Origin of the sequence: Vreelandella glaciei (assembly GCF_013415125.1) — a bacterium.
In the GTDB taxonomy this organism is placed as follows: Bacteria; Pseudomonadota; Gammaproteobacteria; order Pseudomonadales; family Halomonadaceae; genus Vreelandella; species Vreelandella glaciei.
Genome location: NZ_JACCDE010000004.1, coordinates 56,600 through 231,891, shown reverse-complemented (window position 1 = coordinate 231,891; position 175,292 = coordinate 56,600). Strand labels below are relative to the sequence as shown.

150 protein-coding genes, 9 tRNA genes and 3 pseudogenes (1 of these 162 cut by a window edge) are annotated in these 175,292 nt (G+C 54.4%); 64 read left to right on the top strand and 98 right to left on the bottom strand.

The features are described from left to right. Positions 1-209: 209 nt before the first annotated feature. Together HZS80_RS04750 and HZS80_RS04745 are read right to left on the bottom strand one after the other, a co-directional pair. The gene (locus HZS80_RS04750) at positions 210-947 is read right to left on the bottom strand and encodes a MauE/DoxX family redox-associated membrane protein (RefSeq protein WP_035559742.1); all 738 of its coding nucleotides are present in this window, start codon (positions 945-947) and stop codon (positions 210-212) included. A 154-nt stretch (positions 948-1,101) separates the two neighbouring features. Then, positions 1,102-1,788, bottom strand: a complete 687-nt coding sequence (locus tag HZS80_RS04745) for a type 1 glutamine amidotransferase domain-containing protein (RefSeq protein ID WP_035559745.1) — start codon at positions 1,786-1,788, stop codon at positions 1,102-1,104. Positions 1,789-1,861: 73 nt separating this feature from the next. Here HZS80_RS04745 and HZS80_RS23805 point away from each other — a divergent pair, with 73 nt between their 5' ends. Together HZS80_RS23805 and HZS80_RS04740 are read left to right on the top strand one after the other, a co-directional pair. Beyond that, positions 1,862-1,993, top strand: a complete 132-nt coding sequence (locus tag HZS80_RS23805; RefSeq protein ID WP_281372546.1) for a hypothetical protein — start codon at positions 1,862-1,864, stop codon at positions 1,991-1,993. Further along, positions 1,983-2,762 (top strand): CLCA_X family protein, encoded by a 780-nt coding sequence (locus tag HZS80_RS04740; protein WP_035559749.1) that lies wholly within the window; start codon positions 1,983-1,985, stop codon positions 2,760-2,762. The genes HZS80_RS23805 and HZS80_RS04740 overlap by 11 nt, the downstream gene beginning before the upstream one ends. A gap of 60 nt (positions 2,763-2,822) precedes the next feature. Here HZS80_RS04740 and HZS80_RS04735 read toward each other — a convergent pair whose 3' ends face one another. The 4 genes from HZS80_RS04735 to HZS80_RS04720 all read right to left on the bottom strand — a co-directional run bounded on the left by HZS80_RS04735 (position 2,823) and on the right by HZS80_RS04720 (position 8,944). Continuing rightward, entirely contained in the window at positions 2,823-4,736 is a 1,914-nt protein-coding gene (locus HZS80_RS04735; protein ID WP_045812147.1) for a TRAP transporter permease, read from the bottom strand. Positions 4,737-4,769: 33 nt separating this feature from the next. Then, the gene (locus HZS80_RS04730; protein WP_035559752.1) at positions 4,770-5,897 is read right to left on the bottom strand and encodes a TAXI family TRAP transporter solute-binding subunit; all 1,128 of its coding nucleotides are present in this window, start codon (positions 5,895-5,897) and stop codon (positions 4,770-4,772) included. A 100-nt stretch (positions 5,898-5,997) separates the two neighbouring features. Beyond that, entirely contained in the window at positions 5,998-7,194 is a 1,197-nt protein-coding gene (locus HZS80_RS04725; protein WP_179915290.1) for a CaiB/BaiF CoA transferase family protein, read from the bottom strand. Continuing rightward, positions 7,187-8,944 carry an acyl-CoA dehydrogenase family protein gene (locus HZS80_RS04720; protein ID WP_179915296.1) on the bottom strand — a complete coding sequence of 586 codons (1,758 nt, stop codon included), beginning with the start codon at positions 8,942-8,944 and terminating at the stop codon, positions 7,187-7,189. Before HZS80_RS04720 ends, HZS80_RS04725 begins: the two co-directional genes overlap by 8 nt. A gap of 149 nt (positions 8,945-9,093) precedes the next feature. On the opposite strand from HZS80_RS04720, the gene HZS80_RS04715 reads away from it, so the two are divergent. The 4 genes from HZS80_RS04715 (at position 9,094) to HZS80_RS04700 (ending at position 13,128) form a co-directional block, all read left to right on the top strand. After that, positions 9,094-9,993 carry a LysR family transcriptional regulator gene (locus tag HZS80_RS04715; protein WP_052703778.1) on the top strand — a complete coding sequence of 300 codons (900 nt, stop codon included), beginning with the start codon at positions 9,094-9,096 and terminating at the stop codon, positions 9,991-9,993. A gap of 50 nt (positions 9,994-10,043) precedes the next feature. After that, the gene (locus HZS80_RS04710; RefSeq protein WP_144408599.1) at positions 10,044-10,244 is read left to right on the top strand and encodes a hypothetical protein; all 201 of its coding nucleotides are present in this window, start codon (positions 10,044-10,046) and stop codon (positions 10,242-10,244) included. 386 nt (positions 10,245-10,630) lie between these two features. Continuing rightward, positions 10,631-11,377 (top strand): Crp/Fnr family transcriptional regulator, encoded by a 747-nt coding sequence (locus HZS80_RS04705; protein ID WP_035559758.1) that lies wholly within the window; start codon positions 10,631-10,633, stop codon positions 11,375-11,377. Between the two features lie 287 nt (positions 11,378-11,664). Next, the gene (locus tag HZS80_RS04700) at positions 11,665-13,128 is read left to right on the top strand and encodes an alpha/beta hydrolase (RefSeq protein ID WP_246361703.1); all 1,464 of its coding nucleotides are present in this window, start codon (positions 11,665-11,667) and stop codon (positions 13,126-13,128) included. A 223-nt stretch (positions 13,129-13,351) separates the two neighbouring features. Here the strand turns inward: HZS80_RS04700 and HZS80_RS04695 are convergent, their stop codons facing one another. The 5 genes from HZS80_RS04695 to HZS80_RS04675 all read right to left on the bottom strand — a co-directional run bounded on the left by HZS80_RS04695 (position 13,352) and on the right by HZS80_RS04675 (position 18,221). Then, on the bottom strand, positions 13,352-14,680 hold the full coding sequence (locus HZS80_RS04695) for a TRAP transporter large permease (RefSeq protein WP_179915288.1): 1,329 nt from the start codon (positions 14,678-14,680) through the stop codon (positions 13,352-13,354). After that, entirely contained in the window at positions 14,677-15,180 is a 504-nt protein-coding gene (locus tag HZS80_RS04690) for a TRAP transporter small permease subunit (protein ID WP_179915287.1), read from the bottom strand. The genes HZS80_RS04695 and HZS80_RS04690 overlap by 4 nt, the downstream gene beginning before the upstream one ends. Before the next feature lie 98 nt (positions 15,181-15,278). Next, positions 15,279-16,337, bottom strand: coding sequence for a TRAP transporter substrate-binding protein DctP (dctP, locus tag HZS80_RS04685; protein WP_422822353.1), 1,059 nt, complete (start codon positions 16,335-16,337; stop codon positions 15,279-15,281). A gap of 239 nt (positions 16,338-16,576) precedes the next feature. Then, on the bottom strand, positions 16,577-17,437 hold the full coding sequence (locus HZS80_RS04680; RefSeq protein ID WP_179915285.1) for an isocitrate lyase/PEP mutase family protein: 861 nt from the start codon (positions 17,435-17,437) through the stop codon (positions 16,577-16,579). Between the two features lie 22 nt (positions 17,438-17,459). Next, a complete protein-coding gene (locus HZS80_RS04675) occupies positions 17,460-18,221 on the bottom strand; it encodes an SDR family NAD(P)-dependent oxidoreductase (RefSeq protein WP_179915284.1) in 762 nt (253 codons plus the stop codon). A 235-nt stretch (positions 18,222-18,456) separates the two neighbouring features. Here HZS80_RS04675 and HZS80_RS04670 point away from each other — a divergent pair, with 235 nt between their 5' ends. Next, the gene (locus HZS80_RS04670; RefSeq protein WP_179915283.1) at positions 18,457-19,821 is read left to right on the top strand and encodes an aminotransferase-like domain-containing protein; all 1,365 of its coding nucleotides are present in this window, start codon (positions 18,457-18,459) and stop codon (positions 19,819-19,821) included. Between the two features lie 90 nt (positions 19,822-19,911). Here the strand turns inward: HZS80_RS04670 and HZS80_RS24065 are convergent, their stop codons facing one another. The 15 genes and pseudogenes from HZS80_RS24065 to HZS80_RS04600 form a co-directional block, all read right to left on the bottom strand. Beyond that, positions 19,912-20,040 carry a hypothetical protein gene (locus HZS80_RS24065; protein ID WP_374730585.1) on the bottom strand — a complete coding sequence of 43 codons (129 nt, stop codon included), beginning with the start codon at positions 20,038-20,040 and terminating at the stop codon, positions 19,912-19,914. Positions 20,041-20,177: 137 nt separating this feature from the next. Then, positions 20,178-20,375, bottom strand: a pseudogene (locus HZS80_RS24060) (helix-turn-helix domain-containing protein); the annotation flags it as partial. Between the two features lie 154 nt (positions 20,376-20,529). Then, positions 20,530-20,617 (bottom strand) — tRNA-Ser (locus tag HZS80_RS04660). A 106-nt stretch (positions 20,618-20,723) separates the two neighbouring features. Beyond that, positions 20,724-21,233 (bottom strand): YiiD C-terminal domain-containing protein, encoded by a 510-nt coding sequence (locus HZS80_RS04655; RefSeq protein WP_035555838.1) that lies wholly within the window; start codon positions 21,231-21,233, stop codon positions 20,724-20,726. Between the two features lie 2 nt (positions 21,234-21,235). Then, positions 21,236-21,796 (bottom strand): nitroreductase family protein, encoded by a 561-nt coding sequence (locus tag HZS80_RS04650; protein WP_035555840.1) that lies wholly within the window; start codon positions 21,794-21,796, stop codon positions 21,236-21,238. Positions 21,797-21,869: 73 nt separating this feature from the next. Continuing rightward, the gene (queF, locus tag HZS80_RS04645) at positions 21,870-22,703 is read right to left on the bottom strand and encodes an NADPH-dependent 7-cyano-7-deazaguanine reductase QueF (protein ID WP_035555842.1); all 834 of its coding nucleotides are present in this window, start codon (positions 22,701-22,703) and stop codon (positions 21,870-21,872) included. Between the two features lie 36 nt (positions 22,704-22,739). Further along, the gene (locus tag HZS80_RS04640) at positions 22,740-23,513 is read right to left on the bottom strand and encodes an ABC transporter permease (RefSeq protein ID WP_035555844.1); all 774 of its coding nucleotides are present in this window, start codon (positions 23,511-23,513) and stop codon (positions 22,740-22,742) included. Beyond that, a complete protein-coding gene (locus HZS80_RS04635) occupies positions 23,510-24,478 on the bottom strand; it encodes an ABC transporter ATP-binding protein (RefSeq protein WP_035555846.1) in 969 nt (322 codons plus the stop codon). Before HZS80_RS04635 ends, HZS80_RS04640 begins: the two co-directional genes overlap by 4 nt. 386 nt (positions 24,479-24,864) lie before the next feature. Then, positions 24,865-26,256, bottom strand: a complete 1,392-nt coding sequence (locus tag HZS80_RS04630; RefSeq protein ID WP_035555850.1) for an NAD-dependent succinate-semialdehyde dehydrogenase — start codon at positions 26,254-26,256, stop codon at positions 24,865-24,867. Between the two features lie 810 nt (positions 26,257-27,066). Continuing rightward, positions 27,067-27,141, bottom strand: a tRNA-Gly gene (locus HZS80_RS04625). 27 nt (positions 27,142-27,168) lie between these two features. Further along, positions 27,169-27,244, bottom strand: a tRNA-Glu gene (locus tag HZS80_RS04620). 101 nt (positions 27,245-27,345) lie between these two features. After that, positions 27,346-27,420 (bottom strand) — tRNA-Gly (locus tag HZS80_RS04615). A 46-nt stretch (positions 27,421-27,466) separates the two neighbouring features. Continuing rightward, positions 27,467-27,542, bottom strand: a tRNA-Glu gene (locus HZS80_RS04610). Positions 27,543-27,637: 95 nt separating this feature from the next. Beyond that, positions 27,638-27,712: transfer RNA gene (locus HZS80_RS04605), tRNA-Gly, on the bottom strand. A gap of 86 nt (positions 27,713-27,798) precedes the next feature. Next, positions 27,799-27,874, bottom strand: a tRNA-Glu gene (locus HZS80_RS04600). Positions 27,875-28,207: 333 nt separating this feature from the next. Between HZS80_RS04600 and HZS80_RS04595 the strand changes: the two genes are divergently transcribed. The 8 genes from HZS80_RS04595 (at position 28,208) to htpX (ending at position 36,713) form a co-directional block, all read left to right on the top strand. Continuing rightward, positions 28,208-29,311 carry a TRAP transporter substrate-binding protein gene (locus HZS80_RS04595; RefSeq protein ID WP_035555854.1) on the top strand — a complete coding sequence of 368 codons (1,104 nt, stop codon included), beginning with the start codon at positions 28,208-28,210 and terminating at the stop codon, positions 29,309-29,311. A gap of 1 nt (position 29,312) precedes the next feature. After that, positions 29,313-29,822 carry a TRAP transporter small permease subunit gene (locus HZS80_RS04590; protein ID WP_035555856.1) on the top strand — a complete coding sequence of 170 codons (510 nt, stop codon included), beginning with the start codon at positions 29,313-29,315 and terminating at the stop codon, positions 29,820-29,822. Between the two features lie 3 nt (positions 29,823-29,825). After that, entirely contained in the window at positions 29,826-31,151 is a 1,326-nt protein-coding gene (locus HZS80_RS04585; RefSeq protein WP_035555858.1) for a TRAP transporter large permease, read from the top strand. 40 nt (positions 31,152-31,191) lie between these two features. After that, positions 31,192-32,778 (top strand): gamma-glutamyltransferase family protein, encoded by a 1,587-nt coding sequence (locus tag HZS80_RS04580; protein ID WP_035555860.1) that lies wholly within the window; start codon positions 31,192-31,194, stop codon positions 32,776-32,778. 136 nt (positions 32,779-32,914) lie between these two features. Further along, positions 32,915-33,313: a peptide-methionine (R)-S-oxide reductase MsrB gene (gene msrB, locus HZS80_RS04575; protein ID WP_035555862.1), complete on the top strand. Its 399-nt coding sequence runs from the start codon at positions 32,915-32,917 to the stop codon at positions 33,311-33,313. Positions 33,314-33,379: 66 nt separating this feature from the next. Continuing rightward, positions 33,380-34,336 carry a ribosome biogenesis GTPase YlqF gene (gene ylqF, locus HZS80_RS04570; protein ID WP_035555865.1) on the top strand — a complete coding sequence of 319 codons (957 nt, stop codon included), beginning with the start codon at positions 33,380-33,382 and terminating at the stop codon, positions 34,334-34,336. A gap of 106 nt (positions 34,337-34,442) precedes the next feature. Beyond that, entirely contained in the window at positions 34,443-35,690 is a 1,248-nt protein-coding gene (locus HZS80_RS04565) for a pyridoxal phosphate-dependent aminotransferase (RefSeq protein ID WP_035555868.1), read from the top strand. A gap of 117 nt (positions 35,691-35,807) precedes the next feature. Next, positions 35,808-36,713: a protease HtpX gene (htpX, locus tag HZS80_RS04560; protein WP_035555870.1), complete on the top strand. Its 906-nt coding sequence runs from the start codon at positions 35,808-35,810 to the stop codon at positions 36,711-36,713. Positions 36,714-36,796: 83 nt separating this feature from the next. Here the strand turns inward: htpX and pdxB are convergent, their stop codons facing one another. Beyond that, on the bottom strand, positions 36,797-37,954 hold the full coding sequence (pdxB, locus tag HZS80_RS04555) for a 4-phosphoerythronate dehydrogenase PdxB (protein ID WP_035555872.1): 1,158 nt from the start codon (positions 37,952-37,954) through the stop codon (positions 36,797-36,799). A 127-nt stretch (positions 37,955-38,081) separates the two neighbouring features. On the opposite strand from pdxB, the gene HZS80_RS04550 reads away from it, so the two are divergent. Beyond that, positions 38,082-38,363, top strand: a complete 282-nt coding sequence (locus HZS80_RS04550) for a hypothetical protein (protein ID WP_035555874.1) — start codon at positions 38,082-38,084, stop codon at positions 38,361-38,363. A gap of 42 nt (positions 38,364-38,405) precedes the next feature. On the opposite strand, the gene HZS80_RS04545 is transcribed toward HZS80_RS04550, so the two are convergent. Both HZS80_RS04545 and rlmKL read right to left on the bottom strand, forming a co-directional pair. Continuing rightward, complete coding sequence (locus HZS80_RS04545; protein WP_035555876.1) at positions 38,406-38,741, bottom strand: glutaredoxin family protein; 336 nt, start codon at positions 38,739-38,741, stop codon at positions 38,406-38,408. Positions 38,742-38,768: 27 nt separating this feature from the next. Then, complete coding sequence (gene rlmKL, locus HZS80_RS04540; protein WP_035555879.1) at positions 38,769-41,006, bottom strand: bifunctional 23S rRNA (guanine(2069)-N(7))-methyltransferase RlmK/23S rRNA (guanine(2445)-N(2))-methyltransferase RlmL; 2,238 nt, start codon at positions 41,004-41,006, stop codon at positions 38,769-38,771. Between the two features lie 351 nt (positions 41,007-41,357). Here rlmKL and rmf point away from each other — a divergent pair, with 351 nt between their 5' ends. Beyond that, entirely contained in the window at positions 41,358-41,567 is a 210-nt protein-coding gene (rmf, locus tag HZS80_RS04535) for a ribosome modulation factor (RefSeq protein ID WP_007111057.1), read from the top strand. A 123-nt stretch (positions 41,568-41,690) separates the two neighbouring features. On the opposite strand, the gene HZS80_RS04530 is transcribed toward rmf, so the two are convergent. The 5 genes from HZS80_RS04530 to HZS80_RS04510 form a co-directional block, all read right to left on the bottom strand. After that, on the bottom strand, positions 41,691-42,707 hold the full coding sequence (locus tag HZS80_RS04530; RefSeq protein WP_179915282.1) for a quinone-dependent dihydroorotate dehydrogenase: 1,017 nt from the start codon (positions 42,705-42,707) through the stop codon (positions 41,691-41,693). A gap of 153 nt (positions 42,708-42,860) precedes the next feature. After that, the gene (locus HZS80_RS04525) at positions 42,861-47,684 is read right to left on the bottom strand and encodes an NAD-glutamate dehydrogenase (protein ID WP_035555883.1); all 4,824 of its coding nucleotides are present in this window, start codon (positions 47,682-47,684) and stop codon (positions 42,861-42,863) included. A 172-nt stretch (positions 47,685-47,856) separates the two neighbouring features. Beyond that, positions 47,857-48,978: a tRNA (uridine(54)-C5)-methyltransferase TrmA gene (gene trmA, locus HZS80_RS04520; RefSeq protein WP_179915281.1), complete on the bottom strand. Its 1,122-nt coding sequence runs from the start codon at positions 48,976-48,978 to the stop codon at positions 47,857-47,859. 50 nt (positions 48,979-49,028) lie between these two features. Further along, on the bottom strand, positions 49,029-49,826 hold the full coding sequence (gene murI, locus HZS80_RS04515; RefSeq protein ID WP_035555887.1) for a glutamate racemase: 798 nt from the start codon (positions 49,824-49,826) through the stop codon (positions 49,029-49,031). Between the two features lie 151 nt (positions 49,827-49,977). Next, a complete protein-coding gene (locus HZS80_RS04510; protein ID WP_008958426.1) occupies positions 49,978-50,523 on the bottom strand; it encodes a hemerythrin domain-containing protein in 546 nt (181 codons plus the stop codon). A 237-nt stretch (positions 50,524-50,760) separates the two neighbouring features. On the opposite strand from HZS80_RS04510, the gene HZS80_RS04505 reads away from it, so the two are divergent. After that, positions 50,761-52,095, top strand: coding sequence for a replication-associated recombination protein A (locus HZS80_RS04505; protein WP_035555889.1), 1,335 nt, complete (start codon positions 50,761-50,763; stop codon positions 52,093-52,095). A 71-nt stretch (positions 52,096-52,166) separates the two neighbouring features. Here the strand turns inward: HZS80_RS04505 and lolA are convergent, their stop codons facing one another. After that, complete coding sequence (lolA, locus tag HZS80_RS04500) at positions 52,167-52,832, bottom strand: outer membrane lipoprotein periplasmic chaperone LolA (protein WP_179915280.1); 666 nt, start codon at positions 52,830-52,832, stop codon at positions 52,167-52,169. A 251-nt stretch (positions 52,833-53,083) separates the two neighbouring features. Continuing rightward, positions 53,084-56,260 carry a DNA translocase FtsK gene (locus HZS80_RS04495; RefSeq protein WP_179915295.1) on the bottom strand — a complete coding sequence of 1,059 codons (3,177 nt, stop codon included), beginning with the start codon at positions 56,258-56,260 and terminating at the stop codon, positions 53,084-53,086. A gap of 170 nt (positions 56,261-56,430) precedes the next feature. On the opposite strand from HZS80_RS04495, the gene aat reads away from it, so the two are divergent. From aat to infA, 3 genes are all read left to right on the top strand, one after another. Beyond that, the gene (aat, locus tag HZS80_RS04490) at positions 56,431-57,177 is read left to right on the top strand and encodes a leucyl/phenylalanyl-tRNA--protein transferase (RefSeq protein ID WP_179915279.1); all 747 of its coding nucleotides are present in this window, start codon (positions 56,431-56,433) and stop codon (positions 57,175-57,177) included. Between the two features lie 36 nt (positions 57,178-57,213). Continuing rightward, positions 57,214-57,948, top strand: coding sequence for an arginyltransferase (locus tag HZS80_RS04485; protein ID WP_179915278.1), 735 nt, complete (start codon positions 57,214-57,216; stop codon positions 57,946-57,948). Between the two features lie 131 nt (positions 57,949-58,079). Further along, positions 58,080-58,298 (top strand): translation initiation factor IF-1, encoded by a 219-nt coding sequence (infA, locus tag HZS80_RS04480; protein ID WP_007111068.1) that lies wholly within the window; start codon positions 58,080-58,082, stop codon positions 58,296-58,298. 185 nt (positions 58,299-58,483) lie between these two features. Here infA and clpA read toward each other — a convergent pair whose 3' ends face one another. From clpA to HZS80_RS04465, 3 genes are all read right to left on the bottom strand, one after another. Next, a complete protein-coding gene (clpA, locus tag HZS80_RS04475; RefSeq protein WP_179915277.1) occupies positions 58,484-60,760 on the bottom strand; it encodes an ATP-dependent Clp protease ATP-binding subunit ClpA in 2,277 nt (758 codons plus the stop codon). Between the two features lie 139 nt (positions 60,761-60,899). Next, positions 60,900-61,208, bottom strand: a complete 309-nt coding sequence (gene clpS, locus HZS80_RS04470) for an ATP-dependent Clp protease adapter ClpS (RefSeq protein ID WP_008958433.1) — start codon at positions 61,206-61,208, stop codon at positions 60,900-60,902. 312 nt (positions 61,209-61,520) lie between these two features. Continuing rightward, positions 61,521-63,755, bottom strand: a complete 2,235-nt coding sequence (locus tag HZS80_RS04465; RefSeq protein WP_179915276.1) for an NADP-dependent isocitrate dehydrogenase — start codon at positions 63,753-63,755, stop codon at positions 61,521-61,523. 213 nt (positions 63,756-63,968) lie between these two features. On the opposite strand from HZS80_RS04465, the gene HZS80_RS04460 reads away from it, so the two are divergent. The 9 genes from HZS80_RS04460 (at position 63,969) to HZS80_RS04420 (ending at position 72,769) form a co-directional block, all read left to right on the top strand. Then, on the top strand, positions 63,969-64,604 hold the full coding sequence (locus HZS80_RS04460; protein WP_179915275.1) for a pseudouridine synthase: 636 nt from the start codon (positions 63,969-63,971) through the stop codon (positions 64,602-64,604). After that, the gene (locus HZS80_RS04455) at positions 64,601-65,041 is read left to right on the top strand and encodes an NUDIX domain-containing protein (RefSeq protein ID WP_179915274.1); all 441 of its coding nucleotides are present in this window, start codon (positions 64,601-64,603) and stop codon (positions 65,039-65,041) included. The genes HZS80_RS04460 and HZS80_RS04455 overlap by 4 nt, the downstream gene beginning before the upstream one ends. Before the next feature lie 73 nt (positions 65,042-65,114). Continuing rightward, the gene (mnmA, locus tag HZS80_RS04450) at positions 65,115-66,245 is read left to right on the top strand and encodes a tRNA 2-thiouridine(34) synthase MnmA (RefSeq protein WP_035555908.1); all 1,131 of its coding nucleotides are present in this window, start codon (positions 65,115-65,117) and stop codon (positions 66,243-66,245) included. Further along, on the top strand, positions 66,242-66,883 hold the full coding sequence (hflD, locus tag HZS80_RS04445) for a high frequency lysogenization protein HflD (protein WP_179915273.1): 642 nt from the start codon (positions 66,242-66,244) through the stop codon (positions 66,881-66,883). The genes mnmA and hflD overlap by 4 nt, the downstream gene beginning before the upstream one ends. Positions 66,884-66,949: 66 nt before the next feature. Further along, a complete protein-coding gene (gene purB, locus HZS80_RS04440; RefSeq protein ID WP_035555912.1) occupies positions 66,950-68,335 on the top strand; it encodes an adenylosuccinate lyase in 1,386 nt (461 codons plus the stop codon). A gap of 63 nt (positions 68,336-68,398) precedes the next feature. Then, on the top strand, positions 68,399-69,589 hold the full coding sequence (locus tag HZS80_RS04435; protein ID WP_035555914.1) for a cupin domain-containing protein: 1,191 nt from the start codon (positions 68,399-68,401) through the stop codon (positions 69,587-69,589). Continuing rightward, entirely contained in the window at positions 69,589-70,014 is a 426-nt protein-coding gene (locus tag HZS80_RS04430) for a GNAT family N-acetyltransferase (protein WP_035555916.1), read from the top strand. The genes HZS80_RS04435 and HZS80_RS04430 overlap by 1 nt, the downstream gene beginning before the upstream one ends. Positions 70,015-70,407: 393 nt before the next feature. Beyond that, entirely contained in the window at positions 70,408-72,006 is a 1,599-nt protein-coding gene (locus HZS80_RS04425) for an isocitrate lyase (protein ID WP_179915272.1), read from the top strand. Positions 72,007-72,298: 292 nt separating this feature from the next. Beyond that, positions 72,299-72,769, top strand: a complete 471-nt coding sequence (locus HZS80_RS04420; RefSeq protein WP_035555921.1) for an outer membrane lipoprotein — start codon at positions 72,299-72,301, stop codon at positions 72,767-72,769. A gap of 102 nt (positions 72,770-72,871) precedes the next feature. Here HZS80_RS04420 and HZS80_RS04415 read toward each other — a convergent pair whose 3' ends face one another. Further along, entirely contained in the window at positions 72,872-73,153 is a 282-nt protein-coding gene (locus HZS80_RS04415; RefSeq protein ID WP_179915271.1) for a hypothetical protein, read from the bottom strand. A 177-nt stretch (positions 73,154-73,330) separates the two neighbouring features. Here HZS80_RS04415 and HZS80_RS04410 point away from each other — a divergent pair, with 177 nt between their 5' ends. Then, positions 73,331-73,813: an FKBP-type peptidyl-prolyl cis-trans isomerase gene (locus HZS80_RS04410; protein ID WP_008958526.1), complete on the top strand. Its 483-nt coding sequence runs from the start codon at positions 73,331-73,333 to the stop codon at positions 73,811-73,813. A 69-nt stretch (positions 73,814-73,882) separates the two neighbouring features. On the opposite strand, the gene nikR is transcribed toward HZS80_RS04410, so the two are convergent. After that, entirely contained in the window at positions 73,883-74,284 is a 402-nt protein-coding gene (nikR, locus tag HZS80_RS04405) for a nickel-responsive transcriptional regulator NikR (RefSeq protein WP_179915270.1), read from the bottom strand. A gap of 101 nt (positions 74,285-74,385) precedes the next feature. Between nikR and HZS80_RS04400 the strand changes: the two genes are divergently transcribed. From HZS80_RS04400 to HZS80_RS04380, 5 genes are read left to right on the top strand one after another with little or no spacing between them, the layout of a single operon-like run. Then, the gene (locus tag HZS80_RS04400; protein WP_179915269.1) at positions 74,386-75,975 is read left to right on the top strand and encodes an ABC transporter substrate-binding protein; all 1,590 of its coding nucleotides are present in this window, start codon (positions 74,386-74,388) and stop codon (positions 75,973-75,975) included. Continuing rightward, positions 75,966-76,946: an ABC transporter permease gene (locus HZS80_RS04395; protein WP_179915268.1), complete on the top strand. Its 981-nt coding sequence runs from the start codon at positions 75,966-75,968 to the stop codon at positions 76,944-76,946. Before HZS80_RS04400 ends, HZS80_RS04395 begins: the two co-directional genes overlap by 10 nt. Further along, positions 76,943-77,743, top strand: a complete 801-nt coding sequence (locus HZS80_RS04390) for an ABC transporter permease (protein ID WP_179915267.1) — start codon at positions 76,943-76,945, stop codon at positions 77,741-77,743. Before HZS80_RS04395 ends, HZS80_RS04390 begins: the two co-directional genes overlap by 4 nt. A 34-nt stretch (positions 77,744-77,777) precedes the next feature. Continuing rightward, a complete protein-coding gene (locus tag HZS80_RS04385) occupies positions 77,778-78,611 on the top strand; it encodes an ATP-binding cassette domain-containing protein (RefSeq protein ID WP_179915266.1) in 834 nt (277 codons plus the stop codon). Then, a complete protein-coding gene (locus HZS80_RS04380; protein ID WP_082072608.1) occupies positions 78,604-79,218 on the top strand; it encodes an ABC transporter ATP-binding protein in 615 nt (204 codons plus the stop codon). Before HZS80_RS04385 ends, HZS80_RS04380 begins: the two co-directional genes overlap by 8 nt. A 10-nt stretch (positions 79,219-79,228) precedes the next feature. Here the strand turns inward: HZS80_RS04380 and HZS80_RS04375 are convergent, their stop codons facing one another. The 4 genes from HZS80_RS04375 to HZS80_RS04360 all read right to left on the bottom strand — a co-directional run bounded on the left by HZS80_RS04375 (position 79,229) and on the right by HZS80_RS04360 (position 84,039). Next, complete coding sequence (locus HZS80_RS04375) at positions 79,229-80,419, bottom strand: MFS transporter (RefSeq protein ID WP_035555938.1); 1,191 nt, start codon at positions 80,417-80,419, stop codon at positions 79,229-79,231. 34 nt (positions 80,420-80,453) lie between these two features. Further along, positions 80,454-80,978, bottom strand: coding sequence for a C40 family peptidase (locus HZS80_RS04370; RefSeq protein ID WP_035555940.1), 525 nt, complete (start codon positions 80,976-80,978; stop codon positions 80,454-80,456). Between the two features lie 198 nt (positions 80,979-81,176). Then, entirely contained in the window at positions 81,177-83,642 is a 2,466-nt protein-coding gene (locus tag HZS80_RS04365) for a DUF1266 domain-containing protein (protein ID WP_179915265.1), read from the bottom strand. Between the two features lie 154 nt (positions 83,643-83,796). Beyond that, positions 83,797-84,039, bottom strand: a complete 243-nt coding sequence (locus tag HZS80_RS04360) for a GlsB/YeaQ/YmgE family stress response membrane protein (protein ID WP_035555944.1) — start codon at positions 84,037-84,039, stop codon at positions 83,797-83,799. A gap of 174 nt (positions 84,040-84,213) precedes the next feature. Between HZS80_RS04360 and HZS80_RS04355 the strand changes: the two genes are divergently transcribed. The 5 genes from HZS80_RS04355 to HZS80_RS04335 all read left to right on the top strand — a co-directional run bounded on the left by HZS80_RS04355 (position 84,214) and on the right by HZS80_RS04335 (position 89,632). Then, positions 84,214-85,083: a D-hexose-6-phosphate mutarotase gene (locus tag HZS80_RS04355; RefSeq protein ID WP_179915264.1), complete on the top strand. Its 870-nt coding sequence runs from the start codon at positions 84,214-84,216 to the stop codon at positions 85,081-85,083. A gap of 61 nt (positions 85,084-85,144) precedes the next feature. Continuing rightward, entirely contained in the window at positions 85,145-85,336 is a 192-nt protein-coding gene (locus HZS80_RS04350) for a hypothetical protein (RefSeq protein WP_035555947.1), read from the top strand. A gap of 109 nt (positions 85,337-85,445) precedes the next feature. Beyond that, positions 85,446-86,849: a YcjX family GTP-binding protein gene (locus HZS80_RS04345; RefSeq protein ID WP_179915263.1), complete on the top strand. Its 1,404-nt coding sequence runs from the start codon at positions 85,446-85,448 to the stop codon at positions 86,847-86,849. Next, a complete protein-coding gene (locus HZS80_RS04340) occupies positions 86,846-87,886 on the top strand; it encodes a YcjF family protein (protein WP_179915262.1) in 1,041 nt (346 codons plus the stop codon). The genes HZS80_RS04345 and HZS80_RS04340 overlap by 4 nt, the downstream gene beginning before the upstream one ends. Positions 87,887-87,991: 105 nt before the next feature. After that, positions 87,992-89,632, top strand: coding sequence for a BCCT family transporter (locus tag HZS80_RS04335; protein WP_179915261.1), 1,641 nt, complete (start codon positions 87,992-87,994; stop codon positions 89,630-89,632). A 97-nt stretch (positions 89,633-89,729) separates the two neighbouring features. On the opposite strand, the gene HZS80_RS04330 is transcribed toward HZS80_RS04335, so the two are convergent. The 8 genes from HZS80_RS04330 to HZS80_RS04295 form a co-directional block, all read right to left on the bottom strand. Beyond that, complete coding sequence (locus HZS80_RS04330; protein WP_179915260.1) at positions 89,730-90,851, bottom strand: ABC transporter ATP-binding protein; 1,122 nt, start codon at positions 90,849-90,851, stop codon at positions 89,730-89,732. 37 nt (positions 90,852-90,888) lie between these two features. Beyond that, positions 90,889-91,767, bottom strand: coding sequence for a carbohydrate ABC transporter permease (locus HZS80_RS04325; protein WP_009287309.1), 879 nt, complete (start codon positions 91,765-91,767; stop codon positions 90,889-90,891). Beyond that, a complete protein-coding gene (locus tag HZS80_RS04320) occupies positions 91,760-92,686 on the bottom strand; it encodes a carbohydrate ABC transporter permease (protein ID WP_179915294.1) in 927 nt (308 codons plus the stop codon). The genes HZS80_RS04325 and HZS80_RS04320 overlap by 8 nt, the downstream gene beginning before the upstream one ends. 135 nt (positions 92,687-92,821) lie before the next feature. Further along, a complete protein-coding gene (locus HZS80_RS04315; protein WP_179915259.1) occupies positions 92,822-94,081 on the bottom strand; it encodes an ABC transporter substrate-binding protein in 1,260 nt (419 codons plus the stop codon). 111 nt (positions 94,082-94,192) lie between these two features. Further along, positions 94,193-95,704, bottom strand: a complete 1,512-nt coding sequence (locus tag HZS80_RS04310; RefSeq protein ID WP_179915258.1) for an ATP-binding protein — start codon at positions 95,702-95,704, stop codon at positions 94,193-94,195. Continuing rightward, complete coding sequence (locus HZS80_RS04305) at positions 95,701-96,426, bottom strand: response regulator (RefSeq protein WP_179915257.1); 726 nt, start codon at positions 96,424-96,426, stop codon at positions 95,701-95,703. The genes HZS80_RS04310 and HZS80_RS04305 overlap by 4 nt, the downstream gene beginning before the upstream one ends. 197 nt (positions 96,427-96,623) lie before the next feature. Continuing rightward, entirely contained in the window at positions 96,624-98,831 is a 2,208-nt protein-coding gene (locus HZS80_RS04300) for a KAP family P-loop NTPase fold protein (RefSeq protein ID WP_179915256.1), read from the bottom strand. A gap of 319 nt (positions 98,832-99,150) precedes the next feature. After that, positions 99,151-99,948 carry a Cof-type HAD-IIB family hydrolase gene (locus HZS80_RS04295; RefSeq protein ID WP_035555967.1) on the bottom strand — a complete coding sequence of 266 codons (798 nt, stop codon included), beginning with the start codon at positions 99,946-99,948 and terminating at the stop codon, positions 99,151-99,153. 173 nt (positions 99,949-100,121) lie between these two features. Here HZS80_RS04295 and HZS80_RS04290 point away from each other — a divergent pair, with 173 nt between their 5' ends. The 8 genes from HZS80_RS04290 to HZS80_RS04255 all read left to right on the top strand — a co-directional run bounded on the left by HZS80_RS04290 (position 100,122) and on the right by HZS80_RS04255 (position 110,985). Next, complete coding sequence (locus tag HZS80_RS04290) at positions 100,122-102,062, top strand: exoribonuclease II (protein ID WP_179915255.1); 1,941 nt, start codon at positions 100,122-100,124, stop codon at positions 102,060-102,062. Positions 102,063-102,663: 601 nt separating this feature from the next. Beyond that, entirely contained in the window at positions 102,664-103,824 is a 1,161-nt protein-coding gene (locus tag HZS80_RS04285) for a substrate-binding protein (protein WP_218927572.1), read from the top strand. Between the two features lie 87 nt (positions 103,825-103,911). Next, positions 103,912-104,748, top strand: a complete 837-nt coding sequence (locus HZS80_RS04280; RefSeq protein ID WP_035563099.1) for a branched-chain amino acid ABC transporter permease — start codon at positions 103,912-103,914, stop codon at positions 104,746-104,748. After that, entirely contained in the window at positions 104,741-106,570 is a 1,830-nt protein-coding gene (locus HZS80_RS04275; protein ID WP_082072610.1) for a branched-chain amino acid ABC transporter ATP-binding protein/permease, read from the top strand. The genes HZS80_RS04280 and HZS80_RS04275 overlap by 8 nt, the downstream gene beginning before the upstream one ends. Next, a complete protein-coding gene (locus HZS80_RS04270) occupies positions 106,567-107,301 on the top strand; it encodes an ABC transporter ATP-binding protein (RefSeq protein WP_045812151.1) in 735 nt (244 codons plus the stop codon). Before HZS80_RS04275 ends, HZS80_RS04270 begins: the two co-directional genes overlap by 4 nt. Positions 107,302-107,677: 376 nt before the next feature. After that, positions 107,678-108,352 carry a cysteine hydrolase family protein gene (locus HZS80_RS04265; RefSeq protein WP_035563093.1) on the top strand — a complete coding sequence of 225 codons (675 nt, stop codon included), beginning with the start codon at positions 107,678-107,680 and terminating at the stop codon, positions 108,350-108,352. A 318-nt stretch (positions 108,353-108,670) separates the two neighbouring features. Then, positions 108,671-110,071 (top strand): amidase, encoded by a 1,401-nt coding sequence (locus HZS80_RS04260; RefSeq protein WP_045812152.1) that lies wholly within the window; start codon positions 108,671-108,673, stop codon positions 110,069-110,071. Between the two features lie 23 nt (positions 110,072-110,094). After that, entirely contained in the window at positions 110,095-110,985 is an 891-nt protein-coding gene (locus HZS80_RS04255; protein ID WP_082072611.1) for a nitrilase family protein, read from the top strand. Positions 110,986-111,080: 95 nt separating this feature from the next. Here HZS80_RS04255 and HZS80_RS23370 read toward each other — a convergent pair. The 7 genes and pseudogenes from HZS80_RS23370 to HZS80_RS04220 form a co-directional block, all read right to left on the bottom strand. After that, a pseudogene (locus HZS80_RS23370) lies at positions 111,081-112,035 on the bottom strand (IS3 family transposase); the annotation flags it as partial. Positions 112,036-112,172: 137 nt separating this feature from the next. Then, on the bottom strand, positions 112,173-113,444 hold the full coding sequence (locus HZS80_RS04245) for an amidase (RefSeq protein ID WP_035563088.1): 1,272 nt from the start codon (positions 113,442-113,444) through the stop codon (positions 112,173-112,175). Positions 113,445-113,561: 117 nt separating this feature from the next. Next, the gene (locus HZS80_RS04240) at positions 113,562-114,542 is read right to left on the bottom strand and encodes an ABC transporter substrate-binding protein (RefSeq protein WP_035563085.1); all 981 of its coding nucleotides are present in this window, start codon (positions 114,540-114,542) and stop codon (positions 113,562-113,564) included. A gap of 64 nt (positions 114,543-114,606) precedes the next feature. After that, complete coding sequence (locus HZS80_RS04235; RefSeq protein WP_035563081.1) at positions 114,607-115,443, bottom strand: ABC transporter permease; 837 nt, start codon at positions 115,441-115,443, stop codon at positions 114,607-114,609. Further along, positions 115,440-116,285, bottom strand: a complete 846-nt coding sequence (locus HZS80_RS04230) for an ABC transporter ATP-binding protein (protein WP_082072613.1) — start codon at positions 116,283-116,285, stop codon at positions 115,440-115,442. Before HZS80_RS04230 ends, HZS80_RS04235 begins: the two co-directional genes overlap by 4 nt. Before the next feature lie 326 nt (positions 116,286-116,611). After that, complete coding sequence (locus HZS80_RS04225) at positions 116,612-117,829, bottom strand: extracellular catalytic domain type 1 short-chain-length polyhydroxyalkanoate depolymerase (protein WP_179915254.1); 1,218 nt, start codon at positions 117,827-117,829, stop codon at positions 116,612-116,614. 58 nt (positions 117,830-117,887) lie between these two features. Further along, positions 117,888-118,304 carry a CopG family transcriptional regulator gene (locus tag HZS80_RS04220; protein WP_035563075.1) on the bottom strand — a complete coding sequence of 139 codons (417 nt, stop codon included), beginning with the start codon at positions 118,302-118,304 and terminating at the stop codon, positions 117,888-117,890. Positions 118,305-118,499: 195 nt separating this feature from the next. Here HZS80_RS04220 and HZS80_RS04215 point away from each other — a divergent pair, with 195 nt between their 5' ends. Beyond that, positions 118,500-119,618 carry an N-acetylglucosaminyl phosphatidylglycerol synthase gene (locus HZS80_RS04215; protein ID WP_179915253.1) on the top strand — a complete coding sequence of 373 codons (1,119 nt, stop codon included), beginning with the start codon at positions 118,500-118,502 and terminating at the stop codon, positions 119,616-119,618. Further along, positions 119,596-120,618: a glucosaminyl phosphatidylglycerol flippase gene (locus tag HZS80_RS04210; RefSeq protein WP_179915252.1), complete on the top strand. Its 1,023-nt coding sequence runs from the start codon at positions 119,596-119,598 to the stop codon at positions 120,616-120,618. Before HZS80_RS04215 ends, HZS80_RS04210 begins: the two co-directional genes overlap by 23 nt. An 81-nt stretch (positions 120,619-120,699) precedes the next feature. Here HZS80_RS04210 and sucD read toward each other — a convergent pair whose 3' ends face one another. From sucD to sdhC, 9 genes are all read right to left on the bottom strand, one after another. Then, the gene (sucD, locus tag HZS80_RS04205; protein WP_035563069.1) at positions 120,700-121,572 is read right to left on the bottom strand and encodes a succinate--CoA ligase subunit alpha; all 873 of its coding nucleotides are present in this window, start codon (positions 121,570-121,572) and stop codon (positions 120,700-120,702) included. Beyond that, a complete protein-coding gene (gene sucC / locus HZS80_RS04200) occupies positions 121,572-122,738 on the bottom strand; it encodes an ADP-forming succinate--CoA ligase subunit beta (protein WP_008958560.1) in 1,167 nt (388 codons plus the stop codon). The genes sucD and sucC overlap by 1 nt, the downstream gene beginning before the upstream one ends. Before the next feature lie 177 nt (positions 122,739-122,915). Further along, positions 122,916-124,355: a dihydrolipoyl dehydrogenase gene (gene lpdA, locus HZS80_RS04195; protein ID WP_035563066.1), complete on the bottom strand. Its 1,440-nt coding sequence runs from the start codon at positions 124,353-124,355 to the stop codon at positions 122,916-122,918. Between the two features lie 122 nt (positions 124,356-124,477). Next, positions 124,478-126,070, bottom strand: coding sequence for a 2-oxoglutarate dehydrogenase complex dihydrolipoyllysine-residue succinyltransferase (gene odhB / locus HZS80_RS04190; RefSeq protein ID WP_035563063.1), 1,593 nt, complete (start codon positions 126,068-126,070; stop codon positions 124,478-124,480). A gap of 38 nt (positions 126,071-126,108) precedes the next feature. Beyond that, a complete protein-coding gene (locus HZS80_RS04185; RefSeq protein WP_035563102.1) occupies positions 126,109-128,943 on the bottom strand; it encodes a 2-oxoglutarate dehydrogenase E1 component in 2,835 nt (944 codons plus the stop codon). Positions 128,944-129,293: 350 nt separating this feature from the next. Then, positions 129,294-130,004: a succinate dehydrogenase iron-sulfur subunit gene (locus HZS80_RS04180; protein WP_008958564.1), complete on the bottom strand. Its 711-nt coding sequence runs from the start codon at positions 130,002-130,004 to the stop codon at positions 129,294-129,296. Positions 130,005-130,031: 27 nt separating this feature from the next. After that, complete coding sequence (gene sdhA / locus HZS80_RS04175) at positions 130,032-131,804, bottom strand: succinate dehydrogenase flavoprotein subunit (RefSeq protein ID WP_035563058.1); 1,773 nt, start codon at positions 131,802-131,804, stop codon at positions 130,032-130,034. A gap of 4 nt (positions 131,805-131,808) precedes the next feature. After that, a complete protein-coding gene (gene sdhD, locus HZS80_RS04170) occupies positions 131,809-132,156 on the bottom strand; it encodes a succinate dehydrogenase, hydrophobic membrane anchor protein (protein ID WP_035563055.1) in 348 nt (115 codons plus the stop codon). After that, on the bottom strand, positions 132,150-132,527 hold the full coding sequence (gene sdhC, locus HZS80_RS04165; RefSeq protein WP_200897104.1) for a succinate dehydrogenase, cytochrome b556 subunit: 378 nt from the start codon (positions 132,525-132,527) through the stop codon (positions 132,150-132,152). The genes sdhD and sdhC overlap by 7 nt, the downstream gene beginning before the upstream one ends. A gap of 511 nt (positions 132,528-133,038) precedes the next feature. Between sdhC and gltA the strand changes: the two genes are divergently transcribed. Beyond that, a complete protein-coding gene (gene gltA, locus HZS80_RS04160; protein ID WP_035563050.1) occupies positions 133,039-134,325 on the top strand; it encodes a citrate synthase in 1,287 nt (428 codons plus the stop codon). 671 nt (positions 134,326-134,996) lie between these two features. Here the strand turns inward: gltA and HZS80_RS04155 are convergent. The 3 genes from HZS80_RS04155 to gltX all read right to left on the bottom strand — a co-directional run bounded on the left by HZS80_RS04155 (position 134,997) and on the right by gltX (position 136,872). Continuing rightward, positions 134,997-135,072, bottom strand: a tRNA-Glu gene (locus HZS80_RS04155). Positions 135,073-135,138: 66 nt separating this feature from the next. Continuing rightward, positions 135,139-135,214: transfer RNA gene (locus HZS80_RS04150), tRNA-Ala, on the bottom strand. Positions 135,215-135,387: 173 nt separating this feature from the next. After that, complete coding sequence (gltX, locus tag HZS80_RS04145; protein WP_179915251.1) at positions 135,388-136,872, bottom strand: glutamate--tRNA ligase; 1,485 nt, start codon at positions 136,870-136,872, stop codon at positions 135,388-135,390. A gap of 309 nt (positions 136,873-137,181) precedes the next feature. On the opposite strand from gltX, the gene HZS80_RS04140 reads away from it, so the two are divergent. Next, positions 137,182-137,706 carry a helix-turn-helix domain-containing protein gene (locus HZS80_RS04140; protein WP_035563045.1) on the top strand — a complete coding sequence of 175 codons (525 nt, stop codon included), beginning with the start codon at positions 137,182-137,184 and terminating at the stop codon, positions 137,704-137,706. 5 nt (positions 137,707-137,711) lie between these two features. On the opposite strand, the gene HZS80_RS04135 is transcribed toward HZS80_RS04140, so the two are convergent. Next, a complete protein-coding gene (locus tag HZS80_RS04135; RefSeq protein WP_179915250.1) occupies positions 137,712-138,308 on the bottom strand; it encodes a hypothetical protein in 597 nt (198 codons plus the stop codon). Between the two features lie 146 nt (positions 138,309-138,454). On the opposite strand from HZS80_RS04135, the gene HZS80_RS04130 reads away from it, so the two are divergent. Further along, positions 138,455-139,261 (top strand): sulfite exporter TauE/SafE family protein, encoded by an 807-nt coding sequence (locus tag HZS80_RS04130; RefSeq protein WP_179915249.1) that lies wholly within the window; start codon positions 138,455-138,457, stop codon positions 139,259-139,261. 146 nt (positions 139,262-139,407) lie between these two features. On the opposite strand, the gene HZS80_RS04125 is transcribed toward HZS80_RS04130, so the two are convergent. Beyond that, a complete protein-coding gene (locus HZS80_RS04125; RefSeq protein ID WP_179915248.1) occupies positions 139,408-139,677 on the bottom strand; it encodes a hypothetical protein in 270 nt (89 codons plus the stop codon). 262 nt (positions 139,678-139,939) lie between these two features. On the opposite strand from HZS80_RS04125, the pseudogene HZS80_RS24055 reads away from it, so the two are divergent. Further along, positions 139,940-140,128 (top strand): annotated as a pseudogene (locus HZS80_RS24055) (DUF4113 domain-containing protein); the annotation flags it as partial. A 12-nt stretch (positions 140,129-140,140) separates the two neighbouring features. Beyond that, positions 140,141-141,169 (top strand): DNA cytosine methyltransferase, encoded by a 1,029-nt coding sequence (locus tag HZS80_RS04115; RefSeq protein ID WP_179915247.1) that lies wholly within the window; start codon positions 140,141-140,143, stop codon positions 141,167-141,169. A gap of 38 nt (positions 141,170-141,207) precedes the next feature. Here the strand turns inward: HZS80_RS04115 and HZS80_RS04110 are convergent, their stop codons facing one another. The 3 genes from HZS80_RS04110 to HZS80_RS04100 form a co-directional block, all read right to left on the bottom strand. Then, the gene (locus HZS80_RS04110) at positions 141,208-141,930 is read right to left on the bottom strand and encodes an MAE_28990/MAE_18760 family HEPN-like nuclease (protein ID WP_179915246.1); all 723 of its coding nucleotides are present in this window, start codon (positions 141,928-141,930) and stop codon (positions 141,208-141,210) included. Between the two features lie 2 nt (positions 141,931-141,932). Then, positions 141,933-143,006: a DUF262 domain-containing protein gene (locus HZS80_RS04105; RefSeq protein WP_179915245.1), complete on the bottom strand. Its 1,074-nt coding sequence runs from the start codon at positions 143,004-143,006 to the stop codon at positions 141,933-141,935. A 152-nt stretch (positions 143,007-143,158) separates the two neighbouring features. Beyond that, positions 143,159-143,377 (bottom strand): S24 family peptidase, encoded by a 219-nt coding sequence (locus tag HZS80_RS04100; protein WP_179915244.1) that lies wholly within the window; start codon positions 143,375-143,377, stop codon positions 143,159-143,161. Positions 143,378-143,735: 358 nt separating this feature from the next. Between HZS80_RS04100 and dusA the strand changes: the two genes are divergently transcribed. Next, the gene (dusA, locus tag HZS80_RS04095) at positions 143,736-144,749 is read left to right on the top strand and encodes a tRNA dihydrouridine(20/20a) synthase DusA (protein ID WP_035559633.1); all 1,014 of its coding nucleotides are present in this window, start codon (positions 143,736-143,738) and stop codon (positions 144,747-144,749) included. Positions 144,750-144,811: 62 nt separating this feature from the next. Here dusA and HZS80_RS04090 read toward each other — a convergent pair whose 3' ends face one another. Both HZS80_RS04090 and HZS80_RS04085 read right to left on the bottom strand, forming a co-directional pair. Further along, positions 144,812-146,284, bottom strand: coding sequence for a catalase (locus HZS80_RS04090; RefSeq protein ID WP_179915243.1), 1,473 nt, complete (start codon positions 146,282-146,284; stop codon positions 144,812-144,814). Positions 146,285-146,491: 207 nt separating this feature from the next. Further along, the gene (locus HZS80_RS04085) at positions 146,492-147,523 is read right to left on the bottom strand and encodes a succinylglutamate desuccinylase/aspartoacylase family protein (protein ID WP_035559627.1); all 1,032 of its coding nucleotides are present in this window, start codon (positions 147,521-147,523) and stop codon (positions 146,492-146,494) included. A 214-nt stretch (positions 147,524-147,737) separates the two neighbouring features. On the opposite strand from HZS80_RS04085, the gene HZS80_RS04080 reads away from it, so the two are divergent. Both HZS80_RS04080 and HZS80_RS04075 read left to right on the top strand, forming a co-directional pair. Then, complete coding sequence (locus tag HZS80_RS04080; RefSeq protein WP_035559624.1) at positions 147,738-148,349, top strand: TetR family transcriptional regulator; 612 nt, start codon at positions 147,738-147,740, stop codon at positions 148,347-148,349. A gap of 75 nt (positions 148,350-148,424) precedes the next feature. After that, complete coding sequence (locus HZS80_RS04075; RefSeq protein WP_035559621.1) at positions 148,425-149,369, top strand: alpha/beta fold hydrolase; 945 nt, start codon at positions 148,425-148,427, stop codon at positions 149,367-149,369. Between the two features lie 56 nt (positions 149,370-149,425). Here HZS80_RS04075 and HZS80_RS04070 read toward each other — a convergent pair whose 3' ends face one another. From HZS80_RS04070 to HZS80_RS04050, 5 genes are all read right to left on the bottom strand, one after another. After that, positions 149,426-150,112 carry a hypothetical protein gene (locus tag HZS80_RS04070; protein WP_035559618.1) on the bottom strand — a complete coding sequence of 229 codons (687 nt, stop codon included), beginning with the start codon at positions 150,110-150,112 and terminating at the stop codon, positions 149,426-149,428. Positions 150,113-150,286: 174 nt separating this feature from the next. Then, positions 150,287-153,475, bottom strand: a complete 3,189-nt coding sequence (locus HZS80_RS04065; RefSeq protein WP_035559616.1) for an efflux RND transporter permease subunit — start codon at positions 153,473-153,475, stop codon at positions 150,287-150,289. Next, positions 153,475-154,746 carry an efflux RND transporter periplasmic adaptor subunit gene (locus tag HZS80_RS04060; RefSeq protein WP_035559613.1) on the bottom strand — a complete coding sequence of 424 codons (1,272 nt, stop codon included), beginning with the start codon at positions 154,744-154,746 and terminating at the stop codon, positions 153,475-153,477. The genes HZS80_RS04065 and HZS80_RS04060 overlap by 1 nt, the downstream gene beginning before the upstream one ends. A 78-nt stretch (positions 154,747-154,824) precedes the next feature. Beyond that, on the bottom strand, positions 154,825-156,288 hold the full coding sequence (locus HZS80_RS04055) for a TolC family outer membrane protein (RefSeq protein WP_179915242.1): 1,464 nt from the start codon (positions 156,286-156,288) through the stop codon (positions 154,825-154,827). 218 nt (positions 156,289-156,506) lie between these two features. Beyond that, entirely contained in the window at positions 156,507-158,501 is a 1,995-nt protein-coding gene (locus HZS80_RS04050) for a sigma-54 interaction domain-containing protein (RefSeq protein ID WP_082072614.1), read from the bottom strand. Positions 158,502-158,871: 370 nt separating this feature from the next. Here HZS80_RS04050 and HZS80_RS04045 point away from each other — a divergent pair, with 370 nt between their 5' ends. Both HZS80_RS04045 and cynS read left to right on the top strand, forming a co-directional pair. Further along, positions 158,872-159,684 (top strand): formate/nitrite transporter family protein, encoded by an 813-nt coding sequence (locus HZS80_RS04045; protein ID WP_008958187.1) that lies wholly within the window; start codon positions 158,872-158,874, stop codon positions 159,682-159,684. 59 nt (positions 159,685-159,743) lie between these two features. After that, complete coding sequence (gene cynS / locus HZS80_RS04040) at positions 159,744-160,184, top strand: cyanase (RefSeq protein ID WP_035559604.1); 441 nt, start codon at positions 159,744-159,746, stop codon at positions 160,182-160,184. A gap of 1 nt (position 160,185) precedes the next feature. Here cynS and HZS80_RS04035 read toward each other — a convergent pair whose 3' ends face one another. The 12 genes from HZS80_RS04035 to HZS80_RS03980 form a co-directional block, all read right to left on the bottom strand. Then, positions 160,186-161,025, bottom strand: a complete 840-nt coding sequence (locus tag HZS80_RS04035) for a fructosamine kinase family protein (RefSeq protein WP_035559601.1) — start codon at positions 161,023-161,025, stop codon at positions 160,186-160,188. 88 nt (positions 161,026-161,113) lie between these two features. Continuing rightward, complete coding sequence (gene tal, locus HZS80_RS04030) at positions 161,114-162,067, bottom strand: transaldolase (RefSeq protein WP_035559598.1); 954 nt, start codon at positions 162,065-162,067, stop codon at positions 161,114-161,116. A 20-nt stretch (positions 162,068-162,087) separates the two neighbouring features. After that, entirely contained in the window at positions 162,088-163,575 is a 1,488-nt protein-coding gene (xylB, locus tag HZS80_RS04025; RefSeq protein ID WP_035559596.1) for a xylulokinase, read from the bottom strand. Beyond that, positions 163,575-165,062: a mannitol dehydrogenase family protein gene (locus HZS80_RS04020; protein ID WP_035559593.1), complete on the bottom strand. Its 1,488-nt coding sequence runs from the start codon at positions 165,060-165,062 to the stop codon at positions 163,575-163,577. Before HZS80_RS04020 ends, xylB begins: the two co-directional genes overlap by 1 nt. Positions 165,063-165,133: 71 nt before the next feature. Further along, the gene (locus HZS80_RS04015; RefSeq protein WP_179915241.1) at positions 165,134-165,754 is read right to left on the bottom strand and encodes a nucleoside/nucleotide kinase family protein; all 621 of its coding nucleotides are present in this window, start codon (positions 165,752-165,754) and stop codon (positions 165,134-165,136) included. Between the two features lie 7 nt (positions 165,755-165,761). Beyond that, a complete protein-coding gene (locus tag HZS80_RS04010) occupies positions 165,762-166,547 on the bottom strand; it encodes an L-iditol 2-dehydrogenase (RefSeq protein ID WP_035559590.1) in 786 nt (261 codons plus the stop codon). A gap of 2 nt (positions 166,548-166,549) precedes the next feature. Continuing rightward, entirely contained in the window at positions 166,550-167,260 is a 711-nt protein-coding gene (locus tag HZS80_RS04005; protein WP_035559587.1) for an HAD family hydrolase, read from the bottom strand. After that, the gene (locus HZS80_RS04000) at positions 167,257-168,408 is read right to left on the bottom strand and encodes an ABC transporter ATP-binding protein (RefSeq protein ID WP_035559584.1); all 1,152 of its coding nucleotides are present in this window, start codon (positions 168,406-168,408) and stop codon (positions 167,257-167,259) included. Before HZS80_RS04000 ends, HZS80_RS04005 begins: the two co-directional genes overlap by 4 nt. 12 nt (positions 168,409-168,420) lie before the next feature. Further along, complete coding sequence (locus HZS80_RS03995) at positions 168,421-169,287, bottom strand: carbohydrate ABC transporter permease (RefSeq protein ID WP_035559581.1); 867 nt, start codon at positions 169,285-169,287, stop codon at positions 168,421-168,423. A 29-nt stretch (positions 169,288-169,316) separates the two neighbouring features. Beyond that, positions 169,317-170,207, bottom strand: coding sequence for a carbohydrate ABC transporter permease (locus HZS80_RS03990; RefSeq protein ID WP_035559578.1), 891 nt, complete (start codon positions 170,205-170,207; stop codon positions 169,317-169,319). 109 nt (positions 170,208-170,316) lie between these two features. Beyond that, positions 170,317-171,639, bottom strand: coding sequence for an ABC transporter substrate-binding protein (locus tag HZS80_RS03985; protein ID WP_035559575.1), 1,323 nt, complete (start codon positions 171,637-171,639; stop codon positions 170,317-170,319). A gap of 159 nt (positions 171,640-171,798) precedes the next feature. Next, complete coding sequence (locus tag HZS80_RS03980; RefSeq protein WP_035559572.1) at positions 171,799-172,749, bottom strand: sugar-binding transcriptional regulator; 951 nt, start codon at positions 172,747-172,749, stop codon at positions 171,799-171,801. Positions 172,750-172,877: 128 nt separating this feature from the next. Between HZS80_RS03980 and HZS80_RS03975 the strand changes: the two genes are divergently transcribed. Continuing rightward, the gene (locus HZS80_RS03975; RefSeq protein WP_035559567.1) at positions 172,878-173,189 is read left to right on the top strand and encodes a YqfO family protein; all 312 of its coding nucleotides are present in this window, start codon (positions 172,878-172,880) and stop codon (positions 173,187-173,189) included. A gap of 28 nt (positions 173,190-173,217) precedes the next feature. On the opposite strand, the gene HZS80_RS03970 is transcribed toward HZS80_RS03975, so the two are convergent. Further along, complete coding sequence (locus HZS80_RS03970) at positions 173,218-173,775, bottom strand: NUDIX hydrolase (RefSeq protein WP_035559562.1); 558 nt, start codon at positions 173,773-173,775, stop codon at positions 173,218-173,220. Between the two features lie 94 nt (positions 173,776-173,869). Here HZS80_RS03970 and HZS80_RS03965 point away from each other — a divergent pair, with 94 nt between their 5' ends. Together HZS80_RS03965 and HZS80_RS03960 are read left to right on the top strand one after the other, a co-directional pair. Next, a complete protein-coding gene (locus HZS80_RS03965; RefSeq protein WP_179915240.1) occupies positions 173,870-174,541 on the top strand; it encodes a CoA pyrophosphatase in 672 nt (223 codons plus the stop codon). Beyond that, the gene (locus tag HZS80_RS03960; RefSeq protein ID WP_035559555.1) at positions 174,538-175,206 is read left to right on the top strand and encodes a 2OG-Fe(II) oxygenase; all 669 of its coding nucleotides are present in this window, start codon (positions 174,538-174,540) and stop codon (positions 175,204-175,206) included. Before HZS80_RS03965 ends, HZS80_RS03960 begins: the two co-directional genes overlap by 4 nt. Before the next feature lie 3 nt (positions 175,207-175,209). Here the strand turns inward: HZS80_RS03960 and HZS80_RS03955 are convergent, their stop codons facing one another. Beyond that, positions 175,210-175,292, bottom strand: the end of a protein-coding gene (locus HZS80_RS03955) for a L,D-transpeptidase family protein (protein ID WP_035559552.1). It continues 874 nt past the right edge of the window; the window shows 83 of its 957 coding nt (coding positions 875-957); its start codon lies beyond the right edge, outside the window — the gene reads right to left on this strand; its stop codon occupies positions 175,210-175,212.

Genomic DNA, 175,292 nt, shown 5'->3' with positions numbered 1-175,292 from the left:
GGTCAGCTTTTCAGGTACCATTTTGGAAGCGGCTGTTGGTGTTGGTTTTTGGTGTAAGGCCCTGAAACGTTAACACTTTCAGCCGCTTTCTTTTATACCCTGTGAGAAATCCGGGCTAGAAAGCCTGGACAACATAAAAGCGCCCTTCACGTTTAGGGCGCTTTTGCGTTTAGTGGATGGTTCTAGTGATGTTGTTCTGGCAGTGCTGCTCAAAACCACATTTTAAGCGGCATCCATAGCCCCATCAGTATCATTGCAATGTTTTCCGTTAACGATATAAAGCCTAGTGGTACATTGCTGCTACCGCCAACACACGCGCATTTCAATTCACGCTTATCGATGTACACGGCTTTAACCACCGACACCGCCCCCACCGTACCGATAAACAGTGCCAACGGCGCCGCCAGCCAAATCAAAGCGCCTGCCAGCATTAATACCCCGGCCAGGGTTTCAGCGTAAGGATATACATAACTATAGGGGACATAGCGCTGAGCCAGCAGGTCGTAGTTAAGGAACATAGAGCTGAAGCTCTCTACATCCTGAAGTTTCTGTAACCCCAACAGCACCATCGCCGTTGCCACTGCGTATTCAGGCATCCGCGCGGCCAACAAGGTACCATTGGCGACCCAACTAACCGCCAGACCGATCAGCAAGGCGGTAACAAAAATCGCGATTACCGGTCGATATGTGGTCTCTTTTGCATTCGGCACGCTCATCCCAAGATGCTTGCGCACCTCTTCATAACCACCAATACGCTTATCGCCGATATAGGTTTGCGGCGTGGTATCGACATTTTCCTGAGCCTTGAACGCCTCTATTTCATCTCGGGAGGTTAACGGGTGATCGTCAACCTCATATCCTTTACGCTTTAACAAATCGACCGTTTTCATACCAAACGGGCAACGGTGCTCTGCCGTCTTCATCCGATAAACATGTGCCGTCTCCATGTTAACCACCTCCTTGATGCGTGTCTGAAAACTACCTATTAAGCAAATTCCCCTCTCTACCTTATAAAGGTAGTCAGAATATGGTCTGTGACCAAAATAGAAACGGCGAGGATAGCCTCGCCGTTATCATTGAGCCTGCGTTACCACCTAGCGGTTATTTCTCCAGCCACGCCATCAGCGTCTTAGCCGTTAGCGCTGAAGAAGGCGGGTTTTGCCCGGTAATCAGCTGGCCATCTTCACGCACGTAAGGGGTAAAATCTTCTGCCTTGGTGTAGATACCGCCACACTGTTGCAGCGCATCTTCGACCAGATGCGGCACGATGTCAGTCAGGCCAACCGCATCTTCTTCGCCATTGGTGAAGCCTGTTACTTGGCGGCCTTTAACGAGCGGCTCGCCTTCGCTGTTCTTGGCATTCACTAAGACAATTGGCGCATGGCAAACGGTAGCGACCGGCTTGCCTTGAGCAATAAATGTTTCGATCAGGCGAATGGAGTCTTTATCGTCAACAAGATCCCATAACGGACCATGACCGCCGGGGTAGAACACCGCATCAAAGTCATCGGCCTTCATATCGCCCAAACGATGGGTCGCTGCAAGCTCAGCATTGGCCTTTTCATCTTGCTTGAAACGGCGCGTTTCATCGGTCTGGCTATCCTCAGCGTCGCTCTTGGGGTCCAGCGGCGGCTGGCCACCCTGAGGCGATGCCAGGGTTACCTCGGCCCCTGCGTCTTTGAAGACATAGTATGGGGCGGCCAACTCTTCCAGCCAAAAGCCGGTTTTATTACCGGTGTCGCCCAGCTGATCGTGAGATGTCAGTACCACTAAAATACGCTTGCTCATATCTTTCTCCTGGCGGTGGAAAAGGAGGCGATTAAAAGTCCTTGTTGTTTCTTAGTGGGGCCTCTGAGGTGGAATGCAAGGAGATATCCAAGATCGTCATCACTGGCTCAAACGGCAGTTGATCACCAGTAGTGTCAATCCGTTAATGGCGCTTTATCATGGCGTCATTCAGTCATTGCCAGGTGAAGCGACCAGTGAGTATTGAAGCGCGGGATTTTTACCGCAGCGGCCCTGATCACCGCCAAGGGCAAGCCAGCAGCTTTGCCTTGATCCGGCGTCAGTTTGATTTTCGCTCCATTGAGATTGGCCGCTGGGTCACCAGCGCTGAGCGCGACCGTGCCGCCGAGCTGTTTCACGATGCGCTGTGCGATCTAATGGTGATTCTACAGGGGCCAGAGGCGCTGATTTCGTTACGCGGCTCAATCGCCCTGCAATACGGCAGCGGTGGCCGACCTGGCGTTTCTGCCCACTACGACCCCAGCCAACGCAGTTTTGCGCTGGCCAAAAACGCAGGCCCCGGCAGCATTGCCCACGAGTGGTTTCATGCTTTCGACCACTATATCGCCAGTAAGTGTTTTCGCGGCACGCCTGCCGGTATGTTCGCCTCTACTGCTTGGCTTGCCGATGCAACGCCCATCGCCCACCCTCTGAATCAACTGCTTATGCGCTGTTTCAAAGCCGTATTACTGCAGCCCGAAGGCGACCAGCCTAGCGATCTGTTTCAAAGCTCGGTGCAGATGGATAAAAAGCTTGGCCAGCTCTATTACAGCAAACCCGAAGAACTCTGTGCACGCGCCTTTGAGGCGTTTGTGCAGGATGCGGACATCACTAATCACTTCCTGGTCAAAGGCACCAAAGCTTCACCCGAGGCCGAACGCGGGCTTTATCCCCAGGGTGAGCAGCGGGAACGGATTAACGTGGCATTTAGCGACTATTTTGGCGGGCTGGGGAAAGCGTTGCGTGATGCAGAGTAAGCATCACGGCGCTCGACAGGCTTTGCTGCCGAACACCGTGGGCTTATAAAGCAGATTAACCTAGGTAGAGCACTTCGTAATACCTGCGCATTTCGTAGTGCGCATCACCGCTATCAGATAGCACAATGCAAGCGCTAGAAAGCCCAGTAGGTCACTGATCCATTCGGGATAGATCATCAGCGCGGCAGGTATCAGCAGCGCACAACGCATGCGCACTCCCACCGAACCTATCCGATAAAGATATCCTTCCATCGCCGCTGCCACCAGCCAGATCGCAGTCATGGCGGTAAAAGCGGAGGCTATCACGCTCAACAGGGGGCCCTGCAAAATCAGCGATGGGTTGAGCACAAACAGGAACGGCAGCACGAACAGCACGGCTCCCAGCCGCACGGCATGCAGGCTTGTTAGGGTACTGTTGGCACCGGCAACACCGGCCGCAGTAATGGCCGCCAGCGCCACGGGTGGCGTGATATAGGAGAGCATTCCCCAGTAAAGAATGAACAGATGGCTGGCAAGAGGATTGAGACCAGCCCCCACCAGCGCTGGCGCAAGCAGGATCGACAGGAAGATGTAGCACGCGCTGACCGTCATGCCCATCCCGAGGATAAAGCTGGTAATCGCCCCCGCCGCCAGCATTAGGGGAATGCTATCACCTGCATACAGCAGCAGTTCGCGAGAGAAAGCCCCTGCAACCCCCGTATAGGAAAGCCCACCGACCACCAAACCGATACCGGCTAGCACAGCAACAAGACTCCCTACCCCATGTGCCAGCTGATAGAAAAAATCCAGCACTTGACTGATACGCAGGCGCTGCTGACGGCGAACCAGCGAAATCACCAGCAGCATAAGGGTGGCATAGTAAGGCGCCTGACTTTCCAGGCGCATGACAAGCAACATATAGATCAACACGCTCAGGCTAAGCAGGTACGGCCAGCCAGAAAGCAGCGTTTCACGCACTCTGGGGATATCCTTGGCGGGCATACCCGTGAGGCCTTTGCGGGCGGCATAGTTATCCACTTGAAGCAGCAGGGCCAGGTAGAAGAGCAACGCAGGCAGTAGCGCCGCCATCATGACCTCACCGTAACTGACGCCTAGGAAGGAAGCCATGATGAAGGCAACGGCCCCCATAACGGGCGGCATCAAGGTACCCCCCGTGGAGGCGCACGCCTCTACGGCGGCGGCATACTCGCGGGAATAGCCACTGCGCTTCATGGCAGGAATGGTAATCGTCCCTGTGGTCAGGATGTTGGATACCGCACTACCGGATAAGCTGCCCATGAAGGCACTGGAAACGACGGCCACCTTGGCAGGCCCGCCGCGGCTTCGGCCCATCAATGCAGTGGCGAAATTCATAAAGAACTCACCGCCACCGGTGATGGTCAGCGCTATCCCGAACACGACAAAGCCGATAATCAGGTTGGCGACGACCTGCATCGGCACGCCCACAATGCTCTCCGCCCCCATGACATGGGCTCGAATAGTTTCCCCCAAGCCAAAGCCATTGCTCCACAGGAAACCAGGCATGTGGCCTGCATAGAGCGGATAGAGCCCAAACAGCAGTGCCACGGCAAAAATCGCCCAGCCACCACAGCGGCGAACGCCCTCCAGCACCAGTAGCAGCATCATCGTTGCCACCAGCGTTGCTTCGAGCGGGGCGAAATACTCCCACCCTTGCTGGGTCATGCGCAGGCCATTAAGGCCAAGGTAGATGGCGCCACCAAGAGCAGCCCCCGCCAGCACCCAGTCATACCAGGGGAGGCGTTCGGTATCAGCCTTGCGAGCCGGAAAGATCAGTAGTGCCGCCGATAGGAACAGCCCTATCAGATAGTAGATGAAGGCATTACCGATCGGATAGAACCCCAACAGCTTGAGGGCAAAGGTTTGGTTGATCGTCATCAACAGACCGACGGCCCCCAGCCCCATCACTATCCACCTTGCCGAACCTTCCAATCGCTCTTGACTTGAATTGCTCATGCTGTCGCTCCCAGTGACATATCCACCCCGTGGTCAAAGCGCGCCTATCACTTCTTGCCGGCGAGCTTCCCAACGTTCGGCAAGCGCCTCCCCTTCGAGGTCTGGCTCCTCGTTCAGCAGGCCATCCCAAGCTTGCTTCAGTGCTTCCAGGCGGGCGAGGCGGTTATCGTTCCATGTCTGCATCTCCTCGCTCCATAGCCCTTTTTCTTGCATGTAGCGGATAGCCCCAGGGTGAAAAGGTATATCGATAGGCGGCACACCGGCGTCCTCGATTGCCCAGCGGTGAATGGCAGCGGTCGCGTCACGGTAAAGGTCATAACTCTCATCCAGGCTCTTGATGAACTGGTAGACCTCTTCTTCGTCACGATCAGCCATGGCCACGATGATCGGGTAACGGTAGGCAAGCATGTTGGCGGGAGATTCTTCGCTTAGCCCGGCGCCAATGGTTTCACGGAATGACTGGAAGACGGGGGCCACCTGGTTCATGCGCGCCCAGCCCTCTTCGTCATCGGCAGGAATATCTACCCAGCGAATACCACGAGACGACTCTTCCAGCTCATAAAGCTGGCTGGCGGTGGTGGTGGTGCAAGTAGCATCGGCCCGATCCTCGACCAGCGAACTCATGGCGGCGCCGTGAGTCGGGAACATCACCGCCTCCACATCGTCGCGCCTCAGCCCTGCAAAGGCCAAGATCGCATCACATTTCACATTGACCGAAGGGTTGCCTGCCACGTAGGCAACCCGTTGCCCCCGCAAGTCATCAAGCGTGTGGATATTGGCGTCGGCAGCCGATGGCACACCAAAGGTAGATGGTCTTCCGGCAACGGCTCTGAGGTCTTGGGGCCCCCAGCGGCGCTCGCTGAAGTCGTAAATTCCTTCCGTTGCAAAGAAGGACTCCGTGGCCAGGTAGGCATAGTCCGCCCGGCCACTCACCAGGGGCTGCAGCCGCCCAATGGCCGATCCCGCAGGCTGGATACGGATGCGGGTGTTGTAGGCCTTGCCAAAGGCATCGGCGATGGCGGAGGCCTCCGAGTGCCCTTGCGAGCCCACATCATAGGCGGTCCATGTCATGGTGCTGGGAAGCTCTGCGGCCGAGGCCGTATTGGCTAGTACGGCAAAAACGGTGGAGATAAGGCCAGTGGCCAGGGGCGTGCGTTTCATGGTTTTGCTCTCATGTTGTGTTGTTATTGGCATCAACGTCATTGGTGATTGTTATCAGCCCATTCGGCTGGGCAGTCAGGCACACAATGGTGCACTGGGGCTAAGCCACCGGTACATCCGGCAGCACGCCTTTCGCTCTCAGGTGCTCTATTTGTTGCTCAGTCAACCCTGCTTCATGAAGGATTGCATTGGTATGTTCGGCAAAGCGTGGCGGTGGCGTTTCATAGCGCGAGGGTGTTCGAGCTAGCTTGATCGGCGAGCCAGTGCCCTTGTAATGGCCGATCTTGACGATCATATCGCGGTGCTGGGTATGCGGATGCGCCAGCGCTTGCGTGGTATCGAGTACGGGCCCGCAGGGAACGCCGATACGCATCAACCGGTCGGCGAGCTTGTCCCCTTCCCACCTGGCCATGGCACTCTCCAGCACATCACGCAGTGCATCGCGGTTACCCAGACGGGCACCATTGGTCGCAAAGCGTTCATCCTGGCTAACGTCGTGGCATTCGAGCAACTCGCATAAGCGCGCGAACTGCACATTATTGCCAACTGCCAGAAAAATCGGCTGTGTCGCCGTCCGGTAGACCTCATAAGGGGCAATATTGGGATGCTCATTTCCCGTGCGGCGCGGCGGCGGCCCACCGTAGAATACGTTGGGAAAGTGGGGGTGCATCAAGGACAGCCCAGAGTCGAACAGTGCTGTCTCGACAAACTGCCCACGTCCGCTGCGCGTACGCTCATGGAGAGCCAAGGTGATACCGATGACGGCATTCAGGCCAGTCACGATATCGACAATGGGCAGCCCCACTCGCAGTGGCTCCCCCTGTTTCTCACCGTTGACACTCATCAGCCCTGCCATTGCCTGGATGATGGCGTCATAGCCAGGCAAACCGCCCATCGGACCATCAGCACCAAATCCACTGATTCGACACTGGATCAGACGGGGAAAGCGCGCGCTGAGAATGTCATAGCTCAGCCCCCACTTTTCCAGGGTTCCCGGCTTGAAGTTTTCCACCAGCACATCGGCCCCCTCCAGCAACTGCAGTAGCAGTGCCTTGCCGTCAGGATGACGAAGATCCAGCGCCATCCCGCGCTTGCTGCGGTTCAAACCGTGGAAATAGGAAGCTGCATCGCCTTCGAAAGGAGGCCCCCAGCCGCGGGTTTCATCCCCCCCGGGAGGCTCGATCTTGATCACATCCGCACCGTAGTCCCCCAGCACCTGGGTGCAGTACGGGCCTCCCAACACACGGCTAAGATCAATCACCCTGATTCCGCTCAGTGCGCCATTGGGCTTATCCATGCCCCACCTCCAGCCCGTGGGAACGCGCCAGTGCTTGGGTATTCACCACCGCAGCGACCTGTTCGTCGGTCATCGGCGTTTCGCTGAGCAGCGTCGCCAGCGCTTCCGGCGACGCGCGACTGACCGATAGCGGATCGGGGGGTAGTAACTTGTGGTGTACCACCAGCCAGGCGAGTGCCAAACGCCGCCTGTCTCCCGTGATCCTGGACGCCTCCCAGGCCATAAGAATGGCGGAGGTAATGTGATAGAGACCGCTGGCGATCCGCCGCGCGTCGTGCTCGCAGGCAGGATCCTCTGCCAGTGCATTCGCGCTCGCCACTGCCTTGTCGAGGAGCACCTGCAACAGGTGGCGCTCGTGCTCCTCAAGGGCGGACGCTTGCAACTGCTGGTGCAAGTAGTCAGCCAGTACCGGCAAGGTCTGTTCACGCCGAACCGCCCGGAAAACATCCAGGGCAACGATATTGCTGGTGCCTTCCCATATTGAGCCAAGGTGGGCATCGCGCAGCACGCGGGCATCCGACCACTCCTCGATGTAGCCACATCCACCACGTACTTCCATACCATCCCCAGCCACCTTGCGTGCATCCCGCGTGGTACGGAACTTGATCATAGGCGTCAGGATACGCAATAGCTTGGCTGACTGGGCATCCCCCGCATCGGCACGCCGCAGGCACTCGGCCGTGTGGAAGACCATCGTGCGCCCCTGCTCGGCAGTGAGCATCATCTTGCTGAGCTGACGCTGCATAAGCGGCAGATCGATGAGCTGGCTACTAAACGCCTGACGGTGGCGGGCAATGAAAAGCGCCTCATTGAGTGAGCGCCGCATCAACCCCGCCGACCGCACCCCGTTCGAGAGACGAGACATGTTGATCATGTCTGTCATCTGCTTGAAGCCCTGTCCCGGCTCTCCCACCACATAGGCTTCGGCGCCTTCGAGCAGGATCTCACCGCTCGCCATGGAGCGAGTACCCAGCTTGTCTTTCAGGCGTACGATGCGGTAATGGTTAAGGTCACCATTTTCCAGATACCGGGGCAGCAGGAATAGCGTAAGACCACGAGTACCCCGCTCCCCCTGCTCGGGGCGCGCCAATACCATCGCCAGCGCGGCATCGGGGTTAGAGCAGAACCATTTGTCGCCATAAAGGCGCCACTTGCCGTCTTCCTGCCTCGCTTCCGTGGTAATCGCCCCTACATCAGAGCCTGCATCCTGCTCGGTCATGAACATGGCTCCCTGATAGGCCAGATCCATATCCTGTGAGGTCAACGCTTCCAGGTAGCGGTTCACCAAGGCGTCGTCGCCGAACTTGCGCAACGTGCGAGTCAGTGCATCGGTCATGCTAAGCGGACAGCAAAGGCCAAATTCTGCCTGTACGAACAGGTACGTCAGCGCATACTTCACTACCGGCGGCATGGGTTCCGACCAGCCAAGCACGCCACCGCGGTGCGACATGGCCGCCAGCCCGAACTGCCCATAGGCATACGCTTCCAGGCGTTGATAGGCGGGATGCTTGAGAATCTGCTGACGCTCGGTGCCATTTCGGCTGCGCAGGGCAAGTTCAGGCGGATGCTTGTCAGCCTCGATGGCCAGCGTTTCCAGTTCACCGCCAGCAAGGGCTCCCATCTCGTTGAAGTGGTGCTCCAGGTGCTGACGTAGCGCCGTCGGCAAATAGAGATCCAGAAGCTGGGAAAGGGTGGGGTCGTTATGGTAACTGTTCTGCCCCCAGGAATCGGGGATATTGCGGTGTATCATGTCATTCACGACGGCGTACCTCTTGGACTTATTATATGTTTTATCGTCACATTAGGCGGGTATAGAGGCCGTCTCCAATACTGTTTTAGGATTCATTGATTCAGTTTTATGTATGATTGAAGAACAAGAAACAATAAGGAACGAAGCCAATGGCACTGACATTTCGACAGCTGCGTTACTTTCTGGTGCTCTCGGAGGAGCTGCATTTCGGCAGAGCAGCGCAGCGCCTGCATATTTCTCAACCACCGCTAAGTGCCAGCCTGCGTCAACTGGAAGAGGAGCTAAAGGTCAAGCTGCTGCTGCGCAATAGCAAACGCGTTACCCTCACGCCTGCCGGAGAAGCCTTCCAGCGCCAGGCACGCCGGATTCTCGAGCAGCTAGAAGACTCGCAAACGCTGGTGCAGCGCATTGCCTCAAGCGCCACCGGCCTGGTGCGCGTCGGGTTTACGCCTGCCATGCTCTTTCGCGGCCTGCCGGAACTGCTCAAACGCCTGCAATCCCGCTATCCCGGCATCGAAATACAATTGATCGAACGCAACTCGGCAGATCAAGTAGAAGCAGTGATGCAAGAGCAACTTGATATCGGCTTCATCCACTCAATGCCGTTACCCGTGGGAATCGAGTCGGTCATCCTATCGGACGAACCCTTCCTGTGCTGCTTGCCAGCGCATCACCACCTGGCAGGCCGACGCGAGTTGGCGGTCAAGGAACTGGCCAATGAGCCCATCATCCTGTTTGGTCGCGACCTTGCCCCTCACTATTACGATAGGATCATCGGACTGTTTCACCACGCCGATGTTAAACCTCATATCTGCCACGAAGTCTCCCACTGGTTGACCATTCTTGCTCTAGTAGCTAATGCGATGGGGGTTGCTCTAGTTCCCCAATCACTTGCCAAAGCCGGTTTTTCCAATGTGAGCTTTCTTCCTCTGACCGATTCAACGACACGCCATCAGTCGCACTGCATATGGCGCGGCGACGCGGAGACACATGAAGAAATCCGTCAGTTGCTGCTTAACTGCCTAAAAGAACAACAGCACGTCAGGTAAGCACGCCGACAAGCCCAGCAGCCCCCTACCGGCCCTACTCCTGCTGGCGCATGCTGGTCACTTCATTCCGTCGTGAGGAAACCGTAGGGCAGTCGTTTTCGCCAACGTGCGAAATAGCGCTTTCGCGACTACGCTATAGCAACGCTCACTATTCAAAGGAAGAGAATATGTCTACTACCACTATCGTCGTTATCGTTGTTGTTATCGTTGCCGTGCTGGGTATTGGCTTCGGCGGTGTGCTGCCTTTTTAATCGCTCGTAGAAGTGGTTAACGTAGGGTGCCTAAGCGCGCATCACACCCATGCCCAGCTCGCAAGAATTTAACAAAAGTTAAAACCTTAAGTTTAAAAACTAGCCTACCAAAGGCTAGTTTTATGTCATGCACAAAAAACAAATAAAATAATTATTATTTTCAATTAGATACAGGCACCAAAATCATATGGTTAATTTTATCTAAGCGCTCTAGGCGGCTGGGTAATTTTTATTTTCTTAAATAATTTAAATAAGCTTTTTATAATTTCGTATTTAAAATATTCTTGTCAAGAAGATCTACTTATATGTCTAAACATTATTTTTATTAGCACTCAAGCAGAGACACTGTTGCGAAGGGCTTCATTCCTGCCAAATCTGGAGCAAACATGCCGACTGCCCTGCTTCCTCATACCCACCTGATGATTCGCAAGTTAGAAAGTAACTTCACCCTTACTGCCGAGGAAAAGCGGGCGCTCCAGGAATTACCGGTACAAACACAAGACGTCAAGTCTAACCAAGACATCGTTAAAATGGGCGACCAACCTCGTCAATGTTGCTTACTGCTGGAAGGTTTTTCGTGTGTCTACAAATTAACCCTTGAGGGCAAACGGCAAATAATGGCGTTGCATATTCCTGGCGATATGCCAGATTTGCAAAGCCTGCACTTGCAAGTTATTGATATCAATATTGCATCACTCAGCCCATGCAAACTCGGCTTCATACAGCACCAAGATTTATCGCTTTTATTTGAGCGTCACCCTCGGCTCACTGCGGGTTTCTGGCATGAGACGTTGGTGGATGCTTCCATTTTCCGGGAATGGTTGTTGAATGTAGGGCAACGTGAAGGCTATTCACGGATCGCTCATATTATCTGTGAGCTCTTGCTACGCCTTAAAGCGGTGGGATTGGTAGAAAATGAAAACATTTTTGATATGCCTATCACCCAAGCAGAGCTGGCAGATGCAACGGGGATGACCCCAGTACACGTAAACCGAGTACTACAGGCCCTTCGTAACGATGGCTTGATAATTACGAACAAAAGAAAGGTAACCATACCTGACTGGCAGAAACTAAAGGAGGCTGGCGAGTTTGATTCGCTTTACCTTCATCTTGATAAAAAAGTCATAGGGTAAAGTAATTTTTTACTTTTGATGCAATAGCCATGAAAGGCGGATTCAAGAGTTAAACCTGACCTGTAAACCTTTTCGTTAGGTTTTGTACTAAAAGTCGGCGAGCGAAGACTAGACAAGGCAAAAATTAACGAGAAAACGGAGTTTACGGGGTGTAATAGTGGTTTTACGGTAAAGCATTTGCTGTCTTTCTCGCTAACAAAATTATCTGTGAATGGAGAGATGTCATGCCACCCAACAAGCATAAAGCACTGAGGAGCCTATGCCTTATGGCTGCATTAGGTGCTGGAATGGCTCACGCACAAGACCAAGATGAAGACACGATCCCTCGGCTAGAAAGCACAGCCTGCGCAACTCAAGTGCTCGAAGACCTCAATGCCAGTTGCTACACCTTCTACGGTCAAGAAAACTGGGACGATCCAAACGGGAATACAGTTGAACTCCCCGTAGGCGTCATCGATCCCGAGACTGAAAATGAAGCCGATACAGAAAGTGATCCCGTGGTCTTTTTCCCCGGTGGCCCAGGATACTCCATCCTCGGTAATGCTGATTACATAGAACAACTGCGTAAGGATATTGGCAACCGCTCGTTAGTGGTGTTTGATCCTCGCGGCTTTAAGCATTCCACCCCTTCATTGGAGTGTCCTGGCTACGCAGCCGTGTCGCCATACCACAATATTATTCATACACCGGCGCTAACCTCTTCGCTCGATCCCATGGAGCGGATGGCACACATCACTGAAGAAGTAGCCGCCTGCTATCAAAAGCTTGAAGATGAGGGCGTTGAGATTTCCCAATATACGGAAAGCGCCACCTCACGCGACCTCGAAGAAATTCGTAACCTGCTTGATTACGATAACGTGAATATATTCGGCTCCTCGACCGGCAGTGGCACAGCGCTGTCTTATGTTCGCTATTACCCCGACAGTGTGAGATCCGCCATTCTTGGTTGGCCCTGGTACGCCAGCCTTCGCAATAGAGCCCCGTTAGATGAGTTCTATACATTAAAACGTCGATTCACCGACGTCCTGGCCATGTGCGTTGAAGAGAGTGAAGCTTGCCGAGAACAGATCCCGGCATGGTTCTTGGCCATTGATAGAGCGCGTCGCGCACTGGACAACAAACCCTATATTGCCCAGGTTGAATCAGGAGTTGAGCAGAAAACGCTATACTTTGACGGTGCCGCTTTCCTCGACACGCTCTACCTGATGCTACCGCAATATTACGGCGAACTGCCCCGCATTGTTTCCGAAGTGTCTGAGGGTGACTACTCGTCGCTTCATGACTTCTTCATGATTGACGAATATAACCCGGTTACCGAAGCACCCAACTATGCCATGGGCGCGTTTCTGGCTCAGGCCTGTAACGACATGGGAACCAACCGCCCGACACCACAAGACTCGATTGCAGCAGTGCAACGAGAACCCGCCATTATTGGTTTTGAACCTATCTGGCTTTGTGCCTGGTGGGGTGGAGATGGCGATGTGCCCCCCGAACATAACGACATAGTCACTGCAGAAACGCCCGCACTGGCGATCCATGGTCAGATGGACCCTTGCTGCGGTACTCGCTGGAGTGAAGAACTTGCCGAAACAATGCCTAACCTCCAGGCTATTGAGATGCAGGCCTTGGGGCACAGTCCGGTCAATGAGTGTCGATCCACCGTGATTAACGAATTTCTTGGCGACCCACTCGCGCAGGTGGACACCAGCTGCCAAAACGAAGTACCGCTTGCTGAATGGCAGTTGGAATAATCTACTCGCTTTCTCATGAACTGATAGATCCAAGCCCCCTTCGGCGGGCTTCAGGCTGCCCAAGTGGGCAGCTACATTATTAGTAAATATCTTTTTTTAGGTTGAGAATTTTAATTTAACAAAACTTAGTTTAAGGCAATGCACCATATTGCTTACCCCTTTCTTCTAACATAGGTTAATGCCCGTCTTAAGGGAACCGCAAACGCTCGTGGTTGGCCAAATGTCAGCTATTTAATAGCAGTGACGGCAGGCCGGTTATCAATACAGGAAACAGTGCCATTAATATGCAGGCGAGTACAATCAGCGCGCAGAAAGGAATTACGGCCCTATAGAGATCAACAGTCTCAACGCCTTTGGGTGATACGCCCTTGAGATAGAAAAGTGCATAGCCGAACGGGGGCGTCAGAAACGAGGTCTGTAACACCACGGCAACCATCACCACGAACCACAGCACATCGACTCCCATGCTATCGACGATAGGCAACATGATCGGGAAGCTGAGCAGCACGATGCCGGTCCAGTCTAAGAACATGCCCAAGATGAAGACCAAGAAGAACATTAAGATCAGCGCTCCGGTGGTGCCGCCCGGCATGGCCATCACGACCTCGTGGATGACCTGCATGCCTCCACCAATTGAGAACACGCCGGTGAAGGCGGTGGCGCCGACCAGCACTAGCATCACCATAGTGGTGGTCTTACTGGCTTCGATCAGAGTCCAATAGCACGTCGAAAGCTTGCGATCACCGAAGATAAGGAATAGCAGGAAGGCGATGGCTACACCAATGGCGGATGCTTCCGTGGCGGTAGCAATGCCAGTGAACAGCGATCCCAGCACACCGAGAATCAAGGACATTGGCGGCAAAACGTACTTGCCAAGCATCCCCAGCAATTGGCGAGTAGAGACCTTGGCACGCTCTTCGGCCGGTACCGGTGGACCATAGCTTGGCTTGAAATGACAAATCGCCAGCACGTAAATAGCATACATCATACCCAACATCAGGCCCGGAACTAAGGCACCAGCAAACAGTGATCCTACTGAAACCGGCGAGTAGCTAGCCATGAGGATAAGCATGATACTCGGTGGGATAAGGATGCCTAGGCAGCCACTCGCCATAATGACACCGGTGCTCAGTTGCTTGTTATAGCCATAGTTGAGCATAGGCACCAGCGCGATCATTCCCATCACGGCGATGGAGGCACCGACAATACCGGTGGTGGCGGCGAGCAATACCGAAACAACAACGACTGTCAAAGCCAGGCCACCGCGCAGGTTTGCCATCAGTAAACGCATCGCTTCAAACATTTTCTCAGTAACGCCCGAGTCGTTGAGAAAGCGCGCCATTAGGATGAACAGTGGAATAGCCACCAGGACATAGTTGTCCATGGAATTGCCGTAGATGTTGTTAATGAGGAGACTTAATGTGTTCGCGCCTGGACCCAGCCAAGCACCGAGCACGGCAATACCGCCCAGTACAAAGGCCAGCGGATGCCCCATAAACAAACCGATCAACAGGCCACCGAACATGAACAGGGTGAGTAATTCGGGGCTCATACGGCTTCTTCCTGGTGCAGTTGCTGCACGGCACGGCTAACAATAACGATGGCCTGCAGCAGAAGTAGAAAGGCAGTGATAACAATGACTCCCTTCACTGGGTAAACAGGCAATGACACCATGCCGTATGTGGTCTCATCACGACCCAAGGAGCGGATAAAAAAGCTCCAGCCCAGCGTGCCCAGCATCCAGATAAAGGGTAAAAAGAAGAAAAGGTAACCAAAAAGTTCCAATCCTGCCTGCTTGCGACGGGATAGCAGGCGTTTGAGCACATCGACTTCAACATGGACGTGATGACGCAGCCCGTATGCCGCCATCAGCATAAAATGGGCTCCAAACAACATCTTGGTAACATCGAAGGCCCAGTCACTAGGTCGACCAATGAAAAAGCGCATAGCGATGTCATAGATTACAATCAGTGTAATTATCGCAAGAAGTGGTGCAATTAGGCGTCCAAATCCCTCATTAAGGGCATCAATAGTTCTGACAATAGCATTCATAGGAAGTATCTCGAGGCGGTCGGAACCATAACAGCATGGCTTGGTTGTCTTCAGTTAGTTCGAAGGGTGGATCCATGCCGAACCCACCCCTGACATGCTTATTGATCCATGCAGGACTCGATTTCTTCTAATGACGGAAGGTTGTTATTGACGCGACTCATATTAAAGGGCACCGAGACATCCCGCCAAACCGCATACTCATCAACATACTTGATCATGGAATGGATAACCTTGGCATAGCTGGGGTCTTCACAGGCGCCACGTAAAAACACCTCATTGGCGACGTTTTGGATTTTCTCTAGATCCTCGTCCGAATACCGATTAATAGTCACACCAGACTCTAAGAATTTGGCGGTTGCCTCTGTGGACTCCATCTCTGAGCGTGATAGCGACCAAGCTAAGTTGGACTCGGCGGCAATCTTTAAGATTTCCTGGGTCTCTTCGGACAAGGCATCCCACGCCTGCTTGTTGATCATAACGCCAACCACACTGGCCGACTGATGCCAGCCTGGCACAGCCCAGTGCTCCACTACCTCTTCAAAACCAGCACTATAGTTGACACCCGGAGTAGAGAACTCAGCTGCATCGACCACGCCACGCTCAATCGCCTGGTAGACCTCCCCACCAGCTAGGGTGACTTGGGAGCCCCCCAGCTGCTCCAGTACACGACCTTGATCCCGCCCAGAGATACGCAAGCGCTTGCCATCAAGGTCTGCCAGACTCTTGATCTCGGTACGCCCCATGAAGCCAGCCTCGTTATTGACGACGCCATGTGGCAAATACACCATGCCATATTGACCATAGACTTCCTGGTAGAGCTCGAACCCACCCCGCTCTTGAATCCAGTTGAGATAATCGACCGCAGTGAACAGGCTAAGGGTCGTACCTAATAGCGAAAATGCGGGACTGTTTCCGGCCCAATAGACAGGCGAGTCACCTGCAGCCTCGATGCCGCCAGTCTCAATAGCGTCGAATACTTCCGTACTGGGCATTAACGTGCCACCAGCTCGGAAGTTGATTTGCAGCTCATCCCCAACCAGCTTATTTACGGTCTCTGCCCAGCGACGATCGATTTCAACAAGGGAGATGCTGTCTGGCCAGGTAGATGTCATTGTCCAGCTCTGCTGGGCCAAAGCTTGTGAGCTGAGAGCTCCCATGGCTGTAAGAGAAATGGCGATTCCACCGAAAAATTTTTTAGAATTGTAAGACATGGCGATGATTCCTGTTACGGTTATTTAATAGTTAGTTGGTAAAACTTTTTAAGAACAAGTTTAAGTGACCAGACCATTACATTGAGGCTTTTTGCTTTTCACACTTAGTGGGATCTAAAACTTCTACCATCAGTGGAAAGCTGCCACTAATCGTTATATGAATGTTACGTACACCTTCTTTAAAGCTATACGGCACCAAACCGACGAAGGTTGTCTTCGAATCGATCGTAGGAAATGGTCTTGTTGATCAACCCTTCATCAAAGCAGAACTCATGAAGCCTGGTCGCGTCCTGATGCTGGTAAAACTCCTCACATACCTGCTTAACCGCCTTAAATGCAGCGAAAAGAGTCAAAGGCCAATAAATTGACATGTTTGCCCCTGCTACAGCCTCTTCTGCCACCGAATCTTGGAAGTCAACGCTGGTTACAACCAAAGGGCCGTTAATTCTTTTCCGAAATTCAGCTAGCGCAGCTACCGACCCTTTAAAGGGTATAAAACCAGCATCGGCTCCTGCGGCTAGATAGGCGTTGATTCGTGAGATGGCTTCTTCGGGATCATTTTTTAGATATATAGCATCAGTGCGGGCGAAGATGAGGAAGTTAGGGTCTTTGCGTGCGTCTACACATGCCTTGATGCGTTGACACATGACTGTTGAGTCGAGTAATACGGCTGGGTGTTCGGTATGTTTCCCAAACACAGTATCTTCAATATGTATTGCAGAGGCACCGGCCGACTCAAACTCGTGAACCGTTCGCCAAATATTGGCAGCGTGATACCAGCCTGTATCTGCGTCACAAACTAGGGGAAGGTTTGTCTCCTTGGCGATCTCCCGAGCCAAGCCAAGCAGGTCATGCATTTGAACGAGCCCTACATCGGGAAGTCCATAAGCACTAGCGCCTGTCACGAAACTGCCGGTATAGAGCGCTGGGAAACCAGTCTGCTCAATAATTTTCGCACTGAGCAGGTCGTAGGCACCCATCAGGGGCGTGCAGCCTGTCTCGTGAAGAAGCTCGCGTAATCGAAGCCGTTTTTCATACATGTCCATAATTGTTCTCTTTGGTTTTTTGTTAGCGCATTGCTATGCCGCCATTGACATCAAGGGTGGAGCCCGTCACATAGCGAGCATCCTCACTCGCGAGGTAAAGGGCAGCAGCAGCGATGTCTGAGACATCACCGTAACGTTCGAGTGGGATACTTTTTTTGACTTCAGGTGAGTATTGTAGAATCTCGGTCATTGCCGTTTGGATAGCACCTGGCGCGATTGCATTGACCGTGATGTTAAATGGCCCAAGTTGTCGCGCAACAGCTTTGGTAAGGCATAAGACACCTGCCTTCGTTACCGGATAGGTTACCTCTGAGGCAACGCCCCCAACCTGTCCTGCCACCGAGGCCATGTAAATAATGCGACCGCTACGATTGGCCTTTGCATGAGGAATAAATGCTGTCGTAGCGTAGACACAGCTCATTAAGTTGATATCAATGACCTGTCGCCACTGGTCAGGTTTAATGTCTTCAATCGGGCAGGCTGGTCTGACGATGCCCGCATTGCACACAAGAATATCGAGCCGGCCAAATACCTTGATGGCCTCATTTATCATGCGCGCATTATCGTTTTCGGATGCAACATCAATTTGCATTGGTAGCGTGTCTACAGCAAAACGAATGGCAACGTCTGTCGCTGCACTCTCGACCCCGTCTATATCAATGTCCGCCAGTACAATATTGGCGCCTTCACTTGCGAAACGTTCCACGATTGCATAGCCGATACCATGCGCGGCACCCGTCACAACGGCTGTTTGTCCGTCCAATTTGCGTACTGTCTCGTTCATGAAACTGGCATCCTTTATTGTTGTGTTGAAGCAAACTTTTGGGCGCTCTACCTAGTCGTCTCGACTCTATTTTGATGATGACTTCCGGTCACCAGAAGCTATCCATTTATTTTTTTATTCACTGCTTTTGATTCCACCTGTTTTTGACTATAGCGGGTTAAGCCCGCACTTAGATGGTACAATTACGGACAATTTTTTAGTTACCGTACCAGTAGGCAGGGTGGTACAGTAAAATATGCAAAATTCCGATTCGAAGATTGAGTGTATTATCGATGGGGTGATGGCACGGATGCACAATGGCACCCTGCGAGCCGGTGACCGTTTGCGTTCGATCCGGGAAGAGGCGACCGTCATGGGTGTGTCCAAGAACACGGTGGTGGAGGCATACCTTCGCCTCGTGGCCCGAGGTGTAGTCGTTGCTCGTCCAGGGTCGGGATACTATGTGTCTCGCACGTCGACTCGGAAGAAAAGCCCTGCTCTTCCTTCAATCCCTGGTGCGGTCAGACCCACAGAACTCCTCACTGAGCAGCTCGAGCGCCGCTTACCGATTCGACCTGGTGATGGCCGGTTACCCCCTGACTGGCTAGAGTCTAATGAGATGCGGCGCCCCATTTCAGTCATTCGGATGAATGCCGACGATACGTACAACACGGCCTGGGGATTATTACCGCTACGTGAACGCCTGTGCGGCACGCTCGCCGAACGCGGCATTCAGTGTCAACCTAACCAGGTACTCACGACCTACGGCGGAAACCACGGCATGGATCTAGTTATACGTTGCTATGTCAGGCCAGGTGACGCTGTACTCGTTGACGACCCCGGCTATTACCCGCTGTTTTGGAAACTCGGTGTGGCGGGAGCGCGCATTGTAGGTGTCCGTAGACGTCATGATGGTCCTGATCTTGAAGACCTTAGTGAAAAAGCACGTCTAACCGGTGCCCGGCTTTTCTTCACTCAATCTCTTGCGCACAACCCCACCGGGGGATCAATCACGCAAGGCATCGCGTATGGGGTCATGAAAATCGCTGAAGAGCATGACATGCTTCTCGTTGAAGACGATCCTTTTGCCGACATCCTTCCCTATACCGCTCCCCGGCTGGCAGCTTTGGATCAACTAAATCGGGTTATTTATATCGGCTCCTTCTCGAAAACACTGCCAGGTAGCGTTAGGGTCGGTTATATCGCTGCGGCACCTGAGCTGGCGCAGGAGCTGAACGAAATGAAAGTTATCTCCATTGTCTCTACATCAGCACAAAATGAGCGCTTGGTTCATTCGCTGATTGAGGGAGCCCAATACCTGAAATATCTTCGTCGGCTACATGACCGCATTCATGAAGCAACGGCGGAGACGGTACGCTGCCTGGAAAACATCGGTTACAGCGTGCCGCGCCCACTGGGTGGCGGCTATTACGTCTGGATACAACTTACGCCTTCAATGCAGCAAAGAGACCTTGTAGCCGAAGCCGCTCAAACAGGCATTTTTATAGCACCGTCAGGAGCATTTACGACCTCAGATGCCCCGGCATTAGGTATGCGTGTGAACGTCGCATACGGAAGTGATCCACGCTTCATTGAATGGCTAGCTACACTCTCTCAATAATTAAAAACAGAAATTAAGAAATATTGAGCAGGGAAAACCGTTTTTCAAACATTACAACTTTTAACCTGATATTTATGGTCCTTCGTCACTTCATGTAGATTTAGCCTGATCGAACAGGCGGCCCGCCGGGCTGCCAATCAGGTAGATCATGGCGATGAAGTTAGCCTCGTTCCAGTAGCCGCGTGCGCGTGACCAAGCCGCCTGAAACAGGCCGTTCATCCCCTCCAGTCTTGCGTTCGTCAGGCAGCTCTGACCACCGCGTCGGCATGCAGCTCAAGCGTTGCCAGGGCCTTTTCCATTGGCTTCAGTAATGGCTTTTCAGAAACCGCCGCCTGCATGGCCTTGAGCATGCGGCCCACGTAGTGATGCACAATGCGCCATAGTCGTTTGCCGGAAATCTCCAACTGCCGTGAGACGGCCAGCACCGGCTTCTCCTTGACCGGTGACATGGCCGCTTGCTCGAACAGCAGGGTGAAGTCGCTGCCCGGCCGAGCCCAGGGCACCTCTATACGTTTGACGCCATGTTCAGGACACGTCGTACGAGGCACGCGAGCATGTTTAGCGTCAAAATTCTGGTAGCCCAGCTAGTCAGGGAAAGATTGTCCACAGGCATCCCATACATTTCAGGGGAAGCCAAAATCAAAGTATGGGCTGCTCAAAATACAGACACAAAAAAGCCGCTGAAATCAGCGGCTTAATCTAAATTCTTGGCGGAGGGGGAGGGATTCGAACCCTCGAAGCCTTGCGGCTTACACACTTTCCAGGCGTGCTCCTTCGACCACTCGGACACCCCTCCGCGTTTTAGCTCTGTTGAGAGGCTAAACCTTTCGCAACAGAACGGCGCATATACTATTGGCTAAGCCTCGAAATAGCAAGCCTTTTCAGGCCGATTATCCCTTCGGTTAGCGTGACGGCAACACCGCGTAATTGCCACTGGCTTCCAGGCAGAGGGTCTCGCCGCAATAGAGCTGGTGGGTTAACGCAATGCGCCCTTTACCGCGGTCAGCGAGCTTGTTGGCAAGTTGCTCAGGCCCATTTAGCTCTGTTGGCTTACACACTAGACGGTAATCGTTGGTTACTGGCGCAAGAAAGCGCTGACTGGCTTCTGCAACCACCACATCCCTTGCCAGACCTCTTTCACGTAACCATAGCGTTACCCAGCACCAGCCTTGCAGCGTGGTTTGCGCCGAGAGAGCGCCGCCAAAGCCTGTGCCTTTATCGTTTAGGTTGGGTTCAAGTGCCAACTGCCACGTGAGTGAATCGTCGTGACGCGTCATCTCGCTAATGCCTAACGCACTTACCATGGGAATAGCGTCACTCAGCCACTGCTGGAAAGCGGCCAAGTCGTCTGGCTGGCCTTCTGGCAACGGCAAACGTGGGTGAGGGGAACCTGGTTGACGGGATACGCTCATGGTTAGTCCCAACGCTCCACAAAGTCAGCAACGTTATGCTGCGCCACCGGTTTATGACGACCACCCAGGGTACCCAGATAGATAAAGGCAACGACTTCATCATCTTCATCCAGGCTTAGCCCTTTGCGTACCACCGGGTCAAACGCGTACTTTCCACTGCGCCACATAGCCCCCAGGCCGAGTGCGTGAGCGGCCAGTAGAATGCCGTGGGCGGCACAGCCAGCAGAAATCACTTGCTCCATTTTAGGCACTTTAGCGAGCTCAGGCGTGACCTTGGCAATCACCGCGATAATCATCGGTGCACGAAGCGGCTTTTTGCGCGCGGAATTGAGCGTATCGTCGTCGGCGCTAGGATTTTCCTGGAACTCCGCCTCGGCAAATAGTTCGCCCAGACGCTCACGCCCTTCCCCGCTGAACTCTATAAAGCGCCAGGGGCGCAGCTCTTTATGGTCAGGCGCCCGCAACGCAGCTTGATATATGTCGCTTAGCTGTTCGCTGCTAGGCGCTGGCTCAATCAGCTTGCCCATCGAGCTGCGTTCGTGAAGTAGCGTGAGTGCATCCATTAATAACTCCAAATTCAATCGGTGGGCTACTTAGTACCGCCATTGATAGCATCGCCATTTATAACACTGCCTCTTACTGCCTTGCTAGGCGCAGCGGTGTGGGCGGCGTTAGACCCGGCGTTGCGCGCCAGGGGCTAATGTCTAATCCACCGCGACGCACGTAACGCGCCAGCACCAGCAGTTGCGTTGGTTTTGCATGGGTCATTAGGTCGGTGAAAATGTGTTCAACGCAGTGTTCGTGAAAATCCTGATGCTGACGAAACCCAATCAGGTAACGCAGCAACCCTTCGCGATCGATTTTGGGCCCTTGGTAGCGAATTAACACGCTTCCCCAATCCGGCTGGCCGGTAACGGGGCAGTTAGATTTCAATAGATGGGAGTAAAGCGTCTCTTCTACGACCTCTTCCCCCACCGTGAGATGTGCGCTGCTAGGTGTGTAATCGCTTACTGCGATATCCAAATCGTCCAAGCATTCGCCCGGCAAATGCTGTGCTGAAAGCTCGGGGGCATCCACATCAAACAACTCAACGCTCACCTCAGCCCCTGCCGCTACCGCGAGGTCATTGGCAAGCGTTTCCATCACTTCCTGACGACTATAAAAGCGGGTTTGATTGAAGCTATTGAGATAGAGCTTCCATGATTTGGACTCAATCAGGTTGGGCGAATGCGCGGGCAGCCGAAAGCGCGCCACGGCGACAATGGGCTTGCCGCGGCTATTCAGCCAGGAGACTTCAAAGGCGTGCCACTCGTCCTCGCCTTCAAACGGCAAAGCGCCCTCTTCAATACCCAGTGGCACCCGGTTGGCTGCGCGGGGAATCGGATATAACAACCCCGCATCGTACTGCTCAGGGTAGGCAGAATCGCGCCCTAACGGCGCGTGCTCTAACGTGTCTGGGCGATGTACCATGTGATAAAAGCTCTCTTTTCAAGCGGATTGATGCGTCTAGCTGCGGATACCTTTACCGCGCTCCAGCATCGCAAGCGCAATGCTAAACAGCACAATGATAAAGGCAAAAATAGCAGCGAGCGCCCAGCCAACGGGAATATCCGACACGCCTAAGAAGCCGTAACGGAAAACGTTAACCATGTACAAAATCGGATTGAGCATGGAAACGCCCTGCCAGAACTCGGGCAACATCGAGATAGAGTAAAATACCCCACCCAGATAGGTCAGCGGCGTGAGAATAAACGTCGGCACGATAGAAATATCGTCGAACTTGTTGGCCAGCAAAGCGTTAATAAACCCGCCAATGGAGAACAGGGCCGAGGTGAGCACCACCACCAACACGGTGAGCAGTGGATGCTCCATGGTGAGACGGGTAAAGAACAGCGAAACGATGGTCACAATCAGCCCGACGCCCAGACCACGGGCCATGCCGCCTAGAATAAAGCCGGCTAAAATGACCCAGTTGGGCATTGGCGAAACCATCATTTCTTCAATCGAACGCTGGAATTTATTAGAGAAGAAGCTCGACGCCACGTTGGAGTAACTATTGGTAATCACCGACATCATGATCAGCCCCGGGACGATAAAGTCCATGTAGCTGAAGCCGTCCATGTCGCCAATCCGCGAACCAATGAGATTACCGAAGATGATGAAGTACATCGCCATGGTGATCGAAGGTGGCAGCAGCGTTTGCGGCCAAATACGGGTGAAGCGTTTGATCTCTTTGAGCACCAGCGTCCATAGAGCGATCAATGTTTGCGTAGCGTTCATACGCGCTCCTCCTGCTTCTCGACGCGCTGGTCTATCGCCCCTTGACCACTCCCTTCCACCATTGACACAAACATCTCCTCTAGGCGATTGGCCCGGTTGCGCATGGAAACCACCTGGATGCCCTGCTCGCTCAGCGCACTAAACACATCATTTAAACGTTGCCCGCGGTGCACCTCGAGTGATAGCTGAGTAGATTCCAGCTGCTTTACCTCAAACCCTTCTATCTTGGGTATGTCTGTAATGGCCTCTGAGGTATCAATTAGGAAGGTCTCGGTATTCAGTTCAGCCAGCAGGCCTCGCACACTCGTATTCCGCACTATGTCGCCATTATTGATAATCGCCACATTGCGGCAAAGGCTCTCGGCCTCTTCCAAATAATGAGTGGTAAGAATAATAGTGGTGCCTTCATCCTGATTAATCCGCCGCATGTATTCCCACATGCTGCGCCTTAATTCAATATCCACCCCAGCGGTTGGCTCATCCAGAATCAGCAATTTGGGGCGATGCATCAGCGCCCGGGCGATCATCAGGCGGCGCTTCATCCCGCCGGAGAGCATCCGCGCGCTGCCGTTGCGCTTTTCCCATAGGCCCAGATCAGTTAGCAGCTGTTTAGCGCGAGGCAAGGCTTCGCGGCTCGTCATACCGTAGTAACCCGCCTGGGCCAATACGATATCGAGCACTTTTTCAAACTGATTGAAGTTGAACTCTTGCGGCACGACACCTAACTGGTATTTGGCCTTGGCGAAATCTTTATCGACATCAATGCCAAAGATGGAGACCTTGCCCGCTGTTTTTTGCACCAGCGAGCAAACCACCCCCAAGGTGGTGGATTTACCGGCGCCATTGGGTCCCAAGAGAGCAAAAAAATCGCCCTGCTGGACGTCTAAATCAATACCTTTGAGCGCCTGAAAGCCGTTGCCATACACTTTGGTAAGGCCACGGATCGACAATGCCGGTTCGGCCATGAACATGTCCTGTCAGCAAAATAAGAAGAGAAGGTAAAACATTAGGGCGCAAACGACTTTTTTCAAGGCGAACAATCGAGCCGAGCGCTAGACACGCAGAAAAATAGCGTCCAGCAATAGCTGATGCATCAGGGAAGCAATTGAGACTAGAAGCGCTTTGAGTGGGAAAGGGAACCTTTGCGGCCCCCCCTCAACAAGGTTTTCAATGATACAGCAGTCGTGCGTTAGCTCGTCTGCCCTGCGGAGTGCAAGATCAACAGTCGCATGCCCCTGAGAGTCGTTTAGAGCCTGTTTCAAAACCTTGAAAACAGGCTGTGGCCGAGAACCCAACTTCGTGCGTGCTGGCAAGAAAACTCACATTAACAATGTACTCCCGAGCATGACGGTCAGAACTGACCGTCGATGTCGGTAACGCCAATCAACTTGTGGTTGACGAATTCCTTCAGTCCGAGGCCAATCAACTCGCGACCATAGCCGGAGCGACGAACGCCGCCGAAAGGCAAGTCGGCCTTCACTGCCGTTGGGTGATTGATGTAAACCATGCCGGTGGATATCTGAGCCGCCACCTGGCGACCTCGCTCAATGTTCTGCGTGAACACTGATCCGCCTAACCCAAAGGGAGAATCGTTGGCGATCTCGATGGCTTCGGACTCGCTCTTGGCTCTGAACACCAGAGATACCGGACCAAAGAACTCCCAGTAGTAAGCAGGATTGTCCTTCGTCAAGTCCGTCAGCAGCACAGGCTGTACGAATGCACCGCGCTCGGGTATTGCGGCGCCGATTACGGTCGCCGTAGCACCATGCTTAATTGCATCTTCCACTTGCTTTTGGACATCGTCCGCTGCGCTCTGAGACGACAAAGGCGCCAATGTCGTCGTCGGATCCATGGGATCTCCTGCTTTGAGCACGGCGACGCTGGCTTTGTACTTCTCCAGGAAGGCGTCATAGACCTCCTCGACGACGATAATCCGCTTGGACGAACAGCATACCTGCCCAGCGTTCCAGTGGCGGCCGAACACGGCCCATTTCACGGCCTTGTCGATGTCGGCATCATCCAGCACGACAAACGCGTCGGCGCCGCCCAATTCCATCGTTGACTTCTTCAGCGCCTTGCCAGCCTGTGCAGCAACTACCGCGCCAGCTGCTTCAGAACCGGTCAAAGCAACACCGTGAACGCGTGGATCGTTAATGATGGTTTCCAGCTGCTCGCGCGTTGCATAGAGATTCTTGAATCCGCCAACTGGCAAGCCAGCGTCAAGCATCAGCTTCTCGAAAAGCGCAGCCGATTGCGGGACGTTGGATGCATGCTTGAGCACGACCACGTTACCGGCGGCAAGCTGAGGAGCGATGATGCGGGCGATCTGATAATAGGGGAAGTTCCACGGCTCTATCGCAAGGATAATGCCCAGGGGCTCGTGCACCAGCCAGGCCTCGGTCACCACCGGATCCTTGGACGGCAGCTTCTCAGGTGCCAACTGCCGCTCGGCGTTCTCGACGTAGTACTCGAAGATCGCAGCTGACAGCTCGACCTCCGCCTGCGCCTCGCCCAGCAGCTTGCCCATCTCCAGGGTCAGCAGTTTTGCATACTCCTCGCTATTGGCTCGCAGCAAGTCGGCCGCTTTCTGCAGGATAGTGACCCGCTGCTGGACGGGAGTGTTCTTCCAGTTGCGGAATGCTTTATCGCCGCTATCCAGCGCCAGAGCAACCTCTGCATCGGTTGCGTTGGGGAAATTTTTGATCGTCTCCCCGGTATAGGGATTGGTCGTTGCATAAGCCATTTTTTAATCCTCTGTTAACCGGGTTATCTGTGTGGCATCAGTTTCGCGCGCGCAGGGCACCCTAAATCACTGTGAAAAGAAACGATTACCCAGGGCTACCCCCGTTCTGGTAGGCATCCCCGTCCTAGCCTTCAAGCGCCCGGCAGCTGCCTGTGATCGTCGGTCATCGAAGCCTCGCTGCATGTAGGAATCAAAGCCAGCGCGCATTGGTCATCGCGATCTGAGTGGCAAATGTACCCAAGGCCATGCACCGTTGGGTCACCATCATAGCTAAGGTTACGCATTTGCATATTGTCGTGGGTCACGTCTACGTGCGCTAATAGTAAGTGACAGCGTCAGTTACTGGCTTATCTTCAAATTAATAAGATGCCTAACTGCCAATATGAAAGCGGCAAGCTTCATATGATTTAGAACGACGATGATAGCCTGACGGGAGGGAGCACTGACGAACCAGCTGAGCTTGGACAAAAAACCAAAGAAAACCAGCCCGTGGTCATCCAAGACGTTTAGCCAGAGCCCTATTAGGCTAAAAGCCACTGACTCAGTATCAGCAAAAAGAACATAGACGAAAACTGCATATAAAGCAGTGAAATGGAAGAAGTTTTGGATACTAGAAGCTTAGCGGAGAAGGTGAGCTATAGGCTGTCATATTGCAGGACTGACATTCCAGTTCCCGACGCTGTCATAGCTACCTGATACTGTTTAACTGGAGCGGGAAATAGATTGACGGGGCTGCCCCCAGCCGGGCTGGCGTACCAGATCCCGACCCTCGCCTTGGTAAGGCGATACTCTTTACCACACCATCAAAACTGGAGCGGGAAAGGAGATTCGAACTCCCGACCCTCGCCTTGGCAAGGCGATGCTCTACCACTGAGCTATTCCCGCAACGCAAAAACGACGTGTAACGCTAGATGGCGTCCCATAGGGGGTTCGAACCCCTGTTACCGCCGTGAAAGGGCGGTGTCCTAGGCCACTAGACGAATGGGACTAAATCAAAACTGGAGCGGGAAAGGAGATTCGACCGGGCTGGCGCACCAGATCCCGACCCTCGCCCTGATAAGGCAATACTCTTTACCACACCATCAAAACTGGAGCGGGAAAGGAGATTCGAACTCCCGACCCTCGCCTTGGCAAGGCGATGCTCTACCACTGAGCTATTCCCGCTTATAGAACACTTGCTTACTTAGCTTTTTACCTAATCTATCGGAAGTGGCGTCCCATAGGGGGTTCGAACCCCTGTTACCGCCGTGAAAGGGCGGTGTCCTAGACCACTAGACGAATGGGACACTGTAATTACTTCAACTACTTTGGAGCGGGAAAGTAGATTCGACCGGGCTGGCGTTCCAGCTCCCGACCTCGCCTGACTTACCACACACCTAATTGGAGCGGGAAAGGAGATTCGAACTCCCGACCCTCGCCTTGGCAAGGCGATGCTCTACCACTGAGCTATTCCCGCATTCCGATAACCTGACGACCGCTTACTCTTAAAAACGCTCTTCCTTAAAGGACTTACCTTTAAAGGACTTGGGCCTCAAAAATAAGTGGCGTCCCATAGGGGGTTCGAACCCCTGTTACCGCCGTGAAAGGGCGGTGTCCTAGACCACTAGACGAATGGGACGTTGCAATGCCTCGTCGAGGTGGCGCGTATGTTACTCAGACCTTATTGAGCTGTCAAGCTCTCTACCTTCACCAATCTAATTGGCTAGCTTTCAATTACCTGCAAGCAAAGCGTGGGGGTTACGACATAGCCATGCACGCTGAAAGTGCTCAGCATTATAATTCGGCGTCATACCGGTGCAAACGCTTATTTCGCTTAGTGCTGCGCCCTCCCCCACCCACCTATAAAATCGTTAAAAATCTTTTATTTACAATAAAATCGATTTTTATGGCACACCCCTTGCTACCTCATTGTGTTCCCTTGCTGACTACTTCCCACTTAATGAGGTGTGCTATGTCCTTATCCCGCCGCAAGTTTCTCACCACGGCAGCCGTCTCCTCCACTGCTGGCCTTATATTGGGCGCCCCCTCTATCGCCCGTGCGCAGTCCGCCGAGAGCTTCAACTGGCGTATGACCAATGCCTATCCGCCTGGCTCACCCTTTTACGTGGAAGGGCCTGGCAGCCCTACTGATGTAATCGCCAAAATCAACGCCATGTCCGGCGGACGCCTCAATATTCAGCACTTCTCTTCCGGCGAGCTGATTCCAGCCTTTGAAGGTTTCGAAGCCGTTCAAAGCGGCACGATTGAGATGAACGCCGCTAACAGTTACTTCTGGTCAGGCACCACCTTTGCTGCCCAATACTTCACTACCGTACCGTTTGGTATGAGCTTTATGGGGCATATGGCGTGGCTTTACCACGGCGGTGGTTTGGAGCTGTGGCACGAAGTGTATGAGCCCTACGGCATGGTGGCCTTCCCGCTGAACAATACCGGCGTGCAGATGACCGGCTGGTTCCGCGAGCCCATTGAAGATATTAGCCAGCTCAACGGGCTGCGCATGCGCGTTCCTGGCCTAGCGGGTCAGGTTTACTCCTCGCTTGGTGTGGATGCCCGCGTCCTGCCCGGTGGCGAAATATTCCCAGCGTTGGAGCGTGGCGTGATTGACGCAGCTGAATTCGTTGGCCCTTTCCAAGACCGTCGCATGGGTCTGCATAACGCTGCCAAGTTCTACCACACCACTGGCTGGCACGAACCCTCCACCACAGGCGAACTGCTGATCTCGAAAACCCACTGGGATAGCCTGCCGGAAGACCTGCAGATGATTGTCAAAACCGCCTGTATGGCGGCCTGTTTGGAGAGCGTCACTTGGTCCGAAGCCGTTAACGGTGAAGCCATGACCGATCTGGTTGAGAACGAAGGCGTCACTGCCAGCATGCTCCCCACCCCCGTTGTCGATGCGCTGCGTGAAGCCACTCAAGATACCCTGGCGACAGAGGCCAACGCCGATCCGCTGGTGCGCAAAGTGCACGATAGCTATATGGCGTTTAAAGCCAATCATGACCGCTGGGCAGGCGCCAGTGAACGCGCCTGGTTAAACGACATTATCGGAGTCTGATATGCGCGCCGTGGCATGTTTTGTCCACGGAGTTGAGGCGGTGGTTCGGCTTTTTGGCTGGATCGCCGCCTGGACCTGCGTGGTATTAGTCGGATTAGTCGCTGGTGACGTATTGATGCGCTATGCATTTAGCGTTGGCGCGGTATGGCTGCAGGAGCTGCAGTGGCACCTGATCTCACCTATCGCACTGTTTGGCATGTCGTATCTACTGCTGATGGGTGAGCAAGTTCGCGTAGACGTCTTCTACGAACGCTTCCCCGCGAATCTGCAGCGAGTAATTGAGGTGATCGGCGGGCTATTACTGCTAGTCATGGGGCTGTATATCGCCTGGCTGACGCTGCCCTGGATCGCCCAGTCGTTCGCCCGCGGCGAAGCATCGCCCAACCCAGGCGGACTCCCCCTTCGCTGGCTGCTCAAGTCGCTCATTCCGTTCGGTTTTGTCCTTCTCGCGCTGCAAGGGTTGGCCCACGCGCTGCGTCAAGCGTTTGCCCTACCCACACGAGGTGAATAACGCATGTCTCCCAATGAATGGCTAGCGATCGGCATGATCGTGGCTTTTTTCGTGTTCCTGCTGATTGGTATTCCGGTGGGTATCAGCATCGCGGCCACGGCTTTTTTCTTTGGCTATATTGGCTTTGGCCCAATGCTGTTTAACCTGCTGCCATCCCGCATCTATGGGGTGGTGACCAACTACACCTTTATGGCTATTCCGCTGTTTGTATTTATGGGGGTGATGCTGGAAAAGTCGAAGCTGGCCGAAGAACTGATTGATGTGATTGGCCACTTGTTCGGCGGCCTATCAGGCGGCATGGGCGTGGCGATTATTTTGGTTGGTGTGCTGTTAGGCGCCGCTACGGGCATTGTCGGCGCCACGATCGTCACCCTGGGCTTACTCACCCTGCCCACGCTGCTCCGCCGCGGCTACCCCAAGACCCTGGCCACCGGCATGATCTGCGCCTCTGGCACCTTGGGACAGATTATTCCTCCCAGCCTAGTGCTGATTCTACTCGCTGAAATCCTGGGTGAATCGGTCGGCACCATGTTCGCTGCGGCCATGGTGCCGGGGCTGACGCTGGCGGCGGTGTATATTATTGCCATTCTGGTGATCGCTAAACTTTATCCTCACCTGATGCCTCCCATTCCAGCTGAAGAGCGTGCGGATATGGGGCGGCGCCAGTTGTTTCGCAAAGTCATCACCGTGGTGGGCCCGCCGGTGGGCTTGGTGTTTGCGGTATTAGGCTCGATTATTGGCGGCATTGCCGCGCCAACTGAGGCGGCCTCCATGGGCGCACTAGGGGCGTTATTAATTGTGACTTGCTCCGGCCGGTTAACCTTTGCGCTACTCAAAGAGGTCGCCAAGGCCACGCTGGTGATCTCGGCCATGGTGTTCTTTATTCTGATCAGCGCGCAGGTATTTGGTCTCGCATTTCGTGGCTTGGGCGGCGAGCACTTGGTGGCCCGTATGTTCGACTGGGTGCCCGGTGGCGAGTTAGGCGCGATGCTGTTTATGCTACTGCTGATGTTTGTGCTGGGCTTCTTTCTTGAGTGGATTGAGATCAGCTATATTGCCCTACCGCTGTTTTTGCCCTTCTTTGTCCAGATGGGCGTCGATATGGTGTGGCTGGGCATTCTGGTGGGGCTGGTGCTGCAAACCTCGTTTCTTACCCCACCCTTTGGCTGGTCGCTGTTTTTCCTCAAGGGCGTGGCGCCGAAAGAAGTCTCGACGCTGGATATTTACAAAGGTGCGCTGCCGTTTATCGGCCTCCAGTTTGTTGCCGTGGCGCTGGTATTTATCTTTCCCAGCATTGCTACCTGGTTGCCCCAAGCCATTGGCTGGTAACGACCTGCTTTAGCACTTACTTAATAATAAGGAATCAAAGATGCTTCATACTCAACGTAGTTACGGCGGCAGCTGCGTCGCTCCTCACCACCTAGCCGCTAGCGCCGGGCGCGATGTGCTTAAGCAGGGCGGCAACGCGGTGGAGGCCATGGTCGCTGCCGCTGCCGCTATTGCGGTCGTTTATCCGCATATGAACGCCCTGGGAGGCGATGGCTTTTGGTTGATTCATGAACCGGGCAAAGCGCCTATTGCCATCGACGCCTGCGGCCCGGCGGCAGGCTTGGCCAACGCGGATTTCTACGCCGGTGAATCGCACATACCTGAGCGAGGCCCAAAGGCCGCCCTCACCATGGCGGGCACCATTGGCGGCTGGCATGAAGCGCTGAAGGTAGCGTCAACATGGGGTAAACAGCTTCCCCTCACCACGCTGCTGGCCGACGCTATTCGTCATGCCGAAGCGGGCATTTCGGTCACACAAAGCCAGGAAGCCCTCACCGCCAAACACGTTGAGCGCCTTTCTCAAAGCCCTGGCTTTAGTGATTCCCTGCTGCTTAACGGCCAGCTGCCCCGGGAAGGTGAGCGGCTGCGTCAGCCACGTTTAGCGGCCACCCTCAAGCGCTTGGCGGAAGCCGGATTAGATGATTTCTATCGCGGCAAACTGGCCGCTAGCATGGCGAAAGACTTGGAAGCAGTGGGCAGCCCCCTGCGCTTGGCTGACTTTCACGCCTACCGCGCCCAGCGCGTCACGCCGCTGGAAGTAACGCTGCAAGATGCCACGCTGTATAACCTGCCGGCGCCGACCCAGGGCATGGCGTCGCTAATGATTTTAGCTATTTACGAGCGCTTGAAGGCCGACAAACCAAACGGTTTTGACCACTTGCACGGGCTCATCGAAGCCACCAAACGCGCTTTTATCCTGCGCGACCAAAACGTCACCGACCCCGGCCGTGTGCCAACACCGCTGCAAAATTTGCTCAGCGAAGAGAACATTGGCTTAGAAGCGGCTCAGATCGACCCGCAGCACGCCCTACCCTGGCCCCACAAACCAGCGCCGGGCGACACCATTTGGATGGGCACCGTGGATAGCGAAGGGCGTGCGGTGAGCTTTATTCAGAGCATCTACTGGGAGTTTGGCAGCGGCGTGGTGCTGCCGGAAAGCGGCGTGCTGTGGCAAAACCGCGGCATCAGCTTCTCGCTTAACCCCGACGACCTGCGCGGCTTAGCCCCTGGTCGCAAACCCTTCCACACGTTAAACCCGGCGCTGGCCAAATTTAACGATGGCCGCACCATGGTCTATGGCACTATGGGCGGTGAAGGCCAGCCGCAAACCCAGGCGGCCGTATTTTCACGCTATGCAATGCACGACATGCCGCTCCAGCAGGCGATTACCGCCCCCCGCTGGCTGCTGGGTCGTACCTGGGGTGAAAGCAGCACTAACTTAAAGCTGGAAGCGCGCTTTGACGACGCGCTGATCACCGCCTTAGTCACGGCGGGCCATGATGTGGAAGTACTCCCAGAGGCATTCAGCGACACCATGGGGCATGCAGGTGGGATTGTGCACCACCCCGATGGATTAATAGAAAGCGCCCACGACCCGCGCAGTAATGGCGGGGCGGCAAGCTTATAAGAAGCAGACTGGCGGCTTTCTCAGCCTTCGCACAGGCTGAACTTGGGCAGGTGGCTAGCTGTCACTTACACAAGTGATAAGCTAGTCTGCCTAATAAGCCTCTGAATGATTGAAACCAGAGGGAAAGGAGAACCCCATGGCGAAAATAGAAAAATCCCCCGACGAATGGCAACAACAGCTAACCCCAGAGCAGTACCGTGTTGCGCGTGAAAAAGGCACTGAACGACCGTTCACCGGCGACTATCAGGTGCGCGATGCGCAGGGCATTTACCACTGTGTGTGCTGTAATGCGCCACTGTTTGAGAACGAGCACAAGTTTGACGCTGGCTGCGGTTGGCCAAGCTTCGACCGGCCGCTGGGCACCCGCTGTGTGGAGGAGCATACCGACACCACGCACGGCATGCAGCGCACCGAGGTGGTCTGCTCCCACTGCGATGCCCACCTGGGTCATGTATTCCCCGATGGGCCACCCGATACCACCGGCTTACGCTACTGCATCAACTCGGTGTCGTTGGAGTTTCACCCCGACGAGTAATCAGCGTTAAGTCCGGCGGGCTGCTATAATGGCAGCCCGCTTTTTTTGTGCTTGTAGGAGAGATTCATGCTCGGCTGGTTTCCAGGACATATGAACAAGGCCCGCCGCCAGATTGCGGAGGTGCTGCCAGAGATCGATGTCGTGATCGAGGTACTCGACGCGCGTCTGCCCTACTCCAGCGCCAATCCGATGTTGGCCGAGCTAACCCGCCATAAGCCGGTGTTGAAAATTCTCTCCCGCGCCGATCTCGCCGACCCTGAGCGAACGGCCGAGTGGGTGGCTTTTTTCGATGCCCAAGAGAATATGCGCGCTCTAGCTGTCACCACCACCAATACCCGCGAACTAAAGAAAATCCCCAAGCTATGCCATGAGCTGGCCGGTGCCGTGCGTGCTGATCGCGATGTCCGCGTAATGGTAATGGGCATACCGAATGTCGGTAAGTCCACGCTGATTAACGGCTTAGCAGGGCGAAAAATCGCCAAAACCGGCAACGAGCCTGCGGTGACCAAGCGCCAACAAAAGGTGCGTATTGATGGGCGTGTAGCCCTTACCGACACCCCAGGCGTGCTGTGGCCCAAAATCGAAGACCAGGCCAGCGCCTATCGCCTCGCCGCCACCGGTGCCATTCGCGACACGGCCATTGAATACACGGACGTGGCGATTGTGACCAGCGCGGAGCTTGCCAAACGCTACCCTGAAGCGCTCATCGAGCGCTATAAGCTCAAAGAGCTGCCGCCCTACGCGGCACCCGACATTCCCCACGACATTGATGCGGACGGCCCCAAAAAGCCTGACTTTCTCGCTATTGCTGGCTTTGACGGCAACGCCATCTTAAAAGATATTGCTGCCCGCCGAGGCGGCCTGCGCCCTGGTGGCGCGGTGGATCTGCACCGTGGCGCCGAAGTACTGCTTCACGAACTACGCGACGGCAAGCTGGGCAGGCTAACGCTTGAAACTCCTGCGGATATTCCTCCGCCGCCCGTGCAAAACGACGAAGACAATCAAGCGCTTTCCGACGCATAATGGCCTGACTGCTCTTTAGCCAAAGACACGGCTTACGGACATTTTTTAAGCACTCATGTTTTTTTGGACACTTTTGGGCCTCTAGCTACTTTTGGACAGACACCTCATGGATACCCTGCAGTCGCACGAATCACAACCGTTAAAGAAATCTCATAAGCTGCACAATGTCTGCTACGACATTCGTGGCCCGGTGCTCGACCACGCCAAGCGCTTGGAAGAGGAAGGCCAACGAATTCTCAAGCTGAATATCGGCAACCCCGCGCCCTTCGGCTTCGAGGCGCCGGAAGAGATTCTTCAGGATGTGATGCGTAACCTACCAACGGCCCAGGGCTACTGCGATTCCAAAGGTCTCTACTCCGCCCGTAAAGCGATTATGCAGGAGTGCCAGCGCAAGCAGATTCCCGGCGTGGGGATTGAGGATATCTTCATCGGCAACGGTGTGTCTGAGCTGATCGTCATGGCCATGCAGGCGCTGCTGAATGACGGCGATGAGGTACTGATTCCAGCGCCGGACTACCCGCTATGGACCGCAGCCGCTCACCTTTCCGGTGGCCACGCGGTGCACTACCTGTGCGACGAGCAGGCCGACTGGACGCCTGACATGGCGGATATTCGCGCCAAGATCACCAGCCACACGCGGGCCATTGTGCTGATCAACCCCAACAACCCGACCGGCGCGGTGTATCCGCCTGCCGTGGTGAAAGAGGTGTTGGCGATCGCCAAGCAGCATAACCTGGTGGTGTTCTCTGACGAGATCTACGACAAGATCTTGTATGACGGCGTCGAGCACACCGCCACGGGCGCGCTGGCGGACGATGACCAATTAGTCATCACCATGAACGGGCTCTCCAAAAGCTATCGCTGCGCCGGCTTCCGCTCGGGCTGGATGATTATCTCCGGCAACTTGGCCAAGCTAAACGCCCAGGACTATATCCAGGGGCTGAATATGCTGGCTTCCATGCGGCTATGTGCCAACGTGCCCGCCCAGCACGCGATTCAAACCGCGCTGGGGGGCTATCAATCGATCAACGATTTAATCCTGCCCGGCGGGCGGCTGCTGGCCCAGCGCGATATTACCGTGGAAAAGTTGAATGCGATCCCCGGGGTTTCCTGCGTGAAACCGAAAGGCGCGCTGTACGCCTTTCCGCGGCTCGACCCCAAGGTCTTTAATATCAAAGACGACCAGCAGATGGTGCTGGATCTGCTGCTGCAGGAAAAAATATTACTGGTACAGGGCACTGCCTTTAACTGGCCAGAACCCGACCATGTGCGCATTGTGACACTGCCCTGGGCAGACCAGCTAGGCGATGCACTCGACCGCTTTGCCAATTTCTTGTCGCGCTATCGCCAGTGAGTCCGGTAATTAAATCGACTCATTGACACCGCCATGACTTGAAACTGCCATGAACAGCACGTATCTAAGCCATTAATCTAGTAATGCTTCGATGAACTTTAGGGGAGAACCTGCACCATGATGCGAATTCTGCTGTTTTTAGGTACCAACATAGCGGTTTTGCTGGTCGCCAGTATTACCCTGCGCCTGCTAGGCGTAGAGGGCTATCTGCGCGGCCAGGGCATCAACTTCACCAGCCTGCTGATTTTCTGCTTTATTTTCGGTATGGCAGGTTCCATTATCTCGCTGTTTATCTCCAAATGGATGGCCAAACGCAGCACTGGCACGGTGATTATCGAAACGCCCTCCAACTCCACCGAACGGTGGCTGCTGGAGACGGTCGCTGAGCTCTCCCGCGAGGCAGGCATCAAAACCCCGGAAGTGGGCATATTCCCGGCTCAGCAGTCCAATGCCTTTGCCACAGGCTGGAACAAAGACGATGCGCTGGTGGCCGTCTCGGCAGGCCTACTCAACCGCATGCGTCCAGAAGAAGTGCGCGCGGTTCTGGCTCACGAAATTGGCCACGTCGCTAACGGCGATATGGTCACCCTGGCGCTAATTCAGGGCGTGGTGAACACCTTTGTGATGTTTTTTGCACGGGTAGTGGCGCATTTAGTTGATAATTTCCTACGCAGCCGCAGCGATGGCGGCGGCGGTCTAGGCTTTATGGGCTACTTTGCAGTGGTCATGGTTGCGGAAATTGTGTTTGGTATTTTGGCCTCGGCTATCGTCGCCTGGTTCTCGCGCTACCGCGAATACCGCGCCGATGAAGCCGGTGCACGCTTAGCAGGTACTAATGCCATGGTCAGCGCGCTGGCGCGCTTGAAAACTGAAACTGAAATGCCTGATCAAATGCCAGATACGCTGCGCGCCATGGCCATCACCAAAGGCCAAACGCGCTCGCTGGTGGAAAAGCTATTTGCTAGCCACCCGCCCCTGGATGAGCGCATCCGAGCGTTAAAAGAAGCGGCTTATCGTCAGTAAGTAACGCCCTTAGGGTCGCGAGCTAAAGCTACCTCCCACGACTGCATCTAGTTGGCTGGGAGCCTAACGTTCGCGATCCTAATCTACTGCTCACTGAGTTTGCGAATCACATTAAACCCTGCTCCACGCAATAAGCCTTCCAGCGCTACCGCCTCCCCTGACAGCTGCACGTTGAGTGTGGCGAATTCGCGCCGCAGCGGGTAGTTGGCACGGCAGTCATCAAAGCCTTTGCGCATTCCGTGATGTTGGGTTTGGCGCTGTAGCGCATCGTGGTCGCGGCGTACGTCATACACCGCTCTCATGCAGAGTCTAAGTGCATCTTCCGGAGGGAGCGCGTGCTGCAAATGCAGGGACGCCAGCGCAGGCGGTGGGCAAATATCGGCGAATGTTAATCCACTAGGCCGTCCGCAGTGGCGGGCTAGCGCCTGCTGAATCATCCAGGTGCCGCGCAGCTTGCCATCCAGGCTATGCCCGGCAATATGCGGTGTTGCCAGAGAGACTAGATCACACAAACCTGCATCGATATCGGGTTCTTCCTCCCACACGTCCAATATGGCACTGATATCGCCCTTGCCCGCAAGACGACTCCGCAGCGCCAAGCCATCCACGCAGTCGCCGCGCCCGGCATTGAGCAGCACGCACCCTGGTGCCAGCTCCTCGATACGTTGAGCGTTGAGTAGCTGATACGTCGCGTGGGGGCCTTCGCGGGTTAGCGGTGTATGCAGACAGAGCACGTCACAGCGCTCGATCAGAGCGTCTAAGGAGTGAAAGCCTTCCTCAGCCCCCTCTTCTTCTCTGGGCGGATCACAGGCCAGCGTTGCCACGCCCATGGCGGTTAGCCTTGCCTGTAGTCGTCTGCCGACATTACCCACCCCCACAATACCCACGGTGCGCTCGCTAAGTGCCCAACCATCGCGCTCCGCCAGCGTTAGCAGGCTGCTCAGCACATAATCAACCACCGCTTCGGCGTTGCAACCTGGTGCACTGGAGAAGGCGATATTGCGCTGGGCAAGCGCTGCCTGGTCGATATGATCGGTGCCGATAGTGCAGGTGCCGATAAAGCGAACGGGAATATCGGCAAGCAGCTGATCGTTGACCTGGGTAATGGAGCGCACGATGAGCGCATCGGCATCCCGAAGGTGGGCGGCGTTTATCTCCCGCCCTGGCACACGGGTGAGCGTACCGAAATGGCCGAAGCAGTGCTCGGCAGCGGGGATATTGGCGTCGATGACAAGTTTCATAGGCGTTTGGGTATCCGGGCTTTACAATACCGCCCGCGACGGCTTGATGGGCAGGCGTGTTTAAAGGCTATCTTTTAAAGGCTATCTTTTAAAGGCTATCTTTTAAAAGCTAAGTAAGGAGAGTGTTGTGATCGTACGCTGGGAAACCAACCATGACTATGTGTTGGTTCATATTCACCAGGATATGTTTGGTGACTGGATTTTCAGCCGCGCCTGGGGCCAAATCGGCACCCAATTTGGCGGCCTGAAACATCAGCTAGCCGATACGCTGGAGCAAGCCCATATGTGGCTGGAAGATGAAACCACTATTCAGTCTTCGCGGGGCTTTCGCAAGGTGCTGGAAGTGGCCGACCATACCCCGGAAGGCCAGGAAGCGATGCGCCAGCTATCGCTACTGGATGTGCTTTAAGCTTCGCGCTGGCCCTATGCTTTTTTGCTAACCATGCACTTATTAACTTAAGAAGCGCCTTCCACCACGCTCATAGGCGCCTATGGGTGCTGTGGTGTCCGGCGGGGCAGTAAACCCCGCCAGTGCCGCTTCATCCAGCCAGCCGCGTTCGCGCAACCAAGCGCTTAATCGCTCAAGCTCAAAGCCACGATCCAGCTCATTGCCGTCACCATCCACCAGCACCGGTATCCGCACGCCGTAGCGCTCCACCAGCGCATCATCTTCGCTAATCTCGATGTGGTGCAGCCACACCTTTTGATTTGCCAGCGCTGTCACCAGTGCCTCTAATTGGCTGCACAGGTGGCAGCCCATGGTTGTGTATAGCGATAGCTGAATCATGCTGAAGCTCTCTTCATACTAGCTCTCTTATGACACCTTATGACGAAGTAGGAATACGTGGTGCAGGTTAGTGCGCCGCTGGAAATCGGGGTCAAAACTGCGCCCGGTAATATCCTCAATCGCGTAGTGCTCGCTAAGTGCTTCATCGAGTTTAAAGCGCCGCTGGTTATTAGAAAACACTAACGTGCCACCGGGTGCCAAGCGCGCCATGGCGAGCTCCACTAACCGCGGGTGATCTCGCTGCACGTCGAGCGTGTCACGCATCTTCTTGGAGTTGGAAAAGGTCGGCGGATCCATAAAGATCAGATCAAATTCAGCGTTGGCCGTTTCCAGCCAGCGGAAACAGTCGTCACGAACCACACGGTGCAGCCGTGTATCGAGTTTGTTCAGCGCAAAGTTGTCCTTGGCCCACTCCAGGTAGGTGTTGGACATATCCACGCTCACGCTGTCACTGGCGCCACCTAAGGCCGCCTGTACGGTCACTGTGGCGGTATAACAGAACAGGTTTAAAAAGCGCTTACCGCCGGCCATTTCGCCCAGCATGCGCCGTACCGGGCGGTGGTCAAGGAACAGCCCGGTATCCAGGTAGTCACGCAGATTGACCCATAGCCGTGCTGCGCCCTCCTGCACCTCAAAGCGTTCGCCGCTGGCGGCCCGCTTCTGGTACTGGGCGCTGCCGGTTTGGCGTTCGCGCCGTTTGATATAGATTTTGCTGGCGTCAACGTTAAGCGCCTCGGGCATGACTTCCAAGGCATCGTACAAGCGCTTTTGCGCCTGGGCTGGGTTGATCGAGCTAGGTGCCGCGTACTCTTGTACATGTACCCGATCACCGTAGCGGTCCACCGCCAGGGCGTATTCCGGCATATCGGCATCATAAACGCGATAGCTGGTTTCACCGCTCTGCTTCAGCCATTTCTTCAAGCGCTTCTGATTTTTAATCAGTCGATTGGCAAACATCTGCGCATTGTCTTGGTTTTTGTGGGCGGCTTGCTCTTCGCTCGCCGTTTCACTAGGCGTCACCACTGCACTGCTCTCGCTCTGGACGGGCTTTGTATCGCTCTCGGCAGGCGGATGCTCAGCGCCACCAATCTCCATAAGCAGCAGCTTGGCATCTAGCGCACCGTTTTTAAGCGCGTACTGCTTGTGCGCACGCATGCCCAGCCGGTGGCCTAGATCCGGGTTGCCGGTAAATACCGCCAGGGTCCAGCCGGGGAATAGCGCTTTGGCTTTCTCACCAAGCTGAGCGTATAGACGCACCAGTTCCGGTAACTCACCCAGCCGCTCGCCGTAAGGAGGATTGGTGATCAACAGCCCGCTCTCAGCTGTCAGTGTTTCGGGTCGGGTTAACTGGGCAAGGCTCTGACCATGCAGGCTAATCAAGGCTGGAATACCCGCGCGCATGGCATTGGATTTCGCTGCTGTCAGTGCTGCAGGGCTCTGATCAAAGCCGAGTAGCTGGGCTTTACAGCGCTTGCGGCCAATCGACGCGCGCGCGTCGGCTTCGCGCTTCTGTTCCTGCCAAGCGAGATCATCGTGCCCTGCCCAGCCGTGAAAGCCGAACCGATCACGGTTCAGGTTAGGCGCTTGGTCAGCGGCCATCATGGCGGCTTCAATCAGCAGCGTGCCTGCACCACAAAGCGGATCGATCAACGGTTCACCGGCCTTGAGGCGCTCGGGCCAGCCTGCGCGCACCAGCAGTGCCGCCGCCAGATTCTCTTTTAGCGGCGCGTGGCCAACGTCACGACGATAACCACGGCGGTGGAGACTTTCACCAGAGAGGTCCAACCCAATGGTTAAATTCATCCGGTGCAGGTGGGCGTAGATGCGCAAATGTGGCGTTTTGGTATCCACATTGGGGCGTTCCTGCCCCGCCAGTTGGAGTGCATCAACCACGCCGTCTTTAACGGTTTGCGCACCAAAACGGGTGTGGCGAATATGTTCGCTGCGGCCGTGAAAATCAACTGCCAGCGTATTGCCCGGCGCCAAGTGCTGAGTCCAGGCAATGCGGGCAACCACATCACGCACTTGCTCGGCGGTATCGATCATCGACTCGCGTACCAGGGTTAAGATAACCCGGTTGGCCAATCGCGACCACAGGCATACCCGGTAGGCGATGGCTTGGCTGGCGGTGAAGTAAACACCCGCCACCGTGGTTTTGCCCGGCGTGGCGCCCAGTGCCACTAGTTCATCGTGGAGCAAGCCTTCAATGCCTTTCGGGCAAGTGGCTAGCAGACTCAAGGGGGCGTTTTGATTCGACTCGGTCATGATAATAGCGGCGCGTAAAGGCGCGAAATTCCTATATATAGCAAATGAGTTTACGTTTTATGACAAATTGATAGTCGACAGATGACACCATCATGGTCTAACAATAAGAGAGTAGCTACTGAAAAACGCATGCGTTGCTTGTCAGGGTCGGTTCAAAACTAGACCTATGGACTACAAGTGTTCTTTGTAAGAGATTGCCGCTCGGCTCGTTCAGCCCGTGAGTGCCAAACAAAAGGGTTGGAGCGGCGTCTCGCTCTTGAAGCAAGCTCTCGGAATAGTGGCTGTTGTTGATAACATAAGTCGATAACACCCTATTTCTTATCAAAGGCTTTCGTGAAAAGAGGTTAGCCAATGAAACGGCAAAAACGTGATCGCTTCCAGCGGGCTTATGTCCACGGATACAAAGCGGGTGTATCGGGTCGTTCTCGTGACGACTGTCCCAGTCAAGATATCAATTTACGTGAATACTGGATGAGCGGTTGGCGTGAAGGCCGCGGTGACCAGTGGGATGGGATGACCGGCATCTCGGGCATCCACAAAAACCCCTTAGTCATGGCCTAACGTTTTATTTTTCAAGGTATTAAAAGAAAGATTTTAAACGAGAGGTTTTCAATGAGCCCACTTTTTCAAGTGGGCTTTTTAGTGCGCATTGATACCCATACTGCTTCGCTAATCATCTGCACGTCAACCGTTAGCTTTCAGTGCCCTTGCGCATTCACCGACCAATTTAGGCCCTTGATAGATCAACCCCGAGTAGAGTTGCACTAAATTTGCTCCCGCCGCGATTTTGGCCTGAGCAGCAGCAGCACTATCGATTCCACCGACACCGATGATAGGTAGCGATGGTAAGTGCTCACGCAGTTGGCGAATAACGCGATTGGATGCTTCGAAAACTGGTTTTCCAGAAAGCCCGCCCGCCTCCTCCGCTTGTGAGTCACCCTCTACTCCGGCGCGGGAAACCGTCGTATTGGTAGCAATCACGCCATCAAGTGCATTGCGCTCAATACTTTCTGCCATCAACGCCACTTCTTCCGCGCTCATATCCGGGGCAATCTTAATCAGTAATGGAATTTTTCGGCCCGCTTGGGCATCAAGCTCGTTGGCGCGAGAGCGAATGGGCCCCAATAGCGCATCCAGCTGTTCACCAAATTGCAAGGTGCGTAGCCCAGGGGTATTCGGTGAAGAGACGTTAACGACAATGTAATCCGCGTAGGGATGCACCGCGTCTAAACATATTAGGTAATCATCCAGCGCGTGTTCTACTGAAGTCGTCAGGTTTTTACCAATATTGATGCCCACAATGCCACCGTAGTGACGCTGCTTGACCTGCTGAACCAGGTGCGCAACCCCTTTGTTGTTAAAACCAAAGCGGTTGATGATCGCCTCATGCTGCGCTAAGCGAAATAGCCGAGGCTTAGGATTGCCTGACTGCGGCTTAGGCGTCACTGTACCCACTTCGACAAAGCCAAACCCCAGCGCGCCCAGCGCATCGAGGTGATCGGCGTTCTTGTCCAACCCGGCGGCGAGACCTACTCGATTGGCAAAGCGAAGCCCCATCAGTTCGACGGGGTCCTCAACCCGCTGGCCAAATAGCCGTGTAACGCCCCCGACCCGATGCAGTGCATCCAACGCACCCAGCGCCATACCGTGAGAGGTTTCTGGGTCAACGCGAAAGAACAGTGAGCGGGCGAGGTTGTACATAGCGGGTCTCTTGAAGCGGAGGCTGAAAACGGGCGCCAGTATAACGCAATAAAGCGCGCCCTGGTGGAGAACCAGGACGCGCTTTCATACTCCTATTTAATTAAATAGATACGCTTTAATTAAATAGATCCGCTTTAATCAGCCTAGGTACGTTTAGGCTTCGCTATCGCTTTCAGCCAGATCTACCAGTTCGCGTACCGCTACGGCGAAGAGCGCAAAGCCCCCTTCACTGCCGCCACGCACCTCTTCAATCAAACGACACCAGCGGCGATGCAGATCGGCATGCTGATCCAACCACTGCGCCACCCGCTCCTGGGTATCGCGACTGCCGGCGTCGAGCTTTAATACGCTAGTGGTCAGTGCCAGTTGCTGACGCTCGATGTCGTCGCGGAAGGTTTCCCGCGCCTGGGCCTGCCAGGCGTCGCGCACTTCCAGCTGGGTTACCTGCTGAATCATCCACGGCAGCTCCAGGCGGCTGCCAATTTCGTACAGCACCTCTGCCACTCGCTGCGGTTTTTCATTGGTCAGGCGTGCCGCTTGGATAATACCTAGCCCGGCGTAAAGGCTGGATGACGCCGCGACAGTGGACGCCAAGGCTTCCGGCACACCTGCTTCCAGCAGCTCGTCACGACGGCTATTCCAAGCGCTCAGCTCCTCACCGCTGAGCAGTTCACCAATACCTTCCTGCAGCTGCGCCAGGCGAGGAGCAAAATACTCGATAGTGTCCAGCGTCGAGAGCCCTAAATGCTGACGCACAAACCAGCGCGTGGCGCGACGGATCAGGCGCATCAGGTCAAGCATCATTGAGTACTGGATGCGATTCGGCACTTGATTATCGAGCGCTTCAATTTGCGCCCATAGACCGGGCAAGTTAAAGCTATCGCGGGCCACAATATAAGCGCGAGCGATGTCGGCACGCCCGGCACCAGTGGAGTCCATCAGGCGACGTACAAAGACGATACCCATGTGATCAACCAGATCGTTGGCTACCTGGGTAGCGACGATTTCTCGCTTAAGACGGTGTTCGTACATTTCGTCTTTAAAGCGCTCTACCAGCACCGAGGGGAACAACCGCTCCAGATGACGGTGAATATACGGGTCATCTGGCACGTCAGAGGTGATCAAGTCGCCCTTCAAGGTGCTCTTGGCGTAAGAGATCAGTACCGACAGCTCAGGCAGGCGCATCCCTTGATCGTTGCTGGCTCGCTCTTTGAGCACATCATCGGTGGGCAGGAACTCCAGCTCACGATCAATCTGCCCGGTGGCTTCCAGCTCACTAATAAAGCGGCGGTAAGGGCCCATTGCCTGATTGGACAGGATAGCCGACAGATCCAGCGCCTGGCTTTGGCGATAGTTATCCAGGATCACCAGATCGCCCACCTCATCGGTCATTTCCGCCAGCAGCTGATTACGCTGCTTGTCGGTCATGTCGCCACGCTTGACCACTTCATCGATCAGGATCTTGATATTGACCTCGTGGTCGGAGCAGTTCACCCCACCGGCATTGTCAATAAAGTCGGTGTAGACACGCACGCCTTTGGCGGCGGCTTCCATACGGCCACGCTGGGTCAAACCGAGGTTGCCGCCTTCACCGACCACGCGACAGTTCAGATCGTTGCCATTGATACGCAGGGTGTCATTGGCTTTGTCGCCGACATCGGCATCGGTTTCATTGGAGCCCTTCACATAGGTACCGATACCACCGTTCCAGATCAAATCCACCTTGGATTTGAGCATCGCGCGGATCAATTCGTTCGGCGACAGGCGGGTTTCCTGGATGCCAAACACCTGCTGCATTTCCGGGGTAATAGCGATTGATTTAGCACTGCGGCTAAAGATACCGCCACCGGCAGAGATCAACTCCTGGCTGTAGTCTTCCCAGCTGGAGCGTGGCAGAGCGAACAACCGTTTGCGCTCGGCAAAAGAGGCCTCTGCATCCGGGTTGGGATCGACAAAGATATGCAGGTGATTAAAGGCGCCCACCAGCTGAATCTTGTCAGACAACAGCATGCCGTTACCGAACACATCGCCGGCCATGTCGCCTATTCCCACCACGCTAAACAGGTCGCGCTGGGTATCCACATCGAGGTTTTTGAAGTGGCGTTTAACCGACTCCCAGGCACCGCGGGCGGTGATGCCCATTTTTTTGTGGTCGTAGCCGTTGGCACCGCCAGAGGCGAAGGCATCGCCCAGCCAGTGGCCATACTCGATGGAAATTTCGTTGGCGATATCCGAGAAGGTCGCCGTGCCTTTATCGGCAGCCACGACCAAATAGGCATCATCTTCATCGTGGCGAACAACGTTTTCCGGCGGCACCACATCGCCACCCACCAGATTGTCAGTAACATCCAGCAGCGCGCGGATAAAAATTTGATAGCAGGCGATGCCCTCTTTCTGCACCACATCGCGGCTGGCGTTTTCCGGCATGCGCTTGCACACGAAACCGCCTTTGGCGCCGACCGGTACGATAACCGCGTTCTTCACCTGCTGGGCTTTCACTAGCCCCAGCACTTCGGTGCGGTAATCTTCAAAGCGATCCGACCAGCGCAGACCACCGCGTGCCACTTTGCCGCCCCGCAGGTGGACACCTTCCACGCGCGGAGAGCAGACAAAAATCTCAAACATCGGGCGCGGCTTGGGCATGCCGGTCACTTTGGAAGGCTCGAGTTTGTAAGCGATATAGTCTTTAAAGCGGCCACCCTCGGCGAGCTGGTAATAGTTGGTACGCAGCGTAGCGAGAATCAGCTCCATAAAGCGACGCAGCAGCTGGTCGTCATTAAGGCTGGCAACGCCTTCCAGTCGCTCGTTTAAGCTAGCGATGCATTCATCGGTGGCGTGGTCCTGCTGCTCAGGATCAAAACGCAGGCGGAATAGCTCAACTAATTCGCGGGTGATGGCCGGGTAGTTGGCCAGCGTCGCGGCAATATAGTCTTGAGACATACCAAAGCGAATCTGCTTGAGGTAGCGGGCGTAGCCACGCAGCATCGCCACTTCACGCCAATCCAGACCTGCGCCGATAATCAGGCGGTTAAAGGCATCGTTATCGGCTTCGCCGGTCCAGATGCGTTTGAAGGCTTCCGTGAATACATCGCGCATATCGCCCAGGCTGACATCCGCACCGCTATGCTCTAGCTCAAAATCGTGAATCCAGTAGCGCTGCTCAGGGGAGTTAATATCGTAGGGGCGTTCGCCAATCACGCGCAGGCCGAGGTTTTCCATCATCGGCAGCACGTCGGAAAGCGGAATCTGGGTGCCGCGATGGAACAGCTTTAGATTAACGCCGCCGCCCTGCTCTTCCAGCGGACGGTAGAGCGACAGCGATAAGTCGTCGCCGTTGTTCAGCGTTAACAAGTGCTGCACATCAAACACCGCGGTGCGTGCGGAAAAGTCTTCACGATAGCTTGCTGAGAATGCTTCGCGGAAGTGATCCATCAGGTGGTTGGCACGCTCTTCGCCAAACCCTTCCACCATGGCGTTGTGCAGGTCATCGCGCCAGCTACGCGCCAGCCGCGCCACTTTGCTTTCCAGACGCTTAAGATCGTAATCGCTGGGCGCATCGCCATTGAAGCGCAGAATCAGTTGAATGCGCGCCAGTACCGACTCGGATAGGTAGGTATTGAAATCGCCAAAGTGGGCATCCAACTCATCGCACAGCACATTTTGAATTCGCTGACGCAGGTCCGTCGAGAATACGTCGCGGGGCACAAATACTAAGCAGGAGTAAAACTTGCCGCTGATATCGGCGCGGATAAACAGCCGCACCTGACGGCGCTCGCGGATATTGAGAATGCCCAGCGAGGTACTGGCCAGCGATTCGGTATCGATTTGGAACAGGTCGTCGCGGGGGTAAACTTCCAGCACCTGCAGCAACTGCTTGCCGTTGTGGCCCTGGGGATTAAACCCAGCGATATCCATCACCGCTTTGAGCTTGCGGCGCAGCAGCGGAATATTGCGCGGCGACTCGTTATAGACCGTGGAGGTAAACAAACCAAAGAAGCGCCGCTCGCCAATCACATTGCCATCGTCATCGTAGCGATCAACGGTGATGTAATCGGGATAAGTGGGGCGATGCACGCGGGAGTGATGGGCGCTCTTGGCAAACGATAGTAGCTGCGGCACCAGCACATACTCATTGTGCTCATCCACGCCCTCTTCAGTGCGGATCCGCTCGCAGTAGCGCGGCTGATCCAGACGGAACACGCCCAGCACGCTCTCGGCATCGCGCTGTAGTTCACTGCCTTCCAGCAGGTACTCGTCGTAACCCAGGAAGGTAAAATTATCCTTGAGCATCCACTCTAAAAAGGCAATCGCTTCCTCGTGGTCGTCAGGGTCGATCTGCGGCGGGCAATTTTTTTCAAGCTCTTGAATCGACGCGGTAATTTGCGCGCACATAGCGTCGTAATCGCGCACGGCGGTGCGCACATCACGTAGTACGTCGTTCAGGTTGCTTTCGATTTTCTCAAGCAACGCCACGTCGGTGTGTCGATCGACTTCAATAACAATTAGCGACTCGCGGGCTTCCGGCGCGTTCTCATCGCGAGGTGAGGTCTGCGCCTGTAACTGGTGGCGGTCATCACGAGCAACCGCCAGCACGGCGTTTTGAATCGCGTGTACTGTTAAACCGCGACGGTTGAGCTCGATACGCACCGAGTCGACCAAAAACGGCATATCCTCATGCAGCACGGCCACAAAGGTATGCGTTGATTGCCAGCCATGCTCTTCAAAATCTGGATTAAAAACGCGCACTTTAGGGCTTTTTGGGTCGTGGTGCTGTAAAAACTGCCAGATTGACAGCGTTGCACCATACAGGTCGTCCAGGCGACGATCCACAAGGTCTTCCACCGGCACGGTGGCATAAAAGTGTCGAGCAAAGGCGTCAATTGTCGCGGCTCGAGCAGGCTCCAGACGCGCATATAATCGCTCCTGAAGCTGCTTCAAAAGATCCTGACGACTCTCTTCAATCGCAACGTAGTGCATCCATCACCTCGACTGCCTAGGCCATTAATCGGCCAAAAAACGAAGGACAATAGGCCTTTAGGCCAACATAACGGCTAGCTTACGCTACCTATCGTCGCGTCCCTAATCACATGACAAGTTGTTCATGGCACATACCGTTTACGCATTAGGCCGTTAGAACATTAACTTTTGCTTAAACATCCCGCCGCGTTAACAACACCCCGCATTCACAGTGATCGGTAAACGGAAACTGGTCAAATAGCGCAAAGCGCTCTATCCGATGAGTGTTGGTCAGTATGGTCAAGTTGTCAGCCAATGTGGCCGGGTTGCATGAAATATAGACGATCTGCGCGTACTCGCTGAGCTGTGCACAGCTCTGTTCATCTAGCCCGGCGCGGGGCGGGTCTACCAGCACAGTGGAAAAATCGTAATCATCCAGTCCCATTTCCGCCACGCGACGCCCGGCCTTTTCGCCCTTCAGCGCCTGCGCAAACTCTTCTGCTGACATGCGACCAATCTGCGCGTTCGTGACGCCATTGGCCTCTAAGTTGACGTTGGCACTGGCTACCGACGTGCGGGAAATTTCCGTGGCCAACACGCGGCAGAAGTTCTCGGCTAAGGCAATGGTAAAATTGCCGTTCCCGCAGTAGAGCTCGACCAGATCTTTCTTCGCACCCTCATCTTGTTGCTTAGCGGTCACTTCACGCGCCCAGCTGAGCATTTTTTGGCAGATATGCGCATTGGGCTGAGTGAAGCTGTTTTCGACCTGTTGATAGTGCAACGTGCGGCCATCCACCTCTAGGCGCTCCCAGACATGGTCACGGGACAGCACGATGCGCTGCTTGCGGGAACGGCCAATAATCATGATGCCGAGCTCGGCTTCAAGCGCTCGTGCTTCGTGTTCCCACTCTTCGCCTAGCGGGCGGTGGTAAATCAGCGTGACCAGCGCTTCGCCGGAGAGCGTGGTTAAAAATTCAACCTGAAACAGCTTACGACGCAGCTCATCAGACTCAAGGCAGGCCTTGCGCAGTTGCGGCATGAGTTGATTAATTCGCTCGCTGGCGACAGCGTACTGATCCAAGCGAATCACACGCTTATTTTTCGGGTTCTCGGGATCAACCTCGAACATGGCGTAGAAGAGATCATCCTCTTCGTGCCATATGCGAAACTCGCAGCGCTGGCGGTAGTAGCCCGGCGGCGATTCAAACACTTCCAGTGCCGGTGGCTTAAAAGCGGCAAAGGTACTCTCCAGATAGTCGCGTTTGGCGGCTAGCTGCTCGGCATAACGTTCAGGTTCTACGACGGGGATAGCCAAAGCTGCTCCTCTTGAATGGGTTCAGAAATAGTAGCGACAAATAATGTTTATTAACGCACGTTTAGCAATTGGGGCGCTTTAAACCCATAGCGCGCTAAACCCGCAGTCAGATTCGCAGCGGGCGCAGTCGTATAACAGCGACCATCGTGATGATCGCTGGATAGCTCAGCAACCACTTGCGCCACACGCCGAGCGATAGCATCACCAGAATCAATCCAATATAAAGGCGCAGGGGCAAGTTGCTCTAGCCAGGGTTTTAACAGCGGAAAATGGGTGCAGCCGAGCACCACGGTATCTAGTTTGGGATGCTCGGTAGGAGCAGTGACGACTTGCCATAACGGCGTCAATGCCGCCTGCATACGCTCTGTATTGGGCGTGATGCCAGCCAGGTAGGCTTCTGCTTCCACCACCAAGGCATCGGCGGCAACGCGCGTGATGACACAGTCACTGGCGAAGCTATCAATTAAGCGCTGGGTATAGGGCCGCGCCACCGTGGCCCTGGTGGCCAATAAACCGATATGCCGCGTTTGGCTAATCGCAGCCGCAGGCTTGATAGCAGGCACGGTACCTACCACAGGAATAGCTAACTGTTGGCGAAGATGCTCCAACGCTAAGGTGCTTGCGGTGTTGCAGGCGACAACCAACACGCTCGGTTGGCAAGCGTCAACAGCCGCTTGACAGACCGACACGATACGCTCGGTTAGTGCGGCGTCTTCGCGAAGCCCATAAGGCAGCCAAGCATTATCGCAGGTGTAGCACATAGCAGCATCAGGGTAGTGTTGACGCAGCGATTGGGCCACCGACAGGCCGCCGACACCGGAATCAAAAACTAATACGGGGCCTTTCATGACTCTCTTTGCATCACTATCCTGCTTCATTCATCAGCGCCGAGCTGGTCGATGGTTAAACTGACACCCAATAAAAACGGGGCCGCCAGTTTAGCATGCCCCGCCTATGAATTTATTGATTGTCGCTACCCGCTTAAGTCGTTTTTCCTGGCTATACCGCGGGCACATCAGCCCCTCGCAGTTCGGCGTAGAGTTCGGGGTAGGCTTGCTGCAGGCGCTCTAACTCTTGTTCCGCACCGGCGGGAAGCGCCTCGCGAAGCTTTTCCATATCTTCTTGACTAAAGTGCTCATCAATTAGCGGGAACAGCCCTTCACGCTCGTGGCGCAAGTAGGCCCGATGCGCCTCTAAATAATCTTTTAGATCTTCAGCAAAACGATCCATGGGCAGCACATTGTCCATCAGAATCATATCGATATCGCTGGAGAGACGCTGCAGACGAGGCTTTAACTCACGATAATCATTGGCCATCTGTTCGGTAAGCGCACTATGGTCGGGCGCTTTAGCCTGCAACCGCTCAACGCAGACCTTTTCCAGCGGGGCGGCAAAACCATCCATATAGGATAAAATGTAATCGACTACCTCACGCATCAGCTTGAAATTGGGCCGTTCTCCCTGTGCTAACGTTTTTTGCTTCAGCTGTAGCACATGAAGCATCCGGGCCATGTTGGCATGATCTAGACGCAGTTGGTTTAACATTGAGCCGTCTCCTTTATCGTGTCATGCCTGCCGTTTTGCCTAATTAAGCTGACGGCATGCAATCATAGGGGCATAGCAACTAACAGGGGTTATCATTAACAATGCCTCTATGGCGTTATCCTAGCAAGCGCATCTTTCTGTTAGGTTACGCCAAAGGTAGTTCGACAAGCTGCGCTTTACCACAGACACTTGTAACCAATAAGTAGTTCTACGCCCCGATTGACAACGGAAGTTTACATGGACCTTTTTGATAGCGCCCACGCAGCACCTTCAGAAGACGCCCCGCTAGCCTTTCGTATGCGCCCACGCCAATTGGACGATTACGTAGGCCAACAGGCGTTGGTGGGGCCGGATAAACCGCTACGCCGTATGGCGGAATCAGGCGTTGTGCGTTCGATGATTCTATGGGGGCCGCCGGGGGTGGGCAAGACCACGCTGGCAGAGCTTTTAGCCCGGGCCTCTCAAGCCCACCTGGAGCACCTCAGCGCGGTGATGGCCGGGGTGAAAGAGATTCGTGCCGTCGTAGAACGTGCCCAGCAAATGTCATCCAAGGTCATCCTCTTTTTAGATGAGATCCATCGCCTCAACAAGAGCCAGCAGGATGCCCTCCTGCCCCATGTAGAGTCGGGGCTGCTCACGCTGATTGGTGCCACTACCGAAAATCCGTCGTTTGAGGTCAACTCGGCGCTGCTCTCCCGTGCACGGGTTTACGTGTTGAAATCTCTCACTCAGGATGAGTTGATTACAGTGATGCGTCAAGCGCTTAATGACGCTGAGCGAGGGCTGGGAAAACGCGATATTCACGTTGACGATGAGGTGTTAAACGCGTTGGCTCATGCCAGCGCAGGCGATGCCCGTCGGGCGCTGGGGCTATTAGAAACGGCGTGTGATTTCGCCACCCAGGAAGCGGGCCGTGAAGTACTCCATAAGGACGTACTGGCGGATGTGATTGGCCACCAAGCCAGCGCTTTCGATAAGCAGGGTGACGCTTATTATGATCTGCTCTCGGCCATTCATAAATCGATACGCTCATCACGCCCTAATGCCGCACTACTGTATATGGCGCGTTTTATGCAGGGCGGTGGCGACCCGCTGGACGTGGTACGCAGATTGACTGCCATTGCCTCAGAAGACGTCGGCAATGCCGACCCGCGCGCCCTACCGCTGGTCATTGCCGCTTGGGACGCCTACCTGCGTTTAGGAGATTACGAAGGCCAGCGGGCAATTGCCCATGCAGCGATACACTTGGCGGTGGCGCCCAAAAGCAACCGCATTGATCGCGCCTGGAGTGAGGCCAAAAAGTTTGTAAGCCAGCAACCCCAGGTGGAGGTGCCAACTTACCTTCGCAACGCCCCCACCAAGCTAATGGAGCAGCTGGGGCATGGTGAAGGCTATCGCTACGCCCACAACGAGCCAGACGGCTACCCGGCAGGTAGCGCCCACGACTGCTGGCCTGAAGAGTTGCCTAAAACTACTTTCTTCAAGCCGAGCCCTTTTGGTCAGGAGAAACGCTTTGGTGAAATTATGGCGTGGCGGGAAAATCGTGACCAGGAAGCAGATCAGGCGCCCTAAGGCGCCTGATGGTTATTACCTAACTACGAATCTCAATCAACCGCTGACTCTTTACCACTACCCCTTCACCATTAAAGCTCTTCGCGGATAACGTCAGTGCCTTCGGGAATCTCGAAATCAAACACGTCTGAAGCAATCTCCCCATTGAGGGTAATATTACTAAAGGTAATCGCGGTACGCTGGCCGGTACTATCCATCATCCATAGTTCGGTTAGCGTGTCAGCATCAAACACCATGCTTAACTCTTCAAACAGCGTATCGGCAGAGATAGGTACCAGGGTAAACACATCTTCTCCCCCCTCCTGCTCGTAAAACACCTCATAGCTTTCGGTTAAATCGTTCACGCTTCCTGACAGCAGTAACGCAGGGGTATGGGTGACGCGATCATCCATCTCTTGAACGGTGACTTGTTCAAGGTCGGGATCGTACATGTAAACATCGTCTCCGTCGGAAACCACAGTCTGGGAATAGGGTGCTTCTACTTCCCAGCGCAGCATACCAGGGCGAGAAAGCCACATTTCACCGCGCGCACTTTGAAGACGATCGCCGCTGCCATCTAAAATCTGCTGCTCAAAATTGGCCTGATAACGCTCAAGCGGATCTAATCGCTCGGTCAAACGCTCAGCTGCATCATCCGCCCATGCGGGGGCGCCAAAGGTTAGACCCAAGGCGCTTGCCGCTAATGCCAGGGGTGAAGCGCCCAGCGATGAAGTTCGTTTTGTTTGCGTATCGCGCATGTGATCTCCCTAGGCAACCGTTGCCAAATTACGGCTATTCAAAACGGTTGCTCAAAAATTAGTGCTCAATAATCAAGCAGTGAGGTCGGCTTAACCATCCATGTGTTGTTAAGACGTAAAAAACGCCGCAGGGTTTCACCCGCGGCAAGGCTTTCACGCTTATTGCATAATTGTCACCATTCAACCCGGCGTTTAAAACCAGCCACTTGCACCCTTGGGAGGTAGCATTGGCTCGCGACCATTCGGCTGGCCTAGTGGCCTACCGGCGGCGGCGCAAGTACTTCGCGTGCGCCGTTAGAGCCCATGGAGGTCACCACACCGGCACCCTCCATCGCCTCCACTAAACGAGCGGCCCGGTTATAGCCGATCTTGAAGCGGCGCTGGACGGCAGAAATCGAGGCTTTGCGTGTTTCAGTGACAAACTGGATAGCTTCATCATAAAGCGCATCCTGTTCGGCATCGTCACTATCGCCCCCTTCGGCTTCAAGGCCGGTCAAGGCATCGGCTGAGACGCCCCCTGAGAGGATCTCTTCGATATACTCCGGTGCGCCCCGACGCTTCCAGTCATCGACCACCCGGTGCACTTCATCATCATCGACAAAGGCTCCGTGGATACGATTAGGTGGCCCAGAGCCCGCAGGCAGGTAGAGCATATCACCATGCCCCAACAGGCTTTCAGCACCGCCCTGGTCAAGAATGGTGCGCGAATCGATGCGCGAGGAAACCTGAAACGCCATCCGCGAAGGAATGTTGGCTTTGATCAGACCCGTTACAACATCCACCGAGGGCCGCTGGGTAGCCAGAATCAAATGGATACCCGCGGCTCGCGCCTTTTGTGCCAGGCGGGCAATCAGCTCTTCGACCTTTTTGCCGACGATCATGAACATGTCAGCAAATTCGTCGATTACCACCACGATATAGGGCAGCTTTTCCAGCACGGGGTGCGGCTGGTGCACTTCCCAGGGCTGTGGCTCCCATAAAGGATCCGCCACCTGGGCACCAGCGCGCTCTGCTTCATCCAAGCGTCCATTAAAGCCCGCGATGTTCCGCACCCCCATCGCCGCCATCAGCTTATAGCGGCGCTCCATCTCAGCCACACACCAGCGCAGGCTGTTGGCCGCCTCTTTCATATCGGTGACCACTGGCGCCAACAAATGGGGGATACCATCGTAGACCGACAGCTCCAGCATTTTGGGGTCGACCATGATCAGCTTCAGCTCGCTGGGCTTCGCCTTGAGCAGCATCGAGATCAGCATGGCGTTAACGCCCACTGACTTACCTGACCCAGTGGTACCGGCTACCAATAAATGAGGCATCTTACCCAGGTTGGCCACCACGGGGCTGCCGCCAATATCCTGACCCAGCGCCATGGTCAGCGGCGAGGTTTCCTGCTGGTAGCGGTCAGAATCGATCACTTCGCGCAGACGAATCATGGCCCGATTGGGGTTAGGTATTTCAATACCCACCGTGGGACGGCCAGGAATAACCTCGACCACTCGCACGCTCTTGACCATCAGCGAACGCGCCAAATCTTTGGCAAGGTTGCTGATCTTGGAAACCTTCACACCCGCCGCCGGCTTAATCTCAAAGCGGGTAATCACCGGCCCAGGCCAGGTATCGACGACTTCCGCCTTAACACCGTATTCGCGCAACCGCACTTCAAGCAGCTCGGCCATGTCGGCCAACTGTTCATCGCTGTAATTAGGCTGATGCGGTTCAGCAGGAGTCAGCAGTTGTAAGCTCGGTACATCGCCTTCGGGCTCGTCCAGGGTCTCAAAGGCAGGCCGCTGGCTCTGCAAATGCTCCACGGTCCACAGCGCGGGGCCTTCGTCAGATTCTTGCGCTTGAACATCGGGCGAGAAAGTGGGCTCTTGGCGTGCTGCTGGCGTAGGCACTGGTGCTGGTTCGCTTGGCTCCTCTGGCTGGTACAACTCGTCGTCCAGCTCTTCGTCGTCCCACACTGGCTCCGGGACGACTTCAGCCACACGCTCCGGTTTACGTGCGGGCTCAGGCTCCATGGCGCGCCTAGAAACAGGCTCAGGTGACTCGCTGAGTGTCGGCTCACTGCGGCGTTCAGCAGGCGCTGACTGAGTATGCGTTTTCTCATCAGGCGCTTCGTCGCTGACAAAGAAGTTACTTGCAGCAGATGCTGGCGACTCTTCCTGACGCGAGGCGCGTAGTGGGAAGGAGACGTCGGCTTCCTTGGGCTCATCGTTTTCCTTGGGAACGGGCTCAGGCACTGCTGCCGGCTCCTCTGCCTGGACAAAGGCATTTTCTCGCGGCGCAGGGGGTGCCGGCACCTCCGCCTCTTCTGCGGATTTATCTACTGGCGGCACTGACGCCTTTGCAGGCGCCGACACTGCTGGCTCCTCGGTAGCGGCCGGTGATTTAGCGGGCACGTGCTTATTGCTTGAAAAAGCCGCGGCTTCCCAGGGAATCGAGGTATCGGTGGTCTCGCTGCTGTGTTCAGTAGCGGCTGAATGGTCGGTGACACTGTTATCAAACGGCATGGAGAAACCTGGCTCGCGCCGTTCGCGACCCGTGGCACTTTTACCTACACCTACCGATTCAGCAGTCGGCTTAGCTTCCGTAGGCTTAACGTCAGCAGGCTTGGCTTCAGCAGGTTTATCCTCAACATATGAAGCTTTGGGAGCTAGCTCGGGTTTTACTTGAGACTTCGCCGCAGGGGCGGTTTTCGCGGCCGCTCGCTGCGCTGCGCGCATGCGTTTTGTCTGCCGACGAGCCGATAGCCAGCCGCCCAGGCAACATATACGCTTACCGAGCTCATCCGCCACCTGCAACCATGACATGCCACTAAACAGCGGAAAGCCGCTTAAAATAAGCGCCGCGGCGATTAACCCAACGCCGCCACTGCCTACTAAAGGTCTTAATGCACCGACCAAGCCTTCCCCTAAAATGCCGCCAGAGGCATAGGGCAGCATGCTGTCAGGATGATAAAAGTGAAGAGCCCCCAGCATAGTAGTGCCAAAAATAAGCAATATTAACCCGCCCGCGTGGACGGCAATCGCAACCGGGTCGAGCTCAAAACGTACCTGGCGCGATCGAATCAGCCACCAAGCGGCGAAACCGAACATCCCCGGCCACCACAGCGCACTGGCCCCTAGCAGTGAATAGAGAACATCGGCTAACCAGGCCCCCACCTGCCCCATCCAGTTACGGATTTCCGTTTCCGGCCCTTGGTAAGACCAGCCTGGATCAGAGGAGTGATAACTAAATAAGGCTAATAATAAAAACACACACAGCGCTAGCAGTAACACCACTACGCCTTCGCGCACGGAGCCTTGTAAGCGCAGGCCAAAACGGCGAGCCTGATCCTTTGCGGCGTTAACACGCGCAGAAGAAGCCGATGGTGGTGTTTGACGCGCGCTACGCTGCGTTCGCTTGTTGACTGCTTTATTCACTTTCAAGCGACTCTCCCTTTGCACCTCAATGGCGTCTTTAATCCACTTGCGAGTTTGCATGATACCGAGCATCCTTCCGCCGTCACAGAGCTGTTATCTAAGCGCTCAGTACAAGAACTCAGTACAAGAACTCATCTCAAGAGCTTAGTAAAAGCACGTAGCAACAGGAGCAAGTAATGCTACCTTGGCTTTCCTCGCCATATCCTAACTTTCCAACCACCGCTAAGGCCCTGGATTCCCCCAACGGCCTGCTGGCAGCCGGTGGAGAGCTTTCCCCCGTTTGGCTGGTAGAAGCCTACCGGCGGGGAATCTTTCCGTGGTTCAGCGACGACGACCCCATTTTATGGTGGAGTCCAGACCCGCGCATGATACTCCTACCCGAGCAATTTAAGCAGCGTCGTAGCCTGACCAAGCGATTACGCCATGGTGGCTTCCATATCACCCTGGATCAACACTTCGATCAGGTTATTCAGGCCTGTGCCGCCCCACGCGAAGCAGCAGGCGGCACCTGGATCACTGCCGAAATGCGCGACGCTTACAGCCAGCTGAATACGCTCGGCATTGCCCATAGCATTGAAGTCCATCAAAACGGACAGTTGGTAGGTGGCCTGTATGGCATCGCAATGGGGCCGGTGTTTTTTGGCGAATCGATGTTCTCCCGCGCGCCAGATGCCTCCAAGGTAGCGCTAGCCCACCTAGCCAGGGCAATGCGCGAGCATGATGGTAAGCTCATCGACTGCCAAATGCATACCCCTCACTTGGCCAGCCTGGGCGCTATTACAGTCGCTCGCGAGGCATTCATCAACTATCTTAAAAACTGGTTACCCGATAAGGCGTTTACGTTACCCTCATCACCCGTTGAAATACCGGCTGTTCCTGCATCGCTGTGGCTGAAGGCGATTGCTACTGAGGCTAACGATTAGAGATGAACTCATTCTGTTTCACCCAGGAGGCAAGCTGTGAGTAGTAACACTCCGCGTCGCCCGGTGCGGGATTTGCGCTTCTTTCTTACCGTGCCTCATTCTTGCAGCTATTTACCCGGCAGAGAAGCGACGACGCTGTTCCTCGACCCTCAGGAGTCACCTGTGCCTGGCGTCTATGACTCGCTGGCACTGCTAGGGTTTCGTCGCAGCGGGCGTCATCTATACCGTCCTCACTGCGAAGGATGCAACGCCTGCCGCTCGGTGCGCATTCCAGTTGAGCGGTTTGAGTCCAATCGCACACAGCGTAAAATCTGGCGTCGCAATGCCGATATTAGCATCCGCATCATGCCCGCTTACTTTGCATCCACCCACTACTCGCTTTACGCTGATTATATTCGTCAGCGCCATGCTGACGGTGATATGTATCCGCCCAGTCGTGAACAGTACCGCACGTTTCTCACCCTTGATGAGCCCTATGCTCATCTCATGGAAATGTACCTTCACGACGAACTGGTCGGCGTGGCTGCCTTTGACCAACTGGAGCATGGCCTATCCGCCATCTACACCTTCTTTGCCGTTAGCGAGGAACTGGATAAGCGCTCACTCGGTACTTTTGCCATTCTCCAACTGGTAGAGCTCAGCCGACAAAAAGCGCTTCCGCACCTATATTTAGGGTATTGGATCGAAGAGTGCCGTAAGATGCGCTACAAACAGGCTTTTGCGCCGCTAGAAATTCTTGATGGGCGCCATTGGCGGCAATTAATTCGCTAAAGACGTCAGCTTTTTTGCCTTGACGGCAGGCTTACGGCACAATATAGCGCTGTTTCTTGGGTGCCCACCTAGCGGCACTCAAATTCTGACCGATTATTACATTACTAACTCATAAGTGAGGACATGCCTATATGGCACGCGAAGATCATATTGAAATGGAAGGCGTTATCGTCGATACCCTTCCGAACACCATGTTTCGTGTTGAGCTGGAAAACGGTCACGTTGTTACCGCTCACATCTCTGGCAAAATGCGCAAAAACTACATCCGCATTCTGACCGGCGATAAGGTAAAAGTAGAGCTAACACCTTACGATCTTTCTAAAGGCCGTATCGTATACCGTTCGCGCTAAGTCGTTGCACCGTTAACGCGTTCGGCTGATCTCAACTGGTTCCCGCTAGTCTGTCTTTAACGACAGCGCCGATCAGCGTCAATGGCTGTTCGCTAAAAACGACAACGCCCCGTCAATGACAGGGCGCTGCGTTTTGGCTGTTTGCAAACAAGCGTGATTGACTTTAGAGCGCCTTAGCGCCCTTTTCAGGGCGCATCAGCCATTTCCGTTTCTGTGGCAAGGTGCAGTTCGCCTTCTTCCAGGCTGACATGAACAATGCCACCCTGATCAGCCAATTCACCAAACAGAATCATCTCGGCTAACGGCTTCTTCAGCTTCTCTTGAATAAGGCGCGCCATTGGGCGTGCACCCATATCAGGATCATAGCCTTTGTCGGCCAGCCAATCCCGCGCCATGTCGTCCACATCCAACTGAACACGTTTCTCATCCAACTGCGCCTGCAGTTCTATCAAGAACTTGTCGACCACGTTGCGTACAACAGAAACCGGCAGTGAGTGGAACTGGATAATGCTATCCAGGCGATTGCGGAACTCTGGCGAGAACGTGCGGCGGATCACTTCCATGGCATCGGTCGAGTGGTCTTGATGCTGGAAACCAATCGAACGACGCGAGGCCTGCTCGGCACCGGCGTTAGAGGTCATAATCAGGATAACGTGGCGGAAATCCGCTTCGCGCCCGTTATTATCCGTTAAGCGACCGTGATCCATCACCTGCAGCAGCAGGTTGAAGACTTCCGGGTGCGCTTTTTCAATCTCATCTAACAACAGCACACAGTGCGGCTGTTTAGTGACCGCTTCAGTTAACAGGCCACCTTGGTCATAACCAACATAACCTGGGGGCGCACCAATCAGACGCGATACGGTATGACGTTCCATGTACTCCGACATATCAAAGCGAACCAGCTCAATGCCCATAATATGCGCAAGCTGCTTGGCCACTTCGGTTTTACCCACCCCGGTGGGACCAGCAAACAAGAAGCTACCCACCGGCTTGTCGGGCGCTTTAAGCCCTGCCCGGGACAGCTTAATAGCCGCAGAGAGACTATCAATCGCCTCATCCTGACCAAACACCAACATTTTCAGGTCACGGTCGAGCTTTTCAAGCAGCTTACGATCAGAGCTTGAAACACTCTTCGGTGGAATACGCGCAATAGAGGCCACGACGGCTTCTACTTGCTCAACGTCGATTGTTTTAGCGCGCATTTCCGGCGGTAATAGCCGCTGGTGAGCGCCTGCCTCGTCAATCACGTCAATCGCTTTGTCAGGCAGGAAGCGATCATTGATATAGCGGTCCGCCAACCGCGCTGCGCTTTCTAATGCACCGTCGGTGTATTTAAGCTCATGGTGCTCTTCAAAGCGTGAACGTAGACCTTTGAGGATCTTGATGGTGTCATCCACCGACGGCGCCATTACGTCCACTTTCTGGAAACGGCGCGCTAACGCACGGTCTTTTTCAAAGATACCGCGGAATTCCTGGAACGTGGTTGAACCAATGCAGCGTAGCTCGCCCGAAGAGAGCAGCGGCTTAAGCAGGTTCGACGCATCCATCACACCGCCGGAGGCGGCACCCGCACCAATGACGGTATGAATTTCATCGATAAACAACACCGCATTGGGCTGCTTGCGCAGCTCACCCAGCAGGCTCTTAAGACGTTTTTCAAAATCACCGCGGTATTTGGTGCCTGCTAGCAACGCGCCCATATCGAGCGAGTAAACCACTGCATCGGCAATGACATCGGGTACGTCTTTTTCAACAATACGCTTGGCCAAACCTTCAGCAATCGCGGTTTTACCTACGCCCGCCTCACCGACCAACAGCGGGTTATTTTTGCGCCGCCGCGCCAATATCTGAACGACGCGCTCAAGCTCGTGATCTCGGCCAATCAACGGATCGATTTTGCCCAGCCGCGCCTGCTCGTTCAAATTAGTGGCATAACCAGTAAGCGGGTGTGCAGCACCTTCGTTGCTTCCCTCTTCCGCGTCTTCATTTTCTGATGAAGAGGGCGAAGGAGATGGGCCATGACCAGCCACTTTAGAGATACCGTGGGCAATGTAATTCACCGCGTCAACGCGGGCTACGCTTTGCTGCTTAAGGAAGTAAACCGCCTGGCTCTCTTGTTCAGAGAAGATAGCCACCAGCACATTCGCGCCGGATACTTCGCTCTTACCAGATGACTGAACATGGAAAACCGCACGCTGTAAAACGCGTTGAAATCCGAGCGTGGGCTGTGTTTCACGATCACCCTGACCCTCTGGGATCAGCGGGGTGGTCGAGTTGATAAAATCCTGCAGACCGGACCGCAGCTTGTCGAGGTTAGCCCCGCATGCCTTCAGTACGTCTACCGCTGAGGCATTATCCAGCAACGCTAGCAGCAGGTGCTCAACGGTCATAAACTCGTGGCGCTTGGAGCGGGCCACGGTAAAGGCCGTGTTCAGGGTCATTTCAAGTTCTTTGCTCAGCATGGCAGTCCCCTTTTCGCTACTACCTAGGGCGTATCGCCACCTAGGGCTTGCGTCGGATCAGTTTAATCGACCGGCACTCTCAACATCGGGTACAAATGGCACGGTTGCAAGCCTCACCACCAATTATTTCTCAACGCTTTTAATTGGCGGCCTCAATATCACTTATCAACGGGTGCTCACACTCACGGGCGTACTCGTTTACCTGATAGCTTTTGGTTTCCGCTATATCCCGCGTAAACACGCCGCAAGTGGCCTTTCCTTGGGTATGTACCGCGAGCATAACCTGAACGGCAGTCTCGCTATCCATGTTGAAAAAACCTTGTAGTACTTCAATAACGAACTCCATCGGCGTGTAGTCGTCATTATGAAGCACCACCTTATAAAGTGGCGGTTGCGCCAGCGCTGGCTCTGCCGGCTGCACCGCTATATCGCCATCTTCATCGGGCATATCTGGACGCGTCATTCCCGCGTATACGGGAAAATCGACCAGGTATGAACTCTCTAGGTTGGACATAAGCAGCACGGTTGGTTGTCTCAAGACTGACCGATGTAAGCATCGCTTACGTTTCACTATAGCTAATTCACAGCGATGGCGAACTTACAGCTATAACGAATTTACTAGAACGTAAGACGCTGCCGATCAGTAAGGGTTCATGGAAAAAGTAAAATATCACAGGATGCAATAGCGAAGGCAGTGTAAAACCCCGCCTACCAAGCCAAGTGGGCGGGGGTTCAGGGCTTAAATCGAAGACGGGAGCGATTAGCCTTTTGCGACGATGGACAACGTCTCGTTGAGGGTCTTACTGGGACGCATCACTTTGTCCGTCAACTCATGGTCAGGGTGGTAGTAGCCACCAATATCGGTAGGCTGGCCCTGCACACTATTAAGCTCATCGACAATCGTCGCTTCTTTGGCTTTTAGCGCTTCGGTTAAGCGACCGAACAGTTCCTGCATTTCGGCATCACCACTCTGCTCAGCCAAGGCTTCTGCCCAGTATAGCGCTAAATAGAAATGGCTACCGCGATTGTCGAGCTCACCCACTTTGCGTGAAGGTGACTTGTTACTATCCAAAAACTTACCGTTGGCCTGATCGAGCGCCTTGGCTAACATTTTCGCTCGGGCGTTATCGAACGTGCTTCCCAAGTGCTCAAGCGAAGCGGCTAAAGCCAAAAATTCGCCCAGTGAATCCCAACGCAGGTGGTTCTCTTCCAACAGCTGTTGAACGTGCTTAGGGGCAGAGCCGCCAGCGCCAGTCTCAAACAGGCCACCGCCATTCATCAACGGTACGATCGAAAGCATCTTGGCGCTGGTACCCAGTTCCATGATCGGGAACAGGTCGGTCAGGTAGTCGCGCAATACGTTACCGGTAACGGAGATGGTATCTTCGCCCTTGCGGATACGCTCCAGCGAGAAGCGCATCGCGTCTTCCGGCGTCATGATGCGAATATCCAGGCCACCGGTATCGTGATCTTTCAAGTAGCTTTCGACTTTCTTGATCAGCTGAGCATCGTGGGCACGCTGGGCGTCCAACCAGAAAATAGCCGGGGTGCCGCTTTCACGAGCGCGGTTCACCGCCAGTTTCACCCAGTCACGAACCGGGGCATCTTTGGTCTGGCACATACGCCAGATGTCGCCCTGCTCTACGCTGTGCTCAAGTACGACGTTGCCGTCGGTATCCGTAACGCGAACGGTGCCGTCGGTGGGAATCTGGAAGGTCTTGTCGTGAGAGCCGTACTCTTCAGCTTTCTGCGCCATCAGGCCAACGTTAGGCACGCTGCCCATGGTGGTCGGATCAAACGCACCGTGCTGTTTGCAGTCTTCGATCACGGTTTGGTAGATACCAGCGTAGCAGCGATCAGGAATTACCGCTTTGACGTCGTGCAGCTGGTCGTCGGCGCCCCACATCTTGCCAGAGTCACGAATCATCGCCGGCATAGAAGCATCAATAATCACGTCGCTGGGCACGTGCAGGTTGGTGATGCCTTTATGAGAATTCACCATTGCAAGGCGTGGGCGCTCGGCATACAGCGCCTGGATCTCACCTTCAATCTCAGTCTGACGCTGTTCCGGCAGCGACTTAATCGCCGAGTAGAGATCGCCAATACCGTTATTGGGATCAAAGCCTGCCTGCTTCAGCTCATCCGCGTGCTTGCTCAGCACGTCCTGATAAAACTCGCTGACCACCATGCCGAACATGATCGGATCAGAGACCTTCATCATGGTCGCTTTGAGGTGCAGCGAGAACAGCACATCTTTCGCTTTGGCATCGGCCACTTCTTCGGCCACGAAACGACGCAGCGCGTTACGGCTCATCACCGCACCATCAACGACTTCGCCTTCAAGTACGGATGTTTTCGGCTTGAGTACGGTGGCGCTGCCATCGTTAGCGATCAACTCGATCTTAAGATCGGTGGCTTTTTCAATCAGCGCTGACTTCTCACTGCCGTAAAAATCGCCTTCACTCATATGCGCCACGTGGGACTGGGAGTCACTGCTCCACTCGCCCATGCGATGCGGGTATTTACGCGCGTAATTTTTCACCGACAGCGGTGCGCGGCGGTCTGAGTTACCTTCACGCAACACCGGGTTAACGGCACTGCCTTTGGTTTTGTCGTAACGCGCCTGAATGTCTTTCTCTTCGTCAGTCTGGGGCGCTTCCGGGTAGTCGGGAAGCTTGTAGCCCTGCTGCTGCAGCTCTTTAATCACCGCTTTCAACTGGGGCAGTGAAGCACTGATGTTGGGTAATTTGATAATGTTAGCTTCTGGGGTCTTGGTCAGTTCGCCAAGTTCGGCCAGGTGATCGCCGATCTGTTGCTCTTCGCTCAGGTAATCAGGAAACTGAGAGATAATCCGAGCGGCCAGCGAAATATCGCGCGTCTCTACCTGAATACCCGCTGAATCGGTGAACGCATCGATAATCGGCAACAGGGAGTACGTCGCAAGCGCGGGGGCTTCGTCGGTGAGCGTGTAGATGATCTTCGGCGTTTTGGTCATTTTTGCGTTAACCTCTCTTGTCACTACGATTGCAAGAAATCTTGAGCGGAGCGCGAGTTCACTAATGGCCGGGGCTCTAGCCTGTTTATAACGATGACGCCCCCAGCGCGCCCCAGCAGCTAGGCCGGAGTATACCAGCGCTGTCCGCCATGCGCATTGTCGACATGTCCCGTCCCAAGAGCGCATAGAAAGTAAAAAGAGTAACGAGATGTCATGAGCAACCTCTATTTATTGCATAAGCCGTTTCAAGTATTAAGCCAGTTCAGCGACCGCGAAGGACGCCAAACACTGGCACAATTTATTGTTGTCAAAGACATTTACCCCGCTGGGCGGCTTGACTACGACTCTGAAGGCCTGCTGCTGCTCAGCGACGACGGTGAGTTGATTCATCGCATCTCTCACCCACGCCACAAACAGCCCAAAACCTACTGGGCGCAGGTCGAAGGACAAATAGATGACACGGCCCTCAAGGCGCTGCGTCAGGGCATTATCCTCAAAGATGGCCCGACCCAGCCAGCGAAGGCTCGCCGAATGGAGCCCCCCACTACCGCCTTACGCCAATCTCCTATCGACCCCAAACGCCATCCATCGACTAGCTGGCTGGAGCTAACCATCAACGAAGGGCGCAATCGCCAGGTTCGTCGCATGACCGCTCACGTAGGCTTTCCCACGCTGCGTTTGATTCGCACCTCCGTTGGGCCCTGGACGTTGGAAGGATTAGCACCAGGCGAGTGGCGTAAAGAGGCCCTACACGCGCCCCGACCGGCGAATACAGCTGCAAATAAGCGAACGGCTCAGCGACAAGATCAACAAGCGCGACCCGCCGCAAAACGCAGGAAGCCATCATGAGCCTTATTCACAGCACGGCGGCCTGTGTTATACAGCGAGACGAGCATTACTTAATGGTGGAAGAGCAGCGCGGCGGGCCGCATAGCGTGTTCAACCAGCCCGCCGGACATATCGAGCCCGGTGAGGGACCCATCGCAGCCATTCTGCGCGAGGTGCAGGAAGAGACAGCCTGGCGCGTGTCGCTTACCAGCTATCTTGGGCTATATATTTTTCATACCGATGACGGACAAACGTTTCATAGCCACGGTTTTATTGCCGCGCCTCTGCGTCAACTCGACCTTGCTTTGGATCCCGACATCGTGGCCACACACTGGCTGACACTTGAGCAACTGCGCGAATTAGATCAACAGTCACGCCTGCGTAGCCCACTGGTACTCAAACGTATCGAAGATGCCCTTAACGGGCCGTATTATCCGCTGACGGTGATTCGCGAGTGAAGCACTCGAAGCCATTACCCCCCATCGTGTATAATCCTTCCCCAATTGCACACTACATCTACTGAGGATGCTTATGCCATCCACTACTGCGCCAAACGCTAACGGCAAAGTGATTGTCGGTATGTCCGGCGGCGTTGACTCGTCTGTTTCTGCCCTTCTCCTCATGCAGCAAGGCTATGAGGTGGAAGGCCTGTTTATGAAAAACTGGGATGAAGACGACGGCACCGAATATTGCACGGCCAAAGAGGACCTCGCCGACGCCGAGGCTGTCTGCGAAAAGCTGGGCATTAAGCTGCACACCGCTAATTTTGCCGCCGAGTATTGGGATAACGTATTTGAGCACTTTTTAGCCGAATACAAAGCGGGCCGCACGCCCAACCCGGATATTCTGTGTAACCGCGAAATCAAGTTTAAGGTGTTCCTTGAGTACGCCGAAATGCTTGGGGCCGACAAAATCGCTACCGGCCACTATGTTCGACAAGGGGTTCGTGAAGGCCGACCGCGCCTGCTGAAAGGACTCGACGGTAATAAAGACCAAAGCTATTTCCTGCATGCGGTGCCGGAAGCCGCCATTGCCCGCACTCTGTTCCCCGTGGGTGAACTGGAAAAGCCTGCCGTGCGTGCGCTGGCAGAAGAGCATGGACTGATTACCGCCAAGAAAAAAGATTCTACCGGTATCTGCTTTATCGGCGAGCGGCGCTTTCGCGACTTCCTTCAGCAATATCTACCCGCCCAGCCCGGCACCATTGAAACGCCGGATGGCGATGTCATCGGCAAACATATGGGCCTGATGTATTACACCCTGGGCCAGCGCCAGGGGCTAGGCATTGGCGGGCTTGCCAACTACTCAGAAGAGCCCTGGTACGTGGCGGCGAAAGACTTAGATCGCAACGTACTGATCGCGGTGCAGGGTAAGCACGATCAACTGCTTTACTCCGACACCTTGGCCACCGAGGTGATGGACTGGGTGGCAGGCGAGCCGCCGGTTCAGCAGGGCCGCTTTACCGCCAAAACGCGTTACCGGCAAAGTGACTGCGGCTGTGAAATGCGCGCGCTGCCCGACGGCGGCGTAGAGATCACCTTCGATGATCCTCAGTGGGCAGTCACGCCTGGCCAGTCGCTGGTGCTTTACGATGGCGACATTTGCTTGGGTGGCGGCGTTATTCGCGCCACCTGGAAGAAAGCCGCGGAGGCTGCTGCATGAACCCCACTACGCCGATTCATCGCGCGCCTGATTCCGCGGCAGCTCGCCAAGCGCTGGCGCTGGCCGGTGTGTTTCAAGCCGCCAGTCTGGTGGACGAACTCGCCCGCACCGGTCAGGTAGACCCGCGCGCCTGGGAAACGTTGATTGAAGCCACCGTGGATACCAATCCGGCAAGCTTCGAAGCCATCTATGGTGGCCACCCCAACAACTTGCGCCGCGGCCTGGACACGCTGGAAGCCTTAGTAGGGCGCAAACAGGCGAACCCGGTGGTGCTGCGTTACGGCTTCTCGCTGCTCATGCTGATGAACAAGTTGCGCACCAATACCAACATGATGGATTCCCTGGGCCAAAAGCTTACCCGTATCCAGGGTCAGGCCGAGCACTTCGGTCCCACCCATGAAAACGTGGTCGCCAGCCTAGGGGAAGCGTACCAAGAGACGATCTCCACCTTTAAAACCCGCATTGTGGTGCAAGGCGACCCATCCCTGCTGCAAAGCCGCATGATGCCTGAACGCGTTCGCGCCTGTTTAATGGCCGGCATTCGCTTTGGACTCCTGTGGCACCAGCAAGGCGGGCGGCGCTGGAAGCTGGTCTTCCAGCGCAAAGCGCTACGCCGGGCGCTGGACAGCCTCAACTAGTCCGCCAATCTATTTGACCGACTTGTTCTCGATTAATCTGCTCTCGAACTACCTGGAAACCATGCCATGCAACTCTCTGCTTTGACCGCCCTCTCCCCCGTTGACGGCCGCTACGCCTCTAAAGCCGCCGCCCTGCGCGAACACTTCAGCGAATTCGGCCTGATCCGCGCCCGTGTGATTGTGGAAGTTCGCTGGTTGCAGCGCTTGGCCGAGCACACGAAAATCGTCGAAGTGCCGCCCCTCTCCGCTGAAGCGACGGCGTTTCTTGAACAGTTGATTCGTGAGTTTTCGATTGCCGATGCCGAACGGATCAAAGAGATCGAGCGCACCACCAATCACGATGTCAAAGCGGTTGAGTACTTCCTGAAAGAGAAGATCGCAGGTCAGGCCGAGCTCCACGCAGTGACCGAGTTCATTCACTTTGCCTGCACCAGCGAAGATATCAACAACCTCTCCTACGGCGTGATGCTCAGCGACGGCCTTAACGCCATGCTGCCCACCATGCACGAAGTGGCTGACGAAATTGCCAAGCTGGCGATTGCCCATGCCGCCCAGCCGATGCTGTCGCGCACCCACGGTCAAACCGCGACCCCTACGACCCTGGGCAAGGAAATGGCCAACGTGGCCTATCGCCTCAAGCGCCAGCTCAAGCAAATTGAAGCGGTGGAAGTGCTCGGCAAAATCAATGGCGCCGTGGGCAACTACAATGCCCACCTGACTACCTACCCAGAGATCGACTGGGAAGCCAATGCGCGCACTTTTGTGGAAGGCTTGGGGTTAACGTTCAACCCTTACACGACTCAAATCGAACCTCACGACTATATCGCCGAGCTGTTTGATGCCATTTGCCGCTTCAATACGATCCTGATCGATTTTGATCGCGACGTATGGGGTTACATCTCACTGGGCTACTTTAAGCAGCGCACGGTCGAGGGCGAAATTGGCTCATCCACCATGCCGCATAAAGTTAACCCAATCGATTTTGAGAACTCCGAGGGTAACCTGGGCCTGGCCAATGCAGTGCTTAGCCACCTAGCGCAAAAACTGCCGATCTCCCGCTGGCAGCGCGACCTGACTGACTCCACCGTGCTGCGCAATCTAGGCGTGGGCTTGGCGTATGGCTTAATTGCTTATCACGCCAGCCTCAAAGGCATCAGCAAGCTTGAAGCCAACCCTGAACGTTTAGACGCTGATCTGGATAACAGCTGGGAAGTGCTCGCCGAGCCGATTCAAACGGTAATGCGCCGCTACGGCATTGAGAAGCCCTACGAAAAACTCAAGCAGCTGACCCGGGGCAAACGTATTGACCAAGCAGGCTTTGCGGCGTTTATTGATACCCTTGAACTACCCAGCGACGTCAAAACCGAATTGAAGGCGCTTTCACCGGCCAACTATATTGGTAATGCCCAGGCACAAGCCGAAGCACTGACGCATCAGCTAAACTCGCTGTAACCCATTTGTTGTGACCAACTTGCTGTAACCAACGTTGCTGCGACCACTACACCAGGACACGCCATGAACCATCACGATAAGCCGCTAACACTGCTGGGCGATCTTACCGCCGCAGACTTTCTGGCCAATTATTGGCAGCAAAAGCCGCTGCTGATTCGTGGCGCAATGCCCGACTTCATTAGCCCGATTGAAGCTGATGAGCTGGCGGGACTCGCCTGCGAGCCTGGCGTAGAGGCACGCCTGGTCGAAGAAGAAGGCCCCGATGGGCCCTGGCAGGTCTCCCACGGCCCCTTTGACGAAGCCACCTTTGAACGGCTGCCAGAGAACAACTGGAGTCTTCTCGTGCAGGCCGTTGACCATTATGTGCCTGCGGTCGCCGCGCTAATGGACGAGTTTGATTTCCTGCCGCGCTGGCGGCTCGATGACGTGATGATCAGCTACGCGCCTCCTGGTGGCAATGTGGGCGCGCATATCGATCAATACGATGTTTTCTTACTCCAAGCCAGCGGCCATCGCCGCTGGCAGCTGGGCGGCAAGCTCACGGAAGATGCGCCGATCATCCAAGGTATCGATCTTCGCATCCTGAAAGAATTCACCGTTGAGCCGGACTCCGACTGGGTGCTTGACCCCGGCGACATGCTCTATCTCCCCCCCGGCTGGGCACATCACGGTGTGAGCCAAAGCGATGATTGCATGACGATCTCGATTGGTTTCCGCGCGCCCTCCGCTGATGAGGCGATTACCTCCTATGCCGATTATTTGGGCGAGCAGCTTCCTGCCTCACAGCGTTACAGTGATGCGGGCATGGCGCCTGCCGAGCAGGTCGGTGAGCTGGACGACGACGCCGTTGAGCGTATGCGCCAACTGATTATGTCGACGCTGGATAACCCAACCCAGGTTGCCCAGTGGTTTGGCCGGGTGATGACCCAGCCAAAGTATGTGGATCAAGTGGTGCCGCTTGAAACGCCGCTAACCGAAGCGGCGCTTGTTGCTCAACTACAAGAGGGTGAACCGCTCTACCATATGCCTGGCTCACGCTTTGCCTGGCGACACGACGCCAGCGGCACCACGCTATTTGTGGATGGTGACGGCCACGCCTGTTCAACTGAATTAGCCAAGCGCCTAGCCGACACCAAGCCCCTTTACACCGAAGACCTTGAGCTTGACGGTGCCGCAGCGCTCATCACCCAGTTGGTCAACACCGGCAGCTTGGGCTTTATGAGTGATGAGGGTGAGGACGACGAGGAGTATTAATGGCCATTACCCACATTAGCACTGGCGATTGGGAGACACTTGGCCCGGCGGCTAGCGAGATCCGCCGCCAGGTGTTTATCGACGAGCAGAACGTGCCTCAGGATGAGGAGTGGGATGGACTGGATCCCGCGTGCCAGCACTTTCTCGCTATGCTTGACGGCCAGCCAGTGGGCACCGCACGCTTGCTACCCGATGCGCACATTGGCCGTGTCGCGGTACTCGCTACTGCCCGCGGCACCGGCATTGGCGTACTGTTGATGCAGGCTGCGATTGAGGCAGCGCGTCATGCGGGCCACCTCCAGGTCGCCCTCAGCGCTCAGGTCCATGCTCTAGCGTTTTATGAGCGGCTGGGCTTCATCGCTCATGGCGATGAATTCCTGGATGCAGGCATTCCTCATCGAGAAATGACGCTTTCGCTCGATTAACAAGCCCTCTTGATGGATCTCTAGCACTGCCTCGGCAGTGCTTTTTTATGCCTGTTTGACGAAAAACCACTACACAAACCCTCCCTTCCTCTACCTCCCTGTCGTCGGGTTACAACGGCCTCTGCCCCCAAGTGTCAATTGTTGAAGGCGCCATCCTCGTGGATAGTTATTGCATTGCAGCGTTAAGCCGATTTGGTCAATCCATAAAGCCCGCTCAACGCTGTAGCGGAGGTCTCTAGCGTTACAGCTTCCAGCTTTCAAGACGTTTGCATGAGAGACGATTGGCCTAGAGACACAATCACGAAATTCAATAATGCTAAATACAACCTCGCAGGTGCAGCATAAGCAAGTGCTGATTTGCAAAATACGTTCACGACCGAAGAGGATAAGCTCATGACAGGACTGCTCGACGATATCAAAGCAATGGCCCAGTTACGCGAAGCTCAAGGCGGCAAATGGGAAGCCATCAAACCGGAATACGCCGCCCGTATGCGTGCACAAAACCGCTTCCACACCGGCCTGGACATCGCTCGCTACACCGCCAAAATCATGCGCGAGGATATGGCCGCTTACGATGCTGATACCGCACAGTACACCCAGTCGTTGGGTTGCTGGCACGGCTTTATAGGCCAACAGAAGCTTATCTCGATCAAAAAGCACTTTGGCACCACCAAGCGTAGCTACCTCTACCTTTCCGGCTGGATGGTTGCCGCGCTGCGCTCTGAGTTCGGTCCGCTGCCCGACCAGTCAATGCACGAAAAGACCTCTGTTGCGAATCTCATCGAAGAACTCTATACCTTCCTGAAACAAGCCGATGCGTGGGAGCTTAACCACCTATTCCGTGCCCTGGATGAAGCCAAAGAGACTGGCGACAAATCAAAAGAGCAGGAACTGATCGGTAAAATTGACAACTATGAGACGCATATCGTCCCAATCATCGCCGATATCGACGCCGGCTTTGGTAACGCAGAAGCCACCTACCTGCTCGCCAAGAAGTTTATTCAAGCGGGCGCCTGCTGCATCCAGCTGGAAAACCAGGTCTCCGATGAGAAGCAGTGCGGTCACCAGGACGGTAAAGTTACCGTGCCCCATGAAGACTTCCTGGCCAAAATTAACGCCGTACGTTACGCCTTTTTGGAACTCGGCATTGAAGATGGCGTTATCGTTGCGCGTACCGACTCACTCGGTGCGGGTTTGACGCAAAAAATTGCCGTCACCAATGAACCAGGCGATCTCGGCGATCAGTACAATAGCTTCCTCGACGGGGATGTGATCGAAAATGCCGCCGACATCAACAACGGCGACGTGGTCATCAAGCAGAACGGCAAGCTGGTGAAACCCAAGCGTCTCGCTTCGGGCCTCTACCAGTTCAAACCCGGCACTGGTGAAGATCGCGTGATTCTTGACTGCATCACCAGCCTGCAGAACGGCGCCGACCTGCTGTGGATCGAAACCGAGAAGCCCCACGTTGGCCAGATCGCCAGCATGGTTAACCGGATTCGCGATGTCGTGCCGGATGCCAAATTGGTTTACAACAACTCACCGTCGTTCAACTGGACGCTGAACTTCCGTCAGCAGGTGTTCGATGCATGGCAGGAAGAGGGTAAGGATGTTTCTGCCTACCAGCGTGACAAGTTAATGAGCGCCGAGTACGACGAAACCGAACTGGGTCAGCTGGCCGATGAGTGGACGCGCAACTTCCAGCGCGATTCGTCTCGCGACGCAGGCATCTTCCACCACTTAATTACGCTGCCGACTTACCACACGGCCGCCCTCTCGACCGACAACCTGGCGAAAGGCTACTTTGGCGATGAAGGTATGCTGGCTTACGTGAAAGGCGTACAGCGCCAGGAAATTCGTCAGGGCATCGCCACGGTTCGCCACCAGGATATGGCAGGCTCCAATATCGGTGATGATCATAAAGAGTTCTTCCACGGTGATGCCGCGCTCAAAGCCGGGGGCAAAGACAACACCATGAATCAATTTGGTTAGTAATCGCCCACGTTACTTTTTGATCCCTGCACAGGAGGCCTAACGGCCTCCTGTTTTGGTTCGCTCTGAGTATTTGCACACTGTTTTCTTAATACGCTGTTACACTCTCCGTTATGATATTTCTTGACTACTTTTTTGTCAGCTTTGACCTTTTCCATTGATTGCTGGTCAAAATGCTTTACATCAGCTATCTTTAGCGAACACCGTTCTATAACTATAATCGCTCTTCACTTTGCTTTTAACGACGGCAGTGTGGGCGACAGTTAACTCAATAGACACTCTGGAGGTTTTAATGAAACGTCTTCTTCTACCGGCTGTAGCTTTAAGTATTCTCACGTTGGCTGGATGTGCCAACACCTCGGGATACTCGGGTGATGTCTATAGCGGCAACCAAGCAAAAACCGGCCAAAGCGTTACCTACGGCACTATCGTGGCGGTTCGCCCGGTACAGATTCAAGCCGATAGCCGCGCTGGAGGCCTTTTAGGCAGCGGCGGTGGCGCCATTATCGGCGGCCTTCTGGGTAACCAAGTGGGTGGTGGTTCAGGTCGCCAGCTAGCAACCGTGGCAGGCGCTCTCGGTGGTGCCGTAGCTGGCACTGCAGCTGAAGACGCGACTAACCGCGTTGACGCATTGGAAATGGAAATTCGTCGTGACGACGGTACCGACGTTATCGTTGTACAACGTGCAGACCGCCAGTTCCAGGCTGGTCAGCGGGTACGCTTAATCGGTAGCGGCGCCAGCATGAGTGTTGCACCTTATTAATTGATTGCTATCGTTCAATAGTATTTTGTTATCAAAAAAGCCCGGCCATCTTATTAGATGGCCGGGCTTTTTTATGGCAACTGACTTTTTATGGCGGATAACTTAATGATGAGTCTTGTTACTTGCCCAATTAGCTAGAGCCATGATGGCCCAGCCAATAAGAGCTAGCAGAATGACCACCAACAGCATCTCTACGGGCTGGATCAGAGTGGTGGCTCCCAGTACTGCCAGCGAAATCGCCCATAAGTAGCGATTGTTGCCATGGCTCTTCAGCACACTGGGCAACATCTTATCCAACCCTTGGCTAACACCCTTGTTCCAGCGGTCATTGACAAAATAAGCAATCAGGCAAAAGGCGATAAGCCAAATAATCAAGATCGTCATTGCATGCTCCAAAATGATAGGGCAAAGAAAAAAGTGATGGCCGTAGGGTATCCCTGGTCACTCTGGCGCGCAATACCGCCGAAAGTGGTGGGTAGGAAAAAGCGCCGCTACCCCCCCTGACAAGTCAGCCTACACGCGTTACCATATTGGAACATGCACTCACCGAAAGGTTATTCCATGCAAATTGCGCAAAACTCGGTTGTCGCGTTTCACTACACTCTGACCAACGATGCAGGTGAAGTGCTAGACAGTTCCGAAGGCCGTGAGCCGCTTACCTACCTCCATGGCGCCGGTAACATTATTCCGGGCCTTGAGAAAGAGCTGGAAGGTCGTGCTGCTGGCGAAAAGCTGAACGTTAGCGTTTCTCCTGAAGAAGGTTATGGCGAGCTGCAAGAGCAGCTAATGCAAGAAGTACCGCGCGATGCGTTTCAGGGCGTTGAAAGCATTGAGCCGGGCATGCAATTCCAAGCCCAGACGCAAGGTGGCCCGCTAATGGTTACCGTCAAGAAAGTCGAAGGCGATACGGTTGTTGTCGATGGCAACCACCCGCTGGCTGGCCAGCAGCTCAACTTTGACGTTGAGATCGCTGAAGTACGTGAAGCGAGTAGTGAAGAAGTTGAGCACGGCCACGTGCACGGCGAAGGCGGCGTAGAGCACTAAGACGCTCACGCTACCGATCAAAAAAGGTGGCCTCCGGGTCACCTTTTTTTTGGCATCCGAAAAGCGGGCTTATTCATCGGGTATCAGCACTAGCTGCCCGTGGCGCACGCTTCGCGACGAGGTAACTTCAGCGGCGAACTGCTTAAGCACACGCCCCCGACCTTTGAGCAGCGCTACTTCCAGGCAACTGTCATGATTGATATGCACGTGCAGGGTCGAAAGCGTGAGGTCATGATGGTCATGGGAATGGCGAGTCAAGCGCTTGGACAGCTCACGAGCGGCATGATCGTAGACATACACCAGCGCGCCCATGCAGGGCGAATCCGGTGCAGCCTCTTCTCTCACCTGCTTTAAGCCACTACGGGTTAAATCACGAATCGCTTCTGAGCGATTTTGGTAGCCACGCTCATGCATCAACGCATCTACCTCTGCCACCAGTTCCTCATCAAGCGTTACCGTTACACGCTGCATTCACGCCTCCTCTTATAAGACCTGCTTTCCATGTGCTGCCGCCACCGTTAGTATGATGTTATTGTAAAAACATCATACTAAATAGCGTAAAGGATAAAGCGATGGCTCCACCAACTCGGCCTATCTTACTGGGTATTACGCTAAGTTGTTTAGCTGCCATCAGCACCGCCGAGGCAAAAGAGCGGTTAATTCTGGCCATTGGTGGCGAACCCGAACAGGGCTTCGATCCACTTTTGGGTTGGGGGCAGTATGGCACTCCGCTGTTTCAGTCGACGCTGCTCTCGCGGGGGAAAGATCTTGCGCCGCAGCCAGAATTAGCCACCGAGTGGTCGCTCTCTGAAGATCGCCTCACCTGGACGCTAACGCTACGTGAAGACGCCCGCTTTGCCGACGGCATCTCGTTGACCGCCGAAGATGTGGCCTACACCTTTAATACCGCGGCAGAGGCAGGTGGGCGGGCAGACTTAAGCGCGCTTGCCGAGGCGAGCGCCATTGATGATCAGACCGTCACCCTTCGCCTTCACGCCCCGCGAATTACCTTTATAGACCAACTGATGACGCTGGGCATTGTGCCCCACGCCGAGCGGGATAGCGGCTATAACGAACAATACGGCCGACATCCCTTGGGCTCTGGACCCTATCAACTGGTGGAGTGGCAGGAAGGCGAACAGCTGATAGTTGAACGAAATCCCTATTTTTACGGCCCTGCCCCCGCCTTTGATCGCCTGATATTTCTGTTTACCGGCGAAGACGCCACGCTCAGTGCGGCCCATGCAGGCCAGGTCGATATCGCATCAATTCCACCGGCGTTGGCGGCCAATGTGCCTGAGCATATGCAACGGGTCACCATGGAGAGCGTCGATAATCGCGGCATTCTTTTCCCCATGCAGCCAGCCACCGGCGAGCATGCCACTTCCGGCGCACCGATTGGCAACGATGTCACGGCTGACCCCGCCATTCGTCAAGCGATCAATTTGGCCGTTGATCGCGATACGCTGGTGGAAGTAGCACTGCACGGCTTTGGTCGCCCCGCCTTTGGCCCGGCAGACGGCCTTCCCTGGAGTAGTGATGAAGAGCGGATAGACGCACCTGACCTTGCCCAGGCGAATGAGCTACTTGACTCCGCTGGCTGGAAACTGAGGGACGATGGCCTGCGCTATAAAGATGGCCTGCCCGCTCGCTTTCGGCTTACCTACCCCTCAAGCGATACCACCCGACAACTGCTTGCGGAAGTGAGTACCGAGATGGTTCGCCCATTGGGCATCGAGATGCAGCCGACAGGCCGCCACTGGGATGAAATCCAGCGTGAATCGGTTCACCAGGACGCCATCATGTTCGGCTTTGGCAGTCACAGCCCCCAAGAGGTTTATTACCTTTTTCACAGCCAGCATGGGGGCAACGGTTTTTATAACAGCGGCCTCTACGCTAACACTGAAGTGGATACACACTTAGATGCCGCTCAGGCCGCGGAGAGTGTCGAAACTGCTAACCAGTACTGGCGCGCTGCCCAGTGGGATGGCACCACTGGCTATGGCGTACGCGGCGATAGCAGCTGGGCGTGGCTGGTTAACCTTGAACACGTTTACTTCGCCAACACCTGTTTAGACGTTGGCGAGCTTGGCGTAGCGCCCCATGGTCACGGCTGGCCCATCACCGCTAATCTGCTTGAGTGGCGCTGGACGTGCGACTGATCCTGCGTATTGCAAGGCGCTTGGGCCGCCTGACGCTGGTGCTGCTGTGCGTAGGCCTGGTGTCATTTGGGCTGATGATGGTCTCGCCCGTCGACCCTGTGGATGCCTACCTCGGCCCGAAAATGGCGCAGGTAAGCCCTGAGCAGCGTGCACTGATTGCCGAACGCTGGGGATTCGATGCGCCACCCGCCGTTCAGTTTGGCCACTGGCTGCGCCAGCTGGTAAGCGGTGATTTAGGCTGGAGCCATGTGTATAACCAGCCGGTTAGCGAGGTTATTGGCCAGCGATTTCAGCGCTCAATCATGCTTCTGGGCAGCGCCTGGCTACTCGCAGCGCTGCTCGGATTTAGCCTAGGCGTTGTGGCAGGTGCTAAAGAGGGTTCCACGCTGGATAACATCATTAGTACCTACGCCTATATTACCGCCTCCACGCCCGCCTTCTGGCTGGCGATACTTGCCGTGCTGCTTTTTTCAGTAACGCTAGGCTGGACACCCACTTGCTGCGCTGGTCCAACGGGCACCTTGAGCCAAGATGTCACTCTCGCTACGCGCCTGCACCATCTGATACTGCCGATCGCCACCCTGGCGTTGCTGGGCATTGCCAATGTCACTCTTCACACCCGCGCTCGCATGCTTGAGCTAATGCGCTCAGAGGTGGCCACTCATGCTTTCGCCCAGGGTGCCAGCCGAATTGATGTGGCCTGGCGCCACGGCCTGCGCCATGCCAGCCTACCAGCGATGACGCTGGCGTTTGCTTCACTGGGCGAGCTCTTCGGCGGCTCCATCTTGATCGAGCAGGTATTTGCTTATCCCGGCTTAGGCCAAGCCACGGTGGCGGCGGGCCTGCGCAGCGACGTACCCCTGCTGCTGGGCATAGCGCTATTTACCGCCCTGTTTGTCAGCGTCGGCAATATGATCGCCGATAGCCTCTACGGTGTTATCGATCCGCGCATTCAGGCAGGTGGGCTATGAGTATGGCTCAACCGCGCCTTCGTGCCCTCTTTAGCCTGGGCCTCACCGCTCTACTGATCACGGGCTTGATCGCCAGCCAGTGGCTGCTGGGCGATTCACCGCAGCAGATGCAATTTAACGCCCGGCTGGCACCACCCAGCGTTGACCACTGGCTAGGCACCGACACCCTGGGCCGGGAACTCTGGGCGCGCACCCTGGCAGGGCTGGCGCTAAGCTTCTGGGTGGGCTGCTTGGCGGCGCTACTGAGCACGCTGATTGCATTGAGCTTGGCAGCAATAGCCACCCTGTCAGCGCGGCTGGACGCGCTGGTGAGTCTGCTGATTGATACGCTGCTTAGCGTGCCTCACCTGATTTTATTAATGCTGATTGCCTTTGCCCTGGGCGGTGGCACCCAGGCGGTGATTATTGCCGTGGCCGTGACTCACTGGCCAAGCCTAGCCCGAGTGCTACGCGCCGAGCTATGGCAATTGCGGCAGGCGCCCTATGTGCGAATATCCCGGGCGCTAGGTAAATCACGCTGGTTTGTGATCCACGGCCATCTATTACCCCATCTTGTTCCCCACTGCTTAGTCGGTGCCCTGCTGCTGTTCCCTCACGCCATTCTCCACGAAGCGGCATTGACCTTTTTGGGATTTGGCTTGAGCCCCAGCCAGCCCGCTATTGGCGTACTGCTGGCCGATGCCATGCGCTATTTGAGCGGCGGTTACTGGTGGCTGGGGGTATTTCCCGGCCTGGGGCTGCTGTTGATGGTGCTGGGATTCGAGCGCCTTTCCACTCATCTACGCCGGGCCCTTTAGCGCTTTCAAGGAGATTACTGATGGGAGGTTTACCGTGTTAACGATTGATCGGCTGTCGCTACAGCTACCGTTATATGTCTCCTGGTGGAAGCGTGAATGGGCCACCTGCCTGAATGAATGTTCACTAAAATTTTCCGCGGGTGAAGTGCATGCAGTGGTCGGCGCTTCAGGAGCTGGAAAAAGTCTCTTGGCCTACGCAGTGATGGGGTTACTACCAACACCTGCTCGTTTGAGTGGGCAAATTGGCTACAAGGGCGAACCGCTGAATGCATCACGTCAACGCAAGCTTCGCGGCCGGGAGCTGGCGCTTATTCCTCAGTCGCTTAACGCACTAGACCCACTGGCGCGCACCAAACGCCAAGTGGCCTGGGCGGCCCAGCGCGCCGGACACTCGTCACGTCACGCTCGACACGCCGCCCAACGTGCCTTAGACCACTACCAGCTAGATGCTCGCGCCCAGCAGGCCTACTCCCATGAGCTTTCCGGCGGCATGGCACGTCGCGTACTGGCGGCGATGGCTCATGTTAGTCAGGCACAGCTAGTGATTGCCGATGAGCCCACAGTGGGCCTAGACCCTCTCCATCGCCAGCGTGTTTTAGATGCACTGCGCGGACTGGCCGACCAAGGAAAAACGGTGATATTAATTACCCACGACCTTCGCCACGCCCTGCCGATTGCTGATCGCGTTACCATTATGCGTAACGGCCAGCAGGTCGAAACGGCCCCGGCCCGCGCCTTTCAAGACAGCGGCGCTTCGCTTACCAACACTTACTCCCAGGCATTGTGGTTAGCACTGCCCGACAATGGCTTTTCGAGCCACGCGGTAAGCCATGCTCCACAGACGGAACAGGAGGCCACCGTTGCTTGAAGCGCGCCAACTTAGCTTTCATTTCTCACCCGATGCGCCTTTGTTTGATTCCGTTTCACTCACGCTGAACGCGGGCCAGTGGGCAGGGTTGAGCGGTGACTCAGGGGCAGGCAAATCGACGTTGGGAAAACTACTGGCAGGCTACTTAGCTCCGTTTGAAGGAGAGGTAAGCTTAGATGGTAAGGCCCTGCCGAAAAGCGGTGTACAGCCCGTTCAATGGCTGCCGCAGTCGCCGGAGCTGGCGGTTAACCCCCGCTGGCGAGTCGGCAAGATTTTACGCGAAGCGTGGACGCCTTCTAACGCGCAGTGCCAAACGTTTGGCGTGCAGCCAAGCTGGCTATCTCGTTTTCCACAATCGTTATCAGGGGGAGAGCTACAGCGCGTTTGCGTATTGCGTGCCCTTGCACCAGAGGTACGCTTTCTAATCGCCGATGAAATATCAACGATGCTCGACCCCATCACTCAACTTGAGCTGTGGCAGGCGCTAAAACGGGAGGCGGAACAACGCCAGCTTGGCGTGCTGGTGATCAGTCACGACAGCTCACTACTGGAACGGCTTTGCCCACAGCGCTTGCACTTAAGCGGTGGCCAATTGAACCCATGGTAGTTGATGGTAGTTAACCAACCGCTTGGCGACGTTCAAAGCGCCAGAGGCCGAAGGCAATCATTAGCGTAATACTTAGCAGTAACCACGAACCAATGCTCACCCCCGCCCAGCCTGCCCAGCGCCAGAACGGCTCTAACCAGAAGCCACCCAGACTGGCACCCACATAGTAGAACACCAGATAGAGCGCCGAGGCACTGCCCCGGGCGCCCTGGGCATAACGCCCCACCCAACTGGAAGCCAACGAGTGCGCCAGGAAAAAGCCGAAGGCATTGATGCTTAACCCGACAATAATCAGCACTAGCGACTCAGATAAGGTGATCGCCGTGCCCAGCATTAAAATCAGCACCCCCACCATCATGCATGCCGCCGGCGAAAAACGTCCTGCCAACCGACCGGAAATCATCGAGCCAAAAGTGCCGCCTAGATAAGTTAAGAAAATCAGCCCCAAACCGCTGGCCGCCAGTTGATATGGCACCGCCGCTAAGCGGAAGGTGATATAGCTGTACTGGTTAATAAAGATCAGAAAGTTGATGCCGCCCAAGCAGTAAGCGGCCAGCAGCACCGGGTTACGCAGATGACTGACTAAATCACTGGCCGCTTTGCGCAGCTCAAAGCGCTGGGGAGTAAAGGCGCGACTATTGGGCAACAACCGCCAAAATACGACGCAGCCGATTAGCGTCATGATACCGACCGCTAAAAATGCCGCGGTGGGGCCACCTATTTCGGCAGCGCCCCCACCGACAATACGCCCACTGATTCCGCCGAGCGAATTAGCGCCAATATAGAGCCCTACCGCACTTAATAGCGCTGGCTTCTCAAACTCATCGCCCATCCAGGCGATAGCCACTGCTGGCAACCCGCCCAGCACGAAGCCCTGCACCAAGCGCAGTAGTAACAAGCTTTCAAAGGTGGGCGCGAAGGCCAAAGCAAGGGAGCAGCCGCCTGCCAGCAGCAGGGTTATGCGCATGATACCTTCGCGACCGATGGCATCCGAAAGGGGGCCAAATACCAGCAAAGCCAAGGCGAGAGAGAGGGTCGATACTGACATGAGCAAGCTGACACCCAGGGTCGAGACATCGTAAGTCTCCTTTAACCCTGGCAACAACGGCTGCGGTGCATAAAGATTAATAAAAACAAGAAATGAGCCGAGGCAAAGCGCCAAGGTGGCGCGCCACCAGGCGCGCGTTTTGGCTTCAATCATGCCGTTCCTAACTAAAAAGTGAGAGGCCTGACGGCTAGAAAACACTTCCGCTTAGCTGGGCCAAATGCGTTGGCTCCAGGGCACGACGCGCCTGCCAGTAGTAACGCCGCCAGTAACTATTATCCAAGCTGGAAATAATCACCCCTTTCGAGGTCGAGGCATGCAGAAAATAGCCATTACCGACATAAATGCCGACATGGTTATATCGACCTGGGGGGCTGAAGAACACCAGATCGCCCGCCTGCAGTTCTTGGCGGTCGATCGGGCGTCCCTCGTGTATTTGCCCTCCAGTGGAGCGCGGTAACTCTAAATTAAAGGTGTCACGGTAAACATTGCGAACCAGGGCCGAGCAGTCAATTCCTCTTTCTGTCGTGCCGCCAATCCGGTAAGGCGTTCCTGCCCAGCGCTGATGCTGGGCCAGCAGCGCCTCGCGCACCACTGTTGGCGGCGGGACTTGCATACTGCGCAATTGCGCATCGATGGGATCAACCGGCGACATTTGCGGATTCGCCCCCATACCCGGCAACGACATAGAGAAGTAGTTTTCAGGGGCCTGCATATTGCTCTGTCGAGAGGAACCTGCGCAGCCAGCCACCAATGTAACTATAAAACAAACACTTACAACACTAACAGCGGTCACAGCGGGGCGTGGCAACGCAACCATGCGATAAACCTCGTGACATTGATAAGGGGTCGGTATGACAAAACTCATTTTCCCACGCATGACTATAAGCTAGTTATCCTATGTTTGGCGAGCCTAATGTAAGGTGCGCTGATCGCCCGGCAGCGTATCAATATGCAGTGGCGCAAAATGGCGCGGTTTATTCCCCGGAAAATCGAGACTGACCCACGGCCCGGCCAAGACCGGCGCACCACATACCCAGGCCACCAGGGCTTGACGAAAACCGGCTAAAAAACTCTCTCTTTCTGGGGTTTCGCCCATAAAAAACGAGAAGCCAGCGTACATGCCCATGGCATACTCCTGCCACCCGGCGTAGTGATCCGCCGCCAGCTGATAAGCGCGATCCAATACGCTGGCAAACGCAGTACTATCAAGCCAACCAAGCTGCCGTGCTGCAATCGCCAGATCGACCAGCTGGGCAATATCCCAGGCCGCCATATCGACTTCATTACAGCCATCTTCGTTGTCGCGTACCCGACGTAAACGAAGCAGATGGTGGTGCTCATCTTCAGCACAGTCGCCAGATTCAAGAATGGCGATTTCAGCGCTTAAACGTTCGGTATTGAGGGTGTAAGGCGCATAGTTGATCTGATACTCCTGGCGATCCCCCGCCTCGAGCATATAGGTCAAAAATTCCTGCATATCCCCAGCGCTGCTCAAGTGATAATGGCTCTCTACCCACTCGCGGATTTCAGCGCACTCACGGGCGCTTTCGGGCTGTGGTTCGCTCCATACGGCACTGTTTAAAGGCCCGACCAGCGACATGGCCGTGAAGTGGCTTAAGGTGGGACGGCTGCCCGGCTCACACCAGGCGTCGTGGCGCCAATCAAGCCAGTGGAACAGGCTACCGGGGTCTTCGATATGCCAAATAATTTCGTTAATTAGCGATGCATGCTCGGGCTCGGGCAGGCAACTCTCCCAGGCAAACCATGCGTCTAATAAGCGCTTGGCATTGGGGTAAAACCGACACAGGCAACTGCGAAGCGCGCTGGCGTACTCCATTAATGGCCCACGATCCAGTAAGCCGCTATCGAGGGACATATGCAGATAGAAAGCGAATTTTTCGGCCATATGGATAGTGGCCGCGTGACGGCTCACCCCCTTGACGGCATTACGCTGTTTAAGCTCTTCCGGAGTCGGTTGGCCAAACCAACTTTGCGAGGGTGGCAAAACGCCATGCACCGCGTCAGCCGCCAGTTGATTAAGATGATGCGCCTGAGCGGGTAGCCAGTAGCGCGCCAACGCATGGGCACCTTCATCGGCGTGCAGACCCAGCGACTCCTGCAAATAGAGCGCCGCATCGGCTCGCTGCTCTTCTGGCAGCGCAGCTGACGGGTCTATTTGGCGCAGCATCACATCCGGCTCACGGACGCTGGCTAATGCCAGCAGCCAGTGGTGAGGGGTATTGCGCCAATCACGAATACGCGTTTGAGACGCCTTCCGCGTGGGCTCATCCAATAGCTCACCCGGCGAACGCTTCCAGGGGCTGTGAGCGCTGTGCAGCAGTAACTGGTGCCGCTCACTGGGAGTTTTACCGCGCCGGTCAATGCCATCAAACAGGCTCTGTCCACGCCCATAGGCGTTAAGGACGGCGTACCAGTCATGGTAGCGGCGGCTAATCAAATCGGCGGCGTGTCCCGCCAGGTCATCGGCCTCATCCTGACTGAGCCAACCGCAGCAAGCGCCCGCCCAGGCAAGCTCGACAAGTCGAAGCCAATCCCAGGCTGCCCACTCCAGCGGTTCTCCCTGGTTTACAAATTTATTCAGTACGGGTGCATATGGCGACTCTTCGACTACGCTGCGCTGCCACTCCATGCGCTGAGCGTTATCCATGCTCAGCAGTTCACGGGCTTCGATATCCCAGCGCTGTCGCTCGCCCTGTGCGCCTAGCCAGAGCATTCCCCCCAGCAGGGCGTCGCGGTCATGAACATCCCATACGTGGGCCAGCCACGCGGTGGCGTCGGGCCAGTCGGTATGGCTAGCAGGATAAACAGTGATTGGCCGAAACAGCGCGCATAGCCGCCAGCTCTGTGCCTGAGGCTGTTGAGGCCAGAGTGACGCAGGGGCAGGAAGTTTAGCCAAGGCGTTTTCGAGGGCTTCCCAAGTGACGCCTTCGCCATCGGTTTCGAGATTGGCAAGCGCCTGGCAGGCATCAATAAAGCGATCGTCCGCACCCACTTCCCAGCCTCTTGCCCCCAGGGCACGGCGCAGGTCAGCGAGCCATGCGCGCAAATCGCTGTAATCACTGGTAATACGGCGTGTTAAATGGTGCGCCCAGACGCGTGACTGATCTGCTTCTAACCAGCCCGCTGCTCCGGCAAGCGCAGCCCACTCGAGCGCGCCTAATAGACGATCGGCACGACCTGCAGGTGCACCCAGGCCGTGAAACAGCTGTTCGGCCAGCTCTCCCCGATCGGTAATTCCCAGTTGCAGCAAACGCTGCTCAGCAGCGCCTGCATCGACCGCCAGCGGATGAGGAGTAAACGCCCAATCACACAGCACGAGCTGTTGGGCCCACCAGGCATTTAACGCGTCGATCAAGAAGCACCTCGAAAAAAACACAGTGGCACCGACAAAGCGCCGGAATAAGGCCGCCCAGTGTAACGGAAGTGGCGCGAAACACCGATAGCGTCAGTATAAAACGACATCGCCCGGCACAAGGCCGGGCGGTGTTTTACAGGTAGCAACTCAATCGCTACGCTTTTTTAACCTTACTGATTACCCAAAGCAGTACCACAGCACCCACGGTCGCGGTGACTAGCGAACCGATAAAGCCACCAGAAGAGAGGCCAAGAAGGCTGAACAAAAAACCACCCACGACCGCACCAACGATACCGACACCGATATTACCCAGGATGCCAAAACCGCCGCCGCGCATGATGTTGCCAGCAATCCAACCAGCTAAACCACCAATAATTAACCATGCAATAAAGCCCATATAGTCTCCTTACTATTTAATGACGGGTTTCAAGTACGTATTTCAGCTATGTATCTCCACTACGTATGTTAGTAGGTGTTTTACCTACTAGTCACGCTTGTTCTACCATAGCACACAGCGTTAGTGTTCGGCGCCTACCGGTATAGCTGCTTGGCAACTCTTAAAGGAAAATTCATGATCCCCGACTCGCTCAATCAACTGGTTAAAAGCACTCAAGGGCAACAAACGGCCCAGTGGGAAGGCCGAGACGTGGTGCTTTTCAATATGCCGTGGGGCGAGTTGGTGATTAGCCTCCAGGGCGCTCAAGTGCTGCACTTCTGCCCTGTAGGCGACACCGACTGGTTATGGCTGACGCCTACGCCACAGGCGTTGCCAGGTGCTATCCGGGGCGGTATTCCGCTCTGCTGGCCGTGGTTCGCCGACGAGCGCTATGCCGATGAGAGCCCCAACCATGACGGTCCCTTCCATGGCCTTGCCCGCCACGCTGAATGGCATTTGGACGCCGTGGATGAGCACGCCGAGGGAATTGAACTCCATCTTTCCCCGGCGCAGCCCCTGCATACAGTGCTCACAGCGCGCCTGGTGGTACAAGCCAACGCACAGCGCTTAAACGTTGAGCTGATTAGCGAAAACATCGGCGAAACGCCGATCAAAACCAGCGGTGCGCTGCACACCTATTTAGCCGTTGCTGACACCCATCAGTGCCGCTTGGAAGGCCTTTCCGGCGCCCGCTATCTCGACAAACTACGCGACTTTGTTGAGAGTGAGCAGCAGGGCACGCTGGCCGTTCAGGGCGCCGTTGACCGCATTTATCACACCAATGAAGCCGTGCTGCTCAACGATGGCGAGCGCAGCCTGCGCATCGGCAAACAGTCCAGCGACTCCACCGTGGTGTGGCATCCCAACCACGACCTGCCCAGCGACACTCCCGCCGAGGTAGCACGCCAGTTTATCTGCGTTGAAGCGGCCAATACGCGCCTAGACCCGGTCTGGCTGGTGCCCGGAGCACAGCACCTGTTAGGCACCACCCTCAGCCGCGGTTAACCTTCGGTTCATCAATATTTTGCTATCATGCGCTCACTTTCATTTGAGCTAGGGAGATCCAATGGATCCGCAGCAATGGCTAGAGGCCGCTACGCTAGCCTTTAATTTAATCGGCATGGTGGTGTGTTTAGTGGGTCTTACCTTGGCGCAAAAAATGACTCGCCGCTGGCCGGGCTACACGTTGGCGGGGATCGGCTTTTTGATTGCCACCCTACCGATGCTTTCACAGCTACTATTAATGTTTCGCCAGTAATGGTCATACAGCCCGGCTTGTTTTGAACTGGGCTGATTATGAAGAGACCCAGTTTTGAATAGAGACGGGACCGCGTTAAGTTGGCAAGAGCCATAAAAGGATCGAAAGGATGCGTCAGCCGTTAAGTCGCGAACTGAGCAATTTGTTAGAGCGGGGGCGGGATCGCCAGTTGCGCTTAGCGGTAACGGGCCTCTCGCAAGCAGGCAAAACCGCTTTTTTGACCTCGCTGGTCAATCAACTGCGTCACGCTGGCGTTGAGGCGCGGCTCGATTTGCTGCCCGCTGCCAGGGAAGGCCGCCTGCTCGGCGCCCAGCGGCTTAACCAGCCCGACCTGGGCGTGCCGCGTTTTCCCTACGACCCCGGCATGGCTGCACTGCGCGATACGCCCCCGCGTTGGCCGGAGCCCACCCGCGGGATCAGCGAGTTACGCTTACAGCTACGCTACCGCCCTGCCCGCAGCGGCTGGTTAACCCCAGAAATTGCCCACCTCACTCTCGACCTGTTCGACTACCCCGGCGAGTGGCTGCTCGATTTGCCACTACTGCAGCACGACTTTTATAGCTGGAGCCAAGCACAGGCGCTGTACGCAGGCGAACAGCGCCGTGGCCTGTTTAGCGAGTGGCTAGCGGCGGTGGAGAAGCTCGACCCGGCAGGCGAAGCCGATGAGGCTCAACTGGCTGCCCTGGCAGAAGAGTATGCCCAAGGCCTTCGCCGCGCCAAAAAGGCCGGTTTTTCCGACCTACAGCCCGGGCGTTTTTTGCTTCCCGGCGAACTGGAGGGCGCACCCGTGCTGCAGTTTTTTCCGCTGCCCCAGCTCGACGCCTCTCAACATAACACCTCAAGAGAAACGCTTGAGGCACTGCCCGCCAACAGCCTTTACGCTACCCTGGCAGCTCGCTTTCGCTACTACCAGCAGCAGGTGGTCAAGCCCTTTTATCGCGACCACTTCCGCCGCTTTGACCGTCAGATTGTACTGGTGGACGTGCTTGGCGCACTCAATGCCGGGCCGGAGCGCTTTGAAGACCTTTCCAGTGCGCTACGCCAGTTAATGCACAGCTTTGATTATGGCCAACGCAGTCTACTGACGCGCCTGTTCGCGCCTAAAATAGACCGCCTGGCGATTGCCGCCACCAAAGCCGATCACGTCACTCCCGATCAACACGGCCACTTGGTGCAGCTGTTAGAGGCCCTGCTGGCAGAGCCACTCAAAGATCTACGCTTTGCCAACGTACCGGTCAAAGCGCTCTCGCTGGCAGCGATTCGCGCCACGGAAGCCCGCGAGGTGACCCATGAGGGTAAGCGCTCACCTGCTCTGCGAGGCACCACATTGGAAGGCGAAGAGGTGCTGGTTTACCCCGGCGATGTGCCCGCCCGGCTGCCCGCTGCCGATTTTTGGCAGCAGCAGGGCTTTGACTTCCCCGGCTTTCGCCCGATGCAAACCACTTCAGAAGCGCTGGATCATATTCGCATGGACGCCGCCATCGACTGGCTGATTGGAGATAAACTGACATGACAACCCCACAGCCACGGCGCCACTTTACGTTGGATGACCAGCCCGAAGAGGCCGCTGATGCGGAGACGCTCTTGCGCCAGCGCGAAGCCTTTGCTGGCACTAGCGAGCACCATCCGCTAGCGCCCCTTCCCGAAGATAAAGCGCTACCTGCTGCCAGTTTAGGTGCCCCGCGTAAACGCCGCTGGGGGCTGCTATTTGCCTTGGTGGGTGGTGCCGGGCTAGGCACAGCCGAGCTGGTCACCGGCATTCCTGATGCGATGGCTCAGTCACAGTGGCTCGCCATTGCCTGGCAGTTGTTCGGGATTAGCCTGATTGGTCTAGGGGGCGTTTCACTGCTGAAAGAGTTGGGGCGTTTACGGCGCCTAAAGCGCCACGACAAACTGCGCGTTGATTTAGCCGAGCTGCCGCTGCGCTCACCCAAGCAGGCCCGGGCCATGGCCGAGCAGTTGAGGCGCCAGCTCAAACTTGCCGATGATGACCCGCACTGGCTGGCCTTTCAACGCGCCAGTCAGCCGCACCATAGCGGAGAAGAGATCCAAACGCTGCTGCGCTACCACCTACTGGCGCCGCGCGACCGTGAAGCCCAGCGCTTGGTTACCCGTATGTCCGGGGAAACCGCCATCATGGTCGCCATCAGCCCGCTAACGCTGGTGGATATGGCGCTGGTAGCCTGGCGCAGCCTGGCGATGGTGGATAGACTCTGCCGCCTTTATGGACTTGAACTGGGTTACGCCAGCCGCCTGCGGTTGTTTCGTAACGTGCTGCACAACATGGCGTTTGCCGGTGCCAGCGAACTGGCCACCGACGCCAGTATGGATATGCTCTCGCTGGATTTAGCCAGCCGCCTCTCCGCCCGCGCCGGGCAGGGCTTGGCCACCGGGCTGCTTAGCGCGCGCCTTGGGTTACGCGCCCAGCGGCTCTGCCGCCCAGTACCTTTTACCCCCGATGAGCAACCCAAGATCGCCGACCTTCGCCAAGACCTGTGGCGGCAGATCAAGCGGCTGGATAAAGAAACGGTTCCGCAGAGCCGCCAATGAAGTAACCGACGACAAGCCTTTATTCGGTCATAAAATGGGATTCAACGCTGTTTATCCTCATGATGGATGTTTAACATAGCATCCTCCAGTGAGGAGACGTAGTTCATGAACAATCCCAACAATCCTGAGTCGCCTTCAGAAACGAGCGACATGCAAACCGACTATGTCGTCGGGCAGGATAATATCAAGGGGCAACTTGGCCCCATCGGCTTTGACATCCACAATCGCGTCTTCGTGGTATCCGCGCTTGCCTCGGCCATTTTCATTGTCCTCACCCTGCTGTTTCCAGAGCGAGCGGAAAGCGTTTTCCAGTCCATTGTCGCCTTCTCTACGGGAACGCTGGACTGGTATTTCATGATCCTGGTCGATTTCTTTATTCTGTTCTGCTTAGCACTGGTGGTGCTGCCTTATGGCTCAGTCAGACTGGGCGGGGCCGATGCCCGACCGGATCACAGCTATCTCTCCTGGTTCGCTATGCTGTTCACCGCGGGCATCGGCATCGGCCTGCTGTTCTTCGGCGTACTCGAGCCGGTTTACCATGCCAATGTCTCGCTGCCCTTGGGCGTCGAGTCCCCGTTTGGTGCTGACGGTGAGCTAAACCCAGCGGCGATTGCTGATGCCAGTGCCTTAGGGCTTGCCGGCACCTATCTCCACTGGGGTATCCATGGCTGGGCGGTGTATATCGTCATGGCGCTAGCGCTGGGCCTGTTTACCTATAACAAGGGCCTACCGTTCTCGATTCGCTCGGCGTTCTTTCCCATCCTCGGCGAGCGTGTCTGGGGCTGGTGGGGCCATGTGATCGATATCCTGGCGGTGTTTTCCACCCTCTTCGGGCTGGCAACGTCCCTCGGGCTCGGCGCCCAGCAGGCCAATGCGGGGATGAACTTTGTCTTCGGCCTGGAAGTCAGCACCTTAACCCAGGTCATCGTCATCATTCTGGTAACGGCGGTGGCGCTGGTGTCGGTTTGGCGCGGTCTTGAGGGCGGTTTGAAGAAGCTCTCCGAGATCAACATGATCCTGGCCGTTCTGTTCTTCTTTTTCGTGCTCTTCGCTGGTCCCACGCTTTTGGCGCTAAGCGGCTTCTGGTCGGGGCTTACCACCTATGTCACGGACTTTATTCCTCTATCCGCGCCCTTCGGTCGCGAGGACGATGCCTACCGTCAGTCCTGGACGATTTTCTACTGGGCGTGGTGGATTAGCTGGGCACCTTTTGTGGGGATGTTTATTGCTCGTGTTTCTCGGGGGCGCACGGTGCGTGAGTTTATCCTCTGCGTTTTGCTGGTTCCCAGTCTGTTTATCTTTATCTGGATGGGCGTCTTCGGTTCGACCGCCCTTGAACAGCTCTATGCTGACCCGGCGGGCAGCCTGGTGAAAGAGTATGTCATCGACAACTACAGACCCGAGCTTTCGCTGTTCGGCATGCTGAATGAGCTACCGTTGACAGGCCTGATGTCGACCCTGGGTATCGTGCTGGCGCTGATCTTCTTTGTCACCTCCTCGGATTCCGGCTCCCTGGTCATCGATACCATCACCGCCGGTGGTAAAATCGACGCGCCGCGGCCACAGCGTATGTTCTGGGCGGTCATCGAGGGCCTGATCGCGATTGTGCTGCTTATCGGTGGGGGTCTGACCGCGCTTCAGGCAGGGGTCACCGCCACCGCTATTCCGTTCTCGATTGTGATGTTGCTAATGTGCTACTCGATCATCAAGGCGCTCAATGGCGAGTTGCGGCTTATCCGAAAGTGATACCTGCCGCTAAAACCTTTAGGCAACTGTAAAAAAGGCCCTCTGCTGAAACCAGCAGAGGGCCTTACTATTTCACAACAGGTTCGAACCACGTGGTTTACGCAATACGCTGCTCGGTCTCAGCATCGAATAAGATCGCCCGCCCCATATCTACCCTTAGCGCCAGTCGCTCCCCAGCAGCCACCGCGCATTTCGGCCCAACACGGGCTGTTACTTCCTGTTCGCCCAGGGGTAAACGCAGCAGGATATCCGCCCCGGTAGGTTCGACTACCGCCACACTGGCGCTCAGCAGCGTTCCTTCCGCTTGGGACGTTAAGCGCTCATCCTCTTCGCTGAAGTGCTCTGGGCGTAGTCCGAGAATAACCGGTTGGTTAAGCCGTTCGGCCATATCTGCGGCGATGCGCTCTTCTGGCCAGGGCAGCACCAGCTCATCCTCACCGGGCGTGGCAATGCGCAGTTGATAACCGCCGTTGTTATTTTCCAGAGAGGCACGAATAAAATTCATCGACGGCGAGCCCATAAAACCCGCCACAAACATATCCACCGGGTTGTTGTAGACCTCATCCGGCGAGCCGAGCTGCAGAATATGGCCGTCGCGCATCACCGCAATGCAGTCGGCCAGGGTCATGGCTTCGACCTGGTCGTGGGTAACGTAAACGATGGTGGTACCCAGGCGCTGGTGGAGTTTTTTGATCTCGGTACGCATATCCACACGCAGCTTGGCATCCAGATTAGAGAGCGGCTCGTCAAACAGGTAGACCTTGGGCTCCCGAGCAAGCGCCCGCCCCATGGCTACCCGCTGACGCTGGCCGCCGGAGAGCTGCGCAGGCTTGCGTTCCAGCAGGTGAGTAATTTGCAGTAAGTCGGCTACCCGCTCCACGGCTGCTTCCCGCTCGGCTTTGGGCACCTTGCGCATCTCAAGCCCGAAGCTGATGTTCTGGCGTACGGTCATGCTGGGGTAAAGCGCGTAGGACTGAAACACCATGGCGATGTCCCGATCTGCGGGGGTGCGCCAGGTCACGTCTTCGCCATCGATATAGATATTGCCAGAGGTCACCGGCTCAAGCCCGGCAATGGCATTCATCAGCGTGGACTTACCGCAGCCTGAGGGACCAACCAGAATCAAGAACTCGCCGGAATCGATCGAAATGCTGACATCTTTGAGCACCCGCTCGCTGCCGAACTCTTTGCGTACGTTGTGGATTTCTAACGCTGCCATAATAAGGAACCCTATTTTTGTTAGGCTTTTAAAATAACTAACCTTTAACCGAACCCGCTGTCAGCCCGCGCACGAAGTATTTTCCCGCCAGCACGTACACCACCAGGGTAGGCAGCGCGGCAATCATTGCCGCCGCCATATCCACGTTGTACTCGCGAACGCCGGTGGAAGTATTCACCAGGTTGTTAAGCGCCACGGTAACGGGCTGGGTGTTGTGGGCTGAAAACGCTACGCCAAACAGAAAGTCGTTCCAGATTTGGGTGAACTGCCAAATTACCGACACCACGATGATAGGCGCGGAAACCGGCAGCAGAATGCGCCAGAAGATGCGGAAGAATCCGGCACCATCCAGCTTGGCAGCAGAGACCAGCTCATTGGGAATACCCACGTAGAAGTTGCGGAAAAACAGCGTGGTGAAGGCGATGCCAAAGACCACGTGAACCAGGATCAACCCCGCTCGGGAGCTGGAGATCCCCAGCCAGCCGAGGGTTTGCGCCATGGGCAGCAGCACCACCTGAAAAGGAATAAAGCAGCCAAACAGCATCAGCGCGAAGACTAATTCAGAGCCTTTAAAGCGCCATTTGGTCAGTGCATAGCCGTTAAGGGCTCCGATAGTGGTTGAGATCAGCACCGCTGGGATCACAATCGCAAAGGAGTTCCAGAAGTAACCGCCAACCCCATCGCAGCGCATGCCGGTACAGGCTTCACCCCAGGCTTTTGTCCACGGCGCGAAAGTGGGATTTTGCGGAAATGAGAGCAGCGACCCGGCGCTGATTTCGCTCAGCGGCTTCACCGAGGTCATCAGCATCACCACCAGCGGGAGAATATAGAACAGCGCGGCGAGTATCAGCACGCCATAGAGCAGGCCACGGCCGAGCCGCGCAGCGGGCGTCTGTCGACGAATCACATTAGCCATGCTTGCGGCTCCTTAATTCGGAGTAGAGATAAGGAATCAAAATCGCCAACACGCCGCCCAACATCAGCATGGCGCTGGCAGAGCCCAACCCTATCTGCGCCCGGGTAAACGCATGGGCATACATAAAGGTGGCGGGTAGATCGGTGGCGTAGCCAGGCCCGCCGCCGGTGAGCGCGACGACCAGGTCAAAGCTCTTAATCGCAATATGGGCCAAAATCATCACGGCGCTAAACACGACCGGACGCAGGCACGGCATCACAACGCGCCAATAAATCCTCGGCAGGCTGGCACCATCCAGCTGGGCCGCTTTCACAATACTGTCGTCGATGCCCCGCAGGCCGGCTAAAAAGAGTGCCATCACAAAGCCTGACGCCTGCCATACGGCGGCAATCACCAGGGTATAAATCGCCATGTCCGGGTTAGTGATCCAATCAAAGCGAAACGATTCAAAGCCCCAACCCTGGACCATGGCCTGAATACCCAACTGCGGGTTAAGCAGCCACTTCCACACCACCCCGGTCACGATAAACGACAGCGCCATGGGATAGAGGTAGATCGTGCGCAGCGCACCCTCTTGGCGAATTTTCTGATCAAGCAGAATGGCCAGCAGCGAGCCAATCACCAGACAAATCAACACGAACAGCACGCCAAAAATCATCAGGTTGGTCGAGGCTACCCACCAGCGCTCATTGGCCATCAGGCGTGAATACTGGCCAAAGCCGACAAAGTCGTAGCTGGGCAGCATGCGCGAGCTGGTCAACGAGAGCACGAACGTCCACAGCATGAAGCCGTAAACAAAGAACAGCGAAATCGCCACCGACGGTGCCAGCACCAAGCGCGGCAGCCACGCCTGCAAACCACCGGATGGCGTCGACCGCTTAGCGCCAGCCCCTAAAGGCGTCGCAGAGGTATTTTTCATGGGGAGGGAATCTCTCATTGAGAAGTATCCTTGCCAAGCAGCATAATGTTCTTACTAAGCAAAATAGTGTTCTTGCTAAGCAGAATAGACGCCGCCGTTGCGGCGGCGCCTGGAGAACGCTAACGCTAGAAAAGCCTAGAAAGTGGCCGCTTCGGCGGCGCTCACCATACGTTCTGCCGCTTCTTCGGCGGGCATATCGGCGTCGTTGAAGTAGTTAGTCACCACGTCAAAAATGGCGCCCTGAATATCCGCGCGTACGGCCATACCGTGAGCCATACTCGGAACTAGGCCACCCTCTTCGGCGGTGCGCTGGAAATCAGCCAACGACTGCTGGGCACAGTTATCGAATTCGCTCATGTCCAGATCAGGCCGCGCAGGAATTGAGCCCTTGGCAAGGTTAAACGCCTCTTGGAAGGTAGGCTCAAGCACTAGTCGGGCTAACGCTTGCTGCGCTTCGCGCTCTTCGTCGTCGGTGACCCGGAACATGGCCAGGCTATCGATGTTGAAGGTGAACGCATCTTCGGTGCCCGGCGCTGCAGCACAGAGGTAATCTTCGCCGGCGGTCAGCCCTGCCGCGGTGAACTCACCTTTTGCCCAATCGCCCATCAGCTGAAAGCCGGCCACTCCCTCAATCACCATCGCAGTGGCAATGTTCCAATCGCGACCGGACATACCCTCATCCATCAGCTCGCGCATACGCTTGAAGTCTTCAAGGGCATCGATCATTTGTTCACCACCCAGGGCTTCAGGATCCAAATCTACCAATGCCTGCTGGTAAAACTCGCTGCCCTGGCCACCCAGCAGCACGCTTTCAAATACGGTCGCGTCCTGCCAAGCTTGACCGCCGTGAGCCAACGGTACGAAGCCCGCTTCGCGGATCGCCTCGCCTGCCTCGAATAGCTCATCCAGCGTGGTGGGCATCTCTACCCCTGCCGCTTCCAGCACTTCCGGGTTAGCCCACAACCAGTTTACCCGGTGCACGTTGACGGGGACCGCTACGTATTGGCCGTCGTGACGCATGATATCGGCCACGACTTCCGGCAGCAGTTCATCCCAGCCTTCCGCCTCGGCAACGCCGTTCAGGTCACCGAGCAGGCCAAGCTCACCCCACTCCTGAATTTCGGGGCCTTTGATTTGGGCGGCGGAGGGTGGGTTGCCCGACATGGCACGGGATTTAAGCACCGTCATGGCGGTTTCTCCGCCGCCACCGGCCACGGCAAAGTCCTGCCAGCCGTAGCCTTCAGCTTCCATTAACTCTTTAAGCACGTTGGCAGCGCGAGCTTCACCACCGGACGTCCACCAGTGCAGCACTTCGACTTCATTGGCCTGGGCGGTACTGGCGAGCGAGGCTCCTGCCAGAGCAAGCACGAGGGTTGTCTTCTTAAACGTCGACATGGAGTCACTCCTTATATTGTTATTGTCCTCTCGGACGTGCGACATCCAAGAGGTTACGCCAAGGTGTGCGTCAACGGGAGTTACCGAGTACTGCATAGTGTTGGGGTTTTATTACAAACCTGTAATAGTTTCCTGGCGGGGTAGCGAGAGAGTCACCACCAGCCCACCATCAGCATGGTTGGCGAGCGTGATATCGCCGCCATGGGCACGGGCAATATGCCGGGCAATGCCCAACCCGAGGCCACTACCACCAGTATGTCGACTGCGTGAGGGTTCTAAGCGCACAAAGGGCGAAAACACCCGCCCCAGCTGCTCTTCGGGTATACCTGGGCCGTGGTCACGAATACGCATGGTGACAACATTGCCGTGATCGATTAGCTGCACATCGGCCTGCTTTCCATAGAACACCGCGTTCTCAAGCAGGTTTGCCAGGCAGCGCTTAAGCGCCAGCGGTTTGGCAATCAGCGGTGGAATAGGGTTACCGCTTTTAGTCTCGATAGTGACCTTACCGCCTTGAAGGCTAAGCTCCTCGGCCAGCTCTTCGACCATGTTCGTTAGATCAACGGGCGCGGGCTCTTCGTGCAGATCCAAGCCTTTCACTGAGGCCAAGGCGCCTTTAACCAAACTATCCAGCTCATCCAGTGAGGCGCAAAAACGCTCGCGCTGATAGTCGTCTTCGAGCATTTCAGCGCGCAGGCGCATGCGGGTTAAGGGGGTCTTTAAATCATGGGAAATCGCCGAAAACAGCCGCTCGCGCTCCTCAATCTGCTCGCGGATGCGCCGCTGCATACGGTTGAACGCCGCCGCAGTGGCAGCGACCTCTTTGGGGCCGCTCTCTTTTAGCGGCGGCATATCCAAATCATCGCCCAACTGATTCGCTGCCCGTGAAAGCCGCGCCAATGGCCGGGTCACGCTGGTTATGCCCAATAGCGAAAGCGCCAGCACACTCAGCAGCACCAGTAACCCGACCAGCAAACGCTCCTCAGAAAGCCAGCGATAGCCGCTGAAAATATCCGGTACGCCTAGCAGCGTGGCGACATACAGCCAGGTGTCCGGGGCAAGCTCCAGTTGAACCACTAAAATCGGTGGGGAGAGTGGCTCCATCAGCAGGCTGTGCTGCCCCCAGCGGGGCGGCAGGTCGTAAAGCAGCACTTCGTTATTCAGCACCCGCAGGTTTTCCGGGCGGGAGAATTCGACAATCACGTCGTCAATATTGAGCTGCTGGGTGAGCACCGAACGCACGTTGTTTACCACCACCTCTTTTTCCGGCCCCGAGCCGATATCGTCGATAGTGAGCCTGCGCTCGTTAACGCTGACGAAAAAACGTGTGCCGCCCATATTACGCAGCTGATCGAGCACGATGTGGCGGTAGTCGACGGGCAGCGAGCGGAAAAACTTCATGGTGGAGGCGATGCTAAACGCCATATTGGTGGACAGTTCATCCAACTGAGCCAAATGGCTGGAGCGCACCTGAGAAGTCCAGATCGCGTAACTGGCCCCTTGGGCGACCAGCACTCCGGCGATCATGATGATCACAAAGCGCCCGCGCAGCGAAGCCGGCAGCCAGCGGGCAGCTCGTCGGGATAAGCGTCGACGAATGGTTGCCCACTCCACGCGTCTCACGTTAATGCATCGACCTGGGCGGTTAATACGTAGCCCGCGCCACGCACCGTACGAATCAGCTGCGAGTGCTGAGCATCTTCACCCAGCCGTTGGCGCAGGCGACAAACATGAACATCAATGGAGCGGTCAAGCGGCGGCGCGTCACGCCCCCGGGTAAGCGCGTAGAGATCATCCCGGGTGAGTACCTTGGCCGGGTGCTCTAAAAACACCTGCAGTAGCTGAAAATCAGCCCCAGAAAGCGCGGCGCGCTCGCCTTGCAAATCAATCAGCTCGCGGGTCATACGGTCGAGCTGCCAACTGCCAAAACTGACCCAGCGCGCCTGCCCCGCTGGCAACGCTGGCGGAGCGCTGCGAGTGCGGCGCAGTACCGCTTTGATGCGCGCCAGCAATTCGCGGGGATTAAATGGTTTACCCAAGTAGTCATCCGCACCTAGCTCAAGGCCTAGAATACGGTCGGTCTCATCGGCGCTGGCGGTCAACATGATAATCGGCACTTCGCTGTGCTTTCTAACGTCGCGGCAGATGGTAAAGCCGTCGTCACCGGGGAGCATTAAATCGACAATCAGCAAGTCGGGGGCGTGTTCAGCGCGCCGCGAATGCAGCGCTTGGGCACCATCCGCCGTCAATACCCGGTAACCGTGCCGCCCCAGGTAGTCAGCGAGCAGTTCACAAATTTCCGGGTCATCGTCGACCACAATCAAAGTAGCAGGGGTTGTCGTCATCGCAGCGGGTTCAGCCCTACATTGTTGTCTTTATTGGGCCTTGATGATGGTCGAGGGGCTAGGCAGTAGCAATACCGCTACGACCAAGGTTGCATTAGTGTCGCAATTTAAAATGAATTCAGGATATCAAACCGCGTTTTTAACCATGCGGCAATGCAGGCTTCGCAGTAACATCAATTGAACGTATAAGTTAGAAATTAGTGTCGGGACTGCTTAATTGCCATTTCCAGCTCAGCAACTTTTTCACTGAATTCACCATCTTTCAACTGTTTCAAACGCATAGTGGTTTCGTTCCAGTCAAGAAATCGTGAAACGGATTCGGCTGACAGAGGATAATAAACCCTATCACTCATCGCCCAGCCTCTAAGGTGATCCAAAATTTTGAGAAATCCTTCGTCACTTTCGCAGTATTTTTGTACCCACGCGACGGCATCATCATTTTCAGATATGTTAATCCAGCCATATAGATAGGCTGAAACATCAGGCAAGCTTGGTATGATCTCTTTAATATCTGGCTGACGAACGCGCTCTCTCAGAATTTCGATTGCTTGATCAAGCACCTTTTCCGAAATTTCCCATTGATCTGGATGCTCAGCCTTATCGCCTACCTTACCGTGGCGAAAAAGCTGGTTTCGAAAAAAATAGCCAACTAACCAGTTTATGGCTTTTCCGTCACTTGCGATTTTTCGAACAGTTTCAGCTTGCTTATCAGGGTTTAAGACTTGTAACCGACTAAGACAACACTGTGCAGCAGAATCAGCGGCCTGATCTACTGTAACAAAGAAGAAATCTTGATTATTCCCAACAGAAATTGCAGTGTCCATCATATCGGCAAATGCTAGAAGGAACCCCTCCAACTGCTTCTCATCAAGATTTGATATGCACCCATCATCCAGTCTATCTAACACATGCTCAAACCAAGTTTTACCAGAGCCCCGCCGTTTTTCAACTTCTTCAGAAAGGCGTGATACCAGTTTTTCAACATCAGATCTTGCCAACTCTAAAAGGCTATTGAAATCATTATCAGACATGACAGTCTTTGGGCCAGTGAGAGCGAAATAAAACCTATAATGTAGCGGGCTACCTAGCCTTTTTAAGCTTATGGTCTTTGAAACCGACATGGTGCCAGCTCGATTAAAAACACTCTCTTCAGGCTTTTTTTGGTTAGACACACCGGGAACAAATCGTTGCAAGCTCCAAATTGACTGAGCTGAACCAACGCCCTCTGACGGTAAAAGTTTTTTTAGAACTTTACCCATTTCAGCTCTTTCATCACTTGCAACAGTTGCATCACCGGTCACTAAAACTGAACGTACAGACAGGTATGACTCCAACCATTGATACAATTTATAATGTGTAGTTTTGATCAAATGTAGGCGACAGAAATCAGGAAAATATACATCGTCTTTAATCTGAGGAAACACAAAACGAATACCGTTCAGAGCGAGCTTTACTTCACGTGGAGTAGATAGCTTGCTTCCTTGCCGGTCAACAGCAGTTTTCAAGTCAACAAGTAACTCACCTGCGATCTTGTTACCCATCACTTCTTCATAGATTAATTGCGCTTCCTCTAAGAATTGTGTTCGAAGATCAAATGGCTCTGGAAGTGGTATACTGAATGTGAGTTGCACAATTTTTTGTAAGAAAAGATCACCATCATCTATTTTCAGGCCGGTTTTAAGTGCTTGTGCCAATACTTCCCGGTCATAGCACATTAAATAAGCAACTCTTGGAAAATCAGCGACAGAACGAACTAAGCGCACTACCTCAACTGCTTGTGCCGGTTCAAGACGATCAAGATCATCTAGGATGACAACAAACCCAATATCCAAATCTCGGATTTTTTGCCCTATTTCTTGCTTTAGTTCTGAAGGTGTCTTTTCTGTCGGCAACACCTGTTCTGCCGCGTTTGCACCTGCTTCAAGCGCACCGCCAACAAGCTGAGCTCCTGGGACAAGGTACCCTACAACATTTGCAATTGATGCGGCTCTTCGCGCTGTCTTTGGGCCGTAGTTACGGAGCAATTGACTGACTTCAGCCATCCTTTCCCTTGTTTCTCTGGCCTGCCCGCTATGAGCTTGAGCTATCTCATATTCTTTCTTATTTAATATCCCACTCATCGGCTCCAACAATGAAGCTACTAATGATGATGTATCTCCATTTAACCAAGGGGCAATTGTGATGGTATAAATTTCCTCATCTTGAGCGGCAACAAGCTCATGCCGAAGAAAATTTAGAAGCGAAGTCTTACCTGAACCCCACTTCCCCTCCAATCCAATGACTATGCCATCACCTTTCGATGCCTCAACGAGTGAAGGAGCCAGCCTCTCTGCCATACCAGCAAAACCAAATTTGTCCTTTGTTTCGTTCTCCAGTGCTCGATCAGAGTCCAATTGCGTTGTCATTTTGTCATCCAGTCAAGTTCGCTCAAACAATCTATATCGCTTGTTATCGGAGCTATCTATAATTTACCGAGGCTCATAGAACAACTTCAGTACTTGGGGCTACCTTATTGATAAAGGTATGTGAGTTAGTTGCTGACCTGGGTAAATCGCCAGTAGCTCAAGATCGTCCAACCCATCATCGGCGACAATGGTAGCAAGCGTGATTGTCATCGTGAAAAGCGTCCACTAAGTTATTATCTTTTATAGTAGCTAGATAAAGGTGAAGTGGAGCGCCCTACCTAACGCGAACAGCTGTCTACTAGGCTGGTTGAGGTAAGCGTTACAGTCCAAACCGTTTTTTCAACCATTCGGCAACAGCCGCTTCACCGTGATGACCGATACGCTCGGCGCCTTTTATACGGTCGAATAGATCAAGGTGGGCGTTGGCCATTACCTGGGCTTCCCCGGCTAAAACGAGCATTTCGGTATCGTTAAGATTGTCGCCAAATGCTAGGCAATCTGCGGGCGTTAAGCCCAGCCGTTCAAGCAGTGATGACAGCGCCACACCTTTGTTGACCCCACCGGCCATGATCTCCAGGGAGTCAATCGTCGAGTAGGTGATATGCAGCGCAGCGCCATGGGCCTTATGAGCCTGCTCTTCCAGCTGTTTCAGCGCCTCCGGGTCGCCTAGATAAAGCACTTTACCCACGCCGTTAATGTCCATCTGATCAGGCGGCACGACGTCATAACTAAACCCGGTAGAGGCGTGAAGAGATAATAGATGTGGGGCTTCGGCATCAATATGCCAGCCGCTTTCACGGTAGAGGTTCAAGCGCACCTGAGGCGGACGCGGGAGATTTATCAACGTTTTTGCATGCTCAGGGTCAACATGAGTAGCGGCCAGCAAGGTGCCTTTCGGGTCGTGCACATAGGCGCCGTTGGTACTGATCAAGTGCGCTGGTATATCCAACTGATCGCGAAATACCTTCATATCGTGATAGTGGCGCCCCGAGGCAAGCGCGACATGGTGGCCTTGCTTCGCCAGCACCCGCAGCACTTCAACCGTGCTTTCGTGCAGGGTATGGTCGCTTCCTAAAAGAGTGCCATCCAGGTCAGAAACAATCAGGCGGGGTGTCATAACGCGCTCCATATCCATGGGCGTTTAGCTTAACCGATTCTTTTGGACGCATGTAAGCCTTTGACGTGCCGTTACCAACGCTAACATTAGGGCCGACTTCGCATGGCGGCAATTGGCGTGGCAAGCGGGAATCCGTATAGTGGCACCCTAACTCTCGCCAACTGATTGAGCTCATGCTTCAGAATAACGCCATGCTTGCCCAGCTCAAGCAACAGATTCGTCAAACCACCCCCCGTGCTGAAGGGGTGATCAAAGCCACCGACAAAGGTTTCGGATTTCTCGAAACTGACGACGGTGAATCCTATTTCGTGCCGCCGCCCGCCATGAAGTTAGTGCTTCATGGTGATCGTGTGGAAGCGGTTATCCACGAGAACGGTGACAAAAAATCCGTTGAGCCTGAAAAGCTGATTGAAGCGGGGCTGGATCGGTTTGTTTCCCGCGTGCAGAAGCGCGAAGGCCGCCTGTCCGTCGTACCCGACCATCCGTCGATTAAAAATGTGATCAAGGCACGGATTAAGAACAGCCTTGATGAAGACACCATTGCTGACGGCGACTGGGTCGTTGCCCGCTTGGTGCGTCATCCGCTAAAAGCCGATGACCGCGCTTTCTTTGCCCAGATTGATGAGCTGGTCGCTAAAAGTGATGATCCGGCGGTACCATGGCGCGTCACGCTTGCCCGCCATGCGCTGGAGCAAGAGTGCCCCGATGCAGGCACCGACTGGCCGCTGATGGATGAAGGCCTGACTCGCGAAGATTTAACTTCTACGCCCTTCTTCACCATCGATGGTGAGAAGACCCGCGATATGGACGATGCGCTGCACGTGGCACCTCGCGCTGAAGGCGGTTGGCAGTTGAGTGTCGCGATTGCCGACCCCACCGCTTATGTGGAAGAGGGCCATGCGGCTGATTTAGAAGCCCGCACCCGTGCTTTCACCGTTTACCTGCCCGGTCAGAACGTCACCATGCTGCCCGAGCAGCTAGCGGATGATCTCTGCTCGCTATGGGAAGGCAAGGATCGCCCCGCGCTGGCCTGTACGCTGAATATCAATGCCGACGGCAGCCTGGGCGAGTATCGTTTTTTTGCGGCGAACGTTAAGTCTCACGCCAAGCTTGTTTATGACAACGTCTCCGACTGGATCGAAGGTCAAGGCGACTGGGCGCCCACAGATGAGATTGCCGAGCAGCTCACCGCGCTGCGTGATTTGACCGAGGCACGTACCGCCTGGCGCAACGAACACGCGTTGGTGTTTAAAGACCGCCCTGACTACGTGTTTGATCTCGATCCCGCTGGCAACGTATTGGCCGTGCGCACCGAAGAGCGCCGCATTGCCAACCGCATGATCGAAGAGTCGATGATTGTGGCTAACGCCTGCTGCGCGGATTTCCTGGCCCAGCATATCGGTCACGGTATCTTTAACGTGCATCGCGCCTTCGAGCCAGAGAAAGCCGAAGCTGCCCAGGAATTCCTGGCAGGCCAGGAGATTGTGGTCGAACGCGAAGCGCTGACTGAGCTTGCCCGCTACACCGAGCTGAAGCGTGCACTGGAAAGCCGCGACGACGCTTGGCTGGATGCGCGCCTACGCCGCTTCCAGGGCTTCACCATGATGTCCGCACAGCCTGGCCCGCACTTTGGTTTGGGTCTGGCCGCCTACGCCACCTGGACCTCGCCAATCCGTAAGTATGGCGATATGGTCAACCACCGCCTGATCAAACGCGTGCTGAAAGGCGAACAGGCGCCCGCCGAAGCTACCCAGCAGCTCACCGAGCAGTTGACGGAGCGTCGCCGCCTGAATCGTATGGCCGAGCGCGATGTGAAAGATTGGCTCTACGTGCGCTACCTAACACCCGCCGCGCAGAACCAGGATACGTTTGAGGCCGAAATCATGGCCATCAACCGTGGCGGTATGCGCGTTCGTCTGCTGGAAAATGGCGCGACCGCCTTTGTTCCAGCCCCTTTAATGCACAGTGACCGCAGCAAAGTGGTGATTGATGATAAAGAGGGACGTATCCAGATAGAAGGCGAAGAGCGTTACAAGCTAGGCGACCCGCTTCGCGTCATCTTGACCGAAGCCCGCGAAGAGACCCGCTCGCTGGTAGCAAAGCCAGCAGTTTAGTCCTCACTAAACCATTAGTAATCGTTAACAACGGCGCCCTTTGGGCGCCGTTGTTGTTTTTGTGCGGGCATAAGTTATCTACTCAGCCTTACTCATGTTGCGGGCGAACTAAAACACGCTTCTCATCCTACGACTAATTTTTCTTAATGGCTTTCATACGCCACGTTGGCTTAACAGCAAATTTACAAACGGCCAACCAATAACGGGGAGAGGGTAGGCCTGAAAATCTGAGAGCGCCTGGCACATCTATTGGGTAGCACGCTTAGCTTCTAAAAATAAATTAATACTCATCATCCCTCCCTACTCAATCAGCGAAGTCTGCAGGAAATAATTATTTTGTCGTAATACCTCTATTAGAGAAAACTCGGATGGCTAATGATGAATTTTGCCTCAATATGGAGCAAATAAAATCTCAATATGAATACAATATTCTTTTCTAATGCAAACAATCAAACTCAAATAACTGTTTTAAATATTTTTTTTAAAAAATGGACTGACTTTTGCAGAATATTAACAGTATTCCGGAAATTGCTACCTTTTTGATCAATAGACTATTGATGCCTTCACCACGTTCTTAAACAAAAAAGTTGGAGAAACATGCATGAATATTTCTAAAAAAGTTGCCGCGATGGCAGGTGCAGCCTGCCTATCGGCGATCACATCATCGGCTACGGCTTCCGAACCAATAATAATCGGCGTCCCGACGGGTCTAAGTGGAGCAAACAGCACCGTAGCCCCCGCAGTGGTTCAGTCCTCTGAACTGGCGGTAGCGGAGATAAATGACAGCGGTGGTATTTTAGGACGCCAAGTAGTTTTGGAAATTGCAGATGATGGCAGTGGTGCTTCCGGTGCTCAACGCGCTTTTGACGACCTGATCAGTAACCGAAATGCTGACGCTATAATCACTATGGAAACCAGTGCCGCTCGGAATGCTGGCATTCCCATCGTCGAACGACATCAAGTGCCTTACATATATACCTCGCTATACGAAGGTCGTTCCTGCAGCCCTTACCTGTATGCCAACGGTGCTGTACCAGAGCAGATGGTAGGTCCTATCGTGGACTATTTCATGGATGAAGAAGGTTCAGAACGCTTCTTCCTAGTAGGCAGTGACTACGCTTTTGGGCGAGGCATGCTTGAGTTTACGCGCAGTTATATTGAAGAGCGTGGAGGAGAAGTTGTCGCTGAGGAGTATCAACCTATGGACGCAACCGACTGGACATCCATCATCAGTCAGATGCGTCGTAATAATCCCGATGCAGTCATCATGTCCACCGCCGGAGGAGCACCAAATGTTACCTTGCAGCGCCAGTACAAGGCGGCAGGTATGCAAGCATTGGTGGGCAATCTGAGCGTAGATGAGTTAACCGCACAGAGTATGGGCGAGGACGCTGAGGGAATCTATATTTCAGCCTCTTATCTTACGGCCATTGATAGCGCGGCTAATAGAGACTTCCTTGAGCGTATAGAAACTCACTTCGGGAGCGATCTTCGCACCCCAAACGACCTTTCTGTACCACAGTACGATGCCATTTATCTCTACAAAGCCGCTGTAGAAATGGCTGGCACCACGGATGCTGACGCGGTTATCGAAGCACTGGCGGAAGTCTCATATGACGGTCCTCGTGGGACCGTGCAGATGAACGCTCAACGCCATGCGCCACTCACTATGCATCTCGGCCGGGTCCAAGGTGACGGTAGTGTAGAAGTGGTAGAAATATTCGAGGGCGTAGATCCCGGCGAGCAGTGCCCGACCAGCTAATCACGCTTTAGCCCACGCGACCGTCACAACCAGCTAACCCCGAGGTTTGGGTGACTGTGTGGTGGTCGCCAGCAAGGAACAAAAAAAGTGAATTATCTGTTTCTTGATATCATTACCACCGCAGCGATCCTCTTCATTATATCTTCTGGTTTACTCATTATCTTTGGTGTGATGAAAGTCATTAATTTCGCACATGGTGTATTCCTCACCATTGGCGGTTATTCATCATTGGTGGTGACTCGATTCGACTGGGACCCTTGGTTTAGCATGCCGTTGGCCTTTGTGGTCGGTTGCCTACTCGGCGCATTCATAGAGCGCGCTATACTGCGTTTTCTTTACCATCGCCCCTTAGATGCCATCTTGGCGACTTGGGGACTTGGTATCGTTCTAGGACAGTTGATCATCATCGCCTTCGGTCGCGAGGTGCAGTTTGCCGATAGACCAGTGTCTGGGGCCGTGGAGCTGCTAGGCGCTTTTTATTCGCAATACCGACTACTCTTGATTATCTTCGCAGTGCTGGTAGCTGCAGCCATGTGGCTGCTTCTGAAGGGTACTCGCATTGGTTTGCAAACCCGCGCTGTCATCATGAATGAACCCTTGGCGCGTGGTCTGGGAATCAATAGCTCGCGTGTACGCCTGATCACTTTTTCATTTGGGGCTGGCCTGGCCTGTCTAGCGGGTGCTTTTATAACGCCATTGTCCAGCGTAGACCCCAACATGGGGCTGCCATGGCTAGTTAGCGCCTTTATGCTGGTTCTGGTATCCGGCAATTCATTCCTTGCCTTGGCTATTGCCTGCCTAGTGCTTGGGGGCGCCCAAGTGCTGGCAAGTACCTACATCAACCCAATCATAGGTGGTTTGACAATCGCCGTCCTGGCCGCCCTCCTGTTAAGGCTTCGTCCCAAGGGGTTTGCATATGACTAGGTTTATCGGCGGCGTTGAAGCCGACCACGGTTATCTTGTTCTGCCACTTCATGTTCGCTTCAGAGCAGTGTGTATATTGACGGCCCTGGCCTTGATAGTCGTTCTCATCGGCCCGTTTGTTCTGGATCCCTATACTCAGAGTGTCCTGGTAAGAGCTTTCCTGCTAGCAGTGACTGCCTTAACCGTAGATCTGCTATGGGGCACAACCGGGATCCTGACTTTCGCTCAAGGCGCGTTTTTCGGCATCGGCGCCTATGCAGCCGGACTCATGTTTACCCATGTCGGCTACACAGCAGGGACAGTATTGTTTGCCTTGTTGGCGGCAATTACCGTATCTATGCTGGTTGCTGCCTTTGTAGGCTGGCTAGCCTTCTGGCAAGGTGCAACCTCACTTTATGTGGCGGTAGTCACACTTGTATTGCCGATAGTCGTGGTGCAGTTAATCTATTCTGGAGGCTCTTTCACCGGCTCCAGTAGCGGGCTAGTAGGTTTTGATGCGCCATCATTATCCATGAGTGGCTGGTTCTGGTTTACCGGTACCCTGATGGTTTTGCTGACGGCTTGCGCCTGGGTTTTCATCCGCAGTGATTACGGCCGCATGCTAAATGCAATACGTGATAACGAAACACGCAACCGTTACCTAGGCATCCCAACAAGTCACATAAAGATCACTCTGATGATGGCCATGGCTGCGCTGGCTTCAATGGCAGGTTTCATTTATGCCTGTGTGGGCACTATTGTTGCGCCAGAACATGCCGGCTTCGTCTTTGGTACCGAATTGGTGATCTACGTCGCCCTAGGTGGACGCGGCACGGTCCTGGGGCCCGTCATAGGCACTATTGGGCTGGAGTGGGCTAGTGCCTATATCAGTAGCATTCTACCGTTTGTATGGACCATCATCATCGGGACCATATTCGTTGTAGTTATCGTAATTATGCCAGAAGGGCTGCTTCCTCCAATCTGGCGGACACTGTCGAAAAAGCTACCATCTCGTTTGGCTAAAGCTGCTAAAGGTAAGGGAGCAATCACATTCTACCCGCTTGCTGAGAGTGACATTAAGACCTTTCCAGCCAACATGAGCCAGCCCGCACTTGATTTGAGCAGTGTTACCAAGCGCTACGGACACTTGAAGGTATTGCAGGGCATCGATATTGCCGTAATGCCGGGAGAGCTTGTGGGTATTGTAGGCCCCAATGGCGCAGGTAAGACAACACTAATGCGCTGTATCAGCGATGGGCTGGAGCGCAGCAGTGGAGTCATCAAGGTCAACGGCAAGGATATTGGCCAAAAATCACCCGCAGCCATTACGACACTGGGGCTTGGGCGAAGCTTCCAAAATACTAGCTTATTTGAAAGTCTTAGCGTGTCCGAGTGTTTGCGTCTTGCTCGCTACCGACATTGGCAGCCATCAAAAACTGATACGGCAGACCGCATCGGGCTACCCACCGCTGCGATGGAGGTTTTAGAGAGCACTGGATTGACTTCACAGCTGGACGGAAAAGTAAACAACCTCCCTCACGGCATGAAGCGTGCCTTAGAGCTGACGATGGTACTTTCTTTAGAGCCAAACGTACTGCTGCTTGATGAGCCTACGGCCGGACTGACAAAAGCAGACCGCCTCATGATTGGCAACATTCTTACGGATTTACAGACTAGACTCGGTCTCGCTATCGTGCTAATTGAACACGATTTTGATTTCGTCAAACAGGTCTGCTCGCGGCTAGTAGTGCTTCACCGCGGGGAACTGGTCTTAGATGGCGAGGTTCAGGAGGTAGTCAACTCTGACCTAGTACAAGAGATTTATTCGGGGCATGTCGAATGAGCGAAAATACGAAGAAATCCGATAAAGCTACTGTCCTGGAGTGCCGTCAACTGAGTAGCGGCTACGATGATGCGACTGTCATCGACAATATCAACATTCAAATCACCGAGGGCCAAGTCTTCGGCATTCTAGGCAAGAATGGCATGGGCAAAAGCACCTTGCTAAAGACCATTATGGGCTTTCTTAAACCCATAAATGGGGAAATCTATTATGCTGATCAGCCCATAGGCGGCTTAGAGCCTCAAGTGCTCGCAAGGCGTGGCATCGCCTACATTCCTCAGGAAGCCGCCATTTTCCAGGATCTGACCGTAGAGGAAAATCTCCGCCTTGGCCTGCCGAGTGATCGCTTGCTGCCAAGCGGTATGGAAAAGGTTGCTGCCTATTTCCCTATTATCCCCCAACGACGCAAGCAATTTGCAGGCACCTTAAGTGGTGGCGAGCAAAAGATGTTGCTGATGGCCCGGGCACTCATGAGCGATCCCAAGCTGATGCTGGTAGACGAGATCAGCGAGGGGCTGCAACCCACTATGGTGGAGAATATCACGCAGGTTCTCGGACAGGTGGCGGCGAAAGAAAATACTAGCGTTCTTTTAGTGGAGCAGAATGTACGATTGGTCACTCGCGTTGCTCATTCGGTGGCGTTACTGGAGATTGGCCGCATCGTGCAAGAAATGCAGCTAGATGATGGGGCTGACAACGAGCTAGCACTGACCGAGATGATGCGCGTCTGATCACCCCCACATCGAAAGGAGACTCGTTAATGAATACTCTACGCATCTTTTCCCATCTCCTGCCGGACGACGGCCTCCTAGGCCGTAACGAATCAATTAACGAAGACCCACTACCCCTACGTGTAATTCAAAAAGCTAGGGATATTGGCGCTATTGACTACATCCCTGTTCGTCTACTTCAGCTTTTAGGCTGCCAAGAAAAGGCGGAGCGAAAGGTATCAATACCTAATGCGATGTTCTAGTGTTCACCGAGAGTAATTAAACATCTTAAAGTTTTCATAGGCAGCTATCTGAAATCTCGGCATATAATTTAGCGAAACTTATATGCGCATATTACTCTTTAATAATAACATTATTTACATCAAGGACTGGACGCATGAGCCTCGTAGCCGACCCACTAAAACAAATACTTTCACCCCTAAAGATGGCTCAACTGCATAACAACAACTCTGCAATTTTAATTGTTGATATGCAGTATTTAGACGCTCACCCTGAATATGGGCTTATCCAAATTGCAAAACAGCATGGAATTGACACAAAATATTATGAAGACCGCCTCAAGGTAGCCATTAAAAACATACAACTCTTACTGAAAGCATGTCGCGAAAATGGCCTGGAAGTAATTTATTGTACCATTGAATCTATGACAAAGGACGGGCGTGACAGAAGCAAAGAACATAAAAAAGCAAACCTTCATGCTAGCCCCAACTCTAAAGAGGGTGAAGTGATTGAAGAATTAAGACCGATGCATGATGAAATGGTTTTCAAGAAGACCTGCTCAGGGGTCTTTAATGGTTCAAATATAGACCAGAAATTAAGAAATCTCAAAATAGATAACTTAATTATAACTGGTGTACTAACCAACCAGTGTGTTGATACTGCTGTCAGAGATGCAGCCGACCGTGGATATGACGTGGTACTGGTTACGGATGCCTGTGCAGCTTTCCACGAGTCGTTGCATCAAGCATCTGTGGAGATACTAGAAGGCATTTACTGCTGTGTTGAATCAACTAAAAAGGTGGTTGATCACATATATCAGATTAACCGATGAACTTATGTTTTCTCTTTCCTACAACTGACTTTGCGAAAACATAAATTGATACAAGTGATGCATTACTTATAGTTCGAAAATTATTCGCCGAGATGATGCGGATCCCAACTTTCAAACGCCACTATGGAAGCTTGCTTATGGACACTGTACGTACTCTTGCCGGAATTCAACTAGACGACGAGCGCTTAGAGCATGTTATAAACGCTTACCGACCAATCCTGAACGAGATTGAAAAACTGCGCACGCTTAATCTCAATTCAACCTACCCAGCTGTCCATTTTAGCCCACTAGCCGCCTATAGCGCAGAGGATAAAAACAATGAGTAACTCTCCTAGCTACTGGCCGTTGCACCAACAAGTGGCGGCAATAGCCAGCGGCGACCTCTCCGCACGTGATCTTGTCCTTGCCTACACCGAGCGTCTTGAAGCTTATGACAGTCAGTTAGCAACCCATGTAACTCTTAGCAACTCCGCACTGGAAGAAGCCGCGGCAATCGACAAAGCGCTCGCCAGGGGGGAAAAGCTCGGCCCCTTGGCAGGCGCCTGTATTTCAGTCAAAGATAACTACCTGACTCATAATATGCCCACACGGGCAGGCACTGACGTCGCTGAGATATCTTTTCCTGAGACAGACAGCCATGTGGTGGCTAAGCTGCGCAAAGCTGGGGCCATCATCCTGGGTAAGACTCGGATGCACGAGTTCGCATGGGGTAATATCACTCCACCAACCCGAAACCCTTGGAATACTCAGTGCGTTCCCGGAGGTTCCAGTGGCGGCTCTGCCGCAGCCGTAGCAGCTGGGCTCTGTAGCGCGGCCATGGGCAGCGACACCGGTGGTTCAGTGCGCATTCCTGCCACTCTATGCGGCACTGTGGGGCTCAAGCCTACCTTCGGATTAGTTGGTCGAACGGGGATTGTTCCGCATAGCTGGTCATTAGACCATGCCGGACCTCTAACCCGAACGGTAACCGATGCAGCCCTGATTCTCGAAGCGTTGGTGGGAAGTGATGCCGATGACCCTGCCTCATTGAGTGCTCCAGAGATCAGATATCAACCGTCAGCTAACCCCACAATAAAAGGCTTTCGCATAGGAGTGATCCGCAATCATTTCTCGGAGCGCATCTCCGCTGACGTGGCAGACAACTTTGCCACGGTACAAGAGTGGCTAAAACACAAGGGGGTGGAGATTCAGGAATTCGATGTCCCTAATCTAGACTATGGCTTGGGAGCAATTTTCGCCATCGAATTAGCGTCATCCTCAGCTTATCATGAACAGGCGTTACAGAGTGGCTTGACAAGCGGCTTCCAAAGTGACGTACGAGATCTAGTAGAAATGGGTAGACTGGTTTCCGCTGTGGATTACCTACATGCGGAACAGCTACGCTCTGAGCTATGTAAGGATTTCGCAAGAATCTTCAATACGGTGGATTTGGTAATCTCTCCAACTAGCCCAATCACCGCATGGAACTCAGGCCAATGGGAATTAGATATTGAAGGTTCCCTAGAAAGTGTCCTCGCCGCTTCATGGCGCTTTACCTACCCCTTCAACCTAACCGGCATGCCGGCAATTAGTGTGCCTTCGGGGTTTGACGGAAAGGGTCTACCAATAGGGCTACAGATTGCAGGCCCTCCCCTGTCCGAACGAAAAGTGCTTACATTTGCCGCTGCTTTTGAGGCAGAGCACCCACATGCTGAAGATAAGCCAGTTGGGTTCAATTAAATTTAGCCAAACGGGAAAAATAAATGAGCAACGGTCGAAATAACAGACAGGAATCCTTGGTAAGAGTTGCCTGCATACAGATGGAGCCTCATGTAGGGGATATCTCAGGCAACATAAATAAAAGTATCGCACTTATTGAGGAGGCCGTAGTTAATCAGGGAGCCAGACTTATTGTACTGCCTGAATTAGCCAATTCAGGGTATGTATTCAAATCGAGAGAGGAAGCCTTTTCATGCGCAGAAGTAGTCGGTACTGGCCCTGCGTCAGTCGCCTGGATGAAATTATGTAAAGAGCATAACTGCTGGATTATCGCAGGCATGGCAGAACGAGATGGAGACAGACTTTACAATGCCTCTGTGTGCTTCGGCCCAAATGGCCATGTAGGCACCTTCCGCAAGATGCATCTTTGGAATGAAGAGAATCTATTTTTTGAACCTGGCAATCTAGGTTTCCCCGTTTGGCATACCCCCTTGGGACGCCTCGCCAGCTGCATTTGCTACGACCTCTGGTTCCCTGAAAGTTCTCGGATCGCGGCCCTCCAGGGTGCAGACATCATATGCATTCCTACCAACTGGGTACCGATTCCCGGCCAGGATCCAGACCGGGAAGCCATGGCGAACATTCTGTGTATGGCATCAGCACATAGCAACTCTGTTTTCATCGCTGCAGCGGATAGAGTCGGTACCGAGCGCGGGCAACCATTCATTGGCCAAAGCCTGATTGTCAGCTATACGGGTTGGCCAATTGGCGGCCCAGCCAGCCCGGACAAAGAGGAAATAATATATGCCGATCTGAACCTTGCTGACGCCCGGCGAAAGCGAAACTGGAACGAATACAACCAACCCCTCAGGGACCGTAGAGACGATTTTTATGGCAGGATGCTGGGAAGTCAGCACCCTGTTGGCTGGCATTAGTTTCACTGTAACAAATAGTCATCGCGAATAATCACTGTAAATGGCGTTCAGATTTATAGCTATTGAATTTGCATTTTGCATTCCAGGGCTACTTTGTTGGCTGAACGACTCATGCTGCCCACCCAGTGATTGGCTTTCAGAAAACTTTGCCAATATCCGCTGCTGAATTGGCTTCCTTGATCCGAATGTACCATCACAGATCCTTGTGGTTTGCGTCGCCAGACTGCTGATAACAAAGTATCAAGCACCAACTCCGTGGTCATACGAGACTTCATCGACCAGCCAACCACTTGACGAGAAAACAGATCGATAACTACCGCTAAGTAAAGCCAGCCTTCGTAGGTTCGGAGGTACGTAATGTCCGTCACGCAAGCAACATTTGGCACTGTTACTATAAACTGACGATCTAAATGGTTGGGTGATACAACAGCCGGTTTTAAACCACCATAGCAGCCAGGGCGTCGTTGATAGCCTGTATGAGAACGTAGGCCTTCCCTACTCATTAGACGGGCCACACGGTGTTTGTCACAGGTTTCACCAGCCTCACGCAAATCTTGATGGATCTTGCGATAGCCCTGTATACACCACCGCTCTCAAGCCAGGAATGCTTGATCAATCCCTGCAGGCGCTTATCTTCCCGAGCTCGATTAGAAATCGCTTTTTACACCATGAGTAGTAACCGCTGGGATGCACAGCCATCATCTGACACAAGCGACGTTCCGGATATTGGCTCGCATGCTTTTGAATAAACGCGTACCTCAGTCGGATTCCCTGGCGAAGTTCTGGGCGGCATTCCGACGGTAGCCTTTTTTAATATATCTCGCTCTTCTGATATGCGTACTAGCTCAGCCTTCAAAAGACGATTTTCCGCTGGAGATCGTCATCTTCTTGCTGCTGCTCTACCGGCTTATTGTAGCGTTTGATCCAGTGTTACAAGCTGTGGCCTGTCACGCCTAAACGCTCAGAGACTGCTGCAATGCGATGGCCGCGCTATTCCCCCTGTTTAACGGCTTCGAATTTGAATTCTTCAGTGTAACGGGGACGGTTCATATCAAGCTCAAAGTGGTGGGGGAAGGATCTTTTAGCTCGTGCCAATAAAAGTAAAGCGCTTGTAAAAGCCAGTGCTTTTTCAGCAGTCTTGACGGCGCCCTAGGGCGCCGTTGTTGTTTCGATTGTGCGGGTGAGGATTAGCTCATCTTCATCAACGTACGTGCGACCTGTAAAAGCTTCTTATCCTGCCAGCGGTCGGCGATTATCTGGACACCGACCGGCATGCCGGCACTACCTTGGCTCGACGGTAAATTGAGGCACGGCACTCCCAACAGTGTCCATGCCCGACAGTAAATCGGGTCGCCAGTTGCATCGAGGCCTTTCGGCGCTTCGCCTTGAGCACTAGCGGCGAGGATGATATCTACCTGCTCGCTAAATACCTGCGAGAGCGTCTGCTGCATCTGACTGGTGGCGCGCTTGGCTTCAATATAGCGTTCAAAGCTTGTCGCCCTACCCTCCTCGATTAGCTCAACCAGCTTGATACCCATCTGCGCAGCGTAGTGGTGATATTCACTCGCCAGTGCTTGAGATGCCTCATAAGCCATGACTACTTTTTGGTGCTCCACTAGCGCTTCATAGCGCGCATCCAGGCTTAATGGCACTATCTCAGCCCCCGCGTTTTCAAAGCGTTCTTGGGCATTTGCCAGGGCTTGCTTAACATCCGGTGCCAGTGGTTCATCCACCGGCAAGCTACGTATACCGACGCGAACGCCTTTGAGGTTATCCAGCGCGGGGATGGGGGGCGCCTTGGTCAGCGCCGAGAATGTCGTACAGACATCGTCGATATGGCGGGCAAACCAGCCTAACGTGTCTAATGAGGCTGCAAAGGGTTTAACACCGTCACAGCTAAGCGTGCCAAAGGTGGGTTTAAAGCCAAACACGCCACAATAACTCGCTGGCCGAATCATGCTACCCGCCGTTTGTGTACCAAACGCCAGCGGCACCATCCCAGCCGCCACGGCCGCAGCCGAACCGCTTGAAGAACCTCCGGGGGTGCGCGTCGGGTCATGGGGATTATGGGTCTTGCCCGGCGTAAAATAGGCGAACTCCGTGGACACCGTTTTACCCATGATCAATGCCCCGTTTTCCTCCAACAGCGTGACCAGCGCGGCATTTAGTTGTGCACCAGGAGAGCTAAGATAACCGCGAGTGCCCCAGGTAATGGGCATATCCGTGGTGTCGATAATGTCCTTAATACCTACCGGCACTCCATATAGTGGCACGCTGCCAACATCTACCTCTGAAGGCAACGCTGGCAAGCGTGGTGCCAGCGCCTCCCAGGCTTGTACCTCGGGCTCGCGTTTTTCTATACAGGCCGCGCAGTAATGCCACCAGTCATAAGGCTCGGCACTGCCCTCTTTTAAAGCAGTTTGATAGTTCTCGATGGTCAAATGGGGATCAAGGGTCACAACACTCTCCTGTAAAACTATCAAAGACTATGACTAACAATTCACACCTGTAAACAAATCAAGTGGCACTACGCTAGCACTACTTGATTGCCCCTATCCTTTTTATAAATAATAAAACTATTGGACTACTTCATTGGCAAATGAGGCGTCCACAATATCCTCGTAGTACATCTCGCCTTTAATATTGCCTACGAACTGCTGCATTTCAATCGCGTTGGTAAAAGCATCTTCAGTAATCATTACGCTTTCAGGGTAGACACTATTTTCAATCATACGCTGGACGGCCGCATCCACCACCTCTCCTTGCAAGTCACCAAATTCAAGCCGCGCGACTGCTTTTGCAATGTCGGCATCAGAGTGAATCAACGCCAGTGAATCATTAATCGACATCACAAATCGTTTTACTAAATCAGGGTTTTCATCAATCATCTCTTGAGAAGTGTTAATAGTTGAAAAGGCATACTCAGGATAGTCATCGGTAAAAGCATGAATAATCTCCAAACCTTGAGATATGCCTTGCTCAACCTGTGGCTGATAAGCAACCGCAATATCACCGCGCCCTGAGAGCACAGGGCCCAACTCAGAGCCATTCTGTACTTCGGTGACATCCACTTCCCCTTCAAGACCTGCATCGGCGATCAATCTGCGTATCAGTGTATTCGAGGTACCAGGCGCCAACCCAACGACCACCTCTTTGCCTGCCAAATCCGCAGGAGAGTCGTAGTCGAGATCTGGATGAGCCAAAACCCATACAGGCGCACTGTTGGCTACGGCACTGATGGCTTTTCCGCTGCCCCCCTGCTCCTGAGCAAAACCAACGTGCTCAGGACCATGAACTGAAAACTGTGATTCTCCCGCTAATACTGATGCTAACGCAGCAGGTCCCGATCCCGCTGAGCGCACCACTGGCACATCAATATTATGATTATTGAAAATGCCTTCATGTTTAGCGACATAGACTGGTAAATAGAGCAGCGAATGGAAGGCTTCATTAATTAAAATAGTGTCCATATCATCGGCGTGGAGCGGAGCCGCTGCGCTTAGTGCGAGTAGCCCAGTACCGAAAACAGCATGCTTATAGACGGAAGAAAATTTCATCTTGTCTGCCTCTTGAGGTTATCGATTGACGAACAGTGGTGATGCACTACCTACTTCGCTGCATCTATCGTTGGCCTTGTTCCCATGGCAATAAGCGCTTCTCAACCTGAGATACGATGACGTACAGCACGATGGCCACAATCATTAGTGTGATTACGCCCACCCAAACGACGTTAAGATTAAACAGGTTGCCGGCGACAAAAATCATGCGGCCCAACCCCCGATCGGAAGAGATAAACTCACCGCCAATTTCAGCAATCAAGGCAAATCCAATATTTAAGCGGAAAGCAGAGATGATCCAAGGCAACGACGCTGGCGCAACTACTTTGGTAAACACTTCACGGCGACTGGCACCCATCGAGCGCATCAAGTTAATAAGATTGCGATCTATTTGATGCGTCCCTTGATAGGCAGAGAGCAGAGCGACAACAAAGGTGGCCACAAAGGCAAGAGCAATTTTGGACAGCATGCCGGAGCCAAACCAGATGATAATCATCGGCGCCAGAGCAATCTTGGGTAGGCCGTTAAGTGCCACCATGAAGGGGTCAATAATACGAGCGGTAGTCCGCGAGAACCACAGCAGCAACCCACTGATAGAACCGAGAATACTGCCTAGCAGAAACCCCACCACGGTGGCATAAACCGTCGCAATGGTGTCATTTAGTAACTGGCCAGACTGAATCAGCCGCCAAGCTTCGCCCGCGATACCAACAGGGGACCCCATCAAAAAGGGATTAATCCAGTCAGTCATAACGCCTATCTGCCATAGGACCACCACTAACCCTATGCCAGTCACACGCCATAAATTGTCAGTGATAAAGCTACTTCGTGTGCGCTGCTCATCGTTCTCTTTAATACTCCCGGCACGAATGGTATGGGTATAGAACTGTGCTTCGCTCATTGCTCGGCCCCCGAAATTTGGATATCTAAATCATCCCAAATGCTGTCAAAGTAGCGCTGATAACGGGTATCACTTCGCGCTTTTAAACAGGAACCGAGCTCGCGGGATAGGCCTACATCATAGATTTTCTTTACTGACGTAGGACGTTGTGTCATTACCGCCACTCGATCTGACATAGCAATAGCTTCGCCAATATCGTGGGTAATCAACACCACCGTTTTATGGTGCTCTTTAAGAATTGAGACGATCTCTTCTTCAAGCACCAAACGTGTCTGGTAGTCGAGCGCTGAGAATGGTTCATCAAGCAGAATAAGGTCTGGATCAGTGATTAACGTACGAATCAGTGCCACCCGCTGACGCATACCACCTGACAGCGTACTGGGGTATTGATCAGCGAAATCAGCAAGACCATAACGAGCCAACTGTTCGCGGGCCATTGCATAACGCTTGGCTTTGGCTACACCTTGAATTTCCAACCCCAAGCACACGTTGTCGATAATGGTGCGCCATGGAAAGAGCAAATCACGCTGCAACATATATCCAATACGCGCACCGCATGCTGGATCTCGACCACGTAAGGTAATACTGCCATCGCTGGGTTCGAGCAAACTGGCGATAATATTGAACATCGTGCTCTTACCACAGCCGCTTGGCCCTACGATGCTGATGAACTCCTCTTGCTTGATGTCTAAAGTGATATCTTCGATAACAGGAATTGATTCACCGCTGGGGCTTGTGAAGGCCTTTTTAACACCGCTCAGAGAAATCACACTCTGACGGAGCATTTCTTGGTCATTCAGCTTAGCGTTTGGAGAGATGGGGACGGCGATTGACGAGTTCATCGTTAGAGCCTTTGGGCTGCCTGGGTCCCCTAGCAACTGCATTTAATGTGCCAAAAATCGATTTAATTATAAAAAATCAATATGATTCCAGAAAAACGAGCAGCGCTATTTTTTAGTTATCTTGTTAACAGCGTTGTGAAACCACCTTCACTATTAATTGTATGCACCATAATGAATGCATTTTGCACTTTGTTGTTACATACACTCTTACCACCTTAACCTTGTATCCGCTTGAAAAGTAAGAACGCCACCACGGTTATCGACCGTGGCGGCGCTGGGGGTACCAGCTAGAAGCGTCGGGCTTTCGCCGCCCGACAAGTCACACCTCAGTTCATGTCACGTTCACACTGCTGATGCTGTAAGAAAAAACGCAGCATTTCCTTGGTGGCATCGGGGCCCTTGGAATCGGTATAGCTTCCCTTCGCGCTGCCGCCCGACCAGGCGTGGCCAGCTCCATGAATGCGCCACTGCTCCATGTGTGGTTCGCCCTTCTCGTTGTGATGCGTGGTACGCGTATAGGCATGGCCATTAGCCACCTTTCCCTGCTCTACCGTCGCACTTTCTTGACGCGATGTGCTGTACTGGGCGGCCACGCGATCCGCATTGCTGGGGTGCACGGTGGTGTCAAGATCCCCATGAAAGATAATCGCGGGCACTTCCGATGCCCAACCGGCCCCTTTCGCTTTACCACCGCCAAGAGGCCCTGTGCCTCCTTGCATGGCGCCTAAGGCATCAGGAAGACTTTGGGCCACGCCGTGGGGTAGCCCGGAGTGCACGCCCACCGCCGCAAATAGATCCGGGTAGGTCATCGCCAGAGTGGTTGCCATGGCGGCGCCTGCCGACAGGCCTGCGACATAGATTCGGGTTCCATCAAGGCCATGGGTATCAATGATCTGGCGGGTCATGCCCGCAATAATCGCGGGTTCACCGCCCTCGCGCTGCTGGTCTTCGGCTTTGAACCAGTTCCAGCATTTCGAGCTGTTAGCGGTCATCGGCTGGGCTGGATAGAGCACATAACACAGCTGCTCTTCGGCCAGCCGGTTCATCTCGGTTCCGGCAGCAAAGTCATCAGGGTTCTGTGTGCAGCCATGCAGCATCACTACCAGCGGCAGCGCTTGACCAGTATAGCCGCTAGGGATATACAGTTTGTAATCACGCGAACCCACAGGGTTGGTAAACCGGCCTGCAGTAAACGCCCCGGGCTGTGGCTCCTCGCTGGTATTCGGTGCTTGCTCGGGTTGCGCCATTCCACCGCGAAACTTCATCCACTTATCCCGCCATGCAGCAGGCACCTTAATAGCGCCGGGCAAGAATGCGCCGGCTGGCGACTCTGCAGGTTCTGACTTAGATACAGTGGCTTCTTCGTCGATCACCTCGCAGGTTCCGTCGAAGGTATTGCCTTCCTGGTAGGATGTATTCGGCGTTTCAACGCCGCTCGATTCGGGTGCGCTACCCTGGAGAACCGCCATCGCCTCTTGCAGTTTTCCCGCACGGGTTAGCCGCGTCGCTTCTTCCATTCGCTTGGTCATCGTGGCATCGATCATTTTCAATATCCTTATTCAATGATTGCGTAGTCAGTGTTTATTGAGTGAGCCTGAGCCCTTAGTGGATGCGATCTGCCAGAGCGGCCTTAACCGCTTTACTGGCGTGCAAGGCGCCCAGAACTACCACGGATTCGATAGTGGCGAGAGCCAGCTCAGGCGTTACGTCATCGGCTATGCTGGCCATGCCCAGCACCTGGATTTGTAACGTCTCGCCTGTCGCTTGCAGGGCTTCCAAATCTGCACGGCTATAGTGCTCAAGCCCGAGTACAAACGACTTTCGGGACACGGTCTCCTTGACCACCTCCGCATGAGTCGCCAGTTGATTACGAATGGCCGTGCGGATTAGATCCGTTCGGTTGGAGTAAAACCCTTCCTGCACCAGCAGGTCTATCTGCCCTAAGTCAACCAAGCCCAGATTAATGGTGATCTTCTCGCTGGAGTCACCGCTTTTACGACGCAGTTCATGCACGCTCATGTGTCATTGCCTCTTTTGCAGCGAAATAATCCATACACCATCCATATGGATGGTAATAATAGACATTAATCAGCAATAGTCCAGCTAATAGCGTAAATAAACGCTCACCCCGCCCCCTCCAAAGCCACTGTCGCTGAACTGACTTATTTCTCCTTTATGGTGAAACGATGACACTCTTTGTGGTTGGAGGTTAGCTTGCACATTGCCGATGTGACGATGTTCCATGCACCCGCCAGCGGCGGTGTACGTACCTATCTACAGGCCAAACACCGTGTTTTTTCACGTATTCCACAGCTGCGTACCAGCCTGCTGGTGCCGGGGGCGGAGCGCGATAGCCTGGGTGACCACCACACCTTACCGGCGCTACACCTGCCTCTAGGCCAGGGCTATCGTTTCCCGCTACGTGGCTCCCCCTGGCGGGATGCCCTGATTGATCTAAAGCCTGATCTTATTGAGGCAGGCGACCCGTACGTAACCGCTTGGGCTGCGCTTGCAGCAGGTCAACGGCTCGGCGTACCTGTGGTCGGCTTCTATCACTCCGATCTTCCGCGTTTGATGGGTGATCGCTTGGGGCGCTACGTTGAGAAGCGCTTAACCCGCTATGTAGCAGATCTTTATAGTCGGTTCGATAGCGTATTGGCGCCCTGTAACGCGATGGCAGATCGGCTGCGCGACTGGGGCGTCGATCATGTCCGCGTTCAGCCGTTGGGGGTCGATTTAGCGCAATTTAATCCCCAGCAGCGTGACCCGACGTTCCGCCAGACCATGGGCATACCCAGCGATAAAAAGCTGCTGATCTTTGTGGGACGTAACTCACGCGAGAAAAATCTTGATGTACTGCTTTCAACGATGCGTCAGCTAGACAGCGATTACCATTTGCTGTTGATGGGCCCCGGTATGCCGCATCACGTACCCAGCAATGTCACCATTGTGGATCGCTGCTGTGGTGCCCACGAGGTCGCCAAAGCACTGGCCAGTAGCGACGCTCTGCTGCACGCAGGCACCCGCGAAACCTTCGGCTTAGTTGCCCAGGAAGCCATGGCCTGCGGCATTCCAGTGGTAGCAGTCAGGGCCGGGGCGCTGGCCGAAAACGTGCCGTTGGGAGCGGGTATTTTATGCAAACCGCTCGACCCCACTGCCATGGCTGAGGCCTGTCTAGCGCTGTTTAGTAATGATATCGCTGCTAGCGGGCGCTATGCGCGTCGCCATGTCGAGCGCCATTTCAACTGGGATGGTGTTATGCACTCGCTGCTTGAGCACTATCAGCAGCTTTGCCACGGCAGCCAACCCTATGCACTCCACCAACACCACTAGTCGTCGCCAGCTACTGAAGTGGCGGCCTATCCACGGCGTAATGATTGCCTTGGCGTTGATTGCGCCGCTGGTGCTCACCGCCTGGCTGGGTGGAGCCGAGGCGCTGCAGCGCGTCAAACACTTCCCACTGGGGTTGCTGCTATTGATGCTGGTGATGGCCTTTCTGTGCTGGAACCTGAATGCAGCTAGGCTACGTTTGATGCTGGGGGGCCGTGCAGGCAGGCTCGGCCAGCGCGGCGCGCTAGGGATTGAACTAGCTTCTAAGTTTGCGCTGTGCGCCACCCCAGGCGGCAGCGGTGGCCTAGCGACCCTGCTGTTGCTGCTTGCACGGCGCGGCTTTCCGCCTGCCAAAGGCGCGGCAGTGTTTCTGATTGATCAAGGCTGTGACTTACTGTTTTTCCTGGCCATGTTGAGCGGCCTGGTGCTCTTTTCGGTGCTCAGCGATACCCAGTGGCCACACCAATCTCTCGTACAATGGGCGCTGGTGGGGTTAGCGTTCATGGCGACGCTGGTGAGTGTGGTCATGCGCTATCTACCAAGTCTACTGCGCTCACCCGGCGTGAACACGCCGTGGCCAAGCCAGTATCGCCGACGTTGGCTTGCACGGCGCCTTTTGCGCTGTCGGCATGCACTCAAGGTGACGCTAGAGCTGCCGCGCACGACGCTTCTTGCGATGATGCTATTGACCACCGCCCATTGGCTGATGCGCTACAGTTTGCTCTATTTGGCGGTACTGGGAGTAGGCGGCCATGCAGACTGGATGTGGACCTTCTTGACTCAAATGCTGGCGATGGCCGCGAGTCAGCTTAGCTTTCTGCCTGGCGGCGCGGGCGCTGCAGAGGTGGGCGTGGGTGGTCTGTTGCTGCCGCTAATGGAGCGCGAACAGGCCGCCGCAGCGGTATTGGTGTGGCGATTGGTCAGCTACCATCTTTACTTGGCGGCAGGCGCACCGCTGTTTGTGCTGTATAGCTATCGCATGCTGCGTCGCTCGGCGCCATAGTAGTATTATTGAATAGCACGCAGAAATAAATAAGGGCGCCCCGAGGGGCGCCCTTATAGCGTGCAGCTAAACGTTCATGGCTTACCAGCCAGTCACTTCTTTCAGCGCATCGCCGATTTCAGCCAAAGAGCGCACGGTTCTAACACCGGCGTCTTCCAGGGCCGCAAACTTCTCGTCAGCGGTGCCTTTACCGCCAGAGATGATGGCGCCCGCGTGGCCCATACGCTTGCCAGGAGGTGCAGTCACACCGGCAATGTAGGAAACCACGGGCTTGGAAACGTTAGCTTTGATGTAAGCTGCCGCTTCTTCTTCAGCCGTACCGCCGATTTCACCGATCATAACGATGGCTTCGGTTTTCGGGTCCTTCTCGAACATTTCGAGGATGTCGATGAAGTTAGAGCCCGGAATCGGGTCGCCGCCGATACCCACACAGGTAGACTGACCGAAACCGTGATCAGTGGTCTGCTTAACGGCTTCATAGGTCAAGGTACCAGAACGAGATACGATACCTACGCGGCCCGGCTGGTGAATGTGACCCGGCATGATGCCGATTTTGCATTCGCCTGGGGTGATAACACCGGGGCAGTTCGGGCCGATCAGCCGTACGCCCAGCTCGTCACACTTCACTTTCGCTTCGAGCATGTCGAGCGTAGCGATGCCTTCAGTGATGCACACAATCAGCTTGATACCAGCAAACGCCGCTTCAAGGATTGAGTCTTTACAGAACGGTGCCGGTACGTAGATAACGCTGGCTTCCGCGCCGGTTTTCGCTACCGCTTCTTTCACGGTATTGAAAACGGGCAGACCGAGGTGCTCTTGGCCGCCTTTGCCCGGTGTAACACCACCGACCATTTTCGTGCCATAGGCGATCGCCTGCTCGGAGTGGAACGTGCCCTGGCCACCGGTAAAGCCCTGGCAGATGACCTTGGTGTTCTTATCGATCAGGATGCTCATTACTTGCCCTCCGCCGCTTTAACGACCTGCTGAGCCGCGTCGGTCAGACTAGTAGCCGCGATAATGTTCAAACCGCTAGATGCTAGTTTTTCAGCACCCAGTTCGGCGTTGTTACCTTCCAGACGTACGACTACCGGCACATTGACGCCCACTTGCTCAACGGCACCGATAATGCCTTCAGCAATCATGTCGCAACGTACGATACCGCCGAAAATGTTAACCAGTACGGCTTTAACATTGTCATCCGACAGGATGATTTTGAACGCTTCTGCCACGCGCTCCTTGGTGGCGCCGCCGCCAACGTCCAAGAAGTTAGCGGGCTTGCCGCCGCTCAGGTTGACGATGTCCATGGTGCCCATGGCCAAACCTGCGCCGTTAACCATGCAGCCGATGTTGCCATCAAGCGCTACGTAGTTAAGTTCCCACTTCGCCGCATCGGCTTCACGCTGATCTTCTTGCGAAGGATCACGCATGGCCTGCAGGTCAGGGTGACGGTATAGCGCGTTGCTATCCAGACCCAGTTTGGCGTCGAGGCAGTGCAGATTGCCTTCTTCAGTGACGACCAGCGGGTTAATTTCCAGCAGGGCCAGGTCTTTGTCGTGGAACAACTGAGACAGGCCTAAGAAAATCTTGGTGAACTGCTTGATCTGGTCGCCTTTCAGGCCCAGCGCAAAGGCTAGCTCACGCGCTTGGTACGGCTGTGCGCCGACCAGCGGATCGATTTCAGCTTTGAGAATCTTTTCCGGCGTCTCTTCTGCAACCGTCTCGATCTCTACACCACCTTCGGTGGAGGCCATGAAGACCACACGACGGGTAGTACGGTCGACAACGGCACCGAGATAGAGCTCGTCGGCGATGTCAGTGCAGGTTTCAACCAAAATCTTGGCAACCGGCTGACCTTTTTCGTCAGTCTGGAAGGTAACCAAGTTCTTGCCCAGCCACTTTTCAGCAAATGCTTTGGCTTCAGCCGGGTCTTTGATCAGCTTAACGCCACCCGCTTTACCACGGCCACCGGCGTGCACCTGGGCTTTAACCACCCACATGTCACCACCGATTTTTTTGCAAGCCTCTTCCGCTTCTTCGGGAGTGTCGACTGCAAAGCCTTTAGACACTGGTAGACCATAATCGGCAAACAGCTGTTTACCTTGATACTCGTGAAGATTCATCGATTCATGCCATTGGTTGCATGTGACTCGAACAATGATCAGTTCTTTTTTAAGAGCAGTCTTACAAGAACGGTCTTAAAAGAACTGGTCATCCCCGTTCTTTCGATCTTTGTTTGTTACCACAAAGCCGAAAGTTTGCGCCACCCATAAAAGGTGGCGCTTCGTTGTTTAACTAAATTACTTGCGCTTCTTGCGATTGGCCATATGAATCGCATGGCCATCTACCGCAAGCGCTGCTTCGTGAACAGCTTCCGACATGGTCGGGTGCGCGTAGCAGGTCAGGGCCAGGTCTTCGGCACTAGAGCCGAATTCCATGGCAATCACGCCTTGGGCGATCATCTCACCAGCGTGTTGACCCACGATGTGCATACCGAGAATACGGTCAGTTTCCGCATCGGCGATAATTTTGGCACTGCCTTCGGTAGCGTTGTTAGCCATCGCACGGCCGCTTGCCGCGAACGGGAAGGTGCCGGTTTTGACTTCGATGCCTTTCGCTTTAGCGTCTTGCTCAGTCATACCGACCCATGCCACTTCCGGGTAGGTATAAATGACGCTAGGAATCGCGTCGTAGTTCATCTCGGCTTTATGGCCAGCGATGATATCCGCCACCATGATGCCCTCTTCAGAGGCTTTGTGCGCCAGCATTGGTCCGCGTACACAGTCACCAATGGCGTAAACGCCCGGGACGTTGGTACGGCACTGGTCGTCAACAAAGATAAAGCCACGCTCATCCAGCTCAACGCTAACACCGTCGGCAATCACGCCTTTGGTGTATGGGCGACGGCCGACACAAACGATGAGTTTATCAAAGGTCATCTCTTGTTCGCCGTTGGCATCGCTGTACTTCACAACGACTTCGTCGCCTTTAACTTCAGAACCGGTCACGCGAGCGCCCAGTTTGATATCCAGACCCTGCTTCTTGAGCAGCTTCTGCGTCTCTTTGGCGACGGTGGTGTCCACCATGGGCAGGAACGAGTCCATAGCTTCAAGTACGGTAACTTCAGAGCCGAGACGGTTCCATACGCTGCCAAGCTCAAGGCCGATGATACCGGCACCAATCACACCCAAACGCTTGGGTGTTTCAGTGAACTCAAGTGCGCCGGTTGAATCAACAATCAGGCCTTCAGTCAGTGGCGTCGGCGGAATTTCTACCGGCACTGAACCCGCTGCAATCACAATGTTGTCGGCGTCGTAAGTAGTGGTGTTGCCATCGGTATCGGTGACTTCAACCTGCTTGCCGGAAACCACTTTACCGGTACCTTCGATGGCGGTTACGCCATTGGCCTTGAACAAGCCAGAGATGCCGCCGGTCAAGTTCTTAACGATCTTGTCCTTGCGGGCCATCATCTTGGTAACGTCCATGGAAACGTCGCCAGCCTGGATACCCATATCGTCGAAATCGTGCTTGGCTTCAACGAACTTGTGGGAGGCTTCAAGCAGCGCTTTAGACGGGATACAGCCCACGTTCAAGCAGGTGCCACCGTGAACGACATTGCCTTCTTTACCAATCCATTTTTCAACACAGGCCGCTTTCAGGCCCATCTGTGCAGCACGAATGGCGGCAACGTAACCGCCAGGGCCGGCACCGATAACGATCACATCAAACTTATCAGCCATGTTGGCTCCTTTAGCTTGCTGGCCTCCCCCCATTTTAACGCGACTGGGTGGGAGGCTGTGTGCGAGTGCAGTTAAATCCTGGTTTAAGCAGTAGCGTACTCAATAAAGATGACGCTTATACTTTAGACATCCAGCAGCAGACGAGCCGGGTCTTCCAGCAATTCTTTCAAGGTAACCAAGAATTGAACGGCGTCTTTGCCGTCGATCATACGGTGGTCGTAAGAGAGCGCCAGATACATCATCGGACGAATCTCGACCTTGCCGTTAACTGCCATCGGACGATCCTGGATTTTGTGCATGCCCAGAATGGCGGTTTGCGGCGGGTTGATGATCGGGGTCGACATCAACGAGCCAAAAGTACCACCGTTGGTGATGGTAAAGGTGCCGCCGATCATGTCGTCCATGCCCAGCTTACCGTCACGACCACGCTTGCCGAAATCGACAATTTTGCGCTCGACGTCAGCAATTTTCATGCTGTCGGTGTCGCGCAGTACCGGCACGACCAGACCACGGTCGGTGGAAACGGCAACGCCGATATCCTGGTAACCGTGATAAACGATGTCGGTGCCGTCGATAGAGGCGTTCACGTCCGGATAACGTTTGAGCGCTTCTGAAGCTGCTTTGACAAAGAAGCCCATAAAGCCCAGTTTGATATCGTGAGCTTTTAAGAACGTCTCTTTGTACTGCGCACGCAGGGCCATGATCTCGGTCATGTCCACTTCGTTATAGGTCGTCAGCATCGCCGCCGTTTGCTGCGCCTGAACCAAGCGCTTGGCGATGGTTTGACGCAGGCGGCTCATCGGCACGCGCTTCTCGATGCGCTCCCCCTCGGCCGCCGGTGCAGCAGCCGATTTCGCCGGTGCCGCTGATTTGGCTGCTTTCTTGGCGGAACCGTCTTTGACCGCTTTCTGTACGTCTTCTTTCAGGATGCGGCCACCTTTTCCGGTGCCCTTAATCTTGGCAACGTCCAGGTCGTGCTCAGCCACCATTTTACGCGCAGCCGGAGCGAGGATCTTGTCACCGACTTTCTCATCGGCGCCATCGTCGTCGCTGCTGGTGTCAGCTTTAGCAGGCGCTGCATCGCCGCCGCTTTCGCTACCACTGCTGTCGCCACCGGCGCCTTCGGTAAAGGTCGCGAGAATCGCTTCGGATTCGACCTGGCTACCCTCTTCGGCTTTAATTTCAGCCAGGGCGCCATCGGCCGGCGCAACCACTTCCAGTACGACTTTATCGGTTTCGATGTCGGCCAGCACCTCATCGCGCTTGACCGCTTCGCCGACTTTTTTGTGCCAAGTGGCCACGGTGCCTTCCTGAATCGACTCAGGGAAGCTCGGGGCTTTTACGTCGTGCTGCTTGCCGCCACCGCTACTGGCAGGCTTTTCTTGCTTCTCTTCAGACGCCTTAACGTCAGACTTCTCTTCGGATTTTTCAGCGCTATCATCGCTAGAAGATTTCTCTTCCTTGCTGCCTGACGCACTGCCTTCACCGATTTTGCCCAGCACCTGCTCTGACTGAACGGTATCGCCCTCTTCGGCCATGACGTCGGTCAGGGTACCCGCTTCCGGTGCGACGACTTCAAGCACCACTTTGTCGGTTTCAATCTCAACAATCAGCTCGTCACGCTCAACGCTGTCACCCGGCTTTTTATGCCACGCCGCCACTGTGCCTTCGGCAACGGATTCCGGAAAGGTTGGCGCTTTGATCTCAGTAGCCATGTCGTTTCCCTTATGTGTTCTCTAAATCCGGTGGCCGCTTATAAATTAAAAGCGTCTTCCACCAGCTGGCGCTGCTGTTCAGTATGGACGGACATATAGCCAGCTGCTGGTGCAGCAGAGGCAGGACGTCCTGCAAATTTCAACTCGCGTCCGAAGCCATCTTTCAGCATATCGGCCACTGCACGCATATTGTGCTGACTGGAGTACCAAGCGCCCTGATTAAGCGGTTCTTCCTGGCACCACACAATGTCTTCTACATTGGTATAGCCTTGCAGCGCTTCCAGAAGCTCTTCTTTCGGGAAGGGATAAAGCTGCTCAACACGCAAGATTGCCGTGTCATGGCGCTCATTCTCGGCGCGCCAAGCGGCTAAGTCGTAGTAGACCTTGCCAGCACAAAGTACAACGCGGGTGACCTTCTCCGGCGCAAGATCGGCTTGATCAGCGAGCACCATATGGAACTTGCCGTGGGCCAGATCTTCAAGGCTCGACGTCGCTTCTTTATGACGCAGCAGCGATTTAGGCGTCATTACGATGAGCGGCTTACGCAGCGGACGAATCACCTGACGACGCAATAGATGATAAATCTGCGCGGGGGTCGTCGGTACGCACACCTGCATATTGTGCTCAGCACACATTTGCAGGAAACGCTCCAAGCGTGCCGAAGAGTGCTCCGGACCCTGGCCTTCGTAGCCGTGTGGTAACAGCATGGTCAAACCACACACCCGGCCCCACTTCGTCTCACCGGAGGAGATGAACTGGTCAACGACGACCTGTGCGCCGTTAAAGAAGTCACCAAACTGGGCTTCCCAGATCACTAAATCATTCGGTGCTGTGGTGGAGTAGCCATACTCGAACGCCAGCACGGCTTCTTCCGAGAGGAAGGAGTCATGAATAGTAAAGCGCGGTTGACCATCGGCCATGTTCTGCAGCGGAACATAAGTGGTGCCATCTTTCTGGTTATGCACCACCGCATGGCGGTGGGAGAAAGTGCCGCGGCCCACGTCTTGCCCGGTAATCCGAATCGGGTGACCCTGCTCTAACAGCGTGGCGTAGGCTAACGTTTCCGCAAAGCCCCAGTTCAGTGCCAAACCACCGGCCTGCATTTTACGGCGATCTTCATAAATCTTGGCGACTTGACGCTGAACGTCGACGCCATCCGGCACCTCGCACATACGGGCAGCCAACTGCTGCAGACGCTTCATATCAATCGTCGTGTCTGCATCGCCGGTCCACTCGTGGCCCAGGTAAGGCGCCCAATCAACGAATAGAGAGGCATTGGGCTCTTGCACCAACGCATTGGCTACGTGGTTACCCGCCACCAGGTCATCACGATAGGTCTCTATCATCGCTTTGGCGGACTCTTCAGAGAGCACACCCTGATCAACCAGGCGCTTGGCATAAAGCGAGCGCGCAGAGGGGTGATCTTTTATTTTGGCATACATCATCGGCTGCGTGCCTGACGGCTCATCAGCTTCGTTGTGGCCACGGCGACGGTAGCAGACCAGATCGATCACCACGTCTTTCTTAAACTGCTGACGGTAATCAAGGGCTACTTGAGTGGCGTGCAGCACTGCATCCGGGTCATCGCCATTAACATGGAAAATAGGCGCTTGAACCATCTTGGCAATATCAGTGCAGTATTCTGTGGAGCGTGCATCCAGCGGATGCGAGGTGGTGAAGCCCACTTGGTTGTTAATCACAATGTGGACCGTGCCACCGGTTTTAAAAGCACGGGTCTGGGACATCTGGAATGTCTCCATCACCACGCCTTGACCGGCAAACGCTGCATCGCCGTGGACGTTGATCGGTAGCACTTTGCTACCCTCTTCGTCGTTACGGCGATCTTGGCGGGCACGCACCGAACCTTCCACGACGGGTGCAACGATTTCCAGGTGCGATGGGTTAAACGACATCGCCAAATGGACTTCGCCGCCCGGGGACATGACGTTCGAACTGAAGCCCTGGTGGTACTTCACGTCACCTGAGCCACGCTCAATCACTTTCTTGCCGTCAAACTCATCGATCAAGTCAGCTGGGTTTTTACCCAAAATATTGACCAATAGGTTGAGTCGCCCACGGTGTGCCATGCCAATGACCACTTCCTTGGTGCCATAACCGCCGGCACGCTGGATGAGTTCATCCATCATTGGCACAAACGTTTCACCGCCTTCAAGACCAAAGCGCTTGGTACCTGGATACTTGGATGCCAGGTAATTCTCCAAACCTTCAGCGGCCGTCAAACGCTCCAGTACGTGCTTACGCACATCAGCACTGAAATCAGGCGCACTGCGTACCGACTCGAAACGTCGCTGTAACCAACGTTTCTCTTCCGTATCGACGATATGCATGATCTCGCAGCCGATGGAGCGGCAGTATGTGCGCTCCAACGCATCAACGATGTCACGCAATGGGGCTTTGTCGATACCTAAAAAGAAAGAACCGGTTTGGAACTCGGTGTCCAAATCAGCTTTTGAGAGCTGATGAAAGGACAGATCAAGATCGGGGACGGGGGTGGGATTACGCAGTCCTAGCGGGTCGATATTGGCCTTTTGATGGCCACGGAAGCGGTAGGCGTTAATCAGCTGCAGGACTTTTACCTGCTTTTTGTTTTCACCGCTATCGGCAGCGGCGACTACACGGCCCGGACGACTTTCGCGCCCCAGCTGGTAGAACTGATCACGGACTGGGCTTAGTGGAACATCGTGGGAGGCACTGCCCTCGGGACGCGGCAACTCATCAAAATAGCTGCGCCATTCGTCAGGGACAGACTCAGGATCGGCGAGGTACTGCTCGTAAAGCGCCTCCACGTAGTGAACATTGCCGCCACTAACGTGAGAGGAACGCCACATCAACTCCATTATGCCTTGTTGCATCTCTCGGTCACCCTGCACTGATGGGGTGGTATCGGTATCGTCGCAAACGTGCGGCGACATCGCTATTGCCCTGCCGGCGGGGCGGGACGTTTGCCGGCGGCGCCGGCCAACGGCCGGAAACCCTATTCATCTAACTATTCATTATCTAACGCGTCATACGGTGTTTCGTCTTCAGTTCATGCTCGAAAGCCGGTACCCAAGGCACCGGCTTTCAAACTTGTCTGACCAGCGGTGCGACGTGACGCCGCACCACGTGACAAACCCTATGATAACAAGCGAAGCGCCATGATTTAAGTGGCATTGTTACCCAACTTAAGTGGCACACGCTTTTTTACTCAAATGTCATGAACTTAGGTAGCATCAGCGAGAAGCATTTCACGAATTTTACCAATCGCCCGAGTGGGATTTAGGCCTTTTGGGCAAACCGCCACACAGTTCATTATGCCACGGCAACGGAACACCGAGAACGGATCTTCCAGATTGCTCAACCGCTCGCTGGTAGCCGTGTCACGTGAATCGGCCAGGAAACGGTAAGACTGCAGCAAACCGGCTGGGCCAACAAACTTCTCTGGGTTCCACCAGAACGACGGGCAAGACGTTGAGCAGCAGGCGCACAGAATACACTCATACAAGCCATCAAGCTTGTCGCGCTCTTCCGGCGACTGCAGGCGCTCAATGGCAGGCGGCGGCGTGTCGTTTTGCAGATACGGCTGAATACGCTCGTACTGCTTATAGAACAAGCCCATATCGACCACCATATCGCGAATAACCGGCAAGCCTGGCAGCGGACGCAGCACCAGCTTGTTGTTCTTCACAACGTCTGACAAAGGCGTAATACACGCCAAGCCATTTTTGCCGTTCATGTTCATGCCGTCAGAACCGCAAACACCCTCACGGCAGCTACGGCGAAACGCCAAACCGCTGTCTTGCTCTTTCATCATATGAAGAACATCCAGCACCATCACATCGCGGCCTTTGGTATCGACCTGAAACTCCTGCATGTAAGGTGCGGAGTCGGTTTCCGGATTGTAGCGGTATACGGATACCTGAAGATTGGACATAGTGACTCCCTCTCGTCTATGCGGCGTTTAGTAGGTACGAACCTTAGGCTCGAACGTATCAACAGTTTTCGGCTTGAAGTTAACGTCGCGTTTTTTCAGCTCTTTCGTCGCAGGGAAGAACAGCGAGTGCTTCAGCCAGTTGACGTCATCACGGTCTGGATAGTCGTAGCGCGAGTGGGCGCCGCGGCTCTCTTTACGCTCAAGGGCAGCGATCGCCGTCGCTTCAGCCACTTCCATCAAGTTATCGAGTTCCAGCGCTTCTACACGGGCAGTGTTAAAGGCATTGGACTTGTCAGGCAGGTGGGCATTGGCGATACGCTCACGCAGTAGCGCTAGCTTGTCGACGCCTTCCAGCATGTTTTTCTCTTCACGGAATACGCCGAAGGAAGTTTGCATGATGTCCTGAAGCTCAGCCTTCAGCTCAGGAATACTTTCACCACCCTCAGACTCATTCCAGCGCGTGATCCGCTTCATGGCCGACTCAATGTCAGACTCAGAAGCGTCCAGGTACTCAATGCCTGCGTTCAGCGCACCTTCGATAAACATACCCGCGGCACGCCCAAACACTACCAGATCGAGCAGTGAGTTACCGCCCAAGCGGTTGGCACCGTGAACCGATACACACGCCGCCTCACCACAGGCAAACAGACCGTTAACGATATGATCGTTACCGCTTTCGTCCATGGTAATCGCCTGACCATGAATATTGGTCGGAATACCGCCCATCATATAGTGGCAGGTCGGCACGACCGGGATTGGATCTTTTGCCGGGTCAACGTGAGCAAAGGTCTTAGAAAGCTCAACGATACCGGGCAGGCGCTTACCAAGCACCTCTTCGCCCAGGTGATCAAGCTTCAGGAAGACGTGATCGCCCTTCTCGCCACAGCCACGACCTTCCAGAATTTCCATGACCATTGAACGAGCAACAACGTCACGGCCGGCCAAATCTTTGGCGTTCGGTGCATAACGCTCCATAAAGCGCTCGCCGTCTTTATTGATCAGGTAGCCGCCTTCACCGCGGCAGCCTTCTGTGACCAGCGTGCCCGCACCGTAAATGCCGGTCGGGTGGAACTGCCACATTTCCATGTCCTGCATCGGGAAGCCCGCACGCAGCGCCATACCGATGCCGTCACCGGTATTGATCAAGGCGTTAGTCGTGGAGGCGTAAATACGGCCTGCACCACCGGTCGCGAGTACCGTGGCCTTCGATTTAACGTGAACTACTTCGCCCGTCTCGATGCACATGGCGATACAACCGACCACGTCACCGCTGGCGTTTTTGACCAGATCAACCGCGTACCACTCGTTGAGGAACACGGTATCGTTCTTCAAGTTATTCTGATAAAGCGTGTGCAACAGCGCGTGGCCGGTACGGTCAGCCGCCGCACAGGTACGTGCCGCCTGGCCACCTTCACCGAAGTTCTTTGACTGACCACCGAACGGACGCTGATAAATACGGCCGTTATCTAAACGCGAGAACGGCAGGCCCATGTGTTCGAGCTCAAAGACCGCTTTCGGGCCTTCAGAACACATATACTCAGCCGCGTCCTGGTCAGCGATATAGTCGCCGCCTTTAACGGTGTCGTACATGTGCCAGCGCCAGTCATCATTCGGGTCATCAGACGCGATTGCACAGGTGATACCACCCTGAGCAGAAACGGTGTGAGAGCGGGTCGGGAAAACTTTCGATAACACGGCCGTCTTTTTGCCGGACTTGGCAAGTTCAAGCGCGGCTCGCAGGCCAGCACCACCGCCACCAATGATAATGGCGTCAAACGTCAGGCTACGCAGATTAGACATGTAATCAAGCTCCCCACAGAATTTGAATGCCCCACACCAAGTACACGAAAATGCCCAGGATGATGACAGCTTGGACACCCACGCGCAGGCGAGTGGACTTGAGATAGTCGGTGGTGACGGTCCATAGGCCGATCCAGGCGTGCGCGGCTAAGGCGACGAACGCCAGTAGCGAGAAAATCCGCATCCACGTCTGGTTGAACAGGCCGCTCCACGCGTAGTAATCGAGATCGGGATTAAACAGCAGGAAGGCAACGATAAAGACCGTGTAGATGGCCAGAATTACCGCCGAAACGCGCTGCATCAGCCAGTCAGAAAGCCCACTACGGCCAAAACTTGTGATGTTAGTTACCATACCCAAACTCCTGCCAGAATAATCAGAACGGCACTGACCACGACGGTGATCTGCGCTTTTTGTACGCCACCTTCAAGGGTTACCCCAATATCGGCATCCATCAGCAGGTGCTTAATGCCTGCTACAAAGTGGAATGCCAGGGCGGACAACAGCCCCCAAGCGATTAACTTAGCCAAGAAATTATTGGCCAGCACATCGCTAACGGCGTCAAAACCCGCCGGAGATGACAAGGATTTACCCAGCGCCCAAAAAGCGAAAATCAGGCCAATGAACAGGATGACACCCGTAATACGGTGTGCGATCGACGTCAGGGCCGGCAGTGGGAAATGGATCGTAGTAAGGTCTAGGTTTACGGGTCGTTTGCTATTCACGGCTTTGTACACACTCTCTTGGCCCGCTCTGCGACAGGTCGGGCATGGCCCGAGCGGGCGGTGGTTGCTGGAAGGGGCTCGGCCGTTGCCAAGTCGGGCACGACCACCTACCTGCCGGTCGCGCGCCGTGGATTATAAGAACCTTCGCCCTCGCTTACAAACCGAACTCAGGCTTAACTCGACTATGGTGCAAGAAAATTACCATCATTCGGATTCGATTTTGCGCTGCAGCATCGCTATAGTGACGATAGAGTAGCAATTTGATAAGCCTGTTAACATCTCATGTTAAACTATTGTTAAAATATCGCCGGTCTTTTAACGCTTTGTCATATTGTAGACTTTTAAATCTTATACAACACTCATCATAATAACAATTTTTGTACAATACACAGCTAGCGCTTAGGCTAATTGACAAAATGTCGCACACTTCTATAGTGGGCAGGCCTTTTCGCCGGCGCGGTATGCGCAGCAACGACTTTACGTCCCAACCCGAATTCGAAAGGAGGCCAGCATGGCTGACAGGAAAGCGACATTGACGGTAGACGGTCTTGATAAACCGATCGAGCTACCCATGTATTCCGGCACACTTGGCCCCGACGTCATCGACGTACGCGGCTTAGGCGCTGAAGGCCTGTTCACCTACGATCCCGGCTTTATGGCCACCTCTTCCTGCCAATCTGCCATCACCTATATTGATGGCGGCAAGGGCGTACTGCTTCACCGCGGCTACCCCATCGACCAGCTGGCCAAAGAGTCTAATTTCGTAGAAGTGTGCTACACCCTGCTATTTGGTGAGCTACCTAACGACGAGCAATACGCAGATTTTGAATCGCGCATTCGTAACCACACCATGGTTCACGATCAGATCAACAACTTCTTTAAAGGGTTCCGCCGCGACGCGCACCCGATGTCTATCCTGTGTGGCGTAGTCGGCGGCCTAGCCGCTTTCTATCATGACCATATGGACATTACTCAAGAAGAAGATCGTGTGATTAGTGCGATCCGTCTGATTGCTAAAATGCCGACGCTGGCGGCCATGTCGCACAAGTATAATGTGGGGCAGCCGTTCAACTATCCGCGCAACGACCTGAGCTATGCAGAGAACTTCCTCTACATGATGTTCAGCAACCCGTGCGAAGAGTACAAAATTAACCCGGTATTCGCGAAAGCCATGGACCGCATCTTTATGCTACATGCGGACCACGAGCAGAACGCCTCTACCTCTACGGTACGCCTTGCAGGCTCCACGGGCGCTAACCCATTCGCCTGTATCAGCGCTGGTATCGCGGCACTTTGGGGCCCCGCTCACGGCGGCGCTAACGAAGCCGTACTGGCGATGCTCGACGAAATCGGCGAAGACTCCGAAGAGAACATCCAGCACTTTGTCGATAAAGCCAAGGACAAAGACGACCCATTCAAGCTAATGGGCTTTGGCCACCGCGTATATCGCAACTTCGATCCGCGCGCCAAGGTAATGAAAGAGACCTGCGACGAAGTACTTGCAGAACTCGGCATGGCCGACGACCCACAGCTTAAAATCGCCAAGCGTCTTGAGCAGATCGCCCTTGAAGACGAGTACTTCATCGAGCGTAAGCTATACCCGAACGTAGACTTCTATTCAGGCATCATCCTGAAAGCGATGGGTATCCCCACCAATATGTTCACCGTGATCTTCGCGGTATCGCGCACCATTGGCTGGATCTCTCATTGGCACGAAATGCTCAGCGAAAGCTACAAAATCGGCCGTCCGCGTCAGCTCTATATTGGTCATGACCAGCGCGACTACCCGAAAAAATAAATCAACACCCCGCTTGATCAAAGGCCACCTTCGGGTGGCCTTTTGCGTAAGGTCCCTTTCACGCTGGGCTGGCATTACGCCAGTCACCTGCCAGCGACTTGAGCCAACAAAGGTCTCTACTCGCCTGTCGTTCGCACCGCTACACCAACGAGGGCTTGAGCAAGTTCACCGCCTGACGGGCTACTATAATGCCCGTGCAACCAACACCAGCTGACTTCGCTGGGTATCTCCATTACTTAGTCAATTTTGAATCAACCATTGCGCTAAATCACCACCATTAAAACACCTGAGCACCCCTAATATCGCTTGACATTTTTGCCTCTCGGCTTCGCTCAGGGTTTTCCACACTATCTGTGGATAACCCTGTTCACAACCACTTCAAAACGTCCCACAATCGCCATGGGCAGTGGGCCAGCCTTAAATTGGTCATTTTTTGATCTAATGTAAGTCATTGTTTTTTAATGATTTAAGTTCTGTTCAATATTTTTTGCGTCAACAACAAGGGGTTGTGCACAACCTTGAAATCAGAATCGCAAAAGTGGACAAGTCAAGCATAAAATCGCCCAAAAAGTGGCGATTTGTAGCTTTTTTGTGAACGGCAGGAACGCAGAAATCCAGCAGATGAGAAGACTCATTGCCAGAAAAAACATTAGAAAGGGAGTAGTAAGCAGTGGCGTCCCATAGGGGGTTCGAACCCCTGTTACCGCCGTGAAAGGGCGGTGTCCTAGACCACTAGACGAATGGGACGTATAACACTAGACATATAACGCTAAAAGCGTGTCTTCCCGAGCAACTATTCACATGCTGCTGAATTGGTGGAGCCTAGCGGGATCGAACCGCTGACCTCAACACTGCCAGTGTTGCGCTCTCCCAGCTGAGCTAAGGCCCCACATGTCGCGAAGACGGAGCGTATAATACTGATTCCCCTGGCCTTCGTCAACATGAAAAACGCCAATTACTTAAAGATAAGAAATTGGCGCTAGCACTATCTCAATTGCGGTTAGCTGATGTTACTAAGCTCTTTCACAGAGCTCTTTCACAGAGCTCTTTCACAGAGCTATTTCACGAAGCTATTTCACGAAACTCTTTTTCAAAGCGCTTCGCCTGTTTCTTAGAGACGCCACCCAACACCTCTATCGCGCTGCGCAGGCGAGCCCGGGTAACGTCGGAGCCAAGAATCGCCATGGCGTCCATAACCGAGGTGCTGGACGTACTGCCGGTAATCGCAATAAACACCGGCGCCAGGAACGCTTTCATTTTCAAATCAAAATGCTCGGACAGCAGCTTAACTTCGCTCAGTAGCGCCTCTTTATTCCAAGCGGAGACGCCTTCAAATCGCCAAACAAGGAACTGGAGCAGTTTTACCAGCTCCTCTTCCTCAAGCTTCACACTCTCAAACGACTCTTTAGTCAGTGCTGGCAAGCCCGAGAAGAAGTGCCCTGCCAACGGCATGACCTGGGAGAGCGTTTCTACCCGCGGCCGTACCTGCGGCAGAATCTGCTTAATATAGGCTTCATTGAAGGCCCACTCACGCAGCGCGCTTAACAGCGCATCGTCGTCCAGGTCTTCACGAATATAGACGCCGTTCAGCCAGGTCAGCTTCTCCAGGTCGAATACAGGGCCGCCTAACGAGACACGCTGCACATCAAATTCTGCCATCATTTCTTGCAGACTGAATTTCTCGCGCTCATCGGGCATTGACCAGCCCATCCGCCCCAAATAGTTGGTGACGGCCTGGGGTAAAAAGCCCATTCGACGGTAATAGTTGATCGACGTTGGGTTCTTGCGCTTGGAGAGTTTGGATTTATCCGGGTTGCGCAGCAGCGGCATATGACAAAGTTGCGGCATTTCCCAACCAAAATACTCATACAGCAACTGGTGCTTTGGTGCGGAGTTAATCCACTCCTCCCCACGCAACACATGAGTGATTGCCATTAAATGGTCGTCGACCACGTTGGCTAAATGGTAGGTAGGCATGCCATCTGATTTGAGCAAAATTTGCGCGTCTACCTGCGCCCACTCCACCTCGATTATGCCACGCAGCATGTCCTTAACAACGCACACGCCTTCGGCGGGCACATTCATGCGCACTACATAAGGCCAGCCCTCTTGCTCACGGCGCGCTTGCTCTTGTGCATCCAGCGCTAAATCTGCAGGTTTTAAGGCCAGCTGCAATCCTGCGGCTTTGCGTGTCTCACGCAGCTCATCCAGCTCTTCACTGGTGCGGTAGCACTTAAACGCATGACCGGCATCCAAAAGTTGTTGAGCGTGTTGGGCATAAATGTCGCCACGCTCGCTTTGCCGATATGGGCCATAGGGGCCACCCACATCAGGGCCTTCATCCCACTCAAGACCCAGCCAGCTCAATGAATCAAGAATCATCTGCTCTGATTCAGGCGTAGAACGCACCCGATCAGTGTCTTCAATACGAAGGATAAATTGGCCGCCATGCTGACGAGCAAAACATAGATTAAAAAGCGCGATGTAAGCCGTACCAACGTGGGGGTCCCCTGTCGGAGAAGGCGCGATGCGAGTACGTACGGTCATGAAAACGTCCTATTGGCAAAAATGCATAGCGTTATTATACGCACCTTAGGCGCAACCAACAGCGGCACCCAGGGAACAACTCGCGCAAGAAAGCGTCAGAGAAATTAACTCAACGTTATTTGTCCACTAATGCGCGCTAAAGCACAATCGCTTAGTATGGCACTGTAGCAACCCCTTGAGCGCATACCTCAAGACTGAAGCAGAGCAATAACGTATGTTCGTAGCGCCACTATTTATATTTTATATTGAAAAAGACGACTATAGTGGAAGACATTCACGAGCTTTTTAGCTCATCATCAGGAAAACGAAATGGAATCGCTAGGCTCACGGATCAAGCAACTGCGGCTTAGGGCCAAGCTCAACAAAGCTGCCCTTGCACGCAAAGTTGGCGTGTCAGATGTCACCATTTCTTATTGGGAATCCGGGGCGATCAAACAGATCGGTCACGAACGCTTAGTTGCGCTCGCTGACGCCCTCGACTGCTCCCTGGCAACACTATTGGAAGGTGATAGCGCACCCGAGCTATTAACGTTGACCCATACTGGTCCCCTCCCCTGGGAACAGGTACAGGCAACCACCATTAAAGTGCCCAGTCATTTGCCGTTGAATATCGACTGGAAAGCACCATGTGTGATGGCAACCCCTGGCCAAGGTACAGATTTTTCGCCCGTTAACGCTGGCGACTTACTGCTGCTCGGGCCTACGCATGTGTTTCATAAAGCGGGCCACTACGTGGTGCAACGCGATGATCGTTTCGTCATTGAGCACTTCGCCAAAGCCCCCAGTGACACATCGATTCATGCAGTATTATTAGCCCATTGGCATCCTGCCTAAAGCGTCTACCTCCCCGGACTCTCTAGCACCTCCACCTGGTCACGCGTTTGCCTTGGCTCACTCCCCACCAGGAAACGCTGTGAGTAGGTGGCCACCTGGCCCAGCCCGTGGCGGGATTGGCTAACAAGCTCTCCCGCCAGGTGCTGGCCCTCGTGGCCAATACGCGCCTGCACGGCGACTGGCTGCACGCTGCCTTCCGAGACTTCCACACGGACATCGTAGCTTCCATCGGGCAGCCCACTGCCAGAGCCAAACGGACCGGCTGCAAATTGACCATTCTCGATTTGCGTTCTTGCCTGCCAACGCACCCGGCTGATCTCACGTTCGACTACAATGCGTACCTGGGTGCCATCCGGTAAGTTGCTTTTGCCTTCCACCATTAAGCGTCGATCGCTACGTAAGGCGACCTGCGTCGATATTTCGACAACAAGCGGCTCTACTTCTACCTCAACAATTTCCGACTCAGTCACCGGGGCTTCAGGGGTGGCCTCAGGTTGCGCGGAGGAAGCCGTGTCCGTTGACGGCTCCTCCATGTCGTTACAGCCTGCCAATAGCGCAACTACCACTACCAAAATGCCAACATTGCCTATTACCTTGCGCATACGAACTCCGAAACATTACTTGTCCTGCAGCTTACCACTGCATCGCCGCCACCACAGTGGAATACTCGACTTTGGCCCCGCTACACGCGCCGCTTCCGGTACAATGTGCTTATCGTGCTAACAAGACACTTTTAGGAGCAGCGGATTTGGACATCATCTGGTGGTTGGCATATGTAGCGCTGGGCGGCTTTGTTGGCTTGATGGCAGGCTTATTAGGGATTGGCGGCGGTGGCATTATGGTGCCGATTTTAACGTCGCTATTTGTACTTCAAGGTGTGCCCCATGAACATCTCGCCCACTTGGCGTTAGGCACTGCCATGGCGTCTATTATCCCTGCGTCTACCGCCAGCCTGCTTTCCCACCATCGGCACAAGGCGGTACGCTGGGACATCGTGCGGTTTATTACCCCCGGCATTTTAGTCGGCACGTTTTTAGCTACCTTTATCGCCGCACTGATCCCCACCCGTAGCCTAGCCATCTTTTTCGCCTGTTTTATGGTGCTAATGTCACTCCAGATGTTGGCAAACATCAAGCCCAAACCGAACCGCGGCCTACCTGGCCCGATGGGAGTAAGCGGAGTGGGCCTGGGCATCGGTGGTATTTCTGCGCTTGTGGCGATTGGTGGCGGCTCACTAACCGTGCCCTTCCTCACCTGGTGCAACGTCAAACTCCCCCGCGCGATTGGCACCTCGGCAGCCGTCGGGCTACCCATTGCCGTCGCCGGGGCGCTGGGTTACATCATTAATGGTTGGAGTACAGCCGGGCTGCCTAGTGCCGCGCTAGGCTATGTTTATCTTCCCGCGTTTCTACTAATGGCGCCGTTCAGCATTCTCACCGCTCCGATTGGTGCCAAACTCGCCCACAAGCTGCCCGTCGCCCTACTCAAGCGCGTATTCGCGTTTATGTTGATGGGGCTGGCGCTACAGATGGTGTATGCGGTGTTTACGGCGTGAGGAAGAGCGGATAGCGTTAAACTCAAGCGCGCCCTTTGAGAGGCTGCGCGGAGTAGCCTAAAAAAACAATGCCCCGGCCACCTTTAATGGCCGGGGCATTTTGTATCTATCGAGCGCGAACCTCTACGCTGTCTGCGATCAGCTGATTACAGGCGTTGATCGAGCCACTTTTTCACGTCCAGCTGCTCGCGCATATCACTCGGCAACTCATCACGGATCATCTCTTCACCCTTGTGAAGCGCCGTAATGGGGGCGGAAGCGGACAGCACCGTGTTCAGCATATAAAGCACTTCATAACCCTGCTGGCGGTTAAATAGCGTGCTGTCAGGCTCACCCGTTACGCGTGGATCATCGCTAGGTGCTGCGTCCCAATCGTAGTGATCCAGGCTCATGTTCGTTTGTGTAAAATTAGCCATTTAGCACCTCTTTCATCCAATGAAATTGCCCCTAAAACTTGGGGCCGTAGCCGCCTCCTTCATGGCGACACCCCCAGCGTAGCAAAGAATTTCATTTATGCTCGTTCAATCAAGGCTACAAGAAAGCGGGCGTGATGATGATTGGCCTTATTGATGAAAATCGGCAGTAGCGCAGCCAAAAGTTAATGGCCACCATGGACGCACTGAATGAGAAAATGGGCAAGTGTACGTACGCCCTGGCCTTCCGTAAAAGAACGCCCCCTGGCACCTACACTGTGCGAACCGAAGCCCGCGCTATACGACAAATTGGGATGAGTTGTTGGTGGCTTATACGGATGAGGGGGCGGCTAGGAAAGCTAAGAATAATGTCACGCCTGACAACAGCTCTCTACAACCTCAAAATTGCTCCTCGATGCCGGGCAAAAAACCATATAGAATGGCGGCACGCTAGAAGGAGTGTTGGATGATTGAAGCAGTGGATTTGTTCTGTGGTGCGGGAGGCCTCACGGCAGGCTTACGCCAGACGGGTATTGCTGTGCGCGCTGGGTACGATATCGAAGAAAGCTGCCGGTTTGCTTATGAGCATAACAATCATGCCCAATTTATAAGGCAGGACGTTGGTGAGCTTACAGGTGACGACATCAATGGGTGGTACCAAGACTCTGACGCAATACGCCTACTAGCAGGCTGTGCGCCCTGTCAGCCGTTCTCTACTTATAACCAGGGCAAAGACACCACCAAAGACAAAAAGTGGCCCTTACTGGGCGCTTTCACGCGACTAATAAAAGAAGCTCAACCCGAGCTGGTCACCATGGAAAATGTACCCTCGGTTACCAAGCACAAAATCTATCATGACTTTGTGGGATCTCTAAAAGATGAGGGATATCACGTCTGGGCGGATACCGTAAAATGCATTGAGTACGGCCTTCCCCAAAACCGACGTCGACATGTGCTATTAGCCTCTAAACTAGGGCCGATTGAGTTAATAGCTGCTACTCACCCTACTCCCGTTACCGTAAAAGACACGATTGGCGACCTAGAACCTGTAGAAGCAGGTGCTGAAAATCATAACGATCCCTTGCATAAAGCATCAAAGCTATCAAAAATTAATATGGAAAGAATCCGCCATTCGCGACCTGGAGGGACATGGCGAGATTGGCCAGAGCAGCTTAGAGCCGATTGTCACGTGAGAAACAGTGGAAAATCTTACCCTGCAGTTTATGGGCGCATGGAGTGGAATAAGCCAAGCCCCACAATGACAACTTTATGTTTTGGTTTCGGGAATGGCCGATTTGGTCACCCAGAACAAGATAGAGGAATCACATTAAGAGAGGCGGCATTACTACAGTCGTTCCCTCGTGACTATAAATTTGTTCCTGACACACAGCCTGCTCTTTTAAAACCAGTTGGAAAAATGATAGGCAATGCTGTCCCCGTTCGATTAGCAGAAATAATCGGGTATAGTTTTAATGCCCATCTTGAATCGCTTTAAAATAATAAGAGCAGGCACTCTAGTGCTTGCTCTTAAAACTAAGCTTCGATAGAAAATTTCTGATATCGAATAAAATAAGAAACTGAACGCAGCACTGCTCTCAAATAAACTACAGTCTGATCTGCTACTGTAACTAGGTGCTCAGGAGCCGTTTCTCTCCCACACAACTCAAAAGAAATAGAACCGTGCGCCAAATCATTTCTTTTTGTTTTAACCTCTAAAACCATATCTCCAATATTCCGCCCTTTTAAGATTGGACTAGGCACACTAAATCCGTATCGTTTAGCAATTTCTCTTATTTCTCTACAATCTATATTACCTGAAAAAAGGCTATTTTTTTCATAGCCCATTTTAATCATTGCAAACTGAATTGGATGAGTAGTTGAAAAATCAACACCTCTACTAGTTATAGCCTTTTTAAAATGCTTCAAGGTCACTTCTTTCATATTATCGTTAAGTTGATTAAACTCATAGCCATGAACATCTATTGCCTGATGAATGGAATCGATGGCGTTAGATAATGTTGATTCCACAAGGTTATATAACAGCAAATACCCACTTGCTCGTATAGTTTTGACTAGATCTCTATCCAAATCGAAACCGGCGATAGGTACTAACTCTCCATCAGCACTTTTGGATAACCCAGCAGCCTTCTCAGCCGCCATAATTTGTATAAATTGAGTATAGCGCTTAACCTCCTTTGAGCGCTCCCTAAAATCTTTATATAAGTCCCGAATAATAGCATCGATATCCTGTTCCATAATTAAAAATCCAACAACTTATCTTTAACATATTCAATTCTTGCATGAAGCTTAGGACGTGAATTACTAGCATCAGATGTAGTTAGCTCGACGAAATGATCTTCAGGGTCGTATATCCAATCAGATGAGGTTAGCTCTAAATCAGGCTTTTCACGAAGAGCCTCTAAAGCACCTACTGATAATGCTTCAAACCTAATTCTTGGTACAGATTTATTTCGTTCATTCTTTCTGAAGCCATAGTCAAAATTATCTCTAACGAATGTCATAACGCTCATAAATTGCTCTTCATACTCATCAGAATCAAATTTTGACTCATTCATCATATCAAGATATTCATCTAAAAATTCTTCAACATTATGGACAAAGCCTTCTCGATTATTAGCATAAGCAAAAAATCTTAAAACGAGCTCGTCATACTCACGCCGCACAGATTTGCTTTTACTGAGAGGGCAAAGCTCATGAAACAATGGATCACTTGCCAACTTTTTAACCAGTTCAAAAAAACGCCCATCACGGATACCATAACGTTTTTCAGAGTCCGAAAGTTTCAATCCACCTGTATTTAGCCTATTAAATAAATCTCGCCTAGACTCCTCATCCATTGACAAAAGCTCAATTGTGCGTAACGTTTTTCTTAAAAAACGTCGCTGTGAAGGTTTTGAAAAATCGCTAAAAGTAAAACCCTCTAACCTAAAAAGGGTCTTCATATTTGACAACTTTAACTCACTTTTAATAAACCGAATTATTGTCCTAACCCTTTGGCTTCCATCTACAATTTCTATAAGACTTTCTTCTCCAGTGTCACTTACGTAGAGATAGGGTATTGGCAAATTCAAAAGCAAAGATTCAATGAACTGGCTTTGCTGCTTGTCAGGCCAAACGTGCTTCCGCTGGTAACTTGGAACAAACCACTCAGTAATATCTTCTTCAATTAACTCAGTACACTTATTAAAAATCACTTCAATAGGAAACTCTCTTATATCGTAATCATATCTCCTATAGAACTCTTCAATTTGATTTTCTGCGGCTACTAGTTGTTCTTCTGAGATAGGCTCATCAACTGTTTTTCTAGCCATTATTCAGGCTCCAAAATTAAGTTTTAAATCTATATAGAGGCAAAGCAACAAAAAAATAATGGGGAATAAACCTCATAACAATCAATCATTGATGAGAGATATTTTCAGCCATTTTTTTAAGCAGCCTCAAAACCACCGTTATGTTTTTACAGTCAAACCACCCGCCCAATCCGAATCTCACACCGCCCCAGAATCTCCACATCATGCATATCCTGCGGCTTGATCATTTCCGGCTGGTAGTGATCGTTGTCACTAATCAGGCACAGCGCGCCGCCCGCCAGGCGCTGCACCCGCTTAATCCTTCGTTCGCCACTCACCAGCATCAAGAAAACGCCTTCCTGTTTGGGATAGCTTTTGGTGCGATCTACCAATCTTCCTTGCCTTATAGCGAATTTATACCAACTATTTACTAACCTTAAGAAAGCCTAACCTATCGATGTGGTTAGCACCATTCTCCTAAGGCACATTTACAGCGCTATTTCATGGCATTGCTGGGCGGTAACCAACCTGATCTGCGGCGTAAGCGCTGTGGCAACTACCCTGCTATGTGCTGCGCGCCCTTTCTTACGTACAATGGCGCGCATACAACATGCTACCTGTGAGATAGCTATCAAGGTGTAACCGGTTTTTGAGGCTTCAGTCACTACCGCTGCTGGGTACATCAGGTGCGTTAATTACGGTTTTAAGAGGCAATATGGCTGCATTTAGTGCAGCCAAAAATGTTATTAAATGACTAATTTAATTAAAGAAAATAGTGCAGATCGTGGGCGGCTTTTTTCTGTGGCCCCGATGATGGACTGGACAACCCGCGATTACAGAGCATTCGCACGTACCTTAACCAAGCGGACGCTGCTGTATACCGAGATGGTCACCACCGGTGCGATTTTGCACGGGACGCCCCGTGAGCGCTTTTTGGGCTATAACGAGGTGGAGCATCCGCTTGCGCTACAGTTGGGCGGGAGCGATGCCGGTGAGCTGGCGGAGTGCGCGGCGATTGCCGAGGCGTGGGGCTATGATGAGGTGAACCTGAACGTGGGTTGCCCGAGCGACCGCGTGCAGAACAATATGATTGGCGCGTGCTTGATGGGTTACCCCGAAAAGGTGGCCGATGCAGTGCGGGCGATGCAGGCGGTGGTGTCTATTCCGGTCACGGTGAAGTGCCGTATTGGCATCGATGACCAGGATGAGGATGCCGACCTTGAGCGGTTTATCGCTATCGTCGCGGACGCAGGCTGTGAGGTGTTTACCGTTCACGCGCGTAAGGCTTGGCTGCAGGGCTTGTCGCCCAAGCAGAATCGCGATGTGCCGCCGCTTAACTCCCCCCGCGTTCATCGTTTGAAGCAGAGTCGGCCCGAGCTACATATCGGTATTAACGGCGGCATTAAAACGCTCGCCGAGTGCCGTGAACAGCTCACCCAGGTGGATAGCGTGATGGTGGGGCGTGAGGCGTATCAAAACCCTTGGCTGCTGGCAGGCGTCGATGAGCAGCTGTTTGGTGAAAAAGGCCCCGCGGCAAGCCGCTTGGATGCTGCGAACGCTTTCCGGCCTTATATTCAGCAGCGTTTGGATGAAGGCGCGAAGCTGAATCACATTACCCGTCACCTGCTGGGCCTGTTCCAGGGTTGCCCTGGCGGCAGGCGCTTCCGGCGCCATTTGTCAGAATACGCCCATAAGGAAGGCGCAGGATTGCGCCTGTTTGATGACGCGCTTAGCTTGGTGAACGAACCTGAGTTCGTTGTATAAGTGCGTCGTATAAAAAAACCCGCTACGCAATGTAGCGGGTTCGTTTTCCTAGTAGCGTAAGCTTACTGACCGCTTTCCCGGCGGTTCGCCATTACGCCCTGCTCGACACGTTCGCCGATCGTTTGGTCGACGTTTTTCCAGTACTCAAATACCCGTGATAGCACCGGCTCTTCAACACCGTCGGAAACGTGGCCCACAATGTTGTTTACCAATCGGTCGCGGGCAGCATCATCCATTACCTTATTGACCAGGTCATTGGCCTGGTTGAAGTCGCCATCGCCCGGGCGCAGCGTGTAGGCGGCGCGAACCAACTCGCCGTCCGTCTCCCATACCGCATCTTCCGGGTACTTTTCCGGGTTGGCGTGCGCGCCCCCTTTGCTATTAGGTGCATACACCGGGTCGGTGGAGTGATTAATACGCATCTGACCACCCTGGCTATAGCTGTTAACCGGGGTCTTGGGTGCGTTAACGGGAATATGTTGGTAGTTCACCCCTAAACGCGCGCGGTGCGCATCAGCATAGGATATTACCCGCGCCAAGAGCATTTTATCCGGCGAGAAACCGGTGCCCGGTACCGAGTTGCTGGGCTGAAACGCTGCCTGTTCGATTTGGCTGTGGAAATCGACGGGGTTGCGATCCAACGTCATCTTACCGACTTCTTGCAGCGGGTAGTCGCCGTGCGGCCATACCTTGGTCAAATCGAAGGGGTTGATGTGGTAGGTCTTGGCATCTTCAAACGGCATAATCTGAACTTGCAGCGTCCAGGTGGGATAATCCCCGCGTTTGATGGCATCGAACAGGTCGCGGCGATGATAGTCGGCATCCGCCCCCGCCATCTTATCGGCCTGTTCCTGGGTCATGCACTTAATGCCCTGGTCCGTCTTGAAGTGGTACTTCACCCAAAAGCGCTCGCCTGCAGCGTTGACCCACATATAGGTATGGCTTGAATAGCCGTTCATGTGGCGCCAACTGGCAGGGATACCACGATCGCCCATTAGCCAGGTCACCTGGTGGGCAGATTGCGGCGAAAGCGTCCAGAAGTCCCACTGCATATCGTGATCACGCAAGCCGTTATCCGCTCGACGCTTTTGTGAGTGAATAAAGTGCTGGAATTTGAGCGGATCGCGAACGAAAAACACAGGGGTATTATTACCCACCATGTCGAAGTTGCCCTCTTCGGTGTAGAACTTCAGCGAGAAGCCACGAGGATCGCGCCAAGTGTCCGGGCTACCTGCCTCACCGGCCACCGTCGAGAAACGCGCCAACATCTCGGTTTTCTTGCCCGGCTGGAGAAAGTCCGCCTTGGTGTATTGGCTAACGTCGTGAGTTACTTGAAAGTGACCAAAGGCGCCACTCCCTTTTGCGTGGGGCTGACGATTCGGAATCATTTCCCGGTTAAAGGCAGCCATCTGCTCCATCAAATAGTGATCATGCAGAACAATCGGCCCATCGGGGCCTACTGATAGTGAATGCTCATCACTGGTAACCGGTATACCCGCATCCGTTGTGGTGTGTTTTGGTTTATCGCTCGTCATCGCTTTTCCTCCATGTCACGGCAGACGTGGCGTATGATCGCCACTCGTTCTAGTACGATGAAAGCTTGGCTATTTATCCTCATTGTTGTCATTTTGATAGCCGCTAACAAAGCCCATAATAGGTATAGTCAACGAGTCACTAACTTGCCATTCGCGAAGGCTATCGCTTGCCTATCAGCTCAATAGTTTTTATTTATGAATAAGCACTTAAGAGAACGAATCAGTGGGCGGCACTAAGCTGGAATTAAAGCTTTCAACGGCGGTTTCGGCCTCTTCAATTTCATCAAAACGGGCAATATGAAACAGCGCTTCGCCTTCGTTGGCCAATGGCAAGCGGCTCATCCCAATCACGATGCCATCCGCCACAGCACGCACTTCGCCCTCGTCGTTACCAAAGGGGTCAGCCACTTTGCCCAGCACTTCGCCTTTGGCAACGCGGGCGCCCAGGCGCACCTTGGGGCGCAAAATGCCGTCAATCGGCGCGCGCGCCCAGCTTGACCCATTGGCCAATTCAGCGGGTGCTGGCGTGCGGCGGCGCTGCTCGCCGGTCAGCATGCCTAGGCGCCGCATTACCCGCAGCACACCGCGCACGCCGGGGGCAATCGCCCACTCGTCAAAACGCAGCGCTTCACCTGCTTCATAGGTCAATACCGGAATGCCGCGAGTCTGGGCGTAATGGCGAAGGCTGCCTTCACGCAGTTCCGCATTGAGTACCACGGGCGCACCGAAGGCATCGGCCATACGCTCGGTTTCACTGCCTGGGCGCAATTGAGCGCGGATTTGTGGCAGGTTAGTGCGATGAATGGCGCCTGTGTGTAGATCAATAATATGGGTGGCGTGATCGACGATTTGTTCGCGGAACAGCGCGGCAATCCGTCCGCCTAGCGACCCTGACTCACTGCCTGGAAAGCAGCGATTGAGATCGCGTCGATCGGGCAAATAGCGTGTTTGCTGAAGGAAGCCAAACACATTCACCACTGGCACGGCAATCAGGGTGCCGCGAATGCTATTGATCGCTTTCGCGCGCAGCACCCGGCGAACAATTTCCACCCCGTTAATTTCATCACCGTGAATGCCACCACACACCAATAATACGGGGCCCTCCTTACGGCCATGAACCACTTCCACAGGAATATGCAGCGGCGTATGGGTATATAAACGCGCCACCGGCACATCCACTTGTAAGCGTTGGCCGGGCATAATGGTATGTTCGCCCAACTGAAAAGGAGCTCGCGCCATGCTTTATGTCCTGTTTTTAATCGGTTATTTTCGCGATGTTAGTAAGATTCAAAGCTAGTAACATTGCCTGTTTATACGCTTTCACTGGCAAAATGACGAATTTGTTAACTTACGTTATGCGTTGAGTCAATTATCCATACAGTTTTGAATGTAAATACTCACTCGCTTAGGTTAAAATATGACCATACAGAGTTGATAACGAGGTTCCGTTTCCATGGCAAGAAAGACCAAAGCTGAAGCTGCTGCTACTCGCGAAGCGCTGCTTGAAGCTGCAGAAGAGGTATTTTTTGCCAAAGGCGTGGCACGCACATCGCTTGAGCAAATTGCTCGCCATGCGGGCCTCACCCGCGGTGCTGTCTATTGGCATTTCAAGAATAAAGGCGACCTGTTCATGGCATTGGTTGAACAGGTACGCATGCCCTTCCAGTCGTTAATGGATGAAGTCGACAAAACGGACACCGCCCTATCACCGTTAGAAGCGATACGTCTTGCCTGCCATGCGGGCTTGGTGCGCCTTGAACAACCGTCATACCAACGGATACTGTCGATTTTACTGCACCGCTGCGAGTTCTTCAGCGACATTAACCCGCTTGATATGCAAGAAGAGATCGGTAACGAGTGTTACCAGGAAATGCTGGCGGTATTTGTACAGGCTAAAGAGCAGCAACTACTGCGCGAAGATTTAAGCCCAGAAGTAGCAACACGGCTAATGCAATCCATGTTGGGTGGTCTTTTCCATGACTGGTTGCGTAATCCTGACGCTTTTGCAATACGTGAACGCGGCGGCGAGCTGATCGATACCTCTATTCGTATGATGCAGCGTTAAACACCTCACCCATCCCTCGCTGCAATGCAGCAAATATGCTACTACTGGCGCTATGTCTAGCCGTGTGAGCATTCTATGGATACCCTGGAGTTTGTTCGCGTACGCGAATTAGAAGTTGCCGTACGCATTTGGAACCCTTCCGCCCCCCGCACGCTTATCGCCTGGCATGGTCTTGCTCGCCACGGCGGCGACTTTAGTGCACTGGCGCGTGAACTGGGCAGCGAATGGCGTATTCTTGCACCCGATACGCCAGGCCGTGGGTTATCAAGCTGGTCGTTATTTCCGGCTCACGACTACCTTTATAGCCATTACGTGACGGTCGCCATCGCTCTATTAGATCACTTTAAACTTGATCACGTTGATTGGCTGGGCACGTCGATGGGTGGCCTGTTAGGCATGCTGATCGCTGCTGATTCAGAACACAGCGCGCGCATTTCTCGGCTAATCCTGAACGATGTAGGGCCTGAATTGAACAAACAGGGGCTGATTGCCCTTTCTAGCTACTTTGGCGTTACTCACCGATTCTCTAGCTTTAGCGAGCTTCATCAAGAACTCACCCAGCACTACGCAAGTTTCGGCATCACTAAGGAGTCCGCTTGGCGTGAACTAGCGCTTAACAGTGCCCGTCGGTTGCCAGACGGTAGCTGGACGTATCACTTTGACCCACGCATTGGCGAGCAATTTGTGCACGATACACCACGCGACACCTGGGCCGACTGGGCGAGTATCCGTTGCCCGGTGATGGTTATTCGCGGCGAAGAATCAACCTTGTTAGATGCCGAAACGCTGCCCCGCATGGCCGAAGCACAGCCCACACTTGTCACCCTGACCGTCCCTAACTGCGGCCACGCCCCCATGTTGGATCAATCTGCCCAGGTCGATCCCATTCGCCACTTTCTAAACCGCCCTGTACCACGCCCCATTCCAGGCGGCTCATCGCAAACCGGCACTGGCTGGCATTACTTCTGGCATCACCCAGTGCAGTGGTTGGCTCATCAGTGGCGGCGGTGGTGGAAATAAACCGGGAAGCTCAAGATTTGGGCCTCCCGGCGGCGACCCACAATGCGTGTGATAACTCAGTGAGAGGCCGAGTAATGGCTAGCAGGGTGATGTTTTTGGCTTAACCGCAGTTTATTTAAACGAACACGTGTCTCCAGATACTCTTGCTCAGTGACACTGCGGTAAGCCCCCTCATCAGGCAGGTACTTCACCAATACCCGACGCTCGCCCTGTACAGGCAAGGCATCGCGTTTGCTGAGCAGTTTTACGGTGCTGTTAGGCTCATTATCAATGACCGCAAACGCCTGTTCACCCTCCCCCTGGCGCTCGGTCACCACCACCGTTTGGCCCAGCAAACACCGCCGGGTAAAGGGGTGATAGCGATGTAGTCCGCGGTGTAAAACGTGGCAAAGCCCAGCTGACACGGGTGAGGCAATCACCAGCGAGCCCCAGAGCACCAGCACACCGACAGGAATACGTATTAAACCCAGCGGCAACCAGCGCAACACCAGCAGTTCGATCGCGATGGTGAGTGCTGCAGCAATCGCCAGGATGACCGTTAACGCCAGCGTCGCGGGTACGCCCGCAAAGCCTAAAGAGACTAACGTACTTGCCAGATGATCCTCTTTTAGGCTATCGCGCTCAAACAGTTCCAAGGGGGCTAAACGGATAATAACTAATAGCCAGTAGAGCGCTAACAGCCCGAGTAGAAACGTAAACACAACGCTTGGGAATTGCATCGCTGCGTGCAGTAGCTCGTTCATGACGTCCTCCTCCATCGGTACTTAGCCGACGATGTATTATTCTTTTAGCTTAGTCGACGTTAGCTTTTCTGCACCAATTTTACTTTGATTTAAATTATCACGACAAAAAAAAGGTGCTCCCCGCAGGGAGCACCCGTTTCTTTACACGTTGGTTTATCGGCTTAGGCGTAAACCTTAGTGGTGATCATGCTCCAGCGCTGGCTGGTTAGAAGCATGCTTTTTCCCCTTCATTTTGCGAGCTAACCAATCAGAAGCTGTCGCAATCATGGCGTAAAAACTGGGAATAAACAGGCTGCCCAAAGTGGCAACAGAGAACATACCCATCGCCACCGTGGTACCAATGTGATGGCTGCTAATGTCGCTGGCGCCGGTCGCTAAAGCCAACGGCAAGGTACCGAAGATAAACGCTAAAGAGGTCATCACGATGGGGCGGAAACGTAGCTCTGCTGCGGTAACTGCCGCTTCGCGAATGGTTTTACCCTGCTCTTTACGCTGAAGTTCGGCGAACTCTACGATCAGAATAGCGTTTTTCGCGGCAAGCCCGACCACCACTAGCATACCGATCTGTACATACACACTGGTGTCCAGCCCGCGCAGCACGATGCCACCTATACCACCGAGGAAAGCAAAGGGCGTTGCTGTCAGTACCGCCAGCGGTAAAGACCAACTTTCATACTGAGCCGCCAGAATCAGGAACACCATCAATAGCCCGAAGACAATCGCCAGGGTCGCAGCATTACCCAGGTTCGACTCTTGATACGCCGTACCGGTCCAGCCCATGCCCCAGTTGGTTCCCAGCGTTTCTTGAACCACCTGCTCCATCGCTTCAATCGCCTGCGCCGAGCTATAGCCAGGCGCGGGATTACCCTGAAACTGAGCACCGGCGTAAACACCGAATCGCGATACCACAGACGGCCCCGTTTGACGCTCAAGCTCAACAAACTCCGAAAGCGGAATACGCTCACCATTACCGCCACGAACATAAACGTTGCTCACGTCTTCTGGCGTTTTACGGAATTCATCCTCGTTTTGCAGATACACCTGGAAATTACGGTTTTGGTAGCTGAAGTAGTTCACAAAGCCGTTACCAAACGTATTGGATAAAGCCGAGTTAATGTTCTCCAGCGCCACACCGTAGCTGAGCGCCTTCTGCTGATCAATGTTGGCCCGATACGAGGGAACGTTCACGTTGAAGGTTGAGAATACCTGGTTAAGCGCAGGGTGCTCATTCGCCTTCTGCATAATTTGTAGCGAAGCTTCGTAAAGCTCCCGCGGCGTCGACCCTTCAAAAGATTGCAAATAACCGGTGAAACCGCCCGTCGTCGAAAGTCCCATAATGGGCGGCACATTAAAGGCCATTGCCGAACCGCCGTCGATACTGGCGCCCAGCCCCATAATTTGACCTACGAGTTCGCTGGCCGTCAGATCTCGCTCAGCCCAGGGGTGCATATTGACGAACATAATCCCACGCGCGGTGTTAACAGCGCTGGAAAGAATGTCGTAACCTGCCACCGCTGAGGAGTATTCAACGCCAGGGATTTTTTCAATCTCGGCACTAAGTTTCTCCATATAGCGCTGAGTACGATCAAGGGACGCCGCATCGGGAAGCGATACGCTGACCAGCACGATCCCCTGGTCGGTCTCGGGTACCAGGGTCGAGGGCGTATTGGCGTAGAGCCAGTACGACCCCACCCCGGTCAGCACCGTGAGCGCCAACGCCAATACCCAAAAACGCACCAAGCCTTTTACCACCAACATGTAAGCGGCGGTAATCCCCGCAAACATACGGTCAAACAGGCGCAGCGGCGTATGCAGGGCTCGTTTGAACTTGGACTGCCCGGCACCGGCGATCTTGTGCTTGATGAAGATCGCTGACAGCGCGGGCGTGAAGGTCAATGCCATGACCGCCGAGAGCGCCACAGAGATTGCCACTGTAATCGCAAATTGCTGATAAATCTGGCCGGTGAAACCGCCCAAGAAGGCAACAGGTACAAACACTGCCGCCATGATGAGTGAGGTGGCGATAACGGGTCCGCCGACTTCTTTCATTGCGCGGATAGTGGCATCCGTTACGCTGATATCCTCCTCTTCACTCAACACCCGCTCAACGTTCTCCACCACCAGGATGGCATCATCGACCACTATGCCTATCGATAATACCAGCGCAAACAGCGTCAGCAGATTGATCGAAAAACCGAACAGGTAGAAGCCAGCAAATGTCCCCACCACCGCGACGGGCACGACCGACATGGCAATCACCGTAAAGCGCCAGTTCTGCAGAAAAATAAACAGAATGACAATAACGATCAGGAAAGCTTCCACAAAGGTTTTAAGTACGGTTTCAACTGAGGCATCAATGAAGAGCGTGGTGTCATAAGGCGCGACATACTCCAACCCAGGCGGAAAGCGCCCTTCCAGCTCGTCCATGGTAGACCGCACAGCATCTGCGGTTGCTAGCGCATTGGCCCCAGGCTGCTGATTAATGATGATCGGCGTCATGGTAGAGCCGTTCAAACGTGCATCAACCCCGTAAAAGGATGCCCCCAGCTCAATGCGCGCTACGTCTTCCAAACGTAGTGAGGAACCATCGCTGTTGGTGCGCAGGTAAATATTGCGGAAATCATCGACGTTATTCAGTCGACCACCCGCCGTAATCGTATAGGTATAGGCACGCGGTTCACTTTGCGGCGTTGATGCCAAGCTACCAGCCGGAATCTCAGTGTTCTGCGCTCTAATCGCACTCGCCACTTCGCTAGGCGTTAGATCGTACTGCGCCAATTTATCCGGGTCCATCCAGATACGCATGGCGAACTCACCACCACCCAACACTTCGGCATTACCCACCCCAGGCACTTGACGCAGTTCATCAAGCACGTTTAGCGTGGCGTAGTTCTGCATATAGATGTTGTTGTAGTCCCCACTAGGTGAGGTCAATGCCACCAACATCAAAATAGAGTCTGAGCGCAGCTCCACAGTCACGCCTTGGGACTGTACAGCTTCAGGCAACTGCGAAAGCGCCCCTTGAACGCGGTTGTTGACGTTGATGGTATTAATATCGCCATCGGTGCCGATATCAAATGCCACGCTGAGGCTCATGGTGCCGTTATCAGCACTGTTAGAGGTCATGTACAACATGTCCTCAACGCCATTAATGGCCTCCGCAAGCGGTGCCGCAACGGTTTGCGCGACGGTTTCCGCATCCGCACCAGGGAACTGCGCCTGTACCGACACTGTTGGCGGTACCACGCTAGGGTACTGCTCAATCGGCAGCACCCGCATCGACATAACACCCACCAACGTCACGATAATGGCCAGCACCGTGGCAAATATCGGGCGGCTGATGAAGAAGTTAGAGAAGTTCATTATTGCGCACCCTCTTCCCCTTCAGCGGGCTGCCCATCGGCGGCCCCTGCTTCCATCGCTTGCGCTGCCTCGGCCTGTTCTTGCTCCTCTTCTTGCTCTACATCTTCAACGATGTATTCAGCGTTGCCATCAAACGACTGAGGATCAATCGCCATACCCGGTTCTAAACCAGCAGGGTCGCCAACCACCACGCGATCACCCGGCTCCAAGCCCTCACGAATCAACTGCCAAGGGCCTGCCACTTCACCTAAAGAGACCGTCTGTTCGCGGGCTTTATCCTCGTCATCCAGCACATACACCTGCGGGCCCATCAAGCCTTGGGTCACCGCAATTTCTGGCACGGCTATCACATCAAAGCGCTTTAAGCCTTCGATACGTACGCGGACAAATTGGCCGGGTAGTACGCTCGCTTCAGGGTTTTCAAACGTTGCGGATGCCTGAACGGTGCTAGTGCCTTGATCCACACTGGAACCCAGGAAGTCTAAACGCCCTTCCAATTCGGAATCACTGCCGCCGCTCACGCCCGGAATACTTAGACGTGCACGAATATCCGATGCTTCACCTCCATCGCTCAACTGACGACGCAACTCAAAGGCATCGCGCTGAGGCAACTGGAAACGCACTTCTAAGGGATCAAGCGGCGTGATGGTGGCTAGCTCAGTGCCAGAAGTCACTAAATTGCCCACGTTAATTTGGCTTAAACCGATCATGCCCGACACCGGAGCAGTTACCTGCGAGTAACCTAGGTCTAAGTTAGCACTGGTTAATGCCGCCTCGGCCTGCGCTACGCTTGCTTGGGCGACTCGCTGGTCAGCGAGCGCTTGGTCGTACTGCTGACGGCTGACCGAGTTCTGACTTAGCAACTGCTCGAAACGCTGGGCATCGCGCTGGGCACGGGAAAGCTCAGCACGCGCGCTTTGTAAATCAGCCTCCCGCTGATTAACGGTTGCCTGGTAAAGATCAGGCTCAATGGTGTAAAGGCTATCGCCCTCTTCTACCAGTTGGCCTGGTTCGAAGTGACGCTCTTCAAGAAAACCGTTTACACGTGCCACCAAAGTGACTTCATCATCGCTGCGTAGCAAGGAGGGGTAGGATTTATCCAGCGGTATATCCTGACGCGCCATTTCAGTTACTGCTACTTGATGGGGCGGGGATTCTTGTTCAGCGCCCTGCTGGGGCGCCTCGGTTTGCTCTTGACCACAGGCCGCGAGTGCCAGCGCGGCTACCAGCGTTACTAGACTCGCTCGGCGTGAGTGAATCATCTTCTTCATACGTTAAGTTCCCATGTATCTTTTAAAAGTCGACTGATAGCACTTGCGCACCTGGGTCATCCCCAAAACAGCAGCAAATTACATACCCGGTTGGGGCGGTGCACCAATGTCGAGAGCGCTGTCATAGCGGTCGTTGCCGTCACTTTCTGGCAAGATAAAGTTCACCTCATCGCCGGTTAACCACGCATTGACTTCCTCAATGGCTTCAACGTCCAGGCGACCGGCTTGTTGGCGCAGCGAGAGCAAATTCACCACATAGTCGTAGCGAGCTTCCGCGTAGTTGGCGATCGCGTTGTAGAGGTTTTGCTCAGCGTTCAACACATCCACGATGTTACGGGTACCAACCTCGTAACCGGCGCGGGTAGCCTCTAAGGCGCTTTGGTTGGAGACAATAGCCTGCTGGCGGGCTTCAACGGTTTCCACATCATTGCTGACTTGGGTATACAGCGAGCGGACTTGCTGGATCGAAGAGCGACGCTGAGACTCGAAATCATACTGGCTGCTTTCCAGTTGATAGGTCCCTTGACGGATACTGGCGCTGGTACGGCCGCCGGTATAAATCGGCAAATTAGCGCTTAAGCCCACCTGGCTAGAGGAATCTTCACCGGTGGTATTATCAACATCACTGTCACTGTATTGATAATTACCAAACGCTTGAAGCGTAGGTAAGTTGCCCGCCCGGGCAATTTCTACGCCGCTGCGTGCTACCTCAATACCGGCCTGTTGGGCCAATACCTGCGGGTTAAGCTCAAGGGCCTGTTCAACCCAGTAGTCGCGACTACTTGGCTCGGGAAGGCCAACCGGCATGCTGTCGCCCAGTGCTTCAATGCTGGCATAACGTTGGCCGGTCAGCTGCTCCAATGCTTCAAAAGCCACTTGAAGATTACTTTCTGCGGCAATGCGGTCAGCACGAGACTGGTCAAAGGTGGCACGCGCTTCTTCGACTTCGGTAATCGCAATCAAGCCAACTTCAAACTGCTCGCCGGCTTGCTCAAGCTGACGGCCAATCGCCCGCTCTTGAGCGAAACGTGCTTCTAATATTTCATGGGCGCGCAGAATATCAAAATAGGCACTGGCGGTATCAATCAGTAGCTGCTGTTCGGTGGCCGCTAGCAGATATACCTGCTGGTCAATCTGACGCTCGGCCTGAGTGACTTCTCTGCGTGTCACCTCGTTATAAAGCGCCTGGGTGGCTTCTAAGGTGAGCGATACGGTGTTGTAACGGTCATCACCGGTACTCACATTACCGGTGCCTGTGCCAGTACCTGCACGCGACGATGTCTGACTTTCGTACTGCTGGTTGTGGGCAACATTACCGGTTGCGTTAACTTGGGGGAGCAAACCACTGCGTGCCACATCTCGGCCAGCTTCAACGCCTAAATATTCGGAACGTGCCGATGCTAATGCCGCATTATTGTCTAACGCATCACGGGTAATCGTGAGGAGGTCAGCAGCTTGAGCAGGCAACACAAAAGAAGCTGTGAATACCGCTAACAGTAAGGGTCGTAAAGGGGCATTGACTGCCCAGTGTGCCAGTCGCATGGGGTTGCCTCTAAGTATCAGCGTCAGGATGGCGAACGAACTAAGCTTCTCATCTTACGAAGTCTCTCAGCTTACAAAGAATCTAAGCTTACAAACTCACTCAGCGCATTAAGCCACTCAGAAAGATGAGCATTATAGTTACATTCATGTATGTATGCTAGCCTTGAACAATCTAAAATTGTGTGTACGGCCTATTGTCAAGTCGCATCCAGCTTACCTTAGTCCAAAGCATGAGACTTTGACGATAGATGCGGCTTTCTTTTACGAAATTCCCTTGGATCAATGCCCCACTTTGTTAGCCGTGACGCTAACGTGGTTGGCTTGATCCCCAGTAGCTCCGCAGCGCCGCCCGCCCCAGACACTTTGCCGCCCGCCTTGGATAGAGCGGCAATGGTGCTTTCTTGCTGGCGCTGGCTAAGCGCATGTTCGGTTAGCAGCGGTGCTTCACTTTGTTGCCCACTAGAATGAGCCACCGAGTGCACCGAGTTATTGCGGCTTGACAAACGCGGCGGTTCACTCAGCAGCAGGTCATCAAATACCAGGCGCCGGTCCTGGGTGACGATCACCTGTCGCTCAATGACGTTTTCCAGCTCACGAATGTTGCCGGGCCAGGGGTAACGCTGGAGTATTTCTAATTGGGCGGGAGGAATACGCACGCCGGGCTTATTGAATTTAAGACAGGCACGGTGCAAAAAATGACGCGCTAGTAGCGGCACATCCTCAATCCGCTTACGTAGTGGCACCGAATCAATGGGAAAGACGTTAAGGCGGAAGTAGAGGTCTTCCCGAAAGTGGCCCGCTTCGATCATGTCACGCAGTTCACGGTTGGTCGCTGCAATGACCCGCACATCGACCTCCCGTGTGCGGTTGTCACCCACCCTTTCAAACTGCTGGTCCTGCAATACACGCAGCAGCTTACTCTGCAGCTCCAAGGGAATTTCACCGACTTCATCTAAAAACAGCGTACCGCCGTGGGCCAGCTCAAAACGCCCGGGACGATCCTGCACGGCACCGGTAAAGGCGCCTTTTACATGGCCGAAAAACTCACTCTCGAAAAGATCTCGCGGGATAGCGGCGCAGTTCACGCGGATCAGCGGCCGATCGCTGCGCGCATTGCCCGCATGAATAGCCCGGGCGATCAGCTCTTTGCCAGTACCGGATTCGCCGCTAATCAAGACATTGGCATTAGTGGGCGCGACCATCTCTATCTGTTTAATCAGTTGTGCCACCGCCGGGCTATTGCCCACGATATCGCGGTGATTTAACTCCGCTTTTATCTCTTCTTGGAGGTATTCGTTCTCTAGCTCTAGGCGCTGTTTGAGCGTCTCCACTTCAGCCAGCGCATCGCGCAGCTGCTGCTCGGCGCGCTTACGCTCACGAATATCACGAAACAACACTACTGCCCCGACCAAACGGCCCATCTCGAAAATCGGTGTACTGGTGTACTCGACCGGGATCGCTTCGCCGTTTTTATGCCAAAACACTTCGTTATCGACGTGATGGACCTGACCATCACTAAACGAGGCATGAATCGGGCACTGCTGCACCGGAAATTGGCTGCCATCGGCGTGGGTGTGATGGAACATCAGATGCGCGTCGTGGCCCACCATGTCCTCGGTACTCCAGCCTAAAATGCGCTCCGCGGCGGGATTAACAAAGGTGGTTTTACCCTCGGCATCCAGGCCATAAATGCCCTCGCCTGCCGCGCCGAGAATCAGCTGGTTCTGCTTCTCAATGCGCTCGAAGACCTGCTCGACACGCTGCCAGCCCACTTCACCCTGGCGGTGCTGGCGACCAAGCTCTGCCTTGGCACGTCGCTGCTCGGCTTTATTACGATCAATCAGCGTTAACAGAAGCTGGTCAGAGTCTTCAATGCACTGGGCATAAACCTCTACCCGGTAGGGCTGGCGCAGCATATCGAGTATCACCAAATCATCCGACCAGGCGGTTTTTTGCACCAGCGCCTCATCCGTAAAGCTCACCCATAGCGGCAGTGACGCACTCAAACGGTGGCTAAAGGGAGCCGCTAGAGACATGCCTTGCTCAATACCTGTTTGCTCAGTACATAGCTGTTCAATGCATAGCAGCTCACAGGCAGCCGGATTGGCAGCCAATAGCTGATCGGTAAAGGGGTCGATCACAATCATGGCAAGCGGTGAGTAGCCGCCCATGAGTGCAGAGGCTGTGGCGTGCGTGGTTTCCTGCATAAGCATTAGCTACTACCTCAGGATTCAAGGTGATCTTCACTAATGAACCATTCAATTCCCACGCCAGTTACGATTTTTCGTTAATAAAACAACGAAATATCGTTATTTACGATTTTTCGTAACTATTCGAGTGATTCAAAACCAATGCCAAAAAAATAAATTAATTAAAAACAAACGGTTAATCAGCACAATCAAGAGTTGGCACATAAATCGCAATACAAACAGTGATAGTGCGATAGCGCCACACGCTTAATCTCTTTTGCACCAGGAAGGCGCAGCCATCGGTTTTATTGCTCCTATTTATTGCTCCTAGCAGGAAACTCTAAAACTCTTGGGTTAAGCGTTAATTAACCGAAATGACACAGGAGACATGCTTATGTCTTATCTAATGCCCAGTGAATTTGTCACCAAGCTGGTGGATCAGGGTGAATCAAAAATCTATATGGGCACCCGGGATACACTTATTCGCTCCTTTATGGCGGGAGCTACCCTGGCGTTGGCAGTTATTTTCGCCATTACCATAGCGACACAAACAGGCAACTTCTTGATAGGGGCGCTGCTCTTTCCGGTCGGCTTTGTGATGCTTTACCTGATGGGCTATGACCTGCTCACTGGTGTTTTCACACTGGTGCCTCTTGCATGGCTCGACAAGCGGCCTGGCGTCACACTACCCCGAATGCTGAAGTGCTGGGGGCTGGTAGGGCTCGGCAATCTTGGGGGTGCCCTATTTATCGCCACCTTCGGTTACTTGAACTTCACCATGGGCGGCACTGAAGAGATCAACGCTGTCGGCCAAACGATGATGACCGTCGGTGAAAGCCGAACGGTGGGTTATCAGGATGCCGGCATTGCCGGTTGGATCGTGCTCTTCCTAAGAGGCATGTTCTGCAACTGGATGGTGTCCATGGGCGTGGTGGGTGCTGCCATCTCTACAACGGTTTCCGGCAAAATCATGGCCATGTGGATGCCGATTATTGTCTTCTTCTATCTCGGTTTTGAGCACTCCGTTGTCAACATGTTCCTGTTCCCGATTGGTCTGATGATGGGCGCTGACTTCACTCTGTATCAATACATTATGTGGAACGAAATCCCCACCGTACTAGGCAACTTGGTAGGCGGTTTGACGCTGGTTGGCTTGGTTCTCTACACCACCCACGTCCGCACTCAGGCCAAAAAAGTCTTTTCTTGATCGCAGCCTATTAGGCAAAAAAGGGCGTCAAACGCCCTTAACTCTAAAGGAGAACCATCATGGATAAGCTCGAAATGCGTCATACTCTGCTCGCCGCCAAAGCGCGTAAAAAAATGAGCTGGGACGACATTGGTAAAACGGTTGGCATGTCGCCGGTCTGGGTCGCTTCCGCCTGCTACGGCATGAATAGCGCCAGCAGCGATGTGGCTCATCAAATATGCGATACGCTGGGCGTGGAAAGCGACGTCGCCGAAGCGTTAGTGGCGTTTCCCACCAAAGCCTGGGACGAAGCAATTCCCCAGGACCCCTTCATCTACCGCCTGTATGAAGTGGTCGGCGTTTATGGGGAAACCTTGAAGGACGTCGTGCAGGAGAAGTTCGGCGACGGCATCATGAGCGCCATCAACTTCACCATGGAAGTCGACAAAATCGAAGACCCCAAAGGCGACCGGGTTTTGCTAACGTTAAACGGCAAGTTTTTGCCCTATAAGTCTTGGTAACTCAAGCGAAGGACTCGACCCTCGCCACGCTGCGCTCAACCGCCGAGCAGTAACCGGCACCGAACAGCAGCAGGTGATTCAACAGCGGGTAAAGCTGAAACAGCGCTTCACGCCTCGGCCAGTCGGTCGGGGCGTCGCCGTTCCAGTAGGCGTCAAAAAAGGCCTCGCCGGGCGAGCCAAACAAGGTCAGCATCGCTAAATCCACTTCCGGGTAGTGGCAATATATCGCGGGGTCTATCAGAGCGGGCCCCTGCGGGGTGGTGAGTACATTCCCCGACCAACAATCACCATGCAGCAGGCTGGGTGGTGCATCGGGCAGCCAGCGCTCTAGATCTTCGGCCAAGCGCTCGATGCGCTCGCGCAGCTGGCTATCCAGCAGCCCTTGCTGGTAGCACGCCTCGCTAAGGGGGAGCAGGCGGCGTTCACGCTGGAAAGCCCGCCCATCACTAAGCGGCGCATTAGGCTGGGGAGTGAGCCCACAGGCATTATCCTGATGCCAGCCGTGGGCATCGCCAATCACTTCGTGCAAGCTGCGCAGCCCTTCGCCAAGCGCAGTTGCGTTCTGCGGCCTGGGCACCGTGTCTAACGACTCAATGACCAGCCAGCCGTCTGCCAGTCCGAACACTTCCGGCACCACTAGCTTCGCACAGGCATTGCGCAGGGTACGCAAGCCTTCTGCTTCACCACGCAACCGAGCAGCGTCGTCATGCTTGATCACCACCTGCCCCTGCCGCGTCTCCAGGCGATAAACAGCAGCGATATCGCCCCCACTTAGCGGCTGCAAATCACCGCTCGGGGTCAGCTTAATAGACTCCAGTAACTGCCGCAGAGTGGCATCCATGACACGCTCCCCATATCTGAATATAACGTCGCCGACGTCAGGGCACACCCTAACCCCGACGCACTTAAACCATGGGCTAACGTATTTTTCAGCCTAGCCGTTTATCAATCAACGATTCAAGCTCCAGCTGGTCGTCGTGGAAGCGGCGGATACCTTCAGCCAGCTTGTCATTGGCCATGGCATCCTGGTTATGCCCCCAGCGGAAAGCGGCTTCGTTAAGCGGCGCAGTGGGTTTACCCGCACCTTCCCCGGCACGGATTTGCGCAGTAACGCTACCTTCTGTCGCCTCTAGCTCTTCCAGTAACGCCGGCGAAATGGTCAGCCGTGGGCAACCTGCCAGTGCGAGCACTTGGCCGGTGGTGCGAAAGCTCGCGCCCATTACCACGGTGTCGTAACCACCCTGGTTGGCTCGCTCACACACGCCCTGCACAAACTGAACACCCGGGTCGTTTTCTGGCGTGTACTCACTGCCGGTCTCTTTTTTGTACCAATCGGTCACTCGGCCCACGAAGGGTGAGATTAGAAAAACACCAGCGTCGAAACATGCCTGGGCCTGTGCTTCGCTGAACAGCAGCGTTAGATTGCACTGAATACCCTCGCGTTCGAGCACCTCAGCGGCACGAATACCTTCCCAGGTAGACGCCAGCTTGATCAGCACACGGTCGCGTGACACGCCACGGGCATCGTACAGCTCGATGAGTTCATGGGCCTTGGCGATACTGGCCTGGGTATCAAACGACAAACGAGCAGCCACTTCGGTGGAAACTCGCCCCGGCACAACCGCCGAAATCTCACTACCCATGGCCACGGCAAGGCGATCAACGGCATGTTTGACTTGCTCTTCACGGCTGCCGCCAGAGGCTTTTACAGTGCTTAGCTCTTCGTCGATTAGCGCTTGATAACCGGACAAACTAAATGCCTTGAGCAGCAGTGATGGGTTGGTCGTGGCATCTTGTGGCTGATAGCGACGAATGGCCTCAAGATCGCCGGTGTCGGCGACGACAAGCGAATGTTGCTTTAACTGTTGCAGCTGGCTGGTCATAAAATCTCCTCGATATGCTTTTAAGCGCCGCCATGGCGTTGTTCAAGTGCTGCGCAATAACGTGTATAAATCGGTTGGTACGCGGCCACACGGTCAGGATGGGGGTCAGCAAGTGACTGGGCATCCAGGTGGACTAACTTTTCACACAGATATTCCAACGTTACGCCTTCTGCACGCTGGTCGCACCAGGCCGCCTGTATCGCGGCGCCCAGGGCAGCCGCATCGGTAATTTCGGGGCAAATCACCTGGGTACCGGTAATGTCCGCCACCATCTGGCGCCATACGGGGCTATTAGCGCCGCCGCCGATCAGACGAATCTGGCTAGCCCCGGCGGTTAAATCACCCAGCAATTCCAGCCCATAGCGTAGCCCGAAAGTGGCGCCTTCCACCACGGCGCGGCATAAATTAGCCTGGGTGGTATTCAAACTAGTCAGGCCAAGAAAGTCAGCTGAGGCGTTGGGCAACATCGGCACCCGCTCGCCATTGAAAAAAGGCAGCACGGTAACGCCTTCGGCGCCGATAGGCGCACTGGCCACTTTTTCGCCAAACGCGGCTAGGTCCAGGCCGAACAGCTCGCGTACCCGCGTGGTCGCCGAGGTGACATTCATGGTGCAGATCAACGGCAGCCAGCCACCGGTGCTGGAGCAGAAGTTGGCCACCATGGCGTTATCGCACTCGACTGGCGTAGCCGAATAGGCGCAAACGGTGCCGGAGGTGCCCAAGCTCAGCGTGATTAACCCTGGGGTAATATTGCCGGTGCCAATGGCGCCCAGCATGTTGTCGCCCCCACCGGAAGAGACAACGACCTGATCACCAAGTCCCAGCTCACGTGCCACTACCTGGCGCACCACGCCAACCGGCTCATGGGCTTCCAGCAAACGGGGCAGCACCCGTGCCGGGTCTAGCTCGGGGGCTATTTCCTCAAATACCTGCAACTGCCAGCAGCGTTTGCGGGTATCGAAGTAGCCAGTACCCGAGGCATCGCCCGCTTCGGTGACCCGCTCGCCGGTAAGCCAGAAATTGAGATAGTCGTGGGGTAGCAGCAGGCTTTCGATGCGGTGGTATGCATCTGGGTGATGCTCACGCAGCCAAGCAACCTTGGAGGCGGTATAGCCGGTTTGCAGCACCAGACCCAATTTTTCCAGGCAGCCCGCTTCACCGCCCAGGCGGGCAACCAATTGGGCATTCTGCGCGCTGGTTTCGGTGTCGCACCACAGCTTGGCGGGGTAGACCGGCGCACCATCCGCATCGAGCGCCACCATACCGTGCTGCTGGCCGGAAACGCCAATACCACGCACCTCACTCGCCGAGACCCCGGCTTTGTCGAGGGCGGCAAAGAATGCGCCTTTCAGGGCCGCCAACCACTCGGCCGGTGCCTGCTCACGGCGGCCATTTTCGCCCTCTTCCAAGCGATGGGGGCGGCTTGCTTCCGACAGAATCATGCCGCGTTCAACGTCGACCACCACTACCTTGGTACTTTGGGTACCGCAATCTACCCCGATATACATCACACTGTTCCTTTGGATGACGCCAGACCCTCTAGCGTAGCGCGTGCGCCATGTTCGTGCAGTGACTTGAGGGCAGTTAAGTAGGCTTCAACAAAGCGGGCGTTATCGATCAAGTCACCAAACAGTTCACGGTTTTCGATAAAGGCCGTGGACCGTTGGCGGTTCTCAGCGGCAATGGCCATCAGCGGTGCCTTCAAACGATCAACAATCTCAATCGGCTCGCCCTGCTCGTCCACCCCCTCAGCGTAGCGCGCCCAGCTGGCCACCACGGCGGCACTGCGCTCTATCTCGCCACCCTGGGCCAACTGCTGGCGAATCACCGGCACCAGCCACTTGGGAATACGGTCAGAGCTCTCGGCGCAAAGCCGTGCCAGGGTATCTTTGATTTGCGGGTTGGCAAAACGCTCGATCAGCGTTAAGCGATAATCTTCAAGATCAACCCCCGGCACTGGCGCCAAGGTCGGTGTGCCCTCTTCGCGCATATAACCCAAGAGAAAATCAACGAATAGCGGATCTTGGCACACCTCATGGGCGTAGCGGTATCCCGCTAAATAACCAAAGTAGGTCAGCGCCTGATGGCTGGCGTTGAGTAGGCGCAGCTTCATCAGCTCGTAGGGTTCGACATCCTCGACAACTTGAACGCCTACCTTTTCAAACGCCGGGCGGCCAAGGGGAAAGTGGTCTTCCAGCACCCATTGCGTAAAGGGTTCGCAAACCACCGGCCAGGCGTCCTCAACGCCAAAGCGCTGACTGAGTTCATCAATATCGGTAGGTGATGTCACCGGGGTAATGCGATCCACCATGGCATTGGGGAACGCCACCTCGGCTTCCAGCCAAGCACCTAACTCGGCGTCCCTCGCCTGGGCATAGGCGCTAAACATGCGTTTAGCGACATCACCGTTGCCTTGAATATTATCGCAGGACATAACGGTAAAGGGTGCAATGCCTCGCGCGCGGCGGCGGGCCAGCGCCTCCACCACGAGCCCAAAGCTGGTGGTCGGCTGGGTGGGATTGGCCAGGTCGGCACGTACCTGAGGATTATCGAGGTCGAACTCGCCACTCACCGAATGAAAGTTGTAACCGCCTTCGGTCACGGTCAGCGAAACGATACGGATCGCCGGGTCGGCCATCTGCTCAATCACAGCCTCGGTATCGTCCGGTGCAAATAGGTAATTCACCATACTGCCAATGACCCTGGGCTCGTACTGGCCATCAGGGTGCTTGACCACCAGGGTGTAGAGATGATCCTGCGCTGCCAGCGCTTGCTGCATGCGTTTGTCGCCAGGCATCACGCCCACGCCAACAATCCCCCAGTCCAGCGCCTCACCCTGGTTCATCAACGCATCCAGATACATCGCCTGGTGGGCACGGTGAAAGCCGCCTACGCCGATATGCACAATACCGGGTGTGAGCGTCTTGCGGTCATAGTGAGGCACAGCAACGTCGGCGGTTAGATTGCCCAGGTTGTGATTGTTAAGTTGGGTCATGGGAACTCTCCAGCCAAGGCCTACTTGGCGCGATGGGGATAATAAAAGTGACTAAAACGGTTATAAAAACGCTAGCGCCAGCGCTGGTCAGGCGTTAAACAGCAGCGTTTTACCAATTGCGCGTTGAGCATGTCTTTGTGGTGGGTCCGCTCCAGCGCCCCGGCGCGGTCCTGGCCCATCTCAAGCCAGCGCTGGATCAGCCGCTCAACCAGTACGTCGTCATCGACGTCTAGAAATAACGTCCAATCAAATAGCGGGCGCAATTCGCGCCAGGGAGAGCGATTCAGCAGCAAGTAGTTGCCCTCGACGATCACGATGCGCTGCTCAAGAGTGATCAGCCGCCCACCCGCACGTGCGAGATCCAGCGGGCGATCAAAGACCGGCACCGCTACCGGATGGATAGCCTGACGAATGCGTTCAAGGTCGCAGCGCAGCCCCTCCACATCGAAGGTGTGAGGCGCGCCTTTAAGCGGCACCTGCTGCTCGCCCAGCACGGCGTTATCGAAGTGGTAGCCGTCCATGGGCACCAGACCGGCTTGGCCCGGCAAGCGCTGATTAATGGCATCGCAGAGCTGGGCACTGCGATAGGATTTCCCCGCACCCGGCGGCCCTGCCAGCGCTACCAAGTAGCGTGATGCACCGTCAGCGGCGCGAATAATCTGTTGTGCTAAGGCATCAAGATCGGGGGTCATGGCCACCTCAGCTCATCCAATTGCCGCCATCGACATTCAGCGTCTGGGCGACCACGTAATCGCTGTCCTGGCTGGCCAGAAAAACCGCCGCGCCGGTGTGATCTTCCGGCAGGCCCATACGCCCGAAGGGGACCGCTTCGCCTACCAGGCGTTTCTTCTCGCCAAGCGGACGGTTCTCGTAACGGGCAAACATTGCGTCGACCTCTTCCCACATCGGCGTATCCACCACGCCCGGGGCAATGCCATTAACGTTGATACCGTGTTTGATGAGATCCAACCCACTGGATTGAGTGAGGCTGATGACAGCAGCTTTGCTGGCGCAGTAAACGCTTACCAGGGCTTCACCACGGCGACCTGCCTGGGAAGCCATATTGATGATTTTGCCTCCCTGGCCGCGGGCCACCATCGAACGGGCAACCGCCTGCAGGGTAAAAAACATGCCTTTGGTATTGACCGCAAACTGCTTATCAAAGCTTTCCTCTGTGACCTCAAGCACAGGCGCCATGTCGAAGATCGCAGCGTTATTGACCAGAATATCGATACCGCCGAAGCGCTGCGTCACAGCTTCTATCATGGCGTCGATCGAGGTCTGATCGCAGACATTTAGTGCCACCCCCATCACTTTCTCGGCGAACCCCAGCCGCTGCAGTGTCGCAACGGCATCGTCGATGGCGCCACGGTCAATATCGGCCACCACGATATTGGCGCCTTCTGAAAGGTAACGCTGGGCAATGGCCAAGCCGATGCCGCGAGCGCCACCGGTAATCACTGCGGTTTTATCGATCAGTTTCATAGCTATCTCCGATGAGTTGGCACGCCGTTAGCATTTGGCAAGCTGGCGCCATGGGTCTGCCATTCGTCCACCAACGCTGCCAAGCCGTGCATGTGCTCTAAAATGCGCCAGGCACCGGCCTGGGTAAGGCGCGCCGACTGTTCAGCATCCAAGTGGCTGGCGCCGACAAAACCGATCACGCACATGCCTGCGGCATGGGCGGCAGTCACGCCGGCAACGCTATCTTCCACCACCAGGCAGTCCCGCGGCACTTGGCCTAAGTGGGAAGCTGCCAAGCGATAGAGCGCGGGGTCCGGCTTTGGGTGCGCCACCTGATCTGCGGTAAAAATAGGCACCTCACCTAAGGCTTTGGCCAACCCCGTACTTGCCAGTGACGCCAATACGCGACTGCGCCGACTGTTGGAAACCACCGCCTTCTCCAAGCTGATGCCTCGAATCGCCTTATCGGCACCGTCTATGGCTTTAAGCTCCCGTGCCAGACGCGCTTCAATGGCGGTGTCCACCTGCTCTGTGGCGTCGGTTGGCAGCGTGTGGGCACTTAACGCTTCGAGATGATGCAGGATATCCTCAGTGGTCATGCCCAAGGCTTGGCCAAGCTCTTGGTCGATATTTAGATCGGGCAGCCAGCGGCAGAGGTACTCCATCAGCGTGCCTTCAGCGATGGCTTCGCTATCAACCAGCACACCATCACAGTCAAAGATGAGTGTCCTCATGCAGGCTCCTCGGCAGGCGAACCCGGCGCGCGATTATCATGGCGCGTCAGCCCTGCCAGCGGATGCTGCTGCAAGCTCGTCAGCGCCAGACCGCCTGCGTCAAACAGGTGGGCACGCTCAGGGGCGAAACCGAAACGCACGGTATCGTTAACCCGGTAAGCCACGTCGCCATCGGCCATGATGGTAATGAGCTCGTCATCCATCTGAACGTAGAGCGAAGTTTGGCCGCCGAGGCGCTCAAGCACTTTGATCTGCCCACTCAGCGGTCCCTGTTCATCGAGCAACAAGTGTTCGGGACGAACACCCAGCTCAAGGGCGGCGTTGGACGCCAGATGCTGTCCGTCAACGGGCACGCTGCGCTCACCGCCACCGGGCAAGCGAATAGCCACCCCGCCAGGCGTTACGCCGGTCAGCGTTACGGGCAGGAAGTTCATTTTCGGTGAGCCAATAAACCCCGCCACGAAGCGATTGCAGGGGTGATGGTAGAGCGCCATGGGCGAGCCCACCTGCTCGACCACACCGTCGTGGAGCACGACGATTTTATCCGCCATGGTCATCGCTTCGATCTGGTCGTGGGTGACGTAGATCATGGTGGCATCCAGCTCATCGTGCAGACGCGCCAGCTCGATTCGCATCTGCACACGCAGCGCGGCATCCAGGTTGGAGAGCGGCTCATCAAACAAGAAGATGCTGGGGTTACGTACAATCGCACGCCCTATCGCCACCCGCTGACGCTGACCGCCGGAGAGCGCTTTGGGCTTGCGGTCTAACAGCGGCTCTAGCTGCAGAATCTTGGCTGCTTCCAGCACCTTGGCGCGGCGCTCCTCTTTGGGAACCCCCGCCAGGCGCATGCTGAAGCCCATGTTGCCTTCCACCGTCATATGCGGATAAAGCGCGTAGCTCTGAAACACCATGGCGAGGCCGCGGTCCGCTGGGCCAACGTCATTAATACGCTGACCGTCGATCAAAATATCGCCGTCGGTAGCGCTCTCCAGCCCGGCGATCATGCGCATAAGGGTAGATTTACCGCAGCCAGAAGGACCAACAAAAACGACAAATTCTCGGTCATTCACCTCAAGGTCGATACCCTTGATGACCTCGGTGTCGCCGAAACGCTTGGTAATATTGTGTAGTTGTAGTGTTGCCATGAGGAAGATCCTTTACTTGACGGCACCAAAGGTCAGGCCACGCACCATCTGTTTTTGTGTCATCCAACCGAGTATCAAAATCGGCGCAATCGCCATGGTGGAAGCAGCGGACAACTTGGCCCAGAACAGCCCCTCTGGGCTTGAGAATGAGGCAATATAAGCGGTTAACGGCGCTGCATTTGAGGTCGTCAGGTTGAGACTCCAGAACGCCTCGTTCCAACTCAAAATGACCGAGAGCAGGCCCGTTGAGGCGATGCCCGGCAGCGTGAGTGGCAACAGCAGAAAAAACACTTCCTGGAGCGTGGAGGCGCCGTCCATACGCCCTGCTTCAAGAATATCTTTGGGCATATCCTTGAAGAAGGTGTAGAGCATCCACACCACAATCGGCAGGTTCATTAATGTGTAGACGATAATCAGCCCCGTTCGGGTATCCAATAGGCCAACATCGCGAAAGATCAGATAAATCGGCACCAGTACGCCCACTGAGGGCAGCATTTTGGTGGAAAGCATCCATAGCAGCGTACCCTTGGTACGTTTAGTCGGCAAAAAGGCCATGGCGTAGGCGCAGGGAATGGCAATTAACAGCGCGAAGAAGGTAGAGCCAAAGGCGACCGCAACGCTATTAAGCGCAAACCGCGCATAGCCCGAACGCTCGTGGACTGCTTGGTAGCTTTCCAGAGTGGGCGAAAAAATCAGCGTTGGGTCAGCGATCGCCGCCGTTTCCGTTTTAAACCCAGTCAATATCATCCAGAAAATCGGAAAGAAGATGACCAGGGCAACCGACCAGCCCAGCACCGTGATAATGGCCCGTTTGGCCTGTGCTGACCGCCACCCCGTTACCGAGCGTGGTGCAGCTGTTTTGGAACCTAAAGTTGTCATCGAAGTGCTCCCAGGACACAAGTGCCGGTCTAGTCTTCCAAGTTTTTGGCCACCATACGGACCAGGAAGATCGCCACGATATTGGCTAGGATGATCGCTATCACCCCACCGGCGGACGCAGTGCCCACGTCAAAATCGAGTAGCGCACGGATGTAAATCAGATAGGCCAGGTTCGTTGTTGCTAAACCAGGCCCCCCCGACGTCGTCACAAAAATTTCCGCGAAAATAGTCAGCAGGAAGATCATTTCAATCATGATCACCACACTGATCGCGCGCCTTAAATGCGGCAGGGTAATAAAGAAGAAGATGGCGATAGGGCCTGCGCCATCCATGCGGGCGGCTTCGACTTGATCTTCATCCAACGACTGCATCGCCGTCAGAAGAATCAACAGTGCAAAGGGCAGCCACTGCCACGCGACGATGATTACAATCGAGGTCAGCGGTAGCGCAGAAAACCAGTCCAACGCAGGCAGCCCAACGGACTCAAACAGCCATGACAGCACCCCGTTTGAAGGGTGCATCATCATATTTTTCCACACCAGAGCACTAACGGTGGGCATCACAAAAAACGGTGAGATCGCCAGCACACGGGCGATCCCGCGGCCCGCGAACTCCTGTTGGAACAGCACCGCCAGCAGGGTGCCGCCCACCACGGTAATCGCCAGCACCCAACCTACCAGCAGCAGCGTGTTGCCCATGGCAGCCCACAGAGCTGGGTCTGTGAGAAGGTACTCGTAGTTTTCCACCCCGGCAAAGCCGGTCATGTCGGGCATTAGCAGGTTGTAGTACTGGAAGGAGAACCATAGCGTCATGCCTAACGGCACAATCATCCAGAGCAACAGTAGCGTCACGGCTGGTGCTTGAAGTGCAAGCGTTCTCAGCCCGCCAACAGTACGGCCGGAAGCACGGGTTTTATTCATGGGATTACCTGCGAAATACGAGGCTTGATACGAAAACGGCTAGAGAACATCGATAAAGCGCCTGCCCTCACTGTTAGTAACTAAGTGAACAAGCAGGCGCTGGTCTCGTTTATCGTTCGATGTAGCCCGCCCGCTGCATGGTGCGTTCGGTGGCACGCTGGGCACTGTCTAATGCCTGCTCCACCGTGGTGTCACCGGTTAGCGCCGCGGCAATGGTTTGGCCAACCTGGGTGCCTATCGACTGAAACTCCGGGATACCGACGAACTGCACGCCAACATAGGGGTTAGGTTCCAGAGTCGAATCGGTGGGGTCGGCGTCCTGGATAGCTTTTAGCACGAAGTCAGCAAAGGGGGCTGCTTCGGTGTACTGCTCGTTGGCGTAGGTCGACTCACGGGTGCCTGGCGGCACGCTGGTCCAGCCTTGGGTTTCACCGACCAGCTCAATGTACTCTTGCGAAGTGGCCCAGGTAATAAACTCAAGCGCTGCCTCCTGGTTTTCTGAAGAAGCCGGGATCGCTAATGCCCAGGACCACAACCAGTGTGAACCTTTCGGTGTTTCGGCCACGGGTGCTGGAGCAAAGCCTAAGCTATCCGCCACAGCGGATTCATTGCCGTCATACAGTTTGCCCGCTGCGGAGGTGGCATCGACCCACATCGCACAGTTGCCACGGGAGAACAGCGCCAGGTTCTCGTTAAAGCCATTGGAGCTTGCGCCTGGCGGGCCGTAGTCATTGAGCAAGTCGACATAAAACTGGATAGCGTTAACCCACGCCTCAGAGTTGAGCTCGGGATTCCACTCTTCGTCAAACCAGCGGCCACCGTAGGTATTTACTAGGGTGGAAACAAAGGCCATGTTCTCGCCCCAGCCGGGTTTGCCGCGCAGGCAGATACCCGCCAACCCCTCTTCGCTGCCGTGCAGCTCGCCTGCCCACTCGCGTACCTCTTCCCAGGTGGGCTGCTCGCTCATCTCAATGCCCGCTTCTTCGAATAGATCCGTGCGGTAGTACATCATTGAGCTTTCAGCATAAAACGGCAGTGCGTGAAGCGTATCGTCGTAGCTTAAACCATCGCGAACAGAGGCTAGCAGGTCGTCTTCATTGTAGTCGTCGGGCAGGTTATCCAGCGGTGAAAGCCAGCCGCGCTCTGCCCAGATAGGCACTTCGTAAGTACCAATGGTCATGACGTCAAACTGGCCACCACCGGTGGCAATATCAGTCGTCATGCGCTGGCGGAGCACGTTCTCTTCCAGCACCACCCAGTCCAGAGTGATATCGGGGTGCGCTTCTTCAAAGGCATCGGTGAGGCTCTGCATTATCACCATGTCGTTGTTATTAACCGTGGCCACGGTAATTTCAGTTTGCGCCTGGGCGTGGCCTGACATGGCAATGGCGGCCGCTAGCGTTGAGACGGGCAAGTGACGTGCGAGTCGCATAAAGAACTCCTAGTGGGCTGGTATTGGCATTGTTGTCGCCTTGATCTTATTGATCACCTATCGAACAAATGATCGTACGTAAGCCAAAAAAAAGCAAAGCCGATTAACTTAGACTTTACGCTAACTTATCTCTTTTACTGCATGTTGCAGCGCACGCAATTAGAGTGCTTCCACTATCTGGCGGGCGGCCACTTCGTCGGTAACCAACCCTTTCAGCCAGCGGCCGCGCAACGCCGCATGTATCGCCGGGGCTTTATCGCGGCCACCCGCTATCGCCACCATATGGTGCTTTCCAAAGCGCTCAAGGGGAAGACTCGTGACACGACGCGTAATCGAACAGTCGATCACTTCGCCGTCTCGGTTCAGTGGCCAACCCAGTAGTTCACCCACCGCTTTCAGGCCCAGCAGCTCATTCAGCTCGCTTTCACTAATGAAATGATCTTGAAACAGCGTGGCCTGACGATCGATGCGCCCAATGCCAATAAACGCCGCTTCTGACTCCCGTGCCACATCGGCAATTGCCTTAAAAAGACGCTGCGCCAGCATCGCCTCTTTTTCAGCCAGCGATTCAGCGACCACTGGCGCGGGCAGTAAAAAACGCTCACCGCCGGTTTTATCCGCCATTACCATCACCGCGTCATAACGGTTAGCCGAACCATCCCGGGCGACATTACCAACTAGCGATACAAAGCGATGCTGGGGTCGTTCAAGTCGGCTAAGCGCTTCTACCGCTGCCCGCACCGAACGCCCGGTGCCTAGCGAAAGCGTCAACGGCTCGCTGCGTTCAACCAACTGCGCCACCCGCTCAGCGGCTGCCACGGCTAGGTAAGAAGCGGCACTTTCGGCGGCGTGGTTATCGGCAGGAACCACGTCGCAGTAGGTCAAACCAAAGTGATCACGCAACGTGCTGCCCAGCGCCATGCAGTTAGAGATTGGGTGATCAATATGCACTTTAACCAGGCCCTCTTGGCGGGCCAAGGCCAACAAGCGCTGCACGCCTGGCCGTGAAACACCCAACTGGCTGGCGATCTCATCTTGGGTCATTCCCCCCACGTAAGACATCCAGGCGGCTCTGGCCGCCTGGTCCAGCTTTACCTCAAATTTATCCATACAATGGCTCACTTAATGAGTACTGAAACATCATCATACAAAGCTAAGCCCGCGACCAGTAGTCGTCTATCCGCTAACATAGCCTGAGTTCAGCGTTTCACAATGGATAGACTGCTTGGAGAGACAGCATGTATAAACTCGCTTTTTTTGTCCCCATAGAAGATGCCGAAAGCGTTAAGCAGGCGGTGTTTGAAGCCGGTGCTGGCCGGATCGGGGCATACGAAAATGTCTGTTTTCAAACTCGTGGTACGGGGCAGTTCCGCCCAACGGAGGGCGCCCACCCGCATATCGGCTCAGTGGGCAGCTTGGAAAAGGTCGAAGAGTTTAAAGTCGAGCTGCTCTGCGATGAAGCGCATATTCACGGCGCCATCGCGGCCTTGAAGCTTGCTCACCCCTACGAAGAAGTCGCTTATGATGTATGGCAGTTGGCCGATCTGTAAGTGGATTTTTCGACGGGGCATGAATGACTCACGCGCTACCAAAATAGCGTTCGCGGTCTTCTGGGGTCACCATGCTGATATGCAGCGGAAACTCATTGAGGGCGCGATCAGCGTAAAAGTGACGTAGGGTGCGCTCAATGGTGGTGAAAGCCAATTCATCCCAGGGGATTTCATGCTCTTCAAATAGCGCGACTTCCAGGCTCTCCGGCCCGGCACTGAAGCCACCGACTAGCTCGGCACGGAAAATCATATACACCTGATTGATATGCGGCAGGTCAATCAAGGTGTAGAGGTTGGCCAGTTCGACTTCGGCACAGGCCTCTTCACGTGTCTCTCTAGAAGCTGCCTGCTGGGTTGATTCGGCATTTTCCATATAGCCAGCGGGCAGCGTCCAGTAGCCTTTGCGCGGTGAAATCGCCCGCTTACAGAGCAGCACTTTACTACCGCTAACGGGCAGCGTACCGGCCACAATGCGTGGGTTTTGATAGTGAATCGTGCCGCAGGCATCGCACAGGTAGCGCGGGCGGTCATCGCCTTCAGGGACGGCAAAACGTACTTTATCACCACACTGGCTGCAAAAGTTCATCGCGTATTCTCAACGGCTAGTGAATAGAAGCCTCGACGCGCTTGACGTCAACGACCGCTGCTGGGTAAAAGAGAACAAAGTAACGGGATGCCCCATGTTAGAGAAACTGCGTAAACAGCTGCAACAGCTAACCCCTCAACGCTTGGATCACATCGTGATGCCCGAGGCCGCCGTGCTGTTGCCGATTGTCGAACGCCCAGCGCCTACCTTGCTGTTTACCCGCAGGGCCAACCATTTGAGCACTCATAGCGGTCAGGTTGCGTTCCCAGGCGGCAAGCGCGAGCCCTTTGATAGCGACCTTTACGCCACCGCGCTGCGCGAGGCAGAAGAGGAGATTGCCCTCGACCCCGCTCTGGTGCAACCCCTGGGGCGGCTGTCGGACGTTATTTCCCTGCACGGTATTCGCGTTACCCCCTGGGTGGGCATTATTCCGCCGGATTTACCGCTGATTGCCGACCCCGGCGAGCTAGACGCTATTTTTGAAGTGCCGCTAAGTCACTTTCTAGACGATCACCGTACGCATACCGACGTAATTACCGTGGATGGCGTTGCCCACTACGTGCCCAGCTATCATGTGGACGGCCATGTGATTTGGGGGCTTTCGGCGATGATGCTGGTGGAATTGCTGGCGGAAGGCTTTGGCATGCCAATTGATTTATATCAGCGCCCCCAGGGGCCGCTGCGCCACCACCCTGAGCGCAAAAACCGTCTTTCTACATCCTCTACGACCGTTTCCAGTTCGGCGCCATCGAGATCCAACCAATGACTCCCAGTGTTGCTACGTCATCACCTGCGCTTCAGCCCGCGACGCAGGTCGCTCTTGTCGATGCGCTGGTTGAACAGGGCTGGTATGTGGGCCGCGGAGTTATTGACCTGGCACTGTGCGACGCGCTAAATAATGAGCTTCTACACCGGGCGGCCTATAATGGACTGGATGAAGCGGGCATTGGTCGCGGCCAACAGCACCTGCTGCGTAAAGATATCCGCGGTGACGCTATTCATTGGCTCGATCGAGAAAGCGCTGCCCAACGGCGATACTTAGACGCCATGAGCGAGCTACAGCAGGCGCTTAACCACGCGCTGTTTTTGGGCTTATTTGAGTACGAGGCCCACTTTGCCCACTATCCACCGGGGGCTTTTTATCAACGTCACCTGGATAGCTTTCGCGGCCGTGCCAACCGCGTGATATCTACGGTCGGCTATTTGACGCCAGACTGGCCCAGCGACGGTGGCGGTGAGATGGTGATCTACCACCCTGACGACCCCAGCCAAGAGGTCGCCCGGGTGGTACCCGAAGCAGGCACCTTCGCCTGCTTCTTATCTGAAACCATTCCCCACGAAGTGCTACCTACCCGCTGCCCGCGTACTAGCATTGCGGGCTGGTTTCGGAGCAATGCATCACTGGGTGGGGTGCTGGATCCAGCACGCTAGCATTTAGCTAATCGGCACGATCTGGCCATTCGCTCGCTCTAATATTTCACTTACCTGCTCGTAGTTGATGCTGGCAGTGTTTCCAC

Coding starts and splice junctions, on each gene's coding strand:
- HZS80_RS04270 (WP_045812151.1), top strand. CDS start 106,567: ATGAGCGAAAATACGAAGAAATCCGATAAAGCTACTGTCCTGGAGTGC.
- HZS80_RS04375 (WP_035555938.1), bottom strand. CDS start 80,419: ATGATTGAAGCCAAAACGCGCGCCTGGTGGCGCGCCACCTTGGCGCTT.
- HZS80_RS03985 (WP_035559575.1), bottom strand. CDS start 171,639: ATGCGACTCGCACGTCACTTGCCCGTCTCAACGCTAGCGGCCGCCATT.
- gltX (WP_179915251.1), bottom strand. CDS start 136,872: ATGACCGTACGTACTCGCATCGCGCCTTCTCCGACAGGGGACCCCCAC.
- HZS80_RS04300 (WP_179915256.1), bottom strand. CDS start 98,831: ATGACAACGCAATTGGACTCTGATCGAGCACTGGAGAACGAAACAAAG.
- HZS80_RS04105 (WP_179915245.1), bottom strand. CDS start 143,006: ATGGCTAGAAAAACAGTTGATGAGCCTATCTCAGAAGAACAACTAGTA.
- HZS80_RS04115 (WP_179915247.1), top strand. CDS start 140,141: ATGATTGAAGCAGTGGATTTGTTCTGTGGTGCGGGAGGCCTCACGGCA.
- HZS80_RS04580 (WP_035555860.1), top strand. CDS start 31,192: ATGCTTCATACTCAACGTAGTTACGGCGGCAGCTGCGTCGCTCCTCAC.
- lolA (WP_179915280.1), bottom strand. CDS start 52,832: ATGCGCGATACGCAAACAAAACGAACTTCATCGCTGGGCGCTTCACCC.
- HZS80_RS04000 (WP_035559584.1), bottom strand. CDS start 168,408: ATGGCAACACTACAACTACACAATATTACCAAGCGTTTCGGCGACACC.
- HZS80_RS04005 (WP_035559587.1), bottom strand. CDS start 167,260: ATGAGGACACTCATCTTTGACTGTGATGGTGTGCTGGTTGATAGCGAA.
- HZS80_RS04225 (WP_179915254.1), bottom strand. CDS start 117,829: ATGATCGATGCCACGATGACCAAGCGAATGGAAGAAGCGACGCGGCTA.
- HZS80_RS04135 (WP_179915250.1), bottom strand. CDS start 138,308: ATGCGCAAGGTAATAGGCAATGTTGGCATTTTGGTAGTGGTAGTTGCG.
- HZS80_RS03960 (WP_035559555.1), top strand. CDS start 174,538: ATGACTCCCAGTGTTGCTACGTCATCACCTGCGCTTCAGCCCGCGACG.
- HZS80_RS03975 (WP_035559567.1), top strand. CDS start 172,878: ATGTATAAACTCGCTTTTTTTGTCCCCATAGAAGATGCCGAAAGCGTT.
- HZS80_RS04720 (WP_179915296.1), bottom strand. CDS start 8,944: ATGATACACCGCAATATCCCCGATTCCTGGGGGCAGAACAGTTACCAT.
- purB (WP_035555912.1), top strand. CDS start 66,950: ATGCAACTCTCTGCTTTGACCGCCCTCTCCCCCGTTGACGGCCGCTAC.
- HZS80_RS04330 (WP_179915260.1), bottom strand. CDS start 90,851: ATGGCAGCGTTAGAAATCCACAACGTACGCAAAGAGTTCGGCAGCGAG.
- nikR (WP_179915270.1), bottom strand. CDS start 74,284: ATGCAGCGTGTAACGGTAACGCTTGATGAGGAACTGGTGGCAGAGGTA.
- HZS80_RS04295 (WP_035555967.1), bottom strand. CDS start 99,948: ATGACACCCCGCCTGATTGTTTCTGACCTGGATGGCACTCTTTTAGGA.
- xylB (WP_035559596.1), bottom strand. CDS start 163,575: ATGTATATCGGGGTAGATTGCGGTACCCAAAGTACCAAGGTAGTGGTG.
- HZS80_RS04050 (WP_082072614.1), bottom strand. CDS start 158,501: ATGCTTATGCAGGAAACCACGCACGCCACAGCCTCTGCACTCATGGGC.
- HZS80_RS04350 (WP_035555947.1), top strand. CDS start 85,145: ATGGATCCGCAGCAATGGCTAGAGGCCGCTACGCTAGCCTTTAATTTA.
- pdxB (WP_035555872.1), bottom strand. CDS start 37,954: ATGAAACTTGTCATCGACGCCAATATCCCCGCTGCCGAGCACTGCTTC.
- HZS80_RS04220 (WP_035563075.1), bottom strand. CDS start 118,304: ATGAGCGTGCATGAACTGCGTCGTAAAAGCGGTGACTCCAGCGAGAAG.
- HZS80_RS04415 (WP_179915271.1), bottom strand. CDS start 73,153: ATGACGATCTTGATTATTTGGCTTATCGCCTTTTGCCTGATTGCTTAT.
- HZS80_RS04710 (WP_144408599.1), top strand. CDS start 10,044: ATGCTGGTCACTTCATTCCGTCGTGAGGAAACCGTAGGGCAGTCGTTT.
- HZS80_RS04355 (WP_179915264.1), top strand. CDS start 84,214: ATGATCCCCGACTCGCTCAATCAACTGGTTAAAAGCACTCAAGGGCAA.
- HZS80_RS04705 (WP_035559758.1), top strand. CDS start 10,631: ATGCCGACTGCCCTGCTTCCTCATACCCACCTGATGATTCGCAAGTTA.
- HZS80_RS04080 (WP_035559624.1), top strand. CDS start 147,738: ATGGCAAGAAAGACCAAAGCTGAAGCTGCTGCTACTCGCGAAGCGCTG.
- sucC (WP_008958560.1), bottom strand. CDS start 122,738: ATGAATCTTCACGAGTATCAAGGTAAACAGCTGTTTGCCGATTATGGT.
- murI (WP_035555887.1), bottom strand. CDS start 49,826: ATGAAAGGCCCCGTATTAGTTTTTGATTCCGGTGTCGGCGGCCTGTCG.
- HZS80_RS04140 (WP_035563045.1), top strand. CDS start 137,182: ATGGAATCGCTAGGCTCACGGATCAAGCAACTGCGGCTTAGGGCCAAG.
- dctP (WP_422822353.1), bottom strand. CDS start 16,337: ATGGGAGCTCTCAGCTCACAAGCTTTGGCCCAGCAGAGCTGGACAATG.
- HZS80_RS04070 (WP_035559618.1), bottom strand. CDS start 150,112: ATGAACGAGCTACTGCACGCAGCGATGCAATTCCCAAGCGTTGTGTTT.
- HZS80_RS04410 (WP_008958526.1), top strand. CDS start 73,331: ATGCAAATTGCGCAAAACTCGGTTGTCGCGTTTCACTACACTCTGACC.
- tal (WP_035559598.1), bottom strand. CDS start 162,067: ATGACCAGCCAGCTGCAACAGTTAAAGCAACATTCGCTTGTCGTCGCC.
- HZS80_RS04675 (WP_179915284.1), bottom strand. CDS start 18,221: ATGAACGAGACAGTACGCAAATTGGACGGACAAACAGCCGTTGTGACG.
- HZS80_RS04530 (WP_179915282.1), bottom strand. CDS start 42,707: ATGTACAACCTCGCCCGCTCACTGTTCTTTCGCGTTGACCCAGAAACC.
- odhB (WP_035563063.1), bottom strand. CDS start 126,070: ATGGCTACTGAGATCAAAGCGCCAACCTTTCCGGAATCCGTTGCCGAA.
- HZS80_RS04035 (WP_035559601.1), bottom strand. CDS start 161,025: ATGGATGCCACTCTGCGGCAGTTACTGGAGTCTATTAAGCTGACCCCG.
- HZS80_RS04020 (WP_035559593.1), bottom strand. CDS start 165,062: ATGACCCAACTTAACAATCACAACCTGGGCAATCTAACCGCCGACGTT.
- HZS80_RS04565 (WP_035555868.1), top strand. CDS start 34,443: ATGGATACCCTGCAGTCGCACGAATCACAACCGTTAAAGAAATCTCAT.
- HZS80_RS04680 (WP_179915285.1), bottom strand. CDS start 17,437: ATGGACATGTATGAAAAACGGCTTCGATTACGCGAGCTTCTTCACGAG.
- HZS80_RS03970 (WP_035559562.1), bottom strand. CDS start 173,775: ATGAACTTTTGCAGCCAGTGTGGTGATAAAGTACGTTTTGCCGTCCCT.
- HZS80_RS04525 (WP_035555883.1), bottom strand. CDS start 47,684: ATGCACTACGTTGCGATTGAAGAGAGTCGTCAGGATCTTTTGAAGCAG.
- HZS80_RS04010 (WP_035559590.1), bottom strand. CDS start 166,547: ATGAAACTGATCGATAAAACCGCAGTGATTACCGGTGGCGCTCGCGGC.
- HZS80_RS04240 (WP_035563085.1), bottom strand. CDS start 114,542: ATGAAATTTTCTTCCGTCTATAAGCATGCTGTTTTCGGTACTGGGCTA.
- HZS80_RS04060 (WP_035559613.1), bottom strand. CDS start 154,746: ATGAAGAAGATGATTCACTCACGCCGAGCGAGTCTAGTAACGCTGGTA.
- HZS80_RS04340 (WP_179915262.1), top strand. CDS start 86,846: ATGACAACCCCACAGCCACGGCGCCACTTTACGTTGGATGACCAGCCC.
- HZS80_RS04210 (WP_179915252.1), top strand. CDS start 119,596: ATGCACTCCACCAACACCACTAGTCGTCGCCAGCTACTGAAGTGGCGG.
- HZS80_RS04360 (WP_035555944.1), bottom strand. CDS start 84,039: ATGGGCTTTATTGCATGGTTAATTATTGGTGGTTTAGCTGGTTGGATT.
- lpdA (WP_035563066.1), bottom strand. CDS start 124,355: ATGGCTGATAAGTTTGATGTGATCGTTATCGGTGCCGGCCCTGGCGGT.
- HZS80_RS04315 (WP_179915259.1), bottom strand. CDS start 94,081: ATGTCGACGTTTAAGAAGACAACCCTCGTGCTTGCTCTGGCAGGAGCC.
- HZS80_RS04065 (WP_035559616.1), bottom strand. CDS start 153,475: ATGAACTTCTCTAACTTCTTCATCAGCCGCCCGATATTTGCCACGGTG.
- HZS80_RS04235 (WP_035563081.1), bottom strand. CDS start 115,443: ATGAGCGAAGCACAGTTCTATACCCATACCATTCGTGCCGGGAGTATT.
- HZS80_RS04255 (WP_082072611.1), top strand. CDS start 110,095: ATGAGCAACGGTCGAAATAACAGACAGGAATCCTTGGTAAGAGTTGCC.
- HZS80_RS04180 (WP_008958564.1), bottom strand. CDS start 130,004: ATGTCCAATCTTCAGGTATCCGTATACCGCTACAATCCGGAAACCGAC.
- htpX (WP_035555870.1), top strand. CDS start 35,808: ATGATGCGAATTCTGCTGTTTTTAGGTACCAACATAGCGGTTTTGCTG.
- HZS80_RS04230 (WP_082072613.1), bottom strand. CDS start 116,285: ATGAACTCGTCAATCGCCGTCCCCATCTCTCCAAACGCTAAGCTGAAT.
- HZS80_RS04335 (WP_179915261.1), top strand. CDS start 87,992: ATGAACAATCCCAACAATCCTGAGTCGCCTTCAGAAACGAGCGACATG.
- HZS80_RS04185 (WP_035563102.1), bottom strand. CDS start 128,943: ATGCAACAAGGCATAATGGAGTTGATGTGGCGTTCCTCTCACGTTAGT.
- HZS80_RS04430 (WP_035555916.1), top strand. CDS start 69,589: ATGGCCATTACCCACATTAGCACTGGCGATTGGGAGACACTTGGCCCG.
- HZS80_RS04745 (WP_035559745.1), bottom strand. CDS start 1,788: ATGAGCAAGCGTATTTTAGTGGTACTGACATCTCACGATCAGCTGGGC.
- HZS80_RS04290 (WP_179915255.1), top strand. CDS start 100,122: ATGCTTCAGAATAACGCCATGCTTGCCCAGCTCAAGCAACAGATTCGT.
- HZS80_RS04435 (WP_035555914.1), top strand. CDS start 68,399: ATGAACCATCACGATAAGCCGCTAACACTGCTGGGCGATCTTACCGCC.
- hflD (WP_179915273.1), top strand. CDS start 66,242: ATGAACCCCACTACGCCGATTCATCGCGCGCCTGATTCCGCGGCAGCT.
- cynS (WP_035559604.1), top strand. CDS start 159,744: ATGGATAAGCTCGAAATGCGTCATACTCTGCTCGCCGCCAAAGCGCGT.
- HZS80_RS04390 (WP_179915267.1), top strand. CDS start 76,943: ATGAGTATGGCTCAACCGCGCCTTCGTGCCCTCTTTAGCCTGGGCCTC.
- HZS80_RS03980 (WP_035559572.1), bottom strand. CDS start 172,749: ATGGATAAATTTGAGGTAAAGCTGGACCAGGCGGCCAGAGCCGCCTGG.
- HZS80_RS04590 (WP_035555856.1), top strand. CDS start 29,313: ATGCGCGCCGTGGCATGTTTTGTCCACGGAGTTGAGGCGGTGGTTCGG.
- HZS80_RS03965 (WP_179915240.1), top strand. CDS start 173,870: ATGTTAGAGAAACTGCGTAAACAGCTGCAACAGCTAACCCCTCAACGC.
- HZS80_RS04730 (WP_035559752.1), bottom strand. CDS start 5,897: ATGAAACGCACGCCCCTGGCCACTGGCCTTATCTCCACCGTTTTTGCC.
- HZS80_RS04125 (WP_179915248.1), bottom strand. CDS start 139,677: ATGGCTAATTTTACACAAACGAACATGAGCCTGGATCACTACGATTGG.
- HZS80_RS04715 (WP_052703778.1), top strand. CDS start 9,094: ATGGCACTGACATTTCGACAGCTGCGTTACTTTCTGGTGCTCTCGGAG.
- rlmKL (WP_035555879.1), bottom strand. CDS start 41,006: ATGACCGAGTCGAATCAAAACGCCCCCTTGAGTCTGCTAGCCACTTGC.
- HZS80_RS04700 (WP_246361703.1), top strand. CDS start 11,665: ATGGCTCACGCACAAGACCAAGATGAAGACACGATCCCTCGGCTAGAA.
- HZS80_RS04725 (WP_179915290.1), bottom strand. CDS start 7,194: ATGGATAAGCCCAATGGCGCACTGAGCGGAATCAGGGTGATTGATCTT.
- HZS80_RS24065 (WP_374730585.1), bottom strand. CDS start 20,040: ATGAACGGCCTGTTTCAGGCGGCTTGGTCACGCGCACGCGGCTACTGG.
- rmf (WP_007111057.1), top strand. CDS start 41,358: ATGAAACGGCAAAAACGTGATCGCTTCCAGCGGGCTTATGTCCACGGA.
- HZS80_RS04075 (WP_035559621.1), top strand. CDS start 148,425: ATGGATACCCTGGAGTTTGTTCGCGTACGCGAATTAGAAGTTGCCGTA.
- HZS80_RS04585 (WP_035555858.1), top strand. CDS start 29,826: ATGTCTCCCAATGAATGGCTAGCGATCGGCATGATCGTGGCTTTTTTC.
- infA (WP_007111068.1), top strand. CDS start 58,080: ATGGCACGCGAAGATCATATTGAAATGGAAGGCGTTATCGTCGATACC.
- HZS80_RS04455 (WP_179915274.1), top strand. CDS start 64,601: ATGAGCCTTATTCACAGCACGGCGGCCTGTGTTATACAGCGAGACGAG.
- ylqF (WP_035555865.1), top strand. CDS start 33,380: ATGCTCGGCTGGTTTCCAGGACATATGAACAAGGCCCGCCGCCAGATT.
- HZS80_RS04545 (WP_035555876.1), bottom strand. CDS start 38,741: ATGATTCAGCTATCGCTATACACAACCATGGGCTGCCACCTGTGCAGC.
- mnmA (WP_035555908.1), top strand. CDS start 65,115: ATGCCATCCACTACTGCGCCAAACGCTAACGGCAAAGTGATTGTCGGT.
- HZS80_RS04465 (WP_179915276.1), bottom strand. CDS start 63,755: ATGACCAAAACGCCGAAGATCATCTACACGCTCACCGACGAAGCCCCC.
- HZS80_RS04265 (WP_035563093.1), top strand. CDS start 107,678: ATGAGCCTCGTAGCCGACCCACTAAAACAAATACTTTCACCCCTAAAG.
- sucD (WP_035563069.1), bottom strand. CDS start 121,572: ATGAGCATCCTGATCGATAAGAACACCAAGGTCATCTGCCAGGGCTTT.
- queF (WP_035555842.1), bottom strand. CDS start 22,703: ATGGTACATCGCCCAGACACGTTAGAGCACGCGCCGTTAGGGCGCGAT.
- HZS80_RS04630 (WP_035555850.1), bottom strand. CDS start 26,256: ATGGCTTATGCAACGACCAATCCCTATACCGGGGAGACGATCAAAAAT.
- HZS80_RS04635 (WP_035555846.1), bottom strand. CDS start 24,478: ATGGCCGAACCGGCATTGTCGATCCGTGGCCTTACCAAAGTGTATGGC.
- HZS80_RS04015 (WP_179915241.1), bottom strand. CDS start 165,754: ATGACCCCCGATCTTGATGCCTTAGCACAACAGATTATTCGCGCCGCT.
- sdhA (WP_035563058.1), bottom strand. CDS start 131,804: ATGTCTAATCTGCGTAGCCTGACGTTTGACGCCATTATCATTGGTGGC.
- aat (WP_179915279.1), top strand. CDS start 56,431: ATGCTACCTTGGCTTTCCTCGCCATATCCTAACTTTCCAACCACCGCT.
- HZS80_RS04505 (WP_035555889.1), top strand. CDS start 50,761: ATGGACCTTTTTGATAGCGCCCACGCAGCACCTTCAGAAGACGCCCCG.
- HZS80_RS04285 (WP_218927572.1), top strand. CDS start 102,664: ATGAATATTTCTAAAAAAGTTGCCGCGATGGCAGGTGCAGCCTGCCTA.
- clpA (WP_179915277.1), bottom strand. CDS start 60,760: ATGCTGAGCAAAGAACTTGAAATGACCCTGAACACGGCCTTTACCGTG.
- HZS80_RS04670 (WP_179915283.1), top strand. CDS start 18,457: ATGCAAAATTCCGATTCGAAGATTGAGTGTATTATCGATGGGGTGATG.
- HZS80_RS04640 (WP_035555844.1), bottom strand. CDS start 23,513: ATGAACGCTACGCAAACATTGATCGCTCTATGGACGCTGGTGCTCAAA.
- clpS (WP_008958433.1), bottom strand. CDS start 61,208: ATGCCCGATGAAGATGGCGATATAGCGGTGCAGCCGGCAGAGCCAGCG.
- gltA (WP_035563050.1), top strand. CDS start 133,039: ATGGCTGACAGGAAAGCGACATTGACGGTAGACGGTCTTGATAAACCG.
- HZS80_RS04275 (WP_082072610.1), top strand. CDS start 104,741: ATGACTAGGTTTATCGGCGGCGTTGAAGCCGACCACGGTTATCTTGTT.
- HZS80_RS04510 (WP_008958426.1), bottom strand. CDS start 50,523: ATGTTAAACCAACTGCGTCTAGATCATGCCAACATGGCCCGGATGCTT.
- HZS80_RS04690 (WP_179915287.1), bottom strand. CDS start 15,180: ATGAATGCTATTGTCAGAACTATTGATGCCCTTAATGAGGGATTTGGA.
- HZS80_RS04055 (WP_179915242.1), bottom strand. CDS start 156,288: ATGCGACTGGCACACTGGGCAGTCAATGCCCCTTTACGACCCTTACTG.
- HZS80_RS04460 (WP_179915275.1), top strand. CDS start 63,969: ATGAGCAACCTCTATTTATTGCATAAGCCGTTTCAAGTATTAAGCCAG.
- HZS80_RS04595 (WP_035555854.1), top strand. CDS start 28,208: ATGTCCTTATCCCGCCGCAAGTTTCTCACCACGGCAGCCGTCTCCTCC.
- HZS80_RS04420 (WP_035555921.1), top strand. CDS start 72,299: ATGAAACGTCTTCTTCTACCGGCTGTAGCTTTAAGTATTCTCACGTTG.
- dusA (WP_035559633.1), top strand. CDS start 143,736: ATGACTAATTTAATTAAAGAAAATAGTGCAGATCGTGGGCGGCTTTTT.
- msrB (WP_035555862.1), top strand. CDS start 32,915: ATGGCGAAAATAGAAAAATCCCCCGACGAATGGCAACAACAGCTAACC.
- HZS80_RS04425 (WP_179915272.1), top strand. CDS start 70,408: ATGACAGGACTGCTCGACGATATCAAAGCAATGGCCCAGTTACGCGAA.
- HZS80_RS03995 (WP_035559581.1), bottom strand. CDS start 169,287: ATGACAACTTTAGGTTCCAAAACAGCTGCACCACGCTCGGTAACGGGG.
- HZS80_RS04045 (WP_008958187.1), top strand. CDS start 158,872: ATGTCTTATCTAATGCCCAGTGAATTTGTCACCAAGCTGGTGGATCAG.
- HZS80_RS04695 (WP_179915288.1), bottom strand. CDS start 14,680: ATGAGCCCCGAATTACTCACCCTGTTCATGTTCGGTGGCCTGTTGATC.
- HZS80_RS04655 (WP_035555838.1), bottom strand. CDS start 21,233: ATGAGCGTATCCCGTCAACCAGGTTCCCCTCACCCACGTTTGCCGTTG.
- HZS80_RS04370 (WP_035555940.1), bottom strand. CDS start 80,978: ATGCAGGCCCCTGAAAACTACTTCTCTATGTCGTTGCCGGGTATGGGG.
- HZS80_RS04735 (WP_045812147.1), bottom strand. CDS start 4,736: ATGAGCAATTCAAGTCAAGAGCGATTGGAAGGTTCGGCAAGGTGGATA.
- HZS80_RS04090 (WP_179915243.1), bottom strand. CDS start 146,284: ATGACGAGCGATAAACCAAAACACACCACAACGGATGCGGGTATACCG.
- HZS80_RS04650 (WP_035555840.1), bottom strand. CDS start 21,796: ATGGATGCACTCACGCTACTTCACGAACGCAGCTCGATGGGCAAGCTG.
- HZS80_RS04320 (WP_179915294.1), bottom strand. CDS start 92,686: ATGAAAAATACCTCTGCGACGCCTTTAGGGGCTGGCGCTAAGCGGTCG.
- HZS80_RS04400 (WP_179915269.1), top strand. CDS start 74,386: ATGGCTCCACCAACTCGGCCTATCTTACTGGGTATTACGCTAAGTTGT.
- HZS80_RS23805 (WP_281372546.1), top strand. CDS start 1,862: ATGCAAGGAGATATCCAAGATCGTCATCACTGGCTCAAACGGCAGTTG.
- HZS80_RS04260 (WP_045812152.1), top strand. CDS start 108,671: ATGAGTAACTCTCCTAGCTACTGGCCGTTGCACCAACAAGTGGCGGCA.
- HZS80_RS04750 (WP_035559742.1), bottom strand. CDS start 947: ATGGAGACGGCACATGTTTATCGGATGAAGACGGCAGAGCACCGTTGC.
- HZS80_RS04305 (WP_179915257.1), bottom strand. CDS start 96,426: ATGACGACAACCCCTGCTACTTTGATTGTGGTCGACGATGACCCGGAA.
- HZS80_RS04325 (WP_009287309.1), bottom strand. CDS start 91,767: ATGGCTAATGTGATTCGTCGACAGACGCCCGCTGCGCGGCTCGGCCGT.
- HZS80_RS04085 (WP_035559627.1), bottom strand. CDS start 147,523: ATGGCGCGAGCTCCTTTTCAGTTGGGCGAACATACCATTATGCCCGGC.
- HZS80_RS03990 (WP_035559578.1), bottom strand. CDS start 170,207: ATGAATAAAACCCGTGCTTCCGGCCGTACTGTTGGCGGGCTGAGAACG.
- HZS80_RS04345 (WP_179915263.1), top strand. CDS start 85,446: ATGCGTCAGCCGTTAAGTCGCGAACTGAGCAATTTGTTAGAGCGGGGG.
- sdhD (WP_035563055.1), bottom strand. CDS start 132,156: ATGGTAACTAACATCACAAGTTTTGGCCGTAGTGGGCTTTCTGACTGG.
- HZS80_RS04110 (WP_179915246.1), bottom strand. CDS start 141,930: ATGGAACAGGATATCGATGCTATTATTCGGGACTTATATAAAGATTTT.